At 69.6% G+C, this 226,283-nt stretch carries 226 protein-coding genes and 2 riboswitches (2 of these 228 running past the window's edge); of the genes, 108 read left to right on the top strand and 118 right to left on the bottom strand.

The genetic code is table 11. The features are described 5' to 3' along the window. The 5 genes in view from F9C12_RS28410 to F9C12_RS28390 are tightly spaced (at most 5 nt apart) and all read left to right on the top strand, a layout consistent with a single transcriptional unit that may run on beyond the window. A protein-coding gene (locus F9C12_RS28410) for an MFS transporter (RefSeq protein ID WP_409184833.1) crosses the window boundary here: on the top strand, positions 1-891 show its 3' portion. 369 nt of this gene lie to the left of the window's left edge; 891 of the gene's 1,260 nt are visible here — the last part of the coding sequence; its start codon lies off the left edge, out of view; the stop codon is at positions 889-891. Then, positions 888-1,682: a putative hydro-lyase gene (locus F9C12_RS28405; RefSeq protein ID WP_409184832.1), complete on the top strand. Its 795-nt coding sequence runs from the start codon at positions 888-890 to the stop codon at positions 1,680-1,682. Before F9C12_RS28410 ends, F9C12_RS28405 begins: the two co-directional genes overlap by 4 nt. 1 nt (position 1,683) lies before the next feature. Further along, entirely contained in the window at positions 1,684-2,433 is a 750-nt protein-coding gene (locus tag F9C12_RS28400; RefSeq protein ID WP_409184831.1) for a LamB/YcsF family protein, read from the top strand. Positions 2,434-2,438: 5 nt separating this feature from the next. Next, positions 2,439-3,044 (top strand): 5-oxoprolinase subunit B family protein, encoded by a 606-nt coding sequence (locus F9C12_RS28395; protein ID WP_409462386.1) that lies wholly within the window; start codon positions 2,439-2,441, stop codon positions 3,042-3,044. Beyond that, positions 3,041-3,916, top strand: coding sequence for a biotin-dependent carboxyltransferase family protein (locus F9C12_RS28390; RefSeq protein WP_409462385.1), 876 nt, complete (start codon positions 3,041-3,043; stop codon positions 3,914-3,916). The genes F9C12_RS28395 and F9C12_RS28390 overlap by 4 nt, the downstream gene beginning before the upstream one ends. Here F9C12_RS28390 and F9C12_RS28385 read toward each other — a convergent pair. The 7 genes from F9C12_RS28385 to F9C12_RS28355 all read right to left on the bottom strand — a co-directional run bounded on the left by F9C12_RS28385 (position 3,885) and on the right by F9C12_RS28355 (position 10,798). Next, positions 3,885-4,508, bottom strand: coding sequence for an alpha-ketoglutarate-dependent dioxygenase AlkB family protein (locus F9C12_RS28385; protein WP_409462384.1), 624 nt, complete (start codon positions 4,506-4,508; stop codon positions 3,885-3,887). The genes F9C12_RS28390 and F9C12_RS28385 overlap by 32 nt on opposite strands. A 47-nt stretch (positions 4,509-4,555) precedes the next feature. Then, the gene (locus F9C12_RS28380) at positions 4,556-5,611 is read right to left on the bottom strand and encodes an alcohol dehydrogenase catalytic domain-containing protein (protein ID WP_409462383.1); all 1,056 of its coding nucleotides are present in this window, start codon (positions 5,609-5,611) and stop codon (positions 4,556-4,558) included. 138 nt (positions 5,612-5,749) lie between these two features. Further along, positions 5,750-6,100, bottom strand: a complete 351-nt coding sequence (locus F9C12_RS28375) for a transcriptional regulator (RefSeq protein ID WP_409462382.1) — start codon at positions 6,098-6,100, stop codon at positions 5,750-5,752. A 72-nt stretch (positions 6,101-6,172) separates the two neighbouring features. Continuing rightward, on the bottom strand, positions 6,173-6,991 hold the full coding sequence (locus tag F9C12_RS28370; RefSeq protein ID WP_409184826.1) for an LLM class flavin-dependent oxidoreductase: 819 nt from the start codon (positions 6,989-6,991) through the stop codon (positions 6,173-6,175). Between the two features lie 68 nt (positions 6,992-7,059). Beyond that, entirely contained in the window at positions 7,060-7,743 is a 684-nt protein-coding gene (locus F9C12_RS28365; protein WP_409184825.1) for a metal-dependent transcriptional regulator, read from the bottom strand. A 527-nt stretch (positions 7,744-8,270) separates the two neighbouring features. Next, the gene (locus tag F9C12_RS28360; protein WP_409184824.1) at positions 8,271-8,711 is read right to left on the bottom strand and encodes a GNAT family N-acetyltransferase; all 441 of its coding nucleotides are present in this window, start codon (positions 8,709-8,711) and stop codon (positions 8,271-8,273) included. A 509-nt stretch (positions 8,712-9,220) separates the two neighbouring features. Then, positions 9,221-10,798, bottom strand: coding sequence for an amidohydrolase (locus F9C12_RS28355; RefSeq protein ID WP_409462381.1), 1,578 nt, complete (start codon positions 10,796-10,798; stop codon positions 9,221-9,223). Positions 10,799-10,845: 47 nt separating this feature from the next. Here F9C12_RS28355 and F9C12_RS28350 point away from each other — a divergent pair, with 47 nt between their 5' ends. The 5 genes from F9C12_RS28350 (at position 10,846) to F9C12_RS28330 (ending at position 14,952) form a co-directional block, all read left to right on the top strand. Then, the gene (locus tag F9C12_RS28350; RefSeq protein WP_409462380.1) at positions 10,846-11,589 is read left to right on the top strand and encodes an enoyl-CoA hydratase/isomerase family protein; all 744 of its coding nucleotides are present in this window, start codon (positions 10,846-10,848) and stop codon (positions 11,587-11,589) included. Then, entirely contained in the window at positions 11,586-13,121 is a 1,536-nt protein-coding gene (locus F9C12_RS28345) for an ATP-dependent acyl-CoA ligase (RefSeq protein WP_409462379.1), read from the top strand. The genes F9C12_RS28350 and F9C12_RS28345 overlap by 4 nt, the downstream gene beginning before the upstream one ends. Further along, on the top strand, positions 13,118-13,765 hold the full coding sequence (locus F9C12_RS28340; RefSeq protein WP_409184820.1) for a TetR/AcrR family transcriptional regulator: 648 nt from the start codon (positions 13,118-13,120) through the stop codon (positions 13,763-13,765). The genes F9C12_RS28345 and F9C12_RS28340 overlap by 4 nt, the downstream gene beginning before the upstream one ends. Before the next feature lie 46 nt (positions 13,766-13,811). After that, on the top strand, positions 13,812-14,138 hold the full coding sequence (locus F9C12_RS28335) for a hypothetical protein (RefSeq protein ID WP_009083750.1): 327 nt from the start codon (positions 13,812-13,814) through the stop codon (positions 14,136-14,138). Positions 14,139-14,262: 124 nt separating this feature from the next. Continuing rightward, complete coding sequence (locus F9C12_RS28330; protein WP_409462378.1) at positions 14,263-14,952, top strand: 4'-phosphopantetheinyl transferase family protein; 690 nt, start codon at positions 14,263-14,265, stop codon at positions 14,950-14,952. Between the two features lie 319 nt (positions 14,953-15,271). Here the strand turns inward: F9C12_RS28330 and F9C12_RS28325 are convergent, their stop codons facing one another. Further along, positions 15,272-16,438 carry an isochorismate synthase MenF gene (locus tag F9C12_RS28325; RefSeq protein WP_409462377.1) on the bottom strand — a complete coding sequence of 389 codons (1,167 nt, stop codon included), beginning with the start codon at positions 16,436-16,438 and terminating at the stop codon, positions 15,272-15,274. 94 nt (positions 16,439-16,532) lie between these two features. Next, positions 16,533-16,844, bottom strand: a complete 312-nt coding sequence (gene mihF / locus F9C12_RS28320; RefSeq protein WP_050788348.1) for an integration host factor, actinobacterial type — start codon at positions 16,842-16,844, stop codon at positions 16,533-16,535. A gap of 461 nt (positions 16,845-17,305) precedes the next feature. Here mihF and F9C12_RS28315 point away from each other — a divergent pair, with 461 nt between their 5' ends. From F9C12_RS28315 to F9C12_RS28270, 10 genes are all read left to right on the top strand, one after another. Then, complete coding sequence (locus tag F9C12_RS28315; RefSeq protein ID WP_409462376.1) at positions 17,306-18,934, top strand: long-chain fatty acid--CoA ligase; 1,629 nt, start codon at positions 17,306-17,308, stop codon at positions 18,932-18,934. A gap of 99 nt (positions 18,935-19,033) precedes the next feature. After that, positions 19,034-20,338 carry an ABC transporter substrate-binding protein gene (locus tag F9C12_RS28310; RefSeq protein WP_409462375.1) on the top strand — a complete coding sequence of 435 codons (1,305 nt, stop codon included), beginning with the start codon at positions 19,034-19,036 and terminating at the stop codon, positions 20,336-20,338. After that, on the top strand, positions 20,335-21,246 hold the full coding sequence (locus F9C12_RS28305; RefSeq protein WP_409184815.1) for a carbohydrate ABC transporter permease: 912 nt from the start codon (positions 20,335-20,337) through the stop codon (positions 21,244-21,246). Before F9C12_RS28310 ends, F9C12_RS28305 begins: the two co-directional genes overlap by 4 nt. Further along, positions 21,243-22,061, top strand: coding sequence for a carbohydrate ABC transporter permease (locus F9C12_RS28300; protein WP_409184814.1), 819 nt, complete (start codon positions 21,243-21,245; stop codon positions 22,059-22,061). The genes F9C12_RS28305 and F9C12_RS28300 overlap by 4 nt, the downstream gene beginning before the upstream one ends. A 91-nt stretch (positions 22,062-22,152) precedes the next feature. After that, the gene (locus tag F9C12_RS28295) at positions 22,153-22,608 is read left to right on the top strand and encodes a DUF4190 domain-containing protein (protein ID WP_409184813.1); all 456 of its coding nucleotides are present in this window, start codon (positions 22,153-22,155) and stop codon (positions 22,606-22,608) included. 439 nt (positions 22,609-23,047) lie between these two features. Continuing rightward, positions 23,048-24,763, top strand: a complete 1,716-nt coding sequence (locus tag F9C12_RS28290; protein WP_409462374.1) for a TIGR03767 family metallophosphoesterase — start codon at positions 23,048-23,050, stop codon at positions 24,761-24,763. A gap of 52 nt (positions 24,764-24,815) precedes the next feature. Further along, positions 24,816-25,217, top strand: coding sequence for a PaaI family thioesterase (locus F9C12_RS28285; RefSeq protein WP_409184811.1), 402 nt, complete (start codon positions 24,816-24,818; stop codon positions 25,215-25,217). Positions 25,218-25,291: 74 nt separating this feature from the next. Next, the gene (locus F9C12_RS28280; RefSeq protein ID WP_409462373.1) at positions 25,292-26,548 is read left to right on the top strand and encodes a peptidase C39 family protein; all 1,257 of its coding nucleotides are present in this window, start codon (positions 25,292-25,294) and stop codon (positions 26,546-26,548) included. Positions 26,549-26,691: 143 nt separating this feature from the next. Next, the gene (locus F9C12_RS28275; RefSeq protein ID WP_409184809.1) at positions 26,692-27,789 is read left to right on the top strand and encodes an S-(hydroxymethyl)mycothiol dehydrogenase; all 1,098 of its coding nucleotides are present in this window, start codon (positions 26,692-26,694) and stop codon (positions 27,787-27,789) included. Between the two features lie 65 nt (positions 27,790-27,854). Beyond that, entirely contained in the window at positions 27,855-28,412 is a 558-nt protein-coding gene (locus F9C12_RS28270) for a gamma-glutamylcyclotransferase (protein WP_409184808.1), read from the top strand. Here F9C12_RS28270 and F9C12_RS28265 read toward each other — a convergent pair. Both F9C12_RS28265 and F9C12_RS28260 read right to left on the bottom strand, forming a co-directional pair. Then, positions 28,405-29,118: a methyltransferase domain-containing protein gene (locus tag F9C12_RS28265; protein WP_409462372.1), complete on the bottom strand. Its 714-nt coding sequence runs from the start codon at positions 29,116-29,118 to the stop codon at positions 28,405-28,407. The genes F9C12_RS28270 and F9C12_RS28265 overlap by 8 nt on opposite strands. 28 nt (positions 29,119-29,146) lie before the next feature. Beyond that, a complete protein-coding gene (locus F9C12_RS28260) occupies positions 29,147-30,757 on the bottom strand; it encodes an FAD-binding oxidoreductase (RefSeq protein ID WP_409462371.1) in 1,611 nt (536 codons plus the stop codon). Positions 30,758-30,773: 16 nt separating this feature from the next. Here F9C12_RS28260 and F9C12_RS28255 point away from each other — a divergent pair, with 16 nt between their 5' ends. The 5 genes from F9C12_RS28255 (at position 30,774) to F9C12_RS28235 (ending at position 35,341) form a co-directional block, all read left to right on the top strand. Further along, entirely contained in the window at positions 30,774-31,418 is a 645-nt protein-coding gene (locus F9C12_RS28255; protein WP_409184805.1) for a TetR/AcrR family transcriptional regulator, read from the top strand. Then, the gene (locus tag F9C12_RS28250; RefSeq protein WP_409462370.1) at positions 31,415-32,950 is read left to right on the top strand and encodes a glycerol-3-phosphate dehydrogenase/oxidase; all 1,536 of its coding nucleotides are present in this window, start codon (positions 31,415-31,417) and stop codon (positions 32,948-32,950) included. Before F9C12_RS28255 ends, F9C12_RS28250 begins: the two co-directional genes overlap by 4 nt. Before the next feature lie 65 nt (positions 32,951-33,015). Beyond that, positions 33,016-33,264 carry a helix-turn-helix transcriptional regulator gene (locus F9C12_RS28245; protein WP_409462369.1) on the top strand — a complete coding sequence of 83 codons (249 nt, stop codon included), beginning with the start codon at positions 33,016-33,018 and terminating at the stop codon, positions 33,262-33,264. Continuing rightward, complete coding sequence (locus tag F9C12_RS28240) at positions 33,264-34,166, top strand: ABC transporter ATP-binding protein (protein WP_409467087.1); 903 nt, start codon at positions 33,264-33,266, stop codon at positions 34,164-34,166. Before F9C12_RS28245 ends, F9C12_RS28240 begins: the two co-directional genes overlap by 1 nt. Then, the gene (locus tag F9C12_RS28235) at positions 34,163-35,341 is read left to right on the top strand and encodes an ABC transporter permease (protein ID WP_409462368.1); all 1,179 of its coding nucleotides are present in this window, start codon (positions 34,163-34,165) and stop codon (positions 35,339-35,341) included. Before F9C12_RS28240 ends, F9C12_RS28235 begins: the two co-directional genes overlap by 4 nt. Before the next feature lie 12 nt (positions 35,342-35,353). Here F9C12_RS28235 and F9C12_RS28230 read toward each other — a convergent pair whose 3' ends face one another. From F9C12_RS28230 to F9C12_RS28215, 4 genes are all read right to left on the bottom strand, one after another. After that, positions 35,354-36,712 carry a cryptochrome/photolyase family protein gene (locus F9C12_RS28230; RefSeq protein ID WP_409462367.1) on the bottom strand — a complete coding sequence of 453 codons (1,359 nt, stop codon included), beginning with the start codon at positions 36,710-36,712 and terminating at the stop codon, positions 35,354-35,356. A 63-nt stretch (positions 36,713-36,775) separates the two neighbouring features. Beyond that, entirely contained in the window at positions 36,776-38,092 is a 1,317-nt protein-coding gene (locus tag F9C12_RS28225; protein WP_051166523.1) for a citrate synthase, read from the bottom strand. A gap of 190 nt (positions 38,093-38,282) precedes the next feature. Next, positions 38,283-39,224, bottom strand: a complete 942-nt coding sequence (locus tag F9C12_RS28220) for a carbohydrate kinase family protein (RefSeq protein ID WP_409462366.1) — start codon at positions 39,222-39,224, stop codon at positions 38,283-38,285. A 55-nt stretch (positions 39,225-39,279) separates the two neighbouring features. Beyond that, positions 39,280-39,867 carry a TetR/AcrR family transcriptional regulator gene (locus F9C12_RS28215; protein ID WP_037369544.1) on the bottom strand — a complete coding sequence of 196 codons (588 nt, stop codon included), beginning with the start codon at positions 39,865-39,867 and terminating at the stop codon, positions 39,280-39,282. Positions 39,868-39,970: 103 nt separating this feature from the next. Between F9C12_RS28215 and F9C12_RS28210 the strand changes: the two genes are divergently transcribed. After that, on the top strand, positions 39,971-41,116 hold the full coding sequence (locus tag F9C12_RS28210; protein ID WP_409462365.1) for an acyl-CoA dehydrogenase family protein: 1,146 nt from the start codon (positions 39,971-39,973) through the stop codon (positions 41,114-41,116). Here the strand turns inward: F9C12_RS28210 and F9C12_RS28205 are convergent. The 4 genes from F9C12_RS28205 to F9C12_RS28190 all read right to left on the bottom strand — a co-directional run bounded on the left by F9C12_RS28205 (position 41,113) and on the right by F9C12_RS28190 (position 44,090). Continuing rightward, positions 41,113-41,241, bottom strand: coding sequence for a hypothetical protein (locus F9C12_RS28205; protein WP_409462364.1), 129 nt, complete (start codon positions 41,239-41,241; stop codon positions 41,113-41,115). The genes F9C12_RS28210 and F9C12_RS28205 overlap by 4 nt on opposite strands. 232 nt (positions 41,242-41,473) lie before the next feature. Beyond that, on the bottom strand, positions 41,474-42,694 hold the full coding sequence (locus tag F9C12_RS28200; RefSeq protein ID WP_409462363.1) for an amidohydrolase: 1,221 nt from the start codon (positions 42,692-42,694) through the stop codon (positions 41,474-41,476). Between the two features lie 11 nt (positions 42,695-42,705). Further along, complete coding sequence (locus tag F9C12_RS28195; RefSeq protein WP_409462362.1) at positions 42,706-43,218, bottom strand: GNAT family N-acetyltransferase; 513 nt, start codon at positions 43,216-43,218, stop codon at positions 42,706-42,708. Next, the gene (locus F9C12_RS28190; protein ID WP_409462361.1) at positions 43,185-44,090 is read right to left on the bottom strand and encodes an aldose 1-epimerase family protein; all 906 of its coding nucleotides are present in this window, start codon (positions 44,088-44,090) and stop codon (positions 43,185-43,187) included. Before F9C12_RS28190 ends, F9C12_RS28195 begins: the two co-directional genes overlap by 34 nt. A gap of 88 nt (positions 44,091-44,178) precedes the next feature. On the opposite strand from F9C12_RS28190, the gene F9C12_RS28185 reads away from it, so the two are divergent. From F9C12_RS28185 to F9C12_RS28170, 4 genes are read left to right on the top strand one after another with little or no spacing between them, the layout of a single operon-like run. Then, the gene (locus F9C12_RS28185; RefSeq protein WP_409462360.1) at positions 44,179-44,754 is read left to right on the top strand and encodes a TetR/AcrR family transcriptional regulator; all 576 of its coding nucleotides are present in this window, start codon (positions 44,179-44,181) and stop codon (positions 44,752-44,754) included. Then, entirely contained in the window at positions 44,754-45,569 is an 816-nt protein-coding gene (locus F9C12_RS28180; RefSeq protein WP_409462359.1) for an MBL fold metallo-hydrolase, read from the top strand. The genes F9C12_RS28185 and F9C12_RS28180 overlap by 1 nt, the downstream gene beginning before the upstream one ends. Further along, complete coding sequence (locus tag F9C12_RS28175; RefSeq protein ID WP_409462358.1) at positions 45,566-46,414, top strand: MBL fold metallo-hydrolase; 849 nt, start codon at positions 45,566-45,568, stop codon at positions 46,412-46,414. Before F9C12_RS28180 ends, F9C12_RS28175 begins: the two co-directional genes overlap by 4 nt. Before the next feature lie 8 nt (positions 46,415-46,422). After that, a complete protein-coding gene (locus F9C12_RS28170; protein WP_409462357.1) occupies positions 46,423-47,175 on the top strand; it encodes an MBL fold metallo-hydrolase in 753 nt (250 codons plus the stop codon). On the opposite strand, the gene F9C12_RS28165 is transcribed toward F9C12_RS28170, so the two are convergent. After that, complete coding sequence (locus F9C12_RS28165) at positions 47,162-47,887, bottom strand: SDR family oxidoreductase (protein WP_409462356.1); 726 nt, start codon at positions 47,885-47,887, stop codon at positions 47,162-47,164. The genes F9C12_RS28170 and F9C12_RS28165 overlap by 14 nt on opposite strands. A gap of 87 nt (positions 47,888-47,974) precedes the next feature. On the opposite strand from F9C12_RS28165, the gene F9C12_RS28160 reads away from it, so the two are divergent. Beyond that, positions 47,975-48,538 (top strand): TetR family transcriptional regulator, encoded by a 564-nt coding sequence (locus F9C12_RS28160; protein WP_409184788.1) that lies wholly within the window; start codon positions 47,975-47,977, stop codon positions 48,536-48,538. On the opposite strand, the gene F9C12_RS28155 is transcribed toward F9C12_RS28160, so the two are convergent. Next, positions 48,539-49,969 (bottom strand): amino acid permease, encoded by a 1,431-nt coding sequence (locus tag F9C12_RS28155; protein WP_409462355.1) that lies wholly within the window; start codon positions 49,967-49,969, stop codon positions 48,539-48,541. It lies immediately after the preceding gene. Positions 49,970-49,978: 9 nt separating this feature from the next. Further along, positions 49,979-51,121 carry an aminotransferase class V-fold PLP-dependent enzyme gene (locus F9C12_RS28150; RefSeq protein WP_409462354.1) on the bottom strand — a complete coding sequence of 381 codons (1,143 nt, stop codon included), beginning with the start codon at positions 51,119-51,121 and terminating at the stop codon, positions 49,979-49,981. Between the two features lie 256 nt (positions 51,122-51,377). On the opposite strand from F9C12_RS28150, the gene F9C12_RS28145 reads away from it, so the two are divergent. Continuing rightward, positions 51,378-52,175 (top strand): cyclase family protein, encoded by a 798-nt coding sequence (locus F9C12_RS28145; RefSeq protein ID WP_409184785.1) that lies wholly within the window; start codon positions 51,378-51,380, stop codon positions 52,173-52,175. Next, a complete protein-coding gene (locus F9C12_RS28140) occupies positions 52,172-53,800 on the top strand; it encodes a thiamine pyrophosphate-binding protein (RefSeq protein WP_409462353.1) in 1,629 nt (542 codons plus the stop codon). The genes F9C12_RS28145 and F9C12_RS28140 overlap by 4 nt, the downstream gene beginning before the upstream one ends. Here F9C12_RS28140 and F9C12_RS28135 read toward each other — a convergent pair. From F9C12_RS28135 to pdxH, 4 genes are all read right to left on the bottom strand, one after another. Further along, positions 53,760-55,133, bottom strand: coding sequence for an APC family permease (locus F9C12_RS28135; protein WP_409462352.1), 1,374 nt, complete (start codon positions 55,131-55,133; stop codon positions 53,760-53,762). The genes F9C12_RS28140 and F9C12_RS28135 overlap by 41 nt on opposite strands. Positions 55,134-55,179: 46 nt before the next feature. Continuing rightward, complete coding sequence (locus tag F9C12_RS28130) at positions 55,180-55,740, bottom strand: hypothetical protein (protein WP_409462351.1); 561 nt, start codon at positions 55,738-55,740, stop codon at positions 55,180-55,182. 36 nt (positions 55,741-55,776) lie between these two features. Further along, positions 55,777-57,054, bottom strand: coding sequence for an MFS transporter (locus F9C12_RS28125; protein ID WP_409467086.1), 1,278 nt, complete (start codon positions 57,052-57,054; stop codon positions 55,777-55,779). Between the two features lie 352 nt (positions 57,055-57,406). Then, positions 57,407-58,072, bottom strand: a complete 666-nt coding sequence (pdxH, locus tag F9C12_RS28120) for a pyridoxamine 5'-phosphate oxidase (RefSeq protein ID WP_409462350.1) — start codon at positions 58,070-58,072, stop codon at positions 57,407-57,409. 246 nt (positions 58,073-58,318) lie between these two features. On the opposite strand from pdxH, the gene F9C12_RS28115 reads away from it, so the two are divergent. Next, on the top strand, positions 58,319-59,995 hold the full coding sequence (locus tag F9C12_RS28115; protein ID WP_409462349.1) for a purine-cytosine permease family protein: 1,677 nt from the start codon (positions 58,319-58,321) through the stop codon (positions 59,993-59,995). On the opposite strand, the gene F9C12_RS28110 is transcribed toward F9C12_RS28115, so the two are convergent. From F9C12_RS28110 to F9C12_RS28085, 6 genes are read right to left on the bottom strand one after another with little or no spacing between them, the layout of a single operon-like run. Continuing rightward, positions 59,960-60,688, bottom strand: coding sequence for an urease accessory protein UreD (locus F9C12_RS28110; protein ID WP_409462348.1), 729 nt, complete (start codon positions 60,686-60,688; stop codon positions 59,960-59,962). The genes F9C12_RS28115 and F9C12_RS28110 overlap by 36 nt on opposite strands. Continuing rightward, a complete protein-coding gene (gene ureG, locus F9C12_RS28105; RefSeq protein WP_409462347.1) occupies positions 60,685-61,386 on the bottom strand; it encodes an urease accessory protein UreG in 702 nt (233 codons plus the stop codon). The genes F9C12_RS28110 and ureG overlap by 4 nt, the downstream gene beginning before the upstream one ends. Then, on the bottom strand, positions 61,376-62,062 hold the full coding sequence (locus F9C12_RS28100) for an urease accessory protein UreF (RefSeq protein ID WP_409462346.1): 687 nt from the start codon (positions 62,060-62,062) through the stop codon (positions 61,376-61,378). Before F9C12_RS28100 ends, ureG begins: the two co-directional genes overlap by 11 nt. Beyond that, entirely contained in the window at positions 62,062-63,783 is a 1,722-nt protein-coding gene (locus F9C12_RS28095) for an urease subunit alpha (RefSeq protein ID WP_409462345.1), read from the bottom strand. The genes F9C12_RS28100 and F9C12_RS28095 overlap by 1 nt, the downstream gene beginning before the upstream one ends. Next, on the bottom strand, positions 63,783-64,088 hold the full coding sequence (locus F9C12_RS28090; RefSeq protein WP_409462344.1) for an urease subunit beta: 306 nt from the start codon (positions 64,086-64,088) through the stop codon (positions 63,783-63,785). Before F9C12_RS28090 ends, F9C12_RS28095 begins: the two co-directional genes overlap by 1 nt. 10 nt (positions 64,089-64,098) lie before the next feature. Continuing rightward, the gene (locus tag F9C12_RS28085; RefSeq protein WP_409184774.1) at positions 64,099-64,401 is read right to left on the bottom strand and encodes an urease subunit gamma; all 303 of its coding nucleotides are present in this window, start codon (positions 64,399-64,401) and stop codon (positions 64,099-64,101) included. 155 nt (positions 64,402-64,556) lie between these two features. On the opposite strand from F9C12_RS28085, the gene F9C12_RS28080 reads away from it, so the two are divergent. The 3 genes from F9C12_RS28080 to F9C12_RS28070 all read left to right on the top strand — a co-directional run bounded on the left by F9C12_RS28080 (position 64,557) and on the right by F9C12_RS28070 (position 67,218). Further along, positions 64,557-65,051, top strand: coding sequence for a hypothetical protein (locus F9C12_RS28080; RefSeq protein WP_409462343.1), 495 nt, complete (start codon positions 64,557-64,559; stop codon positions 65,049-65,051). Continuing rightward, on the top strand, positions 65,048-65,596 hold the full coding sequence (locus F9C12_RS28075; protein ID WP_409462342.1) for a DUF3558 family protein: 549 nt from the start codon (positions 65,048-65,050) through the stop codon (positions 65,594-65,596). Before F9C12_RS28080 ends, F9C12_RS28075 begins: the two co-directional genes overlap by 4 nt. A gap of 482 nt (positions 65,597-66,078) precedes the next feature. Beyond that, complete coding sequence (locus F9C12_RS28070; RefSeq protein WP_409184771.1) at positions 66,079-67,218, top strand: citrate synthase 2; 1,140 nt, start codon at positions 66,079-66,081, stop codon at positions 67,216-67,218. A gap of 41 nt (positions 67,219-67,259) precedes the next feature. Here F9C12_RS28070 and F9C12_RS28065 read toward each other — a convergent pair whose 3' ends face one another. After that, entirely contained in the window at positions 67,260-67,841 is a 582-nt protein-coding gene (locus F9C12_RS28065) for a TetR/AcrR family transcriptional regulator (protein ID WP_409467085.1), read from the bottom strand. 14 nt (positions 67,842-67,855) lie between these two features. Further along, the gene (locus tag F9C12_RS28060; RefSeq protein ID WP_409467084.1) at positions 67,856-69,562 is read right to left on the bottom strand and encodes an SDR family oxidoreductase; all 1,707 of its coding nucleotides are present in this window, start codon (positions 69,560-69,562) and stop codon (positions 67,856-67,858) included. Between the two features lie 152 nt (positions 69,563-69,714). Between F9C12_RS28060 and F9C12_RS28055 the strand changes: the two genes are divergently transcribed. The 7 genes from F9C12_RS28055 (at position 69,715) to sepH (ending at position 76,961) form a co-directional block, all read left to right on the top strand. Next, entirely contained in the window at positions 69,715-70,554 is an 840-nt protein-coding gene (locus F9C12_RS28055; protein WP_409184769.1) for an ABC transporter ATP-binding protein, read from the top strand. Further along, positions 70,551-71,366: an ABC transporter permease gene (locus F9C12_RS28050; protein WP_409462341.1), complete on the top strand. Its 816-nt coding sequence runs from the start codon at positions 70,551-70,553 to the stop codon at positions 71,364-71,366. Before F9C12_RS28055 ends, F9C12_RS28050 begins: the two co-directional genes overlap by 4 nt. After that, positions 71,345-72,532, top strand: coding sequence for a sensor histidine kinase (locus tag F9C12_RS28045; RefSeq protein ID WP_409462340.1), 1,188 nt, complete (start codon positions 71,345-71,347; stop codon positions 72,530-72,532). Before F9C12_RS28050 ends, F9C12_RS28045 begins: the two co-directional genes overlap by 22 nt. Next, positions 72,529-73,152 carry a response regulator gene (locus tag F9C12_RS28040; RefSeq protein WP_409462339.1) on the top strand — a complete coding sequence of 208 codons (624 nt, stop codon included), beginning with the start codon at positions 72,529-72,531 and terminating at the stop codon, positions 73,150-73,152. Before F9C12_RS28045 ends, F9C12_RS28040 begins: the two co-directional genes overlap by 4 nt. 23 nt (positions 73,153-73,175) lie before the next feature. Next, the gene (locus F9C12_RS28035; RefSeq protein WP_409462338.1) at positions 73,176-74,522 is read left to right on the top strand and encodes a serine hydrolase domain-containing protein; all 1,347 of its coding nucleotides are present in this window, start codon (positions 73,176-73,178) and stop codon (positions 74,520-74,522) included. Positions 74,523-74,750: 228 nt separating this feature from the next. Then, complete coding sequence (gene serC / locus F9C12_RS28030; protein WP_409462337.1) at positions 74,751-75,875, top strand: phosphoserine transaminase; 1,125 nt, start codon at positions 74,751-74,753, stop codon at positions 75,873-75,875. Between the two features lie 249 nt (positions 75,876-76,124). Further along, a complete protein-coding gene (gene sepH / locus F9C12_RS28025; RefSeq protein ID WP_409184763.1) occupies positions 76,125-76,961 on the top strand; it encodes a septation protein SepH in 837 nt (278 codons plus the stop codon). Positions 76,962-77,060: 99 nt separating this feature from the next. Here sepH and F9C12_RS28020 read toward each other — a convergent pair whose 3' ends face one another. The 3 genes from F9C12_RS28020 to F9C12_RS28010 are packed head-to-tail and all read right to left on the bottom strand — an operon-like array spanning position 77,061 to position 78,877. Then, positions 77,061-77,414, bottom strand: a complete 354-nt coding sequence (locus F9C12_RS28020; protein WP_409184762.1) for an MmcQ/YjbR family DNA-binding protein — start codon at positions 77,412-77,414, stop codon at positions 77,061-77,063. A gap of 18 nt (positions 77,415-77,432) precedes the next feature. Next, positions 77,433-78,023 carry a DUF2537 domain-containing protein gene (locus F9C12_RS28015; RefSeq protein ID WP_409184761.1) on the bottom strand — a complete coding sequence of 197 codons (591 nt, stop codon included), beginning with the start codon at positions 78,021-78,023 and terminating at the stop codon, positions 77,433-77,435. 32 nt (positions 78,024-78,055) lie between these two features. Continuing rightward, on the bottom strand, positions 78,056-78,877 hold the full coding sequence (locus F9C12_RS28010) for a TrmH family RNA methyltransferase (protein ID WP_409462336.1): 822 nt from the start codon (positions 78,875-78,877) through the stop codon (positions 78,056-78,058). Positions 78,878-79,094: 217 nt separating this feature from the next. On the opposite strand from F9C12_RS28010, the gene F9C12_RS28005 reads away from it, so the two are divergent. From F9C12_RS28005 to F9C12_RS27985, 5 genes are all read left to right on the top strand, one after another. Continuing rightward, positions 79,095-80,591: a glutamate-cysteine ligase family protein gene (locus tag F9C12_RS28005; protein WP_409184759.1), complete on the top strand. Its 1,497-nt coding sequence runs from the start codon at positions 79,095-79,097 to the stop codon at positions 80,589-80,591. Positions 80,592-80,643: 52 nt separating this feature from the next. Beyond that, positions 80,644-81,246: a TetR/AcrR family transcriptional regulator gene (locus F9C12_RS28000; RefSeq protein WP_409462335.1), complete on the top strand. Its 603-nt coding sequence runs from the start codon at positions 80,644-80,646 to the stop codon at positions 81,244-81,246. Between the two features lie 78 nt (positions 81,247-81,324). Continuing rightward, positions 81,325-81,999 carry a heme oxygenase (biliverdin-producing) gene (locus tag F9C12_RS27995; protein ID WP_409462334.1) on the top strand — a complete coding sequence of 225 codons (675 nt, stop codon included), beginning with the start codon at positions 81,325-81,327 and terminating at the stop codon, positions 81,997-81,999. 114 nt (positions 82,000-82,113) lie between these two features. Further along, on the top strand, positions 82,114-82,737 hold the full coding sequence (locus F9C12_RS27990) for a superoxide dismutase (RefSeq protein ID WP_409184756.1): 624 nt from the start codon (positions 82,114-82,116) through the stop codon (positions 82,735-82,737). 80 nt (positions 82,738-82,817) lie between these two features. After that, positions 82,818-83,624, top strand: a complete 807-nt coding sequence (locus F9C12_RS27985) for an arylamine N-acetyltransferase family protein (protein WP_409462333.1) — start codon at positions 82,818-82,820, stop codon at positions 83,622-83,624. A 251-nt stretch (positions 83,625-83,875) separates the two neighbouring features. On the opposite strand, the gene F9C12_RS27980 is transcribed toward F9C12_RS27985, so the two are convergent. From F9C12_RS27980 to F9C12_RS27970, 3 genes are all read right to left on the bottom strand, one after another. Then, positions 83,876-85,132: an MFS transporter gene (locus F9C12_RS27980; RefSeq protein WP_409467083.1), complete on the bottom strand. Its 1,257-nt coding sequence runs from the start codon at positions 85,130-85,132 to the stop codon at positions 83,876-83,878. 164 nt (positions 85,133-85,296) lie between these two features. Beyond that, the gene (locus F9C12_RS27975; protein WP_009083883.1) at positions 85,297-85,728 is read right to left on the bottom strand and encodes a MarR family winged helix-turn-helix transcriptional regulator; all 432 of its coding nucleotides are present in this window, start codon (positions 85,726-85,728) and stop codon (positions 85,297-85,299) included. 43 nt (positions 85,729-85,771) lie between these two features. After that, positions 85,772-87,235, bottom strand: coding sequence for an NCS2 family permease (locus tag F9C12_RS27970; RefSeq protein WP_409184754.1), 1,464 nt, complete (start codon positions 87,233-87,235; stop codon positions 85,772-85,774). An 82-nt stretch (positions 87,236-87,317) separates the two neighbouring features. Between F9C12_RS27970 and F9C12_RS27965 the strand changes: the two genes are divergently transcribed. Next, positions 87,318-87,545, top strand: a complete 228-nt coding sequence (locus F9C12_RS27965; protein WP_409186871.1) for a DUF2530 domain-containing protein — start codon at positions 87,318-87,320, stop codon at positions 87,543-87,545. Positions 87,546-87,594: 49 nt separating this feature from the next. Here F9C12_RS27965 and F9C12_RS27960 read toward each other — a convergent pair whose 3' ends face one another. Together F9C12_RS27960 and F9C12_RS27955 are read right to left on the bottom strand one after the other, a co-directional pair. Beyond that, positions 87,595-90,387, bottom strand: a complete 2,793-nt coding sequence (locus F9C12_RS27960; RefSeq protein ID WP_409462332.1) for a sacsin N-terminal ATP-binding-like domain-containing protein — start codon at positions 90,385-90,387, stop codon at positions 87,595-87,597. Continuing rightward, positions 90,384-91,532: a DUF3027 domain-containing protein gene (locus F9C12_RS27955; protein ID WP_409462331.1), complete on the bottom strand. Its 1,149-nt coding sequence runs from the start codon at positions 91,530-91,532 to the stop codon at positions 90,384-90,386. Before F9C12_RS27955 ends, F9C12_RS27960 begins: the two co-directional genes overlap by 4 nt. Positions 91,533-91,583: 51 nt before the next feature. On the opposite strand from F9C12_RS27955, the gene F9C12_RS27950 reads away from it, so the two are divergent. From F9C12_RS27950 to F9C12_RS27940, 3 genes are read left to right on the top strand one after another with little or no spacing between them, the layout of a single operon-like run. Then, entirely contained in the window at positions 91,584-92,357 is a 774-nt protein-coding gene (locus F9C12_RS27950) for a glutaminyl-peptide cyclotransferase (RefSeq protein WP_409184751.1), read from the top strand. 38 nt (positions 92,358-92,395) lie between these two features. Then, complete coding sequence (locus tag F9C12_RS27945) at positions 92,396-94,393, top strand: MFS transporter (protein WP_409462330.1); 1,998 nt, start codon at positions 92,396-92,398, stop codon at positions 94,391-94,393. Positions 94,394-94,402: 9 nt separating this feature from the next. Continuing rightward, positions 94,403-94,879 (top strand): DUF2771 family protein, encoded by a 477-nt coding sequence (locus F9C12_RS27940; RefSeq protein WP_409184749.1) that lies wholly within the window; start codon positions 94,403-94,405, stop codon positions 94,877-94,879. Between the two features lie 83 nt (positions 94,880-94,962). On the opposite strand, the gene F9C12_RS27935 is transcribed toward F9C12_RS27940, so the two are convergent. Next, positions 94,963-95,349, bottom strand: a complete 387-nt coding sequence (locus F9C12_RS27935) for a cold-shock protein (RefSeq protein ID WP_101437344.1) — start codon at positions 95,347-95,349, stop codon at positions 94,963-94,965. Between the two features lie 132 nt (positions 95,350-95,481). On the opposite strand from F9C12_RS27935, the gene F9C12_RS27930 reads away from it, so the two are divergent. Then, positions 95,482-95,709: a hypothetical protein gene (locus F9C12_RS27930; RefSeq protein WP_409462329.1), complete on the top strand. Its 228-nt coding sequence runs from the start codon at positions 95,482-95,484 to the stop codon at positions 95,707-95,709. A 7-nt stretch (positions 95,710-95,716) separates the two neighbouring features. Here the strand turns inward: F9C12_RS27930 and F9C12_RS27925 are convergent, their stop codons facing one another. Next, positions 95,717-96,337, bottom strand: coding sequence for an HAD family hydrolase (locus F9C12_RS27925; RefSeq protein WP_409186870.1), 621 nt, complete (start codon positions 96,335-96,337; stop codon positions 95,717-95,719). A gap of 108 nt (positions 96,338-96,445) precedes the next feature. On the opposite strand from F9C12_RS27925, the gene F9C12_RS27920 reads away from it, so the two are divergent. Then, positions 96,446-97,057, top strand: coding sequence for a TetR family transcriptional regulator (locus tag F9C12_RS27920; protein WP_409184747.1), 612 nt, complete (start codon positions 96,446-96,448; stop codon positions 97,055-97,057). Then, positions 97,054-98,025: a R2-like ligand-binding oxidase gene (locus F9C12_RS27915; RefSeq protein WP_409184746.1), complete on the top strand. Its 972-nt coding sequence runs from the start codon at positions 97,054-97,056 to the stop codon at positions 98,023-98,025. Before F9C12_RS27920 ends, F9C12_RS27915 begins: the two co-directional genes overlap by 4 nt. A gap of 52 nt (positions 98,026-98,077) precedes the next feature. Here F9C12_RS27915 and F9C12_RS27910 read toward each other — a convergent pair whose 3' ends face one another. Continuing rightward, positions 98,078-99,736 carry an AMP-binding protein gene (locus F9C12_RS27910; RefSeq protein WP_409462328.1) on the bottom strand — a complete coding sequence of 553 codons (1,659 nt, stop codon included), beginning with the start codon at positions 99,734-99,736 and terminating at the stop codon, positions 98,078-98,080. A gap of 142 nt (positions 99,737-99,878) precedes the next feature. On the opposite strand from F9C12_RS27910, the gene F9C12_RS27905 reads away from it, so the two are divergent. The 4 genes from F9C12_RS27905 to F9C12_RS27890 all read left to right on the top strand — a co-directional run bounded on the left by F9C12_RS27905 (position 99,879) and on the right by F9C12_RS27890 (position 102,517). Beyond that, positions 99,879-100,637 (top strand): ESX secretion-associated protein EspG, encoded by a 759-nt coding sequence (locus tag F9C12_RS27905; RefSeq protein WP_409462327.1) that lies wholly within the window; start codon positions 99,879-99,881, stop codon positions 100,635-100,637. Positions 100,638-100,693: 56 nt separating this feature from the next. Next, positions 100,694-101,458 (top strand): PhzF family phenazine biosynthesis protein, encoded by a 765-nt coding sequence (locus F9C12_RS27900; RefSeq protein WP_409462326.1) that lies wholly within the window; start codon positions 100,694-100,696, stop codon positions 101,456-101,458. Beyond that, entirely contained in the window at positions 101,458-101,829 is a 372-nt protein-coding gene (locus tag F9C12_RS27895) for a YccF domain-containing protein (protein ID WP_409184742.1), read from the top strand. Before F9C12_RS27900 ends, F9C12_RS27895 begins: the two co-directional genes overlap by 1 nt. 127 nt (positions 101,830-101,956) lie before the next feature. After that, positions 101,957-102,517, top strand: a complete 561-nt coding sequence (locus F9C12_RS27890) for a dihydrofolate reductase family protein (RefSeq protein ID WP_409184741.1) — start codon at positions 101,957-101,959, stop codon at positions 102,515-102,517. Here F9C12_RS27890 and F9C12_RS27885 read toward each other — a convergent pair. Further along, entirely contained in the window at positions 102,514-103,308 is a 795-nt protein-coding gene (locus F9C12_RS27885; protein WP_409184740.1) for a metallophosphoesterase, read from the bottom strand. The genes F9C12_RS27890 and F9C12_RS27885 overlap by 4 nt on opposite strands. Positions 103,309-103,345: 37 nt before the next feature. Then, complete coding sequence (locus F9C12_RS27880) at positions 103,346-104,140, bottom strand: HAD-IIA family hydrolase (RefSeq protein ID WP_409184739.1); 795 nt, start codon at positions 104,138-104,140, stop codon at positions 103,346-103,348. A 194-nt stretch (positions 104,141-104,334) separates the two neighbouring features. On the opposite strand from F9C12_RS27880, the gene F9C12_RS27875 reads away from it, so the two are divergent. Then, positions 104,335-106,113 (top strand): multicopper oxidase family protein, encoded by a 1,779-nt coding sequence (locus F9C12_RS27875; protein WP_409462325.1) that lies wholly within the window; start codon positions 104,335-104,337, stop codon positions 106,111-106,113. Between the two features lie 39 nt (positions 106,114-106,152). Here the strand turns inward: F9C12_RS27875 and F9C12_RS27870 are convergent, their stop codons facing one another. Genes F9C12_RS27870 through F9C12_RS27850 form a run of 5 tightly spaced genes read right to left on the bottom strand, consistent with a single transcriptional unit; the run spans position 106,153 to position 109,730 of the window. Next, complete coding sequence (locus F9C12_RS27870; RefSeq protein ID WP_409462324.1) at positions 106,153-107,232, bottom strand: sulfate/molybdate ABC transporter ATP-binding protein; 1,080 nt, start codon at positions 107,230-107,232, stop codon at positions 106,153-106,155. Beyond that, positions 107,229-108,005 (bottom strand): ABC transporter permease, encoded by a 777-nt coding sequence (locus F9C12_RS27865; protein WP_409462323.1) that lies wholly within the window; start codon positions 108,003-108,005, stop codon positions 107,229-107,231. The genes F9C12_RS27870 and F9C12_RS27865 overlap by 4 nt, the downstream gene beginning before the upstream one ends. A gap of 31 nt (positions 108,006-108,036) precedes the next feature. Further along, positions 108,037-108,837, bottom strand: a complete 801-nt coding sequence (gene modA, locus F9C12_RS27860) for a molybdate ABC transporter substrate-binding protein (protein WP_409462322.1) — start codon at positions 108,835-108,837, stop codon at positions 108,037-108,039. Next, positions 108,834-109,238: a molybdopterin-binding protein gene (locus F9C12_RS27855; protein ID WP_009083933.1), complete on the bottom strand. Its 405-nt coding sequence runs from the start codon at positions 109,236-109,238 to the stop codon at positions 108,834-108,836. Before F9C12_RS27855 ends, modA begins: the two co-directional genes overlap by 4 nt. A 33-nt stretch (positions 109,239-109,271) precedes the next feature. Then, on the bottom strand, positions 109,272-109,730 hold the full coding sequence (locus F9C12_RS27850; protein ID WP_409462321.1) for a MarR family transcriptional regulator: 459 nt from the start codon (positions 109,728-109,730) through the stop codon (positions 109,272-109,274). Positions 109,731-109,816: 86 nt separating this feature from the next. Between F9C12_RS27850 and moaA the strand changes: the two genes are divergently transcribed. The 3 genes from moaA (at position 109,817) to F9C12_RS27835 (ending at position 112,459) form a co-directional block, all read left to right on the top strand. Then, on the top strand, positions 109,817-110,881 hold the full coding sequence (moaA, locus tag F9C12_RS27845; RefSeq protein ID WP_409184734.1) for a GTP 3',8-cyclase MoaA: 1,065 nt from the start codon (positions 109,817-109,819) through the stop codon (positions 110,879-110,881). A 33-nt stretch (positions 110,882-110,914) separates the two neighbouring features. Continuing rightward, positions 110,915-111,166, top strand: a complete 252-nt coding sequence (locus F9C12_RS27840; RefSeq protein WP_409462320.1) for a MoaD/ThiS family protein — start codon at positions 110,915-110,917, stop codon at positions 111,164-111,166. Between the two features lie 663 nt (positions 111,167-111,829). Further along, complete coding sequence (locus F9C12_RS27835) at positions 111,830-112,459, top strand: transglycosylase family protein (protein ID WP_409462319.1); 630 nt, start codon at positions 111,830-111,832, stop codon at positions 112,457-112,459. Positions 112,460-112,622: 163 nt separating this feature from the next. Here the strand turns inward: F9C12_RS27835 and F9C12_RS27830 are convergent, their stop codons facing one another. The 4 genes from F9C12_RS27830 to F9C12_RS27815 all read right to left on the bottom strand — a co-directional run bounded on the left by F9C12_RS27830 (position 112,623) and on the right by F9C12_RS27815 (position 115,745). After that, complete coding sequence (locus F9C12_RS27830) at positions 112,623-113,546, bottom strand: molybdenum cofactor biosynthesis protein MoaE (protein WP_409462318.1); 924 nt, start codon at positions 113,544-113,546, stop codon at positions 112,623-112,625. After that, positions 113,543-114,013, bottom strand: a complete 471-nt coding sequence (gene moaC, locus F9C12_RS27825; protein WP_409462317.1) for a cyclic pyranopterin monophosphate synthase MoaC — start codon at positions 114,011-114,013, stop codon at positions 113,543-113,545. The genes F9C12_RS27830 and moaC overlap by 4 nt, the downstream gene beginning before the upstream one ends. Positions 114,014-114,023: 10 nt before the next feature. Further along, positions 114,024-115,418: an NAD-dependent malic enzyme gene (locus tag F9C12_RS27820; RefSeq protein WP_409184730.1), complete on the bottom strand. Its 1,395-nt coding sequence runs from the start codon at positions 115,416-115,418 to the stop codon at positions 114,024-114,026. A gap of 147 nt (positions 115,419-115,565) precedes the next feature. Then, positions 115,566-115,745: a hypothetical protein gene (locus F9C12_RS27815; protein ID WP_409184729.1), complete on the bottom strand. Its 180-nt coding sequence runs from the start codon at positions 115,743-115,745 to the stop codon at positions 115,566-115,568. A gap of 92 nt (positions 115,746-115,837) precedes the next feature. Here F9C12_RS27815 and F9C12_RS27810 point away from each other — a divergent pair, with 92 nt between their 5' ends. Continuing rightward, entirely contained in the window at positions 115,838-118,078 is a 2,241-nt protein-coding gene (locus F9C12_RS27810) for a helicase-associated domain-containing protein (RefSeq protein WP_409462316.1), read from the top strand. A 41-nt stretch (positions 118,079-118,119) separates the two neighbouring features. Here F9C12_RS27810 and F9C12_RS27805 read toward each other — a convergent pair whose 3' ends face one another. The 6 genes from F9C12_RS27805 to F9C12_RS27780 all read right to left on the bottom strand — a co-directional run bounded on the left by F9C12_RS27805 (position 118,120) and on the right by F9C12_RS27780 (position 124,829). Next, the gene (locus F9C12_RS27805; protein ID WP_409462315.1) at positions 118,120-119,022 is read right to left on the bottom strand and encodes a DUF742 domain-containing protein; all 903 of its coding nucleotides are present in this window, start codon (positions 119,020-119,022) and stop codon (positions 118,120-118,122) included. 3 nt (positions 119,023-119,025) lie between these two features. Then, a complete protein-coding gene (locus F9C12_RS27800; RefSeq protein ID WP_009083953.1) occupies positions 119,026-119,457 on the bottom strand; it encodes a roadblock/LC7 domain-containing protein in 432 nt (143 codons plus the stop codon). Between the two features lie 452 nt (positions 119,458-119,909). Then, complete coding sequence (locus F9C12_RS27795) at positions 119,910-120,515, bottom strand: GTP-binding protein (protein WP_009083957.1); 606 nt, start codon at positions 120,513-120,515, stop codon at positions 119,910-119,912. Next, a complete protein-coding gene (locus F9C12_RS27790; protein ID WP_409184726.1) occupies positions 120,496-121,263 on the bottom strand; it encodes a DUF742 domain-containing protein in 768 nt (255 codons plus the stop codon). Before F9C12_RS27790 ends, F9C12_RS27795 begins: the two co-directional genes overlap by 20 nt. A gap of 27 nt (positions 121,264-121,290) precedes the next feature. After that, positions 121,291-121,767: a roadblock/LC7 domain-containing protein gene (locus F9C12_RS27785; protein ID WP_369871052.1), complete on the bottom strand. Its 477-nt coding sequence runs from the start codon at positions 121,765-121,767 to the stop codon at positions 121,291-121,293. Beyond that, positions 121,764-124,829, bottom strand: coding sequence for a nitrate- and nitrite sensing domain-containing protein (locus F9C12_RS27780; protein ID WP_409462314.1), 3,066 nt, complete (start codon positions 124,827-124,829; stop codon positions 121,764-121,766). The genes F9C12_RS27785 and F9C12_RS27780 overlap by 4 nt, the downstream gene beginning before the upstream one ends. Positions 124,830-125,528: 699 nt before the next feature. Between F9C12_RS27780 and F9C12_RS27775 the strand changes: the two genes are divergently transcribed. From F9C12_RS27775 to F9C12_RS27760, 4 genes are read left to right on the top strand one after another with little or no spacing between them, the layout of a single operon-like run. After that, a complete protein-coding gene (locus F9C12_RS27775) occupies positions 125,529-126,491 on the top strand; it encodes an ABC transporter substrate-binding protein (RefSeq protein WP_409186868.1) in 963 nt (320 codons plus the stop codon). Between the two features lies 1 nt (position 126,492). After that, positions 126,493-127,260, top strand: coding sequence for an ABC transporter permease (locus F9C12_RS27770; protein ID WP_409184724.1), 768 nt, complete (start codon positions 126,493-126,495; stop codon positions 127,258-127,260). Further along, complete coding sequence (locus tag F9C12_RS27765) at positions 127,257-128,081, top strand: ABC transporter permease (RefSeq protein ID WP_409462313.1); 825 nt, start codon at positions 127,257-127,259, stop codon at positions 128,079-128,081. Before F9C12_RS27770 ends, F9C12_RS27765 begins: the two co-directional genes overlap by 4 nt. Before the next feature lie 14 nt (positions 128,082-128,095). Continuing rightward, the gene (locus F9C12_RS27760) at positions 128,096-128,953 is read left to right on the top strand and encodes an ABC transporter ATP-binding protein (RefSeq protein ID WP_409184722.1); all 858 of its coding nucleotides are present in this window, start codon (positions 128,096-128,098) and stop codon (positions 128,951-128,953) included. Here the strand turns inward: F9C12_RS27760 and F9C12_RS27755 are convergent, their stop codons facing one another. The 5 genes from F9C12_RS27755 to F9C12_RS27735 all read right to left on the bottom strand — a co-directional run bounded on the left by F9C12_RS27755 (position 128,954) and on the right by F9C12_RS27735 (position 136,407). Then, positions 128,954-129,667, bottom strand: coding sequence for a hypothetical protein (locus F9C12_RS27755; protein ID WP_409462312.1), 714 nt, complete (start codon positions 129,665-129,667; stop codon positions 128,954-128,956). Positions 129,668-129,758: 91 nt separating this feature from the next. Further along, positions 129,759-130,976: an acyl-CoA dehydrogenase family protein gene (locus F9C12_RS27750; RefSeq protein WP_409462311.1), complete on the bottom strand. Its 1,218-nt coding sequence runs from the start codon at positions 130,974-130,976 to the stop codon at positions 129,759-129,761. Between the two features lie 100 nt (positions 130,977-131,076). Continuing rightward, positions 131,077-132,717, bottom strand: a complete 1,641-nt coding sequence (locus F9C12_RS27745; RefSeq protein ID WP_409462310.1) for a protease pro-enzyme activation domain-containing protein — start codon at positions 132,715-132,717, stop codon at positions 131,077-131,079. Between the two features lie 324 nt (positions 132,718-133,041). Next, positions 133,042-133,719 (bottom strand): copper homeostasis protein CutC, encoded by a 678-nt coding sequence (locus F9C12_RS27740; protein WP_409462309.1) that lies wholly within the window; start codon positions 133,717-133,719, stop codon positions 133,042-133,044. Positions 133,720-133,722: 3 nt separating this feature from the next. Then, on the bottom strand, positions 133,723-136,407 hold the full coding sequence (locus tag F9C12_RS27735; protein ID WP_409462308.1) for a nitrate- and nitrite sensing domain-containing protein: 2,685 nt from the start codon (positions 136,405-136,407) through the stop codon (positions 133,723-133,725). 137 nt (positions 136,408-136,544) lie between these two features. Between F9C12_RS27735 and F9C12_RS27730 the strand changes: the two genes are divergently transcribed. Continuing rightward, complete coding sequence (locus F9C12_RS27730; protein WP_409184716.1) at positions 136,545-137,564, top strand: ABC transporter substrate-binding protein; 1,020 nt, start codon at positions 136,545-136,547, stop codon at positions 137,562-137,564. Between the two features lie 3 nt (positions 137,565-137,567). Here the strand turns inward: F9C12_RS27730 and F9C12_RS27725 are convergent, their stop codons facing one another. Further along, entirely contained in the window at positions 137,568-138,188 is a 621-nt protein-coding gene (locus F9C12_RS27725) for a hypothetical protein (RefSeq protein ID WP_409184715.1), read from the bottom strand. A 77-nt stretch (positions 138,189-138,265) separates the two neighbouring features. Here F9C12_RS27725 and F9C12_RS27720 point away from each other — a divergent pair, with 77 nt between their 5' ends. Then, positions 138,266-139,912 carry a DNA repair helicase XPB gene (locus F9C12_RS27720; protein ID WP_409184714.1) on the top strand — a complete coding sequence of 549 codons (1,647 nt, stop codon included), beginning with the start codon at positions 138,266-138,268 and terminating at the stop codon, positions 139,910-139,912. A 1-nt stretch (position 139,913) separates the two neighbouring features. Here the strand turns inward: F9C12_RS27720 and F9C12_RS27715 are convergent, their stop codons facing one another. After that, entirely contained in the window at positions 139,914-140,558 is a 645-nt protein-coding gene (locus F9C12_RS27715) for a response regulator (RefSeq protein ID WP_409462307.1), read from the bottom strand. After that, positions 140,549-141,967 carry a histidine kinase gene (locus F9C12_RS27710; RefSeq protein ID WP_409462306.1) on the bottom strand — a complete coding sequence of 473 codons (1,419 nt, stop codon included), beginning with the start codon at positions 141,965-141,967 and terminating at the stop codon, positions 140,549-140,551. Before F9C12_RS27710 ends, F9C12_RS27715 begins: the two co-directional genes overlap by 10 nt. 157 nt (positions 141,968-142,124) lie before the next feature. On the opposite strand from F9C12_RS27710, the gene F9C12_RS27705 reads away from it, so the two are divergent. After that, entirely contained in the window at positions 142,125-142,766 is a 642-nt protein-coding gene (locus F9C12_RS27705; RefSeq protein WP_409462305.1) for a DedA family protein, read from the top strand. 132 nt (positions 142,767-142,898) lie between these two features. Beyond that, the gene (locus F9C12_RS27700) at positions 142,899-143,660 is read left to right on the top strand and encodes a DUF4253 domain-containing protein (protein WP_409462304.1); all 762 of its coding nucleotides are present in this window, start codon (positions 142,899-142,901) and stop codon (positions 143,658-143,660) included. 995 nt (positions 143,661-144,655) lie between these two features. Here the strand turns inward: F9C12_RS27700 and F9C12_RS27695 are convergent. Further along, a complete protein-coding gene (locus tag F9C12_RS27695) occupies positions 144,656-145,234 on the bottom strand; it encodes a TetR/AcrR family transcriptional regulator (protein WP_409462303.1) in 579 nt (192 codons plus the stop codon). A gap of 83 nt (positions 145,235-145,317) precedes the next feature. Here F9C12_RS27695 and F9C12_RS27690 point away from each other — a divergent pair, with 83 nt between their 5' ends. Further along, positions 145,318-146,199: an SDR family oxidoreductase gene (locus F9C12_RS27690; RefSeq protein ID WP_409184708.1), complete on the top strand. Its 882-nt coding sequence runs from the start codon at positions 145,318-145,320 to the stop codon at positions 146,197-146,199. Positions 146,200-146,401: 202 nt separating this feature from the next. After that, entirely contained in the window at positions 146,402-147,253 is an 852-nt protein-coding gene (locus tag F9C12_RS27685) for a DUF72 domain-containing protein (protein WP_409462302.1), read from the top strand. Positions 147,254-148,094: 841 nt separating this feature from the next. On the opposite strand, the gene F9C12_RS27680 is transcribed toward F9C12_RS27685, so the two are convergent. After that, the gene (locus tag F9C12_RS27680) at positions 148,095-150,881 is read right to left on the bottom strand and encodes a BTAD domain-containing putative transcriptional regulator (protein ID WP_409462301.1); all 2,787 of its coding nucleotides are present in this window, start codon (positions 150,879-150,881) and stop codon (positions 148,095-148,097) included. A gap of 67 nt (positions 150,882-150,948) precedes the next feature. On the opposite strand from F9C12_RS27680, the gene F9C12_RS27675 reads away from it, so the two are divergent. Beyond that, on the top strand, positions 150,949-151,887 hold the full coding sequence (locus F9C12_RS27675; protein WP_409462300.1) for an o-succinylbenzoate synthase: 939 nt from the start codon (positions 150,949-150,951) through the stop codon (positions 151,885-151,887). A gap of 85 nt (positions 151,888-151,972) precedes the next feature. Further along, on the top strand, positions 151,973-152,182 hold the full coding sequence (locus tag F9C12_RS27670; RefSeq protein ID WP_409184704.1) for a PspC domain-containing protein: 210 nt from the start codon (positions 151,973-151,975) through the stop codon (positions 152,180-152,182). Between the two features lie 66 nt (positions 152,183-152,248). On the opposite strand, the gene groL is transcribed toward F9C12_RS27670, so the two are convergent. The 4 genes from groL to F9C12_RS27650 form a co-directional block, all read right to left on the bottom strand. Further along, positions 152,249-153,877, bottom strand: a complete 1,629-nt coding sequence (gene groL, locus F9C12_RS27665; protein ID WP_037361473.1) for a chaperonin GroEL — start codon at positions 153,875-153,877, stop codon at positions 152,249-152,251. Between the two features lie 266 nt (positions 153,878-154,143). Next, the gene (locus F9C12_RS27660; RefSeq protein ID WP_409462299.1) at positions 154,144-155,886 is read right to left on the bottom strand and encodes a serine/threonine-protein kinase; all 1,743 of its coding nucleotides are present in this window, start codon (positions 155,884-155,886) and stop codon (positions 154,144-154,146) included. Positions 155,887-155,957: 71 nt separating this feature from the next. After that, complete coding sequence (locus tag F9C12_RS27655) at positions 155,958-156,161, bottom strand: cold-shock protein (protein ID WP_009083993.1); 204 nt, start codon at positions 156,159-156,161, stop codon at positions 155,958-155,960. Between the two features lie 105 nt (positions 156,162-156,266). Continuing rightward, on the bottom strand, positions 156,267-156,878 hold the full coding sequence (locus F9C12_RS27650; protein WP_409462298.1) for an AIM24 family protein: 612 nt from the start codon (positions 156,876-156,878) through the stop codon (positions 156,267-156,269). Between the two features lie 134 nt (positions 156,879-157,012). Between F9C12_RS27650 and glp the strand changes: the two genes are divergently transcribed. Further along, the gene (glp, locus tag F9C12_RS27645) at positions 157,013-158,206 is read left to right on the top strand and encodes a gephyrin-like molybdotransferase Glp (protein WP_409462297.1); all 1,194 of its coding nucleotides are present in this window, start codon (positions 157,013-157,015) and stop codon (positions 158,204-158,206) included. On the opposite strand, the gene F9C12_RS27640 is transcribed toward glp, so the two are convergent. Together F9C12_RS27640 and F9C12_RS27635 are read right to left on the bottom strand one after the other, a co-directional pair. Continuing rightward, the gene (locus F9C12_RS27640; protein ID WP_409462296.1) at positions 158,203-158,847 is read right to left on the bottom strand and encodes an MFS transporter; all 645 of its coding nucleotides are present in this window, start codon (positions 158,845-158,847) and stop codon (positions 158,203-158,205) included. The genes glp and F9C12_RS27640 overlap by 4 nt on opposite strands. Positions 158,848-159,153: 306 nt before the next feature. Next, positions 159,154-159,699, bottom strand: a complete 546-nt coding sequence (locus F9C12_RS27635) for an ArsR/SmtB family transcription factor (protein ID WP_409462295.1) — start codon at positions 159,697-159,699, stop codon at positions 159,154-159,156. A 61-nt stretch (positions 159,700-159,760) separates the two neighbouring features. Here F9C12_RS27635 and F9C12_RS27630 point away from each other — a divergent pair, with 61 nt between their 5' ends. Beyond that, entirely contained in the window at positions 159,761-160,051 is a 291-nt protein-coding gene (locus F9C12_RS27630) for a GlsB/YeaQ/YmgE family stress response membrane protein (protein ID WP_409184698.1), read from the top strand. 39 nt (positions 160,052-160,090) lie between these two features. Here F9C12_RS27630 and F9C12_RS27625 read toward each other — a convergent pair whose 3' ends face one another. Then, positions 160,091-160,267 (bottom strand): hypothetical protein, encoded by a 177-nt coding sequence (locus F9C12_RS27625; protein WP_409462294.1) that lies wholly within the window; start codon positions 160,265-160,267, stop codon positions 160,091-160,093. Positions 160,268-160,492: 225 nt separating this feature from the next. Between F9C12_RS27625 and F9C12_RS27620 the strand changes: the two genes are divergently transcribed. After that, on the top strand, positions 160,493-161,206 hold the full coding sequence (locus F9C12_RS27620; RefSeq protein ID WP_409184696.1) for a phosphatidylserine decarboxylase: 714 nt from the start codon (positions 160,493-160,495) through the stop codon (positions 161,204-161,206). 2 nt (positions 161,207-161,208) lie between these two features. After that, positions 161,209-162,177 carry a CDP-diacylglycerol--serine O-phosphatidyltransferase gene (gene pssA, locus F9C12_RS27615; protein WP_067579721.1) on the top strand — a complete coding sequence of 323 codons (969 nt, stop codon included), beginning with the start codon at positions 161,209-161,211 and terminating at the stop codon, positions 162,175-162,177. Here the strand turns inward: pssA and F9C12_RS27610 are convergent. Continuing rightward, on the bottom strand, positions 162,174-162,815 hold the full coding sequence (locus tag F9C12_RS27610; RefSeq protein ID WP_409462293.1) for a TetR/AcrR family transcriptional regulator: 642 nt from the start codon (positions 162,813-162,815) through the stop codon (positions 162,174-162,176). The genes pssA and F9C12_RS27610 overlap by 4 nt on opposite strands. A gap of 85 nt (positions 162,816-162,900) precedes the next feature. Here F9C12_RS27610 and F9C12_RS27605 point away from each other — a divergent pair, with 85 nt between their 5' ends. Continuing rightward, positions 162,901-163,512: a nitroreductase family protein gene (locus F9C12_RS27605; RefSeq protein WP_409462292.1), complete on the top strand. Its 612-nt coding sequence runs from the start codon at positions 162,901-162,903 to the stop codon at positions 163,510-163,512. Positions 163,513-163,656: 144 nt separating this feature from the next. Then, positions 163,657-165,945, top strand: coding sequence for an AAA family ATPase (locus F9C12_RS27600; RefSeq protein ID WP_409462291.1), 2,289 nt, complete (start codon positions 163,657-163,659; stop codon positions 165,943-165,945). Between the two features lie 427 nt (positions 165,946-166,372). Here F9C12_RS27600 and F9C12_RS27595 read toward each other — a convergent pair whose 3' ends face one another. Next, positions 166,373-167,029 (bottom strand): LytR C-terminal domain-containing protein, encoded by a 657-nt coding sequence (locus F9C12_RS27595; RefSeq protein ID WP_409462290.1) that lies wholly within the window; start codon positions 167,027-167,029, stop codon positions 166,373-166,375. Further along, positions 167,026-167,334: a DUF3263 domain-containing protein gene (locus F9C12_RS27590; RefSeq protein WP_067579729.1), complete on the bottom strand. Its 309-nt coding sequence runs from the start codon at positions 167,332-167,334 to the stop codon at positions 167,026-167,028. The genes F9C12_RS27595 and F9C12_RS27590 overlap by 4 nt, the downstream gene beginning before the upstream one ends. 140 nt (positions 167,335-167,474) lie before the next feature. On the opposite strand from F9C12_RS27590, the gene F9C12_RS27585 reads away from it, so the two are divergent. From F9C12_RS27585 to thiD (F9C12_RS27565), 5 genes are all read left to right on the top strand, one after another. Further along, positions 167,475-168,041: a peptide deformylase gene (locus tag F9C12_RS27585; RefSeq protein WP_409462289.1), complete on the top strand. Its 567-nt coding sequence runs from the start codon at positions 167,475-167,477 to the stop codon at positions 168,039-168,041. Between the two features lie 127 nt (positions 168,042-168,168). Next, positions 168,169-168,301: riboswitch (TPP riboswitch) on the top strand. Beyond that, positions 168,295-169,938, top strand: coding sequence for a phosphomethylpyrimidine synthase ThiC (thiC, locus tag F9C12_RS27580; RefSeq protein ID WP_409462288.1), 1,644 nt, complete (start codon positions 168,295-168,297; stop codon positions 169,936-169,938). It overlaps the preceding riboswitch by 7 nt. Further along, a complete protein-coding gene (thiD, locus tag F9C12_RS27575) occupies positions 169,935-170,768 on the top strand; it encodes a bifunctional hydroxymethylpyrimidine kinase/phosphomethylpyrimidine kinase (protein WP_409462287.1) in 834 nt (277 codons plus the stop codon). Before thiC ends, thiD (F9C12_RS27575) begins: the two co-directional genes overlap by 4 nt. Next, positions 170,765-170,968, top strand: a complete 204-nt coding sequence (locus tag F9C12_RS27570; protein WP_409462286.1) for a hypothetical protein — start codon at positions 170,765-170,767, stop codon at positions 170,966-170,968. Before thiD (F9C12_RS27575) ends, F9C12_RS27570 begins: the two co-directional genes overlap by 4 nt. A gap of 97 nt (positions 170,969-171,065) precedes the next feature. Beyond that, on the top strand, positions 171,066-171,899 hold the full coding sequence (gene thiD, locus F9C12_RS27565) for a bifunctional hydroxymethylpyrimidine kinase/phosphomethylpyrimidine kinase (protein ID WP_409462285.1): 834 nt from the start codon (positions 171,066-171,068) through the stop codon (positions 171,897-171,899). Here thiD (F9C12_RS27565) and F9C12_RS27560 read toward each other — a convergent pair. Next, the gene (locus F9C12_RS27560) at positions 171,896-172,327 is read right to left on the bottom strand and encodes a MarR family winged helix-turn-helix transcriptional regulator (RefSeq protein ID WP_037718524.1); all 432 of its coding nucleotides are present in this window, start codon (positions 172,325-172,327) and stop codon (positions 171,896-171,898) included. The genes thiD (F9C12_RS27565) and F9C12_RS27560 overlap by 4 nt on opposite strands. A gap of 143 nt (positions 172,328-172,470) precedes the next feature. After that, positions 172,471-173,094 (bottom strand): TetR/AcrR family transcriptional regulator, encoded by a 624-nt coding sequence (locus F9C12_RS27555; RefSeq protein ID WP_409462284.1) that lies wholly within the window; start codon positions 173,092-173,094, stop codon positions 172,471-172,473. Positions 173,095-173,151: 57 nt separating this feature from the next. On the opposite strand from F9C12_RS27555, the gene F9C12_RS27550 reads away from it, so the two are divergent. Next, complete coding sequence (locus F9C12_RS27550; RefSeq protein ID WP_409184685.1) at positions 173,152-174,093, top strand: NAD(P)-dependent alcohol dehydrogenase; 942 nt, start codon at positions 173,152-173,154, stop codon at positions 174,091-174,093. Between the two features lies 1 nt (position 174,094). Here F9C12_RS27550 and F9C12_RS27545 read toward each other — a convergent pair whose 3' ends face one another. The 3 genes from F9C12_RS27545 to thiO form a co-directional block, all read right to left on the bottom strand. Beyond that, entirely contained in the window at positions 174,095-174,847 is a 753-nt protein-coding gene (locus F9C12_RS27545; RefSeq protein WP_009084036.1) for a thiazole synthase, read from the bottom strand. Between the two features lie 2 nt (positions 174,848-174,849). Continuing rightward, positions 174,850-175,050 (bottom strand): sulfur carrier protein ThiS, encoded by a 201-nt coding sequence (thiS, locus tag F9C12_RS27540; RefSeq protein WP_037361904.1) that lies wholly within the window; start codon positions 175,048-175,050, stop codon positions 174,850-174,852. Continuing rightward, positions 175,050-176,135 carry a glycine oxidase ThiO gene (thiO, locus tag F9C12_RS27535; protein ID WP_409462283.1) on the bottom strand — a complete coding sequence of 362 codons (1,086 nt, stop codon included), beginning with the start codon at positions 176,133-176,135 and terminating at the stop codon, positions 175,050-175,052. Before thiO ends, thiS begins: the two co-directional genes overlap by 1 nt. Beyond that, a riboswitch (TPP riboswitch) is annotated at positions 176,132-176,238 on the bottom strand. It overlaps the preceding gene by 4 nt. 30 nt (positions 176,239-176,268) lie before the next feature. Between thiO and thiE the strand changes: the two genes are divergently transcribed. After that, positions 176,269-176,934, top strand: a complete 666-nt coding sequence (thiE, locus tag F9C12_RS27530; RefSeq protein WP_409184683.1) for a thiamine phosphate synthase — start codon at positions 176,269-176,271, stop codon at positions 176,932-176,934. Positions 176,935-177,155: 221 nt separating this feature from the next. Here thiE and F9C12_RS27525 read toward each other — a convergent pair whose 3' ends face one another. After that, the gene (locus F9C12_RS27525) at positions 177,156-177,947 is read right to left on the bottom strand and encodes a hypothetical protein (RefSeq protein ID WP_409462282.1); all 792 of its coding nucleotides are present in this window, start codon (positions 177,945-177,947) and stop codon (positions 177,156-177,158) included. Between the two features lie 155 nt (positions 177,948-178,102). On the opposite strand from F9C12_RS27525, the gene F9C12_RS27520 reads away from it, so the two are divergent. Continuing rightward, positions 178,103-179,047 carry a threonine/serine dehydratase gene (locus tag F9C12_RS27520; RefSeq protein ID WP_409184681.1) on the top strand — a complete coding sequence of 315 codons (945 nt, stop codon included), beginning with the start codon at positions 178,103-178,105 and terminating at the stop codon, positions 179,045-179,047. A gap of 94 nt (positions 179,048-179,141) precedes the next feature. Here F9C12_RS27520 and F9C12_RS27515 read toward each other — a convergent pair whose 3' ends face one another. Then, the gene (locus tag F9C12_RS27515; RefSeq protein WP_409462281.1) at positions 179,142-179,819 is read right to left on the bottom strand and encodes an SDR family NAD(P)-dependent oxidoreductase; all 678 of its coding nucleotides are present in this window, start codon (positions 179,817-179,819) and stop codon (positions 179,142-179,144) included. A gap of 88 nt (positions 179,820-179,907) precedes the next feature. On the opposite strand from F9C12_RS27515, the gene F9C12_RS27510 reads away from it, so the two are divergent. Then, positions 179,908-180,342: a MarR family winged helix-turn-helix transcriptional regulator gene (locus tag F9C12_RS27510; protein WP_409184679.1), complete on the top strand. Its 435-nt coding sequence runs from the start codon at positions 179,908-179,910 to the stop codon at positions 180,340-180,342. 12 nt (positions 180,343-180,354) lie between these two features. Here F9C12_RS27510 and F9C12_RS27505 read toward each other — a convergent pair whose 3' ends face one another. Both F9C12_RS27505 and F9C12_RS27500 read right to left on the bottom strand, forming a co-directional pair. After that, positions 180,355-181,842 (bottom strand): MFS transporter, encoded by a 1,488-nt coding sequence (locus F9C12_RS27505; protein WP_409462280.1) that lies wholly within the window; start codon positions 181,840-181,842, stop codon positions 180,355-180,357. Positions 181,843-181,846: 4 nt separating this feature from the next. Next, on the bottom strand, positions 181,847-182,596 hold the full coding sequence (locus tag F9C12_RS27500) for a GntR family transcriptional regulator (protein ID WP_009084055.1): 750 nt from the start codon (positions 182,594-182,596) through the stop codon (positions 181,847-181,849). A gap of 154 nt (positions 182,597-182,750) precedes the next feature. Here F9C12_RS27500 and F9C12_RS27495 point away from each other — a divergent pair, with 154 nt between their 5' ends. Further along, the gene (locus F9C12_RS27495; RefSeq protein ID WP_409184677.1) at positions 182,751-183,794 is read left to right on the top strand and encodes an SIS domain-containing protein; all 1,044 of its coding nucleotides are present in this window, start codon (positions 182,751-182,753) and stop codon (positions 183,792-183,794) included. Further along, complete coding sequence (locus F9C12_RS27490) at positions 183,791-184,753, top strand: N-acetylglucosamine kinase (protein ID WP_409184676.1); 963 nt, start codon at positions 183,791-183,793, stop codon at positions 184,751-184,753. The genes F9C12_RS27495 and F9C12_RS27490 overlap by 4 nt, the downstream gene beginning before the upstream one ends. A 90-nt stretch (positions 184,754-184,843) precedes the next feature. On the opposite strand, the gene F9C12_RS27485 is transcribed toward F9C12_RS27490, so the two are convergent. Next, positions 184,844-185,527: a DUF3159 domain-containing protein gene (locus F9C12_RS27485; RefSeq protein ID WP_409462279.1), complete on the bottom strand. Its 684-nt coding sequence runs from the start codon at positions 185,525-185,527 to the stop codon at positions 184,844-184,846. Positions 185,528-185,803: 276 nt separating this feature from the next. On the opposite strand from F9C12_RS27485, the gene F9C12_RS27480 reads away from it, so the two are divergent. From F9C12_RS27480 to F9C12_RS27455, 6 genes are all read left to right on the top strand, one after another. Beyond that, positions 185,804-186,643 (top strand): SGNH/GDSL hydrolase family protein, encoded by an 840-nt coding sequence (locus F9C12_RS27480; protein WP_409462278.1) that lies wholly within the window; start codon positions 185,804-185,806, stop codon positions 186,641-186,643. A gap of 149 nt (positions 186,644-186,792) precedes the next feature. Beyond that, entirely contained in the window at positions 186,793-187,518 is a 726-nt protein-coding gene (locus F9C12_RS27475) for an OmpA family protein (protein ID WP_409462277.1), read from the top strand. A gap of 6 nt (positions 187,519-187,524) precedes the next feature. Next, on the top strand, positions 187,525-187,968 hold the full coding sequence (locus F9C12_RS27470) for a LapA family protein (RefSeq protein ID WP_409462276.1): 444 nt from the start codon (positions 187,525-187,527) through the stop codon (positions 187,966-187,968). A gap of 71 nt (positions 187,969-188,039) precedes the next feature. Next, a complete protein-coding gene (locus F9C12_RS27465; protein WP_409184671.1) occupies positions 188,040-188,516 on the top strand; it encodes a DUF6932 family protein in 477 nt (158 codons plus the stop codon). Next, on the top strand, positions 188,513-189,397 hold the full coding sequence (locus F9C12_RS27460) for a hypothetical protein (protein WP_067580198.1): 885 nt from the start codon (positions 188,513-188,515) through the stop codon (positions 189,395-189,397). Before F9C12_RS27465 ends, F9C12_RS27460 begins: the two co-directional genes overlap by 4 nt. A 245-nt stretch (positions 189,398-189,642) precedes the next feature. Next, positions 189,643-190,314 (top strand): hypothetical protein, encoded by a 672-nt coding sequence (locus tag F9C12_RS27455; RefSeq protein WP_409184670.1) that lies wholly within the window; start codon positions 189,643-189,645, stop codon positions 190,312-190,314. Positions 190,315-190,873: 559 nt separating this feature from the next. Here F9C12_RS27455 and F9C12_RS27450 read toward each other — a convergent pair. The 8 genes from F9C12_RS27450 to F9C12_RS27415 form a co-directional block, all read right to left on the bottom strand. Then, complete coding sequence (locus F9C12_RS27450; RefSeq protein WP_409462275.1) at positions 190,874-193,621, bottom strand: BTAD domain-containing putative transcriptional regulator; 2,748 nt, start codon at positions 193,619-193,621, stop codon at positions 190,874-190,876. Positions 193,622-193,982: 361 nt separating this feature from the next. Beyond that, a complete protein-coding gene (gene thpD, locus F9C12_RS27445) occupies positions 193,983-194,885 on the bottom strand; it encodes an ectoine hydroxylase (RefSeq protein WP_409184668.1) in 903 nt (300 codons plus the stop codon). A gap of 63 nt (positions 194,886-194,948) precedes the next feature. Continuing rightward, the gene (locus F9C12_RS27440; RefSeq protein WP_037807993.1) at positions 194,949-195,341 is read right to left on the bottom strand and encodes an ectoine synthase; all 393 of its coding nucleotides are present in this window, start codon (positions 195,339-195,341) and stop codon (positions 194,949-194,951) included. A 30-nt stretch (positions 195,342-195,371) separates the two neighbouring features. Then, positions 195,372-196,622: a diaminobutyrate--2-oxoglutarate transaminase gene (ectB, locus tag F9C12_RS27435; protein WP_409184667.1), complete on the bottom strand. Its 1,251-nt coding sequence runs from the start codon at positions 196,620-196,622 to the stop codon at positions 195,372-195,374. A 41-nt stretch (positions 196,623-196,663) separates the two neighbouring features. Next, positions 196,664-197,158, bottom strand: a complete 495-nt coding sequence (gene ectA / locus F9C12_RS27430) for a diaminobutyrate acetyltransferase (RefSeq protein WP_409184666.1) — start codon at positions 197,156-197,158, stop codon at positions 196,664-196,666. Positions 197,159-197,401: 243 nt separating this feature from the next. Further along, positions 197,402-200,422, bottom strand: a complete 3,021-nt coding sequence (locus F9C12_RS27425; RefSeq protein ID WP_409462274.1) for a patatin-like protein — start codon at positions 200,420-200,422, stop codon at positions 197,402-197,404. A 46-nt stretch (positions 200,423-200,468) separates the two neighbouring features. Continuing rightward, positions 200,469-201,713 carry a DUF445 domain-containing protein gene (locus F9C12_RS27420; RefSeq protein ID WP_409462273.1) on the bottom strand — a complete coding sequence of 415 codons (1,245 nt, stop codon included), beginning with the start codon at positions 201,711-201,713 and terminating at the stop codon, positions 200,469-200,471. Between the two features lie 5 nt (positions 201,714-201,718). Continuing rightward, positions 201,719-202,510 carry an Abi-alpha family protein gene (locus tag F9C12_RS27415; RefSeq protein ID WP_409462272.1) on the bottom strand — a complete coding sequence of 264 codons (792 nt, stop codon included), beginning with the start codon at positions 202,508-202,510 and terminating at the stop codon, positions 201,719-201,721. Positions 202,511-202,601: 91 nt separating this feature from the next. Between F9C12_RS27415 and F9C12_RS27410 the strand changes: the two genes are divergently transcribed. After that, positions 202,602-203,384: a hypothetical protein gene (locus F9C12_RS27410; RefSeq protein WP_409184662.1), complete on the top strand. Its 783-nt coding sequence runs from the start codon at positions 202,602-202,604 to the stop codon at positions 203,382-203,384. Here the strand turns inward: F9C12_RS27410 and F9C12_RS27405 are convergent. Both F9C12_RS27405 and F9C12_RS27400 read right to left on the bottom strand, forming a co-directional pair. Beyond that, positions 203,355-203,765, bottom strand: coding sequence for a lipopolysaccharide assembly LapA domain-containing protein (locus F9C12_RS27405; protein WP_409184661.1), 411 nt, complete (start codon positions 203,763-203,765; stop codon positions 203,355-203,357). The two genes, F9C12_RS27410 and F9C12_RS27405, sit on opposite strands and share 30 nt — an antisense overlap. Before the next feature lie 37 nt (positions 203,766-203,802). Then, on the bottom strand, positions 203,803-204,933 hold the full coding sequence (locus tag F9C12_RS27400; protein ID WP_409184660.1) for a dipeptidase: 1,131 nt from the start codon (positions 204,931-204,933) through the stop codon (positions 203,803-203,805). An 80-nt stretch (positions 204,934-205,013) separates the two neighbouring features. Between F9C12_RS27400 and F9C12_RS27395 the strand changes: the two genes are divergently transcribed. After that, complete coding sequence (locus tag F9C12_RS27395) at positions 205,014-205,466, top strand: MarR family winged helix-turn-helix transcriptional regulator (protein WP_409184659.1); 453 nt, start codon at positions 205,014-205,016, stop codon at positions 205,464-205,466. A 1,203-nt stretch (positions 205,467-206,669) separates the two neighbouring features. Here the strand turns inward: F9C12_RS27395 and F9C12_RS27390 are convergent. Then, complete coding sequence (locus tag F9C12_RS27390) at positions 206,670-207,173, bottom strand: RNA polymerase sigma factor (RefSeq protein WP_409184658.1); 504 nt, start codon at positions 207,171-207,173, stop codon at positions 206,670-206,672. Positions 207,174-207,365: 192 nt separating this feature from the next. After that, positions 207,366-207,860 carry a winged helix-turn-helix transcriptional regulator gene (locus F9C12_RS27385; protein WP_409462271.1) on the bottom strand — a complete coding sequence of 165 codons (495 nt, stop codon included), beginning with the start codon at positions 207,858-207,860 and terminating at the stop codon, positions 207,366-207,368. 78 nt (positions 207,861-207,938) lie between these two features. Here F9C12_RS27385 and F9C12_RS27380 point away from each other — a divergent pair, with 78 nt between their 5' ends. After that, on the top strand, positions 207,939-208,580 hold the full coding sequence (locus F9C12_RS27380) for a dihydrofolate reductase family protein (protein ID WP_409462270.1): 642 nt from the start codon (positions 207,939-207,941) through the stop codon (positions 208,578-208,580). Position 208,581: 1 nt separating this feature from the next. Here F9C12_RS27380 and F9C12_RS27375 read toward each other — a convergent pair whose 3' ends face one another. From F9C12_RS27375 to F9C12_RS27355, 5 genes are read right to left on the bottom strand one after another with little or no spacing between them, the layout of a single operon-like run. Next, positions 208,582-209,436: an amidohydrolase family protein gene (locus F9C12_RS27375; protein ID WP_409462269.1), complete on the bottom strand. Its 855-nt coding sequence runs from the start codon at positions 209,434-209,436 to the stop codon at positions 208,582-208,584. A 13-nt stretch (positions 209,437-209,449) separates the two neighbouring features. Continuing rightward, positions 209,450-211,012 (bottom strand): benzoate-CoA ligase family protein, encoded by a 1,563-nt coding sequence (locus tag F9C12_RS27370; protein ID WP_409184654.1) that lies wholly within the window; start codon positions 211,010-211,012, stop codon positions 209,450-209,452. 10 nt (positions 211,013-211,022) lie between these two features. After that, entirely contained in the window at positions 211,023-212,444 is a 1,422-nt protein-coding gene (gene boxB, locus F9C12_RS27365; RefSeq protein ID WP_409462268.1) for a benzoyl-CoA 2,3-epoxidase subunit BoxB, read from the bottom strand. 4 nt (positions 212,445-212,448) lie between these two features. Continuing rightward, a complete protein-coding gene (gene boxC, locus F9C12_RS27360) occupies positions 212,449-214,086 on the bottom strand; it encodes a 2,3-epoxybenzoyl-CoA dihydrolase (RefSeq protein ID WP_409462267.1) in 1,638 nt (545 codons plus the stop codon). Between the two features lie 32 nt (positions 214,087-214,118). After that, positions 214,119-214,556, bottom strand: a complete 438-nt coding sequence (locus F9C12_RS27355) for a hypothetical protein (protein WP_409462266.1) — start codon at positions 214,554-214,556, stop codon at positions 214,119-214,121. A 91-nt stretch (positions 214,557-214,647) separates the two neighbouring features. On the opposite strand from F9C12_RS27355, the gene F9C12_RS27350 reads away from it, so the two are divergent. Then, on the top strand, positions 214,648-215,505 hold the full coding sequence (locus tag F9C12_RS27350) for an alpha/beta fold hydrolase (protein WP_409462265.1): 858 nt from the start codon (positions 214,648-214,650) through the stop codon (positions 215,503-215,505). Here F9C12_RS27350 and F9C12_RS27345 read toward each other — a convergent pair. Both F9C12_RS27345 and F9C12_RS27340 read right to left on the bottom strand, forming a co-directional pair. Next, positions 215,495-216,256, bottom strand: a complete 762-nt coding sequence (locus F9C12_RS27345) for a 2-keto-4-pentenoate hydratase (RefSeq protein WP_409462264.1) — start codon at positions 216,254-216,256, stop codon at positions 215,495-215,497. The two genes, F9C12_RS27350 and F9C12_RS27345, sit on opposite strands and share 11 nt — an antisense overlap. Next, a complete protein-coding gene (locus F9C12_RS27340; protein ID WP_409184648.1) occupies positions 216,253-217,050 on the bottom strand; it encodes a 2-keto-4-pentenoate hydratase in 798 nt (265 codons plus the stop codon). The genes F9C12_RS27345 and F9C12_RS27340 overlap by 4 nt, the downstream gene beginning before the upstream one ends. 152 nt (positions 217,051-217,202) lie before the next feature. Between F9C12_RS27340 and F9C12_RS27335 the strand changes: the two genes are divergently transcribed. Genes F9C12_RS27335 through F9C12_RS27325 form a run of 3 tightly spaced genes read left to right on the top strand, consistent with a single transcriptional unit; the run spans position 217,203 to position 218,759 of the window. Next, entirely contained in the window at positions 217,203-217,706 is a 504-nt protein-coding gene (locus tag F9C12_RS27335; protein WP_409462263.1) for a VOC family protein, read from the top strand. Positions 217,707-217,748: 42 nt separating this feature from the next. Next, positions 217,749-218,315: a hypothetical protein gene (locus F9C12_RS27330; protein ID WP_409462262.1), complete on the top strand. Its 567-nt coding sequence runs from the start codon at positions 217,749-217,751 to the stop codon at positions 218,313-218,315. 42 nt (positions 218,316-218,357) lie between these two features. Beyond that, positions 218,358-218,759 (top strand): CoA-binding protein, encoded by a 402-nt coding sequence (locus tag F9C12_RS27325; RefSeq protein ID WP_409462261.1) that lies wholly within the window; start codon positions 218,358-218,360, stop codon positions 218,757-218,759. On the opposite strand, the gene F9C12_RS27320 is transcribed toward F9C12_RS27325, so the two are convergent. From F9C12_RS27320 to F9C12_RS27300, 5 genes are all read right to left on the bottom strand, one after another. After that, the gene (locus F9C12_RS27320) at positions 218,748-219,290 is read right to left on the bottom strand and encodes a chloramphenicol phosphotransferase CPT family protein (RefSeq protein ID WP_409462260.1); all 543 of its coding nucleotides are present in this window, start codon (positions 219,288-219,290) and stop codon (positions 218,748-218,750) included. The genes F9C12_RS27325 and F9C12_RS27320 overlap by 12 nt on opposite strands. Beyond that, positions 219,287-219,955, bottom strand: coding sequence for a response regulator transcription factor (locus tag F9C12_RS27315; protein WP_037354559.1), 669 nt, complete (start codon positions 219,953-219,955; stop codon positions 219,287-219,289). The genes F9C12_RS27320 and F9C12_RS27315 overlap by 4 nt, the downstream gene beginning before the upstream one ends. A 2-nt stretch (positions 219,956-219,957) precedes the next feature. Continuing rightward, the gene (locus F9C12_RS27310; RefSeq protein WP_409184643.1) at positions 219,958-221,295 is read right to left on the bottom strand and encodes an ATP-binding protein; all 1,338 of its coding nucleotides are present in this window, start codon (positions 221,293-221,295) and stop codon (positions 219,958-219,960) included. Positions 221,296-221,375: 80 nt separating this feature from the next. Next, positions 221,376-222,083, bottom strand: coding sequence for a type 1 glutamine amidotransferase (locus F9C12_RS27305; RefSeq protein ID WP_409462259.1), 708 nt, complete (start codon positions 222,081-222,083; stop codon positions 221,376-221,378). Continuing rightward, complete coding sequence (locus F9C12_RS27300) at positions 222,076-223,302, bottom strand: MurT ligase domain-containing protein (RefSeq protein ID WP_409462258.1); 1,227 nt, start codon at positions 223,300-223,302, stop codon at positions 222,076-222,078. Before F9C12_RS27300 ends, F9C12_RS27305 begins: the two co-directional genes overlap by 8 nt. Positions 223,303-223,601: 299 nt before the next feature. Here F9C12_RS27300 and F9C12_RS27295 point away from each other — a divergent pair, with 299 nt between their 5' ends. Next, a complete protein-coding gene (locus tag F9C12_RS27295; RefSeq protein ID WP_051171482.1) occupies positions 223,602-224,324 on the top strand; it encodes an IclR family transcriptional regulator in 723 nt (240 codons plus the stop codon). A gap of 299 nt (positions 224,325-224,623) precedes the next feature. Here F9C12_RS27295 and F9C12_RS27290 read toward each other — a convergent pair whose 3' ends face one another. Together F9C12_RS27290 and F9C12_RS27285 are read right to left on the bottom strand one after the other, a co-directional pair. Next, complete coding sequence (locus F9C12_RS27290; RefSeq protein WP_409184640.1) at positions 224,624-225,901, bottom strand: RNA polymerase sigma factor; 1,278 nt, start codon at positions 225,899-225,901, stop codon at positions 224,624-224,626. 54 nt (positions 225,902-225,955) lie between these two features. Continuing rightward, positions 225,956-226,283 carry the 3' portion of a YciI family protein gene (locus F9C12_RS27285; protein WP_409184639.1) on the bottom strand. 29 nt of this gene lie beyond the right edge of the window, so the window shows 328 of its 357 coding nt (coding positions 30-357); its start codon lies beyond the right edge, outside the window; its stop codon occupies positions 225,956-225,958.

The raw sequence follows: 226,283 nt of genomic DNA, 5'->3' as shown, positions 1-226,283 counted from the left end.
GGCCTGCAGGGCCTCGGGTTCGGCGGCGAATGGGCGGTCGGCGCCGCGCTGGTCGCCGAATACTGCTCGGCCCAGTACCGCGGCCGCACGGTGGCGTTCGTGCAGAGCGCGTGGGCGGTGGGCTGGGGCCTGCTGGTGATCGTCTACACCGTGCTGTTCAGCGTGCTCGACCAGGACATCGCGTGGCGCGTGCTGTTCTGGGTCGGCGTGCTTCCGGCGCTGCTCGTGCTGTGGGTGCGGCGCAGTGTCGAGGACGCGCCGGAGGCGGCCGCGCGCCGGGTCTCGGCCAAGGTCAAGGGCTCGCTCATTGGGATTTTCCGGCCGAACCTGCTTCGCACCACGGTGTTCGCCGCGCTCCTCGCGACCGGCGTCCAGGGCGGTTACTACACGCTGTTCACCTGGATGCCGAAGTACCTGCAGAGCAGCCGCGGCCTGTCCGTGGTCAACACCGGCGGCTACTTCGCACTGCTGATCCCGGGCGCGTTCATCGGCTACGTCTGCGGCGGCTACCTCACCGACCTCCTCGGCCGGAAGAAGACCTTCCTGCTGTTCTCCGTCGTTTCCGCGCTGCTGATCGTGCTGTTCGTGCAGCTGCCCTACGGCGCGAACGGCCTGATGCTGCTGATCAGTTTCCCGCTCGGCTTCTCGACTTCGGCGATCTTCAGCGGCTTCGGCGCGTACCTCGCCGAGCTGTACCCGACCGAGCTGCGCGCTACCGGACAGGGCTTCACCTACAACTTCGGCCGCGCGGTCGGCGCCGCTTTCCCCGCGGTGGTGGGCTTTCTCGGCGCGGGCGGCGCGATCGTCCTCGGCGCCGTCGGTTACGCGATCGCCGCGGTAGCCCTGCTCGGGCTGCCCGAAACGCGAGGCAAGGAACTGGTGGAAGGATGACCACTTCTTACGACCCGTCGACGCTCACTCCGGCCGAGGCCCGCGCGCTCTTCCGCGCCGGCACCGAACGCCCGACCACCGGCTGGGCCGACGGCTACGCCCAGACCAACCTGATCGCCGTCCCCGCGGACTGGGCCGACGACGTCCGCGAGTTCTGCGCCCGCAACCCGCGGCCGTGCCCGGTGCTCGACGTCAGCGAACCCGGCGACCCGACCACGCGGCTCGCGCCCGGCGCGGACCTGCGCACCGACCTGCCGCGCTACCGCGTCTGGCACAACGGCACGTTGACCAGCGAAATCACCGACGCCACCGGGGTGTGGCGCAGCGACCTGGTCGCGTTCTCCATCGGCTGCAGCTTCAGCTTCGAGACGTTGCTGCGCGCGGCGGGCATCCCGTTGCGGCACGTGGAGCAGGGCCGCAACGTCGCGATGTACGTGACGAACCGGCAGTGCGAACCGGCTGGCCGGCTGAGCGGTCCGATGGTGGTGTCGATGCGGCACATTCCGGAAACCCAGGTCGAGGAAGCCGTGCGGATCACCGCCGCGATGCCCGCGGTGCACGGTGCTCCGGTGCACGTCGGCGACCCGGCTGAGCTGGGCATCGCCGACCTCGCCCGGCCGGATTTCGGCGATCCGGTCGACGCCGCGCCCGGCGACGTGCCGGTGTTCTGGGCGTGCGGCGTCACCCCGCAGGCGGCGCTGATGGCGTCCCAGCCGCCGTTCGCCATCACGCACGCGCCGGGGTACATGTTCTTGACCGACCGGCCCGATCGCGACTACCAGGTGGGATGACATGGACCTCAACAGCGACCTCGGCGAAGGCTTCGGCGCCTGGACCATGGGCGACGACGAAGCCATGCTCGACATCGTGACCAGCGCGAACATCGCGTGCGGCTTCCACGCGGGCGACGCGCGCGTGATGCGCCGGGTGTGCGAACGCGCGGCCGAACGCGGCGTCACGATCGGCGCGCACGTCGGCTACCGCGACTTGGCCGGCTTCGGCCGCCGCGCGCTCGACATCGCGCCGGAAGACCTCGCGGACGAAGTGCTGTACCAAATTGGCGCTCTCGACGCCTTCGCGCGTGCGGCGCACAGCTGCGTGCGTTACGTGAAGGCGCACGGCGCGCTGTACAACACCGCAGCTGTCGACCCGGAGCAGGCAGCTGCGCTTGTCGAAGGCGTACGGCGCTATCACACCGATTTGGCCCTGCTGTGTCCTCCAGACTCCGAAATGCTGCGCGCGGCTCAAGCGGCGGGAGTGCCCGCGTACGCAGAAGCGTTCGCCGACCGCGCGTACACGCCTGAAGGACGACTGGTGTCGCGCAAGCTGCCGGGCGCGGTGCTGCACGACGCCGACGAAGTCGCCGCGCGGGCGCTCACCATGGCGACCACCGGCGAGGTCGTCGACGCCGAGGGCGGCAAGCTCACGTTGCGGGCGGATTCCCTTTGCGTGCACGGAGATACGCCCGGCGCGGTCGAGCTGGCCCGGCGGATTCGCGAGCTGCTCACCGAATCCGGCGTGGTGTTGAGGTCATTCGTGTGAGCCAGATGAGCACTGTGTTGCGCTACGGCCGTTCCGCGTTGCTGGTAGAGGTCGACGACGTGCTCGGGTTCCAGGCGGCCTGCGAAGCCGCCCAGCCCGAGGGCGTTGTCGAACTCGTCCCCGCCGCGCGCACCCTGCTGGTCCGGTTCGACCCAGCCCGCACCGATTCCGCCGCTTTGACTCGGTTGCTCGCTTCGCTGTCCACTGTGGACGTCTCCGAGCATTCGGCGGACACCGTAACCCTCCGGGTGCGCTACGACGGCGAGGACCTGGCGGACGTCGCCGAGGCCACCGGCCTGTCGATTTCCGAGGTGGTGCAACGGCATTCGGCGGCCACCTACGTCGCGGCGTTCTGCGGTTTCGCACCCGGTTTCGCCTACCTGACCGGCCTCGATCCGGTCTTACACCTGCCGCGCCGCCGCACGCCGCGCACGCGCGTGCCAGCGGGTGCGGTGGCGATCGCCGGCGAGTACAGCGCGATCTACCCGCATCCGTCGCCGGGCGGCTGGAACCTGCTCGGGCACAGCGACGCGCCGGTGTGGGACCTCGACCGGGAGCAGCCGAACCTGCTGGTCCCGGGCACCCGAGTGCGGTTCGAGGCGATTCGGTGACCGGGAAAATCGAGATCCTCGCGCCCGGTCCGTTCGCGACCGTGCAAGACCTCGGCCGTCCCGGATACGCGGCCATCGGCGTCGGCCGTTCCGGCGCGGCCGACCGGGGTTCGCTGAAGCTGGCGAACCGGCTCGTCGGCAACCCGGAAACGCACGCGGCGCTGGAGGTCACCCTCGGCGGCCTGCGGCTGCGCGTTTCCGAGCACACGATTGTCGCGGTCACCGGCGCGCGGGCGCCGATTCGCGCTGGTGGACGGGCCGCCGCGGTCGGCGCGCCGATCCAGCTGCGCCCAGGAGACGAACTCGAACTCGGCGTCGCGTCGCTTGGCCTGCGCAGCTACCTCGCGGTGCGCGGCGGGATCGACGTGCCGCCGGTGCTCGGCGCGCGGGCCACCGACACGCTGGGCAAACTCGGTCCGCCGGTCCTCGCCGCCGGGATGTCGCTGCCGATCGGTTCGGTGGTGCGGCGCGCCCCTTGCGTCGACCTCGCCCCGTTGCCGCAGCTCGCGGAAGAACCCGTGCTGCGCCTGGAACCCGGGCCGCGGCTGGACTGGTTCACGCCCTCCGCACTGTCCACTTTGGTCACTGGCGGTTACACCGTGACCAGCGACCTCGACCGCGTCGGCGTCCGGTTCGACGGTCCCGCGCTGACCCGCGCCCGCGTCGGCGAACTGGCCCCGGAAGCCGCCGTGCCCGGCGCGCTGCAGGTGCCGCCGTCGGGAGTGCCGATCCTGTTCCTGGCAGACCATCCGGTGACCGGCGGCTACCCCGTCGCCGCGGTGGTGGACGAGGACGACCTTGACCTCGCCGCGCAGCTCCGGCCGGGGCAACGGGTCCGGTTCACTGCCCCGACACCCGCAGGGTCAGGTTGAGCCGCCCGGTCAGCCCAAGATCCGGATCCGCCGTGCCCGGCAACGTTTTCGGCACCCCGTGGAACGCCAGCCGCGAGGGGCCGCCGAACACGAACAGGTCGCCCGAGCGCAGTTCGAGATCGGTGTACGGCCGGTTGCGATGCTCGGTGTTGCCGAACCGGAACACGCACGTGTCGCCGAGGCTCAGCGAGACCACCGGCTCCGTCGAAAGCTCGTCTTTGTCCTGGTGCATGCCCATTTTCGCGGTGGCGTCGTAGTAGTTCACGAGCGCGACGTCGGGCTGGTAGCCGTCGGCTGGCCGGTCGTAGGCGTCGGCGAGCGCGCGGCGGCCGAGGTCGGCCAGCCAGTCCGGGAACGGCTCCACCGGCGAACCGTCCTCGCGCAGCCGGTCGTAGCGGTAGGGCCGCCACTGCCAGCCGAGACAGACCGTGCGCACCGACATCACGCCGCCACCGGGCAGCCGGGTCGACCGATAACCGCGCCAGCCGCGACAGGCCGTGACGAGGTCGCGTTGTTCTTCGCCGGTAAGCCAATCCGGAACGTGCACGGCCCCAGGCGCGATTTCCCGGCGCGGACGCGGCAGCAGCTCCATCACGCCGTCCCGCAGCCGATGGCCAGTACAACTCGGTCTCGCATTCGTCACCCGAACTCGACGACGGTCACCCCGGCCCGGGCAGGCACTGGTTCACTCATCGCAGCAAGGGCCGCCGGCACCTCGTCCAGTCCGATCCGCGTTCCGATCAGCCCGGCCAGGTCGATCCCGGACCGCTCCACGACGCCGAGCAACTCCGGGTACTCGTACGCCTGCAGACCGTGAATTCCGACAATCTCCAGCTCGCCGCCGACCACCCGGTGCATCGGAATCGGCGGCACCCCCTGACTGGGCGGCATCAATCCGGCCTGGACGTGCCGGCCGCGCTTGCGCAAGCTGCCCACCGAAGCCGCACAGGTGGCCGGGGAGCCGAGACAGTCGAGCGACACGTGCGTACCGCCTTCAGTGCGCTCACGGACGTACGCCGCCAACGCCTCCGGCCCGTCGAACGCGCTGGCATCGACGCTCAGCACGGCGCCAGAACGCTCCGCCAACGCGCGCGCCTGCGGCGAGACGTCTACCGCGACCACCTTCGCGCCGGCAGCGGCCGCCAGGAGAACCGCGGAGATGCCTACGCCGCCACAGCCGTACACCGACACCCACTGCCCCGCGCGTACGCCGCCCTGGCGCAACACTGCGCGGAAGGCCGTCCCGAAGCGACAACCGAGCGCAGCAGCTTCCGCCGAGGACATCGAGTCCGGCAACGCGACCAGGTTCGGCTGAGCGTGCTCGATGGCGACCAACTCGGCGAACGAGCCCCAGTGGGTCGCGCCGGGCTGGAACTCGTCGTCGCAGATTTGCTGGTCGCCCTTGGCGCATTGCGCGCAGACGCCGCACGCGCACACGAACGGGACGGTCACCCGGTCGCCCTTCGCCCAGCCCTTGACGCCCTCGCCCACCTCGACGATCCGCCCGGCGAGTTCGTGCCCGGCGACGTGCGGCAGCCGCACCGCCTCGCCGTGCCCCTGCCAGGTGTGCCAGTCGCTGCGGCACACGCCGGTCGCTTCGACCGCGACGACGACCCCGCCGTCGGGGGTCACCGGATCCGGTACTTCCCGCACTTCCGGGAGCACGCCGAACTCTTCGATCACGACCGCACGCATGGGTCCGATCGTAGAAGCCGCCGCGCTCCCGGACGCGTCGCGTCCTCCCCGCCTCGCGAACCGGCCCGGGAGAACGCGGCGGACGCGCAGCCGTCGGGAACGCCCGCGCGCTTCGCCGTCCGCCGCGGCCGGGCGCGCTCAGGGAAGCGGCTGGTCCGGCTGATGGAACTGGCCGCGCGGACGCGGCGGACCGAGCAGCCTGCGCAGCGACCCGTCCGGGACGCCGAGGATCTGTTCGAGATTTCGCAAGGCCCGCAACGATTCCGGGCGTTCCGGACGGCAGCGCCCGGACTGCCAGTGGCTCAACGTCGCGAGACTGACCGTGGTTCCCCTTCCCCGCAGCCGATATCTGATGCGTTCCAAGCCGAGCCCGCGGGCCCGGATGGCCGCGCGCAGCGCTTCGGCGAACGGGCCGGTTTCGAGCAATTGCCCGAGATCCCGCCCCGTGTTACTCCCCCGGTCGATCGTCGGTGTTCGCTGACCGGTCATCGCACACGCTCCGAACCACGTCGCTGGGAAACCTCGGAGCGTAGGCCGGACCCCGCATGATCGGAAGGGCTTTCACCCTTGTGCGGACAGTGCCCTGGCGATCGCGGCGAACGGTTCCGCATAGCCGGAATTGACCGTGACACAGGAAATCCCCCACCGCTCGCGCCAGCGGAGAAGCATTTCCCCGGCGGCGTCAGGGTTTTCCGGCACCACGGTGACGGCTTTCTCTTCGACCAGCTGCGGCACGTCGACCCCGGTGTAGCGCGCGATCTGCGGGGAAGGCTTGTCCCCGACCGCGGTCAGGTTCACCGCCAGTTCGACGTCGCGGTCTCCCGCGAACGAGCGAAAGGTGTCCACAATGGAGTCAGCCTGGTCCTCGGTCGTGCGCGGACCCCAGGAAAACGTCACGACGTCGGCGGTGCGCGCGGCGAGCGCGAGCATTTTGGGCCCGGAACCGGCGAGCAATAGCCGGGGCCGCTCGGGGCGCTGCGAAAGCACCTCGACGGTGTCCGCCAACCGGGCGACGCGTTCGCCCGGCGAAAGGAACTCGCGGCCCAGCGTCGCGGCGTGCCTGCCCGCGCCGGGATGGCCGACGCCCAGCCCCAGCAGGAAGCGGCCGCCAGTCGCCTGATGCAGCGAATCGGCCTGCCACGCGAGGTTCCGGGCGTCGCGGAACGGATCGGCCAGCACGAAGGTGCCGACGGTGAGCCTGCTCGTGACCGCGGCGGCGGCCGGAACGAGCGTCAACGGGTCGAGCCCGCCGACCGGGTCGGTCGCGAACATCGTGTCGAACCCGAGTTCCTCGATCCGGCGGGCCTGCGCGGTCCAGGACTCCAGATCCGGGGCGTATCCGGTGACGATGCCGAAGCGGAACGGCTTGGTAGTGGTCATGCCGCCCATCGTCGGCGGGTTCGCCGCCGCACACATCCGCCCGGCGGCGACACTCGCGCGTACGCTCCTCAGCGCAGAGTGACCGACAATGCCTGCGCGATCTCCTTGCCGATGGCGTGCGTGGCGGCGTCCGGCGGCTGGCCGACCTTGACCACCATCGGCCCGCCGAACGGCTGCCGCTCGACCACCTCGATGCGCTCGCCGAGGCCGATCGCGTGCTCGGTGAGGTAGCGCAGCAGGTCCGGATCGGTGTCCCAGACGCGGACGATCTCGCCGACCGCACCGGGCGGCAGGTCGTCCAGGATGCGCATCGGAAGCTCCTCGACGCTCCCGTCCGGGGCCGGGATCGGATCGCCGTGCGGATCGCGAACGGGATTGCCGAGCTTGGCCGCGATCCGCTCGACGAGCCGATCGGAGACGGCGTGTTCGAGCGCGTCGGCCTCGGCGTGCACCTCGTCCCAGGTGTAGCCGAGTTCGGAGACCAGGTACGTCTCGATCAGCCGGTGCCTGCGCAGCACCGACCGCGCGAGCTGCCGCCCCTCGGGGGTCAGCTCGATGCCGCGGTAGGGCACGTGCGCGACCAGGCCGAGCTGAGAAAGCTTCGTCACCATGCCCGACGCCGACGACGGACTCACCTCAAGCCGCCCGGCCAGCGACGCGTTGGTGACCGCCTCGCCCCGTTCGACCAGCCCGTAGATCACCCGCACGTAGTCCTCGACCGACGACGACCTCCGGACGGAACCATCTCCCATGCCGCATACGATACGGGGCCGGGCCCGCCGAGGTCGGCCGGTCGGGACCGCTGGGTGGTTCCTTCGTGTCTCCTTGGGCCGGTGCCTGTCCCGGTGGCTTGGGCGGGCTGGTTTGTGGTCGGTCGGGGGAGCTGCGGTGCGGTTCTGCTCGTTTGGACAGGTGTTTCCTCGCCGGTAAGCGGGAGCGACGCTGCGGTTCTGCTCGCCCGGCCAGCTCCTTCCCCGCCGGTCAGCCCGAGCGACGCTGCAGTTCCGCTCGCCCGGCCAGCTGTTTTCCTGCCGGTCAGCGGCGCGGCGCTGCGGTCCTGCTCGCCTGGCAGGCTCTTTCTTGACCGGTCAGCGGGAGCGGCGCGGCGATCTCGCTCGCCCGGCCAGCTCTTCCCGCCGGGCGGGACCGCTGGCGGATCTGTCCCGGTCTCCCGGTCAGCTGCTGTCCCGATCGCCTGGCCAGCTCTTTCCCCGCAGGTCCGGCGTTTCCCCGGCTGGCCCGGCGCTTTCTTCTGGTCCGGCTGCCAGGCACCGTCCTGTCAGGGCCGCCAGCGGTAACGAATCCAGCCCGGCACTGGCTCCGCGCCGAGCTGCGCGTAGAACGCCTCCGCCTTCTCGTTGCCCGCCTGCATGTCCCACTCGACGCGCCCCGTCGTGCGGGCGCGCAGCGCGTCGAGCAGCTCCCTGCCCAGCCCGTGCCTGCGGTACTCCGGACGGATGAACAGATCGTCGAGCCAGATCCCCGGACGCCCCTCCCACGTGGAGAAATTCCAGCTGCAGAACGCGAACCCGGCGACGACGTCCGGCCGCCCCGGCGGCGTGCACATCAACACCCAGGCCTTGGGTTCCGGACCGAACAGATGGCCGCTCATCTCGGCGCGGTCGAGTTTGAGGTCGTGCTTGTCCTCGTAGACCGCGTGTTCCTCGATAAGGCTGCAAATCTCCTCGACGTCCTCGAAGACAGCGTCACGAACGGGCATCGAGCGCCCCTTTCTTGTCGGTGGTGGCGGCTACGGTGCAGGTATCAGAGCAGTGCAAGAGAAGTCCGGCGCGGCGGAGCCGGTATGGAGCGTCACGAGATGGAGAGGTCGGTGGTTGATGGCCGGTGAACCGACAACTGAATAAGCCGATGGGTCGGCGAGGGCGGACACGCTCACCGACGGTCGGCGAGGCGCGAGACCGATCGCTGAAGGACGGCTAGCCATCGGGCGATGGGGTGCGCGCGAGCTGGTCGGGCAGGGGTGAAGTGCCCGCGAGCGAACCGCCGAGCGGTCGCGAGCACGGGAACCGAATGCCGACCGTGCGGGCACACGCAAGCCAGCGTGCGAACGCTCGCGAGCGCCCGAGCCAGCCAACCAGCGGTCAAGCGCGAGCGAACGAACCACCAAACGCCCGCGCCCACCCCAACCACCCGCCGAGTGGGCAGGCACGCGCAAGCCACCCGCCAAGCAACCCACCCCGCCAGCCAACCGCAACACCGCCACCCCCATCACGACGCCTCGTAAAGGAGTTCTCCACCCACCGCCGTGCCGAGCACCCGGACGTCCTCCACAGTGGACAGTGGATCCGCGGACAGCACCACAAAATCCGCGAGCTTCCCCGGCTCCAGGGTGCCGAGGTAGCTCTCCGCGAAGGTGGCGTAGGCCGAACCGTAGGTGTAGGCGCGCAGGGCCTCCGCCGGGGTCAGCGCTTCCTCCACCGAGAACGGGTGGCCGGTGGACGTTCGGCGGTGGACCATGTCGGCGAGGCCCAGCAGTGGGGCGCCGTTGACGACCGGGCGGTCTGAGCTGGCTGGCAGGACGCATCCGGCGTCGACGATGCTGCGGAGGCGGTAGCACCACGGCACCCGCGCTTCGCCGAGGGCTGCGCGCATTCCGTCGCCCAGTTCGTTGACGAACCGGCCCTGCGGGGACGCGATCAGGCCCAGCGAAGCCAGCCTGGCCAGTTCCGCGGGCGGGAGCACGGCGCAGTGCTCGATGCGGTGCCGGTGGTCCGCACGCGGGGTGGCGGCGAGGGCGGCTTCGTAGGCGTCGAGGACGACCGTGATGGCTCGGTCGCCGATGGCGTGGGTCGCGATTTGCCAGCCGGCGTCGTGGGCTTGGCGGATGGTGCGCGTCAGCTCTTCCTCGGGTACCTGGAAGTAGCCGCGGTTGTCCGGTTCGCCGTCGAACGGTTCGTGCATCGCGCACGTACGGCCGACCAGCGAGCCGTCGGCGAAGAGTTTCATCGGGCCGATCCGCAGCCATTCGTCGCCGAGGCCGGTGCGCAGGCCCAGGTCCAGGCCGAAACCGGCGCCGTCGGGCAGGTCGTGCAGGACGCTCGCGGCGACCATCACCGTGCTGCGCACTCGCAGGACGCCGCGTTCGCGTGCGAGCTGGTACGCGGCCAGTTCCGCGGGCGTCTCGCCGACCAGGCCGCCTCCGATTCCGGCTTCCTGGACGCTCGTGATGCCCTCGGACAGGTACTGCCGGCTCGCCCGGTCGAGGCCGCGGACCACCGACTCAAGCGGCGTCGGGTACGTCAGCGGGCGCAACAGCAACTGCGCCTGCTCGCGCAACAGGCCCGTCGGCGAGCCGTCGGCGGACCGGACTACGTCGCCGCCGACCGGGACGTTCGCGAGGTCCAGCTGGTCCAGCACCGCGGAGTTGACCAGCGTCATGTGGCCGGACGTGTGCTTGAGCCGCACGAGCATGCCGGGCGCGGCGCGGTCGAGGCCGTGCCGGTCCGGGTGTTCGCCGCGGGCCAGTTTGTTCTGGTCGTAGCCGCTGCCGACGACCCAGCTCCCGGCGGGCAGCTCGGCCGCGCGCCGCGCCACCGCGTCGTACACCTCGTCGACGCTGCGGCAGTCGCTGAGCGGCACGTCGTCCAGGCCCATGCCGAACCAGGCCATGTGGTTGTGCGCGTCGTGGAAGCCGGGCGCGACGAAACCCCCGCCGAGATCCACCCGGCGGCGGGCGGAAAGCGAGCGCGCGTCGTCGCCCAGCGCCACGATCCGGCCGTGCAGCACCGCCAGCGCGGTGTCGCCGGTGACCAGCCTGGCGTTCTCGTACACCGCGTCAACCTGCATGCCTTCGACACTATCGATCGATCGATCGAACGTCTAGGCTCCCCTCCATGAGCACCGTTGACCTGGCCGTCGAGGGCGGCATCGCGCAGATCCGGCTGAACCGGCCCGAGCGGCTCAACGCCGTCGCGCCCGTGCTGGTGGACGACTTCCTGACCGCGCTGGAGGAGGTCGCGCACAGCGACGCCCGCGTCGTGCTGCTGTCGGGCAACGGCCGCGCCTTCTGCGCCGGCCACGACCTGAAGGAACCCACCCCCGAGGGGGACTCCCGGGCGCGGCTGGAGCGGCTCCAGGACGTCACGCGCCGGCTGCGTGCGCTGCGTCAGCCGACCATCGCCGCCGTGCACGGGTACGCGATCGGCGCGGGCGCGGAGTTCGCGCTGGGCTGCGACCTGATCCTGGCGGCCGAGGACGCGGTGTTCGGGTTCCCCGAGGTATCGCTGGGGCTGAGCGTCACCGGTGCCGCGTCGAGGCTGCTTCCGCTGCTGGTCGGGCCGGTCAAGGCGAAGGAACTCCTGCTGCTCGGCGACCGGTTCGACGGCAGGCGCGCGCACGACCTCGGCCTCGTCAACGCCGCCGTGCCGTCCGACGAGCTGATGCCGCTCGCGCTCGGCTGGGCGGAGAAAATCGCGCATCACCCGCCGGAGGCCGCCACGATGGCGAAGCGGGCGCTCGACGCCGGGATCGACCACGCCTTCGATTCGGCGCTCGAACTCGAGGTCACCCACGCGTTGCTCACCGAGCACTCGGCCGCCGTGCGCGAGTCGACCGAAGCGTTCCGGAGCCGGGCGTGACCCCGCTGCAGAACGTCGACACCCTGGTCGCGCTGGTCACGCGCGCCGCGCAGCTCTGGCCCGAACGCACCGCGTGGATCTTCGACAGCACCGGCACGCGCTTCACCTTCGCCGACGTCGACGACCGCAGCGGACGCCTGGCGAAAGCACTCCAAGACCAAGGCGTCCAAGCCGGCGATCGCGTCGCGGTGATGCTGCGCAACGAGCCGGAATTCCCGCTCATGTGGCTCGCACTCGCCAAACTCGGCGCGGTTCTGGTGCCGGTGAACATCAACTACCGCGAATTCGACGGCGCGCACGTCCTGCGCCACTCCGGCGCGCGGCTGGCGGTAGCCGCCGAAGAGTTCGTGGAACTGCTGGAGAAAATCGCGCCGGAAACGGCCGTCGAACGCGTCCTCACCCCGGACGCGCTGCGGTCGGAAACGCGTTACGAACCGCAGTCGGTGGTGGCCGAACAACCGGTCAACATCCAGTACACCTCGGGCACTACCGGCGCGCCGAAGGGCTGCGTACTGCCGCACCGGTACTGGACCACGCTCGCGATCGGACTCGCCACCGGCTTCCCCGCCGTCGGCGAAGACGACGTTCTGCTTACTGCACAACCATTCCACTACATTGATCCACAGTGGAACGTCGCGCTCGCGCTCGCCGCCGGGGCGACGCTCGTCGTGCTGGACCGCTTCCACCCCTCCACGTTCTGGGAGAAAGTCCGCGAGCACGAGGTCACCTGGTTCTACTGCCTCGGCCTGATGCCGACGCTCCTGCTGCGCCAGCCGCCGCATCCGGACGACCGCAACCACCGCGTCCGCGCGATCAGCGCGTCGGCGATCCCGCCTGACCTGCACGCTCAGCTGGAACAGCGCTGGGGCGTGCCGTGGTACGAGGCGTTCGGGATGACCGAAACCGGCGGCGACCTCCGGGTTTCCGAGTCCGATCACGACGCCGCGGTGGGCACCGGCTGCATCGGACGGCCGACCCGCGACCGCGAAGTCATGATCGCCGGAGAAGACGGCAAACCGTTGCCGCGCGGGGAAACCGGCGAACTGCTGATCCGCGGCATCGGGCTGATGCACGGCTACCACGACGATCCCGAAGCGACCGCGCGCGCTTTCGCCGGCGGCTGGTTCCACACCGGCGACCTGGCGCGGATGGACGCCGAGGGCCGCGTCTACTACCTCGGCCGCACCAAGGACATGATCCGGCGCAGCGGCGAGAACATCTCCGCCGACGAGGTCGAACGTGCGCTGCTGCAGCATCCGAAGGTGCAGCTCGCGGCCGTGCTCGCGGTGCCGGACGAGCTGCGCGGAGAGGAAGTGAAAGCGTACGTCGTGTGCGGCGAGGACCGGCCGGCGCCCGAGGAGCTGGCGGAGTTCTGCGCGCAGCAGCTGGCGTACTTCAAGGTGCCGAGGTTCTGGACGTTCGCGGACGACCTGCCGCGCACGCCGTCCGAACGCGTCGCGAAGGGCGAACTGCGGAAGGCCGCCGACCTCCGCGCCGGTTCCTGGGACCGCAGCACCGGGGAGTGGCTGTGAGCAGCGGAGAGCGGGTCCGGGCGGCAGCCGTGAAACTGTTCGCCGCCAAGGGTTTCCACGGCACAGGCATCCGGGATCTGGCCCAGGAAGCCGAACTTTCTTCGGCGACCCTGTATCACTACATGGGCACCAAGGAAGATCTTCTGGTCGAGATCATGACGACGTCGCTGCGCCGCCTGATCGACGCGGTCGCGAAGGCCACCGCGGGCAGCGACGATCCGGTGGCCCGGATGCGCACGCTGGTCGCGCTGCACGTCCTCGCGCACGCCGCCCAGCCGGGCGAAACCCGGGTGGTGGACAACGAAGTCGACGCGCTTTCGGCTCCGGCGCGTGCCCGGGTCGTCGCGCTGCGGGACGAATACGAGCAGTTCTGGGCGAAGGCGATCGAGGACGGCGCCGCGGCAAACGTGTTCCACACCGCACACCAGACCGTGACGCGGCTCGCATTGCTGGAAATGTGCAACGGCGTGGCCCGCTGGTATTCCCCGAAGGGCCCGCTCAAGCTCGAAGACCTGGCCACGCACTACGCCGAGCTGGCATTGCGGGCGCTCGGGCATCCGGTCGCGGTGCGTGCGCACGACCTCCGGCAATGCCTCGAAGTGGTCGCCCAGGTGTGGGACTTGCCTGTCCAAGAGGGCTTTTAGCGCCATACGCCTTGCTCAGACGGCGAACGTGGGGGACGCTCGAAGGGTGACTGAGCAAACGATCCAACTCGAACTGGACGACTCCGGTCTCTCGCCTGGCCTGCCCGCGCCTTCAAACCCGCGCGATCAGGTCCAGGACGTGCCGTATCGACCAGTCGAGTTTCGTGACGACGACCTGCCCAGCGCGCTCGAGCGCTGTGCAGTCTGGCTGCGCCAAGCGCAGGAGTGGCTGGGAGAACCGCTCGACGTCCTCGCGATCCACCTAGACTACGACGAGCGACAGGGTTCGCCCTACTACGACGTGAAGCTGCTGTGCAACGAGGAGGACCTAGCCGGGGTCCCCATCGCGATGCGCAACAAAGACAAGTCGTAGCACTCGTTATCCAGCCGCGAAGGCCCTCTCGGACTCCGAGGGGGCCTTCGCCGCGTCCGGGATAGGGGCATGACAAACCGCGGCGGACCCCGGCAAGATCGGAGGCGGACGAGGAGGGGTGCCGGTGACCGAAATCGTGGTGCGCTGGTCCGAACCGCTGCCCGCGGAGGACCGCTACCTGAAGCTGCTCGACGACCTGGAGAGAGGCCGCTACGACGCGTACCGGCTCGAAATCGACCAGCGCCGGTTCCTCACCGGCCGGGTGCTCGCGAAGACCCTGGTCGCGGAGCGGCTCGGGGGCGCGGCGGAGTCCGTGCGCTTCGACGCGACCTGCGAGGACTGCGGCAAACCGCACGGCCGCCCGCGCGTGCCGGGATCGGACCTCGTGCTGTCGATCTCGCATTCGGGCAATCTGATCGGCCTCGCGGTCGCTGACGGGGTGCCAGTAGGCCTGGACGTCGAAACGGCCAGCCGGAAGGCGGACGCCTCGCTCGTGGACTACGCGCTGAGCCCGGCCGAGCGGGAAGCCGTCGCGGGCCTGTCGGACGAGGAGCGTTCCGCGGCCTTCTTCATCTACTGGACCCGCAAGGAAGCGGTGATGAAGGCCACCGGCAAGGGCCTGAAGATCCCGCTGCAGAGCATCACGTTCTCCCGCTACGACGCTCCGGCCGAGCTGGTGACGTCCGGAGACGCCGCGCTCGACCCGGCACGCACCCGGCTCGCCGACCTCAAGGCGGCCGACGGACATCGCGCGGCGGTGGCGGCGCTGACCTCGGACAGCTTGAGCGTCACCGAGGAGCACTGGCTGCCGTGAGGGGGTTGATCCGGTGCTACCCGGCTTGACCACTCAGGACGGGACCGCTCCGCCGCCTCGGCACACCGAACCGCGCCCGGGCGCCCCAGCCCCGACGCCGAACGCACCGCACGGCGGTCACGGCACTGACCTCAGCCTCAACGTCAGCTTGACCGTCACCCGAGGAGCACCGGGCACCGCGACCTCGGCACGCCGAACCGCGACCGGATGCCCCAGCCCCGGTGTCGGACGCATCGCGCGGCCCTGACCTCGGCCTCAACGCCACCGAGAACCACCGGCCGCCGTGAGGGGTTGAGCCGGTTCAGCCCAGCTCACACATTCACGACGCGCTGTCGTCCAACCCCATCGCGCCGAGCAGCGTGCGGAACTTCGCGATCGTCTCGCGGTACTCGACGTCCGGATCCGACGCGGGCACGATCCCGCCGCCCGCATAAAGCCGCATCGACCTCTCGGCCACTTCCGCGCACCGGATCGCGACGGCCCATTCGCCGTCTCCCGCCGCGTCGACCCAGCCGATCGCGCCCGCGTAGTAGCCGCGGTCGAACGGCTCCAGTTCCTGCACCAGGTCGCGCGCGGCGACGGTCGGGGTGCCGCAGACCGCCGGCGTCGGGTGCATCGCGGCGGCGAGGTCGAGGGCGGTCACCGAGCGGTCCGCGAGTTCGCCGGTGATGGACGTCCGGAGGTGCCAGATCGCGGGCGTGGAGACCAGCTCAGGGCCGGCCGGGACGTCGAGCTTGCGGCAGAACGGCCGCAGCGACTCGACGACGTAGTCGATCACCAGATCGTGTTCTTCGCGGTCTTTCGCGGACGCGAGGAGGGCTTCGCCGTTGGCCCGGTCGGTCTCCGGGTCGGCCGAACGCGGCATCGACCCGGCGTGCGGGGTCGTGAACACCGAATCGCCTGCCCGGGAAAGCAGCAGCTCAGGGGTGGCCCCGACGAGAGTGCGGCCGCCGGGCAGTTCGGCGGCGTAGGTGAAGTGGCGCGGGTTGCCGCGGGCGAGGTTGCGCACGATTCCCTCGACCGGAATCGGCGCGTCGAATTCCAGCTCGAGCGCACGGGCCAGCACGGCTTTGCGCAGGTCGCGCTCGCGTAGCGCGACGACGGCCGCCCGCACGTTCTCGCGGTGGCCTTCGGCGGACGGGAGCCGCCGGGTGGCCGCCGGGGCGGGCAGGTCGGCGGCGGGCGGCGCGGCCGGGGTCTCGGCGTCCGCCTGGGCGCGATGCACCGTCCGGGGCAGCACGAGGTGCCCCGGCGAGGTCGCGCCGGGTCCGGTGTCGAACGGCAGCACGCCGACGGCGAGCGGCACGCCGGAACTGGCCAGCTCAGCGGCTGCCGAGCGGGCGAGGCAGCGGGGGTCGGCGTCGGTGACCGTGCCGAGCGCGCCCTGTGCGAGCAGGGCCCGCCGGGCGCTCGCGAACAAGAAGTCGCCGCGCTGGTAGCGGACGGTGGTCTGCGCCGGGGTGGCCGGCGCGGTACTGGTCGTCACTCCGCCAGCGTCTCAGGATCCGGGAGCGCCGCGGGGAAAGTGTTGCCGGAAGAACATCTTCTCGCGCACCCTCCCCGCGGCTGCCGGATCGGCGTTACTTGAGCGCGTCGATCAGCGCTTCGCGCTGCCGTTCGCCCAGGCCAGCGGCCCGGCGGTCGGGGTCGATCCCCGCCTGCTCGAGCAGTGCGGCGACCTTGACCGCGCCCAGGCCGGGCACCGCCTTGAGGAGCTGCGTGACCTTCGTCTTGCCGATGGTCTTGTTCTCCTTGGCCTGCTTGAGCACCGACTCGATGCTCTCCTTGCCGGACTTGATCGAAGCGAGCAGCTCCGAGCGCGCCTTACGAGCCTCTGCCGCCTTGGCGAGGGCCTCGGCGCGCTGCTCCGGAGTCAACGTGGGCAGAGCCAACGTAATGTCCTTTCCTCTCAGGTCTCCGCTTTCGCGGCCGACGGTCTCAGCCGATGCTTGCAGCTGCAAGCGCTGGCCAGCCGTCACTTACCACGGCCCCAGTAAACGCCACGTGCCCGCGGTCCGCGCAACCGACACGCACTTATCACCCGTCGACGGGCGCGGCGGACCTGCGCGAGGGGACCCCTCGCGACCTGTGAAAACGGCCTCCACGGGCTCATTTCCGCCCCCATTACCTCACCCGAACGGGAGTCTATTTCCACACAGTTAACACAACGCATTTTCTTGTCCCGCAACAGAAATCGCGACAGAAGTGGATCATGAAAGCCCGGGGCCGCCACCCGATGGCGGGAGAGGGCCGCCAAGCCGTGACCGAACTTGTTCGTGCCTGATCCGCCGGATGCGCATTAGAGTCGGGCCCACCCCAGTTCACCGGCGAACGAGCACCACGGGAGTCACCCATGTTGAGCACGATGCAGGACGGACAGCTGTCGCTCGCGAAGCTGCTGCGCCACGGCACGAAGGTGCACGCGAAGAGCGAAGTCGTCACCTGGACCGGTTCAGAAGCCCGCCGGGAGACCTACGCGGAGCTCGGCAAGCACGCCGCCCGGCTGGCGAACGCGCTGCGCGGTCTCGGCGTCACCGGCGACCAGCGAGTCGGCACGTTCATGTGGAACAACGCCGAGCACCTCGCCGCCTACCTGGCGGTCCCCGCCATGGGCGCGGTGCTGCACACCCTGAACATCCGGCTGTTCCCGGAGCAGCTGGTCTTCGTGGCGAACCACGCGGAGGACCACGTCATCATCGTCGACGGGACGCTCGTCCCGCTGCTGGCGAGCAACCTGCCGGGGATGAAGACGGTCAAGCACGTCGTCGTGGCCAACGGCGACGCGTCCGCGCTGACCGCGCCCGAGGGCGTCACCGTGCACTCCTACGACGAGCTGCTGGCCGGCCAGCCCGACGAGTTCGACTGGCCGGAGGTGGACGAGCGGGCCGCGGCCGCGATGTGTTACACGTCCGGCACCACCGGCGACCCGAAGGGCGTCGTCTACTCGCACCGGTCGATCTGGCTGCACTCGATGCAGGTCTGCATGACCGACAGCATGCGGCTCGCCCAGGAGGACCTCGCGCTCGCGATCGTGCCGATGTTCCACGCGATGTCGTGGGGTCTCCCCTACGCGGCGATGATGGTCGGCGCCTCGCTGCTGATGCCGGACCGGTTCCTCCAGCCAGCCCCGATCGCCGCGCTGCTGGCCGCGGAGAAGCCGACCTTCGCCGCCGCGGTGCCGACGATCTGGCAGGGCCTGCTCGCCCACCTGGACGCGAACCCGCAGGACATCAGCCACGTGCGCGAGGTGGTCGTCGGCGGGTCGGCCGCTCCGCCGTCGCTGATGCACGCCTTCGAGGAGCGCTACGACGTGCCGATCCTGCACGCGTGGGGCATGACCGAGACGTCGCCGCTGGGCAGCGTCGCGCGTCCGCCGGCCAGCGCGACCGGCGAGGAGCGCTGGGCCTACCGCTACACCCAGGGCCGCTTCCCGGCGTCCGTGGCGGCCCGGCTGATCGGCGACAACGGCGAGGAACTGCCGTGGGACAACGAGGCGGTCGGCGAACTGGAGGTCTCCGGTCCGTGGATCGCCGGCGCCTACCATGGCGGAAGCGACATCGATCCGGAGAAGTTCCACGACGGCTGGCTGCGCACCGGCGACGTCGGCAAGATCAGCCCGGACGGCTTCCTGACGCTGACCGACCGCGCCAAGGACGTGATCAAGTCCGGCGGCGAATGGATCTCGTCGGTGGACCTGGAGAACGCGGTGATGGGCCATCCGGCGGTCGCCGAGGCGGCGGTGGTCGGCATCCCGGACGAGAAATGGGACGAACGCCCGCTGGTCGCCGTCGTGGTGAAGGAGGGCCAGCAGGCCACCGCCGAGGAACTGCGCGACTACCTGTCGGACAAGGTCGCTAAGTGGCAGCTGCCGGAGAACTGGACGTTCGTGGAGGAGGTGCCCAAGACGAGTGTCGGCAAGTTCGACAAGAAGCGGCTGCGCGCGTCCTACTCCGAGGGAAAGCTCGACATCTCACACCTCTGAGCGGTAAATCTCCGGCGAGTTGTCGGCCTGGGAAGGGCTCCGTAAGGGAATCTGTTGCACGCAAGGAGCCCTTCCCAGCACGTCGGAGGAGAACTGGGGATGCAGCAGCGGAGCAGGAGGTCGTTCCTGTCGTTGGCGGGAACGGCGGCGGTGGGCGCGGTCGCGGCCGCGTGCGGGTCGAACACCGGGCGCCCGGGGGATCCGCCACCGTCCACGGCGATGTCGGCGGGAGCCTCGACCACGTCGCAGGCCCCGAAGGCCACGCTGCAGCAGTGGTACCACGCCTACGGCGAGGACGGCGTGCAGGAAGCCGTCAAGAACTACGCGGCCAGCTACCCGGGCGCGAAGGTCAACGTCGTGTGGAACCCGGGCGACTACGACTCGAAGATCGTCACCGCGCTGCAGAACAGCCCGGTGCCGGACGTCTTCGAGGCGCAGGTGAAGATCGACTGGGTCCGGCAGAACCAGGTGGTGTCGCTCGATGACATCATCGGGCCGGCCAAGAACGACTTCAGTCCCGCCGTGCTGGCCGCGCAGACCGTGGAGGGCAAGGTCTACGGCATTCCGCAGGCCACCGACACGCAGGTCCTCTTCTACCGCAAGAGCATGCTGCAGGCCGCGGGCGTGCGGCCGCCGCAGACCGTGGACGAGCTGATCGACGCCGCGGGCAGGCTGTCGAAGGACGGCGTAAAGGGCCTGTTCGCGGGCAATGACGGCGGCGTCGGCACACTCACCGGGCCGCTGCTGTGGTCGGCCGGGCTGGACTACCTGAAGAACAACAACCGCGAGGTCGGCTTCGACGACCCGCGTGCGGCCGCCGCGTTCAGCAAGCTGCACACTTTGAACGCCAACGGTTCCCTGCTGCTCGGCGCGCCCGCCGACTGGTCGGACCCGGGTGCGTTCGTCGACGGGCTCTGCGCGATGCAGTGGACCGGGCTGTGGAACGTCCCGAAGATCCGCGACGCGCTCAACGACGACTTCGGCGTGCTGCCGTTCCCGAAGCTGGACGACAGCGGGAAGCCGTCGGTCCCGGTCGGCGCGTACGGCGCGATGGTCAACGCGAAGAGCGCGCACGTCGACGAGGCCAAGGCGTTCGTGAAGTGGCTGTGGATCGACCAGACCGACAGCCAGCTGGAGTTCGCCACCCGCTACGGCTTCCACGTGCCCGCCCGGCAGAGCCTGATCGACAAAGCGCAGACGCTGCAAAGCGGTCCGGCCGCGGACGTGGTGAAGTTCGTGAAGGAGAACAGCCACCTCATCGGCGGTCCAGTGTGGACGCAGACGTCGAACACCGCGTTGTCGGACGCGGTCGCGAAGATCGCCAAGGAGGGCGCGGACCCGGTGGCGCAGACGAAGGCCGCGGTCACCGTCGCGCAGGCCGAGCTGAAACGCCTGTTCGGATGAGACTGTCCCGGAAAACCCGGGACACGCTGGCGTTCTGGGGGTTCGTGGGCCCGTTTCTGCTCGGCCTGGCGATCTTCGCCTACCTGCCGATCGGGTGGAGCCTGTACCTGTCGTTCTTCGACGCGCGCAACACGGTCACCCCCAGCGTCTTCGTCGGACTGGACAACTACGCGCAGATGCTCTCCGACGGCCCGTTCCTCGCGAGCCTCGGCACGTTCAGCGTGTTCGCCCTGTTCATCGTGCCGCTGACGTTCGTGCTGTCGCTGGCACTGGCGGTCGGCGTGAACCAGCTGCGGTTCGCGCGAGCGTTCTTCCGTTCGGTGTTCTTCCTGCCGTTCGCGTGTTCGTACGTGGTGGCGTCGCTGATCTGGAAGACGTCGCTGTTCTCCGGCGTCCGCTACGGCCTCGCGAACACCGTGCTCGGCGTCTTCGGCATCGACCCGGTGGCGTGGACCGGCACCGTGCACCCGCCGCTGTACTGGGTGGTGCTGGTGACCGCGCGGCTGTGGCTGCAGCTCGGCTTCTACCTGATCCTCTTCCTCGCCGCGCTGCAACGGATTCCGCAGCATCTGTACGAGGCGGCGTGGCTCGACGGCGCGAAACCGGGCTGGCAGGTTTTCCGGCACATCACGCTGCCGCAGCTGCGCGCGACGTCGGTAGCCGTGCTGCTGCTGAACCTGATCAACGCCTATCAGGCGTTCGACGAGTTCTACAACATCATGGGCGATTCCCGGGGTTATCCGCCGTTCGCGCGGCCGCCGCTGGTGTACCTCTACTACACCTCCCTCGGCTCCGGCGGCCAGGACCTTGGCCGCGGCAGCGCGGGCGCGATCATCCTGGCGCTGCTGATCGCCGTGGTGACTCTCCTGCAGGGCAAGCTTTTCCGGTTCGATCGGAGCGCGACATGATCCGCGCGGTGCTTCGCTGGACGGCGCTCGTCGTGTCCGCGATCCTCTTCCTGCTGCCGTTCTACCTGTTGCTGCGCAACGGTCTCGCGTCGCGCGCGGAGATCACCGCGCCGGACTGGACCCTGTGGCCGAAGCAGATTCACTGGGAGAACTTCACGAAGCTGTTCGACCAGCAGGACGTGCCGTTCGCGCGGAGCATTGTGAACTCGGTCGTCGTCGCGGTCCTGCAGACCGTCGGCCTGCTGGTGGTGTGCTCGCTCGCCGGCTACGGCCTGGCGCGGGTGCCGTACCGCTACTCGAAGCCGGTGTTCTACGCGGTGCTGGCGACGCTGATGATCCCGACCTCGGTGACGTTCGTGCCGAGTTTCGTGGTGGTCTCGACGCTGGGCTGGCTCTCGGACTTCCGCGGCCTGGTCATCCCGGGCCTGTTCAGCGCGTTCAGCGTTTTCCTGTTCCGGCAGTACTTCCTGGACTTCCCGAAGGAGCTGGAAGACGCCGGCCGCGTCGACGGCCTGTCCCGCTGGGGCGTCTTCCGCAAGATCGTGGTGCCCAACTCGCGCGGCTTCTTCGCCGCCATCGCGGTGATCACCGTGATCGGCAGCTGGAACGCGTTCCTGTGGCCGCTGATCATCGCGCAGTCGCCGGACTCGTGGACGGTGCAGGTCGCCCTGTCCGGGCTGCTGACCGCGCAGAACCCGCAGCTGAACCTGCTGTTCCTGGCCGCGGTGCTGTCGATCGTGCCGATCGCGCTGCTCTTCGCGTTCCTCCAGCGATATCTGGTACGCGGGGTCACCGAATCCGGGTTGAAAGGCTGAATACCGTCACATCGACCGGCGACAGCGCGTAACGTTTCGCCGTTAGCCGCCGACGACTCACCGTCGCCACAGTCGCAGCAGGAGTGCACCCATGACGGACCCGTATCAGCAGCAGCCCTACCCCGGCCAGGACCCGGCGGGCCATCCTTCCGGGCCGATGCCCGCGCCCGGGTATCCGGCTACGCCTGGTTACGGGCAGCCGCCGGTGCCGTACGGGGCGCCGATGTACGGGGCGCCGTACGCGGCTCAGTACCCGGGGGCGGCGCCGTTGAAGACGAGCGGGCTCGCGGTGGCTGGGATGGTTGTCGGGATTGTCGCGTTGATCTTCTTCTGGGTTCCGTTCTTTGACGTGGTCGCTGCTATTACGGCTATCGGGTTGTCCTGGGCTGGGATGGTGCAGGGCGGGAAGCCTGGGTGGACTGGGCAGGGGATGGGGATCGCCGGGCTGGTGTGCGGGATTTTGGCGGCTATTCCGGCGGTGATTTTCCTGGTTTGGTTCTTTGTGTCGTTGTCTGCTGTTGGGGCTACTTGCGCGTTTTATTGCTGAGGGCGGCTCGTCGCCTGGCGGCGACATTGCGCCTCGTTGGTTGCGTGGGGCACCCCGAAGCTTGATTGTGCTGACGGTTCGGGGGTGCTTGTCAAGGCGGGAAAGATGCCTTGACAAGCACCCCCGAACCGCAGGGAGGCTTCGTATCGGGGTGCGGGGGAGGGGCTGGGTGCCTCGCTGTTGGGGTGCATCGGTGCGGTTTTAGGGCTGGGTGCGTCGCTGTTGGGTGCAGCGGTGCCTGTTTTCAGGGCCGTGAGGGTTCCCCGCACGGGTGGGCGTCCCTCCGTTCGGCGGTAGTGGTGCCCGTTCTCGTGTGACAGAGTCTCCCGCGTTGTCACGGCAAATGTGAGAGACCTTCGCGTTCTGCTTCGGCTTTGTTCACCGGGTCGTCATGGGCGTCCGGAAGCGTGCGGGGTCCGGCGAGACGGGGAGTGTGAGCATGGCGGGGCTGACCAGGCGGGCGTTCACCACCGCGGGCGTGGCTGGGGTGGGGTTGTTGCTCTGCACTCCCACGGCCAATGCGCTGGACCGGGCGTTGAGGCGGACTACGCAGCGGGCCGTGCGGACTGCGGGGACCACGCTTGATCAGGCTGCCTCGGGGGCGGCTACCGGGTATTCGCGGCTGTCCGCTGGGCCGGGGTGGCCGGTGGTCGTTCGGGCGGATCTCGTTGAGGGCAAAGCCGGGCGCGACGATCGGCGGACTGCGCTCGGAGCGTTCGTGCAGTTCACCGACTTGCATATCACCGACACCGAGTCGCCTGCGCGGTTCGAGTACTTGCATCCGTTCATCGGGTCCGCGCACCGGCCGCAGGAAACCTTGGGCACCGTCGCTACCAGTGCGCTCGTCAAGCGGGTCAACAGTCTCCGCGCGGGGCCGTTCACGGGGCGGCAGTTCGACTTCGTCATGACCACCGGCGACAACACCGACAACCACGAGCTGCTCGAACTCGACTGGTTCCTCACCACGCTCAACGGCGGCTCGATCACGCCCAACTCCGGCGACCCGAATCGCTACGAGGGCGTGCAGGCGTCCGGCAACCCTGAGTTCTGGAACCCGGGCACCCAGCTCGCCGACGACTACACCAAGAAAGGCTTCCCGCAGATTCCCGGTCTGCTCGAGGCCGGGATCGCGCCGTTCACCGCGCCTGGGCTCAACCTGCCGTGGTACTGCACGTTCGGCAACCACGACGACAGCGTCGTCGGGACGCTGCCGGAGGGCATCCCGGGCATCGAGGGCTGGTACACCGGCAAATACAAGGTCATCGGCAAGGACGAGAGCAGCGCGCGCAAGCTCGGCACCGCCATCCAGAACGGGCAGAGCGTGCCGCTCGGCGAGCTTTTCGGCGGCGGCACCATTCGCGAGGTCACGCCGGATCCGCGGCGGCGGCCGTTCAGCACCGCCGAGTTCGTCAAGGCGCATCTGGCCGCGAAGAACACGGGGCCGGGGCCGGTGGGGCACGGGTTCACCGATGCCAACTCGGACGGGCTGAACGTCTACTACACCTTCCGCATCGCGCCCGGGGTTACCGGCATCAGTCTCGACACGACTACGCAGGGCGGGTTCGCCGACGGGTCGATCGGGCTCGCGCAGTTCAACTGGGTCGAGGCGACGCTCAAGCGGAACAGCTCGACGTACTACGACTTCTTCGGCCGCAAGATCACCCACTCCGTCACCGACGAGCTGTTCGTCCTCTTCAGCCACCACACCAGCGGCACCATGGGCAACCTCCTGCCCGACGCGCGCCATCTGCTGGACCCGCGGCTGGGCGGCGACACGTTCGTCGCGATGCTGCAGCGTTTCCCGAACGTCGTGGCGTGGGTCAACGGGCACACCCACCTCAACAAGATCACGCCGCACGTCGGCAAAACCCCGGTGCAGAGCTTCTGGGAGATCAACACCGCCAGCCACATCGACTTCCCGCAGCACGCGCGGATCATCGAACTCGCCGACAACCACGACGGCACGCTCTCGGTGTTCACCACGCTCATCGAGGCCGACGCCCCGTACGCCGTGGACTACTCCGCCCGCACCCCCGAGGCGCTCGCCTCGATGTACCGGGAGTTCTCCTACAACGACCTCCACGCGAGCCTCAGACGCGTCGGCGAGGCGGGCGACCGCAACACCGAACTGCTGCTGACTAACCCGCTCAGCTGATTACCCGGCAGGTAATCGACGCCACGCGTCCGGCTGCGGTTGACTGCTCGGCATGACCGACGTCGAAGGCACGCAGCTGTTCCACCAGACGATGCCGTTCAGCGAGCGGCTCGGCATCGAGGTGCTGGAGCACGGCCCGGACCTGGTCCGCAGCCGGATCGCGTGGGACGAATCGCTGTGCACGCTCGGCGGCGTGCTGCACGGCGGGGTGCTGATGGCGCTGGCCGATTCGACCGGCGCCGTCTGCGCGTTCCTCAATCTCCCCGAGGGCGCGCAGGGCACGACGACGCTGGAGTCGAAGACGAACTTCCTGCGCGGCGTCCGTTCGGGGTACGCCACTGCGTCGTCCAGACCACTGCACGCCGGCCGCCGGGTCGTGGTCGTCGAGACCGAGATCCGCGACGACGACGGCAAGCTCGTCGCGAAAATCACCCAGACGCAAGCAGTGTTGTAGCGACGGCTCTTTACTTACCCGCCCCGGAAGGCGAAAATCTTTGGCTACCACTGGGGTCTGGGGACGGAGCCGGAATGCGGGTTCGCGGGTTGGTCACGTTACTGTCCATCGTCATGCTCACGGCTGGTGCGGCACAGGCCGCCGCGGAACCGCGGCCCGCGCGTAACGACGAGGCCATCGACTACCACGAATGGTCGTCCGGCTCGTTCTTCGCGGGCCGGCTCGACGGGCTCGGCTTCGGCTACGGCGGCCTGCGGATCACGCATCCGATCGGCAGCGTCGCGCACACCGAACCGGGGCTCGGCACCACCCGCACCTACGACTACGGCACCTGGACGTCGCCGAGGTACCGGCAGGGTTTCGACGCGACGCAGCTGATCGCGTCGTGGAACGCGCGCACCCCGGCGAAAACGTGGCTGGAGGTGCAGGCGCGCGGCCGGACTTCGGCCGGGGCCGAAACGACGTGGTACACCATGGGCCGCTGGGCCAGCGGGGACGGCGACATCCACCGCACCAGCGTCGACGGGCAGAGCGACGACAACGCCTCGGTGGACGTCGACACGCTCGCCACCAAGGCGGGCGTCACGCTGCGGTCGTACCAGCTGCGCGTGACGCTGTACCGCGAGCAGGGTTCGCCGGCCACGCCGACGCTGTCCTCCCTCGGCGCGATGACCTCGAACGTGCCGGACCGGTTCGACGTGCAGACCACCAAACCCGGCCGGGCGCGCGGGATCGAGCTGAAGGTGCCGCCGTTCGCCCAGAACATCCACAAAGGACAGTTCCCGCAGTACGGCGGCGGCGGGGAAGCCTGGTGCAGCCCGACGTCGACTGAGATGGTCGCCGAATACTGGGGCCGCAAGCCGACCGCGGAGCAGATGGACTGGATCCCGGCGGACTACCAGGACCGGTCGGTCGTGTACGCCGCCCGCGGCACCTACGACTACGCCTACGACGGCACCGGCAACTGGCCGTTCAACACCGCGTACGCCGCTTCGCTCGGGTTGCGCGGGCACATCACCCGGCTGCACGACCTCAACGAACTCGAGGGCTACATCGCGCGCGGCATCCCGGTGATCACCTCCCAGTCGTTCCTGGCCAGCGAACTCGACGGCGCGGGTTACGGGACGGCCGGACACCTGATGGTCGTGGTCGGCTTCACCCAGGAGGGCGATGTCATCGCGAACGACCCCGCGTCCAGCTCCGACGGCCGCGTGCGCACGGTGTACAAGCGGGACCAGTTCGAGAAGATCTGGCAACGCACGAAGCGGCACACCGAGAGCGGCGCGGTGGCCGGCGGGCCGGGCGGGGTGGTTTACCTGATCACGCCGTGAGTAGCTGCGCTGGGGGTGAGCGGGTGGCTCGTGAGTGGCAATCCCGGTTCTAACCGCGATAAACACTCACGAGGCTGGGCTATGGCGACATGCGCATGATCCGTGATTAGCTGCCCCTGAAACGCCGTCGAAAGGTTGTGCGCATGCCGTACGAGGTCCAGGGAGTCGTGTCGCGGGCCAAGGGTGAGCCGGTCACGCTCGAGGCTGTCGTGGTGCCGGATCCCGGGCCCGGCGAGGCCGTCGTGTCGGTGCGGGCCTGCGGGGTCTGCCACACCGACCTGCATTATCGCGAGGGCGGGATCAACGACGAGTTCCCGTTCCTGCTCGGGCACGAGGCCGCGGGGCGGGTGGACAAGGTCGGCGCGGGCGTCACCGATCTCGCGCCCGGCGACTACGTCATCCTGAACTGGCGCGCGGTCTGCGGCACCTGCCGGGCCTGCAAGCGCGGCAAGCCCTGGTACTGCTTCTCGACCTTCAACGCCGAGCAGCCGATGACGCTCACCGACGGCACGAAGCTGTCCCCCGCGCTCGGTGTCGGGGCCTTCCTCGAGAAGACCCTCGTCCACAGTGGACAGTGCACCAAGGTCGACGAGCGGGCCGAACCCGCGGTCGCCGGGCTGCTGGGCTGCGGCGTGATGGCCGGGCTGGGCGCGGCGATCAACACCGGCGCGGTCGGGCGCGGGGATTCGGTCGCGGTGATCGGCTGCGGCGGCGTCGGCGACGCGGCCATCGCGGGCGCGCGGCTGGCCGGGGCGACCACGATCGTCGCGATCGACACCGACGACCGGAAGCTGGAGTGGGCCAAGGACTTCGGGGCCACGCACACGGTCAACAGCCGCGGCCTGAGCGAGGCGGACGTGGTCGCCGCGATGCAGGACGCGACGCACTCGTTCGGCCCGGACGTCGTGATCGACGCGGTCGGCCGTCCGGAGACCTGGCGGCAGGCGTTCTACGGCCGCGACCTCGCCGGCACCGTCGTGCTGGTCGGCGTGCCCACGCCGGACATGAAGCTCAACGACCTGCCGTTGATCGACTTCTTCTCGCGCGGCGGTTCGCTGAAGTCGTCGTGGTACGGCGACTGCCTGCCGTCGCGGGACTTCCCGATGCTGGTCGACCTGTACCTGCAGGGCAGGCTGCCGCTGGACAAGTTCGTCACCGAGCGGATCGGCGTCGACGGCGTGGAGCAGGCTTTCGAGCGAATGCACCACGGCGACGTGCTGCGCAGCGTGGTGGAGTTCTGATTCTTTTCGCCGACGCGGACTATCCGGCCGACCCGTACCCGGGCACGCGGCCGGACTGCTCGTACGTGCACCTCGACGGCGCGGGCCACGCGCTGGACACCGCGCCGCCGGGGTGGCGTTCGCGCACGCCGGTGCTCGCGTACGGGTCGAACGCGTGCCCGTCGAAGATCACCTGGCTGCGCACGCAGCTCGGGCTGACCGGGCCGGTCGTCGCGGCTCGCGTGCGCTGCACCGGGCTCGCCGCGGTGTGGGCCGCCGGGCTGCGGCAACGCGACGGCCAGCGCCCGGCAACGCTCACCGCGCTGCCGGGCGTGACGGAGGACCACTTCGTCTGGTTCGCGACGCCGGAACAGCTGGCGGTGCTGGACGTCTGCGAAGGCCGCGGCAACCGGTACGACCTGGCGACGCTGGACCACGCCGACATCCGGCTGGACGGCGTGCTGCTCTCCGGAGTGCACGCGTACGTCGGTGCCTCGCCGATCCGATACCCGTTGCTGGTCAACGGTTCTCCGGTCCGCGTCGCCGACGTCGCGCAGGCGGACGCGGCGGCGCTCGTCGGCGAACCAGCACCCGGACCCGGTCTCGCCTGCACCGTCCTGCCGCCGGAGCAGACCTTCAGCTGACCCGCGGATCCGGAATCGCGCGCACGGTAAGGAAGCCGATCGGCTCCCGCGCCAGCCGGGCGTGCCGCTCCGGATCGACCGAGGCGGCTTCGGCCGGCGGACGCCCCTCGCGCAGCTGCTCGATCAGGAACCCGGCCTCGCGCAGCTCTTCGCAGGTGCGTTCCAGCGGAGCCAGCCAGTACCGCACCTTCCAGCCGCGGCTCCACACCTCCTCGATGACCCGGACGTCGAAGTAATTGCCGCCGTGCCGCAGCCAATCGCCGGTCGGATGCTGCCTCGACAACACCAGCGCACCGCCCGGCCGCAGCACCCGGCGGAACTCGCGCAGCGCGCCGACCCGGTCGTCCACGTACTCCAGCGCGAGGGCGAACAGCACCTGGTCCACCGACGCGTCCGGCAGCCAGGTCAGCGGTTCGGCCAGGTCCTGGACGCGGAACTCGCCCGCCGGGACCCGCTCGCGGCTCAGCTCGACCATCCGCGGGCTGAGGTCGAACCCGGTCACTCGCGCGCCGCGGGCGGTCAGCTCTTCGGCGTAGAGGCCGGGACCGCACGCGGCGTCGAGGACGTGCTGCCCGGCCACGTCGCCCAGCAACTCCAGGCAGGCCGGACGGTCGTAGTGCGCGTTGTAGAACCCGTTCTGCGCGTGGTCGAGGAATTCGTCGGCGAACACTTCGTATTGCGGAAAGGAACCCACTGCATCGCTCACCCGCGCCAGTCTGCCCGCGCGGGCGCGTTCAGCCGAGCAGTTTTCCGGGGTTCAGGATCCCGGTCGGGTCCACCGCGGACTTGGCCGCGCGCAGCACGTCCAGCCCGATCCGGCCGATCTCCGCCTCCAGGTACGGCGCGTGGTCGACCCCGACCGCGTGGTGGTGGCTGATCGTCCCGATCCCGGTGATCGCCTCGCACGCGGCCGCCTTCGCGCGCTGCCATTGTCCGACGGGATCGGTGTCGTCGCGCGAGGTCAGCACGGTGAAGTACAGCGACGCACCGGTTTCGTAGGCGTGCGAGACGTGGCACATCACGATCGCCCGGCCCAGCGAGGCCACCAAGGCCGCGCGCACCGCGTCGTGCAGTTCGTCCAAATTGGACCAGTAGGCCGCGGTCTCGAGGGTTTCCACGCACACCCCGAGATCCAGCAACGCGTCGCGCTGCCGCGGCCCGGAGAACCGGCCGTGCCGCCACGATTCGCCGAGCACCTTGCCGATCCGCAACGCTCCGGAACAGCGCAGCATCGCCGAGGTGCGCCGCCGGCGCCGAGCCACGTCGCCTTCCCAGCCGACGATCAGCAGGCACGGGTTCTTGATCCCGCGCACCTTCAGATAGGTCTTCAGCGCCGTGGTCTTCAGCCCGGCGTTGAGCGAGAACGACACGTTTGTCTCGTCCACATCGGACAGCCGGGTGACGTCCGCGAGCGCGTGGTCCTGCGCGAGCTTCCGCACCGCCGCCGCTCCGGCCTCCCAGCCGTCGACGATCCAGCCCTCGTAATGCCGCTGTTCCGGCAACGGCCGGACTCGCAGCGCGACCTCGGTGATCACGCCGAGGGTGCCCTCGCTGCCGACCGCGAGCTGCCGCAGATCCGGTCCGGCCGCGGACGCCGGCGCGACGCCCAGCCGCCACTCGCCCTTCGGCGTGGCCAGCCGGACCCCGGCGACCATGTCCTCGAACCGGCCGTACCCGGACGACGCCTGCCCGGCCGAACGCGTGGCCGCGAACCCGCCGATGGTCGCGCGCTCGAACGACTGCGGCACGTGGCCGAGCGTGTATCCGTGCGCCGCGAGCAGCCGCTCCGCCTCCGGGCCGCGCACGCCGGCCTGCAGCACCGCGATCCGCGACACCGGGTCCACCGACACCAGCTCGTCGAGCCGCACGAGGTCCAGCACGACCACCGCCGCCTTGTCGCCGCGCAGCGCCGCGACCCCGCCGACCACGGACGTGCCGCCGCCGAACGGGACGACCCCGATGTCGTGCCGCACGCAGAGGTCGAGCACCGCCTGCACCTGGTCCGGGTCCGCGGGCAGCAGCACCGCGTCCGGCACCGGCACCTCGTCGCCCGCCCGCGCGTGCAGCAGGTCCAGATAGGACAGACCGCCGGCGCGGCCGAGCCGTTCCCGGGGATCGAGGAGCACGTGGTCCGCACCGAGAAGGTCCTCGAATTCGGTACGGACGGGCACAGTCAGCGCGGATTCCGCGACCGGGCTCGAAGCGCCGGTTTTCCCGCCTCGATCCGGACCGACCTGGCCGATACGCTGGCCAAGCCACCGGACCGCGCGGTCGGGCAGACCGGCGGCGGCCGAGCCCTCTTCGGTCCACGAACGCCGGACGCGGTGGTTGATGAGATCGCTCACGACTACAGTGTGACACATGGACGTCAAACGTCACTCCCGACCGGGAGCGGCCCCCTCCGCGCTCGCGGACGCCCGCAGCCGCCCGACCTCGGCCCGCGTCGCCGACGACGAGCTTCTCGACGCCGCGCGCCAGTGCGTGCTCGCGGTCGGCGTCCGGCGCACCACGCTCGCCGAAATCGCCCGAACCGCGCAGGTCAGCCGCATGACGGTGTACCGGCGGTTCCCCGATGTCCGCAGTGTGCTCGCCGCGCTGATGACCCGCGAGTTCAGCGGTCTGCTGCGGCGGGTGAACGAGTCCGGCGACCCGACCGCTCCCGCGCGCGACCGGATCGTGCACCTGGCGGCGGCCAGCGTCGGCGCGCTGTCGGCCGATCCGCTGTTCCGGACGCTGCTGGACGTCGACGCGGAATTGGTGCTGCCCTACATCGTGGAACGGCTCGGGGCGACCCAGCACTTCGCCGAACACGTGCTCCGGAGCCTGCTCGAAGAAGGGCACCGAGACGGCTCGGTGCGCGTCGCCGGGGTCGCCGCGCAGGCGCGGTCGGTGCTGCTGGTCGTGCAGTCGTTCGCGTTCTCGCTGCGTCCGGCGACCGCCGACGTCGACGAGGCCGCATTGCTCGCCGAATTCCGGCACCTGGTCGAAGCGGGGTTGAAACCATGAGCACCGGATCACTCAACGCGCGCCGCCGCGAACGCGAACTCTCCCGGCTGGTCGACGGCGAACGGGTCGACGTCCTGGTGGTCGGCGGCGGAGTCACCGGCGCGGGCATCGCGCTCGACGCGGCCTCGCGGGGCCTTTCCGTCGCGCTGATCGAGGCGCACGATCTGGCGTTTGGCACGTCGCGCTGGTCCAGCAAGCTCGTGCACGGCGGGTTGCGGTATCTGGCCAAGGGCGAACTCGGGCTTGCCCACGAAAGCGCCGTGGAGCGCGGGATCCTCCTGACCCGCACCGCGCCGCACCTCACCCGGGCGATGCCGCAGCTTTTTCCGCTCTACCCGGGCACTTCCACCGCGCAGCAGGCGTTGATCGCCGCCGGTCTCCGCGCTGGCGACGGATTGCGGCGAGCCGCGCGTACACCGTCGTCCGTGCTGCCTGGGCCACGCCGGATTCCGGCTGCCGAGGCATTGGCCCTGTCCCCCGGTCTCGCTCCCGGCGGACTGCGCGGCGCCTTGTTGGCGTACGACGGTGCATTGGTGGACGACGCGCGTCTTGTGATCAGCATCGCCCGCACCGCGGCCTTGCTGGGGGCCCGGATTCTTACCCGGTTGTCGGCGGTTTCCTTGTCCGGCAATGAAGCCCAGGTAACCGACGGCACCTCGACGTACTCTCTTCGCGCCCGGCAGGTCATCAACGCGACCGGCGTCTGGGCGGACACCCTGACCGATTCGGTCCAGCTGCGGCCTTCCCGCGGCTCGCATCTGGTGCTCGCGCCGGATACGGTCCGGGTCGGAGCCACTTCGGTCAACATCCCGGTTCCCGGCGAGACCAACCGATTCGTGTTCCTGCTGCCGCAGCTCGACGGCCGCGTCTACTTAGGACTTACCGACGAACCGGTATCTGGCGAAGTCCCAGACGTCCCCACGGTCCCCGAGTCCGATGTGGACTTCCTGCTCTCGACCGCTTCGTCGGTTTTGAACCGTCCATTGACCACCGCGGACGTGATTGGCTCCTTTGCCGGATTGCGCCCGCTGGTCTCCGGTTCCGCCGGACGCAGCGCGGATCTGTCGCGGAAACACGCCGTGCTCACCGGTTCCGACGGTGTGCTGACCGTGGTCGGCGGCAAGCTGACGACGTATCGGCGCATGGCCGAGGACGCCGTCGACGCCGCGCTGACGCACGCCGGATTGCCCGCTGGTCCTTCGCGTACCGCGAAGCTGCCGTTGCTCGGCGCCGCACCACGTTCGCGTCTGTCCCTTGTGGACGCTCCGGCCCGGCTGGTGGCCAAGTACGGCACCGAAGCACCCCGCGTAGCGGCGCTCGGCGAACTGGAGCCGGAATTCGCCGCCCCGTTGTGCGCGTCGACGGAAATCACCGCGGCCGAGGTGGTGTGGGCCGTCCGCCACGAGGGTGCTATGACGGTCGAGGACGTTCTCGAACGCCGCACCCGGCTGGCCCTCGTGCCCGCCGACGCCGAAGCCGCGCGGGACCGTGTGGCCGAACTGGTGGAGAAAACCCTGGCCGGACTGTCCTGAACTCCCCGGATACCTACCGGCAAGGCAGCTTGACGGGTCGTTGGGTTTTTGCAACAGTGCGGTCCATGAGCCCGGTGCGGCGTGGCAAGGAACTGCCGATCCACAACCGGCTGCCGGTGCTGCGCGCGGAGCGCGGGATGAGCCGGGCGGAACTCGCCGAGGCGGTCGAGGTCAATCCGCAGACGATCGGGGCACTGGAGCGCGGGGATCATTACCCGAGTCTCGACCTGGCGTTGCGCATTTCCGCGGTGTTCGGACTGCCGGTGGAGGCCGTGTTCAGCCGCGCGCCATTCGACGGGGAGGGGGACGCGTGATGCTGGAGGTCGACCGGATCAGCAAACGGTTCGGGACGAAAACCGCGCTCGACGGCGTGAGTTTCACCGCGGTGCCCGGCGAGCTGTTCGGGTTCGTCGGCAGCAACGGAGCGGGCAAGACCACCACGATGCGGATCGCGCTCGGCGTGCTGGCCGCCGACTCCGGCGAGGTGCGGTTCGCCGGGCAGCCGGTCACGCACGACACCCGCGCGCGATTCGGGTATATGCCCGAGGAACGCGGTTTGTACCCGAAAATGAAGGTCCTCGACCAGCTCGTCTACCTCGCCGAATTGCACGGTCTCAGCACCAACGACGCGCACCGCGCCGCCGAGCTGTGGATCGCCCGGCTCGGACTCGGGCCGCACCGCAAGGACCACATTCAGAAACTCAGCCTCGGCAATCGGCAACGCGTGCAGCTCGCCGCCGCACTTGTGGCCGACCCGGCGCTGCTGGTGCTGGACGAACCGTTCTCCGGCCTCGACCCGCTCGCGGTGGACGTGCTCAGCGGCGTGCTGCGCGAGAAGGCGGCGACGGGCGTGCCGGTGGTGTTCTCCAGCCATCAGCTCGACCTCGTGGAGCGGCTGTGCGACCGGGTCGGCATCATCCGCGAGGGCCGGATGGTCGCGGTCGGCACGGTGGACGAGCTGACCCGCGACGCCGGACGCCGGCTGGTCGTCACCGCGCCCAGTGCGAATCCTGGCTGGGCGGCAACGGTTCCCGGCGCTCGCGTGCTAGAAAGCCGCGGCACCACGACCGTACTGGAGCTGTCGCCGAGCGCCGACGACCAGGCAGTGCTCGCCGCCGCACTGGCCACCGGCCCGGTGACCGAATTCAGCCATCGCCGCCGAACGCTGGCCGACCTGTTCCGTGATTCCGTCGCCACCCCGGGAGCACCTCGATGAGCCGGATCCGCCCTGCCCGCGCGGTGCGGCTGGTGGCCAAGCGGGAGATCAACGCCCGGCTGCGCACCCGGTCCTTTGTGGTCAGCACCGCGGTGATGCTGTTGCTGCTGCTCGGTTACGTCACCCTGCAGGTATTCCTCGCCAGTGACCGGGAAACCACTCGCGTTGCCCTAGCCGGGCAAGCCCAGGGCCTCGCCACGCAGCTGGAGAACAACGCCCGGCACCTCAAGATCGTCCTCGTCCAGTCCGAATCGGACGGATTGACCCAAGTCCGCGACGACGAGGTCGACGCACTCGTCTCCGGCAGCGCTTCCCGGCCGCGAGTGGTCGTCAAGTCCACTTTGGACCCTCAGCTGCGGACGACCCTGGACGGCATCGCGCAGCAACAGGTCCTCGACGCTCAGTTGTACTCCGCGAACCTCGACCCCGCCGCCGTGCACCAAGCTGTCTCGGCCACCCATGCCGACGTCCAGGCGCTCGAACCGGCGGATCCGCAAGCCGAGACGAAACTCGTGACCGGGATCGTGGTCGCGATTTTGCTGTACGTCAGCATCATGACCTACGGGATGTTCGTCGCGCAGGGCGTGGTCGAGGAGAAATCCAGCCGCGTGGTGGAGATCCTGCTCGCCACTGTGCGGCCGGTGCATTTGCTGCTGGGCAAGGTCATCGGCCTCGGCCTGGTCGGGCTGACCCAGCTCGCGATCCTCGCCGTCGCGGGTTTGGTGGCCGGTGGCGTGTCCGGGGTGTTCTCGATCTCCGGCGTCGCGCTGGGGACGCTAGGCTGGGGTCTCGTCTGGTACCTGCTGGGTTTCCTCCTCTACGCGATGCTGTACGGCGCGGCTGGGGCGCTCGTGTCGCGGCAGGAGGACACGCAGACGGTGGTCGGGCCGGTGAATATCGCGCTGGTCATCGGGTTCGTCGCGGGGATCAACCTGCTGACCCAAGCGCCCCAAGGGACAGCGACGCGGGTGATGTCGCTGATTCCGCTGCTCTCGCCGGTCCTGATGCCTGCCCGGATCGCGCTCGGGACGGTCGAACCGTGGGAAATCGTGCTGTCGCTGGTGCTGACGGCCGCGCTGATCGCTGTGGTCACCTGGGCCGGTGCGCGGGTGTACCGGAATGGAGTACTGCGGGTCGGCAGCCGGGTGCGGTTGGCGGACGCGTTGCGCCGTTAGCGGCAAACCAGACTAAGACCCCGTAATCGCCCCGTACCGCTGCAGCGCGACCTGCCGCTCTTCGGCATGGTCCACGATCGGCTCCGGATAATCCTCCGGACGCTCCTTCAGCACGTGCACCGCTTTCCCTTCCACGCCACGCAATTCCGGCACATACCGGCGCACATAGTCGCCCCGCGGGTCGAATTTCTGGCCCTGCGTGGTCGGGTTGAAGATCCGGAAGTACGGAGCAGCGTCCGTTCCGGAGCCGGCGACCCATTGCCAGTTCAGCTGATTCGACGCCAGATCACCGTCGACCAGGTGCTTCATGAAGTGCCGTGCACCCCACCACCACGGCAGATGCAGGTCCTTCACCAGGAAACTCGCCACGATCATCCGGACCCGGTTGTGCATCCAGCCCTCGGCCAGCAGCTGCCGCATTCCGGCGTCGACGATCGGGTAGCCCGTCCGCCCCTCGCACCAGCGGGCGAACATCTCCCGCGCGGTTTTTCCGGTGTCGTAGCGCATTCCGTCGAAACGGCGATCGTAGTTCCGCCGCGCGGTTTCCGGCCGGTGCCACAGAACGTCAGCGTGAAATTCCCGCCAGCACAGCTCGGAGCGCAGCGCCGACGCGCCCTCGGACCGGTTCCCGGCCAGGTCGGCCAGCATCGTCCGCGGATGGATCGCGCCCCACCGCAGGTAGGGCGAAAGCCTCGTGGTGCCAGCGTGATCCGGACGATCGCGTTCGGTCGCGTAGTCCGCGAGCCCGGCGGAAAGAAACTCCTGCCACGCGGCCAGCGCGGCGTACTCCCCCGCTGGCGGCAGCTCGCACTCCACCTCCGGAGGTTCCGGCAACGGTTCCGACGAAGAAGGCTTGATCCAGTCCACAATAGACACATCGGTGTCCGCCGGGCGAGGCCAGCCATGCTGCGCCCAAGCCCGATAGAACGGGGTGAACACCCGATACGGCGTCCCGTCCGGCTTCGTGACCCGCCCCGGCGACACAGCATACGGAGAACCCGTCGGAACCCACTGAATGCGATGCTCTGCCAACGCGGAAGTCACCGCTTCGTCGCGCTCGCGCCCATATGGTGCGGTATCCGCGGACACATGCACTGCCGCCGCCCGGATTTCCCGTGCCGCGGCGACAACCTCGCGCACCGGATCGCCGTGGCGCACCATCAATCGTCCGGACAACGCTTTATCCAGTTCCCGCAAGGAATTGAGCAGAAACGCGATCCGCGGCGAACCGGCAGGCTGGAGCAATCGGTCGTCCAGCACGTACAGCGCCAGAATGCGCTTGCTGTGCTTGGCCGCCTCGAACAGGGCGGCGTGGTCCCGTAATCGCAGATCCCGGCGGAACCACAGCACGACCGGCGCTTCCATCGTCATGCCGCCCAACGATAAACGCCCCGCCGCGCGAAAGCACGGCGGGGCGTTTCCCTCAGCGGAAGCTCAGCGCTCCGACATCGGGGTGTAGTCCCGGGACGCGTGACCGGTGTAGATCTGGCGCGGGCGGCCGATCTTGGTCTGCGGGTCGTTGATCATCTCGCGCCAGTGCGCGATCCAGCCGGGCAGCCGGCCGAGCGCGAACAGCACGGTGAAGAACTTCGTCGGGAACCCGAGCGCGCGGTAGATGAGACCGGTGTAGAAGTCCACGTTCGGGTACAGCTTGCGCTCGACGAAGTAGTCGTCGGAAAGGGCGGTTTCCTCGAGCTTCTTGGCGATGTCGAGCAGCTGGTCGCCGCCCTTGAGCTTGCCGAGGATCTCGTCCGCGGTGTTCTTGATGATCTTCGCGCGCGGGTCGTAGTTCTTGTAGACCCGGTGCCCGAAGCCCATGAGCTTGACACCTTTTTCCTTGTTCTTCACGCGGTTGACGAACGTCGCGACATCGCCGCCGTCGTCGCGGATGCCCTCGAGCATCTCCAGCACCGCCGCGTTCGCGCCGCCGTGCAGCGGGCCGAACAGCGCGTTGATGCCCGCCGAGATGCTGGCGAACAGGTTCGCCTCGGACGAGCCGACGAGCCGCACGGTCGAGGTGGAGCAGTTCTGCTCGTGGTCGGCGTGCAGGATGAACAGCAGGTCGAGCGCCTTCGCGATGTCCGGGTCGACCTCGTACGGCTCGGCCGGGAAGCCGAACGTCATCCGCAGGAAGTTCTCCACCAGGCCCAGCGAGTTGTCCGGGTACAGCAGCGGCTGGCCGACGGACTTCTTGTACGCGTACGCCGCGAGCGTGGGCACCTTCGCCAGCAGGCGGATGGTGGACAGCTCGACGTTGGGCTCGTCGAACGGGTTCAGCGAGTCCTGGTAGAAGGTCGACAGCGCGGAGACGGCGCTGGAGAGCACCGGCATCGGGTGCGCGTCGCGCGGGAAGCCGGAGAAGAACGCCTTGAGGTCCTCGTGCAGCAGGGTGTGCCGCTGGATCCGCTCGGTGAAGTCGGCCAGCTGGGCCTCGGTCGGCAGCTCGCCGTAGATGAGCAGGTAGGACACCTCGATGAAGGTGGACTTCTCCGCCAGCTGCTCGATCGGGTAGCCGCGGTAGCGCAGGATGCCCGCATCACCGTCGATGTAGGTGATGGCCGACGACGCGGCGCCGGTGTTGACGAACCCGGGGTCGTAGGTGATGTACCCCGTCTGCGCCAGCAGCTTTCCCAGCTCGATCCCCGGCGCGCCCTCGACCGGGTTGACGACCTTGAACTCGTGCTCGCCACTCGGCAGGCGCAGCGTCGCGGTTTCGCCGCCGGACTGCCCCGCATTCGTCGCGTCGGACATGCAGGTCCCTCTCACGTTGGGCACGGGGCGGCGGCGCCTGCAGGTTCCGCAGTAGCCACGTGTTCACGCGAGGAAACACGCGCCTCGCTGCACACCGCCCCGCTGGGTATGAATTCACCACTACGCTAGTCGAAGGGTGGGTCAGTCCGCACTCGCTGCGTTGCCCCAAAAGGCCCCATTGGGACCAGATTCACACGGTGGCCGCCATGTCCGCCGCGGTCGGCGGCTCCGCTCCGCTGCGGGAGACCGTGATCGACGCCGCTTTCGCCGCATAAGCAAGCGCTTCGGTCCACGCGCCCGCGTCGAGTGCGGCCAGGTCGCGCACGGTGCGCTGGTGCAGCCAGGCCAGCAACGCGCCCTGCACGGTGTCGCCGGCGCCGATCGTGTCCGCGACCTCGACCTCGCGGGACGGAACGTGGGCCAGCTCACCAGCCGAGGTGATCACAGACAAGCCGTCCGCGCCCCGGGTGAGCACGACGGCGTCCACACCGGACTCCACCCACGTTTTCGCGGCGGCCACCGGGTCGGCTCCTTCGGCGAGCCACGCGGCGTCGTCGTCGGAGATTTTCAGCAGCCGCACGTCGGGCAGCCAGGAGGCGAAGCGCGCGCGATAGGCCGCCGGGTCGGCGATGAGCGCCTCCCGGATGTTCGGGTCGAGCACGGTCAGGGTCCCCCGCGCGGATTCGCGGCGCAGAATCCGTTCGTACGCGCTCGCGCCGGGTTCGAGCACCATGCCGAGCGTTCCGAGCGACAGCGCGGTGGTTTCTTCCGGCAGCGCACCAGGATCGGACACCAGCCGATCGGCGGTTCCCTCGACGTAGAACGTGTATTCGGCGGCACCGCGTTCGTCGAGCGCCACGACGGCGAGCGTCGTCGGCTCGTTGCCGCGCTGCAGCAACGAAGTGTCGACGTGCGAGGCGGAAAGGCGATCCACCAACGCGACGCCGAACCGGTCAGTGGAAATCCGGGACAGGAACGACGCGGGAACGCCGAGCCGGGCCGCGGCGAGCGCGACGTTGTATGGACCACCGCCGAGCCGGGGCAGCAGCGCGCGCACCCCACCGTCCACAGTGGAATCCAACGGTTCACCCGGAACGAGGTCGACCAGCGCCTCTCCACCCACCACGATCACAAGCGGCGAGTGTAGAGGAACCGGCGCTGACAATTCCTGTCCCGATGCGGACAAATCAGTTCTTGTCGAGTCCGCCGAGCAGAAGTTCTCCGAGCGCGGTGAACGCTTCCGCGTCGGACACGTCGGTGCGGCGGCCGAGCACGCCGGTCTGAATGCCCTCGATGATCAGTCCGGTCATTTCGGCGACGAGCCGCGCGTGCACGTCGCGGAACACTCCGTCGGCGACGCCCTTGTCGATGAACGCGCGGATCCGGCGCGCGGCGGCGCGGCTGTTGAGCTGATAGGTGTCGCGGGCGGGCGCGAAGGCGGCGATGTCGGCCATGAACTCCGGCGACGCCCGGTTCAGGTGCTCGGAGACCCCGGAGAGGTACTCGCCGATCAGCTCGCGCGCGTCGTCGATGCCCGCGATCCGCTTTTCCAGGCGTTCGGCGGCATCGCGGAAGAAATGCGCGACGACCTTGACCGCGAGCTGCTCCTTGCTCGGCGCGAGCGCGTAGAGCGTCGACTTCGAGCAGCGGAGGCGGGCGGCCAGGTCGTCGAGCGTGAAGCCGGCGAAGCCCTCCGCCAGGAACAACGCCTCGAGCTCGCGCAGCAGCGCCTGCTGCCTCGCGGTGGGCCGGCGACGGGCTTCAGGGGTGGACATCACGTCACTATCTCCTACCGATCAGGGACAGTCCCGCTCCGCATACGGTACTCTCAATCATCCGTCAGTACTGTTTTCAGTACCGCCGCCTGGGAGGAAAGCCATGCCGGTCGACCGTCTGCTGCCGACGCCGGAGTCCGAAGACCTGCTCGCGCTCGTCACGGAAATCGCCCGTGACGAGCTGAAACCGCGTGCTTCGGCGGACGAGGAGGCCGAGAAGTTCCCGCGCGACCTGTTCACCCTGATGGGCAAGTCCGGCCTGCTCGGGCTGCCGTACCCGGAGCGCTGGGGTGGCGCTGAGCAGCCGTACGAGGTCTACCTGCAGGCGCTGGAGGAGATCGCCGCCGCGTGGATGAGCGTCGGCGTCGGGCTGTCGGTGCACACGATGTCCTGCTACGCGCTCGCGCACTACGGCACGAAAGAACAGCAGGACCGCTGGCTGCCGGACATGCTGGGCGGCTCGCTGCTCGGCGCGTACGCCCTGTCGGAAACGCACGCCGGCTCGGACGCGGCGGCGCTGTCCACCCGCGCCCGGCTGACCGGGGACGAGTACGTCGTCAATGGCACGAAAGCGTGGATCACCCACGCCGGCGTCGCGGACTTCTACACGACCATGGTCCGCACGAGCGACGACGGCGGCCGCGGCATCTCGTGCCTGCATGTCGACTCGTCGACTCCGGGCCTGTCGGCGGCTCCGCGCGAACGGAAGATGGGCCTCACCGGGTCGCCGACCGCGCAGATGCTGTTCGAGGACGCCCGCGTCCCGGCCGACCGCCTCATCGGCGGCGAGGGTTCCGGGTTGAAGATCGCGCTGTCGTCGCTCAGCTCCGGCCGGCTCGGGATCGCCGCGTGCGCGGTAGGCCTGGCGCAGGCGGCGCTGGACGAGGCCGTGGAGTACGCGAAGGGCCGCACGCAGTTCGGCCGCCCGATCGCGGACTTCCAGGGCTTGGAGTTCCTGCTGGCGGACATGGCGGCGACGGTCGAATCGGCCCGCGCGACCTACCTGGTCGCCGCCCGCCGTCGCGACCGCGGACTGGACTTCCAGCGGCAGTCGTCGATCGCGAAACTGGTGGCGACGGACGGCGCGATGAAGGTGACGACGGACGCCGTCCAGGTCCTCGGCGGCGCCGGGTACACGCGGGACTTCCCGGTCGAGCGGTACATGCGGGAGGCGAAGGTGCCGCAGATCTTCGAGGGGACGAACCAGATTCAGCGGATGGTGATCGCGCGTTCCCTGAAGAGCGCCTAGTCTTTTCCGTCGTCGTAAGCCGCGCGGGCGGCGTGGATGCGGTCCGCGTCGGCTTTCGACCAGTCGGCGAGCGCGCCGGTCAGCACTCCGACGTTTCGGCCGAGGCCGGTGAGCGCGTACTCCACGCGCGGCGGCCTCGCAGCTCACGGTGCTCGATCGCGCGGCCGCGCACCGTGCGGCAGGTCTGCGTTGACGGAAAGTGTCGTACCCCTCGCTTACCGTGAGCGGCATGGACACCAGGACACTTCCGCGGCAGCTGCTCTCGATCAAGGAATACCCCCGGCCAGAGCACAACCGGGCGACCGAACGCCACGCTGCTCGATTGAGGCGGCCGAGCAGGCCGCCTCAACCCCAGCCTCAGCGAGATTCCCGGTACCGCCGGTCCGCCGAAACACCCTCGCCGGTCGACTCGTCGAAGTGGTAGACCTCCTGGCCCCGCACGAACACCCGCATCGCGCGGTTCATGACGTCCAGCGGGTCGCCCGACCACAGCACCACGTCGGCGTCCAAGCCGGGCGTCAGGGTGCCGATCCGGTCGTCCAGGCCGAGCATCTGCGCCGGGTGCAGGGTCAGTGCCTTCAGCGCCGTCTCCGGGTCCAGGCCGTCCTTCACCGCCAACGCCGCCTGGTACACCAGGAAGTTGATCGGGATGACCGGGTGGTCCGTGGTGATCGCGATCTTCACCCCGGCCCGCGCGAGGATGCCCGCCGAGCGCAGCGTTCGGTTGCGCAGTTCCACCTTGGACTTCGTGGTGAACAGCGGCCCGAGGATCACCGGGATCTCGCGTTCGGCCAGCAGGTCCGCGATCAGGTGGCCTTCGGTGCCGTGGTTGATCACCAGTTTGTAGCCGAATTCGTCGGCGAGCCGGATCGCGGTCACCATGTCGTCGGCGCGGTGCACGTGCTGGTCCCAGTACAGCTCGCCGTCCAGGACCTTCGCCAGCGTTTCGTTGGTCAGGTCCGTTTCGAAGGGTTTGCCCTCGGACCGCGCGTGCTCCCGCTTCGCCTGGTAGTTGCGAGCCTTCGTGAACGCCTCGCGCAGGATCGCGGCCACGCCGAGCCGCGTCGACGGGGTGACCTTCTTTTCGCCGTAGACGCGTTTTGGGTTCTCGCCCAGCGCGCTCTTCACGCTCACCTGCTCGGCGAACGTCATGTCCAGAATGGACCGGCCCCACGTCTTCACGCCGATGGTCTGCCCGCCGATCGGGTTGCCCGACCCCGGTTTGATCACCACGCTCGTCACGCCGCCGGCCAGCGCGTCGTCGAACCCCGGTTCGTACGGGTCGATCCCGTCGACCGCGCGGAAGCGCGCGCCGTTCGGGTCGGTCATTTCGTTGGTGTCGTTGCCCGCCCAGCCTTCGCCGTCCTCGTGGACGCCGAGGTGCGCGTGCGCGTCGATGAATCCCGGCAGGACCCAGCTGCCGGACGCGTCCACCAGTTCCGCGTCCTCCGGGACCTCGACGTCGGCCTCAGTCCCGACTCGCGAGATCCGGCCGTCTTCGATGAGCACAGTGCCGCCCTCGATCGGAGCGGCGCCGACGGGGACGACATAACCCCCGACAATCGCCTTGTAAGCCATAGTTTGACACGCTAACGAACTCGCCCCGGTTCGCGCATCCGGGGTTTTTCCAGATGCACCAACTGATAGTCCGCTTCCGGCGAGCGGTGCGTTTCGCGGTAACCGAGCTTTCCGTACAAATAGAGCGGCCCGGCCGAACGCTCGCCGGTGAACAGCCGGAACACCGTCACCTCCGCCGGGGTCGCCTCCTCCGCGGCGGTCAGCAGCGCGGTACCGAGTCCCTCGCCCTGGCGATCCGGTGCCACCACGAGCCGGCCGATCTCGCCGACCGGACCGTCCACTCGCATCCGCACGCTCGCCACCAGCCTGCCGCCGTCGCGGAAGCCCCAGACCGTGGTCGACGGGTCGGCGATGGCCGCGCGCACGTCGTCGAGGGTGTCCAGCAACGGCGGCAGGTCGAAGTTCTGGTGCGCCCGCGCCTCGGTGACATAGGCGGCCTGCTGCAAGGTCAGCAGTTCGCCGGCGTCGGCGCCGGTCAGCGGTTCGAGGTTCACCGGACCCGGATTCCCCAGCTGCCCGTCCACGAGGTGGCCGGTTCCAGTTCGATCAGGTCGGTGCGCGTGTTGAGCGCGTCCGCCGGGCAGGTCATCGGCTCGATCGCCACCGCGCGGCCGCGGCCGACCAGGTCGTCCGGCGTGAACACCTGCACCCAGCGGAAGTCCGGACCGGTCCAGACCACCAGCTGCCGGTCGCCGTGGGACAGCACGTAGTGGTGGGTGCCGTCGGCCGCCAGTTCCAGCCCGCCGAACGCGGTGTCCAGGTTGACGCCTTCGAGCAGCTTGCCCTGCCGGAAGTCGTATTCGGTGCCCTCGACGTCCTGCTCGTCCGCGTACGGCATCTGCTGGTCGCCCTCGTACGGCCGGACGCGCGTGGCGGGCAGCGTGAGGGTCAGCTCGTCGGTGGGCGCGTCGCCGATCCGGAAGTATGGATGGGTCCCGACGCCGACGCCGATCGGCTTCTCCCCCTCGTTGCGGATCTCGTGCGTCACGACCAGCTCGCGCGGCTGCAGGTCGTACGTGATGGTCGCGCGCAGCGGGACCGGCCAGCCGGGCTGGACCTCGACGTCGACGGCCAGCGTGATCGACGTTTCGGCGTGCTCCAGCAGCTCCCACTCCAGGTGCCGGGTCAGGCCGTGGATGGCGTTGCCGCGCGCCTCCTCGGTGATCTCCAGCTGCTGCTCCACGCCTTCGAACTCCCACTTGCCGCCCTTGGTCCGGTTCGGCCACGGCAGCAGCACCTGGCCGAGCCCCTTCGGCGGCTTCTCGTCCTCGGCGAACGTCTCGACATACGGCACTCCGCTGATCTCGAACGCGCGCAGCCCGGCACCGATCTCGGTGATGACGGCGCGCGCGTTGCCGCGGGTGATCTCGAACTGCTCTCCGGTGGGGTTCGCCATGGCGCTGAGGTTACCGATCGTCCGCGCCGCGCGGGCAGGCCGCGAAACTAACTAGACCGGTCGTCATAGTTTGAGCTACGGTGGGCGCATGGTCAACCGCACCGACACGCGCCGCCGGATGCTCGAATCGGCGGCGGAGCTGTTTCGCACCCAGGGCTACCACGCCACCGGGATGACCCAGCTCGTGTCCGAAAGCCGGGCCCCGAAGGGATCGCTGTATTTCCATTTCCCTGGCGGCAAGGAACAGCTGGCCGCCGAAGCGGTGCAGCTTTCCGGCGAGCGGCTGGCCGGGCAGTTCCGCGAAATCACCGCTGGCGCATCGGATCCGGCCACCGCCATCGATCTCATCGTGACCGCGCTGGCCGCCTCACTGTCCGAATCGGACTATCGCTGCGGCTGTCCGATCGCGACTGTCGCGTTGGAAGCCGCGGACAGCGAGCCCATCCGCGAAGCGTGCGACCAGGGTTACGAAGGCTGGCTTCGCGAAATTTCCGGTTACTTCGCCAAATGCGGCCTCGCCGAGGATCGCGCCGCTTCGCTGGCGACCGTCGTGCTGTCCGCGGTCGAAGGCGCGCTGCTGCTCGCCCGTACTCGGCGGGATACCGCGCCGCTGCGAGCCGTCGCCGCTCATCTGCACTCCACCGTCGAACGGGAGTTCGCCTAATGCGCGTACACCACTTCAACTGCGGCACCATGCGTCCGATCGGCGGCAGGCTGATCGACGGAAAGCCCGGACTGCTGCGCCGCGCCACCCTCGTGTGCCACTGCATGCTGGTCGAGACCGGCACCGGATTGACGCTGATTGAGACCGGAATGGGGTCGCCCACCGTCACCGACGCCGAGCGCTGGCTCGGTTCGCGCTTTCTGCGGGCCTCGAACCCGATGCGGGACGAAAACGAAACCGCGCTGAGCCGCATTCGCGCGCTGGGCTTCGACCCGGCCGACGTGCGCGACATCGTCCTCACTCATCTCGACCTCGACCACGCCGGCGGGCTCGTCGACTTCCCGCAGGCCCGGGTGCACGTCTACGGCAAGGAACTCGACGCCTACCGCGCCGGAAACCCGCGCTACCGCGACGTCCAGTTCCGGCACGGTCCACAGTGGAAGTCCTATTCGGACGCTGGCGACCGCTGGTTCGGCCTCGAAGCGGTCCGCGAGCTGGACGGCGTCGAGGGCGTCGCGCTCGTGCCGCTCGCCGGGCACACCGCCGGCCACGCCGGCGTGGCCGTCGACACCGGGTCCGGCTGGGTGCTCAACGCGGGCGACGCGTATTTCTTCCACCAGGAGATCGACGCCGAACCCTATTGCCCGCCCGGATTGGCTATGTTCGAACGGCGGGTCCAGACGCTGCCCGGGCCGCGGCGCGAGAACCAGCGCCGGTTGCGCGAGCTGCGCCGGGACCACGCCGACGAGGTGACCGTGTTCGCCTCGCACGACCTGACCGATTTCGTCCGGCTCAGCGAGAGGAGCACGGTATGAAGGTGCACCACCTCAACTGCGGCACGATGCGCCCGCTCGGCGGCAAAGCGCTCGACGGCCGCCCTGGGATGCTGCGGCGCAGCACGATCGTGGCGCACTGCCTGCTCGTGGAGACCGCCGATTCGCTCGTGCTGGTCGACACCGGATTCGGCACCCGCGGCGTCACCGACTCGCGGCGCTGGCTCGGCGGGCCGTTCATGGCGATGGTCGGCGCGAAGCCGACCATGGAAGAAACCGCCGTGGCGCAGATCCGCGCGCTGGGCCACGATCCCGCCGACGTGCGGCACATCGTGATGACCCACCTCGACGTCGACCACGCCGGCGGACTCGCCGATTTCCCCGACGCCACCGTGCACGTCCGCGCCACCGAGCGACGGGCCGCGGACAATCCGAAGAGCTTCCCGGAGAAAACGCGGTACCGCGCCGAGCAATTCGCGCACAGTCCACTGTGGAGCACATACGACGAGGCCGGGGACAAGTGGTTCGGCTTCGACGCGGTGCGGCCGTTGCGCGGTCTCCCGCCGGAGATCCTGCTCGTCCCGCTGCCCGGCCACACGCACGGGCACTCCGGCGTCGCGGTCGACACCGGCGACGGCTGGCTCCTGCACGCCGGCGACGCGTATTTCTTCCACGGCGAAGTCGCCCCGGTGCATCCGCATTGCCCGCCCGGCATGCGCGCGTTCGAGGCGATGAACCAGATGGACGGGGCCACCCGCCGCGCCAACCTCGCCCGGCTGCAGGCCCTCGCCCGCGAACACCAGGACGAGGTGTCGGTGTTCAGCGCGCACAGCCCGGTCGAATTCCAGGCGCTGCGCCGGAATACCGCACAGCCGTCCGCGAGTTGACTACCCGCATGACGCGCATCCGGTACGTCGGCGGCCCGACCGCCCTCCTCGAGTACGGCGAGACCCGCCTGCTCACCGACCCCACCTTCGACGGCCCCGGCGATTACCCGATCGGCACCCGCAAGCTGGCGAAAACCGCCGGTCCCGCGGTCACCGCCGCCGAGATCGGCGCGGTGGACGCGGTGCTGCTGTCGCACGACCACCACCCGGACAACCTGGACGCGGCGGGGCGGAAGTACGCCCTCGACGCCCCGCTGGTCCTGTCCACCGGCTCGGCGAGGGAGCGGATCGGCGACCCCGTTCGCGCGCTGGCCAACTGGGAGTCCTGCGACCTCGGCGGCGTCCGCGTCACCGGCGTGCCCGCGCAGCACGGGCCGGACGGCAGCGAGCATCTCGTCGGCGAGGTCACCGGTTTCGTGCTGGAAAGCGAGGGCCTGCCGACCGTTTACGTCAGCGGCGACAACGCTTCGCTCGACGTGGTGCGGCAGATCGCGGACCGTTTCGAGCGGATCGACGTCGCCGTCCTGTTCGCGGGCGGGGCGCAGACGCCGCTGGTCGGCGACGCGTACCTCACGCTGCCCAGCGACGGCGCGGCCGAGGCGGCCCGGATCCTCGACGCGCGCCAGGTCGTCCCGCTGCACTTCGAGCAGTGGGCGCATTTCACCCAGGGCCCGGACACGCTGGGCCCAGCGTTCGAGCAGGCTGGGCTGGCGGACCGGCTGCACCTGCTCAAGCCCGGCGAGCAGGTCAGCTTCCGGTAAGCACGAACCCGCCGTCGACGGTGATTACCGCGCCGGTGACGAAACTGTTCTCCATCAAGTACACATTCGTCGCCGCCACCTGATCCGCCTCGCCGACCGAGTTGGTCAGCGTGCGCTCGGTGAACGCGGCGACCATCGCGTCCAGTTGCGGTTGCGGCAGGCTGTCCCACATTGGCGTGTGGACCGGACCCGGGCGGACCGTGTTGACCCGCACCGGGGCCAGGTCGACGGCCAGGCCGCGCGCCAGTCCCTCGACCGCGCCGACGGCACCGGCCGCGAGCGCCGCGCCGGGCGTCGGGCGGAGGCCGATGATTCCGGACGTCAGCACGATCGAACCGCCCGGCCGGATCCGCGGCGCGGCATGCTTCACCGCGCTGACGACACCCCAGTAACGGACGTAGAACCCGCTCTGCGCGTCGTCGAGCGACAGGTCAGCGAGCGGCTGCTGCTGGGGTGCGTCGCCTGCGGTGTACACGAGGTGGTCCAGCGCGCCGACGTGCTCGAACAGCGCCGCCACGTTCGCTTCGTCGCGTACGTCGGTGACGAATCCTTCGCAGTTATCCGGCAATTCGGCGAGTGCCGCGTCCAGTCGTTCCTTGCCGCTCGCCGCGATCGTGACGGACGCGCCCGCCGCCGCGGCGGCCCGAGCGGTCGCCAATCCCATTCCCGAACTGCCGCCGATGACGACAACCCGCTGGTCAAGCAAAGACATGAGGGGTCCTTCCGAAAGGTGATGACTCAGGGAGACATCAACAGTAGCAGTGATGTCCCACTGAGTCATCACTGTTAGGATCACCGCATGCCGCGCTGGGACCCCGAAGCCAAGGAGCGGCTCCGCGCGGCCGCGCTGGAGCTGTTCGCCGAGCACGGCTACGAGAACGCCACGGTCACGCAGATCACCGAACGGGCCGGGCTGACCCGGCGCACGTTCTCGCGTTACTTCGCGGACAAGCGCGACGTGCTGTTCGCCGGGTCGGAGCGACTCCCGGACGCGATGGCCGACGCGGTCCGGCGCGCCGACCCCGCGCTTCCGCCGTTCCCCGCGCTGCTGGCCGCGCTCGTCGACGCTGGCGAGTTGTTCGCGGGCTTGGTTTCACATGCCGCGCAACGCCGCGCGATCATCGCGTCCAGCCCCGAACTGCAGGAACGCGAGCGCACGAAACTGGCGGCCGTCACCGCGGCCGTGGTCGAAGCGTTGCAGGAACGCGGCGCGACCGAATCGAGTGCGAAAATGCTCGCCCAGGTCGGCATCGCGATCTTTCAGACCGCGTTCGAGCGCTGGAGCGAACAACCCGCGGGCCCGGAGTTCTCCGCACAGGTGCGGGAGGCGGCAGCCGAGCTCGCCGCCCACCTGACCCGGTGATCATGCCTTTTCGCGGACCAGCGTCGAATCTTCCAGTTCCGTTTCCACGCCCCGGTTCGCGCGGCCGGTCATCCGCAGCACCAGATAGGCCACTACGAGCAGGACGAAGAACGGGATCCCGAACTTCCAGGCCGGGTCGAGGCCTTCGATCCAGAACGTCGAAATCAGTACGGCGGCAAGGAAAACGATCACCACGACGTTCACGACTGGCGCACCCCACAGCCGCACCGGCGACGGCGGCAGTCCGGCTCGGCGACGGCGAATCCGGAACGCCAGGTGCGTCACCAGAATGATCATCCACACCACGAGCGCGGCGAAGATCGAAATGCCGAACAGCACGAGGTACGCGCCGGAATCGGAATTCTTGGACAGGATGGTCGCGATCACCAGGCCCGCGGTGGACAGCACGAGCGCGTTGCGCGGCACTCCGGACCGGGTCAGCCGTCCGGCCCAGGCCGGGGCGAATCGATGCTCGGCAAGGGAATGCAGCATCCGCGTAGTGAGGTAGAGGTTGGTGTTGGCGCTCGACAACGCGGCGGTCAGGACCACGAAGTTCATGATCGTCGCCGCCGCGGGGACTCCGGCGGCCTGGAAAACGCGGACAAACGGGCTGGCGGTGATCGAGCCGCCTTCGCCGGTGACCGTCCACGGCACTACCAGCACCACGACGAGCATTGCCGCGACGTAGAAGATCGCCAGCCGCACCACCATAGCCCGGGCCGCGCGCGGAATGTCGCGGGTCGGGTTTTCGGATTCGGCCGCGGTCACCGAAACCACCTCGGTGCCGATGTAGCTGAACAACACGAACACCATGGCCAGCAACAGTCCGGACACGCCGTTCGGCAGGAATCCGCCGCCCGCGCTCAAATTCGCGAAGCCGGGAGCGGGCGCCTTCGGCAAGCCGAAGAAGACGAGAATCAGGCCGAGCGCGACGAACACCAGGATCGCGCACACCTTGATCATCGCGAACCAGTATTCGAACTCGCCGAAAATGTGCACCGCCGCGCCGTTGACGACGATCACCAGCAGCGAGAACACCGCGACCGGCACCCACAACGGGATCTGCGGCCACCAGAACTGGACGTACACGCCGGCCGCGATCGTTTCGCCGCCGATCGCGATCACTTGCATGGCCCAGTACGCCCAGCGCACCACGAATCCGCTGCCCGCGCCGAGATACTTGTGCGCGATGCTCCCGAACGCGCCCGCGGCCGGGTGTACGACCACCATTTCCGCCAGTGCCCAGGAAATCACCAGCGCGACGAGTCCACAAAGGACGTAGGCGAGCACGACGGCCGGTCCGGCGTGCGAGATCGCCAGGCTCGAGCCGAGGAACAGACCGGTGCCGATGGCCCCGCCGATTCCGATCATCGTCAACTGCCTGCCGCGCAGCCTCCGCCGCAACCGGTTCGGGGACGGGGACTCGGCCATGTCTGCTCCCTACTGGCTCGCCCGGTACTCGGCGATCGCCGCGACGACGGCGTCGAGATCGGACTCGACGTTGTAGTAGTGCAAGGACATCCGCAGCACGTCGCCGCGGGCACTGCACACGATCCGCCGCCCGGCGAGAAACGCCGCCAGCGCGTCGGGATCCCGGTCGGCCAGCGCGACGAGCGGACCGCGCCGCGCGTCGTCCAGCGGAGACCGGAGCTTTTCCCCCGCCTCGAGCAACCGCTGCTGCAGCTGCCCGGTCAACCCGCCGAGGTGGTCCCGCACCCGGTGCGCGTCCACCTGATGCACCAGTTTCAGCCCGGCGACCGCGCCGTATGCGGACGGGATCGACGGCGTCCCGGTCTCGAAGCGGCGGGCGTGCTCGGGATAGTCGAGATGCCTCGGGTCGAATTCGAACGGGTTCGTGCGGCCGAACCACCCGGTCAGCGGCGGGGAAACCGCATCGCGCAAACCCGGCCGCACATAGAGGAACGCGATCCCGGAAATGCCGAGCAGGTATTTCAGGCTGCCGCTGACGAGGTAGTCGCAGCCGAGTTCGGTCACGTCAACGGGCTCGACGCCGAGACCCTGGTAAGCGTCGACAAAGCTTCGGGCCCCGTTTTCCCGGGCCAGCGCGGCGACTTCGCGCACCGGGAACCGCAATCCGTTGGCGTAGCTGACCAACGGGACGGAGACCAGTTGTGTCTGCTCGGTAATGAGCGCGGCGTAATCCTCGGCATCGACCAGCCCGTCGTGGTTCGCGACGAATCGGACGTCCGCGCCGCGACCCTGCTGCGCCAGCCAAACATGGCCCAGCGACGGGAATTCCAGGTCGGTCGTGACAATTCCCGGCCGTTCGGACCACTCCTGCGTGGACGCGACCTGATACGCCCCTTCGGACGCGGACGGCACCACGGCGATGTCGTCCGCATTCGCACCGATCAGCCGAGCGAACAACGCCCGCGCCTCGGCGACCTTCGCCATCCACTTGTCCCACGGCGCCCCGTGTTCGCGGATCGTGTGCTGGAACTCGAAAAGCTCCGCGGTCAGCGCGTCCGAGAGCGCTCCCTGGCTGCAGCTCGCGAGGTGCACCGAGTCGGCGAAGGCGGGGAAATGCGCCCGGAAAGCGGCTGGGCTGGGCTGGTCGGTCACGACACTCCGTTCCTTGGCTGGCGGGCGAGACCGGTCCGTTCGCCACCGTAACGGCGCGAGCACCGTGCGTCGATGCTCCGATCGGCGGCTGTGCTTCTCCGGAACCCCCGGCCGAGGATCCGCGTTCACCCTGACTGATCTATGGCGGCTATTCCGTCAGTACTGCTGAAACCGGTACTGTAGATAGGGCCTTCCGCGCTGTCAACGACCGTCAAGGATCCGCAATAGCGCGCCCCGCGACCGAGAGGACGCACCGATGAGCACCCCCGCCGAAACCGGGGTCGACCAGCTCCTGACCCAGCTGGCGCAGGGCCGGCTGCAGGTCGTCGACCTCACCAACAAGCTCAGCGCCGCCACTCCGACCCTCCAGCTGCCCGAGCCGTTCGCGAACCTGATCGACTTCAGCCTCGAGCCGGTCAGCGAGTTCGACGATTCCGGACCGCTGTGGCGGCACAACAACATCCACACCGGCGAGCACATCGGCACCCACCTCGACGCGCCGCGGCACTGGATCTCCAACCGCGACGGCGCGGACGTTTCGGAGCTGCCGGTCGGCAGGCTGATCGGTCCCGCGCACGTCCTCGACATCTCCGCGCGCGTCGCCGGCAATCCGGACTTCCTGCTGGAGATCGCCGACATCCAGGCTTGGGAAGCCGAGCACGGGCCGCTGCGCGCGGGCGGCTGGCTGCTCGTGCACTCCGGCTGGGATCGTTACGCGCAGGACCGCGACGCGTTCCTCAATTTCTCCGACGGCACCAGCCACACTCCCGGCATCTCCGCGGCCGCGGCGAAATGGCTTGCCGAGGAAACGCCGATCGCCGGCTACGGCGTGGAAACTGTCGGCATCGACGCCGGGAACGGCTTCGCGCTCGACCCGCCGATGCCCGCGCACCACCATTTGCTCGGTGCGGACAAATACGGCATTACTTCCTTGCAGAACCTCGGTTCGCTGCCGCCGACCGGCGCGCTCGTCGTGGTCTGCCCGCTGCCGATCGTCGGCGGCACCGGCAGTCCGGCGCGGGTGCTCGCGGTGACGCCGGGAGTCCAGTCGTGAATGTTGCCCAAGCCGTCGGGATCGCATTGGCGCGATTCGGCGTCCGCAAGGCGTTCGGCGTGGTGGGGAGCGGGAATTTCCACTTCACCACTGGGTTGATTCAGGGCGGGGCGGAGTTCGTCGCGGCCCGGCACGAGGGCGGCGCGACCACGATGGCCGACGCCTACGCACGGTGCAGCGGCGAGGTCGCGGCGGTGTCGGTGCATCAAGGGTGCGGGCTGGGCAACGCGACCACCGGGATCGGCGAGGCGGCGAAAAGCCGGACCCCGCTGGTCGTCGTGACCGGCGAGGCGACTGATCCGCTGTCCAACTTCCACATTGATCAGGAGGCGCTGGCCCGGTCCGTGGGAGCGAGCAGCGTGCTGGTGCGGTCAGCGAAAACCGCGCTGGCCGACGCAAGGCGAGCGTTCACCCAAGCTCGGCGCGATCGACGGACTGTCCTTTTGCGACTCCCGCTGGAGGTACAGGCCGAGCCGTTCGAGGAAAGCCTTCTCGACGGGCTGACCGCCATTGCGCCACTGCCGCAACCGCGTGCCGCGGAAGCGGACGTAAAGACGCTCGCTGCGCTCCTGCAACTCGCCGAACGACCGGTATTCCTTTGTGGACGCGGTTCTCGGGACGCCCGCACGGAATTGGTCGCGCTGGCGGATCGCTGCGGAGCGCTGCTCGCCGAGGGCGCGGTCGCGAAAGGACTGTTCGCGGGTGAGCCGTGGGGGATCGGGGTGTCCGGCGGGTTTTCGTCTCCGCTGACGACCGAGTTGATCCAGGGCGCGGACGTCGTCGTCGGCTGGGGTTCCGCGCTCAACGACTGGACCACCGCGCATGGCCGGCTGCTTTCGCCGGGAATCACCCTGGTGCAGATCGACCTGGAATCCGCCGCGCTGGGCCGCAACCGGCCGGTCGACCTCGGCATCGTCGGCGATGTCGCCGGTACTGCCGCGGCAGTGGCGGAACTGCTCGACGTCCACAGTGGATATCGGAGCGACGGGCTCAAAGACCGGATTTCCCGGGAAATCCGGTGGCGCGACAACGACTACGAAGACCGCGGAACCACCGAGACCATCGACCCGCGCACGTTGTCCGCCGCGCTGGACGAACTCCTCCCCGCCAACCGGGTCGTCGGCGTCGATTCCGGGAACTTCATGGGCTACCCCACGATGTACCTCGACGTCCCGGACGAGAACGGTTTCTGCTTCACCCAGGCGTTCCAGTCGATCGGGCTCGGACTGGCCACCGCGATCGGCGCGGCGCTCGCCCAGCCGGACCGCTTCCCGGTCGCGGCGTGCGGGGACGGCGGATTCCTGATGAGCATCGCCGAACTGGAAACCGTCGTCCGGTTGAAGCTGCCGATGCTGATCGTCGTCTACAACGACCACGCCTACGGTGCCGAGGTCTACTTCTTCGAACCCGGCGGGCATCCAGCCGACACGGTGACCTTCCCGGACACTGACCTCGCCGCCATCGCGCGCGGCTACGGCTGCGACGCGGTCACCGTCCGCGCCAAGGAAGACCTCGACGAGGTGGCGACGCGGGTCGCCGCCGGGCTCGACCGTCCGCTGGTGGTCGACGCGAAGATCGCCGGGTTCAGCGCTTGGTGGCTCCAGGCCGCGATGACGCACCACTGAGCGCCCGCTTCACCAGGAGGTTGACCACCCACAACACGAGGCCGACGGCGAGCAGGATGCCAGCCACCTGGTAATCCTGCGCCGGGCGGCCGGACAGCGGGCTGACCAGGTACAGGCAGAACACCGCGGCCAGCACCGGAACCGCGGTCGGCGCGCGGAAATGCTTGTGCGGCACCTTGTCCTTGCGCAGCACCAAAAGCGCGATGTTGACGATGGCGAACACCACGAGCAGCAGCAACGCGGTCGTCCCGCCGAGCGCACTGATGTCCACAAAGGACACCAGACCGATGGCGATCACGCTGGTGAAAATGATCGACACCCACGGCGTCCGGCGAGTCGGATGCACCCGCCCGAAGACCGGCGGCAGCACGCGTTCGTTCGCGAGGCCGTACAGCAACCGGCTGGCCATCAGCATGTTGATCAGCGCGGAGTTGATCACCGCGAACAGCCCGATGGCGGAGAAGATCTCCCGGGGGAAGCCCGGCGCGCCGACGTCGAGCACCTTCAGCAGCGCGTCGCTCTTCGCGCCAGCCAGCTCGGCGGCCGGAACCAGCAGCGACGACGTCACCGAGACGAGCACGTAAATCGTCGCGGCGATCACCATGCCCCACAGCATCGCGCGCGGGAAAATCCGTACCGGGTCATGGCATTCCTCGGCCATGTTCACCGAGTCCTCGAAGCCCACCATGGCGAAGAACGCCAGCGACGTCGCCGAGGAGATGGCGACCAGCCACGTCTTGTCCGCGGTGTCGATCTCGACCAGCCGCGCCGGTTCGCCGTCCCCGTTCAGCACCGCCCACACGCCGACGCCGATGATGATCAGCAAACCGGACAGCTCAATGCAGGTGAGGACCACGTTGGCCTTCACCGATTCGCCGATGCCGCGGAAGTTGATCAGCGCCAGCAGCACGACGAACGCGATGCCCACCAGCACCGTCGGCAGCTTCACGAACGCCGCGAGATAAGTCGCGCCGAACGCCACCGCCGCCGACGACGCCGACGTGATCCCGGAGCACATCACCGCGAACGCGACCATGAAGGTCAGGAACGGCACCCCGAACGCCTTGTTCGTGTACAGCGCCGCGCCGGCCGCGCGCGGATACTTGCCGACCAGTTCGAGATAGCTGAACGCGGTCATGAAGGCGACCACGAACGCCAGCAGGAACGGCAGCCACAACGCGCCGCCGACGCGTCCGGCTACCTGCCCGGTCAGCGCGTACACGCCGGTGCCGATGATGTCGCCGACCACGAAGAACAGCAGCAGCTTCGGGCCCATGACCCGCAGCAGTGCCGGTTCGGCGGCCTTGACTGTGCCCTCGCTCACGTCCGTCATGGGCGATTAGTGTGCCTTGTCCGGACGCGTACGGAAAGTCGCCTGGTCAGGCCTTCGCGACCGCCGTGTGCACGAGCGGGGTCATCATTTCCTTGGTCATCTTGACCGGTCCGGTGTAGTTGACCAGCACCGGAACGCCGTTGGACACCTTGGCCGCGGCGAGCGTGGCGGTCTTCTGCTCGTCGGTGTAGAAAACCGCGCCGTCCGGGAAGCCCGGCACGTCGACCGCGCCCGGCTTGGCCTTCTTGATCGCGGCGATCATGTCGGCGGGCTTGGCCTTGCGGCCCTCGTAGCGGGTCACCGCGAGCGCGCCCGCGGTCTTGCCTTCGACGACGTATTCGCAGCTCGTGGCCTTGCCGCCGTTGCTCGGGTTGTCGTGGGCGGGCCCGGCCTTGGAGGTGATGTTCGGGATCTTGATCGCCTTGCTGACGTCGTCGGACGGCAGCAGGGAGCAGGTGTCGGCGGTCTTGGCGGCCGGCGCCGACGAGGAGACCGGGGCCTTGCTCGCGGGCGGCGGAGTCGGTGCGGCGGCTTTCTGCTCGCCGGAAGAGCAAGCGGTAAGGACAGCGGCGGCGGAGATCAGCAGAGCGATCGAATATGCACGCATATCGGACATGCTATTCCGAACGGAGTAACACTACTGTCAGCGGCCCTCTTCGACCGGAGCCCGATACCGCCAGAACCCAGGCAGAACGGCCAGCGAAGCCACCACCAGCACGATCACCAGCAACCCGCCGCCGGTCGCCGCGACCGAGGTCCCCCACGCCGCCGCGGACCAGCCGTGCGTGAGGTCGGCGATCCGCGGCCCTCCCGCGACCACCACGGTGAACACGCCCTGAAGCCGTCCGCGCATCTCGTCGGTGGTGGCGGTCTGCAGGATCGCCTGCCGGTACACCGAGCTGACCATGTCCGCCGCGCCGCCGAGCGCCATGAACACGACGGCCAGCCACAGCGAATGCGCGAGCCCGAACGCCGCCATCGCCGCGCCCCAGCAGCAGATCGCGATGACGACCGCCGCGCCTTGGCGCCGCACCCGGTGCAGCCACCCGGAGAACAGCCCGATCAGCATCGCGCCCGCGGGCAGCGCGGCGTACAGCAGGCCGAGCGCGGGCCCGCCGCCGGGCGGATCGCCGAACGTCCGCTCGGCCATCTCCGGGATCAACGCGCGCGGCATGCCGGCGACCATCGCGATAATGTCGACGACGAAGGACGCCAGCAGCACTTTTTGGTGTGCCAGATAACGGAATCCGTCGATGACCGAGCCGATCCCCGCCTTGCGCGCCCCCTCGCCGAGCGGCGGGATCGAGGGCAGCCGCCACACCGCGATCAGCGTGATCGCCAACGCGCAGACGTCCACCAGGTACAAAGTGGACAGTCCGATCACCGGGATCAGCGCCCCGCCGAACAGCGGCCCGAACACCGCGCCGAACGTGGCCATCGTGGTGCTGAGCGCGTTCGCCGACGGCAGGAGCGAGGCAGGCACCAGCCGCGCGACGACCGCACCGCGAGTGGGCATGTTGATCGCGAAGAACGCCTGGTTCGCGGCGAGCAGCCCGAGCACGAGCCACACCGAATGCATCCCGGTGAACGCCTGCAGCCACAGCAGCGCGGAGGTGACCGCGACGCCGACGTTGGTGACGAGCAGCAGCTTCCGCCGGTCAACCGCGTCCGCGATCGCCCCGCCCCACAGCCCGAACACGAGCAACGGCACGAGCGCGACCGCGCCGGTCAACCCGACGTAACCGGACGATCCGGTAATATCGAAAACCTGCTTGGGCACCGCGACCGCAGTAAGCTGCGACCCGACCGCGGTCACCGCGGTGGACATCCACAGCCGCCGAAACGCCGGAATCCGGAGCGGCCGAGTATCGACGACGATCCGACCGAGGAGCTTGCGAGCCCCGGTACGGGGCGGGCGTATCCCCGGTTCTGAAGTCACGAGCTATCAGCTTAGTTGCGCTAACGAAGCTGGCGCAGGTGATTTTCCCCGCACGCACCCGGACACCCAACTCCACGGCGACGAAGCGGTCCGCCAGGACCGCCAGTCCCCCCGCGAACCGCAGCCGATGCACCCAACAAGCAAGGCACCCACACCCCTCCCCCGCCCCCGATACACAGCCAAAAACACGGCGCTGGGGTGCTTGTCAAGGCATCTTTCCCGCCTTGACAAGCACCCCAGCGCCGTAGTCACACTAAAAAATCGGGGGGCCCACGCACCCACTAAACCCGGCAATGTCGCCCGCCAGGGCGACGAGCCGAACAGTCAGACGAGATCAGGGAGCCAACCTCTCCACCTGCCACCCGTCATGCGTCCGATGAAACCGAAGCCGATCGTGCATCCGATCCTCGCGCCCCTGCCAGAACTCGACGAAGTCCGGCCGAATCCGCCACCCGCCCCAATGCGGCGGAGCCGGAATCTCCTCCACCTCAGCGAACCGACGCTCAATATTCCGAAGCGCGTTATCCAACGCCCGCCGCCCCTCAACCACCCGCGACTGCGGCGAAGCCCAAGCCCCCAACTGCGACCCACGCGGCCGCTGAGCCCAGTAGGCAGCCGTCTCGTCCGCACTAACCTTCTCGACCTCGCCCCGAATCGTCACTTGACGATGCAACGGATACCAGGGAAAAGTCGCCGACGCATACCGCGTAGCAGTCAGGTCATGGCTCTTCGCCGAGGTGTAGTTCGTGTAGAAAACCACCCCGCGGTCGTCAAAGCCCTTGCACAGCACCGTCCGCGAAGACGGCCGTCCCTCGGCGTCGGCGGTCGCGAGCACCATCGCGTTGGGTTCCGCGAGCGCTTCGGACACCGCCTGGCTCAGCCAGCTTTCCAGCTGCTCATGCCACGTGGCCGCGAGCGCGGACTCGTCAAACGGCGCGCTGTCGTAGGCCACCCGCATGCCAGGCAGCCGCACGACCGCCTCGTCGATCTCCGGTGTCATCCGGCCCAACCTCCGTTACCCCTGGTGAGGGTGTCGAATCACGGCTATCCAGCGACGGTATTGGGTCGCCGGTCCCGGCGAAACCCACCGAACGGTGACTCCTGCCACGCCCGGCCCGCCATCGGGCCGTAACCGCAGGACGCCGAGTTGTAACGCGCCGTTCACGGGCTGGTCCCTGATCGATACAGGCCGCACCTACCTTTCGACCTGCTCCGGCACCCGTCCCCAGTCACGGAGGCAGGCCAGATGACCAAAGCTCTGTCCGAACGCGACGGCACGCGAAAGCCACAACGCACCTACGCCGCGCTCGCCGCCAACGAAAACCGCGAGGACTACTCGCTGCGCTTCGCCGCGCAATCGTTCCGGCGCTGGTCGCCGTTCGTCGTCGCGACGACCGCGCTGGGCGGGATCGCCTACCTCGCCGACTTCGCCATCGGCGCCAGCATCGTGCTGTCCTACGGCTTCACCTCGGGAGTGCTCGCCATCCTGGCCGCCGCAGTGGTGATCTTCGTGACCGGCGTGCCGATCGCGCGCGCCTGCGCGACTTACGGCGTGGACATGGACCTGCTCACCCGCGGCGCCGGGTTCGGCTACTTCGGATCCACCCTCACCTCGCTCGTCTATGCCAGCTTCACCGTGATCTTCTTCTCCCTCGAAGGCTCGATCATGGGTCAGGCGTTCCAGCTGGCGCTGGGCATTCCGCTGCCGATCGGCTACTTGCTGGCGACGCTGATCGTGCTGCCGTTCGCGCTCTACGGGATGGGCGCGGTCGCGAAGATGCAGACCTGGACGCAGCCGATCTGGATCGCCGGACTGGTGCTGCCGTTCGTCGTCGTGCTCGTGCGGGAACCCGGACGGTTCGCCGAGTTCGCGACGTTCGGCGGCATCGACGGCGCGGGTTCCGGATTCTCCGCGGTCGGCTTCGGGTTCGGGATGGGCATCGCGCTGTCGCTGATCGGGCAGATCGGCGAACAGGCCGACTACCTGCGCTTCATGCCGGCGAAAACGGCGGAGAACAAACGCTCCTGGTGGGCCGCGGTGCTCGCCGCCGGGCCGGGCTGGGTGGTGCTCGGCGCGGCCAAGCAGATCGGCGGCGCCCTGCTGGCCTTCCTCGCGCTCGGGGCGGTCGGCAAGACCGCGGCGCTGGAGCCGATCGCGCCCTATCTCGAGGCGGTGCGGCCCGCGCTCGGACCGGCCGCGCTCACCTTCGCCGCGTTGTTCGTGGTGGTTTCGCAGATCAAGATCAACACGACGAACGCCTACTCCGGCTCGCTGTCCTTCGCGAACTTCTTCTCCCGCGTCCTGCACCGTCATCCGGGCCGCGCCTGGTACGTGCTGGTCAACTGCGGGATCGCGCTCGCGCTGATGGAATTCGGCGCGTTCGGTTTCCTGAACAAGATCCTCGGCTTCTACTCGAACGTCGCGATCGCCTGGATCGGCGCGGTGTGCGCGGACCTCGTGATCGCGAAACCGCTCGGCCTTTCTCCGCGGTATATCGAGTTCAAACGGGCTTATCTGCACAAAGTCAACCCGGTCGGGTTCGGTGCCATGGTGCTCGCCTCCGCGGTGTCGATCGCGGCATATTTCGGCGCGTTCGGCGAATATCTGGCGGCCTTCAGCCCGCTGCTCGCGCTGGTGATCGCCGTCGCGTTGGTGCCGGCGCTCGCGGTGGCCACCCGCGGCCGGTACTACCTGGTGCGGCCCAACCTCGTTTCCGGTCCTGACGTCGACCAGGACCGCACTGCTACGCACACCTGCTCAGTTTGCGGCGACGCCTACGAACTGCCGGACATCGCCGACTGCGCCAACCAGGGCGGTGCGATCTGCTCGCTGTGCTGCACGCTCGACAGCAGCTGCCACGACATGTGCCGCACCGCCGGCCCGGTCTCACTGCCCGAGCCGACTTTCCGCACCGCCGGGTAAACCGAGTCTCGACGCGGTCACCACATCCGGGGCCAGCGCGGTCGTCAGGGTGCCGCCCGCGGCCAGCGGAGTCCGCGACCACCACGGTCCGGACTCCGCGAGCCGCGGCGGTCCGCCGAACTCGACTTCGGTCACCAGCACCCGCTGTCCGGCCAGCACCGCGAGGCTCGAGTCCAAGGCCGCGTCGCCGACGGTCTGCGTCTGCCGGAGTGCCGGGACGCCACCGCGGGTCACGTGCACTGTGGAGGACAACCGGCCCGGGCGTTCGCCCTCCCGGCCGAGGACGAGGACTTCCCGGGTGCGGAACCGGGCGTCGGCGGCCAGGTCGGCGCGCAGCACGGCGACGTGCTCGGCGCGGGCGGTGACGACGGTCGGCTCCGGGAAGTATTCGAAGGAACCGCCGTCCTCGACCGTGACCTCCACAGTGGACAAACTGGGCACGTCGCGCAGGCCGGGCAGTGCGAGGGTCGCCGCGACGCCGGACAGGTTCAGTTTCGCGCCCGCCTCGACGCGGATCTCGAGCCGCAGCTCGTCCCCGCCGAGCGGCGCGGTGGCCGAGTTGACCAGGTGCACCACCGCGCCCGGACCGCGCTGGCGACGCGGGACGAGCGTCAGCGGCGCCATCGACTTCAGTTCTCGCAGCACAGTCCGTCCGTCGTCGAGGACGGCGACCAGGCGGGCGTGCGCCTTCACCCCTGCCGGACCGGCACCAGCGAGCGCACCCAGTCCGCGACGGCCGGGGCATCCGGAGTGTCCACTAGGGACTGAGTGAACACCGGCAGGTCGCCCCGCATGTGGTGGGCGTCCGAGGTCATCACGGTCAGGTCGGCTCCGACCAGCGGGGCGAGGTCGGTTTTGTTGATCACCAGCAGGTCCGCCGTCGTGACGCCGGGGCCGCCCTTGCGCGGCACTTTGTCGCCGCCCGCGACGTCGACCACGAAAATCTGGCTGTCGGCCAATCCGCGGCTGAACACCGCGGTCAGGTTGTCGCCGCCGCTTTCCACGATGACCAGTTCCAGGCCGGGGAATTTCTCCTCGAGCCGTTCCACCGCGTCGAGATTCGCGGTGATGTCGTCGCGGATGGCGGTGTGCGGGCAGGCGCCGGTCTGCACCGCCTCGATCCGTTCCGGGTCCAGCACGCCTGCTCGGCGCAGGAAATCGGCGTCTTCGGTCGTGTAGATGTCGTTGGTGACCACGGCCAGGTTCAGTTCTTCGCCGAGCGCGCGGCACAGTGCGGCGGTGAGCGCGGTCTTGCCACTGCCGACCGGGCCGCCGATGCCGATCCGGTACGCCCGGCCGGCGGTCGGCACCGCGTCGTAGTGGTCGGGTTCGGTGGCGGTCGGGTCGAAGTTGACCGCGTGGAAATGCCCGTGACCGTGTTCAGCTGGCAAAGAGACGCACCTCTTCCTGGTGATGCCGAGCGTGTTCCTCGGCGAACAAATCCAGCGCCGGCGACGCTGGAGCGGGCAACTCGGCCGGATCAGCACCGGCGGTTTCGGCGGCCTGGGCGCTCACTTCCCGCATCGGTCCGGCGAGCCGCGCGACCACCGCGTTCACCGCGAACGGGTCCAATCCAAGGAGACGAACCGCCGCGCTCGCCGGACCGCTCACGGCAAGGTAGGCGGCCGCCATGGCCGCGTCGAACGGACTGCCGCCACTGATGCCGACGAGCGCGCCGGTGATGATCGGATGGTGCGGGCGCGGGGTTTCGGCGAGCAGTTGGGACAGCACTGGTGACGGCCACGCGGCACGTCCGGCGCGCGCTGTCCCCCGGCCTTGTGCGCGCGACGCTTCCCGTTGCGCGAGCGAGGGCGTACGGGCGTCGAGTTCCTGGTCGAGCCGTCGCCAATGGACACTCTCGACGGCTCGCGCCGCGGCGTGCGCTGAGGCGGCGGCAAAGGCGGCGGCGAGCAGGCCCGCGGTATGCAACCGTCCAAAGAGGAATCCCGGCAAGTCGCGTTCGGACCGGACGAGACGCCGGGCGGCCACCTCTTCGAAGCCGCCGGAATGCACGTGTCCGCCGCCCGGGAACCGGGAGTCGGCGAGAATGAGCGCGACCGGGTCCATCAGAACAGGAAATACCGTTGCGCCATGGGCAATTCGGCCACGGGATGCGGTTCGATCAGTTCCCCGTCCACCCGCACCGCGAAACTGTCCGGATCCACGCGCACCTGTGGGGTCGCGTCGTTCAGCACCATGTCCGCTTTCGTCCGGCGGCGGGTGTTGGCTACCGGCACCAACGGCCGGGTGATGCGGAATCGTTCGGCCAACCCGGAATCCAGCGCTTCCGGAGCCACGAAATGCAGGCTGGACGCGGCCGCCACGGCCGGTGCGGCACCGAACATCGGCCGCGCGAGCACCGGTTGCGGCGTGGGGATCGAAGCGTTCGCGTCGCCCATCGCCGCCCATGCCGGGAACCCGCCCTTCAACACCACATGCGGGCGCACGCCGAAAAACTTCGTTTCCCACAACACCAGATCGGCGAGTTTGCCGACCTCGACCGAGCCGATTTCCGCGTCCATTCCGTGGGCGATGGCCGGGTTGATCGTGTACTTCGCGACGTAACGACGGGCGCGTAAATTGTCCGCAGCACCGTCGCCGGGAAGCGCGCCGCGGCGGCCTTTCATCACGTGCGCGGTCTGCCACGTCCGGATGATCACCTCGCCGATCCGTCCCATCGCCTGCGAATCGGAACTCATCATCGAAATGGCGCCGAGGTCGTGCAGCACGTCCTCGGCGGCGATCGTGCTCGGCCGGATCCGGCTTTCCGCGAAGGCGAGATCCTCGGGCACCGACGGGTTCAGGTGGTGGCAGACCATCAGCATGTCGAGGTGCTCGTCGAGGGTGTTGACGGTGTGCGGGCGCGTCGGATTGGTCGACGAGGGAAGGAAGTTCGCCATCCCGGAGACCTCGATGATGTCCGGCGCGTGCCCGCCGCCAGCGCCCTCGGTGTGGTAGGCGTTGATCGACCGGCCGCCGATCGCCTCCACAGTGGACTCGAGAAACCCGGCCTCATTGAGGGTGTCGGTGTGGATCGCGACCTGCACGCCGGATTCGTCGGCGACAGTGAGACAGGCGTCGATCGCGGCCGGCGTCGAACCCCAGTCCTCGTGCAGCTTGAACCCGCCCGCCCCGGCGGCCAGCTGTTCCCGCAATGCCTCCTGCCGGACAGTATTCCCCTTGCCCAGCAGCAGCACGTTCACCGGCTGACCGTCCATTGCGGACAGCATCCGGCCGAGGTTCCACGCACCGGGAGTCACCGTCGTCGCCTTGGTGCCCTCGTTCGGACCGGTGCCGCCGCCGACCAAAGTGGTCAGTCCGGCCGCCAGCGCGGTGTCGACCAGTTGCGGGCAGACGAAATGCACGTGACAGTCGATGCCGCCCGCGGTGAGGATCTTCCCGTTGCCCGCCAGCACTTCCGTGGACGGCCCGATCACCAGCGCCGGGTCAACACCGTCCATTGTGTCCGGATTACCCGCTTTGCCAATGCCGACGACGCGCCCGTCGCGGACGCCGACGTCAGCCTTCACCACGCCCCAGTGGTCGAGAATCACCGCGCCGGTGATCACCAGATCGGGCGCCCCCTCGGCGCGAGTGGCCATGCCCTGGCCCATCGACTCGCGGATCACCTTCCCGCCGCCGAAAAGCACCTCGTCGCCGCTGCCGCCGGGTCCGATCGACCAGTCCTCGGTCACCTCGATCAGCAGCTCGGTGTCCGCGAGCCGGATCCGGTCCCCGGCAGTCGGGCCGAACAGCTCGGCGTAGCGGACGCGGTCGATCTCCGGCATCAGAACTCCCCGGCGTATTCGGCCCGCAGTCCCGGCACCCGCCGTCGCCCGCTGAGCGGAACCAGGTCGACCTCGCGGTCAATGCCCGGCTCGAACCGCACCGAGGTCCCAGCGGGCACGTCGAGCCGGTGTCCGCGAGCGGCTTCGCGGTCGAACTCCAGGCCCGAATTGACCGCGGCGAAGTGATAGTGCGAACCGACCTGCACCGGCCGGTCGCCGAGGTTGCGCACGCGCAGCCGCACCCGAGCGCGCCCCGGATTCAACGGCACCGGTTCGTCGCCGGGAATGATCTCGCCTGGCCGCACGATGTCCTCCTCAAGCAATCGGTTCGTGCACCGTGACGAGCTTGGTGCCGTCCGGAAAAGTGGCTTCCACCTGCACGGACTCGACCATTTCCGGCACCCCGTCGAGCACCTGGTCCCGGGTGAGGACGCCGCGCCCGCCCGCCGCCAGCTCACTGACCGTGCGCCCGTCGCGAGCGCCCTCCAGCACGTAGTCGGTAATGAGCGCGACGGCTTCGGGATAATTGAGCCGAAGACCGCGTTCGAGCCGCTTGCGAGCAACGTCCGCCGCGACGTGGACCAGCAGTTTGTCGCGTTCCTGCGGGCTCAGGTGCATGGCCAAGGTCTACCACCGGAACCCCCGCTCCGCCTGATTCGGCAACACAGTGTTTACCCACCGGGCAGCTGTTTCGATCGGCTGACAGCACGCGCGGACACCCGATACCCTCCGTGGTAGAAGGCGCACGAAGCGAACCAGCGGAGGGGGGGAACATGACGGGCGCGCACTTCGGACAACCCGGGGCAGGCACCGGCGGAGCGGCTGGCGACGCCGGCGCAGACTTCTTTTCCAACCTCGGGCTGGGGCTGACCGACCACAAGGCCGCCGAACAGGTGAACGAGGGTGGAGCCCGACTCAAGACGCTCGCCCAGAACGGCTCGTTCGCGGTCAACGAGGCCGGGTTCCAGGCGTATCTGAAGGCCTGCGACTTCTTCCTCGACGGCTACGCCCGGTTCCGCCGGGACGCCGGCGTTCTCACCCGGACCGCCGACATGGGCTCGTCCAAGTATGCTCAGGCCGTCGCCCAGTTCAACGTCAAAGTCGCCGACGGAGACGCCGGTTCGATGCTGCCGAACCTTGAACTCATGCGGCAAGGCATCCTGCAAGCAAAGGACGCACTGATTACCGCGCGCAAGAACTATCGCGAGACCGAGGACGCACACAGCACCTCATTTGCCGACCTCAACAAGAAATTGAACGGCCAGTGAGCACTTCACGAGCAAAGAAAACTCTTGCGCTGCTCGGCGCGCTCGGCATCGTGACGGCTGGATGCTCCAGCCCGGTCACCGGAACGCCACAACCCGGCCAGCCGTCTTCCGCCGCGGCCGCGCCGACATCGGGCAACCCGTTCTCAGCACGGAACCAATGCGCGCTGCTGGACCGCATTCTCGCCGGTCAAGGCTTCCCCAAGGCTACTCCGACGGTCGCCCAGCCCACCCGCTCGTGTGCCTCCCAAAAGCCGTCTTCCGGTACGGAGAAGGGAATCGAGGTCGGGTTGTTCCTGCAGGAAGGCAAGCTCTACACGGACAACATCGCTCACCCGGAAACCGCCAGACGCGGCGATATCAACGGACGCCCCTCCATCGAGGAGCCCGAACAGCTGAACTCACCCGGGCAATGCGACATCACTATGGCTGTCGAGCCTCATTCGAGGGCGAACCTTGGCGTTACTTCGGACTTGACCACGGCAGAAGCCTGTGCCCAGGTCGAGAAATACGCCGTAGCCCTGGAACCGCTCCTTCCGAAAGGCTGATCCGGCCCGGGTAGGGCCCTATGCCGGATTCGCGGTGTTCGCCTTGTGTCGGAGCGACGGCAAGCACGGCTTGCCAGCCGGACCGACCTCGCGATTACCCAGCGTGACTCCTCGGACCGGTCGCCGTGCGGCCAGGACCGCGACCAGCCAAGTGACCCGAAATCCACCCCCGGCCTCCCCGCAGCCGAGCACGGCACCTCCGCCGTTCCCGCCCCTCTGGCAAGCCGTGATTCACCTCGAGTCCACCGGGGTACCAGTCTGCGGTCACCTCTCTGGACGGGAGAAAGTCGCGTCCCAGGCTCACCTGGACTGAATCGTTCTCGTAATCGTGACCGAAACCACGACATCTTCCGTTGCCCCAGCCGGGCAAAGGGAGCATGGTTTGTCCCACCGTGCGATGAGGCGCGCAAGGAGCCAGCGTGTATCCCGTCCGCGCGTGCACAACACAGCCGGGGAATGCGCATCGAAAGGGTTCGCGAAGAGTGACTACCTCCACGATCAGCAAGACCAACGAAGCCGACGACGGGTTCCGGCCTGGCCTCGAAGGCGTCGTCGCGTTTCGGACCGAAATCGCCGAACCCGACCGGGACGGCGGTGCGCTGCGCTACCGCGGCGTGGACATCGAGGACCTCGCCGGGAAGGTGACCTTCGGCGACGTATGGGGCCTCCTGGTCGACGGCCGGTTCGGGACCGGGCTTCCGCCCGCCGAGCCGTTCCCGCTTCCGGTGCACACCGGCGACGTCCGGGTCGACGTCCAGGCCGCGCTCGCCATGCTCGCCCCGATCTGGGGGTACCGGCCGCTGCTCGACATCACCGACGAAGAGGCGCGCGACCAGCTCGCCCGCGCTTCGGTGATGGCGCTGTCCTACGTCGCGCAGTCCGCGCGCGGCATCGGCCAGCCCGCGGTGCCGCAGTCGCGGGTCGACGAGGCCAAGTCGATCACCGAGCGGTTCATGATCCGCTGGCGCGGCGAGCCGGACCCGGCGCACGTCAAGGCGGTCGACGCGTACTGGGTTTCCGCCGCCGAGCACGGCCTCAACGCCTCCACCTTCACCGCGCGCGTCATCGCCTCCACCGGGGCGGACGTCGCGGCCTCGCTGTCCGGCGCGATCGGCGCGATGTCCGGCCCGCTGCACGGCGGGGCCCCGGCGCGCGTGCTGCCGATGATCGAGGAGGTCGAGCGGACGGGTGACGCCCGCGCGCTGGTCAAGGGCATCCTCGACCGCAAGGAGCGGCTGATGGGCTTCGGCCACCGCGTGTACCGCGCGGAGGACCCGCGCGCTCGCGTGCTGCGCCGGACCTGCAAGGAACTGGGCGCGGAACGCTACGAGGTGGCCGCCGCGCTGGAGCAGGCCGCGCTGGCCGAGCTGCGCGAACGCCGTCCGGACCACCCGATCGAGACCAACGTCGAGTTCTGGGCCGCGGTGATCCTGGACTTCGCGAAGGTGCCGCCGCACATGATGCCGGCGATGTTCTCCTCCGCGCGCACCGCCGGCTGGGCGGCGCACATCCTGGAGCAGAAGCAGACCGGCCGCTTGGTCCGTCCGTCGGCGAAGTACGTCGGCCCCGGCCCGCGCACGCCGTCCGAGGTCGAGGGCTGGGACAGCGTCACCCAGATCTGACACTCAAGTCCGTGAAGGCCCCCTGGCACTCAAGGGGGCCTTCACGGCTTTTTGGCCAGGTGCGCGTCGGTGGCGGCGAGCATCGCGGTGAGCTGGTCGACCAGCCAGCCGTCCAGCGCTTCCCGCGGGACGGTGCCTTCTTGAAGCCACGACAACAAAGCGCCCTCGACCACCGCGGTCCAGCAGCGCAGCGTCAGCAGCACCAACGGCGACGGTTCGGGCAGAGCCAGCGCCTCCAGGATCAGCTCGACGGCCCGGTTGCGAACCTCGTCGATCGCCGCGTCCGTCTCCGAAGTGGCGATCACTGAACCGCTGCGCAACAACGCGACATAGCCCTCGCGGTAATGCGCGGCGACATCGACCAGACCGCGTACCGCCGCGCGCAGCCGTTCTTCCGGCGGGCCTTCCTCCAGGGTCGCGAGCCGGTCGACCAAACCGTCGGTGACCGTGCGCAACGCCTGCATTTGCAGTTCCCGCAAGCTCGGGAAATACCGGTAGAACAACGGCCGGGACACCTCGGCGCGCGCCACGATGTCGTCCACCGTGACCAATTCCGGGGCCCGGGTGCCGAACAGGTCCAGCGCGGCCGCGATCAGGTCGTCCCGCCGGGCCTGCGCGGTCATCCGGCGCGGACGGCTCACGGCGTGACGTCCAGTTTCGCCGCCGCCCGCAGCAAACCCGGCGTCAGTCGCGAAAGGACCAACGCGACCTTCGCCTCCGGAGTGGACGGCTGGATCGCGACGTTCTTCTCCACCGCACGCAGAATGTCGCGCGCCACTCGTTCCGGGCCGAAATTGCGCCGCGCGTAAAGCTTCGACGATTCCTTCTGCCGCCGCTTCTCCTCCACCTCGTCGACGCCGACGAACCTGGTGGTCTTAGTGATGTTCGTATTCACCAGTCCCGGGCAAACCGCCGTGACCCCGATTCCCTCGGAAGCCAGCTCCGCGCGCAAACCATTGCTCAACGCCAGCACGGCCGCTTTCGTGGTGCCGTACGCGGTGAGGATCTTCGACGGCAGATAAGCCGCGGCGGAAGCGAGGTTGACGATCTGCCCGCCCTCAGCGCGTTCCTTCATCATCGGCGCGAACGCGCGGCACCCGTGGATCACGCCCCACAGGTTGACGTCCACGACCTTCTCCCAGTCCTCGATCGTCGTGTCGAGGAACGGGCCGGACATGCCGATGCCGGCGTTGTTCACCACGATGTCCGGCACGCCGAACTCTTCCCGCACCTGCGCGGCGAACCGGGCGACCGCCTCGCCGTCCGAAGAGTCCACTGTGTACTCACCGGCGTCGACCCCGCGTTCCCGCACCAGTTTCGCGGTTTCCGCGGCCGAATCGCCGTTGATGTCGCTGACGACCACGTCCGCGCCCTCGGCCGCGAACGCCAGCGCGGTCTCCCGGCCGATCCCGCTGCCCGCGCCGGTCACCACCACCAGATGGTGCGCGAAGCGACCGCCTCCGCCCCCGATCCGCGCACGGCGCAACGCACGGGTTTCCTCGCCGGTTTCCACCGACGCGATCAGCTCAGCCGCCGCGGCCGCGACCACTTCCGGCTTGGTCCGGGTGATCCAGTGCGACCCGATCACGCGCCGGACACGCAGATCCGGCACCCAGCGCTCGACCTCGGTCTGCAGCGGCGCGGTGACGTACGAATCGCCGGTCGGCGCGAGCACCTGCACCGGGATCTCCGCCGGACGCGGGCGCGGCCGCGACAGCCGCGGTCCCATGTTCGCCCGGTACAACTTCAGGCCGTGCACGCCGTCGGACGTCTTCGGCGAGGACTCGGCGGGCTCCAGCTTCCGGATCATCGTGCGCATGATTCCCGTGCGCCACAACAGTTCCGGAATCAACGGCACCTGGAACGCGACGATGTAATACGAGTGCAGGAACTGCCGCATCGCGTGCCCGAGCCGACGCGGCGTCGGCCGGGTCAGCTGAGCCCGGAACCACGCGCCGGCGTGATCGAGGCTGGGCCCGGAAAGCGAGGTGTAGGAAGCGATGCGGCCGCGCAGCCGGTCGCCGGTGACCGCGTGCCACGCCTGGATCGAACCCCAGTCGTGCGCGACGAGGTGGACCTTGCCGAACGGCTGCACCTCGTCGACCACCGCGGCGAGGTCGTCGGCGAGCTGGTCCAGCCGGTACGCCCGGCGCGCCCGCGGCTTGTCGGATTCGCCCGCGCCGCGCACGTCGTAGACGACCACGCGGTGCTCGCGGCGCAGCTCCTCGGCGACGCCGTCCCACATCGAGCTGTTGTCCGGATATCCGTGCACGAGCACGACCGTGGGCCCGTCCGGGTTGCCGCTCACCCGGACCGAAAGGCGGACTCCGTCGCTGGCAGTCACCTGCTTGTGAGACATCTTGTCATGTTAGACAACTTGTCAACAGCGAGCGCCGTGGTTCCACGGGAAACCAGCGTGTCCACCGTTCGGTGGACAGCCGGATTCCACTGCCCGGACGTCCCGCGAACCGCCCTCGCCACCGCACGCTGGAGCCCATGAGCACAGCAGTGCGAGTGCGCGGACTGCGCAAGGAGTACCCGGGCCACCTCGCCGTGGCCGGGATCGATCTCGACATCCACGACGGCGAGGTGTTCGCCCTGCTCGGGCCCAACGGCGCGGGCAAAACGACCACCGTCGAGATCCTGGAGGGGCACCGGCAGCGGACGGCGGGGGAAACCACTGTCCTCGGCGAGGACCCGGGCACCGCGGGCCGCGCGTGGCGCGCCCGCCTCGGCATCGTGCTGCAAACGGCCACCGATGCGGCGGAACTGACCGTCGCGGAGACCGTGCGGCACTTCGCGAAGTACTACCCGAATCCGCGGGATCCGGAAGAGGTGATCGACCAGGTCGGCCTCACCGCGAAGGCGGGCGCGCGGGTGAAGTCGTTGTCCGGCGGGCAACGCCGGCGGGTGGACGTCGCGCTCGGCATCGTCGGCCGTCCGGAATTGCTGTTCCTCGACGAGCCCACCACCGGTTTCGACCCCGAGGCGCGGCGGCAGTTCTGGACGCTGATCGACGGGCTCGCCCACGAGGGCACCACGATCCTGCTGACCACGCACTACCTGGACGAGGTCGAAGCGCTGGCCGACCGGCTCGCGGTGCTCGCTCGAGGTTCGGTCGTCGCGGAGGGGACGCCGGCGACGCTCGGCGGCCGCGAACGCGCCGAGGCCGTCGTGCGGTGGCAGGACGAACGCGGCAGCCACGAGGAACGCACGCCGTTCCCGACGAAACTCGTCTCGCAACTCGCCGCCGAGCGCGGGGAACTCGCCGGGCTGACCGTGACGCGCCCCAGCCTGGAAGACATCTATCTCGACCTGATCGGGGAACAACCGTGACCACCACACTGGCCGTGCCGGGGACGTTCCGCCTCGGCCTCGCCCGCGGCGCGCTCGAGCTGCGGCAGTTCTTCCGCAACCGCGAGCAGGTGGTGTTCACCTTCTCGCTGCCCGCGGTGCTGATGATCCTGCTCGGCTCCATCCTCGACGGCCCGACCGGGCAGACCGGGGTGTCGTCCGGGCAGCTGCTCGCCGCCGGGATGATCGGCGCGGGCATCGTGTCGACGTCGTTCAACAGCGTCGGCATCGGCATCGCCGCCGACCGCGAAATCGGTGCGCTGAAACGATTGCGCGGCACGCCGATGCCCGCGCCGGCCTATTTCGTCGGCAAGATGGTGATGGTCGCGGTGACCAGCGTCGCGCAGACCGTCCTGATGGCCGCGGTGGCGATGCTGCTGTTCCGCCTCGAGCTGCCGTCCGACCCGGCGAAGTGGCTGACCCTGGTCTGGGTGCTGCTGCTCGGGATCGTCTCCTCGACGCTGCTCGGCATCGCGATCAGCTCGGTGACCCGCACCGCGAACGGCACCGTGGCGCTGGTGCAGCTGGTGTACTTGGCGCTGCAGTTCATTTCCGGGGTGTTCGTCACGCCGATCACGCACCTGCCGCGGATCATGGTCGACGTCGCGTCGTTCTTCCCGCTGAAATGGATCTGCCAGGGCTTCCGCTCGGTGTTCCTTCCGCCGGAGGCCGCGACCCAGGAAATGGCGGGGACATGGGAGCTTCCGAAGGTGGCGCTGGTGCTGGCGGTGTGGTGCGTGGTGGGCCTGGTGCTCGCGAGGGTGACGTTCCGGTGGACGAACGAAGCGAAGTGAACCAGGCCGACGCGTGGGAGCGGTCGTACTGGTCCTGGGAGGTGCTGTTCGCGGTCGCCTGCGCGGCGACCGCGGTCCTGGTGCTGATCAACGACGGTTCGACGGCAGCGAAGATCACCGCCGAGGCCGCGCTGGGCGCGATCGCGATCGGGTATCTGGCGGTGGGACGGCGCGTCGTGCACGGCGAGGACAACCACCCCGCCCGCGTCGTCGCGGCGGTGGCGCTGATCGCGTTGAGCGCCACCGCCATTCTCGCGACCACCGCGGCGAGCTTCGTGCTGTTTCTCGCCTGCCCGCTGGTGTTCATGCTGCTGGAGCTGCGGCCGGGGGTCGTCGCGACGACGCTGTTGATCCTGCTCGAACCCGTCTCCGCGGTGGTGAACGGCGGCTGGAACAACCAGTTGCTGTCGGTGCTGCTGCCGATGACCGCGATCCTCATCGTCTTCAGCGTGCTGGCCGGGAAGTTCACCAGCGACGTGCTGAAGCAGAGCCGCGCCCGCGCCGAGCTGATCCGCGAACTGGAATCCAGCCAGGCCGAGGTCGCCCGGCTGTCGAGGGAAGCGGGCACCGCGGCCGAACGCGAACGCCTGGCGCGGGAAATCCACGACACGCTCGCCCAAGGCTTCACCAGCATCATCACGCTGACCCAGGCGATTGAGTCCGAACTGGACACTGACCTGTCCGCGGTGCGCAAACACGTCGCGCTCGCCGGCCGCACCGCGCGCGAGAATCTCGCCGAAGCCCGCGCGATGGTGGCCGCGCTCGCACCGTCCGATTTGGCCACCGGCTCGCTGCCGGAAGCGGTACAGCGGCAGGCAGATCGGCTCGCCGAGGAGCTCGGAATTCCGGTGGAGTGCGATGTGGACGATGCGCTGCCGCCACTGTCCACTGCGGTCGAAGTGGTGCTGCTGCGCGCGGCGCAGGAAGCGTTGTCGAACGTACGCAAGCATTCCGGCGCGACGCTCGTCCGTGTGCGTCTGTCCGCTGTGGACGGAGCGATACGGTTGCGCGTAGCAGACAACGGGTGCGGCTTCCGCCCGGACGCTGCCGGAGCTGGCTTCGGGCTGCGCGGCATGCGTTCCCGGGCCGAGCAGGTCGGCGGCACCCTGGAAGTGCGGACCGGCGCGAACGGCGGCACCGAACTGGAACTGGAGGTGCCCGCGTGATCACCATCATGCTGGTCGACGACCATCCCGTGGTGCGCGAAGGACTGCGCGGCATGCTCGAAGCCGAGGACGACCTGACGGTGGTCGGCGAAGCCGGTTCCGGTGCCGAAGCGGTGGCGCTCGACCGCGTGAAACAGCCCGACGTCGTCCTGATGGACCTGCGCATGCCGGGCCTCGACGGCGTCGGCGCGATTCACGCGATCCTCAAGGAGACGCCCGCGCGCCGGATCGTCGTGCTCACCACTTACGAAACGGACGCGGACATCCTGCGCGCGGTCGAGGCTGGTGCGTCGGGGTACCTGCTGAAAGACGCGTCGCGGGCGGAATTGGCCAACGCGATCCGGGCCGCGCATCGCGGCGAAACCGTGCTGGCGCCGTCGGTCGCGGGCAAGCTCGTGCACCGGATGCGAAACCCGGAACCGGTCTCGCCGCTGTCCGCGCGCGAGGTGGAAGTACTGCGGCTGGTCGCGAAGGGCCGCACCAACGCCGAAATCGGCCGCGAGCTGCACATCGGTGAGGCGACGGTAAAGACGCATCTGCTGCGGGTGTTCTCGAAGCTCGGCGTTTCCGACCGCACCGCGGCGGTGACGACGGCGCTGGACCGGCAGCTGCTCGGCTGAACTGCCCGGGCAGAATGACGGCCATGCTCGACACCACCGAACTCGCCCTGTACCGACGGCTCGCACACGAGCAGTCCGTCAGCCGCGCCCCGTCCCTCGTCGCCGCTGTCGTGCGAGGCGGCGAGGTCGTCTGGTCCGGAGCCCGCGGCCGCGTCGGCGGCCAGCGCCCGGACGACGACACGCAGTACCGGCTGGGGTCGATCACCAAAACGATGATCGCGACCGCGGTCATGCGGCTGCGCGACGAGGGCAAACTCGACCTGACCGATCCGCTGGAGCGGCACCTGCCGGGCACCGCGTTCGGCTCGGTCACCATCGCGCAGCTGCTGTCGCACACCTCGGGTCTCACGTCGGAATCGCCCGGCCAGTGGTGGGAGCGCGCGCCCGGCGCGGACTGGGCGGCACTCGTCGCGAGCCTGGAAAAGGGCGCGACGAAGCTGCGTCCCGGCTCCAAGTTCCATTATTCGAACGTCGGCTACGGCGTCCTCGGCGAACTGGTCGCCCGGCACCGCGAGCGGCCGTGGTTCGACGTCGTGCGCGACGAAATCCTTACCCCGCTCGGCATGAACCGCACGACCCCGCATCCGGAAGGCGCGCACGCCGAGGGATTCGCCGTGCACCCGTTCGCCGACGTGCTGATGCCGGAGAAGTGGCCGGACGCCGGCGCGATGGCCCCGGCGGGCCAGCTCTGGTCCACGATCACCGACCTCGGCCGCTGGACGTCGTTCCTCGGCGGCCACACCGGCGGCGTGCTGTCCGAGGACACCGTCGACGAGATGCGGACGATGAACACCGTCGACGACACCGAGGTGTGGTCGACCGGATTCGGCCTTGGCCTGATGGTCGTGCGTTACCAGGGCAGGCACCTGGCCGGGCACACCGGCTCGATGCCCGGCTTCCTCGCCGCGACCCTGGTCGACCCGCGCAGCGGCACCGGCGCGCTGTGCCTCGCCAACTCCACTGGAGGCGTCGGCATCACCCAGCTGTGCCTCGACCTGCTCACCACGGCCGACGACCTCGAACCGGCACTGCCCGAAGAGTGGCTGCCGTCCACTGTGGACCCGGACCTGCTCGCGCTGACCGGGCTGTGGCACTGGGGCCCGTCGCCGTACTTCCTGCGCGTGCAGGGCGACGGCCTGATCTCCCTGAACCCGGCCGTCGGCACCGGACGAGCCTCGCGGTTCCGCCCCGAGGGCCCGGACACCTGGATCGGCCTGGACGGCTACTACGCGGGCGAAACGCTCACCGTCGGCCGCGCCGCGGACGGGACGGCGAACCACCTGAACCTCGCGACGTTCATCTTCACCCGCACGCCGTACGACCCAGCCGCACCCATCCCGGGCGGGCTGGACGAGGCCGGGTGGCGCTGAGTCCTTCCGCTTCGACCTGGACGCCGGGCTGCTCCCCGGCCGGGCACCCGCCCGGCCGGGGAGGCCGATCAGCGCAGCCGAGTCAACCGGGTGCACCAGCGCCGCCGAGCCGAAGAGCGCAACCCTCCCCCACGCGCCCGGTCACCGTGCGTTTCCGGCACGATTCCACATGCCGGACAGGCCCCAACCGCCGTTACCTGCGTTGTCCCGACCTGAGAGACTAAGCACATGACCGACGCTGAGTTGACGATCCCAGCAGACCTCAAGCCGGCCGACGGCCGCTTCGGCTGCGGACCCTCGAAGGTTCGCGAAGAGCAGCTCGCCGCCCTCGCCCGGTCCGGTTCCACCTATCTCGGCACCTCGCACCGGCAGAAGCCGGTCAAGTCGCTCGTCGGCCGCGTGCGCGCCGGGTTGTCCGAGCTGTTCTCGCTCCCGGACGGGTACGAGGTCATCCTCGGCAACGGCGGCACGACCGCGTTCTGGGACGCCGCCGCGTTCGGCCTCGTGCGCGAGCGCGCCCAGCACTTCACCTACGGCGAGTTCTCGTCGAAGTTCGCCACCGTCACGAACAAGGCCCCGTTCCTCGGCGAGTCGATCGTGGTGAAGGCCGACCCGGGCAGCGCTCCGGAGATCGCCTACTCCCAGGGCGCGGACCTCGTCGGCTGGGCGCACAACGAGACCTCCACCGGCGTCGCGGTGCCGGTTCAGCGTCCCGAGGGCAGCGACGGAGCGCTGGTCGCGATCGACGCGACCTCCGGAGCCGGCGGCCTCCCGGTCAAGGCCGAGGACTTCGACGTCTACTACTTCGCGCCGCAGAAGTCGTTCGCGTCCGACGGCGGGCTGTGGATCGCCCTCGCCTCGCCCGCGGCGATCGAGCGGATCGGCGAGATCGGCGGCGGCGACCGCTGGATCCCCGAATTCCTGTCGCTCACCACGGCGCTCGACAACTCGCGCAAGGACCAGACCTACAACACCCCCGCCGTCGCCACGCTGTTCCTGCTCGCCGAGCAGATCGAGTGGATGAACGGCCAGGGCGGCCTGGCCTGGACCACCGCGCGCACCAAGGAATCCTCGACCCGGCTGTACGAATGGGCCGAGAAAACCTCGTACACCACGCCGTTCGTGGCGAACCCGGAGCTGCGCTCGCAGGTCGTCGGCACGGTCGACTTCGCCGACGAGGTCGACGCGGCCGCGGTCGCGAAGGCGTTGCGCGCCAACGGGATCGTCGACACCGAGCCGTACCGGAAGCTGGGCCGCAACCAGCTGCGCGTCGGCCTCTTCCCGGCGATCGACCCGGACGACGTCACGAAGCTCACCCAGAGCATCGAATACGTCGTGGAACGGCTCGGCTGACCAGAAAACGCCCAAACCGCCCCGCCAGCCACCCGGCTCGCGGGGCGGTTCGCGTTCACGACCACTCGTTCGTGACACACCGTGGTCGGCGTGTCACGGCGGTCCCGGATCTCCGGCCCGGCGAAGATGACCGGGAAAGTGCCGTCGGAGGGAATTCGGATGGGTGAGGCGTCGGCGCGCCTCGCACGTCAAGCCGACGCGCCGTTCTAACGTGGGCACCCACAAAGGTGAACACCGGGGAGGCGAGAAATGCGGGCGTTGCGGGTGGTCGGGCTGCACGAGGACGGGAAGTCCCTCGTGCTGGAGGACCCGGCGAGCCGTACCCGCTTCCTGCTCCCGGCCGACGAGAGACTGCGTGCGGCGGCGAGGGGGGACATAGCCCGGCTGGGCCAGATCGAGATCGAGTTGGAGAGCCAGATGCGGCCACGCGAGATCCAGGCGCGAATCCGCGCGGGCGAGTCCGTCGAGCAGGTCGCGAGCAGCGCGGGCGTCTCGACGCAGCGGGTGGAGCGGTTCGCCTACCCGGTGCTGCTCGAACGGTCCCGCACGGCGGAACTCGCGCAGTCGGCGCACCCGGTCCGCGAGGACGGGCCCGACGTCCAGACGCTCGGCGAGGTCGTCGCCTACGCGTTCGGCGTCCGCGGCCACGACTACAACCAGGCCACCTGGGACGCCTGGCGCGGCGACGACGGCAAGTGGGTCGTCGTGCTGCGCTGGAAGGCCGGCCGCTCCGACAACCGCGCGCACTGGTCGTTCTCGCCCGGCGCGCACGGCGGAACGGTGCACGCGCTCGACGAGAACGCCGAGGTCCTGCTCAACCCGAACTCGTACGTCGCGCCGCGCACCGTGCGCGCGCTGGCTCCCGCCCGCGATTCGGTGGTGCAGCCGACCCTCGACGCCGTCGAGGAGCCGCGCGCCATCGAAGGCCCGGACGAGGGCGACGAGGAGACCCGCGAAATCCCGCGCGTCCCGGGCGAGCCCGACGGGGACGAGGCCGAGCAGCCGCGCACGAAGGCGAAGAAGAACCATCCGATCGTGCCGTCCTGGGAGGACGTGCTGCTCGGAGTCCGCACCCAGCGCGGCTGACCCGACTGACCCGCGATGGGTGCGGGAACCCGGAGAGGAGGAATCAGAGTCCCTCAGGATTCCCCTCCTGGACTTCCACCGAGGCGGGCCCGGCCAGGTTCACTCGTCCAGCAGAGCGGCCAGTTTCTTCGGCGCGACGTGCCGATACGCCTCCCGCACGATCTGCTCCACCTCGGTCCAGTCGACGTCCACGTCGAGCCGCACCCCTAGCCACCCGTGCACTCCGACGTAGGGCGGCCGGAAGAACCGGTCCGGTTCGGTGCGCACCAGTTCCTCCTGCACGCCTGGCGGCGCGGGGCACCAGAACGCGAGTTTGTCGTCGTGGTGCCGGTCGGCGAACATCGCGAACGTCTTGCGGCCGCGGACGAACCACGTCGGTTCGCCGTGGCTGAGCCGTTCGGTGGCTTCGGGCAGGGCGAGACACAGCGCGCGCAGCTTGTCGAGCGGGGCCATCGCGCCAGTATCCGCGAGTCAGAACACCGTGGCCAGCACGCCGATCCACGCGAGCACCAGGCCGCCGCCCGCGCCGTACACCGCCCAGCGCAGGATCGGCACCTTCCGGCCCAGCCACAGCGACGGCGCGACCCCGCCGGTCACCACCAGCGACGCGATCAGCGCCAGCCACGTGCTCGTCTCGCGCGCGAGCGTCCCGGCCAGCGCGAGCATCGCCACGATCACCACGGCAGCCGCGAACGCGGACACGGTCAGCCCAGTGGCCCACGGCGTCGGCTCGTCCGGGGTTCGCGCCCGCGCGGGCTGATCCGGCCGCGGCGGCGGTTCGACCACTGTCTCCACGCCGGTCACCGGGTCGACAAAGCGCACCTCGGTTCCCATCACCGCGGCCAGGCGCGCGGCGAGCTGCCGCCCGCGCTGCGACACGACTGAACCGGCGACGTCGACGTCCGAGTCGGAGCGGGCGACCGCCGACGCCACGCGTGCCCATTCGTGCAGCGCCTGCGCCAGGTCGGCACCGATCGCGAGCCGGCGCGGGTCGACCTCCCGCGCGTGCTCGCCGCCCGGACCGGCGAGCACCGCCTGCTCGCCGCGGATCCGCAGCTCCATAGTGCCCCTCCCCGCGAGAAACGTGCCGGGGGTCACTCTAGTGGGGCGGCCCCCGCCGAGACTTCGTGGAACGCGATCGCCGCCGCGGTGGCGACATTCAGCGAGTCGACGCCGGGCACCATCTCCACCCGGACCGCGACGTCCGCGGCCTCGATCGCCTCGTCGGTCAGCCCCGGCCCCTCGGCACCGAGCAGCAGCGCGATCGGGCCCGGCACCTTCTCGCGCAATCCGCGCAGCGGTACGGAATCCGTGCGCGGCGTGAGCGCGGCCACCGTGAAACCCCGTGCCCGCAGCACATCCAGGCCGCCGGGCCAGCTGTCGAAAGTCGCGAACGGGACGCGCAGCACGTGTCCCATCGAAACGCGCACACTTCGCCGGTAAAGCGGATCCGAACAACCCGGACCGAGCAATACCCCGCCGACGCCGAGCGCGGCGGCATTGCGGAACAGCGCGCCGAGATTTTCGTGATCGCCGACACCTTCGAGCACCGCCAGAATCTGCGCGCTGTCCACGATTTGGGAAACCGTCGGCGGTTCCGGGCGGTCCGCGACCGCGAGCACGCCGCGATTGAGGTGGAAACCGACGACCTCGGCCATGGTTTCCGCCGACGTCACATACGCGGGCACGTCGACGCCGGTGAGTTCGTCTTCCAATTCCCGCAGCCGTCTCTCCACGCCGAGCAGCGCTCGCACCGGATAACGCGAGGCGAGCAGCCGTCCGACCACGACGGTTCCCTCGGCGATCACCAGCCCGCGCCCGCCGGGGCGGTCCGGGCGACGGTCCGCTGTGGACAGGTCGCGGAAGTCGTCGAGCCCCGGATGCGCCCGGTCCTCGGTGAAGATCAGTTGAGCCACATCGGACAGTCTCGCACCCGCCCGAACCCGTGCCCATTGGTCCGAACGCGCGGCCCGCTTTGGTACGAACGGCGTAGTTGTCCGCAGGGTCAACCGCCGGTGACGGAGAGCACCAGTTTGGCCGCTAGCCCATGGCGACGCGCTGTGCGACGGTGGTCTGCCTGGCGACCTAGCCGCCCAGACCACTGCGGACAGCAGCCAAGGAGCGCGTCGAACCATGGGTACGGATCTCTCGGCACACCCCGGCCGGCTCGATCGCGGACGGTACCGCCGGAAGGTCCAGCGGTGCCTGGACACCCTGGCGCGGATGCTCACCGACGGCAGTTTTTCCTTTCCCCGCAAGAACATCGGGCTCGAAGTCGAGCTGAATCTGGTGGACGGGCAGCTGAGCCCCTCGATGACCAACTCGGTCGTGCTGGAGGCGCTCGACGACGCCGCGTTCACCACCGAACTCGGCCAGCACAATCTGGAGCTCAACGTGCCGCCCCGCCCGCTCGCCGGGGATTCCGCGCTGCGGCTGGAAGAAGACCTGCACTCCTACCTCGCGAAAGCGCAGGACAGCGCGGCGCACACCGGCTCGTCGGTGGCCATGATCGGCATTCTGCCGACGCTGGGACCGGAGCATTTCGATCAGAAGTGGCTTTCCCACAAAACGCGGTATTCGTCGCTGAACGACGAGATCTTCGCCGCCCGCGGCGAGCGGATCGCGCTCGCGATGGACGGCCCGGCATTGCCCGGAGGCCAGCCGGAGCGGCTGCGGCACTACGCGGAGTCCATTCTCCCGGAGGCCGCCTGCACTTCGGTCCAATTGCATCTGCAGGTCGCCCCTGAGGAATTCGCCGCGCACTGGAACGCCGCGCAATGCCTGGCCGGCGTCCAGATCGCGCTCGCCTCGAACTCGCCTTTCCTGCTGGGCAAGGCGCTGTGGCACGAAACCCGGATCCCGTTGTTCCAGCAGGCCACCGACACCCGGCCGGAGGAGCTGAAAAACCAGGGCGTCCGGCCGCGCGTGTGGTTCGGCGAACGGTGGATCACGTCGATCTTCGACCTGTTCGAGGAAAACGTCCGCTATTTCCCGGGTCTGCTGCCGGAGACCGATCTCGAAGACCCGATCGAAGCGCTGGAATCCGGGCAGGCGCCGAAGCTTTCCGAACTGCGGCTGCACAACGGAACGATCTGGCGGTGGAACCGGCCGGTGTACGACGTAGTCGACGGCCTGCCGCATCTGCGCATCGAAAACCGGGTGCTGCCCGCCGGTCCGACGGTCGCCGACATGGTGGCCAACGCGGCGTTTTTCTACGGCGCCCAGCGCGCGCTGGCCGAGCAGGACCGGCCGGTGTGGTCGCAGATGTCGTTCCAGGCCGCGGAAGAAAATTTGTACGAGGGCGCGCGCAAGGGCTTCGACGCGCAGCTGTACTGGCCCGGCATCGGCTGGATCCCGCCGGACGAGCTGGCGCTGCGCGTGCTGCTTCCGCTGGCACACGAAGGCCTGCGCCGTTCGGATGTGTCCGACGAAGCCCGCGTGCGGTACCTCGGCATCATCGAACGCCGCTGCCTCGCCCGGCGCAGCGGCGCGGCCTGGCAACGCGACTACGTGCTGCGCGCGCACGAACGCGGCGCGGACCGCGAAACCGCGCTCAACTGGATGCTGCGGCGGTATTTGGAGCTTTCGGAAGCCGGCGAGCCGGTGCACACCTGGACGCTCGACGGCTGAGCCCTTTTGCGCGGTCCCCTAAGGTGTTTCGCACGGGAAGGGGGTGGCGCGTGTGCCGAAGGTGCTGGGCGGTTCGCTCGAAGCGCACCGCCGGGAAGTGCGGTCGCGGGTCTTCGAGGTCGTCCGCGCGCAGCTGTACGAACGCGGGTTCGACGCGATCACGCTCGCCGGAGTCGCCGCGGAGGCTGGGCTCGGCCGCACCGCGATGTACAACCACTTCCCGGACAAGGAAAGCCTGCTCGTCGCGTTCGTGGAGGACGAGGCCGCGCGCTATGTCGAGCGGCTGCGCGCGGCGGTGGACGCCGAACCGGACCCGGTCGCCCAGCTGGCCACGTTCGTCCGGCTGCAGCTGCGCGTGCTGGCCGAGCACCACCTCCCGCCGGGCACCGCGTTGGAATCCGCGCTCGCGCCCGCGGCGTACCAGCGGATCAGCGCGCACGCCGACCCGATCATCGAACAGCTGCGCTCGGTGCTGCTCGCCGGAGTCGACGCGGGCAGCTGGCCCGCGCAGGACCTCGCCGTGGTGGTTCCGATGATCACCGCCGCGCTCGGCAGCCGGCAGGTCATCGATGTGCCCGCTGACCAGCTGGAAGACGCCATCGAAGCCGCCGTGCGGTTCGTCCGGCGGGCGGTCGGTTCGAGGGACGAAGCTTGATTTTAGGCTAGCCTAAGTCGTGATCCTGGCCTACAGTTCTTTCTGACAGCTTGTCATAAAGACGTCGGGAGGCCCTTGATGACGGTGACCGCGGACCTCGAAGCCAGCCCGTTCTCCGGACGGCTGCGCGCGTCCACGAGGGCGGTGCACGACAAGGCCAACCACTCGACGTACATGAACGCGCTGCTCGGCGGCGAGCTGACGCTGGAGGGCTACGCGGCGCTGGCAGCCCAGTACTACTTCATCTACGAGGCCATCGAACGCGCCGGCGACGCGATGGCCGGCGATCCGGTCGGCGGCCAGTTCGTATTCGAGGAGCTGCGCCGGCTGCCCGCGCTGGAACGCGACCTCGTCCGGCTGGTCGGGCCCGGCTGGCGCGCCGAGATCGCCCCGCTCGCCGCCACCGCGGCCTACACCGCGCGGATCGCCGAGGCGGCGCGCTGGTCCGGCGGGTTCGTGGCGCACCACTACACGCGCTACCTCGGCGACATCGCCGGCGGCCAGATCATCCGGCGGCTGCTGGAGAAGAAGTTCGACCTCGCCGAGGCGGGCACGCTCTTCTACCGCTTCGACCAGATCGGCAGCGCCCCCGCGTTCCGCGACCGCTACCGCGCGAAGCTGGACGAGGCGCCGTGGAGCGAGGAAGACCGCGCCCGGGTCATCGACGAATCCGTGGTCGCCTTCGAGCACAACGTGGCGGTATTCGACGAACTGGCGCTCGACCTCGACCGGTACCGCGACGCGGCGGCATGAGCCGGGTCACAGCCGGTTGACCTCCACCTAGCTTGAAGTACGACGCTCGGTTTCAGAAGGTTCCCGCGAGGGAAGCCGCCTAGAAAAACCGCGCGTCGATCAGAAGGAGGGCCCATGGCCCGGTACGAGCTGCCCGAACTCGATTACGACTACGGTGCTCTCGCGCCGTACATTTCGGGCGAGATCAACGAGCTGCACCACAGCAAGCACCACGCGACCTACGTGAAGGGCGCGAACGACACGCTGGACAAGCTCGCCGCCGCGCGGGAGGCGGGCGACTTCGGCTCGATCGTGGGGCTGGAGACGACGCTGGCGTTCAACCTGGCCGGGCACGCCAACCACGTCGTGTGGTGGAAGATCCTCTCGCCGGAGGGCGGGGACAAGCCGACCGGCGAGCTGGCCGCGGCGATCGACGAGGCGTTCGGCTCGTTCGACAAGTTCAAGGCCCAGTTCACCGCGGTGTCCACCACGATTCAGGGCAACGGGTGGGGCGCGCTGTCGTGGGACCCGATCGGCAAGACGCTGATCACCCAGCAGCTGCGCGACCACCACAACAACCTGATCCTGCCGACCGTGCCGATCCTGCTGGTCGACGTCTGGGAGCACGCGTTCTACCTCGACTACAAGAACGTGAAGCCGGACTACGTCAACGCCCTCTGGAACGTCTTCAACTGGGCCGAGATCAGCAAGCGCTTCGACAACGCCGTCGCCGGCGGCAACGGCCTCCTGCTCAGCTGAGCCCCGGGGCCCGGCCGACCGCGGCCGGGCCCCTTATTTCGCTTGACCTGGAGTGCACTGGAGGTGTGAGAGTGGAACCCATGGACGTCGACGCCTACCTCGCTCGCCTGGACCTGCCGGTGCCTCCGGCGGCTGACCTGGCCGCGCTGCGCCTGCTGCAGGAGCGGCACCTGATGCACGTCCCGTTCGAGAACCTGAGCGTGCACCTCGGGGAACCCATCGAACTCACCGAAGAAGCGCTTTTCGACAAGCTCGTGCGCCGTCGGCGCGGCGGTTTCTGCTACGAGCTGAACGGTCTTTTCGTCGCGCTGCTGCGAGAGCTGGGCTTCGCCGCGACGCTGCACGCCGCCCGCGTCTTCGACGACGCCGGCGTGCCCGGTCCGCCGCTGGACCACGCCGCCATCCTCGTCCAGCTCGAGGACGAGCAGTACCTGGTGGACGTCGGCTTCGGCAAGTTCAGCCGCCAGCCGCTGGCTCTGTCCGCGGTCGAGCCGCAGAGCGACCCCGAGGGCGAGTTCCTGCTCCTGGACGCTCCGTACGGCGACGTGGACGTCCTGCGCGACGGCAAGCCCGAGTACCGCTTGGAGCGCCGCCCACGGCAGCTGTCGGACTTCGGGCCGATGGCGTGGTGGCAGGCCACTTCGCCGCAGTCGCATTTCACGCAGAGCCTGACCTGCTCCCGCCCGACCGCCCAGGGCCGCGTGACGCTGTCCGGCGACCGGCTGATCGAGACGGTGGACGGCGTGCGGCACGAGGTGCTGCTGCCGAACGACGAAGCCGTGCGGATGGCGTATCACGTGTACTTCGGCCTGCGCCTGCGTCGGCTTCCGATGCGTCCCGGCGAACATCCGCTGGAAGCCTCGAAACCGAGTGCGCACCCGTCCTGACGTCGGGAACGGCCTTGCCCTCGCGGCGAAGAGCCCCGACCATGAACAGAGCCCCGCCTCCCGGGGTTCCCAGGTTGCGGGGCTCTGTCCGTTCCCGAACTGACTGCCGCTCCCACCACGAAGCGGACATGTATGAGGTTAGCCTAACCTCACCAGCGACGGCAAGACCGTCCCCGCGGAGACCTCGGTCTCACCCGCCCGAGTGACAACTTTCGGCTGCCCGACCGCCCTCGGCCAGCCATTTCCGCAGGTCAGACCCGTTCCCGAGACAGGATCCGCAGGCCGTTGCCGAGCCGCTTGGGCATCCGGACGCCGCCGCGCCGGATCAGCACCGCCGCGCACACCACCGCCGCGATCGCCGAAACCGCGCCGCCGATGTAGAACGGCGACCGGCCGCCGAACGCGTCGGCCATCCAGCCGGTCATCGGCCCGCCGATCGGGTTGCCGCCGATCAGCACCAGCACGTAGATGCCCATCACGCGGCCGCGCATCTCCGGCGACACCGACGTCTGCACCAGCGCGTTCGCCGTGTTCAGGAAGGTGATCGTGGCGAACCCGAGCGGGATCAGCCCGATCCCGAAGGCCAGGTACGTCGGCATGAACGCGGTGATCAACTCGAACACCCCGAGCAGCGCCGCCGACACCAGCATCAGCCGCACCCGGGGACGGCTCTTCGCCCCGCGCCGCGCGGACGCCAGCGCGCCGGTGAAGGTGCCCACCGCGACGAGCGTCGAGAGCAGGCCATAGCCGTCCGCCTGGGTATGGAAGACGTTCGCGGCGACGATCGGCAGCGACGTGAAGTAGGTGATGCCGAACGTGCTGACGAAGAACATCAGCACCATGACGGTCACCAGATCCGGCCGCCCGCGCACGTAACGCAGGCCCTCCATCAGCTGGCCCTTCGCGCGCGGGATCGCCGGACCGCGGAACAGCTTCGCCGGGTTCATCATCGCGACCCCGGCGATCACCGCCAGCGTGCTCGCCGCGTTCGCGATGAACAGCCAGCCGGTGCCGACCCAGGTGATCGCGAACCCGGCGATGGCCGGTCCGACGATGCGGGCCATGTTGAAGATCGACGAGTTCAGCGCGACCGCGTTCGCCACCTGGTCGCGGCCGACCATCTCGGCGACGAACGACTGCCGCGTCGGCACCTCGATCGCCGAGGTCGTCCCGAGCATCACGCACAGCAGGTAGACGTGCCACAGCTGGGCGACGCCGGTCAGGTCGAGCACGCCGAGCAGCACGGCCTGCAGGCAGTTCACCGACTGGATCAGCATCAGCAGCCGGCGCTTGTCGACGCGGTCGGCGAGCACGCCCGCCCACAGCGACAGCAGCAGCGTCGGGATGAACTGCAGCGCGACCGCGACGCCGAGCGCCACCGGATCGTTGCCGGACAGCGTGAACACCAGCCAGTCCTGGGCGATGCGCTGCATCCAGGTGCCGATGTTCGAGATGACCTGGCCGCTGAAGAACAGCCGGTAGTTCCGCACGCGCAGCGACGAGAACATCGTGCGCCGGGTCTTGGTTTCCTGGGTTTCCGCCTCGGAAGACGATTTCCTGGCGGTGGACGAGGGGCCGGGCGGAGCGGAACCGGACGGCGGCGGCGCCGTGTCCCGGGTAGCAGCGGATTGGGCCGGACATCCTGTTTCGCTACCCGTGGTGGTCACCTGTGCTAGTTCCCCGCCATCCTGTCGATGATCTCCGCGGCCCGGGAGAGCACTTCGAGCTCTTCCTCGCCGAGTTCGGCCAGTTGCCGGTCCAGCCACGCCTCCCGCACCGAAATGGCCTTGCGCACGAACGCGAGCCCGTCGTCGGACAGCTCGACGATGGCCTGGCGGCCGTCGGTCGGGTGCGGCCTGCGCTCGACGAATCCCATCTCCTCGAGCGCGGCGATGACCCTCGTCATCGAGGGCGGCTGGACGCCTTCCTTCGCGGCGAGCTGACCGGGGGTCAGCGGACCGCACTTGTGCAGGGTGGACAGCGCCGCGATCTGCGTGAGCGACACGTCGTCGGCCACCCGCTGTGCCCGGAGCCTGCGGTTGAGCCGCACCACCGCGAGACGCAAGCGGCTCGCCAGTGATCGCTCGTGCGGGTCGCCGGACATATAGTTAGCATACCTCACGACCTGGGCCCGGTGTTTACGCCGGTCAGGCGAGTGCGGCCTGGATCGGCCCGACCGCGAAGTAGGCGACGAACGCCACCGCGATCACCCACATCAGCGGGTGCACCTTCCGGGCCTTGCCGGTGACCGCCTGGATCACGACGTAGCTGACGAATCCGGCGCCGATGCCGTTGGCGATCGAGTAGGTGAACGGCATGACCACGATGGTCAGGAACGCGGGCAGGGCGATCCTGAAATCGGTGAAGTCGATGTCGCGGACCTGCGCCATCATCAGCGCGCCGACCACCACCAGCGCCGGAGCGGCCGCCTCGACCGGCACGACCTGGTACAGCGGGGTCAGGAACATCGCGGCGAGGAACAGCAGGCCGGTCACGACGTTCGCCAGCCCGGTCCGCGCGCCCTCCGCGATCCCGGAAGCGGATTCCACGAACACGGTGTTCGAGCTGGCCGAGCCGAACCCGCCGGCCGCGCCCGCGAGGCCCTCGACGAACAGCGCCTTGCCGACGTTCGGGAGCTGGCCGTCCTTGCCGACCAGGCCCGCTTCCTTGCCGAGGCCGGTCATGGTGCCCATGGCGTCGAAGAAATCCGCGAGCACGAGGGTGAAGACGAGCAGCACCACGGTGATGATCGGCAGCCGGGTCCACGCGCCGAACGAGACGTCGCCGACCAGCGACAGGTCCGGCAGGCCGACGACCTTCTGCGGCAGCGCCGGGTAGCCGAGGTTCCAGCCCTTCGGGTCGGTGCCGTTCGACGGCCCGGCCTTCACGATCGCCTCGACCACGATCGCCAGCACGGTCGAGCCGAGCACGCCGATCAGGATCGCGCCCTTGACCTTCTTGGCCACGAGCACCGCGGTCAGCAGCAGCCCGACGACGAACACCGCGGTCGGCCACGAGGCGATCGAACCGCCGATGCCGAGCCCGACCGGCACCGTGGTGTGCGCGTCGTCCGGAAGCCGGCGCACGAACCCGGCGTCGACCAGGCCGATCAGGCAGATGAAGAGCCCGATGCCGACCGCGATCGCGGATTTGAGCGCGGGCGGCACGGCGCGGAACACCGCGGTGCGGAAGCCGGTGAGCACGAGCAGGACGATGATCACGCCCTCGATGACCACCAGGCCCATCGCCTCCGGCCAGCTCATCTGCGGCGCGATAGTGACCGCGAGCAGGCTGTTGATGCCGAGCCCGGTGGCGATGCCGAACGGGTAGTTCGCGACCAGCCCCATCAGGATCGTCAGCACGCCGGCGACCAGCGCGGTCACCGCGGCGACCTGCGGCACCGGAAGGATGTGGCCGAGCACGTCCTTGTGCGCCGACGGGGTGTCGGCCGCGAAACTGCCGATGATCAGCGGGTTGAGGACCACGATGTAGGCCATCGTCACGAACGTGACCACGCCGCCGCGGATCTCCCGCCCAGTGCTCGACCCGCGTTCGCTGATCCGGAAGAAGCGGTCCAGTGTGGACCCGGCCCGTTCGCGCTGCTCCGCCATTTCCCCGCCTGTCTCGCTGTTCCGTCCCGGGTAAGCTCAGCACGTGGACGAACCGACCAGTGCTCCGGACGCTCCGGCTGCTTTGCGGCACACGCCGGACCTGCCGAAGCGGCTCACCGACCTGACGCCGGTGGTGATCGTAGGTACTGCGCTCTGGCTTGTCGCGCTCGTGGTGCTCTTCTTCACGAGCGGGGGTGTGTGGGTGTGGACGTGTGTGGCCGGGGTTGTGCTCGGGTTTATCGGGTTCGGGATTATTTTCTGGCAGCGTGCGGCGGCTCGGCGCGGGTCCAAGTCGGCGCAGCGGCTTTAGGGCTCGTGAGTGCTGCTCACGGTTCTAACCGGGACCAGCACTCACGACGTCAGTTCAGCAGCGTGCGCGGCGCGGGGTCTTCCAGCAGCGCGGTGATCCGGTAACGCTCCGCCCAGCGGTCGCTCGCCCACGCGAAGGCGCGCGCCAGCCCCTCGGACGTGTCCGCCGCGTGCAACCGGTCGTCCAACCACCACGGCACGTCGGCCGTCTCGCCCTCGACCGACACGGTGAGCGAGTCGTGCAGCAGCACGCCACCGTCCGGCAGTGCGATGCCGAGCTGGTCCGCGGCGAGCGCGACGGCGGGCAGATCGGCCCACGCGACGTACTCGCCGGTGCTCTCGACCTCGGCTTTCAGGCTGCTCGCGACCGGTACGTCGAGGAGTTCCGCCAGCCGCTCGGGTTCGGCGGGCGCGACGAGGAGCTTCGCCGGATCGAGTGCCGCCGCGACCCACGGCACGTCCAGCACCACGGCGTCCTCTACGACGCTTCCGTCCGCCGCGCGGACGCGAGCGGGGGCGTCGACGTCGGAGATGTCGATCGGCGCGGCCACCAGCGCCGCGTGGGCGCGAGCCACCAGGCCCGGCGTCGGCGTGCGGTCTGGATCGCCGAGTCGTTCGAGCAGGTCGGTGACGTCTTCCGCGGTCTCCAGATCCAGTCCGGTGCGGACTCCCACGGCGCGGAGGAGATCGTCGCTCAGGTCGAGATCCGGCACCGGGTCGTACAGCCCGGCCAGCGCGGTCGCCGAAGCGAGCCGCCAGGAGCCGGGCGCTTCGCCGGCCAGCAGGGCGTACCGCGCGAGCCACCAGCCCGCGTGCCCGTCCGGGCTGTGCAGTGCCTGCCAGGTTTCCGGGCGGGACGCGATCAGCCGGAGCGCGTCCGGCCAGGCGTCGTCCGCGACGAGGTCGAGGTCCCGGATGGACACGACCGTCGTCGGCGGCTGCTCGAACGAATCCCACCACTGCTCTTCGTCCGGAAGCTGATGGTCGGGTTCGTGCGGTTCCTCGTCCAGCACGACCGCGAACGAATCGAGCACCTTCGCCGCGACGAGGGTTTCGGTCGGCCAGTCCTCCGCGAATTCCTCGTCCAGCACGGAAAGCGCGCCGCCGGGCTCGAACACCTCGGGGTCGAGCACGTCCAGCAACGGCGACGTCGGCAGCACCAGCTCGTCCGCGCGCCGCCAGCCGTCCTCCGCGGGCAGCGCCAGCGCGCCGATCCACTCCGGAGCCTGGTCGCCGCAGTCCGCGACCAGCCGCAGCACCGCGCCGGCGAGGTTCATTCCGTCCAAACCGGACTGAACGTCGGCGACGCTGTGCTCCACCGCGTATCGCAGTTGCTCCGCTTCGAGCAGCTGGCGCGCGTCCGCGTGCTTGGCCCCCAGCAGTTCCAGCAACTGATGCGCCGCACCCGGGTGCACCAGCCGAAGCCCCGGAACATCCACATCGGACAGAAGTTCGCGGAGTTCGCCGCTGCCGTCGACCAGCAGCGCGCCCTTGACGCCCGGCAACGTCCGCCCGTCCGACAACGGAACCGGCAGGCCGTCCAGCTGATTCGCGCTGATGGCGTGACTCTCGACCGCGACCGCCAGCTCCGCGTACAGCTTTTGCCACCAGCCGGGTTCGCGGTCGATGCCGGTCAGGACTTCGAGGACGTCCCCGATGCTGAGGATGTTCGCGGACACCGGCTTCAGCAACCGCGGATTCGCCTGCACCAGACCGGGAATGACGTCGGCAAGCAGCGGAGCCAGCCCGTCGATGTCGAGCACCCGCGCCTGCTGCCCGGAGACTTCCCGACCGTCCACTGTGGCCAGCCAGGGCTCCTGCGCGAGCGCGGTGTACACGAGGTCTTTCAGCTGTGCGTCCACAGTGGACTGCGGAAAACCCGCGGCGGGGACCAAGATCGGCCGGTGCTCGGCTTTTACCGCCCGGACCAGCTCGACGTATTCGCTCGCCGCCGTTTCCAGCGCGCGAGTGAGTTCCGCGCCAGGAAGCACACGGCGGCGCGACGGTTCCAACGGCACCTCGGCAATCAACCGAGCCGGGAGCGAAAGCCCTTCGTCGGTCGGCGTCGGCGCGTGCAGCAGATCGTCCTCGAGCGGCTGCGGCACTCCGTCGGCGTCGACCGGGACCGCCCAGACTCCGTGCTTCAGCCACCGCCGTCGCCCGGTCGGCGAAGTGATCTCGACGATCTCCTCACCGCTTCGCGTCCACGTGCGACCGTCCACTTCGGCCTCGGCGAGCCACGGCAGGGCCAGCAGGAGGTCTTCGATCTCGTTCGCCAGGCCGTCGAGCAGCCCCTGTCCGGATTCCCGGAGCGGCAACCGCACTTCGGTGGCGAACCCCTCGGCCGGCTGTTCCGCGACGGGGAACGGCAGCCGCAGCACCGGAACGTCGCCGTCCCGGCCGGATTCCTCCCGCGTGCGCTGCGCGGAGAACGCGACCCCGCCCGAGGTGGAAACCACGCGCGGCTCGTCGGTGACGGTCAGCACGGCCGCGAACCCGACCCCGAACCGGCCGACGGTTCCCTGCTTGGCCGACGCCCGCAGCGACGCGAGCGATTCGACCCCCCGGGCGTCCAGTGGCACGCCGGTATTGGCGAACCGCAGTTCACCGTCCACAACGGACACTCGGATCCGCCCCGGTTCGCCCGCGAGCTGCGCGGCGTCGGCGGCGTTCTGCGCCAGTTCGACGAACAACCGGTCGCGATAAGCGCCCACGCGCAGGTCGCGTTCGGAGTTGGTGTCCTCGGTGAAGCGGGTGGGCGAATCGCGCCAGGCGCTCAGCACCGCTTCCCGCAGCCGGACTGTCCCGAAAGGATCAGCCGCTCCCCCAGCGACTTCGTTCACCGGAGGACATCGCTCCCGTCGGAGTCGCCCTGCTCCGGCGCGGAGCCTTCCTCGGCTGCGACCGCCTCGACGACCACGTCCGCCGCCGTACCCGCCGCCGAAGCCTCGACCGGTTCCTCGGCACCCGGCTCGGCCGAATCCGCAGCGACGTCCTCCGAAGCGGCTTCGGCAGCCTCCTCGACCGGTTCCTCGGCAACCGGCTCGACCGAATCCGCAGCGACATCCGAAGCACCCTCCGAAGCCGCTTCGGCAGCCTCCTCGACCGCCACCTCCACGGCCGCCTCCGGCTCCACCGCCGCGACCTCAGCGGTCTCTTCGGCAGCCGCGGCCGCCGCCTCTTCCACCACCGCCGGGTCCGCGACCGCGCTCGGCTCCGGAGCCGGCTCCGGGGCCGGGGTGAAGTCGATCAGCGAATCGTCGTAAACCAGTTCCGCGACCGGAACCGAGGAAGTCACCTCGACCCGCACCTCCGAATGCGCGCCGCAGCCGTACGCCACGTCCACGACGTGCCCGTCCGCGGGCGCGATGTCGTTCGTGCAGGCGCCGAAGGAGCCGCGCAGCGACCCGGCGAGCGGCACGAAGAACCCGCAGGTCCCGCAGGTCGCGGGCGCGCTGCGGGCCATGTCCGAGCGCGGGCCGAACTCGCCGCTGTGCCAGCGGGCGGCCGCGTCCAGCCTGCCGTAGCGCGAAAGCACGTGCACCCGGCCGAGACCGACCTCCAGAGCGGTCTCCTCGACCGCCGGGTCGTCCGACTGCAGGTACGCGGGCGAAAGGCGCGGGTCGTCCTTGTCCGCCGGGAACAGGTCGCCGACCCCGAGGTCGCCCGCCCGCACCCGCTGCTCCCACGGCACCCACGCGGGCGCGACCAGCGCCTCCGGGCCCGGCTGCAGCACCAGCTCGCTCACCGTGACCGGCTCGTCCGGCCCGGCCACCGCGACGGTGACCGACCAGCGCCAGCCGCGGTAGCCGGGCACCGAGGCTTCGAAAAGGTGGCTCGCGGAGACCGCGTCCTCGCGTTCCACTCCGACGTGCTCGCCGACCTGGTCGGCGGGGGCTTCCGCCAGCACGGCCTCCCGCGCCACCTCGACGGCGTCCGCGAGCTTCCGGTGGAGAGAGCCGTCGTCCAGGGTCAACAGCAGCGTCATACCCCCAATTGTGCCGCACGCATCCGCGCCGCCCGTGCCAGGCTGTTCCTCGTGCGAACCCGGATCGTCTGGCCCCTGGTGGCCGCCGCCCTGCTCGGCGGGTGCGCGGGCACCCAAGCCGCGCCCGCCCAGCCCGAACAGCTCACCGTCCAGGTGCTCGGAACGCTGCCGCACGACTCGACGGCCTTCACCGAAGGACTCGAGTACTCCGGCCCGACGCTGTACGAGAGCCGCGGGCTCGAAGGCAAGTCCGCGCTCACCGCGGGCCCGGCCGGCGAAGCGCCAGCCAAACAGGTAACGGTGCCGTCGCCGCTGTTCGCCGAGGGCATCACGGTGCTCGGGCCGAAGCTGTGGCAGCTGACCTGGCGCGACGGAATCGCCATCGAGCGCGACTCCCAGACGCTCGCCGAGCTGCGGCGCGTGCGTTACGACGGCGAGGGCTGGGGACTGTGTCACCAGCCCGACGGGCGGCTGGTGATGAGCAATGGGTCGTCGAAGCTCACCTTCCGTGATCCGCAAACGTTTGCGGTCACCGGTTCCGTCGAGGTCGGCCAGGACCAGCTGAACGAACTGGAGTGCGTCGGCGACACCGTCTACGCGAACGTCTGGCAGACCGACACCATTCTGCGCATCGACGCCGGCACCGGACGGATCACCGCGAAGATCGACGCCAGCGGGCTGCGCAAGCCCGCCCGGCCCGGCGAGGACGTGCTGAACGGCATCGCCGCCATCCCCGGCACCGACGAATTCCTGCTCGCCGGGAAGCTGTGGCAGTCGTCGTTCCGCGTGAAGTTCGTCCCGGAAAATCAGCGAACCGGCACGTGAGCGGGCGGCGCGGGACCCCGATGAGGCAGGATTGAACCGTGGCCCTCTTCAGCTCGCGCTCCGGTTCCGACAGCCCCCTCGGCGGGCAGTCGGGCAAAGGCCGTGGGCGGAAGAAGCGCCGCTGGACTCCCGAGCCCGGCGCGGCGCAGGCCCGTCCGTGGCGCGAAGCCCCGCCGACCCGGGTCGATCAGGCCGTTGACCAGCGCGTTCGCCAGACTCCGCCGGAGTACGCGCCGGAGCCGCCGCGGGCCCGTCCGGAGCGCATCCCGCCCGAACCGCCCCGCGGCCGCCCGGCCGAACCGCGGACCGAACACGTCGATCCGCGCCGCGAGCCGCCTCGCGCGTACCCCGGACGCAGCGCGTTTTACGACGACGTGCCGCCGTTCGTGCCGAATGCCGACGAAGCGCCCACCGGCGCCGTCCCGATGGGACACCGGCCCCCGCCGCCGCGCGGCGCCCGGCCGTACCCGCCGCGCGAGCACCGCACCGAGCCGGTGCACCCGCGGCCGTACGAAGATCGTCCCGGCAGCGCTGGCTACGAGCACTACGACACCGGCGGTTACGCGGGCGAGCCTCGGATCGACGAGGAGCAGGACGAGGCGTTCAACACCACTGCCGTCCCCGGTGCCGGGTCGATTCCGAAGCTGCCGAAGAAGCTCACCGTCACGCGGGTCGCCGCGCTGCGCAGCCGTCAGCTGAGCGGGCAGGCGATCGGCGCGTTCCAGCGCGCCACCAAGGCGGACGGCGCGGACAAGTCCGGTCTCACCTCGCTGATGTACGCGGTGATGCTGAACTACGCCAGCGACGCCGCGATGGCGATCGCGCTGGCCAACACGCTGTTCTTCGCCGCGACCAGCGGCGAGAGCAAGGGCAAGGTCGCGCTGTACCTGCTGATCACGATCGCGCCGTTCGCGCTCGTCGCGCCGGTGATCGGCCCGGCGCTGGACCGGATCCAGCGCGGCCGCCGGCTCGCGATGTGCGTGTCGTCGATCGGGCAGGGCCTGATGGCCGTGGTGATGGCGCTGCACTTCGACGACTGGCTGCTGTACCCGGCGGCGCTCGGGATGATGGTGCTGTCGAAGTCGTTCACCGTGCTGAAGGCGGCGGTCACGCCGCGCGTGGTGCCGCCGGAGATCACGCTGTCGAAGACCAACGCGCGGATCACCGTGTTCGGCCTGATCGCGGGCGGCGCGTTCGGCGCGCTGGCCAGCGGCGTGAGCAGCCTCACCAACTCCTCCGGCGCGCTGTGGTTCACCGCCGCGATCTGCGTGGCCGCGGCAGTGCAGTCGATGCGGATCCCGTCGTGGGTCGAGGTGACCGAGGGGGAGGTCCCGACGTCGCTGTCCGCCCGGCCGGAGCCGAAGCAGAAGCGGCGGCGCCAGCCGATGGGACGCCACATCGTGGTTGCCTTGTGGGGCAACGGTTCCGTGCGCGTGCTGACTGGCTTCCTGATGATGTTCGCGGCCTTCGCGGTGAAGGCGCAGACCGAACACGCCGGGCACAGCCCGTTCGTGCAGCTGCTGTTGCTGGGCATCATCGGCGCGGCGGCGGGCGTCGGCGGATTCGTCGGCAACGCACTGGGTTCGCGGCTGCACTTCGGTTCGGCGGACCAGGTGATCGTGGCCTGCGTGGCGGCGTGCGTCGTGACGACGTTGATCGCCACGCTGCTGCCCGGACTCGCCACGGCGGCGATCGTCGGTCTCATCGGCGCGACGGCCAGCGCGCTGGCGAAGATCAGCCTCGACGCGGTGATCCAGGAGGACCTGCCGGAGCAGTCGCGCGCCTCGGCGTTCGGGCGTTCGGAAACGGTGCTGCAGCTGTCGTGGTGCATGGGCGGCGCGATCGGGCTGCTGCTGCCGCCGACGTACTGGATCGGCTTCCTGGTCGTGACGCTGCTGCTCGCGGTCGGCCTGACCCAGACCTTCCTGGTGCAGCGCGGCGGATCGCTTCTGCCCGGGCTCGGCGGCAACCGCCCCCTGCGCCCGGAGCCGACCGGCAGCTTCCCCGCCCCGGGGCCCGCGCGAGGCCGCCGGTAATCTCGGGCCATGCGACGTTCCCGGGTGGTGGCCGTGCTCGCGGCCGGTGGTTTCGCGGTGGCCGGCTGTTCCGCGCCGGGTCCGGCCGAGGTGACTTTCTACGCCGACGGGCACACGATCAACGTCGCCCCGATCGGCAACTGCGACATCAAGTCCGGCGTCTGCGCGGCCAACCCCGGCGCGACGGGCAAGCTCAAGGTGCGCCCGGGCCGGTCGGTGCAGATCTCGGTGCCGAAGGAGATCGCCGAGACGCCGTGGAAGGTCACCGTGCAGTACGTGAACTCCAAGGGCGAGCCGCAGCCGCTCAAGGAGGACATCATCACCTCCCGCGACCGCTACGCCTACACCGCGACCCCGCCCGCGAAGGACGACCAGATCGTGGTGGTCGAGATCGCGCAGGCGTCGGTGATCAGCCGCACCGGCGACCCGAACGACGCCGAGGCGGTCACGACGGCGCTGTGGTCGCTGCAGGTCCAGCCTGCCTGAATCGCCTTAAAGCCGTGAAGGGCTCCGCGCGGGGAGATTCCCGCACGGAGCCCTTCACTGTTTTCAAGCGGTGGCGTGACTGATCACGGGTCGAGGTCGCGCGCGACCGCGCGCATGATCTCCGCGATCTGCTTGGTGTTCTTGCGATCCGGGTACCGGTTGCGCCGCAGGTCCGGCTGGACCTTCAGCTCCAGCAGCTTGATCATGTCCTCGATGAGGCCGTGCAGCTCCTCCGCGGGACGGCGGCGCGCCTCGGCGACCGACGGCGGCGGGTCCAGCAGCCGGACGGAGAGCGCCTGCGGTCCGCGCCTGCCGTCGGCCACGCCGAACTCGAGCCGCTGCCCGGCTTTCAGGCCCTCCACGCCGTGGGGCAGCGCGGCCTTGCGGATGTAGACGTCCGCACCGCCGTCTTGCGTGACGAAGCCGAACCCCTTCTCCGCGTCGTACCACTTGACCTTGCCGGTCGGCACTTCCCTCACCAGTCCTTCTGCTGTGCAGGTCACGACGAACGCGCCCCGAGCGATCTCGAGGCGCGCGTCCGATAAGCGTATCTCGCCACAGGTGCTGGGGAGAAGCGGATAGTCCCGTTACTCTCACAGCCCATGGAGAACAAAGCGAAGCAGACCGGCAAACCGATCCTCATGCGGCTCGGCATCGGCCTGTTCGCCATCGGCATGCTCGCGGTGGCGACGGTGTTCGTGATGTTCGCCGCCGGCCTGGAGAACCTGCCGGTGTGGCTCAGCGCGGCCGCCGGCGTGATCACCCCGCTCGGCCTGCTGCTCGGCCTGATCGCGCTGATCCAGGAAGCCCGCGCCGGAAAGCACGGCTGAGCAGCGGTTACACCGCCGTCTCCACGAACGTCCTGGCAAACCACTCCGGGAAATCGACCAGCGAGTCGAACACCACGTCCGCGCCCTCGGCGGCCAGTTCCTCGCGGGTGCACGGCCCGGTCGCCACGGCCACCGACATCGCGTTGGCCGCTCGCGCGCCCCGCACGTCGCCGAGGTGGTCGCCGACGTACGCGCGGGCCTCGTGCTCCAGCAGGGCCGCCGCCTTCTGCGTGGACCACAGCTCGCCCACCAGCGCGTCGACCCGCAGGCCCAGTGCGTCGAGGTGCATCTGCGCGTTGGGCGCGTACTTGCCGGTGACCACGAGCGTCCGCCCGCCCGCCGCGCGGACCGCCCGCAGCGCCTCGGCCGCGCCGGGCAGCGCGACCGTGCTCGGCACGACCGTCTCCGGGTACAGCTCGCGGAACTGCCAGATCAGCTCGGGGATCCGGTCCTCCGGCGCGCCGAAATCGCGCAGTGCCTGATCGAGCGGCGGCCCGAGGTTCGACGCGAACGCCTCCCCGTCGAACGGCAGCCCGGACTTCTCGCCGAGCGCGTTCATCGCCGCGACCATGCCCGGCCGCGGGTCGATCAATGTCATGTCGAGGTCGAACCCCACCGTGATGCCCACGTCCGACACGGTAGCTGCCCGCACCGACAGTTCCGGCGGGGTTTTGTACACGTGCGCCATCCAGGTAAAGCTTCTTGACACAGATTCATCCTGTGTCAAGCTGACGGTGTGACCAGCTTCACCGAGCGGACCAAGGCGACGCTGCGCGAGACGCTGCTGGACGCCGCCGCGGATCTGCTCCCCGACCGCGGCCACCAGGGCCTCCGGATGGCCGACGTGGCCGCGAAAGCCGGGGTCAGCAGGCAGACGGTCTACAACGAGTTCGGCAGCAAGGCGGCGCTCACGCAGGCCGTCGCGCTGCGCGTCGCCGCGGAATTCCTCGACGGCATCCGCTGCCGGTTCGAGGACGCCGAGAGTTTGCTCACGGGCATCCGCGGCGCGGTCGTCTACACCATCGAACACGCCAGGGAGAACCGGCTGATCGCGGCGGCGCTCGGCACCGAAGCCGGCGAGGACCTGCTTCCGTTGCTGACCTCCCGGGGCGAGCCGATCCTCACCGCGGCGGCCGATCTCGCGGCGCAGCAGTACCTCGCGCTCGAACCCCGGCTCACGCCGGAAGCCGCCGCGCTGCTCGCCGAGACGGTGGTCCGGCTGTCGCTCAGCCACCTGGTGCTGCCGACGCATTCCGCGGCCGAGGCCGCGGAGTCGATCCTCGCGGTGCTCGCCCCCGCCATCGACCGATTCGTCCACAACGGAGTGAAACGAGAGGGCCAGTCATGACCGAGACGCTTCCGGAGCTGCGCAGCGGCTTCTCGTCCCTGCGCGAGGGCGGGCTGAACTGGGACTCGTTCCCGTTGCGGCTGTTCGTCAAGGGCAACAAGAAGTTCTGGAATCCGGCGGACCTCGACTTCAGCCGCGAACGCGAGGGCTGGGAAAGCCTGACGCCCGAACAGCAACGCTCGACCACCTACCTCGTCGCGCAGTTCATCGCGGGCGAGGAGGCGGTGACCGAGGACATCCAGCCGTTCATGCGCGCGATGTCGGCTACCGGCCGGTTCGGCGACGAGATGTATCTGACCCAGTTCTGTTTCGAGGAAGCCAAGCACGTCGAGGTCTTCCGGCGCTGGATGGACGCCGTCGGACTGGACGCCGACCTGCATTCCTACGTCGCGGAAAACCCCCACTACCGCAAGCTTTTCTACGAGGAACTGCCGCAGTCGCTGCGCGCGCTGGAGGACGATCCCAGTCCGCTCAACCAGATCCGCGCGAGCGTGACGTACAACCACGTGATCGAAGGCAGCCTCGCGCTCACCGGGTACTACTCGTGGCAGCTGATCTGCACGCAGAACCAGATCCTGCCGGGAATGCAGGAATTGGTCCGCCACATCGGCGACGACGAACGCCGCCACATGGCGTGGGGCACGTTCACCTGCCGCCGGCACGTCGCCGCGGACGACGCGATGTGGGACGCCGTGCAGGAACGCATGGGCGAGCTGCTGCCGCACGCGCTCGGCATGATCCAGTGGGTGCAGGACCAATTCGAGGAAGTCCCGTTCGACAACGATCCGGAAGAATTGCTCCAGTACGCCGCCGACCGCGCCCAGCGCCGCCTCGGGGCGATCGAATCCGCGCGGGGCACGCCGGTCGAGCAGATCGACCTCGACTACTCACCCGAGCAGCTCGAGGACACCTTCGGCGAGGAGGACGAGAAGGCACTCGCCGAAGCCGCCGCAGCCGCTTCCGCCTGACCTGCTCGTGAGTGTTTATGCCGGTTCTAACCGGCATAAACACTCACGAGGTTCACGCGTGCTTCTGCGCCGCCGCCTGCTCCAGCCCCAGCAATGTCACCGACTGCTGCCGCATCTCGACCTTGCGCACCTTCCCGGTCACCGTCATCGGGAATTCGTCGACCACGTGGATGTACCGCGGAATCTTGTAATGCGCCAATTTGCCCTGGCAGAACTCGCGCACCGATTCCGCGGTCAGCGGTTCCGCACCCTCGCGCATCCGGATCCAGGCCATCAGTTCCTCGCCGTACTTGACGTCCGGCACGCCGATCACCTGCGCGTCCAGCACGTCCGGGTGGGTGTAGAGGAATTCCTCGATCTCGCGCGGGTAAATGTTTTCGCCGCCGCGGATCACCATGTCCTTGATCCGGCCGGTGATGTTGAGATAACCCTCGTCGTCCATGACCGCGAGGTCGCCGGTGTGCATCCAGCGCGCGGCGTCGATCGCCTCGGCGGTCTTTTCCGGTTCCTCCCAATAGCCGAGCATCACCGAATAGCCGCGGGTGCACAGTTCGCCGGGAGTCCCGCGCGGCACGGTCAGCCCGGTTTCCGGATCGACCACTTTGGACTCGAGATGCGGGCCGACCCGGCCGACCGTGGACACCCGGCGCTCCACCGAATCGTCGGCGCGGGTCTGCGTCGACACCGGCGACGTCTCGGTCATGCCGTAGCAAATGGACACCTCGGTCATCCCCATCCGGTCGATGACCTGCTTCATCACCTCGACCGGGCACGGCGATCCGGCCATGATGCCGGTGCGCAGCGAGCCGAGGTCGAACGTCTCGAACTCCGGGTGGTTCAGCTCGGCGATGAACATCGTCGGCACGCCGTAGAGCGACGTGCAGCGTTCGGCGGCGACCGCGGCGAGCGTGGCCTTCGGGTCGAACGCCGGGGCCGGGATGACCATGCACGCACCGTGGCTCGTGCACGCGAGGTTGCCCATCACCATGCCGAAGCAGTGGTAGAAGGGCACCGGGAGGCAGACCCGGTCCTTTTCGGTGTAATTGCACAACTCGCCGACGAAAAAGCCGTTGTTGAGGATGTTGTGGTGGCTGAGCGTCGCGCCCTTGGGGAAGCCGGTGGTGCCGCTCGTGTACTGGATGTTGATCGGATCGTCCGCGGACAGCGCGGCCTGCTGCCGCGCGAGCCGCTCCGGGTCGCCGCCGCGGCCGGACTCCATCAGGTCGGTCCACGACGAGGTGCCGAGCAGGACGACCGCTTCCAGGTCCGGGCAGTTCGGCCGGACCTCCTCGATCATCGCGGCGTAGTCGGAGGTTTTGAACTTGTCCGCCGCCACGAGCATCCGGATGCCCGCCTGGTTGAGCACGTACTGCAGTTCGTGCGACCGGTAGGCCGGGTTGATGTTGACCAGGATCGCGCCGATTTTCGCCGTCGCGTACTGGAGGAACGTCCATTCCGCCCGGTTCGGCGACCAGATGCCGACGCGGTCCCCCTTGCCGATGCCGGACGCGAGCAGCCCGTGCGCGAGCGTGTCGACCTCGGCGGCGAGTTCCCGGTAGGTCCAGCGGGCACCTGCCTCGCGGTCGACGAGCGCGTCCCGGTCGCCGAACGCGGCCACCGTGCGGTCGAAATTGTCCCCGATCGTGTCGCCGAGCAGGGGGACGCTGGAGGTCCCGGAGGCGTAACTCGGCAGTGCAGGCGCGTCAGGCATCGGTGCCTCCCGTGGCGGTCTTCTTCGACGAGCCCGAGTCTAAGCTCGATTTCGGACCTTTCCGCCACCCTCGTTATGGGGTGCGCTCGCACGACCGGCTGAGCGTCGTGCGCGTTCCGCTACCCTCGGTGCGGGTTGTTTCGTGCACGAGGGGACTGGGACGTTGCCAGAGGAATTCTCCCTGGGCTGGACCGAGACCGACGTGGCGGTGCGGCGCACCGGATTGCCCGCGTCGTGGCATCCGTTCGAGATCCGCAGCGCGGGCGCGACGATGACCGAGCACAACCGGCTGGCCGACGAGGCGTGGGCGGCGATGCGCGGCCGGGGTCTCGCCGACGCGGAGAAACTCGACCGGGACGTCGAAGCGACCCTGCGCGCCTGGACGAGGCCGGACGTGCTGATCATCGTGCGCGCGGCCGAACTGCCGTCCGGGACCGTGCTGTACCGCGCGTGCATCGGCGAGGGCCTCGGCGTGTTCTCCGAACAGGTCGACGACGGGCTCCGCTTCCGGCAGATCCGGCCGGAGCGGCTGGTGGACCTGGTGCTGAGCATGTTCCCGCCGTATCCCGCGCTGCCCGTTTCCCCGGTGGCGATCACGCAATCCCCGCCGCCGAAACGCAACGCCGAGGCCCCGGCCCCCTCGCGCCGGGATCGCGACGCGCTGGCGGGGTACTCGCAATGGCCGCTGCACCGGCACGGAACCGTGGAACTTTCGCTGCGGCCAGGGCAAGGCACGCTGCGCCCGGTCTCGACGGCGACGTTCGTCGACACCGACGGCGGCCGGTACCTGACGTTCTCGGAACCCTTGCCCGACGGCGGGTTCCGGCTGCACTTCACCCCTTCGACGGGCACGCACCTGCGGAAATGGCTGCTGGAGACCATCGAAGAGGGCGTGCGCTGAAAATTCAGGGCTAATCCCCGATGCCGCCGCCCGCTCCGCCCGGCAAGATCGGCTTCATGGACCCGAGTGCCCAGACCGAATTCCACCTCGTCGACGCCTTCACCGACCGCGCCTTCGCCGGCAACCCGGCGGGCGTCGTCGTGCTCGATCAACCCGCGGACGCCGCGTGGATGCAGCAGGTCGCGGCGGAGCTGAAGCACTCCGAGACCGCGTTCGTGGTCAACACCGGCGAGGGTGCGAAGCCGCTTCGCTGGTTCACCCCGACCAGCGAGGTCTCGCTCTGCGGGCACGCCACCATCGCGGTCACGCAGGTCCTTGGCGGGCACCAGGTTTACGACACGCTCAGCGGTCAGCTGACCTGCACCAAGGCCGACGGCTGGATCGAGATGGACTTCCCCGCCGACCCGCCCGTCGAGACCGGCGAAGACCTCTCGCACATCCTCAAGGCGCCCGCGAAGTTCACCGGACGGGCCCGCGAGAACCTGTTCGCCGTGCTCGACAGCGCCGAAGCGGTGCGGGAGGCCGAACCGGACCTCGACGCCCTCCGCGCCACCTGGACCGGACGGCTGGTCATCACCGCGCCGGGCGACGACTTCGTCAGCCGCTTCTTCGGCCCCGGCGTAGGCGTGGACGAGGACCCGGTCACCGGTTCCGCGCACTGCTCGCTGGCCCCGTACTGGGCGCGGCAACTGGGAAAAACCACCCTCGTGGGGCATCAGGTCTCCGCGCGAGGCGGAACCGTGCGCACCGAAATCCGCGACGACCGCGTGCTGCTGCGCGGCCAGGCCGTCACCGTAGCGAGCGGGGAGTTGTACGTCTGATGCGACTGATCCTCAACGTGATCTGGCTCGTCCTGGCCGGTTTCTGGATGGCGCTGGGCTACCTGCTGGCCGGGGTCGTCTGCTGCGTCCTGATCGTCACGATCCCGTTCGGCATCGCGTCGTTCCGGATCGCGAACTACGCGCTGTGGCCGTTCGGCCGCACGGTCATCGACCGCCGAGAAGCCGGGGTCGGCTCGTTCGTCGGCAACGTGATCTGGTTCCTGGTCGCCGGACTGTGGCTCAGCATCGGCCACCTGGTCACCGGGGTGCTGCAGTGCCTCACGATCATCGGCATCCCGCTGGGGCTGGCGAACTTCAAGATGATCCCGATCTCGCTGATGCCGCTGGGCAAGGAGATCGTGGACTCCTGAGGTCCGCTGCCGCGCGACCCTTCAGGTTCCGCCAGCCCGCTGCCTCCGGCCAGCAAGATCCCCTGAACGCCAACCGAAAAATATTTTTGTCTTGACAACTCAGTCGTTCGGCAGCAGGCTAAGCCGCATGACGACCACTCGAAAGCTCATCCTCGGTTTCTACGTCTCCCTCGACGGCAAGAGCGCCGACGCCGACAACGGCATCCGCGACGTCATGATGTCGATCGACGACCCCGAGCAGGAGAAATACTTCGTCGACCAGCTCTGGGAAGCCGGGGCCTTCCTCATGGGCCGCACCACCTACGAGGCCATGGCGGGCTTCTGGCCCACCGCAGACCACCCCTCGGCCAAGGCGATGAACGCGATTCCCAAGGTCGTGTTCTCCAGATCCCTGACCACCGCCGACTGGGCCGAGACCCGGATCGCCAGCGGGGACCTCGCCGAAGAAATCGCCAAGCTCAAGGCCGAGCCCGGCAAGGATCTCGTCGCCGCGGGCGGGACCGCGTTCCTGCATTCGCTGATCAAGCTCGGCGTCGTGGACGAATACCGGCTCTGGGTGCTGCCCGCGGTCACCGGCAAGGGCGCGGCGCTGTTCCCCGAGCTTGAACAGGCCCGGCGGCTGCGTCTGGTGAAGAGCACCGCCTTCCCGTCCGGGATTCTCGAACTGCGATACGCCCCGGCCGCCTAGTCCTCCGGCTCGAAGGGAAGCTTCACCACGAGGCACGGGCCGCCGACGAACAGGCCGCCGTCGATGCCCAGCGCTTTTCCTCCGGCGTAGAGGTACGGGCCCTCGATCTGCGTCGGGTGGATGCCCAGCTGGTCGGCGATCACGCTGTGCCCGTGGACGATCCGCGAGCCTCCGAGCGCCTTGAGCATCCGTTCGGCGTTCTCCTCGCCGTCCGGGCCGCGGAAGGCGTACCGGGTGGTCATCCGCCGCCACACGTCCCACCAAGCCTCGATGTTGCTGCCGGAGAGAATGTCGTGCGCGGTGGCGTTGATCGAGTCGAGGTCCTCGCCCCAGTCGAGGTACTCGAGGGTGTCCGAGTGCAGCAGCAGATGGTCCTCGTCGACCGCGACCAGCGGGCGCGCGGTGAGCCATTCGATGTGCTCGGGGGTGAGCCGGTCCTGGTCCGACAGCAGGCCGCCGTTGATCTCCCAGCTGCGCGCGAAACTGCGCGGCCCGAAATCGGACGGCACCGGACGGTCGCCGAAGTGGTACATCCCGAGCAGCAGGATCTCGTGGTTGCCGAGCAGCATCTGCACCGAGCCGCCCGCTTCAGCCGCCTGGTCCTGCAGCTGCCGCACGAGGTCGATCACCCCGACGCCGTCCGGGCCGCGGTCGGTGAAGTCGCCGAGGAACCACAACCGGTCGTCGACGCCGGCCCAGTTGCCGTCGCTGTCGACCAGGCCCTCGGCGCGCAGTGCGTCAACCAGGGCGTCCCGGTGCCCGTGGACGTCGCCCACCACATAGACGCTCATCGTTTGACGATATGCCCTGATCCCGGGCGGTGGGCGGTCAGCCTTCGCCGAACGGGTCGAGCGTTCGCCCGATCAGGTCGGCGACCGAGCCGATCACCTTCGTCGGCCGGTACGGGTAGTTCTCCACCGACTCCTCGTTCGAGATGCCGGTGAGCACCAGGATGGTCTGCAGCCCGGCCTCGATCCCGGAGTGCACGTCGGTGTCCATCCGGTCGCCGATCATGAGCGTCGACTCCGAATGCGCGCCCAGCCGGCGCAGCGCGGACCGCATCATCAGCGGGTTCGGCTTGCCGACGTAGTACGGCGAGCGGCCGGTGGCGCGCTCGATCAGCGCCGCGACGGACCCGGTGGCCGGCATCGAGCCCTCGACGCTCGGGCCGGTCGCATCCGGGTTGGTCGCGATGAACTTCGCGCCGCCCTCGATCAGCCGGATCGCGCGGGTGATCGCGCTGAAGCTGTACGTGCGCGTTTCGCCGAGCACGACGTAGTCCGGGTCGCGTTCGGTCAGCACGTAGCCGACCTCGTGCAGCGCCGTGGTGAGCCCGGCCTCGCCGATCACGAACGCCGAGCCGTTCGGCCGCTGCGACGCGAGGAACTTCGCGGTGGCCAGCGCCGAGGTCCAGATGGACTCCTCGGGAATGTCCAAACCAGTCCGCAGCAGCCGCGCCCGCAAGTCGCGCGGGGTGTAGATGGAGTTATTGGTGAGCACTAAAAAGTCGATCTCGTTGTTGCGCAGTTCGGCAAGGAACTCGTCCGCCCCAGGGACGAGGTGTTCCTCCCTGACCAGCACACCGTCCATGTCGGAGAGATACGTCCACCGGCCTTCGCTCATGCGCGAAAACCTATCACGCGCGCGATCCGCCTGCGGCATACGACGAAAACGGCTACAGTGGAAATTGCCGGCAACGCGAGGGGAGTCGCGGAGCCGGTTACCGAGGGGGTTCGGGGGAATCTTTTCCGTAAGCACCGGCGCATTCGCCGTCGCGCAATTCTTCCTGCCCCTTGTCTTGAAGGGGGAACAATCCGATGACCGACATCATCGACCGGCCCGCCGCCGCGGGCGCGATCACCGGGCCGAACTGGGGGCTCGCCAAATTCCTTGACCCGCTGCCGGTTCCGCCGGTGCTGCGGCCGCCGTGGTGGGGACAGGACATGATCACCATTCCCATGGTGGCGAAGCGGCAGCGGCTGCACTCGCAATTGCCGCCGAGCACCTTGTGGACTTATGCGGGACATTTCCCAGGGCCGACAATCGAAGTGCGCAGCGGCAAACAACTGCGGATTTCGTGGTCGAACGAAATAGAAGGCGAGTTCCCGCTGGTCGCCGTTCAGGGGCCGGTGGCCGACGCGCCGACCAGCCGTCCCGGCCGCGAACTCGACCGGCCCGGCTACTCGATCGTCGACGGCGTCGCGGACCTGCCCGCGTGGACCGTCGTCCACCTGCACGGCGCCCGCACCAACGCGGGCAACGACGGCTGGGCGCACAACGCCGGGCTCAAGGGAACTTCGCAGCTCGTCGAGTACCAGAACCGGCAGCAGGCGATGCCGCTCTGGTACCACGACCACGCCATGGCGATCACCCGCTTCAACGTCCACACGGGCCTGGCCGGGATGTACCTGATCCGCGACGACGAGGAGGACGAACTCGGCCTGCCCGGCGGCGACCGGGAACTGCCGCTGATCCTGGCCGACCGCAACCTCGACACCGACCCGGCGACCGGGCAGCTCACCGGGCAGCTGCTGTACAAGTTCCCGTATGTGCCGAACGGGCCGATGATCCCGTTCTCCGGTCCGTTCACGCTGGTCAACGGCGTGATCTGGCCGCACCTCGACGTCACCCCGCGGTGGTACCGCTTCCGGCTGCTCAACGCGGCCAACGAACGGTTCTTCACGCTGAACCTGGTCGACGAGAACAACGTGCCGCAGAACGACGCCGTCCGCCTGATCGGCACCGACGGCGGGTTGCTGCCCGCGCCCGCGCCGGTGCCGTCCGGCGGACTGACCGTCGCGCCCGCCGAGCGCTTCGACGTGCTGGTCGACTTCAGCCGGTTCCGGGGGCGGAAACTCAAGCTGCGCAACGCGGATCCGCTCCTGGGCGGGGTCGAACCGGACGTCATGGAGTTCCGGGTGGACAACCGCCCGCGGCACGATTCGTTCGAGCTGCCCGAAAAGCTCTCGTCGTCGTACGTCCGGATCAAGCACGGTTCGACGCTGCCGGAGGATCACCACCACGTCTGGGTCGCGCTGCTGCTCAACGCCGCCGGGCATCCGGAGATGTGGGACCTCGAACAGGTCGACGCCGATCCGGGCGGCAAGGGGGTCATCCAGGTCAAGGACCCGGCGGGCGGGCTGAAGACGCTCCGGATGGTCGGCCGGATCTTCGACGACACCACCGGCGTCTTCCTCGACCACGGCAAATGGGCGGTGTGGAACATCGTGCACGTCGCGGACGGCGGGCCCGCGCATCCGTTCCACATCCACCTGACCGAATTCCAGGCGCTCTTCCGGCGGAAGTTCACCACCACGTTCGACCCGGCCGCCGAGCGCACGACCGCGGCGATCGAGGGATTCACCGAGGTCCCGCTGGAAAAGTACGAGGAGGGCTGGAAGGACACGATCATCGTGAACCCCGGCGAGTGGGTGAGCGTCGCCGGCCAGTTCGGCGGCGGCACCGGCGAGTTCATGTACCACTGCCACATCCTCGACCACGAGGACGAGGGCATGATGCGGCCGTTCGTCGTGCATCCGCCTGAGGTGGCGAAGTTCCACGTGCACCCGGGCGGAGGCCACCACCACGAAGGCTGACCGGGACCGAGCCGGGCGCCGCGTGGGGGGACGCCCGGCTCAGGAGGCCGCGGCCGGGTGCACCGCCACGGTCGCGGCCTTCACCGACAGCGTCACCGCCGAACCGGGCTCCAACGCGAGTTCCGCGACGGCGGCCGGGGTGAGGTCGGCGGTCAGGCCGTGTGCCCAGCCGTCGCCCTCGGTTCGGACGCGGATTACCGGGCCGTGCGGTTCCAGTGCGGCGACGACGGCGTCGATGGTGTTGCGCGGGCTGCCGTGGTGCTCGCCGTCATGCGGATAAACCGCGACCGCGTTCGGCGCGAATACCGCGACCGCCGCCTCGTCCACCACGGTGTCCGGCGTCAGCAATCCCGTCACCACCTCACCGGACGGCGTAAGCAATCCGTCCGCCACCGCTACGCCGGAAACCAGGTTCAGCCCCGCGATCCGTGCGGTGAACGGCGTCCGCGGCGCGGCCAGCACCTCCCGCGTCGGGCCGCGTTCGACGATTCGGCCGCCGTTCATCACCGCGACGTGGTCGGCCAGCGCCAGTGCGTCCAGCGGATCGTGGGTGACCAGCACGGTCGTCGGGCCGTCGCGCAACACTCGGCGCAGCAGGCCGCGGATCGCCGGCGCCGAGTCCACATCAAGTGCGGCGAAGGGTTCGTCCAGCAACAGCAGATCCGGCGCGGACGCCAGCGCTCGCGCGATCGCTACCCGCTGCTGCTGTCCGCCGGACAGCTGGCTCGGCCGCCGGTTCGCGAATTCCGCGGCGTCCACTTCGGACAGCCAGCGCGTGGCGACCGCTCGCGCTTCCGCCCGTCCGGTTCCGGTCGAGCGCGGCGAGAACGCGACATTGTCCATTGCGGACAGATGCGGGAAGAGCAGTGCGTCCTGGGACAGCAGCCCGATCCGCCGTTCGTGCGGCGGCAGGTCGACGCCGTTCCCAGCCAGCCGCCGGCCGGCGAGCGTGACGTCGGCCGAGGTCACCGACAGCAGACCGGCGAGGCCACCGAGCACAGTGGACTTCCCGGAGCCGTTGGGTCCGAGCAGCGCGAGCACGGTGCCGCCGGGCACGGTGAACTCGACGTCGAGCGAGAACTCGCCGCGGGTCAGCGCCAGCTTCGCGGAAAGCGTCACCGCAGCCCGCCTTCCCACGACCGCGGCCGCGCGACCGCGATGACCAGGATCGCGACCACGATGAGCAGCAACGCGAGCGCGACCGCGCTGTCGATGTCCACTTCGGCCTGCGTGTAGACCTCGAGCGGCAGCGTCCGGGTCACGCCTTCCAGACTGCCCGCGAACGTGATGGTCGCACCGAATTCGCCCAGCGCGCGAGCGAAACTCAGCACCACGCCGGAGCCGAGCGCGGGCAGCAGCAACGGCAGCGTCACCCGGTGGAACACCGTCCACGGGCGCGCGCCGAGGGTCGAGGCGACCTGCTCATAGCGGTCGCCGGAACCGCGCAGCGCGCCTTCCAGGCTGACGACGAGGAACGGCATCGCCACGAACGTCTGCGCGATGACCACCGCGGCCGTCGTGAACGGCACCTGCTCGCCGGTCAGCCAGTTGAGCAGAATGCCAAGAAAACCCTTGCGGCCCAACAGGTATAGCAGGGCGAGGCCGCCGACCACCGGCGGCAGCACGAGCGGCAGCAGCACGATCGACCGCAGCATCCGCACTCCTGGCACCCGGGAGCGGGCCAGCACGACCGCCAGCGGGACCCCGAGCACCACACAGGCCACTGTGGACAGTGCGGCGGTCACCAGCGACAGCCGGAGCGCGTTCAGCGACGAGGGCGTCACCAACAGCGACGGCAGCCGGGTCAGATCGGACCGCACGAGCAGACCGACGACCGGCAGCACGACGAGCGCGAGCGCGGCGACGGCGGGGAACCAGAGGAGCAGCGGCACCCGGGCGTGTGGCGGCCGGGTCCCGGCCGCCTTACTTGCCAGGCCCAAAACCGACCTTGGCCAGTTCGGCCTTGCCCTGCGCCCCGAGGACGAAATCGGTGAACTGCTTCGCCAGCGCCGCCTGCGGAGCGTTCTTCACGACCGCGATCGGGTACTGGTTCACCGCGCCCGAGGACTCCGGGAAGTCGACCTTGTCCACCTTGCCCGCCGCCGACGTCGCGTCGGTGACGTACACCAGCCCAGCGTCGGCATCGCCCGACTGGACCTTGGCCAGCACCTGCTTGACGTTCGTCTCCTCGCTCACCGGCTTGAGCGCGGTCCCGGTGCTCTGCTCGACCTTCCGCGTCGCCGAACCGCACGGCACCTGCTGCGCGCACACGACCACGTTCAGCCCCGGCTTGGTGAGATCGGCGAAGGTCTTGACGCCCTTCGGGTTCCCCTTGGCCACGGCGATCGCGAGCTTGTTGGTGGCGAACACCGCCGGCTGGCCGTCGATGACGCCGTCCTGCACGGCCTTGTCCATGTTCTTCCGGTCCGCCGAGGCGAACACGTCGGCCTTGGCCCCGTTGTCCAGCTTCTGCACGAGCGCGGAGGAACCCTCGTAGTCGAAGGTGACCTTGACGCCCGGGTGCGCGGCCTCGAACTGCTTGCCCAGCGCGTTGAACGACTCGGTGAGCGAGGCCGCGGCGAACACGGTCAGCGTGCCGCTCGCGCCGCCGGCCGGAGCGGACGCGGAACCCGCACCCGGAGCGGAGCTGGGCTGGTCGCCGGAACTGCACGCACTAGCGAGAAGCGCGAGCGACGCGGCGCCGACGAGGGCGAGCTTCTTCATCTGGATCCTTCCGGGGTTTCCACCACGACGGTGGTCGCCTTGACCACGGCGACCGCGAGCACGCCTGGGCGCAGCCCGAGTTCGCGCACCGCCTCGGTGCTCATCAGTGACACCACCCGGTGCGCCCCGCACTGCAGTTCGACCTGCGCCATCACCTTGTCGGCGACGACCTCGGTGACGAGCCCGACGAAGCGGTTGCGGGCCGAGCGGCCGACCGCCGACGGATCGTCCGGTTCGGACGCTTGCGCCCGGGCGAACCCGGCGAGCTGGGCTCCGTCGACGACCTTGCGGCCCGCGGCGTCGTCCGTCGCGGTCAGCTGCCCCGCGCGAACCCACCGGCGGACGGTGTCGTCGCTTACGCCGAGCAGCCGGGCGGCCTCGGACAACCGAAATTGCGGCATGGCCGGAACATTATCCCCGCAGATGCGGAAAAGCTATGCGTGAGGCGCGTTTTCGCGTAACGCTTCGAGCATTGCGAACTGATAACGCCCGAGGACTTTCCGTTCCGCGGAAGCGAACTCCGCGAGCACCCCGGCGAGCCGCCGCTCGACCCGCGCGGAGACCGCGGCGAGCCGCTCCCGGCCGGCCGCGGTGATCGTCACGAGCACCTTCCGGCGGTCGGTGCGGTCGCGTTCGCGCAGCACCAGACCGGCCTTCTCGAGCCGGTCGAGCACACCGGTCACCGCACCCGTCGACAACCCGGTGAGCTGCCCGATCCGGCCTGGCGTAAGGGAATCCGCGGAGTGCCCGGCAAGTTCGAGAGCTTGCAGTTCGGTCGCGGAGAGCCCTTCGCGGGCGGCGTCGCGAGCGTGCTGGAGGACGAGGTGCGTGCGCAGCTGAGCCGCCAGCGCCGCGAAGTGAGTCAGCTCACTGTTCGTATCCGCGGTGCTCACCGAGTGCCTCCACATCGGAACCGAGGGTGGTTTCCAGGATTTTCGCAAGACTGCCTTCCGCGGCGCCGCAAGCTATCCTCAGCGTAATGACAGCAGTGCATCTCGGGTTTCCTCGCGTCCCCGGCAACCGAGGTCCGTCCGGCACGCCCCGGCCCGAGCACCCCGGTCTCGTCGATTCCTTCGGGCGCGTCGCGACCGACCTGCGAGTCTCCCTCACCGACCGGTGCAATCTGCGCTGCACGTACTGCATGCCGGCCGAGGGCCTCGACTGGATGCCGAGCGAGCAGGTGCTGACCGACGACGAGCTGGTCCGGCTGATGCGGATCGCGGTGGAGCTGCTCGGCGTCACCGACATCCGGCTGACCGGCGGCGAACCGCTGCTGCGCCCGGGGCTGGAAAAGATCGTCGAGCGGATCACCGCGCTCGAACCGCGCCCCCGGGTGTCCATGACCACCAACGGGATCGGGCTGGCCAAACGCGCCCCCGGCCTCGTCGCGGCCGGGCTCGACCGGATCAACGTGTCGCTGGACACCATCGACCGCGAGCGCTTCGCCGAGCTGACCCGCCGCGACCGGCTGCCACACGTGCTGGCCGGCCTCGCCGCCGCCCGCGACGCCGGGCTGTCGCCGGTCAAGATCAACTCCGTGCTGATGCGCGGCTACAACGAGCACGAGGCGGTGCCGCTGCTGCGGTTCTGCCTCGAAGAGGGCTATCACCTGCGGTTCATCGAGCAGATGCCGCTGGACGCGCAGCACGGCTGGAACCGCCGCGACATGATCACCGCCGAGGAGATCCTCGCGATGCTCGGCGAGGCCTTCACCCTCTCCCCGTTCCCGGCCCCGCGCGGCGGCGCGCCCGCCGAGCGCTGGCTGGTCGACGGCGGTCCGGGCGACGTGGGTGTGATCGCGTCGGTGACCAGGCCGTTCTGCTCCGCCTGCGAGCGCACCCGGCTGACCGCCGACGGCGCCGTCCGCTCCTGCCTCTTCTCGAACGACGAGACAGACCTGCGCGCCCTCGTGCGCGCGGGCGCGCGCGACGAGGAGGTGGCGGACGCGTGGCGGGCCACGATGTGGCGCAAGCTCGCGGGCCACGAGATCAACGAGGCCGGCTTCGCGCAGCCGATCCGGCCGATGAGCGCGATCGGCGGCTGAGCCATGACCTCTCCTTCGGTGCCCTCTTCCTCGATGACGGTCGTCGTCCGGTACTTCGCCTCGGCGCGGGCCGCGGCGGGAGCCGAGGAGGAGAAGGTGGAGCTGGCGGCGGGCGCGACGGTGGCCGACGCCGTCGAGGCGCTGCGCGAGCTGCACCCCGGGCAACTTTCCCGCGTTCTCGACGCGGCGAGCTTCCTGGTCAACGAGGTGGCGGTGCGCGATCGCGGCCGCGCGCTCAGTGACGGGGTCCGCCTGGACGTCCTCCCGCCGTTCGCCGGCGGATGAGCCGCCGGAAAGCCCCCGTTCACGCGGCTGAGCGCCGCGCTGGCCGCCGGAGCGCCGGTTCCCGGCCGATTGGTCCGGACCACGGCGAATGGCGGCACTGGCGCGCTGAGCGGCCGGCACGCTTTATCCCTACTCTCCGAAGCGTTTCGCTCACGGCGTATTTCCGCTGCTCAAAGAACCACTCGGCGGGCAGTGGCCGACAGTTGACGAGTGGTTTAGAGTGCCCGCCCTTATCTGCTGCGAATGGCCCCTTGACGCCTTATCGACGTGACCCAAGCCTCACGATCCGTGAAATATCTCGGCAAGAAAACGGGCAGATAACGACGCTCTGACCAGCGGAAACAGCCGGATCGAGGCAGGTTGCGTGCCGTTACTGTGACGTAGGTCACACCCCGAATGATTTCCGATCACGCCGCGAATTACGTACCGTCGCTTTTCGGTTGGCCCCGACCGACCACGCAACACCGGGAATCCGTAGCGCCCAGCTCTGTCCAACGGATCCCCGGACCCATACCCCGAGCGAAAGCATTTCCGGACAGAGACGAGGGGACGAAGACGGCGCGTCGTGCGACGTCCGCGTCAGCCGCCCGGCAACGGGCGGACGGGCTCCCAACCCGACCCGCAGCATCGTGCTCGTAGGCGCAGGAATCGAGAAGTTTTCAGATGTCTTACCGAGGCAAGCACCGCAAGATGTCCGCCGCCACCCGCACCATTGCCCGTGTCGCAGTCGCGGGTATCGCGGTCGGCGCCCCCCTCGCGATCGCCGCGACCCCCGCGTCGGCGACCAACTGGGACGCCATCGCGCAGTGCGAGAGCGGCGGCAACTGGAGCACCAACACCGGAAACGGCTACTACGGTGGCCTCCAGTTCACCCAGAGCACCTGGAAGGCCTACGGCGGCACCGGCAGCCCGCAGGGCGCGTCGCGTGAGCAGCAGATCGCTGTCGCCGAGCGCGTGATGCAGGGCCAGGGCCCCGGCGCGTGGCCGGTGTGCAGCAAGAAGGCCGGTTCCTCGGCCTCTTCGCACAAGGCGACCCCGAAGAAGAGCACCGCCACCAAGAAGAAGGCGACCCCGAAGAGCGTCGCCCCGAAGAAGGTGACCCAGCCGGTCGCCGCGCTGGTGGCGAACTCCAACCCGAACGGCGACTACACCGTCAAGGCTGGCGACACGCTCTCGAAGATCGCCAAGGAGCACAACATCCAGGGCGGCTACCAGAAGCTGCAGGACCTGAACAAGCAGTACGTGTCGAACCCGAACTTCATCGTGGTCGGCCAGAAGCTCGCCACCAAGTGAACCCTGGCCTCCTCGTGAGGCTGGTTCCGGCGCAGCGACTGCTGTGACAGAACGCCCGAAGGGCCCCACCGCGGCAAATCCCCTGGCGGTGGGGCCCTTCGTCGTCTCCGGGCTCGTGAGTGGCGATGCCGGTTAGAACCGGCATCGCCACTCACGACGAGAATCAGGGCGAGTTGACCCACTCGTCCGTGCCGTCGGTGAAGTGCTGGTGCTTCCACACCGGAAGCCGCGCCTTCACCTCGTCCACCAGCTCCGCGCACGCGGTGAACGCCTGGCCGCGGTGCTCGGCGGCGACCGCGCAGGCGAGCGCCACATCCCCGATCGTCAGCGCGCCGACCCGGTGGCTCACCGCCACCGCGCGTACGCCCTTCCAGCGCGCCGCCAGGTCGTTGACCACCTCGGCGAGCACGTCCCGGGCCGTCGGGTGGCCCTCGTAGGTCAGATCGCGCACGCCCTTGCCGCCGTCGTGGTCGCGGACCACGCCGGAGAACGTGACCACGGCGCCCGCCGCGTCGTCCTCCACCAGGCGCGCGTGTTCTTCCACCGACAGCGGCTGGTCGCTCACCTCCGCCCGCAGGATCCGGACCGCGGGACCCGATGGCGCGGCCTCGCGCGGGTGGTCTCCCCCGGCCAGCTGGTCCACCGCGTGCTCGAGAATGTCCGCCAAGACCCGCAGACCGTCCTTCACGCCGCCGCTCGACCCCGGAAGGTTCACCACGAGGGTCCGGCCCGCGACCCCGGCCACGCCGCGCGACAGGACCGCGGTGGGCACCTTCGGCAGCCCGGCCGCGCGGATCGCGTCCGCGACCCCGGGCAGCTCGTAGTCCAGCACCGCGCGGGTGACGTCCGGGGTCCGGTCGGTCGGCGAGATGCCGGTGCCACCGGTCGTGAGGATCACCTGGACGCCGTCGGACACCGCGGCCCGCAGCGCGACGCCCACCGGGTCGCCGTCCTCGACGACGACCGGCGGCGGGACGTCGTAGCCCCGGTCGGCCAGCCAGGCGACGAGCACCGGGCCGGTCTTGTCCTCGTAGACGCCTCGCGCGGCGCGATTCGACGCGACGATGACGCGCGCGGTCTTGGTCATGGCCGCTCCCAGGTCCCGGTCTTGCCGCCGTCCTTGCGGAGCAGCCGCACGTTGTCGAGCGTCGCGGCCGGGTCGACGGCCTTGATCATGTCGTGCAGCGTCAGCCCGGCGACCGCGACGGCGGTGAGCGCCTCCATCTCGACCCCGGTGACGTCCTTGGTCTTGGCCGTCGCGCTGATGTGCACGGCGGCCTCGGCCAGTTCGAACTCCACCTTGACCCCGGACAGCGCGATCTGGTGGCACAACGGGATCAGCTCGGGCACCCGCTTGGCGCCCATGATCCCGGCGATCCGCGCGGTCGCCAGCGCGTCGCCCTTGGGAAGGCCGTTGGCCGAAAGCAGGCCGACGACCTCCGCCGTGGTGTGGACGGTCCCGCCGGCCAGCGCGGTGCGCGCGGACGCGGTCTTGCCGGAGACGTCGACCATCCGGGCGGCGCCGGACTCGTCGACATGGCTGAGTTCACTCACGCCCGCGAGGCTACTGCCCGCGTTCCGCCCGCACCGCGTTGCGCACCGCTTCCGCGACCGCCGGGGCCACCGCGCTGTCGAACACGCTCGGCACGATGAACGACGCGTTGAGCTTGCCGTTGTCCACCACGTCGGCGATCGCGTCGGCGGCGGCCAGCAGCATGTTGTCGTCGATGTTGTGCGCGGCGGCGTCGAGCAGGCCGCGGAAGACGCCGGGGAAGGCCAGGACGTTGTTGATCTGGTTCGGGAAGTCGCTGCGGCCGGTGGCGACGACCGCGGCGTGCTTCTGCGCCTCCAGCGGGTCGATCTCCGGGTCCGGGTTGGCCAGCGCGAAGACGACCGCGTCGTCGTTCATCGTGGCGACCTGCTCCGCGCCGAAGAGGTTCGGGGCCGAGACGCCGATGAAGACGTCCGCGCCGACCAGCGCGTCGTGCAGCGTGCCGGACTTGCCGTCCTTGTTCGTGTGCTCGGCGATCCAGGTCAGGTTGTCGTCGAGGTTGCCGCGGTCGGGATAGACGATGCCGTCGATGTCGGCGGCCACGATGTCGCCCGGGTTCTTGCGCAGCAGCAGGCGGATGATCGCGGACCCGGCCGCGCCGACGCCGCTGACCACGATCTTGCAGTCCTCGATGTTCTTCCCGACCACGCGCAGCGCGTTGCGCAGCGCGGCGACCACGACGATCGCAGTGCCGTGCTGGTCGTCGTGGAAGACCGGGATGTCCAGCTGCTCGCGCAGCCGCTTCTCGATTTCGAAGCAGCGCGGCGCGGCGATGTCCTCGAGGTTGATGCCCGCGTACACCGGCGCGAGCGCCTTCGCGATCATGATGATCTCTTCGGTGTCCTGGGTGTCCAGGCAGACCGGCCACGCGTCGACGCCGGCGAACTTCTTGAACAGCGCCGCCTTGCCCTCCATCACCGGCAGCGCGGCGGCCGGGCCGATGTTGCCGAGGCCGAGCACGGCGGAGCCGTCGGTGAGCACCGCGACGGTGTTGCGCTTGATGGTCAGCCGGCGCGCGTCCTCGGGGTTCGCCGCGATCGCCTGGCACACCCGGGCGACGCCGGGCGTGTACGCGCGGGAGAGGTCGTCGCGGTTGCGGAGCGCGACCTTGGGGCTGACCTCGATCTTGCCGCCGAGGTGGATCAGGAACGTCCGGTCCGAGACCTTGCGCACCCGCACGCCGGGCAGCGAATCGAGCGCCTGGGTGATGTCCTGCGCGTGGTTTTCCGACAGCGCGTTGGCGCTGATGTCGACCACGATCATGTCCGCGTGCGATTCGACGACGTCGAACGCCGTCAGCACGCCGCCTACGCGGCCGACCGCGGTGGTGAGATCACCCGCGGCCGTGGACGAGGCCGGGGCCTCGACCCGGACGGTGATCGAATACCCGGGACCGGGAACCGGCATGACACGTACTCCCCGCAGGTGGTGTGGGTTCGGACGGCTCGAATCTAGTCCGGTGACCCGCGCCACCCGACCCCAACCGGGTGACTGACCAGTAACTTCAGGTTCGGGGGCGCCGCCCGCGCGACGCTCCCGAACGCGGTCCGCAGGTCAGCGGTTGATCTCGGTCTCCGGGTGCACGTAGGGCACCGTGTCGAGGGGGAAGGTCAGGTCGCCGAACGGCGAAAGCGCCCCCTGCCGGTCCGAGGACAGCTCGGTGACCGGGTGCTCGCCCGGTTCGCCCGGCCACGTCGGGTCGATGCCCTTGCTCTGCTTGTCGCCCTTCGCCACTGCTTCCTCCGAGGCCCTCGTCCGGCAAACTCGCACACAGTCTGCCCGAACACCGCTCGTGCGCGCGCACCCGCCCGGTATCCTGGGTGTCTATGCCCGCGACCTCTCTGGCGGACTGGCTGCGTGCGGAGTCCGACGACGCACTCGCCGAACTGCTGCGCACGCGTCGCGATCTGTCCACCCCTCCTCCGTCCGACACCACCGTGCTCGCCACCCGCGCGGGCACCCCGGGGTCGGTCGCCCGCGCCTGCGAAGACCTCGACACGTTCACCCTCGCGGTGCTGGACGCGCTGCTGGTCGCCGGCGCCGACGCCGAGCCGACGCCGGTGTCCGCGGTGACCGCGCTGGTCGGCCGGGACGTCAGCGAACCGCTCGCCCGGCTGCGTGCCCGCGCGCTCGTCTGGGGCACCGACGACGAACTGCGCGTGCCTCCCGCGGCCCGCGACGCACTCGGGCCGTTCCCCGCCGGGCTCGGCGCGTCGTCGCCCGCGCTGGCCGCCACCGACATCGCCGCGCGGCTTGCGGAGGTCGGCGACGACGAGCGGGCCGTGCTCACCGCGCTGGCCGCCGGACCGCCGATCGGCCGCACCCGGGACGCGAGCTTCGACGTCGGGCTGTCCGACGCGGCCACCCCGGTGCAGAAGCTGCTCGCGCGCGGCCTGCTGCTGCGCCGGGACGACCAGACCGTCGAACTGCCCCGCGAACTCGGCCTGCTGCTGCGCGGCGGGCTCGCCTTCGAACCGGACACGCTGGTCGAGCCGGAGCTGCCCGTCCATCCACATCGGACGGACACAGTGGACGAAACCGCGGCCGGCGAAGCGATGGAGTTGTTGCGGCAGACGGAATCCCTCCTGCGGATGTGGTCGGATTCGCCGCCGCCGGTGCTCAAGGCGGGCGGCCTCGGCGTGCGCGAGCTGAAGAAGGTCGCCAAGGATCTCGAGGTCGACGAAACGCGCGCGACGCTGCTCGTGGAGCTGGTCGTCGGCGCGGGACTCGTCGCGGACAGCGAAAACACCGCCCCGGAATACGTGCCCACCATGCTCACCGACAGCTGGCTCGCGTCGCCGTCGGTGCAGCGGTGGATGACGCTCGCGCAGGCGTGGCTGGAACTTCCGCGGCTGCCCGGGCTCGCCGGGGGCCGGGACGCGAAAGACAAGCCGATCGCGCCGTTGTCCGAGGAGTTGCGACGGCCGCTCGCGCCGGTTTCGCGACACCGCGTGCTTTCCGCGCTGGCTGAGCTGAATCCGGGCGCGGGCGTGAAAAGCGTCGACGAGCTGGTGGCTGTGCTGGCTTGGCGCGCGCCCCGGCGAGGCGGCCGGCTGCGCGACGAAACCGTCCGCTGGACGATGTCCGAGGCGACGGCGCTGGGCCTGGTCGGTCTCGGCGCCCTCACCACCGCCACGCGACTGCTGCTGGAGGACGACCGCTCCGGCGCGGTCGAGGCGATGCACGACGCGCTGCCCGCGCCGGTCGACCACGTGCTGGTGCAGGCAGACCTGACGGTCGTCGCGCCCGGCCCGCTGGAACCGGAGCTGGCGGCGGACATGGCCGCGGTCGCGGACGTCGAATCCGCCGGGCACGCAACGGTTTACCGGGTCACCGAGCCTTCGGTGCGCCGCGCGCTCGACACCGGACGGACCGCGGACGAGCTGCACGCGATGTTCCGCAACAAGTCCGCGACCCCGGTGCCGCAAGGCCTCACGTACCTGATCGACGACGTCGCCCGCCGCCACGGCCGCCTCCGCGGCGGCACCGCGGGATCGTTCCTGCGCTGCGACGACGAGGCGCTGCTCGCCGAGGTGCTCGCGAACCCGGTGGCCGCGGAGTACGACCTGCGAATGATCGCGCCGACGGTGCTGATCAGCTCCGCGCCCTTGGCGGAGGTACTGGAAGCCTTGCGCGGCGCGGGTTTCGCCCCCGCGGCGGAAGGCCCGGACGGCCGGGTAGTCGACCTGCGCCCCACCGGACGCCGCCTCCCCGCCCGCACCCGGTCCGCCCGCGCCCGGCCCGGCGAACAGGCCGTGCTGACCGACGAACAGGCGGCGCGGATCGTGTCGAACCTCCGGGCCGGAGACCAAGCTTCGGCCCGACGGCGAGGTTCGACGGTGCGTGCGCCGGGCGGCGGAGGCGCGGACACAACGGCGACACTCGACCTGCTGTCCCGCGCGACGCTCGAACAACGCGAGGTCTGGATCGGCTTCGTCGACTCCCGTGGCACGGCCAGCCAACGCGTCGTGCGGCCGTTGCGGGTCGGTGGCGGGGTGCTGGAGGGCGCGAACCACGAGCGGTATCCGTTGCACCGCATCACTTCCGCCGCACTGGTCGAAGACTGACTTCTGTCCTCGGACCTGGCACGCAGCCGGAAACCCAGCCGTCAGAGGTTGCGCAGCCCCTGCAGCACCCGCTCCATGAACTCCCTCGACGAGCGATCGCCCAGCACCAGATCGGTCTGGTGCAGCATGACCAGCCCGATGTCCGCCATGTCGCCCACCAAGACCTTCACCACTCCGAGCGGCAGGTGCAGGTGCGCGGCGATCTCCGCGACCGACCGGGTGTCCAGGCACAGATCGCAGATCCGCCGGTGCTCGATCGAGCGCACCCCGCGGTAGCGGCGGCCCTCGTCGCTGGTGGAGACCAGGGCCTCGAGCGCGAGGTTGTGGTCCGAGTGGGTCCGGCCGCGGGTGCGCGCGTACGGCCGTACCCGCGACTTCGTCGGCTGGGCGGGCGGTTCCGGCTGCGCGGGCTCCTCACCGGACCAGAACCGGTCCAGTTCGGACACTCCGGACGCCGGTCCCGGATCGGAGTATGAGGGCTCTTCGGCCAGCGCGTGCCTGCTGCGGGTGGCCTGTTCGACGTGCTGGCGCTGGTAGGCCGAGCCCTGCGGCACCACGCGGTCGTCCGGTCCGGGCGAACCGGCGTATTCGTCGAACGAGTACGGGTCGTGCGCCGCGGGGCGGGCGGGCGGCTCTTCCCAGCGGTGGCTTGCCCGCGGCTCTTCCCAGTAACCGGATTCGCCGTCCTCGACCCATTCGTAGCCGTCGTCCCAGCTCTCCTCCCGCACCGGCGCGGGCGGCGGGGCCACCGGACGCGGCGCGGGCTCCGGACGCTGGGCATGCCGCGAAGCAGGAGGCGTGGACCGGGGCTGCCGATGCGGCAGCCGCAGGCTCAGCGAACTCAGCTCGTACCGGCTCGGCGAGTCGAACGACTCCCGCTCCGTGCCTTTGTGGAGGGCGTCCCAGGCACCCGTGTCCTGGTCTCCGAAACCCGAGATCTTCATCGGCTACCCCAGCACCCCGCCGCCCTGCAACTGCGCGCGCAGCTCCGGCGTGATCTGCTCGCCGACCCGCTCGACCAGCAGGGTCATCTCGTACGCGACGGTCCCGATGTCGCACGTCGGCGCGGCGAGCACGGCCAGGCAGGACCCGTCGGAGACGGACATCAGGAAGAGATACCCGCGCTCCATCTCGACCACGGTCTGGTTCACGCCGCCCGCCTCGAAGCACCGCGCCGCGCCCTGGGTCAGGCTGATCAGTCCGGACGCCACCGCGGAGAGCTGCTCGGCGCGCTCCTGCGGCAGTCCCTCCGACGGCGCGAGCATCAGTCCGTCCGCCGAGACCAGCACCGCGTGCGCGGCGCCCGGGACCCGGCGCACGAAATCCGAGATCAGCCAGCTGAACGTGCCCTGGTCCGCTGGCCGGTCGGAATCGGTCACTGCCCCTCCAAGCTCCTCGAACGCTGCCGGACGCCCGTTCCCCGCACTCGGACCCATCCTCGCCCGGCCGCGGTGAAGTCGTCGTTCCAGCGTATTCACGCACCCGGTCGTGTCGAGCGGGTGCCCGGGCACGGTACGTGTCTGCCGGATGTAACGTCGCGCGAACGCATGCACAACCACGCATTCGCGGGTCACTCGGTGGTGGCGGCGGCCACCGTGCGCAGCAGGATGTCCGTGCAGGTCACCGCCGGTCCGAGCCCCGATCAGGGGCCGTCGGCCTCGGCCGCGAGGGGACGGGACTGCTCAGCCGCCCCGCTCGGAGGCACCACTCCCCGAAGCGGGTGAAGCCCGTGGAGTTCACTCCAACGGCCGCACCCGCACCGGGGTGTTACGGGAATCTGGGAGTCGGCGGACGCCTCCTTCGCAGCCGGCGACGGGGACACCAGGCGGGACTAGCCCGCCCGCAAAGCCGTGTCGTGCGCGATCGCGTGCTGCACGACGGAGATCAGCACCTGCTTCGCCGACTCCCGCTCCCGCGCGTCGCACGCCATGATCGGCACCGACGGCGAGATGGTGAGCGCGTGCCGCACGTCCTCGATCTGGTGGTGCAGCAGCCGGTCGAAGCAGTTGATCGCCACGACGTAGGGCAGCTTCCGGTTCTCGAAGAAGTCGATGGACGGGAACGCGTCCGCGAGCCGGCGCGTGTCCACCAGCACGACCGCGCCGATCGCGCCGACGGCGAGGTCGTCCCACATGAACCAGAACCGGTGCTGGCCCGGCGTACCGAACACGTACAGCACCAGGTCGGAGTCGAGCGAGATCCGGCCGAAGTCCATGGCCACCGTGGTGGTCGACTTGTTCGGCGTGGCCGACACGTCGTCGTGGCCCACGCTGGCCTCGGTCATCATGGCCTCGGTGGTCAGCGGGTCGATCTCGGAGATCGCCCCGACCAGAGTCGTCTTGCCCGAACCGAACCCACCCGCGACCACGATCTTGGCCGACGAGGTCGGACCCGTATGCGGTGTGTTCGCGTCGGAGTCAAATTCTCCGAAGCCCACTGAGCACCCTTTCCATGAACTCGATACTGGGGCGGTCGCCCGAATTCGTGCTGCTGCTCGTGTGCACGAGCACCAGGCCGAGGCCCGCCACGTCACCAATCAGCACCCGCACCACGCCGAGCGGCAGCCGCAGCAGCGCGGCCACCTCGGCGACCGACCGGGTGTCGAGGCACAGGTCGCAGATCGACCGGTGCTCCGGCACGCGGACGCGGTCGAGCACCCGGCCCTGTTCGCTCGTCGACACCAGAGCCTCGATCGCGAGGTCGTAGGTCGGCTTCGTGCGCCCGCGGGTGCGGAAGTAAGGCCGGACCAGCCCGGAGGTCTCCACCTCGGCGGGCTCGTCCGCGTACTCTCCGGCCGCCTGCATCGGCAGCGCGGCGGCCAGCTCGTTCGAGGACGGTCCGGGCGACCCGTCGCGTTCGGCGCTGAACGCGGCGAACTCGGCCGAGTCGTACAGCGGTCCGCTCGCGCCGCCGAACAGCTCCGAACCGGGTCCGCCGAGCAGCCGCTCGCGGTACCCGGGCACCGCGGTGATGCCCGGCTGCTGCCCGGCGTTGGAATCGGTCAGCCAGTTCGGAGGTTCCCGCACCGGCTCGGAATCCGCGGCTTGGACGTCCCTCGAACGCCATTCGCGGTCGACCCGGTCCCGGAAGGACTTCCAGTCCTCCCGGCTGCCGTCCCGATCGCCCCAGCCGCCGGTGTGCTCGTCACCGAGCCTGCCGTCGCCGCGCAAGCGCCCGTCGTCCACGGTTTACTCCTGTAGTCCTAGGCCCGCCTAGCGACGGACCGCAGCGCCCTGCAGTTGTGCCCGCATCTCCGGTGTCAGCTGCTGGCCGACCCGTTCGACCAGCAGAGTCATCTCGTACACCACCAAGCCGATGTCGCTTTCCGGCGAGCCCAGCACCGCGAGGCACGAGCCGTCGGACACCGACATCAGGAAGAGGAATCCGTTCGCCATCTCGACCACGGTCTGCGCGACCGGGCCGCCTTCGAACACCTTCGCCGCCCCGCGCGCGAGGCTGGTCAGCCCCGAGGCGACGGCCGCCAGCTGGTCCGCCCGGTCCTTCGGCAGCCCGCGCGAAGACGCGAGCAGCAGACCGTCGGCCGAGACGACCACCGCGTGCGCCGCACCGGGCACCCGGTGGACGAAGTCCGTGATCAGCCACGCGAAGCTGCTCGCCGCGCTGCCGCCGGCCTGCCTGCCGTTCGGCTGCACCGAGCCGCCTCCCGGCTGCACTCCCGCCCGTGTCACTCTCGCTCCTCACTGCTGTCGCTCACATACCCGGCCCCGGTGACGCGAACCCCGTCGTCGTCGAGCCGGGCTTCCGGCGGCCGCTCCTTCAGCGCGTGCCTGCCGGACTTGTACCCACGCTGGAAGCTTGCCATCCGGCTGCGGGCAGCCGTCGCCGAGCGGGTGATGGCGCCCGTCCCGGGCATTCCGGCGGTCGCGTCGGTGAACGAGTTCTGCTGCTGCGCCGGTTCCGGCGCGTTCCCGATCGAGCCGGGGACCAGGTACGCGTTGGGCACGCGCTTGGGCAGCCCGGCGGGCGTGATCTCCTCGTTCTTGGACTCGAGCAGCGACTGCGCCGCCTGCCAGCCCTCGTCGGAGACGCTGTGCCAGCTGTCGTCTTCCGGCTCGTCGGAACCGGGGTAGAGCGGCGTCGATTCGAGCGCCCGTTCCCGCGGCTCGGCCGGAGTTTCCTCCTGCTCGCCGACGGGGGCCTCGGCGGTGTCCGGCTCCGCCGCGGCGGACGGCGGCGTTCCCGTGCCGGGGTCGCTGTCCTCGCCCTCGCTGAACCAGCGCGACAGCACCGACTGGTAGATCGGCAGCCGCCGGGTGGGGACGTCGTCCTCGAGCGCGGCGGAACCGTCCGGCTCGGCGGGCGGCTGTTCCTTCGGCGCTTCCGGCGCGACGTACTTCGGCTCCCGCTTCGGCAGCACCAGCGGCGGGAATTCGGTCTGCGCCAGGCTCGCGCCCTCGCCGTAGGACTCGCGGGTGAGCGGCGCGAGATCCTCGGCGGTCGGCCACGCCGGGGCTTCCGAAGCGGGCGTCGCCGGGCTGAGGAACGGACCGGCCGCGCGGTTGCCCGCGACGAGGTCGTCGAGGCTGATCGGCTGGTCGAGCGGGACCAGGCCGCCGTTCTCGGACGCTCCGCCGGAGTTCGCCGAATTCGCCGAGCCCATCGCCTCGGTCAGTTCGGCGGACGAGGGCGGCGGCGCGAGCGGAAGCGGGTTCGACGGCTCCGGATCGCGGTTGACCGGCGGGAGGCTCGGGTGCGAGACCTCGTTGCGGTTCGGCGGCGGCGGGGTGTTCCGCATCGTCGGCGAAACGGTCCGGACCTGGGTGAGCAGCTCGGCCGGGACCACGACGCGGGCGATCACGCCGCCTTCGATGTCCTCGTTCTCGCGCAGCCGCACCTCGATGCCGTGCCGCTGGGCCAGCCGCGCGACCACGTACAGACCCATCCGCCGGGTCACCGACACGTCCAGGTCCGGCGGGTCGGCGAGGCGCTCGTTGACCTCGGCCAGGCGCTCCTCGCTCATGCCGACGCCGTGGTCGGTGACCTGGATCGCCAGCGCCTTCTTGCGCGTGATGACCGCGCGGACGGTGATCTTGGTTTCCGGTTCGGAGAAATAGGTCGCGTTGTCGAGCAGTTCCGCGAGCACGTGCACGAGGTCGTGGATCGCGAGGCCCTGCACCGCGACCTCGGGCACGATGCCGATCTCGATCCGGGCGTACTGCTCGATCTCCGACACCGCCGCGCCGATCACGTCGGCCGCCGGCACCGGCTTGGGCACCGACTTCGCGAGGCCCGCGCCCGAAAGCACCAGCAGCGATTCGCCGTTCCGGCGCAACCGGGTGGCCAGGTGGTCGAGTTCGAACAGGCTCGCGAGATGGTCCGGGTCCTGCTCGTCGGCCTCGAGCCGGTCGATCACGCCGAGCTGGCGTTCCACCAGCCGCTGCGACCGCCGGGACAGGTTCACGAAGATGCCGTTGACGTTCTCGCGCAGCAATGCCTGTTCGGCGGCCATCTTGACCGCCTGCTCGTGCACCACGTCGAACGAGCGCGCCACTTCGCCGATCTCGTCGCGGGTGAGGACCGGCACCGGGTCGACCGCCTTCTTCGAGGCGTTGACCGGGTCCGGGTCGTCGAGGATGGCCTGCACGGTTTCCGGCAGCCGGGTGTAGGCGACTTCCAGCGCGGTCTTCCGCAGCACCCGCAGCGGGCGCAGCATCAGCCGGGCGATGACGAGCATCAGCATCAGCGCGGCGACCAGCGCGGCGAGGACGATGACGCCGCCGACCCACGCCGACCGCACCGCGTTGCTGGCCAGTTCGTCGGCCTGCGCGCGCAGCTGGGTCAGCAGGTTGACCTCGACCGCGCGCAGTTTGTCCGCGGCGACGGTCGAGTCCTGGCCGAGTTTGGTGCCGTCGAGGTTGAGCGGCTGGCTCTGCTGGGCGAAGGAGAACGCCTGTGTCTGCAACCGCCGACGCTCGTCGACCTCGGGTCCGGAGTAGGTGTCGTTGTAGAGCTGGACCTGGTCGCCGGTGGCGTTGGCGAGGAACGCGGTGATCGACGCGTCGCCGCTGGCCTCGGCGGCCCGGGTCTCGTCGATCAGGTTGCCGGGGAAGCCGTCGCGGAACGCGGCGATCTGCAGCGCGGAGTCGCCGCGGAGGATGAACTCCTTCGCCTCGCTGATCGACTGTGTGCTCGTGCCGAGGCGGAGCAGGTCGCGGTCGGTCGTCGCGGTGGAGACCTCGCGGCCGAGCTGGATCAGCGAGTCGAGCACCGAAGAATAGGTGTCGAGCACCGCGCGGTCGGAGTAGGCCGACGTGGTCATCGCCGCGCGCAGCGGGCGCAGCGCGTCGAGGCGCTGGAGGCCGTGCGCGTAGCGGTCGCTGGCCGCCTGGTCGTCGCTTTCGAGGTTGACCGCGGCGTTGCGCAGGTCGTCGACGTCGCGGTCGACCTTGGCCATCTGCGCGTCGAGGCCGGTCTGGCGCAGCGGGTCGCCTGAGGAGATCCGGACCACGGCCAGCGCGCGCTCGCGCTGCAGGTCGTGCACCACCGCGGTGACCTTCTCGGCGAAGGCGACCTGGTTGGCGGTGTGGTTGAGGTCGACCGCCGACCGCACGTCGTCGACCACGCGCAGCACGCCGAGCACCAGCGCGGTGACCGTGGGGATGAGGAGAATGAGCGCGAGCTTGGACCGCAATCGCCAGTTGCCGAGCGCGAGCCAGGACCGCTGCTGCGCGGTTCCCGCGTTGTCCTGAGCGGAGGCCTCCCCTGCCCCCGCGGTGTCTTCGTTCGGCACCGCCGCACCACCGTCCGGGCCCGAGGGGCCCGTTGATTCCGAACCTGCCGTGCTCGTGGCCACTACGCGCACGCTCCCGGCAGGTGATCCGCCACCTGAGTGGTCTGGACCGCGCCCCGGACTGTTACACCCTTCCGAGTGAAAAGATCGACTTCGCGGTGCGGCTGCCCGTCGCCTCGGGCGCGGAATCGGTTCAGGTCTGGCATGACGTTCGGTCCCCGCACGTGGTCGATCTCTTAGTCCGTTCGGCCGAGGCCACCCTGCGCCGGCTCGTCGCCGGCGTGCGCGGAGAGCCTTTTCCCAAGTCGCGCTCTCACTACATCGGTGGTCCACACCTCACATTGCAGGAGCAGAGGGTAGCGAACGCCTGGCCCATTTGTAACCCTCCAGAAGTTGCCCGGAGAGCACCCAGGCAGCGGATCAAGGCCTAGCGGGCACCCACGGGTCGTTCGCTTACCCCGACATACCAGCGGATTCGATCACCTGATCGAGTGATCAGTACCACTTCTGAATCGTATATGAACACCCATTGTGAGTGATCGTCCTGGTTCTCTACAGTAGCCGCGTGACTCCGGACAATGAGCCACCTTCCCCCCGCGTCCATGCCAGACGCGGGCCCATTTGCTAGGAGCGACCTTGTTTGATGAAGCGGTGAGCGGCCGGCGCAGTTACGGCAGGCGCGGGTTCCTGTCGCTCGCGATGGCGGGCGGTGTCGCGATGACCGCCAGCGGCTGCGGCTTGCTGGGCGGATCGGACAGTTCAAGCAGTTCGAACGGCGGCTCCGGGGTCGAGAAGACCAAGATCAAGGTCTCGATCATGCCGACGATCGACGTGGTGCCCTTCCACCTCGCGGTCCAGAACGGCTACTTCAAGAACGAGGGGCTCGAGGTCGAAGCCGTCGACGCGGCCAGCGGTGACGCGTCGCTGCAGAAGCTGCAGGCGGGCGAGGTCGACATCGCCTACGCGAGCTACACGCCGTTCTTCATCGCCAAGAGCAAGGGCGCCGCGGACATCAAGCTCGTCGCCGACGCCTCTTCGGCCGGTCCGAAGAGCACCGAGGTCGTCGCGATGCCGAACAGCAACATCAAGAACGTGCACGACCTGGCGGGCAAGCGGATCGCGATCACCGCCACCAACACGATTTGCGACACCCTGACCAAGTCGGTCATGCGCGACAACGGCGTGCCCTTCAACGACGTGAAGTGGGTTTCGCTGCGGTTCCCGGACATCGGCCCCGCGGTCAAGCGCGGCGACGTCGACGCGGGCTTCCTCACCGAGCCGTTCATCACGCAGTCGGCGAAGGTCAACGGCACCGTCGAGGTCATCGACACCGCGTCCGGCGGCACCAAGGACTTCCCGACCGCGGGCTACGGTTCGCTCGGCAAGTTCACCGACGCCAACCCGAAGACGGTCGCCGCGTTCCAGCGCGCGATGCTGCGCGCCACCAAGGAATCGGCCGACCGCTCCAAGATCGAGCCGCTGATGATCCAGTTCTCGAAGGTGGACGAGGCGACCGCGAAGCTCACCACGCTGCTCACCTTCCAGTCCACTTTGGACGCCCGGCGCATCCAGCGCGTGCCGGACCTGCTGCAGCAGTTCGGTTCCATCCAGTCGAAGATCGACGTGCAGTCGATGATCGTCCCGCAGGCGAACGCGTCCTGACGTGCGCCTCGTCCGGAACCTGACCGGCCTGCTCGGCTTCCTCCTGATCTGGGAGGCGGTCGTGCGGGCCGGTCTGATCGACCAGAACGACCTTCCCCCGCCGACCGTCGTGTTCGCCCGGATCGGCGAACTGCTCGGCGACGTCGACTTCGTCCGCGACGTGATCGCCTCGGTGCTCGCGTGGCTGATCGCGCTGCTCATCTCGATCGCCATCGCGGTGCCCGCTGGTCTGCTGCTAGGCAGCATCCGCTGGCTGCGCGACGCGACCAAGGCGATCGTCGAATTCCTGCGGCCGATCCCTTCCGTGGCACTGATTCCGCTGGTGCTGATCGTCGTCGGCGGCGGTCCGGAAGCGAAGATCACGCTGGCCGTGTACGCGGCGGTGTGGCCGATTCTCTTCAACACCATCTACGCGCTGGCTGAGATCGATCCGCTGCTGCTGGAAACCGCGCGCACGTACGGAACTCCGCGTGCGCGAGTGCTGACCTCGGTCGCGCTGCCGCACGCCGCGCCGTTCGTGTTCACCGGGATCCGGCTGTCCGCGGCGATTTCGCTGATCCTGGTGATCAGCACGGAATTCCTCGCCGGGGCGAAACTCGGCATCGGGCAGTTCGTGCTCGAAGCCAGTTCCGGACCGGGCCGGATGGACCTGGTGCTCGCCGGAACGGTCATCGCCGGGATCCTCGGCTTCCTCGTGAACGAGGGCCTGGAACGCCTTGGCCACCGGCTGTTCCGCTGGAGCAACGCCGTCGAAGGAGCCGCCGCGTGAGCGTGGTCGAGAAGCCGTCCACCGTGACGCGCCGGGTGGGCCGCGGCCTCGGCGGGTTCGCCCGCAAGTGGCTGCTGTTCGTGATCGCGGTGGTGCTGTGGGAGATCGCGACCCAGCTGAGCCAGAGCGTGTTCTTCCCGCCGCCGTCGAAGATCGCCGCCGCGGCCGCGAAACTGTGGTTCTCCGGGCCGGCTTCGCAGCTGTTCCTCGGCGACCCGGTGTTCGACCACATCCTGCCGAGCCTCGGCCGGGTGCTCGGCGGCTGGCTGCTGGCGGTGGCGATCGGCGTCGCGCTCGGCACCGCGCTGGGCCGCTCGCGCACCGGAATGGATTACGTGGGGCCGCTTTTCGCGTTCTTCCGCGCCATCCCGCCGCCCGCGCTGGTGCCGGTGTTCATCATCCTGTTCGGCATCGGGCCGGGCATGCAGACCGCGACGATCATTTTCGGTTCGCTGTGGCCGGTTCTGCTCAACACCGTGGACGGCGTCCGCTCGGTCGACAAGGTCAAGGTGGAGACGGCGCGCGCGTTCCGCACGCCGAAGCGGTACTGGATCGGGCTGGTCGTGCTGCCCTCGGCGCTGCCGAAGATCTTCGCCGGGCTGCGGCTGTCGCTCTCGATCGCGCTGATCCTGATGGCGATCTCCGAACTGGTGGGGGCGCTCAACGGCATCGGCTACGCGCTGCTCGCCGCCCAGCGTTCGTACGACTTCGACCAGATGTGGGCGTGGATCGTGCTGCTGGGCATCCTCGGGTACGGGTTCAACGCCGCGCTGCTCGGCATCGAACGCCGGGTGCTCGGCTGGCAGCCCGGCCGGAACTAGGAAGGTTTCCCGTTATGTCGACCATGCTCGAGGTCTCCGGCCTCAGCCACCGCTACGGCAGCGGCGAGTCCGCGCACGTCGCGGTCAACGAACTGTCGTTCACGGTGGAGACCGGGCAGCTGGCGTGCATCGTCGGCCCGTCCGGCTGCGGCAAGTCCACTTTGCTGCGCGCGATCGCCGGCCTGATCCCGCCGACCGCGGGCACGGTGAGCCTGCACGGCGACCGCGTCACCTCGGTCCCGGACGATCTCGCCGTGGTGTTCCAGGACTACAGCCGTTCCCTGTTCCCGTGGCTGTCGGTCGCGAAGAACGTGGAATTCCCGCTGCGCTGGAGCAAACTCGACAAGGCGACCCGGCGCGCCCGGGCCGCCGAAGCACTCGAGGCGGTCGGCCTGTCCGGCGCGGTGAACAAGTACCCGTGGCAGCTGTCCGGCGGCATGCAGCAGCGGGTGTCGATCGCCCGCGCGCTGGCGAGCCGTCCGGCGCTGCTGCTGATGGACGAGCCGTTCGCCTCGGTGGACGCCCAGACGCGCTTCGAGCTGGAGGACCTGCTGCGCCGGGTCCAGGTCGAGCAAGGCACGACGGTTTTGCTGGTGACGCACGACATCGACGAGAGCGTGTACCTGGGCGACCGGGTACTGGTGCTGTCGAAGTCGCCCGCGCGGATCGTGGCGGACCTGAAGGTGGACCTGCCCGCCCAGCGAGACCAGATCACCACGCGGGAATCGGCGGAATTCGTTTCCCTGCGCGGCGAAGTGGCCCGGCTGCTGCACGGCCCGGCAGTGCAGGCAGCGGCGGATCTGGCCGAGCAGGAGGCGGCGGAGGCTGCTGCTTCCGAGGCTTCGGAAGCGGTCGTTTCGGAGAAGAAGTAGTCACAGCTTCGGGAACCAGACCGAGACGTCCGCGAGAGCGTCGAGGGTGCCGGGATCCAGGTGCCCGGCAACGGTTTCCGTCTCGGCGACCACCATCGTCCGGTTGTCCACTCTGGACTGGAAGTGGTGGCCGGAGAAGTTCACGTCCGCGAGGCGGAGCAGGGTGGCGGTGAGGGGTTTGATGTCCCCGCTGCCCTGCACCTCCTCGATCTTCTCGCAGCCTTCGGCGTCGGTTTTCTTCGGAAACCCCACGCGGGCAATGGAAATCACCGCGGCGTTGCCGTGCCCATCGCCGACGGCGAAGAGGGTGCGGTCCAATGAGGTGCAGCGGTGTTCCGCGAGATAGTCGCGAACGCGGTCGGTCGAGTTCAGCAGGCAGTCGATCTCGTGTTTCGCCGCTTGCTTGAGCTGTTTGAGCTTGAACCGGCTGAAGGTCTCGTCCTTGCGGCCGTGTTTCGCGGACTTCTTGCCCTCGGCTTTGCGCGTCTCGAGGCTGCGGCCGGGCAGGGAATCCGCGACGTCACCGGCGAGGTTGCCCGGCAAGGCCTCCACTGCGCCGGATCCCACGCTCGCCGCACCGCCGAGTCCGGCCGCGGTTCCGCCGCCGACGGCAGCGACGACCGCCACTCCGGCCACGAAGACCTTTGCCCCGCCGCCCTCGTTGATCGGGATTACTGTCCCGTCCTCAAGCGTCCGGAATTTCTGCTTCGCCACTCGCTGCCCCTCCCCTGGACACCAAGACCGAAGCGGTCAAGATAGCCCCTGAGCAGCGAAAACTCACCCGGTTCCGGCCGGGTTCACCCATTCAGCCCTTAGCCCGCGAATCCGGTCCGGTCTCGTCCGGACCGATCTCCGGGAGCGTCCGCACGCCCAGCACGTTGGCCCCCACCAGCTTCCGGGTCGCCAGGTTCCCCATCGGCATGAACGTGCTCGCCTGCACGTCCCGCCACATGCGCTCGAACGGCAGCGCCTTCGTGTAGGACATCCCGCCCAGCGCGTCGACCAGCCGCTGCATCACCTGGACCGCGTTGTTCGCCGCCGTGTACTTCACGACCGCGCTGCGGGCCACGCCGTCCTGGACGTCTCCGGTGAACAGTCGACGGCTCGTCACCTCGTCGGCCTGGCGGTAGATCAGCGCGCGGGAGGCTTCCAGCAGGATCTGGCATTCGCCGATCACGTCCTGCAGCACCGGGTCCTCGGCCTTGCCGCGTTCGATCAGCGTCCGCACGGTCCAGTCCAGCGCCCCCGCCGCGATTCCCGTGTAGACCGCGGAGAACGCGGGCATCGCCCAGGCCCACACGGTTTCCAGCACCCGCGCGTCGAGATGCTTCACCGGCAGCGAGTGCACGACCGCCGCGTCCTCGACGAACACCTTGTCCAGTTCGACGTCGTTGCTCTGGGTGCCGCGCATTCCCATGGTGTTCCACGTATGGTGGATCGTGACGCCCGGCTGGTCCAGCGCGATCTGGCACAACAACAGCCGCGGGCCGCCGTCGGCTTCCTCGTAGCGGGCGGTGGTCGAGCAGTGGGTGGCGACCGCCGAGTTGGTCGCGAAGCTCTTGCGGCCGGTCAGTTCGAAGCCGCCCTCGACTCGGACCGCGCGGGTCTTCGCGTCCGTCATGTCGTTGCGCAGGCCCGTTTCGCTGGTGATCGACGCCCAGACCAGTTCGCCGTCCACCGCTTTGCGCAGCAGTTCCGCCAGCCGGGGAGCCTTCGTGCGCCGCCAGACGCTCGCCCACTGTCCCAGCGGCGACAGGTGCATGGTGAACGCCAGCGCGGTCGCGCCGTCGCCCATCGCCAGCCGTTCCAGCACCGGCAGGATTTCCGGCAGCCCGGCCCCCGAGCCGCCCAGTTCCTCCGGGACCGACAGCCGGAGGAAGCCCGCCTCCCGCAGGTCGTCGTAGTTCTGGTGCGGGAAGGTGTTGTCCCGGTCGTGCTCGGCCGCGCGCTCGGCGAAAATGTCCGCGAGCTTGGCGGCGCGGTCGACGAGGGCCTGCTGCTTCGGCGTCAGGAGAGGCTGCACCCGGCCATCAAAACAGCGTCCCGGATCTTGGTCAATCGGCCGAACGCTCGTGAGCGGCGATCCCGGTTAGAACCGTGATCGCCGCTCACGACGCGTGCGTTCAGCCGATCAGTGTGGACAGTCCGGAACCGTTGAACGAGCCCCAGCCGGTCGTCTGGTCGTAGCCCTTGCCGGCGGAGAAGCCGGTGGTGCCGTTGAAGGTGTTGTTGCCGGTGGTCACGTCGTGGAAGCCGGTGCCGTACGAGGAACCGTTGCCGATGCTGTAGAACTTCGCGTTCAGGTTGCCGAGGCCGCCCTTGTGGACTTCGTTCTGCAGCGCGGCGAAGCCCGCCCACAGCGGAGCCGCGCCCGAGGTGCCCCACACATTCCCGGTCTGTCCGCCGGAAATGATCGTGTACGCCGAACCCTGCGCGGCGTCCCCGGCGACGTCCGGGACCTTGCGCTTGGTCGTGCTCTGCTTCGACTGCCACGACGGCGCGGCGAAGATCGTCGAGATGCCACCGCCGCCGGCACCGCCGGAAGCGCCGTCATTCCACGTCGTCTCGCTGCTGTAGCCGTTCGACGAGGTCACCGACAGCTGCGTGCCGCCGACGCCGGAGACGTTCGGGCTCGACGCCGGGAAGTCCACGGCCTGCGCCTTGCTGCCGGTCTGCCGGGCGCAGTCGGTGGTGCCGTCGTCGCCCGCCGCGGCGAAGTAGCTGATGCCCTCCGCGGTGCCGGTCGCGAGCGCCTTGTCGACGCTGTTGGCCGCCGCCGAGCCTTCCGCCGCCTCGCAGGAGCCCCACGAGATCGAAACGACGCTGACCTTCTTGTCCGACGCGATCTTCTGGTACATCGCCAGCTCGCCCGCGTTGGAGTTCGGGGCCTCGTACACGTAGTCGTTCGCCGGCGCGGCGAGCGCGTGCACGACCTCGATGTCCAGGTCGACCTCGGTTTCGCCGTCGCCGGGGCTGGAGTCGTAGTTGGCTCCGTTGACCGAAACCGTGCTGACCGTGCCCGCCTTGAGGCCGTACTTCGTGTCGTACGCGGTGATGTCGGACTTCTTGTAGCCGTCGAACTCCACGAAGCCGACGTTCACGCCCGCGCCGGTGGCGGACATGCCGCTGGTGCCGTAGGCGGTTTTGAGCACGGCTGGGGTCACCGGCTTGACCGTGCGCGGCGCCTGCTGCGGCTTGGCGTGGTGCTTCACCGCGTGGTTGTCGAGGCCGACGACCGAATCGACCACGGCGGACACCGAAGCGGGCAATTCCGGCGCGGTGTCGTTCGCGTAGAACTTCCGGCCGGTGACGGTGTCGGTGTAATTGCCAATCCGCGTATGGAAGGCGGATTCCAGCTGTCCGGCAGTTGCCGAGAAGGTGATCGCCTGGCGGTTTCCGGAAACCTCGATATCCCGCGCGCCGCTGCGCTTGAGGAAATTCACCGCCTGCTCCGCCTCGGCCTGCGTTGGGCCGAATGCCGCGGTGAACTGCTCCGGAGAGAGGAAGCGGCGGTACTGCGGCGAAGCCGGGTCCTGCACGTCGGCGAGGAAGCGGGACAGCGCCTGCTGGTTGTGCAGTTTGAGGGACAGAGCGGCGGGAATCTGCTGCTCAGCGGCGACATCGCCGGACCGCGCGCTGGCGGCGAGCGGTGCGGCGTTGCCGGGAAGGGCGACCAGCGGGTCGGCGTTCGCGACGCCGGCCACGGACAGGCACAGCAACGCCGGCAGCGGAACCGCGGCGGCGACGAGCTTGCGCAAGCGCATGAGAATTCCTCTCGAGAGGCGGGGACCGGGCCGGTAAATCGCGGTACCGACCCGTATCCCGACCCTAAAAAACCCCTCGAACCAAAGAAACCTACTTTTGGCTGACCTTCTCGCGGTTGGTTTGTTTTCCACTTGCGCTATTAATGACTGATTCCCGCCGCGATGTCCCGGCGAATCCGGAAACCATCGGAGGTCGCGAGGCGGAAGCCGCGGACATTCCGGACCCCTTGCGCGCACACGCGCATTGTGCTCGTCAAGCGAAGAAGGGAACCTTGCCGGAATCGGAATTCCCGGCGAGGTTCCCTTCCGCGATGGACTGGCGGATCAGCCTTTGACGAGTTCGGCCCACTCGCGCACGGCCGCCGCGTCGACCGGAGCGTCCCAACCGGACGGACGCACCGCGCCGCCCACGTGAAAACCGCGCACCCCGCCGGCACGCAGCAAATGCACCTGCTGCGCCCGCAGCCCGCCGCCGACCAGCAGCGCCGGGCCGTCGGTCCGCCGCGCGAGCTGCTGCAGCACCGACAGTCCACTCGCGACCCCGTTCGCGTGTCCCGCCGCCAGCACGGTGTCGCAGCCGAGCTCGGCCAGCACGTCGTACGCGGCGATCGGGTCGCGCGAACGGTCGATGGCGCGGTGGAACGTCCACGGCCGCCCGTCGATCTCCTTCAGCAGCGCGCGGCACGCGTCGGCGTCGACCTCGCCGTCCTCGGTCAGGAAGCCGAACACGAACTCCCGCGCGCCCGCGGACACCAGCCGAGCCGCCGAAGCACGCAGTTCGTCGATCGCGCGGGCGTCGAAAGTGTTCTCCGCGCGCAGCATCACGCGCACCGGCAAATCAGTGGCGGCGAGCACCTCGCGCACCGTCGCCTCGCTCGGGGTGAGCCCGTCGCTGGCCATGTCGGAGACCAGTTCGAGCCGGTCCGCTCCGCCCTCTTGCGCCCGCTCCGCGTCCCGCGCGCCCAGCGCGATCACTTCCAGCAGGGCGGTGTTCGAACTCATGCCTCATCCGTTTCGATCCAGTGGCGGGGTGTCTTCCCCCCTGGCGTGCCTGCCGCGCCGGAAGCCGCCTTGCAGGCTCGTCATCCGGGCGCGCACCGCGTCGGGGGAAAGCGAGAGTATCGGCCGCTGCTCCGGCTCCGCGGCGGGGCCGCCCGCCACGTCGGCGACCCGCAGGAACGGCCAGGTGTCCTCGGCGCCGTCCTCTTGTTCCAGGTGCTCGGGGGTCGGCCATTCCGGGGCCGCCGCCTCGTCCGGGTCTTCCGTCGGAAACTCCGGCGGCCCCTCGTAGGCGTGCCGCGGCTCGACGGCCGGGGGCTCGGGTTGGGGCTCCGGCTCCGGCTCCGGGTCTGGGTCGAAGGCGGGCACCTCCGGCATCGGCGCGACCACGCGCGGCTCCGGTGTCACCGGCTCCTCCGCCGGGGCGGAGAGATCGAACCAGCGCGACAGCACGTCGCGGTACGCGGGCATCCGGTCCGTCGGCGCGTCGATCTCCAGATGCGACCGCGCCGATTCGACCGGCCACGACGCCGCCTCTTCGACCACCGGCGCCCGCCGCAGCGGACCCGCGTCGTCGAGAGTCGGCGCGACCAGCTCGACCGGCTCGTCGGGCTCCTCGGGCGGAGCCAGCGGCGCGAGCGGGGCCAGCAGCTCCGGCTCCGGGGCGGGTTCCGGTTCGACCGGCGCGGGCGGCTGCGGCAGCGGCGGGGGCTCGGTGATCAGCGCCGCCGGGACGACGACCGTAGCGGTGAGCCCGCGTCCCTCGGCCGGGCTCAGCTTCACCGCGATGGCGTGCCGTTCGGCCAGCGTCGCGACCACGAACAGGCCCATCCGGCGCGACACCTCGACGTCGACCTCCGGCGGATGCGCCAGCCGCGCGTTGGTCCGGTCGATCTCCGCCTGCGGCATGCCCGCGCCGCGGTCGGTGATCTCGATCCGCCACGCCCCGTCCGGCGTCCGCGCGCTCTCCACGGTGACCGCCGTCTGCGGCCCGGAGTACCGGGTGGCGTTCTCCAGCAGCTCGGACACCACGTGCACCAGGTCGTTGACCGCGTCGCCGCGCACCGCGAGCGCCGGGGCCGGGCCGACCTCGATCCGCTGGTAATCCTCCACTTCGGACAGTGCGGCCCCGATGATCTCGTCGGCCACCACCGGTCCGGTGTCCTCGCGCACCAGGTCGGTGCCGGACAGCACCAGCAGGTTCTCGCTGTTGCGCCGCATCCGGGTGGCGAGGTGGTCGAGTTCGAACAGCCCGCCGAGCGTCTCCGGGTCCTGTTCGCCCGCCTCCATCCGGTCGAGCACGGACAGCTGCCGCTCCACCAGGTCCTGACTGCGCTGCGACAGGTTGACGAACATCGCGTTCACGTTCTCGCGCAGCATCGCCTGCTCGGCGGCCAGCCGGACCGCCTCGCCATGCACCGCGTCGAACGCGCGCGCGACCTGCCCGACTTCCTCGCGGGTGAAGATCGGCACCGGCGCGACCGCCGCCCGGTGCCGCAGGTTCTCCGGAGCCGGATCGGGTTCGGTCAGCAGCCGCTGCACGGCCTCGGGCAGCCGATGGTCGGCGACCTCGAGCGCGGTGCGCCGCAGGATCCGCAACGGCCGCAGCAGCGAGCGCGCGATCACCACCGACAGCACCCCGGCGACCAGCAGGACGCCGATGACGATTCCGCCGTCCCAGATCGTCGACGCGCGGGCGCTGGCGGCTCGTGCGTCCGTTTTCTCCTGGAGCTGGACGAGAAGCGCCTGCTGCACCTGATGGGCCAGATTGACCGTGTACGTGGACGCGGTGTCCCACTGGTCCGCGTCCAGGCCGGAGAGCGGCTGGTTGTTCTCCGTGCGGGTGAGCGCCGACTCGACCATGTCGTTGCCGATGTCGACGACGATGCCGATCACCGTGTCCGAGTACATCCGCTGCTCGTCCGGAGTGGCGAAGGTGCGGTAGTCGCTGCGCGCGGCGGCCAGCTCCGCCTCCGCGCCGAGCAGCGCGCGCGTCCGGTCCCGGTTGAGCGTGCCCTGCGCGAGCGCCTCGGACATGATCGCGCGCTTGACCGACATCTGGTCCTTGATCCGCGCGAGCGCGTTCCCGGCCAGCCGCAGCCGGGCCAGGTCGGGTTCGGTGACGTCGGCCGCGGCGGTGTCGCTGATGTCGAGCAGACCGGAGATCAGCTCGCTGTAGGAGCGGAGCACCGCGTCGGCCGGATACGCGGAGTGTTCGGCCGAATACCGGAGGCCGCCCAGCACGCGCAGCCGGTCGTCGCTCTGCTGCAGATCGCCCGCCGCGGAATCGTCCAGCCGCGTCTTGCTGTCGGCGAGCGACCGCTCGAACGCGCCGATCGCCAGGTCGACGCGGGTGCGCTGGCCGACGAGGACGTCGGTGGGGCCCTTGCGGTCGCCCGCGACGAACCGGACCGTGACGTCGCGTTCCCGCTGCAGCTGGTGCACGACCTCGGCGACGGTCGAGTCGACCCGGCAGCGCGCGGCGAACTCGGCGAGCTGGCGGGCGTCGCGTAGGTCGCTGTTGACCCGGAGGCCGACCAGCACGACCACGGCGAGCGCCGGGATCAGCAGGACGACGAAGAGCTTGGTGCGCAGCCGCCAGTTGCGCAGCCGCCACCGGCCGCCGACCGGACGCGAGGCAGCCGGATCCGCCGCGTCACCCGAACGGGGACGGTCGTCGCGACGGGTCACCTGTGCTTCCTTTTCCACCGCGGGGAACTTCTGCCCACGGACGTCCTCGGGCTCCGGCCGGAAACTACCGCTTGGTAGTTCCCGGCGAAAAGATCGGGAAGCCACCCTGGCGGGGGAACCGCCCTGCGGGCGATCGTATGGGCAGCGGCCCATACGATCCAGCACGAGGCAGAGATTCTCCCGGCAGGGGATGGCGAGTGAAAGCGACCGGTCTGAGGTTTGCGCTGGTGGCGACGTTGTTCGCGGTCAGCGGCTGCTCCGTGTTCGGATCCAGTGACGCCGGACAAGCGCAGCCGCCGGAACGCGCGACCCTGCGGGTCGGCGTCGCGAGCCCGATCGACACCGCCCCGCTGCGGATCGCGGTCGCGGCCGGAAAGTTCCGCCAGGCCGGGCTGAATGTCCAGCTGGTGGAACTCGGCGACAGCGACGGCGTGGAAAAACTGAAAGCCGGACAGGTCGATGTGACGTTCGGCAGCGACGTGTCGCTGTTCCGCGCCGCCGGGGCGGGCACCGCGCTGCAACTGCAGGGCGAGGCGTACACGTTCGGCCGCACGACTATCGCGCTCGTCACGTTGCCCGACTCCGACTACCCCGAGCCGACCGCGAAGAAGTCGCCGAAGATCGCGGTGGACTCCCCGGACGACATCGGCGCGCTCACCGCGCGGGCGGTGCTCGGCACGGCGGGCGTCGACAAATCGAAGATCGAATTCGTGCCCCGGCCGTTCGGGCAGATGCCCGCCGCGCTGCAGTCCGGCGACGCGGACGCCGCGCTGATGGTCGAGCCGTACCTCACCCGCGCGGAGAAGGAGCTGGGCGCGCGGGTCCTCGCCGACGGCTCGACCGGCGCCACCCTCGACTTCCCGGCCTCGGGCTACGCCGCGACCGGCCAGTTCGCCGCCGCCAACCCGCGCACGCTGACGGCGTTCCGGAACGTGCTCACCCAGGCCCAGCTCGCCGCGTCGGACACGGCGAAGGTGCGCGACGCGCTGCCGAGGTTCTCCGACATCGACCAGACCACCGCCGCGCTGATCTCGCTCGGCAGCTACCCGACCACGCTGTCGGCGACCCGGCTGCAGCGCGTGGCGGATCTCATGCACAGCTCCGGGCTGCTGGCCAACCGCCTCGACGTGGCGGCGATGCTGCCCAACGCCTGGTAGCCCTCAGATGCTCGCCCCGGTCGGCTGCAGGCAGATCGTGCGCACCGGCGGGCCGGCGTAGACCAGCGACAGGTCCTTGTCCCCGCAGCTCGACGCCGACTTCGTGCCGTCGTGGACGACCGCGCGCGCTTCCGCCTTGGGGTCGTCGCAGGCGACCTTCCCAACCTTCGACTCGTCGGAAACGTCGCGCACGCACTCGCCGGACACGACGTTCAACGCGAGGCACAGCGTCTGGGCCGGCCTGCTGGTGGTGCTGCGAGCCGACAAGTACAGCTCGAACCGCACGTAGTCCTCGCCGCGGCAGGAAGACCGGCCCTTCACGACGGTGTCGACGCGGTAGGTGGCGGCCTGTTCGGAGCACTCCGCGCCGGTGTAGGTCTGCGTGTCCGAGCCCAGCGAGGAGAGGTAGAGGCAGCTGCCCGCGACCGGAGGACCCGCCGAACGCACGACCGAGGCGAACCCGAACGCGGCGAGCGTGCCGAGCCCGAGCGCCACGACGACGAGGGCGGCGAAAAGCGCCTTTTGCTTGCCCGGCACGCGCTTCGGGCCGCCGTGGACCGGCTGCTGCGGGAGCGGCTGGTACGGGTTCGCGGCCGGCGGCGTGCCGAACGGTGGTGTGGTCACTGGGTCCCCTCCCGCGCTTCGTCCCGCCATCTTGGCATCCCCGGGCCGCGTTCCGGGAGGGAACGTATAAAGGAGAGGTGACTGATGGCCCCCTGATCGTCCAGTCCGACAAAACCGTGCTGCTCGAGGTCGACAATCCGCGTGCCGACGACGCGCGGATCGCGATCGCGCCGTTCGCCGAACTGGAACGAGCGCCCGAACACGTGCACACCTACCGGATCACGCCGCTCGCGTTGTGGAACGCGCGCGCGGCCGGGCACGACGCGGAACAGGTGGTCGACGCGCTCACCACGTACTCGCGTTTCCCGGTGCCGCAGCCGCTGCTGATCGACGTCGTGGACGTGATGGGCCGGTTCGGGCGGCTGCAGATCGCCAACCACCCGGCGCACGGCCTGGTGATGACCACCACCGACCGCGCGGTGCTCGAAGAGGTCTCGCGGAACAAGAAGATCAGCCCGATGCTGGGCGCGCGGATCGACGACGACACGGTGATCGTGCACCCGTCCGAACGCGGGCGGCTCAAGCAGGCGCTGCTGAAGGTCGGCTGGCCCGCCGAGGACCTCGCCGGGTACGTGGACGGCGAAGCGCATCCGATCGACCTCGCCGAGACCGACTGGCAGCTGCGCGACTACCAGCGGAAGGCGGCGGAAGCGTTCTGGGCGGGCGGTTCCGGCGTCGTCGTGCTGCCGTGCGGCGCGGGCAAAACGCTGGTCGGCGCGGCCGCGATGGCGCACGCCAAGGCGACCACGCTGATCCTGGTCACCAACACCGTCGCCGGGCGGCAGTGGAAGCGCGAACTGGTCGCGCGCACGTCGCTCACCGAGGACGAGATCGGCGAATACTCCGGGGAGAAGAAGGAGATCCGGCCGGTCACCATCGCGACGTACCAGGTGGTCACGCGCAAGACCAAGGGCGAGTACCGGCACCTGGAGCTGTTCGATTCGCGCGACTGGGGCCTGGTCGTCTACGACGAGGTGCACCTGCTGCCCGCGCCGGTGTTCCGGATGACCGCGGACCTGCAGTCGCGGCGACGGCTCGGGCTGACCGCCACGCTGGTGCGCGAGGACGGCCGCGAGGGCGACGTGTTCTCGCTGATCGGGCCCAAGCGGTACGACGTGCCGTGGCGCGACATCGAGGCGCAGGGCTGGATCGCGCCGGCGGAATGCACCGAGGTGCGAGTGACGCTGACCGAGAACGAACGCCTGCAGTACGCCACCGCGGACTCCGACGAGCGGTACAAGCTCGCGGCCACCGCGATGACGAAGATCCCGGTAATCAGGTCCATTGTGGACAAACACGTCGGCGAGCCGACCCTGGTGATCGGCGCGTACCTCGACCAGCTGGAGATGCTGGGCGCGGAGCTGGAGGCCCCGATCATCCAGGGCGCGACGAAGAACAAAGAGCGCGAGGAACTGTTCGACAAGTTCCGCCGCGGCGAACTGCGCACGCTGGTGGTGTCGAAGGTGGCGAACTTCTCGATCGACCTGCCGGAAGCGTCGGTGGCGATCCAGGTTTCGGGCACGTTCGGTTCCCGGCAGGAGGAAGCGCAACGCCTCGGCCGGCTGTTGCGCCCCAAGGGCGACGGACGGCAAGCGCACTTCTACTCGATCGTGTCCCGGGACACTGTGGACACGGAGTACGCGGCGCACCGGCAGCGATTCCTGGCCGAGCAAGGATATGCGTACCACATTGTCGACGCGGAGGATTTGCGGCGACCGCTGTGAATTACGAACCGAGGTAGCGGAGAACGGCCAGCACGCGACGGCTGTAACCTTTTGTTTGCGGCAGGTCGAGCTTGTCGAAGATCGCGTTCGCGTGCTTCTCCACGGCGCTCTGCGAAACGTACAGCAGCGTCGCGATGCTCGCGTTCGTGTGGCCCTGCGCCATTTTCTCCAGCACGTCACGCTCGCGCGGGGTCAGCCGGGCGAGCGCGTCCTCGTGCGACGTGCGGGCGACCAGCCTGCGCACCACCTCCGGATCGAAAGCCGCTCCGCCGGCCGCGACCCGGTCCAGCGCGTCGAGGAAGTCGCCGACCTGCGCGACCCGGTCCTTGAGCAGGTAGCCGACGCGCCCGCCGTCGCCGCCGATCAGCTTGGCCGCGTAGCGTTTCTCGACATATTGAGACAGCACGAGCACGCCGGTGCCCGGCCAGCGTTCGCGGATTTCCAGGGCGGCACGCAGCCCTTCGTCAGTGTGGGTCGGCGGCATGCGAACGTCGGTGACGACCACGTCCGGCTGGTATTCAGCGGTCGCTGCGAGAAGTTCCTCTCCATCGCCGACCGCAGCGACCACGTCGTGTCCTTCCTCCGCCAACAGCCGTACGAGACCTTCCCGGAGCAGCGTCGCGTCCTCGGCCAGAATCACTCGCACGGCAGGGTCACCCGCACTATGGTTGGCCCATTTTCGGGACTCTGTACGGAGAATTCGCCGTCCATTGCCGCTACTCGCCTTGCCAGTCCGGATAATCCACCGCTCGATCCTATTCGTGCGCCGCCGCAACCGTCGTCAGTGATCTCCGCTACCAGCTTGGTTTCTTCCCGGCGGACAGCAATCGTGACCTTATTGGCGTTGGCATGTTTGGCGGCATTGGTAACGGACTCGGACACCACGAAGTAGACCACAGTCGCCAACTCCGGCGAGGGCTCATCGAGCGCGTAACGAAGGTCGACTGGGATCGTCGCGCGCTCGGCCAAAGACTCCAGCGCAGCCTCAAGACCGCTTTCGTCTAGCGCGATCGGATACACGCGCCAGCTCACTTCTCTTAGCTCGCGCAACGCTTCCTGCGATTCCTCATGCGCTTGACGGACTAGCTCAGCCGCCCTTTGCGGATCATCCGCCCGACGCGCCCGACCGAGGAGAATCCCCAACGCGACCAGCCTTTGCTGCACCCCGTCATGCAAATCCCGCTCGATGCGACGCCGTTCGCCGTTGACCGCCTCGACCACTTCGCTCCGCGTGGTCGCCAACTCGGATACCCGGCGCCGCAACAGTTCTTGACCGCTGGGACCGAAAAACCGCCGCGCCAGCCGACGATCGAGCGCGGCCACCCCGATCAGTCCTTGTCCACAAAGGAATACCGCAATCGCGCCGAGGCCGAGCACCGGGAGCCAGTCCAGCGGTGTCCCTTCTCCCGCCCCACCAGGAGCCTGCCCGGTGACCAGCTGGACGAAGTAGATCGCCGCGGCCACGACGCCCGCGCCGACGCACACCCACACTCCTAGCGCGAGAAGCCCGGTCAAGCTGCGCGGAACGAGATATTGCAGAGCGCGGCGACCGTCGTAATCGTCGCCGTTCCGAGCGTCGAAGAACCGCCGCAGCCGAGCACGTTCGACTTCGGCGAGCCTGCGCGCTCCGCGGAACACGCGCGGCCGCGCCGCAGGTACGGCGAGGAGCGGCGCGGCGAGTACTACATACGGCAACTCGACGAGCGCCATCAACGCCCCCAGGCCAACACCTGCTGTGCGGCGCAGCACTCGCGATCTGTTCACGTCGTTCAGGCTAGCCAGACCGGTGGGGACGGAGTACTGCGGTTTTCCGCATTTCTCCAGGCGAGCAGTTGCAATGCGGCATCTTGGCTTTCCCCTCCGCGAGCCCACCCACCCCGCCACCTTCGCCATGCGGGCGTGCAATGGTGCGGGTTCCAGCAAGTCCCGCCGCACCGGCATCCCGCAACGCAACACCCGATCCAGCCGCGCCGACCCCACCGTGGTGTTCCGCATTTCTCCAGGTGAGCAATGCCATGCTGCGGCTTGGATTTCCCTCTCCGCGACCTCGCCCATCCAGCCACCTTCGCCAGCCGGGTACGCCACGGTGCGGGTTCCCCGCCACCAACCCCACTGCGGCTTTCCGCATTTCTCCGGGTGGCCGACCGCAATGTGTTGCGCCCCTTGGGTTTCTACCTTCGACCACGTTGCTTCCGTCGAGAAAGGACCCCTCGTGAACCTCATGCTCGCCACCCCCGCCGAACCCCTCACCGGACTGGCCGGATGGGCCGTCGGACTGATGGACTCGCTCGGCGGCGTCGGCGCCGCGATCGTCGTCGGCCTGGACAATCTGTTCCCGCCGATTCCCAGCGAACTCGTCCTCCCGCTGGCCGGATTCTCCGCGAGCCGCGGCACGTTCAGCCTGGCCGGCGCCCTCTTCTGGACGACCCTCGGTTCGCTGGCCGGTGCCGTGCTCGTCTACTGGCTGGGCGCCCTGCTCGGCCGCGAGCGCTGCCGGGCCCTGCTCAGCCGCCTGCCGCTGATGGACGCCGGCGACTTCGACCGCACCGAGGCGTGGTTCGCCCGGCACGGCGGGAAGGCGGTGTTCCTCGGCCGGATGGTGCCGATCTTCCGCAGCCTGATCTCGCTGCCGGCGGGCGTGGAACGCATGCCGTTCGGCCGGTTCCTGCTGCTCACGACGGCGGGCAGCCTGCTGTGGAACACCGCGTTCGTCGTGGCCGGATACCTGCTCGGGGAGAGCTGGTCGCTGGTGGACCGGTACGCGTCGGTGTTCCAGTACGTCGTGCTCGCCGCGGTGGCGCTCGCGGTCGGCGTGTTCGTCACGGTCCGGGTGCGCCGAGCCGCCCGGCGCTGATTTTTCTTCCCCTCGACCTGGGGTTCTCCCAGGTTCACTCGAACGAATGAGCGAGTGGCGCCCTGGAAATTGTCGGTGATTCGAACTACTGTTCGATATGCAGGCACCGAACACCAGTTCGAGGGGAAGCTCATGACGATCGCACCGTTCCGCCCCGGCGTCGGGGCACCGCCGGTCCAGACCTTGCCGCCAGGGCGCTGGCACGGGCGCATCTGGGTGTCGGAGGAGCCGCTCACGCGGCCGCAGCGGTACCTGAGCTGTGTCGCGGAGTTCGAGCGGTCGGGGCTGTGGCCCGTGCTGATCCCGCCCGACCAGCGCTTCTCCGCCCGCGGCGAAGACTGGCTGGACGACCGCGGCCGCCTCGCCCCCGCCGGCCACCGCGTCGGCAACGCCGACCCCGCCGAAGTACTGGCCCGCTGGTGGGACGGTTCCTGCTGCGAGGGAGCCTGCCTGCGGCCGTTCGGCACCCGCTTCCCCGGGTTGGCGAAACGCTCGCACCGCCGCTCCGACCCACTGGCCGAAGCGGGCAACACCGGCTCGATCCTGGCCGCCCGCACCCCGCACCGGCTGGGCCTGGTGCAGGCAGACCGCCCCGCCGACGTCCCGGCCCTCATCGGCTGGACGGGCATGATCAAGTCGACAGACCAGGTCGCGGAACTGTCCGCGGTCCTGCGCAGCTGGGAAGACCGCTTCGGCGCGACCCTGGTGACGCTGGGCTTCGATTCCCTGGAGTTGTCGGTCTCCGCCCCACCCCGAACCCACGCCAGGGCCCTGACCGTGGCGGCCGAACATCGAGCCTTCAGCCTCCCGACGTACCTCACCCAGCCAGGAAACCTGCGCGAGTACGCGACCTCGTTGGTACAGAGCCGGAGGTGGCGATTCTCCTGGGCGTGAAACAGTGAGAAGGTCCGGCCTGCGAGGCCGAAGACGACACAAGCTCCGCCGCGGCCGCAACGCATCCAGCAGCCTCCCCCGACCCGGCCGGGCTTGGCGAAGCTGGCGAGCCCGACGACTACGGCGGCGCTAACGAGCACGTCAGCGCTGACCGGCAGGTCAGCACTGACGGCACGGCAGCGCTGACGGATTCATCGGGCTCAACGGAGCTGGCGAATTCCTGAAACCGAGCGAAGCTGACGGCCTTCCCCCAGCCTGACGACATCTGGCAGCGCCGCCAGATTCGTCGGACTGAACGGAGCAGGCGAATTCCCCGAACCGAGCGAAGCCGCCAGCCACCTCCATCATGACGACCTCTGACAGCGCCGCCAGATTAGTGGGCCGAACCGAGCCAGGCTGAGCGGGGCCAGACCGAGCCAAGCCAGCCGGGGCCGAGCCGGGCCAGGCGAGCCGGGCCAAGGCGGGCCGGGCAAGCGAGCTAGGCCGTCCCAAGCCGGAGCGAGGTGGGCGGGGAGGGGCGGGGCAGGGCAAGCTGAGCGGGGCCGAGTCAGGCCGGTCTGGGCCGGGCTGGGCCGGACGGAGCGGGCCAAGCCAAGCCGAGCCGGGCGGGGCGGGGGCGGGGCGGGGCAGGCCGAGCGTGACCAAGCCGAGCCGGGCCGAGCCAAGTCAGGCCTGTCTGGGCTGGGCCTGTCTGGGCTGGGCCTGTCTGGACTGGGCTGGGCTGGGCTGGGCTGGGCTGGGCTGGGCTGGGCTGGGCTGGGCTGGGACGAGCCAAGCCAGGCTGGCACGGCGGCACTGCCAGCTCCGTAGAGCCGGAAGGCCCAGCCACCAATCCGGCGATGCCCATGAGCCAAGCCCGCCCCAGAGACATCCGGCAAACCTCCGCAGCTTGGCCGATTCACCGCAGCCCAAGGCCGCGAACACAGCAAAGCGCGATAGCACCCGCCTCCACACCAAGCCCTAACCCGCCAGCGAACAGTCCCCCAACCCGCCCGTCACTCCAATGTCGCAGCCGCCGCACGCAGTTCCCGCAGTGCGGCCACCGCGTACTGCGCAAGACCTCCCGCACTGTCCCGCTCGGCTTCGGACCATTGCGCATAACCCCGCTTGAACGCGAGAACCCCCAGCTCAGCCGCGAGGTGCGCCACCGCGTCGGGAACCCCGCGGGCGACCAGCGCGGCCGACATCGCCGCCGCGAGGCCGACGTTCTTCAGCGCGTCCCGTTCCTGCAGCTCGGTGCTGGCCGCCACCGCGGCCTTGAGGCGCGGGCCCAGCTCCCGGTTCGCCGGCCCCATAGCCCCGGAGGCGCGTTCGAGACCGGCCGCGACCGCCTCCAGCGGGCTGGCTTCCGAAGGGGCCTCGGCGATCCCCTCGGCGAGCAGCCGGCTGAGCGTCTCCTGGCCGGCGACCAGCAGCTCCCGCTTGTCGGAGAAGTGCCGGAAGAACGTGCTCTTGGTGACGCCTGCCCGCTCGGCGATCTGCGCAACGGTGGTGGCGTCGTACCCCTGCTCGGTGAACAGGTCGACCGCCGCCACGACAAGACGCTGAGTCGTCTCCGGTTGCCAGCGCGCCATGGCCTCATCCTAGGTGACGGGACAAGAGTCCCATCACTGTGTAGGGTGACGGGACAAAGGTCTCATCACCCAGGGAGAGTCCCATGCAGGTTTTCGTCACCGGCGGCACGGGCACCATCGGCTCCGCGGTCGTGGCCGAGCTGCTCGCCAGCGGGCACACCGTTCTCGCGCTGGCCCGTTCGGACAAGTCCGCGCAAGCCCTCACCGACGCCGGTGCCCAGGTGCTGCGCGGTCAACTCGCCGACCTCGACGTCCTGCGGACCGGTGCCGCCCAGTCGGACGGGGTGATCAGCCTGGCGTTCGGCAGCGACTACAGCACCGAGGAAGCACTTGCCCGGTCGATCGCCGAAGAAAGCGCCGCCATGGCCACGTTGGGAGAAGCACTCGCCGGCAGCGACCGTCCGCTCGTCACTGTCTCGGGTACGCCATGGGTCGCCGGTCGCGCCGCCACTGAGGACGATCCGCTGCCGACCGACGGACCAGTCGGCGGACGCGCCCGCTCGGTCAACGCGCTCCTCGCAATGGCCTCGCGCGGTGTACGCACCACGGCGGTCCGCATGCCGCGCACGGTCCACAACGAAGGCAAAGGCGGATTCGCCGGACTGCTCACCGAGCAGGCCCGCCGCACCGGCGTAGTCGGCTACCCCGGCGACGGCACCCAACGCTGGCCGGCCGTGCACGCCCTCGACGCGGCAGTGTTGTTCCGCCTGGCACTGGAATCGGCACCGGCCGGAACGGCCTGGCACGCCGTGGCCGACGAGGGCGACGCGGTCCGCGACATCGCAGCCGTCATCGGCCGACGCCTCGGTCTGCCGGTCGAATCCGTGCCACCGGAGAACTTCGGCCCGTTCGGCCCGATCTTCGCCATGGACCAGCCCGCCACCAGCGTCCGCACTCGCGAAGCCCTCGGCTGGCAGCCCACCCACCCGAACCTGCTCGAGGACCTGGAGCACCTCCAACCGTAAACCGCACCGCTGACCAGCCTTCCCTTGCCAGCCAACGGTTTCGTGCTCACCACCGCAGGTCTAAACCAGCGACCAGCTACCTGAGACTCCCGTCCCTCAACCTAGGACATCTGTCCCAATAGTTAGCCCGGCTGTCCCGAAAACACCCGTCCGGACGGGTTTCCGCAACCGTCTGGACGGGAACCCCGGACAGCGAAAGGCGGTGAGGGAGATCGGCCAGATCCGAGTGGGCACGTCCGGCTGGCGATACCCGCCGTGGCGCGGCGCGTTCTACCCCTCCGGCCTGCCGCAACGGCGCGAACTCGAGTACCTCTCCCGCCAGATGAACGCCGTCGAACTCAACGGGTCCTTCTACTCGCTCCAACGACCGGAGCGATACCTCGGCTGGCACGCCGAAACCCCGCCCGGATTCGTGTTCGCGGTCAAGGGCGGCCGGTTCATCACTCATCTCAAACAACTGCGCGACGTCGAAACCGCGCTCGCCAACTTCTACGCGTCCGGCGTCCTCGCACTCGCCGACAAACTGGGCCCGTTCCTCTGGCAACTCCCCCCGCGGCTGGCCTTCGACCCGGACCGGGTCGCCACGTTCCTCGGCCAACTCCCCCGCACCACCAGCGAGGCAGCCGCCCTCGGGGCGAAGCACGACGACAAGCTCAAGTCCGCCGCGTTTCTGAAACCGGGCCCCGACCGCCCAATCCGGCACGCCCTCGAAGTACGCCACGAGAGCTTCACCACCCCCGAAGCACTGGACCTGCTCAAGAAACACCGGATCGCCCTGGTCACCTCGGACGCGGCCGCGCCCTGGCCGTACCGGGAGGACCAGACCACTGACTTCAGCTACGTCCGCCTGCACGGCTCGGAAGAGCTCTACACCAGCGATTACTCCGATTCCGCCCTGCGCGACTGGGCCGCGAAGATCACCGAATGGCACGACGGCGGCCGCCGAGACGTGCACGTCTACTTCGACAACGACAGCAAAGTCGCGGCCCCGCGCAACGCCGTCACGCTGACCCGCCTGCTCGACCTCCCCGCCGAACCCGCCCCGGCACAGTGAGCGAACAGTGAGCGCCCTCAGGTTGGGTGGTGGCACGGGCCGCCGGTGGTCTACGTGCTGCCGCTGGGGGTCGGCACGCGGACCACCGCGCCCCGCTGACCTCAGGTGACCAGCAGGAAACGCCCCGCCAAACGGCCGAAGTCGCTTGCCCCCGCCGGGTGGTCCAACCAATCCCGCGCCGCCGCGGTGGGACATCCCACACCAGCCGCCGACTGCGCTCGCCTCGGCCCGGATCAGAGTGGACCAGCACAGCCCAGTCAAGACTCCGGCACCCCGCCCACCGCTCCCTGGTCCGCATCCGGATGAACCAGTCTCGCCAAGAACGAGACCGCACCCTGCCAACCGCTCCGAGTCGCCTCGGCGCAGCAGTGCTCTCGCACGCGGAGCCCGCAGTCGCGCGACGATGCGGCAGTGCGGACAGCACGACAGTGCGGCAGTGCGGCAGTGCGGCGGCGCGGCGGCGCGGCGGGGTCTCGTTGCCCTGGGGCAGCGCAGCATGGCGACCGTGCGGCGGCGTCGCGGCAGCGCGGCAGCGCGGCGGCGCAGCAGTACGGCAGCGCGGCGGCACAGCAGTGCGGCGTCACGGCAGCGCGGCAGTGTGACATCACGGCGCTGCGGTGGTACGGCAGTGCGGTCTCGCGAAGATTCGACGGCGTGACAGTGCGACCTCACGGTCTGGCGGCGAACAGTCTCAAGTCACGACGATGCCGCAATACCGCGGCTGTGCGGAGTTACGTCGACACGGCAGTGCGCGGCCGTAGTCTCACAACAGACGGTCACGCAGAAAGTGCAGCAGCATCGCCAACTCGCAACCACCGCCGCATCAAGCCGGCACTCGAACCTACCCCCGTACCAACCCAGCCAACTGTGCCCGCACCCGTTCCGCGTCCGGGTGATCCAGTCGGGTCAGCAAGCGGACCGCGCGGAGCCAGCAGTCTCTCGCGGCTGCTGTGCGGCCGTAGCGGAGGTGGGCGGTGCCCAGTTCCGACAGGACGTCCGCGGCCTCATACTCCTCGTCCATCGCGAAGAACATGTCCACCGCTTCGGACAGGCACTCGATTCCCTCCACGTGCCGTCCCAAGCCGAGCAGTGCTCGGGCTCTCGCGGCCAGCGAGAAGCGGCCTTGCGGGAGGTCATCGGGCGGGACCAGGGCCAGCGCCTCGTCCGCGAGCGACAGCGCCTGCGGGTAATCTCCCATCATCGCGCACAAATCACCCAAGGCGCGCAAAACGTTCGCCTCTACCGAGGTGAACCCCAGTTCCCTCGTGATTTCCAGCGACCGCAGGCCATGCCGGTAAGCCTCCGGGAAATCTTCGATGCCCTGCGCGGTCATCGCCAGGTTGTAGCGCGCCCGAGCCTCCCCGGGCAGCGAACCCAACTCCAGCTGCACAGCCAGCGCCTGCTCCAGATATTCGCGCGCCAGCACGTAATTTCGGGCGACTCCCTCGATCACGCCCAGTCCATTGAGGATCGCCGCTTCGCCGTGCCGTTCACCGGAATTCCGCGCTGCTCGCAGGCCGATCTCGAAGACGTACCGCCATTCGTCGACCCTTGCCCGGCCAGCAAAATAGGTGAACAGCGACCACGCCAGGCGCCAGCATTGTGCGTATCGTCCGATTCGGAACGACCACTGGATCACCGAGAGCAGGTTTCCGTGTTCCTCGATGAACCACGCCAGCGCCTGGTGGAAATCCGAAAACTCTAGCGCGCCATCAGACGGGATCGGGCCGATTTCGTCCATCAGCTGGTTCGGACGCATCGCCAAACCCGCGTTTCGTGCCGACGCGATGCACCAGTCGAGCAGGCGCGCGCTGGCCGCGGTGCGTTCGGCGGCGTCGTCTTCCTGCTCCGACAATTCCTTCGCATAGTCGCGAATCAGGTCGTGGAACTGGTACCGGCCCGGCTTCGGCTGGATGAGCAGGTGCGTCGAAACGAGGGTGTCGAGAGCGCCGCGAGTCTCCTTTTCGGACCGTCCGTTGAGCGCGACTGCCATGCCCAGCGACAAATCCGGCCCGACCGACAGCGCCAGCAACCGCAGCAGTCGCGCGGCCGCGGGGCACAAAACCCGGTAGGAATAAGAGAAAACTGTGCGGATATTGGTTTCGTCGCCGTCGCCGAGATCGAACGTGCTCAACCGGCCGGCGTCCGAGGGCAGCGCCGCGACGAACTCGTCCAGCGGCAACTTCGGGAACTGCGCGGCGCGCACGGCGAGGATCCGGATCGCCAGCGGCAGGCCGCCGCAGTACTGCACAAACCGGTCGGCCGCGCCGGGATCCTCGTGCACCCGTTCGACGCCGATGGCCGACGCCAGCAGTTCCACCGCCTCTTCACTGTCCAATTCAGACAGTGCGATCCGCCGGGCGCCGTGGGTCGCGACCAGCCCGCGCAGTTGCCAGCGGCTCGTCACCACGACCAGACATCCCGGACCAGGCAGCAAATACCGCACTTGCTCGGTGCTGTTCGCGTTGTCCAGCACGACCAACAGCCGCCTGCCGGTGGTGTACGTGCGCCAGGTCGCGGCGCGTTCGTCCAAACCGGACGGGATGCGGTCGGCGGGAACGCCCAACGCGGTGAGCATCGTTTCCAGCGCGGCGAGCGGAGGCACCGGTGCTCCGGGGCCGTAGCCGCGCAGGTCCAGAAACACTTGCCCGCCGGTGAAACGGTCGGCGATCTGGTGTGCGAAGTGGACGGACAGGGTGGTTTTCCCTTGTCCGCCCATGCCTTCCACCGACGCGATCGGCGTGGAAGTGCCGTCGTCGAGGGCTTCCGGAAGCAATGCCCGCAGGGCTTTCAAATCCGCTGCACGACCGGCGAAAGCGCCTAGATCAGCCGGAAGCTGGTGCGGGATATGGGGTTCCAGGGGAGTACGGAACCGCGTGCCTTCGTCGCCGCCCAAGACGAGTCGGTGCGCGCGCTGCAGTCCGGCACCGGGATCCAAGCCCAGTTCCTCGGCGAGCAGTCCGCTGATCCGCCGGTACACGTCCAGCGCCTCGGCCTGCCGTCCGGAGCGGAGCAGCGCGTACATCAGCTGCTCATGCGGGCGTTCCCGCAGCGGATGTTCGCGCGTCAACTGCTCCAGCTCGGGCACGACCGTCTCGTATTCGCCGACTGTCAACAGCGTCTCGGCCCACTGCTCCCGGACCCGCGTGCGTTCCTCGGCGAGCTGCCCGACCTCGTCCCGGTGCAGCGCGTCCGACTCCACGTTCTGCAGAGCCGAACCCCGCCACTGACTGAGCGCGTCCTCGAAATACCCCGCAGCCCGCCGGTGCTCGCCTCGTTCCGCCGCGCTGCGGCCCCGCGCCGCGAACTGGCGGAATCGACCGAGGTCCACCGCGTTCTCGTCGACTTCCAACAGGTAGCCACCGCGTTCGGTGCGGATCGCCGCGCCGTCGCCGAGCGCCCGGCGCAGCCGCAGGACGTACGTCTGCAGCGCGCCCTTGGACCGGCGCTGGTCGTCGCCCCACAGCCAGTGGCTGAGCACGTCGACCGACACCAGCCGGTTGGCCCGCAGCAGCAGTCCGGCGAGCACGATCAGCGGGCGGCTGCCGCCCAGCGGCACCGCCTGATCCCCGGCCAGCACCTCGGCCGGGCCGAGCACCCGGAAGTCGAGGCCGTCCACACGTTCCATTGTGGCGTTGAGACGGCCCCCGCGGCACCTCGGTTCCGCCGCCGCGGCGATGGCATGATCGGCAGTCATGCAGGTTTACGCGCTCCCGCTGCACACTCGGTTCCGCGACATCACCGTCCGTGAAGGACTTTTGCTCCGCGGCGCCGCCGGCTGGGGCGAGTTCTGCCCGTTCGCGGACTATTCGGACACCGAGAGCGTCCCCTGGCTCGCCGCCGCGCTCGAAGCGAGCGAAGAAGGCTGGCCCGAGCCGGTCCGGGACCGCATCGAGGTGAACACGACTGTCCCCATCGTGTTGCCCGAACGCGCCTACGAACTGGTCCGCGCGTCCGGCTGCCGCACGGCGAAGGTCAAGGTCGCCGACAAACGCGCGACGCTCGCCGAGGACTGCGCGCGCATCGAGGCGGTCCGCGACGCACTGGGTCCGTCCGGTGCGATCCGCGTCGACGCCAACATGGCTTGGGACGTCGACACCGCCGTGCACGCCCTGGCGGAACTGGACCGCGCGGCCGGTGGACTGGAGTACGCCGAACAGCCGTGCCCGACCATCGACGACCTGGCTGCCGTCCGCCGCCGGGTGTCGGTGCGGATCGCGGCCGACGAGTCGATCCGCCGCGCGGAGGATCCGCTGAAGGTCGCCGTCGCCGGGGCCGCCGACATCGCCGTGCTCAAGGTCGCGCCGCTCGGCGGAGTGCGGCGTGCGCTGGAAGTCGCGGAGGCGTGCGGGCTGCCGTGCGTGGTGTCCTCAGCGGTCGAGACGAGCGTCGGACTGGCCGCCGGGCTGGCCCTCGCCGGAGCGTTGCCGGAGCTGGATTTCGCGTGCGGACTTGGCACGATGTCGTTGCTGCGCGGCGATGTCTGCACCACGACACTGTCCCCTGTGGACGGTTATCTGCCGGTCCCGCGGCAGGCGCCGGAGCCCGACGCCTTCGCCGAGTTCGCCGCCTCGCCCGAGGTCGAAGCGGCGTGGCTGGACCGGTTCGAGCGGGTCCGGAAGATCAGCGGGTAAGGGAGACTTCAGGGTCGCGGCCCCGGGGCTTTCTCCGGGGCGATCCCGGATGTGCGGGGCGCCGCGGTCGCGGAGTATTGCTGACATGACGGACACCACGCAGGCCGCACCGGCCAAGAAGATCTTCCGCAGCCGCTCCGACCGCATGCTCACCGGCGTGTGCGGCGGATGGGCCAACTACCTCAACGTCGACCCCTCGATGGTGCGCATCGCCGCGGTCGCCGGGGCCGTGCTCTCGGCAGGCGTGATCCTCCCGGTCTACGCCGCCGCTGCCGTCCTGACCCCGGAAGACTGAGCCGGGAACGGGCGAAGCCCGGCCCACCGCGAAGGTGAACCGGGCTTCGCCGGAAAGCAGCCGAACTCAGAAGTCCATGCCACCCATGCCGCCGGACGGATCGGCCGGAGCGGCAGCAGCCTTCTCCGGCTTGTCCGCGACGACAGCCTCGGTGGTCAGGAACAGCGCCGCGATGGAAGCGGCGTTCTGCAGCGCGGAGCGGGTGACCTTCGTCGGGTCCGGCACGCCGGCCGCGAGCAGGTCCTCGTACTCGCCGGTGGCGGCGTTCAGGCCGTGGCCCTGCGGCAGGCCCTTGACCTTCTCCGCCACGACGCCGCCCTCGAGACCGGCGTTGATCGCGATCTGCTTGAGCGGAGCCTCGACGGCCACCTTGACGATGTTGGCGCCAGTCGCCTCGTCGCCCTCGAGCTTCAGGCCCGCGAACGCGGCCTCGGCGGCCTGGATCAGGGCCACGCCACCGCCGGCGACGATGCCCTCTTCCACGGCGGCCTTGGCGTTGCGCACCGCGTCCTCGATGCGGTGCTTGCGCTCCTTCAGCTCGACCTCGGTCGCGGCGCCGGCCTTGATGACGGCCACGCCGCCGGCCAGCTTCGCGAGCCGCTCCTGCAGCTTCTCGCGGTCGTAGTCCGAGTCGGAGTTCTCGATCTCCGCGCGGATCTGGTTGACGCGACCCTGGATCTGGTCGGCGTCGCCGGCGCCCTCGACGATGGTGGTCTCGTCCCGGGTGATGACGGCCTTGCGGGCGCGGCCCAGCAGCGACAGGTCCGCGTTCTCCAGCTTGAGGCCGACGTCCTCGGAGATGACCTGGCCGCCGGTCAGGATCGCGATGTCCTGCAGGATCGCCTTGCGGCGGTCGCCGAAGCCCGGGGCCTTGACGGCGACGGACTTGAAGGTGCCGCGGATCTTGTTGACGACCAGGGTCGCCAGGGCTTCGCCCTCGACGTCCTCGGCGATGATCAGGAGCGGCTTGCCGGACTGGATGACCTTCTCCAGCAGCGGCAGGACGTCCTTGACGTTGGAGATCTTGGAACCGAAGAGCAGGACGTACGGGTCCTCCAGCTCGGCTTCCTGGCGCTCCGGGTCGGTCACGAAGTAACCGGACACGTAGCCCTTGTCGAAGCGCATGCCCTCGGTGAGCTCCAGCTCGAGCCCGAAGGTGTTGCTCTCCTCGACGGTGACGACGCCTTCCTTGCCGACCTTGTCCAGCGCCTCGGCGATCAGCTCGCCGATGGTGCGGTCAGCGGCCGAGATCGAGGCGGTAGCAGCGATCTGCTCCTTGGTCTCGATCTGGACGGCGGCCTTGTGCAGCTGCTCGGTGATGGCCTCGACAGCCGCCTCGATGCCGCGCTTCAGCGAGATCGGGTCGGCGCCGGCCGCGACGTTGCGCAGGCCCTCGCGCACGAGCGCCTGGGCGAGCACGGTGGCGGTGGTGGTGCCGTCGCCCGCGACGTCGTCGGTCTTCTTGGCAACTTCCTTGACGAGCTCGGCCCCGATCTTCTCCCACGGGTCCTCGAGCTCGATCTCCTTGGCGATGGAGACACCGTCGTTGGTGATCGTCGGCGCGCCCCACTTCTTTTCGAGCACGACGTTCCGGCCCCGCGGGCCGAGGGTCACCTTGACGGCTTCGGCGAGGGTGTTCAAGCCGCGCTCAAGACCGCGGCGGGCGTCCTCGTCGAACGCGATCAGTTTGGCCATTGCGGTGTGGTCCTCCGGTATTGGGCGCCACCGCCGCGCTGTCTCCAGCGGCGGCAGCAGGACACGTCCTCGGCCAGGCTCGGTGCCCGCGACGGACGACTGACCGGTGGGTCAGCCTCACCGTCCCGACCTTCAGGCAGGCGGTCGGTGACCGCTCGCCTAGCACTCGACGGCGTCGAGTGCCAATGCCGTGTTTAGCACTCTCCGGGGTCGAGTGCAAGGAGCGCAGGTCAGGCTTGGTGCCGCGGTGGACCAGGTCTACCCGGTCAGTGGCTCGGCTGGATGTGGATCGACGACGGCGGCGGGCGCAGCGACGACGGACCGGCCGACTTCGAGCCGCCCGGACCGACCGGGATGTTGGGAGCCGAGGACGCCGGAGCGGTGCCGCCGCTGCCGTTGTCGTCGCCGCCGAAGAGGAAGATCGCGCCGACGACGAGCCCGGCCGCGACGAGCACTCCCAGCGCGATCCACAGCCACTTCAGGCCGCCGCTCTTGGACTGCTTTTCGAACGCTCCCGCGCCGCCCGCGGGGGACGGCGGGCGCAGCCGCATCGGGTCGCCGAAGGCCTGCTGGTTCGGGTGGCCCTGCTGGTTCGGCTGACCGGGGTAGCCGGGCTGGTTCGGGTAGCCGCCGTAGCCGGGCGGGGGGCCTTGCGGTGCTTGCTGGGCGGGGCCGGGCTGGCCGGGCTGACCCGGCTGGCCCGGGTAGCCGTAGCCGGGCGGGGGGCCCGCCGGTGGCTGGCTCGAGTAGCCCTGCTGACCTTGCTGCTGGCCTGGCTGTCCGGGCTGCTGCTGGCCGGGGTGTCCGGGCTGCTGCTGTCCGGGCTGGCCGGGGTGTGCTGGATAACCGGGCGGGGGCTGGTTGCCGTAACCGGCGGGACCGCCGTAGCCGCCCTGGCCGGGGTATCCCGCTTGGCTGGGTTGCGGAGCACCCCAGGCGCCGGGAGCGCCCTGGCCGCTGGGTGCACCCGCGCCAGGTCCTGCTCCGGGGCCCTGCTGCCCGCCCGGTCCGCCGGGACCGCCCTGCCCAGCCGGTCCGCCGGCACCGGGCGCACCCGATCCGGGGCCGCCCGATCCGGGACCGCCAGCGCCGCCAGGTCCTTGCTGCATGCCCGCCTCCGGAAGTCCGTTCGGCCGGGCGGGGCCCGGCGGGGTGTCCGAGGTCGCGAGGGGGCCGAGCGCGACCCTGGCCGCGGCGATCATCGCGACGCAGTTCGGGTACCGGTCGTTCGGGTTCTTCGCCATGCCCTTGCGGATGACGTCGTCCAGGGCGGCCGGGAGCGCGACCACGCTCGCCACCGACGGCGGTTCCCCGCCGAGGTGGCCCTTGATGACGGTCGGGACGTCGCCGCGGAACGGCGGGTTGCCGGTCAGGCAGGCGAACAGCACGCAGGTGAGGGCGTACTGGTCGGTGCGGCCGTCGAGCGGCTCGCCGCGCAGGTGTTCCGGCGCGGCATACGTGGGCGAGCCGAGGAAGTCGCCGCCGCGCGTGCGGTGGCCGGTGGCGCCGCGGCGGGTCAGGCCGAAGTCGGCGACGTAGACGTGCTCGCGGGACGTCTCGCGGCTGGTGACGAGGACGTTGGCCGGTTTGACGTCGAGGTGCACGAGGCCGTGGTTGTGCAGCGTGTCGAGGGCGTCGGCGACCTGGTCGAGCAGGCTGAGCGCGCGCGCTGGGCTGATCGGGCCCGCGGACATCAGGCCGGCGAGGTCGCCGCCGTCGACCATCCGCATGGCGATGTAGAGCATGCCGTCGAGCTCGCCGAAGTCGTACAGCGGGACGACGTTGGCGTGGTCGATCGCGGAGGTGTTGCGTGCCTCGTCGACGAACCGTTCGCGGAACTCGGCGTCGGCGCCGAGGTGGTCACCGATGACCTTCAGCGCCACCTTGCGGCCGAGCCGCGTGTCCGTGGCCTGATAGGTCACGCTCATGCCGCCCTTGCCGAGCACCGAGTCGATGCGGTAGTGGCCCAGCTGGCGACCGGTGAGGTCCCCCGACACGTCGCCTGTCACGCAGCGCAGCTTAACGCGCCGGTATCGGCTGCCACTGCCGGTTCGCCCAACCGGTCAGCGGACCTGCCTCGCTAGACCTTGCGGACGTCCGCGGCCTGGCTTCGGCCGTCGCGGCCGGACTGGACTTCGAACTCCACCCGGTCGCCCTCGTCGAGGGTGCGGAATCCGTCGGCCTGGATGGCCGAATAGTGGACGAAGACGTCCGGACCTTCGGGGGATTCGATGAACCCGTAGCCCTTTTCCGAGTTGAACCACTTGACGGTGCCGACTGCCACGGCGCCCTCCCTCGGGACAAGAATCCGCTGTCCATCAGCGTGCGAAGTGGAGTTCACGCTACCGGAATCAGCGCTCCCGGCAATGGGGTAATCGGCAGAATCCCCTTACGCCCGCGATACTCGCCGGTTGCGCGATTGGACGAGCACGGTTCCCGGTCCGGCGAAATCGAGGACGAGTCCTTCGCCCGTGCGCAGCGATTGCGGACCGCTCGGGTCGAGCGCGCGCAACCGGCATTGCACCGTGTCGGGATAGGCGAGGAGATAGTCCGGGCGCACCGTCACGATCTCGCCGCGGCCGAGGTCGAACGAGTCCACCGGACCGGGCGCGGTGAGCAGCAGCGGGCCGCGGCCGCTGTAGTGCTCGAGGAACCCGGAGTCGGCACCGAACAACTGCTGCAGCGGGGCCCAGTTCTGGTCGACGCGGACCGTGCCCGGCCGGGCGAGGACGCCTTCGCGGTGCACCGACCAGCCGGTGGATCCGGTGAGTTCGAGGGGGTAGACGTCGCCGGGGCCGAGCGGGGCCAGGTCGACCCAGCCGCCCTCGGCAGGCGCGGTGAACACCGAAGGTCCGCTCTTGCGGCCGCGGTTCTGATTCGTCTCGGCCACGTTGAAGCTGCTGGCCAGCAACGACTCCGCGGCGGCCTGCACGGCTTCGCCGGGGGCGAGCAGCACGCGGGCGACGCCGAATCCCGGCGTGTGCCTGGTGTGGACGCGCATGTCAGCGGGGCGTCGCGAGCGCGGCGCGCCCGGGCTGGTTGCGGACCAGAAACTGCATCAGAACTCTCCCCGTACTCCCCGGCTTGTGCCGGGAGAGTGTTGCACGACGGGCAGCAAGAGGGAGGATGGTCCGCGTGATCTCTGTCGACGCCTACCGCGAGACCGTGACCGAACTGCTCGGCCGCGCGCCCGTCCGTGCTGTTCCGGTCACCGATGCCGCCGGGCTCGTCCTGGCCCGCGACGTGCTCGCCGGGGTGGCGCTGCCGCCGTTCGACAACTCCGCGATGGACGGGTACGCCGTGCGCGCCGCGGACGTCGCCGAGGCGCCGGTGACGCTGCCCGTCGCCGACGACATCCCGGCCGGGCGGGTCGACGTGAAACCGCTCGAACCGGGTACCGCTCAGCGGATCATGACCGGCGCGCCGCTGCCGCCGGGCGCGGACGCGATCGTGATGGTCGAGGACACCGACCGCGGCACCGCGGAAGTGCGGATCTCCCGTGCCGCTTCGGTCGGCAACCACATCCGCCGGACCGGCGAGGACGTGACGCAGGGGACCGTCGCATTGCACGCGGGCACCGTGCTGAGCCACGCACACCTCGGCCTCGCCGCGGCGGTCGGCCAGGCGGAACTGGAGGTGTACCGGCCGCTGTCGGTGCTGGTCGTGTCGACCGGCACGGAGCTGGTGGAAGCCCCGAACCCGTTGCAGCACGGGCAAATCTACGAATCGAACAGCGTGATGCTGGCGGCGGCGCTGCGGGAACTCGGCTGCCAGGTCGAGGTCGTGCGCAGCGTGGTCGACGACGTGGAGGAATTCCGCGGGATCATCGAGCCGCGCCTGGAATCGGCGGACCTGCTGATCACGTCGGGCGGGGTGTCGGCAGGCGCGTACGAGGTGGTGAAGGACGCGCTGACCGGACAGGGCGTGGAATTCCGGAAAATCGCGATGCAACCGGGCGGACCGCAGGGATGCGGCCGGTGGAACGGCGTGCCAGTGGTGACGCTGCCGGGGAATCCGGTGAGTGTGCTGGTGTCGTTCGAGGCGTTCCTGCGCCCAGCGGTGCTGTCCGCGATGGGCCACACGGACGTCGACCGGCGACGGGTGCGGGCGCGGCTGACGGAGGACATGCCCTCCCCTGCTGGGCGGCGGCAGTATCGGCGGGGGTTCTTCACGCCGGTGCTCGGCGAGGTGACCGGGGTGGTCGGGCCGCGGGGTGGGCCGGGGTCGCATCTGCTGGCGGCGTTCACGCAGGCGAATTGCCTGATTGTGTTGCCGGAGGAGGTTTCGGAGGTTTCGGAGGGGGATGAGGTCGAGGTGCTGCTGCTTTAGTTCGGGCTGGGCGATTTCGCGAGCTCGGCTTGGGGAAAGTCCCGCTCCCGTCGCAACGGCCCCAGCAGCAGCACCCCCAGTGAAGCCAGCTGAACGCCCACCATCGCGAACATCGCCACCCGCGCCCCGGCCGCTTGCCCGAGCGCCCCGCCCGCCAAGGCACCCAACGGGATCGTGCCGTAGTTGACCATCGACGAGCTCGCGCTGATCCGTCCGTAGAGATGGCGCGGGCAATACCGCTGCCGAAAGGTCGCGCCCAGCACATTCGACCCCACCACTCCCGCCGCGATGCCGGCTCCGGCGAGGACAAACAGCGTCAAACCCCACCCCGGCCGGGCGAGCGGGCCGAGCAGCATCGCAGGTACCACCAGTGCCTCACACCACAGGAAACCCCACGCCGTGCCGGTCCGTCGGGCGACTCGGCTCACCAGCGTCGCGCCTAGCACCCCGCCTGCCTCGCCTAGGGCGAGCACAAGCCCGACGGCCACCGGGCCCTGGCCCAAATCGTCGACCAGGAAGACCACGGCCACCGCATAAAAGCCGTTCAGGGCAAGGTTCGCGACCCCGCCCGACAGGACCAGGACCCGCAGATAAGAGTCCCGCGCCACGATTCGCATTCCTTCGGCGATTTCGGTACGCAACCGAGTTCGCGGACGCGGAGGCGGCTCGTCCGCGCGCAGGAAACCCAGGCACAGCAAGAAAAGCCGCCATCTGGATGACGTCGCAAACCAGCATCACCCGCCGCTTGGGCCACCGGTCGACCCAAGCGCCCGCTGGCAAACCCACGGCAAGCCAGGGGATCCAAGCCGCCGCAGCAAGTGAAGCAACCTCGAACGTCGAGGCGTGCAGCACCAGCAAGGCCACCAACGGAACCGACGCACTGGCCACCGCGCTGCCGACCGTGCTTACGGTCTGCCCAGTCCACAAGAGACGGAACGCGACACCCCTCACGGCTGCGCTCTGAAACCGCGCCCAAACACGAAAACCGGCTCCCGTTCCGTCGAAGGATCCGCTGCCGCTTTAGCCCCGAACTCCTCGAACAGCGCGAAAATCCGATCGTTCAGCTCCGCCAATTCCGCAGGCGTCAACCGCATCCACGCATCAGAGGAGAACCACGCATCGCGCCATTCCGCCGGAGCCGTCTCCATTTCCGAAAGCCAGCCCCGCGACAACGTCATCTGCCGATCGAGGCTCACCGTCTCCGCGACCTCCGCCACCGGATCTCCGGCGAAGTCCGAAGTGGCCCACGACAACGTGCCCGAAGGACGCCTCCACCAGCGCTCCCGCCGGTCCCGCGCCAGCTCCGGAGCCTCGACCACCAGACCGGCCCCGGAAAGCACCTTCAGGTGGTGGCTCACATTGCCCACCGCCTGCCCGGTTTTCTCCGCGAGCACCGACGCGGTGGCCGGGCCGTCGAGCTTCAGCACGTCCAGCAGACGGCGGCGCAGCGGATGCGACATCGCGGCCAGGACCTGGGAATCGCGGACCTCCATAATGCACAAGAGTAGTTGTACAATACCTCTTGTGCAATAGCCCGCAGGTATCCTCGCGGACATGGGCATCATCCTGTGGATCGTCTTCGGCGCGCTGGTCGGCTGGATCGCGAACCTCGTGGTCGGCGGCCGGGAGCGGCAGCGGCAGGGCTGCCTCGTCAGCGTGCTGGTCGGCGTGGTCGGGGCGGCCCTCGGCGGCTTCATCTACCGGCTCGCGACCGGTGAGCAGCAACACTTCGAGTTCGACTTCCCGAGCTTCGGCGTCGCCATCCTCGGCGCGATCGTGCTGCTGCTCGTGCTGCGGCTGGTCAGCGCCGCCACCTCGGGCCGGCGCGATCGTGACCGTTGGTAACGGTTTCCCGACGATCTGTCAGAACACCCGGGCGGCGGGCTAAACTGATCCGTTCCGCGCCCGGGTGCGTGCTTCGTCGGGGGACGCATGCACCCGGGCCGCGTCCCGCACGAGCCGGACGGCGTGCGCGGGGTCGACGAGCTGGGGAATGGGCGTCGAAAGGACATCCCGGCGCCAGGCGCGCAACAGCCGCGCGAGCAGATCGGGTACCGCCATCGTCTCCCTCGCCAGGTCGGCTCGGGCACCGGTCCCGAGCGGCGTCAACTACCCGGTGTTATCGGATTGTTCGACGCGTCGTTACCGGTTTGTGGTCGCGCCCACCCGCGCCGCGAGAACCCTTACGACCAGGGCCTGCCGGGTCCGCCGCAGGCGGGCGGTAGCGTGGGGAAGCCCAAATCGGACCCTTACACCGACCGAGACGAACAGCGGGGAACTCGACCCATGAGCGGCCAGCCCACCGGTAACCCCCTCGCGCACGCTGTCCAGCTGGCCCGCGAGACGTTCCCGCCGATGCACCCGGCGGGACGGCCGTTTCTCCTCGGCGGCCTCGCCGCGACCTTCGTGCTGCGCCGGTTCTCCAAGCGGCTCGGCGTGGCCGGCGCGCTCGCCACCGCGGGCATGACGGCGTTCTTCCGCGAGCCGAAGCGCGTGCCCCCGGCGCGGGACAACGTCGCGATCTCGGCCGCCGACGGCACCGTCTCGCTCATCGAGGAAGCGGTCCCGCCCGCCGAACTCGGCCTTCCCGCCGAACCGCGGATGCGGGTGAGCGTGTTCCTGTCGGTCTACGACGTGCACGTCCAGCGCGTCCCGGCGACCGGCGTGATCTCGAAGGTCGCGTACAAGCCGGGCAAGTTCCTTTCCGCGGACCTCGACAAGGCGAGCGAGGTCAACGAGCGCAACTCGCTGGTGCTGCACACCGCCGACGGCCACGAGCTCGTCGTCGTGCAGATCGCCGGCCTGGTCGCGCGCCGCATCCGGTGCGACGTCCGCGAGGGCGACAAGGTGTCCGCGGGCGAGACCTACGGCATCATCCGCTTCGGCTCGCGCGTCGACACTTACCTGCCGCCGGGAAGCAAGGTCGTGGTGGCCAAGGGCCAGCGCACCGTCGGCGGCGAAACCGTGCTCGCCGAACTTCCTGCGCAGGGAGAAAGCTGACCATGGTCCGCGTGACCACCCCGGGCGTCCGGCTGCTGCCGAACGCGATCACCGTGCTCGCGCTCTGCGCCGGACTCTCCTCGGTGCAGTTCGCCCTCACCGGCAACTACGCGATGGCGATCGGCTCGATCGGCATCGCCGCCGTCCTCGACAGCCTCGACGGCCGGATCGCCCGGCTGCTCGACGCGACGTCCAAAATGGGCGCCGAACTCGACTCGCTGTCCGACGGCATCTCCTTCGGCGTCGCGCCCGCGCTGGTGCTCTACGTCTGGCAGGCGCACGGCGACCGCATCGGCTGGGTCGCGTCGCTGATTTTCGCGGTCTGCATGATCCTGCGGCTCGCCCGCTTCAACACGCTGCTCGACGACACCGACCAGCCGCCGTACGCCGCCGAGTTCTTCGTCGGCGTGCCCGCGCCGGCCGGCGGGCTGGTCGCGCTGCTTCCGCTGATCGCCACGCTGCAGTGGGGCGAGGGCTGGTGGTCCGAGCAGTACGTGGTGCTGGTGTGGACCATCGCGGTCGCCGCGCTGCTGATCAGCCGCATCCCGACGCTGTCGCTGAAGACCGTCAAGGCCCCGGCGAAGGCGATCGCGCCGCTGCTGGTGGGCGTCGGGCTGCTGGCGGCCGCGATCATCGTCTTCCCGCTGGCCGCGCTGGCGGTCGCGCTGGTGCTGTACCTGCTGCACATCCCGTACTCGGTCTACCGGCACCGCTGGCTCGCCGCGCACCCGGAGGCCTGGGAAGTGCCGCCGCGCGAACGCCGGGCGATCCGCCGGGCCCGCAGCCACCGCCGGCTCCGCTTGCGCCCCGCCTCGGGCCGGGTCGCCGGTGCGGCGATGCGCGCGGTGCGGCGGACGAACTCCGACCTGGTGCGGAGCCGGAATCTGCGCGAGCGGGACCACAGTTCGGCCACGTCCGGGCCCACCCAGCGGCGGCGCAGCTGGCGGCGAATCGGCATCCGGCGCCGCTAGTTTTCCGCCTTTCCCAGCGCGGACACGAAGAGGTCCAGCTGCGTCTCGAAATCCTGTCGGCAGTCCGCGTCGGTCAGCACCGGCAGCAGGCGGTGCAGGTTCGGTGTTTCGCTGGGCGTCGCCATGCGCCGGAACCAGTCGTCGACCGGCTCCGCTCGGTCTAGCGGCGCCCCGGCCAGCCCGGTCTCTTCGGTGAGCGCGGCACCGAACGCGAGACCGGTCAGAGAGCGGTACGCGCGCACGGTTCCGACGTCGTCCAGCCCGGCGTCCAGCAAGGCGCCGAGCATGCTGTCGATCACCTTCAACGCCCCCGGCGAACGCGGGTTGGCCTCCTCCGCGACCAGCGTTCGCAGCACCGCCGGATGGCGCCGGAACTGCGCGTAAAGGCCCTCGACCAGGCCGCGGATCCGGACGTCCCACGGCGTGGCCGGGTCGGGCACCGGGACCGCCTCGAAGATCCGGGCCACGAGACCGTCCAGCAGATCGCCCTTGTTCCGCACGTGGTTGTAGAGCGACATCGCCTCCACGCCCAGCTCCGCGGCGAGCTTGCGCATCGACAGGGCCGCCACGCCGTGCTGGTCGACGAAAGCGAGCGCCGCGTCGAGCACCTTTTCGCGCGTCAAGGTTTCCCGGGCCATCCCGCCAGCTTACGGCGTAAGTCCTCGACAGCCGCCGTACTTACACCGTACGCTTACGCTGTAAGTACAGCCTGGGAGGTCCACCGTGGATGCCGTCACCTTGCTCACCACCACTCGCTCCGTCCGGCGGAAGCTCGATCTGGAGCGGCCGGTCTCGAAGACCGTGCTCGAGGACTGCCTGCGGATCGCGCAGCAAGCCCCGGCCGCCGGTTCTCTTCTCGCCGCGCAGCGCTGGGTCGTCGTACTTGATCCCGCGGTACGCAAGGAAATCGCCGCGATCACTCGTGAGGCCGCAGAAGATGCGTGGCGGAAATACGAACACCTCGTTGACCGCCGGATGGCGACCTCGGCTCGATACCTAGTGGAGCGCCTCGACCAGGTGCCCGCGCTCGTGCTGCCGTGCATGCCGGGACCGGTGCCGACGGGCACCGCCGAGCTTTCCGCGTACTACGGCTCGATCTACCCAGCGATCTGGAGCTTCCAGCTAGCCCTGCGCACGCACGGGCTGGCCAGTTCGCTGTGCAGCTACCACCTCGGCGGCCGGGAGGCGGATGTCGCGCGGATCCTCGGCATTCCGGACGACGTCGCGCAGATCGGCCTGCTCGCGGTGGCGTATTCGACCCAGCAGGAGTTCTCCCCTGCCGCTCGCCCGGAGGTGGACGAAATCCTCTCCTTCGACGGCTGGGCGAAGCCGTAATTCAGGCGCCGAACACCGCGCCGCTACGTGGAGTCCGACGCGCCCGAGGAGTTCGTCGCCGCGATCCGCGACTGGTCCGCGACGCACTAGGCACGGTCCTCGCGTTCGCGCATAACCACCCGCGAGTTCATTAGGGTGAGCAGCGTGAGCGATCCGCAGATCACCCTGACCGTCCGGCACACGCCGTCCGCGCTGGACGCGCGGCGGGGAGTTGTCCGGCTGCACCCGGAAGTGCTCGACGCGCTCGGCCTGCGGGCCTGGGACGCCGTGCACCTCACCGGCGCGCGGCGCAGTGCCGCGTTGGCCGCGCCCGCCTCCGAGGAGGCGACGCCGGGGGTCGTGTTGACCGATGACGTCACCATGTCGAACCTCGGCGTCGCGGAGGGCGGCGAGGTCGTGGTCTCGCCAGCGGAGGTCACCGCTGCCCGCACGGTCACTGTGTCCGGGTCTCGGCTGGCGTCGGTTTCGGTGTCGCCGCAGACGTTGCGGCTCGCGCTCACCGGCAAGGTGCTGACCCGCGGCGACGCGGTTTCCCTGCTGCCGCAAGACCTCGCGCCCGCGCCGGGATCGGACGTCGCCGCGGTGCGCGGGCAGTTGTCCCGCGTGATCGGGGCGACTTGGACCAACGAACTGCTGACCGTCACGGCGACGGAACCGGCCGGCGTGGTGGTCGTCGGACCGTCCACTGTGGTCAGCTGGCGCGACGGCGCCCGCACTGGCACGCCGACCGGCGAACCGCCGACGCGCACCGCGACCGCGCTCGTCCGCACCACCGCCGTCACCGCGGCCGAGGACTACCTCGACGCGGAGATCGTCGAAGAGGTCGTCACCGAGGCCCGCGAGGAAGGCCTGGACGAGCCGGTGCCGGTCGCTGATCTGGTCGGAGCCGAGAGCGCGGCGCGCAAGCTGGCGGAATGGTTCGACCTGGCGTTCCACCGGCCCGAGCTGCTGGCGAAACTGGGCACCTCGGCGCATCTGGGCGTGCTGTTGTCCGGACCGGAAGGGGTCGGCAAGGCGACGCTGGTGCGGTCGGTCGCCGCGGCGGAGAAGGTGCGCGTGGTGTCGGTGACCGCCCCGAATATCGCGGTGCTGGAACCGAATGCGGCACACCGTTCGCTGCGCGAGGCCATCGAGCGGGCCGCGGACGGCGACGGTCCGGGCGTGCTGTTGATCAACGACATCGACGCGCTGCTCCCGGCCACTCAGCCGCCGCCGGTGGCCACCGTGGTGCTGGAAGAACTGCGCGCCGCACTGCGCCGGGACGGGCTGGCCGTGGTGGCCACGACCGCGCGAGCCGAGTCGGTGGACCCGCGGCTGCGCGGCGCCGACCTGCTCGACCGGGAGCTGGGACTGCCGTTGCCGGAGGCGAAAACGCGCGTCGAACTGCTGCGGATCCTGCTCCGCGACGTACCGGTCGAATCCGGTGCCGACCTGGGCGTGCTTGCCGAACGAACCCCCGGCTTCGTCGCCGCCGACCTGCTCGCCCTGCGCCGGGACGCGGCGTTGCGGGCCGCGCTGCGCCAACGGGACGCCGACGAGCCCAAGATCTCCCAGCAGGACCTGCTCGACGCGCTGGCCACCGTCCGGCCGATCTCGCTGTCCACTTCGGACAATCTGGCCACCGGCGGGCTGACCCTGGACGACGTCGGCAACATGACGTCGGTCAAGGAAGCGCTCACCGAAACCGTGCTGTGGCCGCTGCGCTACCCGGACTCGTTCGCCCGGCTCGGCGTCGAACCGCCGCGCGGCGTGCTGCTGTACGGCCCGCCCGGCGGCGGCAAGACGTTCCTGGTCCGGGCGCTCGCCGGGACCGGGGCGCTGAACGTGTTCGCGATCAAGGGCGCGGAACTGCTGGACAAATGGGTCGGCGAATCGGAACGCGCGGTCCGCGACCTCTTCCGCCGCGCCGCCGACGCGGCACCCTCGCTGATCTTCCTCGACGAGATCGACGCACTCGCCCCGCGCCGAGGCCAGTCGTCGGATTCGGGTGTGGCCGACCGCGTGGTCGCCGCGCTGCTCACCGAACTGGACGGCGTCGAGCCGATGCGCGAGGTGGTCGTGCTGGGCGCGACGAACCGGCCCGAACTGGTCGACCCGGCCCTCCTGCGCCCCGGCCGGTTGGAGCGGCGAATCTACGTCCCGCCGCCAGACGCGGAATCCCGCGCCGCGATCCTCGCCGCGACGGCCAAGCACACCCCACTGGCGTCCGATGTGGACCTCACGGCCACCGCGGAGGCACTGGAGGGCTACTCGGCCGCCGACTGCGCCGCCCTGATCCGCGAGGCAGCACTGACGGCAATGCGCGAATCGCTGGAGGCCCGCGAGGTGACCGCGGCGCACCTGGCCAAGGCCCGCGAGGCAGTGCGACCTTCACTGGACGCGGCACAGCTGGCGACGTTGGAGGCTTACGCGCAGGCGCAGCAGGAACGGTGAGGTCGGTGAGCGCTGGTGCCGGTCTCGGCGGTGCCAGCGCTCGCTGGCGTCACGGTGACTTCCTGTGGTGTGCGGAGTCTGGGAGGTGGTTCGCCTTGGCTGCCGCGCTCGCCGGTGCTCCGTGCCGCACCACGCGCCAGGCTGTGCCGTATCACCCGGCCACGCTGCATGACCGCTGCGTCCAGTCGCCTGCCATACCGGGCTGCCCGTCCTGCCATACCGAGCCGCCTGGTCTGCCACGGCTAGCCACTCGCGCTGCCATACCGAACTGCCCGCACTGCCATACCAAGCCGGACACCACACCCCACCACCGCGCCGAACGCAGATCAGCCGAGCGCCACCCACCCGACAACCCAGCACCCCACACACCCGAGGCACCGCAGACATGACAAAGCCCGCGCCGTAGCGCGGGCTGTCACAAACCGGATCAGCTGCCCTTGTGTCCGGGTTGGTAGTCCTTCGTGATGATCACTATCACCCCGGGGCTCGAGTTCTGGATGCCCTCGAACCGGGGCTGGGCCTGGAAGCCGAACTCCTTGGCCAGCTGTTTCGCGGCGGCTTCCTCGTCGGTGCCCGGGCGGAAGTAGGCCGTGGTCGTCGGGATGACGCCCTGCGAGTAGTTGCCGACCTCGGCGACGTTCCAGCCCGAACCTCGGAAGTCGGCGGCGGCCTGTTCGGCCAGGTGCTTGATCAGCGAGTTGTTGTAGACCCGCAGGGTGACCCACTTGTTCGAGGCCTGCTGGTCCGGGCCCGCCTGGCCCGGCTGTCCTGGCTGCTGCCCCGGCTGGCCGCCGGGCTGTCCGGCCTGGCTCGACGCCGGGGCCGACGAAGCGGCGGACGACGAGGCCGGCACCGACGAAGCGGGCGACGACGAAGCGGGCGACGACGGCGCCGACGACGAAGATGGCGCGGACGACGATCCGCCGGGCGCGGTGGGCTCGCCGGACGTGCTCGGTCCGGCGTTCTGGTCCCCGCCGGTGTTGAGCACGGTGACGCCGCCGATGACGGCCGCGACCACCGCGACCCCGATCAGCGCGACCCCCGCGGCCTTCAACGGCCGGGACAGTCCCGAGAAGACGCTCATGACAGCTCGATCCCCAACCGCCGGGCCCCGCGTTTGCGCTGACGGGCGGCGCGCGTTTTGCGCAGCCGCTTGACCAGCATCGGATCGGCCGCGACGGCCTCCGGCTTGGCCAGCAGCGTGTTCAACAACTGGTAGTAACGGGTGGAAGACAGTCCGAAGCGCTCCCGGATGGCGTTCTCCTTCGCCCCGGCGTGGCGCCACCACTGCCGCTCGAACGCGAGAATGTCCAGTTCGCGTTCGGTCAGGCCACCGACATTTTCCGGCGGCGACGGCTGGTCCCCAGCCATCGACTCCGCGGCGTCCATGCGGTCCTCGCAATCGGTGTCGGCAGTCCTTTCCGCGGGCGTCATTGAACCACGGAACCCATGCTCGACATGGGCATCCGACACGGCGCGTCACGGTCCGATCCAGGTGTACCAGAAGGGTCCGACTAAACTCGGCGTCCGTGACCGTCCACCCCATCTGCATCGCCGGCGAACCCGTGCTGCACCAGCCCACGCGCGAGATCACCGAGTTCGACGACAAGCTCGCCACCCTCGTCGAGGACATGTTCGAGACCATGTACGCGGCCGAGGGCGTGGGCCTCGCGGCCAACCAGATCGGGCTCGACCTGCGAGTGTTCGTATACGACTGCCCGGATGACGAGGGCGTCGAGCACAAGGGCGTGGTGGTCAACCCGAAGCTGGAGACCTCCGAGATCCCGGAGACCATGCCGGACCCGGACGACGACTGGGAGGGCTGCCTGTCCGCCCCCGGCGAGTCGTACCCGACCGGACGCGCCAAATGGGCGAAGGTGACCGGCTTCGACGTCAAGGGGAACCCGATCGAGGTCGAGGGCACCGGCTACTTCGCGCGCTGCCTCCAGCATGAGACCGATCACCTCGACGGGTTCATTTACCTGGACCGGCTCGTCGGCCGCCACGCGCGCGCGGCGAAGAAGATGCTCAAGAAGAACAAGTGGGGCGTGCCCGGCCTGACCTGGCTGCCGCCGAAGGAACCCGCGGACGCCTGACCCGCGCCGAATTCGCCGAAGGCCTCCTCGGAATCACCGGGGAGGCCTTCGGCGTCCTTCGGCCAGACGGGCGGGAGGGTTGTGCCGACCCGAGGCGCCATGGCATCGTCGGACGAGCAACCTCAACCGAATGCAACGCGGGAGCTCGCGCCTTGGCGGGCTGAGAGGGTGACTGGTGTCCATCTCGCGGACACCCGGCGTCACCGACCGCATGAACCTGACCGGGTAATGCCGGCGTAGGGAGTGAACGTCGTTGACGACGCTGGAAAACCAGGGTGCCATCGCCCCGTCCGTCACCACCGGGCCGATCACCGGCTCGCGGAAGGTCTATCACCGCACCGAATCCGGGCTGCGGGTTCCGGCGCGGCGGATCGACCTGTCGAACGGGGAGCATTTCGACGTGTACGACACGTCCGGCCCCTACACCGATCCGGACGCGAACATCGATGTCCACAATGGACTACACCCGCTGCGGTCCGGCTGGGCCGACGGGCGGGAGCACAACACCCAGCTCGGCTGGGCGAAAGCCGGGGTGATCACCCGGGAAATGGAGTTCATCGCCGCGCGTGAACGCTGTACTCCGGAGTTCGTGCGGGACGAGGTCGCCCGCGGGCGCGCGGTGATTCCGGTCAACCGCAAGCATCCGGAGACCGAGCCGATGATCATCGGCAAGAACTTCCTGGTGAAGATCAACGCCAACATGGGAAATTCGGCCGTCTGGTCCTCTGTGGAGGAAGAGGTCGACAAGATGGTGTGGGCCACCCGCTGGGGAGCCGACACGATCATGGACCTCTCCACCGGCAAGCGGATCCACGAAACGCGCGAGTGGATCGTGCGCAATTCGCCGGTCCCGGTCGGCACCGTGCCGATCTACCAGGCGCTGGAAAAGGTCAACGGGGAGCCGGAAAAGCTCACCTGGGAAATCTACCGCGACACCGTGATCGAGCAGTGCGAGCAGGGCGTCGACTACATGACGGTGCACGCCGGCGTGCTGCTGCGCTACATCCCGCTGACCGCGCGCCGGGTCACCGGCATCGTCAGCCGCGGCGGGTCGATCATGGCCGCCTGGTGCCTCGCGCACCACAAGGAATCCTTCCTGTACACGCATTTCTCCGAGCTGTGCGAGATCCTGCGCGAGTACGACGTCACGTTCTCCCTCGGCGACGGCCTGCGTCCCGGCTCGATCGCGGACGCCAATGACCGCGCCCAGTTCGCCGAGCTGGAAACCCTCGGCGAGCTGACGCACATCGCGCGCGAGCACAACGTGCAGGTGATGATCGAAGGCCCCGGCCACGTGCCGATGCACAAGATCAAGGAAAACGTGGAGCTGGAGGAAAAGCTCACCGGCGAGGCCCCGTTCTACACGCTCGGCCCGCTCGCCACGGACATCGCTCCGGCCTACGACCACATCACCTCGGCGATCGGGGCGGCGCAGATCGGCTGGTACGGCACGGCGATGCTGTGCTACGTCACGCCGAAGGAGCACCTCGGCCTGCCCAACCGCGACGACGTGAAGACCGGCGTGATCACCTACAAGATCGCCGCGCACGCCGCCGACCTGGCCAAGGGCCACCAGTACGCGCAGGACTGGGACGACGAATTGTCCAAGGCCCGCTTCGAATTCCGGTGGAACGACCAGTTCAACCTGTCGCTCGACCCGGACACCGCGCGCTCCTTCCACGACGAGACGCTGCCCGCGGAACCGGCGAAGACCGCGCATTTCTGCTCGATGTGCGGGCCGAAGTTCTGCTCGATGCGGATCACCCAGGACGTGCGCAAGTACGCCGAGGAACACGGTCTGTCCTCTGTGGAGGCGATCGAGGCGGGCATGGCCGAAAAGTCCGCGGAGTTTTCCGAGCAGGGCAACAAGGTCTACCTGCCCGTGGTCAACCAGTGACAAGCACGCCTCGCACCGCCCTCACCATCGCCGGATCCGATTCCGGCGGTGGTGCGGGCGTGCAAGCGGACCTGCGCACGTTCTTCGCCAACGGCGTGCACGGGCTGGTCGCGCTCACCGCGGTCACCGTGCAGAATTCGCTTGGCGTACAAGGGTTTTCCGAGATACCGGTCGACGTCGTCACCGCGCAGATCAAAGCGGTCGCCGAGGACATGGGCGTCAACGCGGCGAAGACCGGCATGCTCGCCACCGCGGAAATCATTCAGGCGGTAGCGAAAACGCTGGATGAAGTCCACATTGGACGTGCCACGGACACGCCGTTCGTGGTCGACCCGGTGGCCGCGTCGATGACCGGACACGCGCTGTTGCGTGAAGAAGCACTGGAAGCGATCCGGACGGAACTGTTCCCGCGCGCCACCCTCATCACGCCGAACCTCGACGAGGTCCGGCTGCTGACCGGTGTCCGCGTCACCGACGCGAAAAGCCAGCACGCAGCCGCGGAAGCGTTGCTGGAGTTCGGTTCCCAGTGGGTTCTGGTCAAGGGCGGGCACCTCTACGACGCCGCCGATTGCGTCGATCTGCTCACCGACGGTTCGGCGGTGATCGAGCTGAGCGGGCCGCGCATCGAGACCGAAAACACCCACGGCGGCGGCGACACCATGGCGTCGGCGATCACCTCGTCGCTCGCGAAGGGCGCGGACGTGCCCACCGCGGTCGCGGAGGCGAAACGGTTCATCGAACGCTGCGTCCAGGAGGCGTATCCGCTCGGTGCCGGAGTCGGCCCGGTTTCCCCCTTCTGGCGGCTCGCCGATGCGACACTGGATGGATGAGCGAGTCACCGGAAGCGTTGTGGGCGCGACTGCCGCTTGAGGTGCAGCACGAGGTCGACGGCCTGGTCGCCGAGCACCGCACCGCTTCGGCGGTCAAAACGATGCGCAAGTCGGGCGTCACGCCGCGGCCGGGGATCGCCGAAGCGCAAGCGGTGTACCAATACCGGATGTCGGTGCTGAAGCCGCCGCCGCGGTTTTAGCCGCGCGAGGGACCAGCGCGACCACCGGGTGTGCCATCGTGGTGGACTGTGCAGGAACGACAGCCGCCAGGACCAGACCAGAAGCCGGAACGCGCCCATGACTGAGAACCCGAGCCCGCCGTCCGCGCTCACCATCGCCGGATCGGATTCCGGCGGGGCCGCCGGACTGCAGGCGGACCTGCGGACCTTCCTCACCTGCGGGGTGCACGGCCTGGTCGCGGTCACCGCGGTCACCGTCCAGAACACGCTCGGCGTGCACGACCGCGCCGACCTGCCGCCGCACATCGTCGCCGGGCAGATCCAGGCGGTCGCGGAGGACATGGGCGTCGGCGCGGCGAAGACCGGCATGCTCGCGTCCGCGGAGATCATCCACGCCGTCGCAGCGGCCTGTGACAAGGCCGGAATCGGACGCGACGGCGCGATCCCGTTCGTGGTCGACCCGGTGGCCGCGGCGATGACCGGCCAGTCGCTGTTCGACGACAACGGCCTCGCCGCGCTGCGCGACGAACTCCTGCCGCGCGCCACCGTGCTCACCCCGAACCTGGACGAGGTGCGGCTGCTCACCGGCATGACCGTGACCGACCGCGAAGGCATGCACACCGCGGCCGTCGTGCTGCACCAGCTGGGTCCGAGGTACGTGCTCGTGAAGAGCGGCCACCTGCAGTCCGACCCGGAATGCGTCGACCTGCTTTTCGACGGTTCGACGTTCGTGGAACTGCCTGGCCCGCGCTGGCAGACGCCGCACACCCACGGGGCTGGCGACACGATGGCGTCCGCGCTGACCGCGGGGCTGGCCAAGGGGATGTCCGTGGTCGAGGCGGCGCGCTACGGCAAATGGTTCGTCTCCCAGGCCGTCGAACACTCCTACCCGATGGGCGCGAAAGTCGGCCCCGTCTCCGCGTTCTGGCGGCTCGCCCCCGAGGAGCGCTAGCCCTCGTCGGAGATCAGGGCTTCCAGCGCGGGCAGCGCGGCGATGATCGACTCCCGGGCCTCGGGCGTGAGCCGGTCGAGGCGGCGGTTCAGTTCCTGCACCCGGGTGGACCGGACGCCGGAGACGAGGCGTTCGCCTTCCTCGGTCGCGCGGGCCAGCCAGGCGCGCCGGTCGACCGGGTCGGATTCGCGGGTGACGTAACCGGCCTCCACCAGCGTGGCCACGATGCGCGACATCGTGGCCGCCGCGACGCCTTCCTTCGCGGCGAGGTCGCCGAGGCGCAGCTCGCCGAAGTGGACGAGCGTGGCCAGCGCGGAGATGGACCCGTGTCCAGGTCCGGGCGCGCCGGCCTGGCGCAGCGAGCGGGAAAGCCGCCCCACCGCGAGATACAACCGGCCCGTTACGTCCTGGACCGAGGAAAGAGTCACGATCGGCTCCTTCTGACGCTGGTGCCCGCCGCTGGGTGCGCCGGAAAGGGTGCCGTCAACCATACGGCGTGCCCGTGCTCAATCCGTGTCAAGCGCGGGAGAAATCACCATGACCCGCCGATTTGTGCAGCTTGGCCGCCCATTCAGAGCACTGAAACGTCGAGCGGGAGCTCCGCGGGCGGCGGCAGCGGCGCGGCCGCCTCGGCCCGGAACGACTGCAGCAGAAAGCCGGCGAGCCGACGCGACGCCGCCGGTGCCGCGGCTCCCGCGCCCGCCCGCAGGCCGCCGTTCGCCAGCAAGATCAGCGACAGGTCGGAAACCGCGAAGTCGGCGCGCAGCGCACCGGCTTCCTGCGCCCGGCGGATCAGCTCGGCGAACGCCCGCAACGCCCGGTCCCGCAGCTGTCCGAAGGCGGCCTGATCCGGCAGCGCGGTCACGATCGCGGCGGAGAAACCGTGGTTGCGCGCCTGCATCGCGCACACTTCCTCGACCACCCGGCAAAAGCCGCGCCACGGATCGGGGTCGGCGAGCGCCTCGTCGAGCATGCTCGCGCATTCGGCCATCGGCTCGGCGAAGGCTTCGGCGATCAGGTCGGCTTTGGTCGGGAAATGCCGGTACACAGTGGCCACGCCGAGACCGGCACGGCGCGCCAGCTCGCTCATCGACACCTCCAGGCCCTCGGTCTCGAAGGTGCGTTCGGCGACCTCGAGGATCTGCGCGCGATTGTGGGCGGCGTCGGTGCGCAACCGAGTCGATTTTTCCGGCACTCTCTCACTTTAGGCGAATCGGAAGACCCTTTCCACTTTCCGTGCTAGAAGTGGAACATGCCTTCCACTTCGATGAACGCCATCGTCTACGACCGTTACGGACCGCCGGAAGTCCTGCACGAGGTGAAGGTCCCGGCACCGGTGCCCGGCCCCGGCGAAGTCCTGGTCCGGGTGCGCGCGCTGTCGGTCAACGGCGGCGAACTCGCCATGCGGTCCGGGAAGCTGCTTCCGTTCAGCGGCAAGCGTTTTCCCAAGCGGGTCGGCCTGGACCTGGTCGGCGAGGTCGCCGCGCCCGGAACGAGCCGGTTCGCCGCCGGTGATCTCGTCTGGGGCGTCGGGCGGCGGATGGGCACCGCCGCCGAGTACTACGCGATGGCCGCGGATCGGCTGGACCACGTGCCTGCCGGGCTCGATCCCGCGCAGGCGGCGTCGCTGCTGGCGGGCACCACCGCGATCACCGCGCTGCGCGACAAGGCCCGGCTCAAACCGGGCGAACGCCTGCTGATCCGCGGCGCGACCGGCGGGGTCGGTTTCGTGGCCACCCAGCTCGGCAAAGCGATGGGCGCGCACGTGACCGGGCTGGCCAGCGCCAAAAACCTGGAGCTGGCAAGGGAACTCGGCGCGGACGTCGCGCTCGACTACCGCGATCCGGGGGACCTGGGGAAGTTCGACGTCATTCTCGACACCGTCGGCCGGGACCTCGGCGCGTTCCGGCGGCTGCTGACCCCGCGCGGGCGGATGGTCGCGATCGCGTTCGACCTCGCCCATCCGGCCCGCACGCTCGGCTACCTGGCGGCGAACTCGCTGCGCCCTGCCCGCTGGGTGCGGGCGTTCAGCGGGAACCCGAAGGCGGATCTGCTCGCTGACCTGAGCCGGTGGGTCGACGCCGGGTTGGTGCGGCCGCTGGTGGATCGGGTGTTTCCGTTCGCGGACATCGCCGAAGCACACCGCGCGCTGGAAAACGGCGGTGTGCGCGGCAAAATCGTCGTCGAGGCGTAGCTCAGCGAGGCGGGCTCGAAGCCTGCGCCCAGAACCGCTGCGGTACCCGCCCCGCACCCCGCGCCAGGTACCCGGCTTCCACCGCGCTTCGCATCGCCAGCGCCATCCGCTCCGGATCCGCCGCGCGGGTGACCGCGGTCGACAGCAGCACCGCCGAGCAGCCGAGTTCCATCGCCAGCGTCGCGTCCGAGGCCGTGCCGATCCCCGCGTCCAGCACGATCGGCACCGACGCGCGCGAGACGATCAGCTCGATGTTGTGCGGGTTCCGGATGCCCAGCCCAGTGCCGATCGGGGCGCCGAGCGGCATCACCGCGGCGCAGCCCGCCTCCTCCAGGCGGAGGGCGAGCACCGGGTCGTCGTTGGTGTACACGAACACCGTGAACCCGTCCGCCACCAGGCGTTCGGCTGCTTCGAGGGTCTCCAGCGGGTCGGGCAGCAGGGTGCGGTCGTCGGCGTGCACCTCGAGTTTGACCAGGTTCGTTTCCAGCGCCTCGCGGGCCAGCTGGGCGGTGAGCACGGCCTCGGCCGCGGTCCGGCAGCCCGCGGTGTTGGGCAGCAGCTCGATGTCCAAGCGCCGCAACAACTCCAGCACGCCCGAACCGCCCTCGGCGTCGGCGCGGCGCATCGCCACGGTGGTGAGCTGGGTGCCCGACGCGACGAGCGCTCGTTCCAGCACTTCGAGATTCGCCGCGCCACCGGTGCCGATGATCAGCCGCGACGACAGCTTGTGCTCGCCGATGATCAGGTCGTCCATGCTCACCCTCCTTGAACCGCGGTCAGCACTTCGAGCTGCGCGCCCTTCGGCACGACCGCTTCTTCCCATTCGCCACGCCGAACGACCTCGCCGTTGACCGCGACGGCCACGCCCCGGCGTTCCGCTCCCAACGCGTCGAGGACCGCGGAAACGGTGCTGTCGTCGGGGAATTCCCGCCATTCGCCGTTGACCTTGATCTCCATCAGACTCGCTCCTTTTCCAGACGGGCGGGCGTCGCCGCGGCGACCTCTGGCGGCGGGGCTTCGCCGGCCAGCCACGCGACCACGGCGTCCGCAGTCGCGGGCGCCATCAGCAAACCGTTGCGGTGGTGTCCTGTCGCCGCGTACACGCCTTCGCTCACTTCGCCGAGGTACGGCAAAGCGTCCCGGCTCGCGGCCCGCAGCCCGGCGGCGACCTCCACCAGCTCGTACTCCGTGATGCCGGGCAGGATCCGCTCCGCGCCTTCCAGCAACTCACGTACGCCGCGCGCGGTGACAGCCTGGTCGAAACCGGCTTCGTACTGCGTCGCGCCAAGGACCAGTTCGCCGTCTTTTCGCGGTACCAGATAGATCGGCCGTCCTTCGACCATCGCGCGCACCGTGTACGGCGGAGGCGGCAGACACCCGCGACGCGGACGCAGCCGCAGAATCTCACCCTTCAGCGGCCGTACGGCGTGCTCCAGCAACGGATGCAGCTGGCCGGTCCACGCGCCGGCGGCGAGGATCACCGGACCGGACACTTCGGAGAGGCTCTGCAACCGCTCGCGCCGGAACTCGACCCCACACATCGTAGCCGCTTCGCTCAGCGCAGTGAGCAGTTTCCGGTTGTCCACGGCTAAATCGCCCGGCACGTGCAAGCCGCTGCGCACCGCGCCGAGCCCCGGCGCGAGCCGCTTCGCCTCGCGCCCGGTGAGCGTCTCGACGTCGCGGCCGAGCGAACGCAGGTATCCAGCGAGGATGTCGAGGTGCCCGGCGTCGGCCCTGTCGAACCCGACGACGATCGTGCCGTGCTCGGCGAGCCCGGGATCGGTGCCTTCGGCGGCGAGGTCGCTCGCGAAGCCGGGCCAGCGCCGCAGCGCCGCTTCCCCCAGGCTGAGCACGGCTTCCTCGCCCGGCCACGCCTCGGTGACCGGCGCGAGCATCCCGCCGGCGAGCCAGGACGCGCCGCCGCGCACGGGTTCCGGGTCGACGACCGTGACGCGCCATCCGCGAGCGGCCGCGCGCCAAGCCGCGGACAGCCCGATGACGCCGCCGCCGACGACAGTGACGGTTGTGGTGCTGGTGTTCACAGTGGAATCACGCTCCCTGCGCCGGCATGACCCGGATCAGGTTCCACGGTCGGAGCGGCAGCTCCCTCTCAGCCCGTTGCCTCGGGCTCCCGTGCGGACCCCCACACCGTAGCGCGCGGGTAACGTCACCGCCATGCCTGCCTTGACCGGAGACCAAATTCGCACCCGGCTAGCCGCCGCCCGGCTGTACCTGTGCACCGACGCCCGCTCCTCCCGAGGAGACCTGGCCGAGTTCGCCGACGCCGCGCTGGCCGGCGGCGTCGACATCGTGCAACTGCGGGACAAGACCGGAGGCGCACCGCTGGAGGCCAAGCAGGAAATAGCGGCGCTGGAGATCCTGGCAGAAGCCTGCGCCCGCCACGGAGCGCTGCTCTCGGTGAACGACCGAGCGGATGTAGCGCTGGCAGTCGGCGCCGACGTCCTGCACCTGGGCCAAGACGACATCCCGGTGCCCCTGGCCCGCCGAGTCCTGGGCGACGAGGTAGTGATCGGCCGCTCCACCCATTCGGAGGAGCAAGCCACCGCAGCCGCAACGGAACCAGGAGTGGACTACTTCTGCACCGGCCCGTGCTGGCCCACCCCCACCAAACCAGGACGATCCGCCCCAGGCCTTGACCTGGTCCGCGCAACCGCAGCAAGCGGCACAAACCGCCCGTGGTTCGCCATCGGCGGTATCGACGAACCCCGCCTGCCCGAAGTACTGGCAGCAGGCGCCACCCGCATCGTCGTAGTCCGAGCAATCACCGAAGCAGAAGACCCCAAAGCAGCCGCACAAGCACTACGAGCCCAACTCCCGTAAACACACCGCAACCGCCGCACCCAGCCCTAAAACCGCACCACTGCACCCAAACAGCGAGGCACCCAGCCCCTCCCCCGCACCCCGATACGAAGCCTCCCTGCGGTTCGGGGGTGCTTGTCAAGGCATCTTTCCCGCCTTGACAAGCACCCCCGAACCGTCAGCACACTTGGCTTCGGGGTGCCCCACGCAACCCCGCAGCAATGTCGCCGCCAGGCGACGAGCTACTCATTCGCATTAGAAGGCACCCCAGGCGCAGTAGGCGTCTGACTACCGCTAGGCGCCTGCGAAGAAGTAGTCGGCTTCGAAGACGAAGACGGCGGCTGCGTCTGCTGCGTCGCCCGAGAAGACGGCGGAGCACTAGGCGTAGTAGCAGGCGAAGACGTCGCACTCCCCGACCGAGACGGACCCCCAGAAGGAACCTGCGGCTCAGTACTGGGCGAATGATCCGGCCGATCCTCCCGCTGCTGACTGGTATCCGGCTGCCGAGGAATCAACCCGGTGGACACGCTCCCCTGGGTAGTCCAGTCCAGCCCCAGCAAAACAACCAACGCCACCACGAACGCGACCCCGGACGACCCGATGATCAACGGCCACCGCATCTTCCGAAGCTTCTCCCCGAGCCCCTCGGCAGGCTCCGGCTCCGTAGCCCGCAGCCGAACCGTCGGCATGTTCGCCAGATCAGCGGGCACATGCACGGTCGCCGCGTCCCCTGTCGCCGACTCCCGTACCGCGTCGACCGGCACCCGCACCGGGGACAGCCCGCTGCGACTGCGCCGAGCCGCCGTCTCGAGAGCCTTCCGAGCAGCATCACGAGTGCGTTGCAGAGAACGCAGGTACAACTCGCCTCCGACGGTGCTGACCACACTGGCCACCCCGGCGCCGATGACGGTGCCCGCGACCCCCAGCGTCGAACCCAGCAACGCGGCGGTGACCGCCGCGAGCGCCGCGGCGAGCACCGAGGTCATCCGGAGGTTCTTCTTGTCCTCCTTGGCTTCCTTCTGCTCCTCGCTCATGATTCCGATCTGATCGTTTCCCAGCCGTTGGTCTCTGTTTCTTCAACGGTTAAGTCGTGTGAGGTGCTCCCTTCGTTGCCCCGAGGTGAGGGACGCCACGTTGACTGTCCACAATGGATAGACTAAAGCTCACACTTTCCTGACATACTCGCCTCATGCACCTCGTGACGATCTCCGACATCGAAACCGCGGCCGGACGGGTGAAGGGCACCGCGGTGCGCACCCCGCTGCTGCGTCAGCTCTGGGTTCCCGGCGAATTCTGGGTGAAACCCGAGAGCCTGCAACCGATCGGCGCGTTCAAGATCCGCGGCGCGTACAACGCGATCGCCGCACTCACCGACGCCGAACGGGAACGCGGAGTGGTCGCGTATTCGAGCGGCAACCACGCGCAAGCAGTCGCGTACGCCGCCCGCGAATTCGGGATTCCGGCGGTGATCGTGGTGCCGGACGTGACGCCGCGGCTGAAGGTCGAAGCCACCCTCCGCTGGGGCGCGGAGGTCCGCGAGGTGCCGATCGCGGAACGGGAATCGGCGGCGCTCGCCCTCGCCGAGGAACGCGGCCTCACGCTGATCCCGCCGTTCGACCACCCGGACATCATCGCCGGGCAGGGCACCGTCGGGCTGGAGATCGCCGAGGACCTGCCGGACGTCGAAACCGTGCTGGTCCCGGTCAGCGGCGGCGGCTTCGCCTCCGGGGTCGGCACCGCGATCAAGGCGAAGTGCCCGAACGCGAAGGTCTACGGCGTCGAGCCGGAACTGGCCGCCGACACCGCCGCCAGCCTCGCCGCGGGCGAGCTCGTGGACTGGCCCATCACCGACCGCGCCCGCACCATCGCGGACGGCCTGCGCGCGCAACCGTCCGAACTGACGTTCGCGCACCTGCGGCGCGTCCTGGACGGCGTGATCACGGTGACCGAGGACGAAATCCGCGACACCGTCCGGGTGCTGGCCCGCCAAGGCCGCCTGGTGACGGAGCCCAGCGGCGCCACCGCCCCGGCCGCCTACCTGCACCACGCCGACGAACTTCCGGGCGGCCGCACCGTCGCGATCGTCTCCGGAGGCAACATCGACCCGGCGATGCTGGCCGAACTGCTCGCTTAGCCCCGCGTTGGGACGGTGCCAGCGGCACTCCCCGGCCGCCGGCACGGTCCGCGCCGTGGCCGTTTGGCGCGCCCAACGCGACTTGGGAGGCCGCTCACCAGTTGACGGTCTGGCCTTGCCGGTCCAGATAGTGCAGCCCGCCCTTGCCCGCCCACGCCTCGATCGTGTCGGCGACGCCGGGAATGCTCTCGTCGACAGTCAGCCGCGCCCGGGGCCCGCCGAGGTCCGTCTTCACCCAGCCCGGCGCCATGAGCAGCAGCGTGCGCGGATCGTCGGCGTGCCGCGCGGCGAAACTGCGCATGAGCTGGTTCAGCGCGGACTTGCTCGCCCGGTACACCTCGAACCCGCCGTTCGTGTTGTCGGCGACGCTGCCCTGGCCCGACGACATCACGCCGATGGTGCCCGTCTCGGGAACCAGGTCCCGCAGCGTCTCGACGACGCGCATCGGGCTCAGCGCGTTGGTCACCATGACGTTGGTGAAGTCCTCGGTGGACACGTCGGCGAGGGTCGCCGAGGGGTCGGTCGTGTAGTTGGTCCCAGCGTTGACGAACAGCAGGTCGAACGCCGATCCGGCCAGCCTTTCGCGCAGCGCCGCGACCTGCTCGGGCACCGTGATGTCCACGGTCTCCACCGCGAGGCCGTCCAGCCCGCGCAGCGCGGACGGCGTGCGCTCGGTCGCGGTGACCTGCCAGCCGCGGCCGAGAAACTCGGCGGCCAGCGCGTAGCCCAGCCCCCGCGACGCCCCGATGATCAGCGCGCTCTTGCCCTTCATGGCCGCTCCTTAGCTATCAATTGATAGCTAAAGCTACGTCGCCTAGCAGGTACCTGTCAAACGATAGGTATTCGGCTACGCTGGCCCGGTGAAAGACGACCAGCTCTTCGAGGCAGCCGACCTGATCCTCGCGGTGGCCCGGCACCTCAACGCCGCCAAGGAGGCCCACGCCGAGTCGGGGACACCGCTGGAAGGAGCGGTGATGCGATTCGTCGACCGCCACCCGGGCACCACGGTCAACGCCGCGGCCGAGGCCACGCAGATGATCTCCAGCAACGTCAGCAGGGCGGTCCGGGGCCTGGAAACCAAGGGCTTGCTACGCCGGGAAGCCGACCCCGCCGACGCCCGGCGAGTGCGCCTCTACCCCACGGCCAAGGCAGCGGAGAACCTGCAACGACTGCGCGACACCTGGTCCGCCCTGCTCGACGGGACCTTCGCGGATACCGAAGAGATCGGCACCTTGATCACGGCCTTGCAGCGCATCGAGACCCGGCTGGTCGCCCGCTCCCGCGGCACCGCGTAGTCCGCCGAAAGATCAGCGCCGCCCACCCGGATGGACGTGCGTCGGCGGCCCCTCCACCCCGCAATGCAGGCAATCCCCCGGATGCGGCGAATCATCCGTTTCCGCGGCGCCGAGCACCCCGTTGTGAATTCCCAACGCGATCAGCCCACCGACGATCGCCAGGACCGCGCAGATCACCAGCGCCGTCTGCCATCCGGCGGTCAGCGCGGCCGGGTCTCGGTAGGCCGACCCGGTCAGACCCGCCGCGGCGGGCAGCACTGCTACCGCCAGAAGTCCACCCGATCGGGCGATCGCGTTGTTGACCCCGGACGCGACCCCGGCGTACCGGTCCGGCGCGGCGGCCAGCACCGTCGCGGTTACCGGGGCGACCACTGTGGCCAGGCCGAGTCCGAAGACCACTACCGCGGGCAGCACCGATCCAAGGTACGACGACCCTGGGCCCACCCGCGTCAGCAACAACATCCCGATGCCGACCACGATCGGTCCGGCCACCAGTTGCAGCCGGGGGCCGATCCGCTGCGCCAGCGCGCCCGACCGGCCGGAGAGCAGCAGCATGATGACCGTGATCGGCAATCCGGCGAGCCCGGCCAGCGTCGGCGAGTAACCCAGCGACACCTGAAGCTGCAGAACCAGCAACATCATCACGCCGCCGAGCGCCGCGTAGACCACGAACGTCAGCGCGTTCGACAGCGTGAACGTCCGGTCGCGGAACAACGAAGGCGGCACGAGCGGTTCGGCCGCCCGGTGCTGGAGCCAAAGGAACAGCCCCAGCCCGGCGACCCCGACCGCCAAAGCCGCCAGCACCACCGGATCGCCGATCCCGCGCACCGGAGCCTCGACCAGCGCTCCGGTCACCCCGGCCAGCCCGAGCGCGCCGACCGCCGCGGCGACGTAGTCCGGATGCCCGGTCGCCGCGGGATCGCGCGACTCCGGCACGAACCGCCGCGCCATCAGCACGACGACCACCGCGAGCGGCAGGTTGATCAAGAACGCCAGCCGCCACGACCACGCCTGCACCAGCAGTCCGCCGAGCAACGGCCCGACCGCGGCGGCGATCCCGCCGAGCCCGGACCACGAGCCGATCGCCCGCGCCCGGTCCTCGGGCGAGAACGACGACTGCAGGATCGCCAGCGACCCCGGCGTCAGCAACGCCCCGCCGATTCCCTGCAGCACGCGGAACAACACGAGCAGCTCGGTCGACGTCGCCGCCGCGCACAGCCCGGACGCGAGGCCGAACCACACCACGCCGGCCAGGTACACCCGCCGCCTGCCGTAGCGGTCGCCGAGCGACCCGGCGACCAGGATCAGCGCGGCCAGCGCCAGCAGGTAGCCGTCGAGAATCCACTGCAGACCGGCGACCGACGCGCCCAGCTCCTCGCCGATCCTGGGCAGCGCGACGTTCACGATCGTGCCGTCGAGCATCGCCATCCCCGAACCGAGGATGGTCGTCCAGAGCACGCCGCGAGCCGCGGGCGTGCCCCAGCGGATGCCGGCGGGCACGCGGTCAGGGAAGCAGCGTGGTGACGAACTTGTACCGGTCGCCGCGATAAACCGCGCGCGCGAACTCGACCGGCTTGCCGTCGGTGGCGAACGAATGCCGGGTCAGCATCATCACCGGCATGCCGACGTCCGCGCCGAGGATCTCCGCTTCCTGCGGACCGGCCAGCGACGTCTCGATGGTCTCCTCCGCGCGCTCCAGCTCGACGCCGTAATGCTCGCGCAGCACCGCGTACAGCGAACCGCCCGCGGTGATGTGCTTGCGCAGCCCGCGGAACCGGCCGAGCGGCAGGTGCGTGGTCTCGAGCGCCATCGGCTGGCCGTCGGCGAGCCGGAGCCGGCGCAGCCGCAGGATCTTCGCGCCGTTGCGCAGCTGCAGCAGCTTCGTCATCTCGCCCTCGACCGGAAGCTCCTCGAGTTCCAGCAGCTGGGACGACGGCTTCAGGCCCTGCTTGCGCATGTCCTCGGTATAAGAGGACAGCTGCAGCCGCTGCGCGAGCTTCGGCTCGGCGGCGAACGTGCCCTTGCCCTGGACGCGGTGCAGTCTGCCCTCGGCGGTGAGATCCGCCAGCGCCTGGCGCACGGTGGTGCGCGAAACGGTGAACTCTCCCGCCAGCGCCCGCTCGGTCGGGATCGGCGATCCCGGCGGCAAAGCGTCGAGCAGGTCCAGCAGATGCTGCTTCAGCGCCCAGTACTTGGGTTCGCGCTGCCCTCGCGCAGCAGTCCCCGCCTCGCTCGCGGGGGGTGTCTCCAGCATGCCCGGCTCCCTCAGTCTTCCCACATTAAACGCGCCACGGCCCCGTGAGGAAACGTACCCTTCTCCCGACCCGCTCCGCCCGGCTAGCATTGGTCTAGACCTGACCGGACGCCGCTCAGCACACCGGGACCCCGTCCCGGCGGAGAGGAAAGTGATGACCCAACTACGTCCCGGCGAGCACATGGCCGCGGAAATCTCGGAGCAGCCCAGCGTTCTGGCCGGGCTGGTCGAGCGGCGGTCCGGCATCGCGGAGGTCGCGGAAAAGATCTCACAGAACCCGCCGCGGTTCGCGCTGCTCGCCGCTCGCGGTTCGAGCGACCACGGCGCGCTGTACGCGAAATACCTGATCGAGGTACTCCTCGGCCTGCCGGCCGGCCTCGTTTCGCCGTCCACCGCGACGCTGTACGGCGCTCGCCCGGACCTGCGCGACGTGCTCTTCATCACGGTCAGCCAGAGCGGCGGTTCGCCCGACCTGATCGAGGTCACCGAGGCCGCCCGGCGGCAGGGCGCGCTGACCGTGTCGGTCACCAACACCCCGGATTCGCCGCTGCGCGCGGCTTCCGAGCTGGGCATCGACATCGGGGCCGGCGTCGAGAAGGCGGTCGCGGCTACCAAGACGTACTCCGCGACGCTGATGGCGCTGTACCTCTTCATCGACGCGATCCGCGGCGGCAAGGGAGAGGACGCCGAGAAGATCGGCGAACTGGCCCAGCAGACGCTCGACGGCGCCGTCGAAGGCGTGCAGCGCGCGGTGGACCGTTATCGCTTTGTCGACCGCGTTCTCACCACCGGCCGCGGCTACTCCTATGCCAGCGCGCTCGAAGCGTCGCTGAAGCTGGCCGAGACGAGCTACCTCGCGGCCCGCGCGTACAGCGGCGCGGACCTGCTGCACGGCCCGGTCGCGGCGGTCGACGGCGAGACCGCCGTGCTCGCCGCCACCAGCCTCGGCCGCGGCGGCGAGGCCATGCGCGAGGTCCTCGAAGCGGTCGGCGAACGCGGCGCGGACGTGCTCGCGGTCGGCTCGGCGGCGAACGACGTGCCCGCCGCGCTGCGCATCCCGGTCGCCCCGACGGTCGAGGAATTGGCTCCAGTACTGGAAATCCTGCCGATCCAGCGGATCGCGCTCGGCCTGTCGCTCGCTCGCGGCGGCAACCCGGACAACCCGCGCGGTCTGCTGAAGGTGACCAAGACCCGGTGAGCCTCGTAGTAGGCGTGGACGCCGGCGGCACGTCCACGCGAGCGATCGCGCTCGACGCCGCCGGCGTCGTCCGCGGCACCGGGGCCGCGGAGGGCGCGAACCCGAATTCGCATCCGCCCGCGGTGGCGGCGGCCCGGATCGCCGGGGCCATCGAGTCCGCAGTGGACGGACGGACCGACGTGCTCGGCGTCGTGGTCGGCATGGCAGGCGAGAGCAAGCTGTCCGATCCGGCGGTCGCCGCGGAGTTCACCGCGGCGTGGGAGCGGATCGGACTCGCCGGCCGGGTCCGCACGACCGGCGACGCCGAGGTGGCCTACGCGTCCGCGACGGCCGAACCGGACGGCACCGTGCTCGTCGCGGGCACCGGCTCGATCGCCGGGCGCATCCGCGGCCGCCGGATGGTCGCCACCGCGGGCGGGCACGGCTGGCTGCTCGGCGACGAGGGCTCCGGATTCTGGCTCGGCCGCGAAGCCGTGCGCGCCACGCTCGCCGCTCTCGAAGGCGACGGCCCGCTCGACGGATTGGCCGAGGCGGTGCTCGCCGAGGCGTTCGGACCGTCCGCAGTGGACCTGTCCGACCGGTTCACGGTCATGTGGGCACTGGTGACCAAGGCGAACGCCGAACCGCCGGTCCGGCTGGCCCGGTACGCGCCGCTGGTGAGCGCCGCGGCGGCGGCCGGCGAGCCCGGCGCGGAGGAAATCGTCGCCCGGGGCGCCCGGCATCTCGTGCGCGTCGCCCGCGCCACGCGCGAGCCGGGAGAAAAAACTCCGATCGTGCTCGTGGGCAGCGTGCTGGCCGAAAACAGCCCGGTCGGGGCTCGCGTGCGGGCCGAATTCGCCGGTCTCACCGTTCTGACCAGCTCCGATGGAGTGCTCGGCGCGGCCTGGCTCGCGGCGGTCGAGGCGTGGGGCGAGGACACCCCGAGACCATCCCGACGGGTGAATGCCACCAAAACTTGAGCGGAAGAGTCGAAACCGTCGACTCAACCCCTCCGGTCCGGGTACCGTAGGAACCGGCCCCCGGACCCTCCCCCCTCGCCGGGGGCCGCCTTAACTTCCGGGTCCGTTTCCGGACTCGCCCGCACCCGGGTCTTTCGCCAGGCGAAGGCCCGGGTGTTCCGCGGGAAGGCTCCGGTAGAGGACCCACCCGCTCACCGCCACCGTCGCGGCCACCAGCGGCCAGGAGAGCACCGTGCGCGCCACTCCGAGCGCCACCACCTGCCCGGTCCACCACAGCAGTCCGTAAACGACCACGCGCAGCAAGTACTGCAGCACCCACACGCCGCTCGCCCACGAATACGCGCGCAGCAGGGCCGGATCGCGCCGCCAGCGGGTCTTCTGCCCGAGGAGCAACCCCACGATCACGCCGAGCAACGGCCAGCGGACCGCGATGCTCGCCGCGAACAGCAGCGCGCTCGCCGCGTTCGAGAACAGCTGCAGGAGGAAGAAGTCCTCGGCCCGGCCGGTGTGCATCGCGATCAGCGCGGCGATCACCACTGCGGCGAGGCTCACCACCACCGCGCGCGCCTTGTCGCCGCGGACCAGCCGGTAGGCGCCCAGCAGCACGGCGACGCCGATCGCGACCCCGGCTCCCCAGGCGATCGACTGGCCGGAAGCGAGCCAGCCGACGACGAACGCGGCCGGCGGGATGCTGGCGTCGATCGCGCCGCGCCGCCCGCCGAGGATCTGCGTGAGCGACTCCCGCGCCGGCCCCTTCGCAGTCTCGTCTGTCACAGCTTCCAGCCTGCCGCAACTCGCGACGGACCCCCAGGCCGGGAGACCTACCCCACATGGCGCCCGGTAAGGGGCCGATCGTGAGGTTCGTCCCGGTGAAAATGCCGTAATAGGGAGGCGCGAACCCCCGACAAGGTAAGAGACTGTGACATCCGGCTGAACCGGTCCTGTCCGGCGGGAAGGATACGGGGATATCCGACTGTTAGTTGGGGTGTACAACTAGGTCCGGGACTTCACGGGGAACAGGCGCGCACCAGCGGGAAAGGGGAACCCAGCGTGTACGGGATCAACAGCTACGTAGCCATCGGGGACAGCTTCACCGAGGGCCTCAACGACCATCGGGGCGACGGGACTTTCCGGGGCTGGGCCGACCGGCTCGCCGAGATCCTGGCCGGCGACGAGCCGGGGTTCCAGTACGCGAACCTGTCGCTGCGCGGCAAGATGCTCGACGAGATCATGGACGAGCAGCTCCCGATCGCCCTCGAGCTGAAGCCCGACCTGGTCACGCTGTGCGCGGGCGGCAACGACGTGATCGTGCCGGGCGCGGACGTCGACGCCATCGCGGAGCGGTTCGAGGCGGGCGTGGCGAAGCTGCGCGAGGCCGGGATCCCGGTGGTGATCTTCAACGGGCCGGACACCAAGACGCTGTCGGTGATGAGCGTGCTGCGCGGCAAGGTCGCGATCTACAACACGCATCTGTGGGCGATCGCGGCCCGGCACGGCGCGAAGATGGTCGACCTGTGGACGATGGAGCCGCTGCACGACCGTCGCGCGTGGAGCGACGACCGGCTGCACTTCACGCCGGACGCGCACCGCCGGATCGCGCTGCACACCGCCGAGGTGCTCGGCGTCCCGGTCACCGAGGACTGGCGCGAGCCGTACCCGCCGAGCACCGAGCCGGCCACCTGGATCACGTCGCGGCGGTCCGACCTCACGTGGACCAAGGTGCACCTGCTGCCGTGGATCCGCCGTCAGCTGCGCGGCGAGTCGATGGGCGACGGGCTGTCGCCGAAGCGCCCGGAGCTGGCTCCGCTCGTCCCGCTCGTGCCGGACGACCCGGCGAGCATCAGCATCGACGTGCGGGGCGACGTGCGGGGCAACGCGACCGCTTCCTGAACGCTCCTCCATCGAGGAGTGCCGGTGCCGGTGACCGCCGGTGCCGGCACTCCTTCGAGAGCCACCCGAACGGCGGTCCGCACCAGGTCGCCAACCGGACCGGCCCGGCATAGGGTCCTGTTATGTCCGGTGCACGAGGGTGGCTTCGCTTGATCCCCGTCGCGGTCGTGGTCACGGCCCTGCTCGCGGGCCTCGTGACTTGGCTGCAGGGCAGCGGAATCCAGGACGACCTCGCCGCGCGGTCCCGCTCCGCGCTCGACGCGGCCGGTCTGCGCCGCGGCGAGGTGAAGTTCTCCGGACGGCAGGCGACCCTCGAGGGTTTCCCGGCCGAGGAAGCCGGTCGCGCGCTGGGCATCGTGCAGGGTGTCGACGGGGTCGAATCCGCGCAAGCCTCCGGCGGAGCCGGGCCGGTGCGGCCCGCGCCCTCGCCCTCGCCCGAACCGTCGACGACTCCGCCGTCCAGCCCGCCGCCGAGTTCGCCCGCCCCGCCGCCCGCGCCGCCGACCGACCGCGACGGGATCCAGGCCGAACTGGACCGCAGGCTCGCCGCCGCGCCGATCACCTTCGAACCGGACACCGCCCAGCTCACCGACGAGGGCGAGCAGGCCGCGCGCGATCTCGCGCCGCTGCTGCGGGACGCCCCGGACAACTTCCGCTACCGCTTCGTCGGCCGGGTCGCCGACGGTCCGGGCGGGCGCGGTGCGGCGCTGAAGCTCTCCCGCAACCGGGCGCTGGCCGTGATCCGGTTGCTGATCCGCGAGGACGTGCCGCGCGACCGTTTGCTCGCGGTGGCCAGCGCGAGCGGTTCGGATAACGGTCCGGACGACGGAGGCGACAGCGACCGGCGGGTCGAGATCACAGTGGAACAGAGGTGATGGCGGATGCTCTGGCTCTTCGGGCAGATCTGGCTGTGGCTGCTGGTCTCGTTCCTGCTCGGGGCGGCGGCCATGTGGCTGTTCACGCGCGCTTCCCGGCCGAAGGCCGAGGCCGAGCCGCAGCCGTACCGGCCCGCGGCCGCGCCCGTCGAGGCCCCGGCCGAGGAGACCCGGCACATCCCGCCGGCGAATCCGTACGAGGACTACGAGGAACCCGCGTACCCGCACTACGAGGACCAGCCGGAGCGCGTCTACAACGACTATCCGGAAGTCGACCCGGACGAGCCGTACCACGAGCGGCATCCGGTGCCCGGTCCCGCCGGGCATCCGCTGCCCGATCCGGAGCCGAGGCTGTCCGGCGAACTGAGCTGGCCCGAGGACGACCAGCGGAGTCCGCACTGGCCGCACGACGACGAACCCGCGCCCCGGCGACCTGGACGCAGTGGCTGACACCCACCTGGTAGATTCGGCTACGCACGGTAAGCGGGCGCCGAGGGCCCCGGACGACGTCAGGAGGTCCGATGGCGCTTCCGCACTGGACGCCACAGAACCTGCTGCCGCCCGGCCGCCATCACGCCGACCTCGCCGACGTCTACGAGCGCCTGGTCTACGACGCGCCGCACCAGAACGAGCGCGAGATCCTCTTCAGCGCGCTCAACAGCTACCTCGGGGTCGCCCAGCGGGTGATCACCTCCGGGAGGGCCTGGCTCGGCGGCGCGTTCGTCACCCGCACGGCGCATCCGCCGCGCGGGCTCGACGTGGTGCTGCTGCCGGACGAATGGGGCGCGTTGAAGCGGCTTGACGACGCCGGCCGCACCGCGCTGTACGGCCTGCTGACCCTGCGCGGCATCATCGTCGGCCAGCCCGCGATGTACCTCGACCAGATCCAGCCGGTCGGCGGCATGCTCGACGGCTTCCTGTGCCGTCCCGGCGACGAGGACGTGTGGGAATCGGTGTGGGCCGAAGGCGGCAGAGGCATCCCGGAGATGGTGTGGTGAGGAACGAGTTCCGGCGGATCGCCGACGAGATCCCCGGCGGCACGTGGCTGGACGACCTCGCGCGCGCCTCGGCGATGGCGGCGAACGCGAAGTTCGAGCGCACCTGCCGCGCGCCGCTGCTGCACGTGTCGGTGATCGGCGAAACGCACATCGACGCCTACACCTTCTCCGACATCAGCCGCGCGCTGCAGGACGCGACGGCGAAGATCGGGCACATCATCCGCAATCCGTCGAACGAGGTCACCTTCGTCCAGCAGGCGGACCGCGACAAGGCCCCGCTGATCCAAAAAGGACAGGCGGGCAACGCGATCTTCTTCGGCTTCCCGGAACCGGCGGTCGACGACGCGCTGATCCACGACGGCATCGAAACGCTGTCCGAGCGCGCGGTGAAGGAGCTCTGCGATTTCCTGCCCGCCAACGGATCCGACGACGGCGCGCTCGACGCGGTGCTGCTGCAGCGCGACACGGTGCGCAACGCGGTCAGCGACGTCGTCAACGCGGTCAGCAAGCACGCCGGCATCGGCATGGCGCTCACGCCGACCGCGGGCGAGCAGGTGACCCGGAGCATGACCACCGAACAGGCCAGGGTGCTGCAGGGCAGCCTGCGCGAGTCCCGCGAGGCGGTCGGCTACGAGACGGTGACCGGACGCCTCGACGGCGTGCGCACCCGGCGGCGAATTTTCTACCTGGAGCGGGAATCGGGCGGAACCATTCAGGGCGCGGTCGCCCCGGATCTGCTCGACCAGATCAAGGAAAACCTCGATCGCCCGGTGACCGCGCGGTTGCGCGTGGTGCGCACGACGACCATCGACGGACGGCGCGGCAGGCCGGTGCACGAACTTCTCGAGATCACTCCGGAAGTCAGTCTTTTCGACCAGTGAATGGCGCGCGGGAGACCGCGGCGCCAGGTCAGGACCGCCGCCGGGTAAGCGCGCGGTCGCTCTTCGGAATCGCCGCACCGCTGTTTTTCCGGGCAGTAAATGGCACCGGTCCGCGCAATCCGGCGGGAAATGACCCCGACTGCCCGGACGCGGTAAATGAATGACATTGTCAGTCGATAACGATTATTCCAACTTCGCGGGCATCTGCGTTAGCGTCGTCGCCAACCCACGCGGAAGAGGCACGCATGACGACCGAGCAGCCGTATCCGGCCGCACCCGCACGACACAGCCGGACCACTACTCGCCCTGGTCCGCACCGTCCGCCGCAGCAGGCGCCGTCCCGGAGGCAGGCGAACTGGCCGGGCGGGCTCGCGGTCACGCTCGGACTGGCCGCGGCCGGTGTCGCGTTCCTCCCGGATTGGGGTTTCCTCGCCTGGCCGCTCGCCGGGGTCGGCCTCGCCGCGGGAATTGCGGGAATCGTACTTTCCTCCAAGGGCACAATGCGCGGATTGGGTGTCGCACTCACCGGAACCACGCTTTCCGCACTCGCCGCCCTGCTGTGCGGCGCGATGCTGCTGTACCCGTCGATGTTCGGCACCGCGCGAGCGGGAGAACTGCACATCCCGCCACAGCCGGGCGAGAAGCATTCGGTCGACTTCGTGGTGACCTCGGCAGGCGGCGCGACCGTCCGCTACGGCACGCTGAACGACCAGCGCACCGCGTCCACCCCGCCGAGCACCGACGACTGGCACGGGCACGCCTCCTACGACGGCGGCAGGCCGGTCCTCTCGCTCACCGCGGACACCGCGAACGCGGGCGTGACCAACCAGATCAGCTGCCAGATCATCGTCGACGGCAAGAAGGTCGCCGAGAGCAGCGGCAGCTCGATCGCGCTCTGCACGTCGAACGTCGAATAGAGCCTGGCGGCCGGCCGGCCTACCCCCATCTCGGCCGGCCAACCGCCACCGAACCGCTCCTGGCGGCTCTCCCAGGTCCGCGCCATACCGCCGCGGTCCCGTCGCCGGCTTCACAGCCTGCCCCTCCCCTAGGGCTCCGCCAGCGTCGCGGCCGACCCTACGCGCGCTGACCGCCGGATGGCTAAGAATCCGCTAAGCGGACGCGATTATTACCACGCAGACCTGCGAAAACACAGCTGAACATTGTACAAGAGCACGGGCCGCCGACTGCCCGCTCACTCCCCGGCGGCCCGGTCTTTGCCCGCCCGGCAACCTCCGCGGGGCGGCCCCGGCCGGAGGAGGGCGGCCTCGGTCGTCCGGACGCATCGCCTCCGCCGGTTGTCCGCCCGCCACCGCCCAGCGGGATGGGCCCGACCGGAGGACGGTCGTCCGGACACATCGCTTCCCGCCGGCTGTCCACCCGCCCACCGACAGCAGGGCGGGCCCGACGGGAGGACGGTCGTCCGGACACATCGCCTTCCGCCGGCTGTCCGCCCGCCCACCGCCAGCAGGGCGGGTGCTACTCCAGCTCCGCCGCTTCCTTCCTCAGCTCCTCGACCTGCCGGGGATTCATCCGCTCGTACAACGCCACCGCCCGCCGGTACTCCTCCCGTGCGGGCTCCAGTCGTTCCTGGCCGCGCAGGATCCGTGCCAGCGTCACTCGCAGGATGCCCTCCTGCAGTTCGAACTGCCGCGCCACCGCCAGCGCCACTGCCTCCCGCGCGTAGCGTTCGGCGGCTTCCAGGTCTCCGATGCCCAGATGCAGTTCCGCGAGGTTGTTCAGCGACACCACGGCATAGCTGTCGTCGCCGAGCTGGCGGTCTATTTCCAGAGACGCCAGCTGATGCGTGATCGCCTCGGCCGGACGGCCGGCTCGTTTTTCCGTCTCGGCGCAGTTGTTGAGCGCTTGGCCACGCAGTTCGAGATCGCCGGTGCGTTCGGTTTCCTCGACGGCCTCCAGCAGCCGTTCGATCGCCTCCGAATAGCGGCCGAGCAGGGTCAGCACGCTGCCCAGGTGGATCTTGGCGACGATGAGCGAGCGGCCGTCGAGCCGGGTGGCCAGGCCGACCGCGCGTTCTGCGTCGGCGATGCTGCCCGGCGACAGCTCGAAGGTGAGCGCGATGGCACACCGGGAGATCAGCATCCAGCACTGGCCGAGCGGTTCGTTCGCGGCCTCGGCGGCGGCGAGGCCCAGGTCGACCAGCCGGATCCATTCCTCGTACAGCGGGCAGACGACCCGGTAGGTGTGCGCGACGCGGGCGAGCCGCCAGACGTCGGCGTAGCGGCCGTCGGCGTGGGCGGCGTCCAGTACGGCCAGCAGGTTCGGCCATTCCGCGGCGAACCAGTCCTGGGCCTGGGCGAAGGTCTCCAGCGGCGGCAGTGCCTCCGGCGGCACCAGGCCGGTGAGGTCGAGCGGGTCGACGATGCGCAGCATCTTCCGCCGCGCGGTGTCCGAGGCGGCCTGGTGGTAGCGGATGGCCCGGTCGAGCACCGCCGCGCGTTCCGCCGGGTCCAGTTCGGTTTCCGCCAGCTCCCGCAGGTACAGCCGGACCAGGTCGTGCGGGGCGAAGGCGTCGCGCGAGGTCTCGGCGATCAGGTTGTGCGCGGCCAGCGTGCGGAGTTCGCGCCGGGCCTGCTCCACCGGGATCTCCGCGATGGCCGCCGTGAGATGCGGACCGGTGTGCCGGGCGGGCACCGCGCCGAGCCGCAGCAGCGTCCGGGCCAGTCCGTCCGGGAGGCCGCGGAACGAGACGTCGAACGCGGCCCGCACGCCGTCGTCGGCTCCGGTGACGTCGAGCCCGGCCAGCCGGGTGCGTTCGTTTCCCAGCTCCCCGACGAGGTCCTTGAGTGTCCACTGTGGACTCGCGGCGAGCCGCGCTCCAGCGATCCGCAGCGCGAGCGGCAGGTAGCCGCACAGCCGGGCCAGCGCGTGGTTGAGGTCGAAGTCCGCCGGCCCGGCCAGTTCCTCGATCACGCTCACCGCGGCCTCCGGCGCGAGCGTGCCGAGCACGCGCAGCTTCGCCGCGTGCGACACCGCCAGCGCCTCCAGTCGCGACCGGCTCGTCACCACCGTCATCGACCGTGCACCCGGAGGGAGCAACGGACGCACCTGTTCGGCCGAACGCGCGTCGTCGAGCAGCACGAGCATCCGCCGCCCGGCGATCAGCGACCGGTACAGCGCCACGCGTTCGTGCACGTGCTCCGGCACTTCGTCGGCGGGCACGCCCAGTCCGAGCAGGAACTGCGACAGCAGATCCCCCGGCTCCAGCGGCGGATGATGCGGGTCGAACCCTTGCAGCGCCGCGTACAGCACCCCGTCCGGGAACAGCCGGGCCGCGCGGTGCGCCCACCAGATGACCAGCGCGCTCTTGCCGACCCCGGCGGTGCCGGACACGATCACCGTGCTGTCGCCGCGTTCCGCGAGCCCGTTGAGCCATTCCACCTCCGCCTCGCGCCCGGCCAGCGTCGGCAGCGCGGGCGGCAGCTGAGACGGCGCGACGGCGTGTTCCGGCACCGCGCTCTCGTGCTCGGCGAGATCGTCGTTGAGCACCCGCTCGTGCAGCGAACGCAGATCGGCTCCGGGTTCGACGCCGAGCGAACCGAGCGTGGCCCGCGAGACGGTGCGGTACAGCTCGAGCGCTTCCCCGCGCCGCCCCGCGTGGTAGAGCGCGCGCATCAGCTGCCCGGCGATGCGTTCGGCGAGCGGGTCCGCGCGGACGATCGGGCTCAGCTCCACGATCAGCTCGTCGTACCGGCCGAGGTCGAGGTCCGCGTTGATCCGGGCGTAGCGGATCGCGCGCCGCAGCTCGTCCAATTCGGGCGCCCGTACCGAATCGGGCACGCCGGACAGCGTCGGCCCCTGCCACAGCGCGAGCGCCTCGGCGAGCAGCTTCGAGGCGTTCTCCGGCGTTTCCAGCGCGGCCTGCTCCAGCAGCGCCCGCGCCCGATGCGCGTCGATCCGCTCCGGCGCGAGGGAAAGCTGGTAGCCCGGCGGACGGGTGCTGATCTCGGCGACCGGATCGGCCATTTCCCGCAGCAGCCTGCGCAGCTGCGACACGTTGCCGTGCACGATGGTGCGGGCGGTGGCGGGCGGATCGTGGCCCCACAGCGCGTCGATGATCTCCTCGAGCGGCACCACCTTGCCCACGCGCAGCGCGAGCAGCGCCAGCAGCCCCCGCACCCCGGGACCGCCGACCGGTACCGCACGGCTGCCGTCGAGCAGCCGCACCGGGCCGAGCAGTTCGACCCGCGCGCCGCCATCGGCCATGCTCGCGCGCACCTCCCAGGCTCACCCCCAGCCAGACAGGTCAACTTACCGTCAGCGGCAGCAGGCAGAAACCGCTCTTTCGTGAATTCCGCCCCTGAACAGACGAGTCCGGCCCCGCACCATCAGTCCCGATCTGATGGTGCGGGGCCGGACTCTATGATCGTCGGCCGGGCCGCCAGGGGGCGCGGTCCACCCGTGCATCGCGGCCGTCCGCCCGCGGTTCGGGGGGCTCACCCCGAGCAAGAACCCGGACCGCCGCGGACAACCTTGCCCTCGCAGCCGAACCGCGAGGTGGCGATAACGTAACAGGGCGCACATTCTCCGTTACGAGCGACCCGCCGGTTGGCGAAGGTGTCCCTGGTCACCGCGTGATCGGCGTGGAGTCGCGGCCCGCGATGAACGACGGCCGCGGCTCGCTCGCGGCGAACGGCCGCTGCAACGCGTTCTCCACGCTGTTGAACACCAGGAAGATGTTCGAGCGCGGATACGGCGTGATGTTGTTCGACGAGCCGTGCATGATGTTCGAGTCGAACCACAGTGCCGAACCGGCCGAACCGGTGAACTGCTCGATGCCGTGGTCGGCGGCGAGCTTGGTGATGTCGTCCGGCGACGGCACGCCCACCCGCTGGTCCTTGAGCGAGCTCTTGTAGTTGGCCTCCGGGGTCTCGCCGACGCACTGCACGAACGTGCGCTGCGAACCCGGCATGACCATGAGCCCGCCGTTGTAGGGATAGTTGTCGGTGAGCGCGATCGAGCAGCTCACCGCGCGCGGCGACGGCATGCCGTCCTCCGCGTGCCAGGTCTCGAAATCGGAATGCCAGTAGAACCCGGTGCCCTTGAAGCCCGGCATGTAGTTGATCCGGCTCTGGTGGATGTAGACGTCGGAGCCGAGGATCTGCCGCGCCCAGTCGAGCACGCGGGGATCGCGCACCAGCTCGGCGATCAGGCCGGAGATCTCGTGCACGTCGAAGATCGACCGGACCTCGCCGGTCCGGGCCTCGGTGATCACGCGCTCGTCGTCGCGCAGCTTCTCGTCCGAGGACAGCCGCACGACCTCCTGCCAGTACGTCTGGACTTCACCGGGCGAGAGCAGCCCCTCGACGACCGTGTAACCCTTGGCGTCGTGGTTCGCCAGGGTCGCGGCGTCGATCGGGCCGTCAGCCTCGGTACCCCACACGGTGGGGTGCACGCGCGGAAGATGATCCGGCGTACCGGTGATCCGGGTCGGGTAACCGTCTTCGACCCGGGTGTCCATGATCGTCACAGTGGCTCGCCTCCAGTTCTTCTGGCGTTTCTTCTTTCTTGCGGTGGTGGGAGTGGCTCAGCGTCAGGAGTCTTCGGTGACGAGCGGGTAGACCCCGTTCTCGTCGTGCACCTCGCGGCCGGTGACCGGCGGGTTGAACACGCACACGCACTTGATCTCGGTCTTCGGCCGGACCTGGTGCTTGTCGTGGTCGTTCAGCAGGTACAGCGTGCCCGGCTTGAGCTGGTGCACCTCACCGGTGGCGAGGTCCTCGATCTCTCCCTCTCCGGAGGTGATGAAGACGGCCTCGATGTGGTTGGCGTACCAGAAGTCGTTCACCGTGCCCGCGTACAGCGTCGTCTCGTGCACCGAGAAACCGACGCCCTCCTTCGCGAGGATGATGCGCTTGCTGCGCCAGTTCGGGGTCTTGATGTCAGCGTCGGTGTCGGTGATCTCGTCGAGCGTGCGGACCAGCAAGTGAAGGGCTCCTTCTTGTGCTTCGGGTGGTTACTTGAGAACGGCGGCGACGGATTCGGAAATGATCGAAAGGCCCTCGCTCAGTTCCTCGTCGGTGAGGGTAAGCGGCGGAAGCAGCTTCATCACCTCGCCGTCCGGGCCGGAGGTCTCCATCAGCAGGCCGCGTTCGAAGGCCGCCTTGCAGACCGCGCCGGCCAGCTCGCCGTTGGCGAATTCGAGGCCGCGCGCAAGACCGCGGCCCTTCGCGGCGAGATTCGCCTCCGGGTAGCTCTCCACGAGGTCCTTGAAGGTGCTCGCGATGCGCTCGCCCTTGGCCTTGGTCGACTTCTCCAGCTCGTCGTCGCTCCAGTAGACGCGCAGCGCCTCGGTCGCGGTGACGAACGCCGGGCTGATGCCGCGGAAGGTGCCGTTGTGCTCGCCCGGCTCCCAGACGTCCAGCTCCGGTTTGATCAGCGTGAGCGCCATCGGCAGGCCGTATCCGCCGATCGACTTCGACAGGCACACGATGTCCGGCGAGATGCCGGCGTCCTCGAAGCTGAAGAACGGGCCGGTGCGGCCGCAGCCCATCTGCACGTCGTCGAGGATGAGCAGGATGCCGTGCCGCTTGCACAGGTCGTCGAGGCCCTTGAGCCATTCCAGGCGCGCGGCGTTGATGCCGCCCTCGCCCTGCACGCCCTCCACGATCACCGCGGCGGGCTCGTTCAGGCCGCTGCCGGAGTCTTCGAGCAGCTTCTCGAAGTACATGAAGTCCGGCATCGCGCCGTCGAAGTACTTGTCGTAGGGCATCGGCGTGGCGTGCACCAGCGGGATGCCCGCGGCGCCGCGCTTCATCGAGTTGCCGGTGACCGACAGCGCGCCGAGCGTCATGCCGTGGAACGCGTTGGTGAAGTTGATGACCGATTCCTTGCCGGTCACCTTGCGCGCCAGCTTCAGCGCGGCCTCCACGGCGTTCGCGCCGCCGGGGCCGGGGAAGACGATCTTGTAGTCCAGCTCGCGCGGCGCGAGGATCTTCTCCCGGAAGGTCTCCAGGAAGTCCCGCTTCGCGACGGTGTACATGTCGAGCGCGTGCGTGACGCCGTCGCGCTGGAGGTAATCGATCAGCGCCTTCTTCAGGTGCGGGTTGTTGTGCCCGTAGTTCAGCGCGCCGGCGCCGGCGAAGAAGTCGAGGTACGGCTTGCCGTCCTCGCTGTAGAGCCTGCTGCCCTGCGCCCGGTCGAAGACGACCGGCCACCCCCGGCTGTAGCTGCGGACCTCTGATTCGAGCTCTTCGAAGATGCTCATGACGATTTCTTTCGCTCCTACTCGGCGAAATTGACGGGTTATTAGCGGCGCAACGGACCGATGCGGTAAACGTCCTCGGGTTCGTGCGCCTCCCCCTGCGGAAAATCAGCGACTTCGAACAACCGGCGGTGTTCCAGATCCGCGTCCCAGCGCTTCGCGAACGACTCGAAGAGCCGGATCGACGCCTGGTTGTCCGGAGTGATCGTGGTTTCCAGGTACCGCACGCCCTCGCCGACCAGACGCGTGTACAGACTGTCCAGCAACTGTCCGGCCAGGCCTTTTCCGCGTTGCGACGCGTCGACCGCGACCTGCCACACGAACGCCACGTCCGGCGCGGCCGGCCTTCGGTAAGCGATCACGAATCCGACTGGCGCACCGTCAACACGGGCGACGACCGAGGTGTCCGCGAAATCCTGGCACCACAACAGGTACGCGTACGGCGAGTTCAGATCCAGCTTCTGCGAATCGCGCGCGATTCGCCAGAGAGCGGCACCATCGGCCTTGGTCGGGGATTCGATCAAGTGCTTTCCGGACATACTTTGGAAACGTAACAGAGAATTTTCCCGCCGCCAGCGATCCATGCCACGCCCACCGCCCTCACCAGGGACGACGGGGATACCCCGGTGAGGAGTGCCACAAACATGTTTAACGAGCGGAAGTTCTGGGCACACGGGCCCCTTGGCCGCACACCCTCGGTATGCGGCCCGTGTCCCCAGACGATGGGCCTTCCGGGCCGCTACCGCAACTCCAGCGCCGGAAAACCCCGGTTTACCTGGGGGTCAGCGTAGCCTGCCCGGACGCGGCCGCCGCCGCTTCCTCCGGCCGCGCCGGCCGAGCCCGGACAGCGGCGTCCAGACCGCGGGCAGCAGGAGCAGCGCGACGACGGCGAGCCACCACAGCGGAGCCTCCCCGCGCCGCCAACCGTCCACAACGGTGCCGAGCCAGCCGAACAACGGCTGCGCGAGAGGCGGCAGGAAAGCCGCGAACAGCAACGCCGCTACCACCAGCACGCCCAGCACGGTGAGCACCATTCGCCACGTGCGCCTCAACGTCAGCAGGCTCACCACGAGGAACACGAGCGCACCGGCCGCCACGGGCAGGCCGAGCCACTGCAGGACGGAGCCGCCCTCGCCGCTGAGCACGAACCCGGCGATCGCGGTGACGGCGGCGGCGAGCAGGTTCCAGGGGCGGCCCAGCCGCGTCGCGCCTTGCGTGACCCACCACGAACTGCGGCTGCTGAGCTGGGCGAATTTCGCCAGCGGCTGGAGGGTTTTCGGGACCCGGGTGGCGGTGGACGCGGCATTGAGCCCGGCGGCCCCGGCTTTGACAATGGTTTTGGCGAGCAGCGTACTGCCGAGTTCGCCTTCGAATCGTTCCGCGGAAACCTGGCAGGCTTGGAAAGCACGCTGCGCCGGGTCCGGCCGGCCGGCGTTTTCCGGCGAGGCAGCCGCTTTCTTTTGGTCGAGCGGCCGGGAAAGCATCAGCTTCCGGAAGCTTTCCGACGCTTTTCCGTTGCCCTCCTTCGCATCCGCCTCGGCCTGCCGCGCGAGCACCGGCAGTTCCTCCCGCGCGATGTCCAGCTGCCGCGACCTGGCCAGCACCATCGACGTCACCGGAAGACTGGTCGGCACCTCTTTTCCGAAGCCGACCGGCGACAGATTCGCGTCCAGGCCGAGGAAAGCCAGCTCGTCGCCCAGCTGCGCGAGCAACCCGGGCAGGTCCGAGGGCATCCCGTTGTCCGTCGGCGAGGGCGGCTGCCAGCCGATCTCGAGGAACGTCGTCCTTACCTGCTCCCGGAATTCCTCCGGGCCCACGATGTCGCGCAGCACCCGCAGGCGCTTCGGGTCGAGCAGACACTGCGTCAGCCAGCCCGCGCCGTCGATCCGGCCCCACATCCAGTCGTTCGCCCGCCAGGACGCTTTGTAGAACGCGCCGAAGTTGTTCGCCTGCGTGCCGGTCAGCTTGTCCCGGCCGCGGGGGCGCGCGAGGTCGAGCAGGGTGCGGCTGTCCGCGCTCAGCTGCACCAGGTCCACCCGCTGGTCGACCGCCGGCGCTTCGGCCAGCAGCCCGCGCGTTGCCATGTGCAGCAACAGGAACCGCGCCATCACGAAGCCGTCCGCGACGTCCGCGTTGTCGAGGCCGAACCAGTCCAGCAACGTCGTCACGGTTTCGGCGGCGTCTTCGGACCACTGGTTTTCCTTGCCCGACAACGCTTGCAGCACCGGAGCCGCCGACCGCAGCGCGCCGGTCAGCTCCGGCCACGCCTCGCGGACCTCGTCCGACGCCCCGAGATCCGCCCATTCGGCGGCGAGCTGACCGATCCAATCCGGCATCGCGGTGTCTGGCGGCGGCGGTTCGTGCCGCGCCACCCACGCGGACAGCCGTACGTCGCGAGCCGCTTTCCGGCGGGCGGCGTGCAGCTTCGCGCGGGCCTCGTTGAGCTGGGCCGCCTGCTCGAGATCCGGGCCCATCCGGAAACCCGCGTTGATCAGCTGGATGCCGGTGGCGACCGCGTCCTCCAGCGTCGAAGTGCGGTAGCGGACCATCTCAGCGACCGGCACCGACTCGCCGGGCAGCGTGGTCGGGATCCCGTGCCGCAGTCCGTCCGCGGCGATATCCCGCAGCAGAGCCGCGTTCCCGGCCGCCCACCCACTGTCCTCATCGGACAGTTCGTAGCGGCGGGTGGCTGCCCGCACCAGGTCGGCCGCGTCGAGCGCGACCCGGCGGTCGAGGTACGCCCGGTGCACCCGGTCGTCCACCAGCTGCCCGCCGCGCAGGCCGAGCGACGCGAGTGCGACGCGCGTGTCCCGGGTGCGCGTGACGGCAGCGTTGTGCTGGTTCAATTCCTCCAGTTCGACGCTGATCGTCTGGCTCATGATGGTCGAGGCGACCTTCGCCAGCGCGGTGCCGAGCATGGGCGGCTCAGCCGGGTCGCACGTCATCGGCTTGGCTTCGCCGTCGACAGTCGGGACGACGTACAACAGCAGCCGCCGCACATCCGTCGACGACGAGCGCTCGAAAATCTCCCGCAGCGCCGGCCGCAGCGGCTTGTTCACCAGCACGCCGCCGTCGGCGAGCCAATGCGAACGCACCAGCTCCGTGTAGTCGGTCATGTCCGGATGCAGCCGGTCCGCCGCTTCGGGACCGATCGGCATCCGCGACAGCTCGAAGGCTCCGGGGAAGGACGCGCTCGACCGCGCGGCGAGCGCGAGCGGGGCGTGCACCTGGTTATTCCACAATGGACCGTGGAAGCGGAACAGCATGCGATGTTCGGTGTCCCGCACACGGTTTCCGAGCGCGTCGTCGTACTGCGTGGTCTCGCCGTCGAGCATGGTTCCGGTGAGCAGCACGGTCACGTCCGGCGGCTCGGCGGGCACGACACCGGACCCGGTGATGTCGTGCATCGCCTGGACCAGACCGTTCAGCAGCACCTTGTCGCCGTTCAGCACCGAACGCGGCCGCGTCTCGCCGGGATCGCGGATCAGGTTCTCCAGCGACCCGGCGGAGAACCAGGTGTCGCGCAATACCGCGGGCGTCGACCGATAGGCCTCCGCCAAACCGAGGCACGCGGCGTTGATGCCGCCCGCGCTCGTGCCGGTGAGCACGTCGAGGCGCACCGAGGCGTGCAAAAGGTCGAGAAGTTTCCGGTAGCCGTTACTTTCCTCCGGCGTGCGCGAAGCGTGCAGCAACGCCGACGTCTCGGTAGCGACTCCCCCCATCCACACTGCCAGGCTGGATCCCCCCACCATGGCCATCGCGATCCGGATTTCCTGCGGCCACGGCACCGCCGTATCACCCATGGGGGTCAGTCTCCCGGCCCAGCCCGCTCCTCCACAAGGGGAGATATCAAGCGGCGAGATGCTCCAGAACCAGTACCTGCGCCTCCCCGACCGCGAATCCGAGCAGCGCGCCGGTCGCGATGAGAATCCATTCGTCCTGCTGGAAAGCCGGGCGCAGCAGCTGCTCGAACTCCTCGGGCGACAATTCCTTCATCTTGCCGACCAGCACGTTCCGGATGTCCATCGCGTCGGTGGCGTAATCCTCGATGTAGCGCATCGTGTCCGGCAGCCGGGTCATGATCTGCTCGGAGATGGCGAGTTTCATGTCCTGGTAGCGGCGGCTGCCGATGGCGAAGACCAGCAACGGTTTCGCCACGTTCGCCGCCCGGCCCAGCTCGCGGTCCAGCTGCCGTTGAATGAGCGCCAGCACGCGGTCGGAAAGCGGGCCGCGCAGCACCGCCTCGATGACGTTGTGCGGCGTGATGATTTCTTTCGCGATCAACTCGCCGTAGGCCTCGGCGACCTCCGCGCGCCGTTTGAGGAACAGGCCCTGCCAGGTGACGCCGAAGTATTTCTTCGGCTGCAGCGGGTAGAAAATCATCCGCAGCGCGAGCCAGTCGGTGAACCATCCGGTGAAGAGGCCGAACAGCGGCATGATCGGCGGGAATTTGAACAGCACCCAGGCGACCATCTGGATCACGCCGATCAGGCCGCCGAACACCAGGCCGGAGCGCGCGATGAACTTGAACTCCTCCGCACCCGCCTCCTGGAAGATCCGGTTGAGCAGCCGTTTGTCCTTGACGAGGCTGGTCACCACCATGCCCTTGAGGTCGAACACACTGTCCACATCGGACTGGATGAGTTCGAGCACGGCCTTGACCATGTGCGGCGATTCGGCCTGCACGCGCTGGATCACCAGCCGCTGCACGCCGACCGGCAGCGATTCCCACAGGCCCGGCTGATAGTGCCCGGCCACCTCGCGCACGATGTCCTCGACCGCGGCGAGCAGCGGTTTCTCGATTTCCTTGGCGATCCGGTCGGCGTCGAGGCGGGCGACGACCTCGGCCGGTTTGATCAGCTGCTCGGTCATCGTGTCGCAGGCGATGCTCGCCATCCGGGCGGCGCGTTTGGGCACGATGCCCTGCCAGCCGAAGAACGGTTTGACGCCGATGAACTCGACCGGCTGGAACATCATCCGGATCGCGACCAGCTTCGTGCCGTACCCGATCAGCGCGGCGACGATCGGGATGGAGACATACAGCGGCCAGTGCCGGACGAAGTCGTCGAGGACGCCCGAGACGAATCCGCCCATCGGGGTCAGCCCAGGCTCGGGTCGCAGGCCTGCCAGAACTGCGCGCCGAGCCGCGAGACGTGGATGGTGCGGCGGATGATCTTGATCCGCTTCACCTGCTTCTCCACCTCGCGGACCGACTCGTCGGTCAGCAGGATCTCGTACTGCGTCTCGAGCGAGGGCACCTCCTCGTCCAGTTCGACCAGGCCGAGGCCGATCAACCGGGTCACGTAGCCGGGCACCTGGTCCGGCAGCGACACCCCGGCCGCCTTGCCGACCGTCGAGGCGTTGCGCAGCACGATCCGGCCGGTGCCGCCGATGGCGGTGCGCTCGGCGACGTCGACCGCGGGGAACGGGGAGCCGTCCGACAGCGCGGAGAGGATGCGCGCCTCGTCGGGTGTGAGCTGGCGGAGAATGATCGCGTACAGGTATTCGCGGGCGCGCTCGCGGCCGAAGCCGATGGAGTGGTTGAGCAGTTCGGCCATCGCCGCGCGCAGCGGTTCGACGTGGTCGCGGGCGGGCACCAGCGTCACGGTCGTTTCGACGGCGCGGCTGCCGACGTCGGGGCGGTTCATCGCGGACGCCGCGGTCAGCGCCGCGTGATAGGGGTCGTCGACCTCGTCGAGGCGGCGGCGCAGTTCGCTCAGCAGCCCGCGTTCGACTTGCTTGAGGCCGCGTTCGGCGGTGTCGATCCCGGGGAGTTTGCGGGTCAGGTCGAAGCCGGTGCGCGCCGCCCATCCGGCGAGCTGGCCTGCCCGGCGGGCCAGGTTGGCCACGTCCTCGGCGGTGCCCCGGCCGTTCGGTCGCTGGTAGTCCACGGGCTGCTCCCCTCACTGTTCGCGCTGATGCTACCTGCGAGTAGGCCGAATAGCCCGGTGATGCGCGGCCGGTGGGTGTTGGATGACGCGCATGACCGCGCCGTGGGGACCGCCGATCGACGTGCTGCCGCTGCTCGTCCGCGAGGAACAGGCGCTGATCGGAGTTCTCTCCGACCTCCGGACCCCGGAGTGGGCGCTCCCCGCGTCCGGCGAATGGACAGTGCACGACCTGACCGCGGACATCCTGGGCCGGAAGCTCCGGCGGCTCTCCCGCGACCGGGACGGCCATTTCGCGGAGGGGACGTCTTGGGTATCGGCCTGCCGGCAGCTCTCGCCGGAGGTGCTGTTCGCGATGCTCGTGGACAGCACTACGCAGCTGACCGAACTGTGGAAGCACCGAGATCTGGACGAGCCGACCGCGACGCCGTTGTGGCTGACGGTCGCTCGCGACTACGCGGAGCAGTGGGTGCTCCAGCAGCAGATCCGGGAGGCGGTGGACGCTCCGTTGCTCGACGAGCCGGAGTTCCGGACGCCGGTGGTGGACACGTTTCTGCGCTCGCTGCCGCAGCTGGTGCGAGAGGTGCCCGCGCGGGCCGGCCGTCAGGTGGCGTGTTCGGTGGAGGGGGCTGGGCGGTGGACGCTCCGGGCTACCGGAGCGGGCTGGACGATCGATCGGGGCGCGGCGACGTCGCGGGCTCCGCTCGCGGCTTTGGCGACCGACGCGGACGCGTTCTGGCGGTGGTGCAGCGGAATGCTGCCGGAGGCGGACGCGCGAGTGCGGCTCAGCGGGGATCCCGCGGTGTGCGAGATCCTGCTGAGCCTGGGGGCTCGCTGCCGGGCGCGGTCAGCGTCGCCGGCGGGCCTGCTTCCGTAATTGGAGGATGCGGGCGCCGCCGATCAACGCGACCAGCGCCGCACCCGCGATGGCGGCGAAGAGCATCGCCACCGCGAGCGGCATGCTGCCGGACGCGCCGAGGAAGTGGACGGTCGCCGTGTCCAGGTTCTGCAGGATGAACACCAGCAGGAACGCCAGCACGACGATCGCCACGATCACGGCGATCCAGGTGCCGCTGATCCGGGTGGACTTCACCTTGCCCTTGCGGCCGGCGGGTTTCGCGGCGGACGGCCGCGGTCCGGCTCCCGGCGCGGTGCCGGGGGCGGCGGGGTCGAGCGCGCCGGGCACCTCGGTGCCCGACGCCTCGGGGATTTCCGATTTCGCGACCCCTTCGGGGCCGTCGTTTCGCGCGTGGGACATATCGTGATTGTCCGCCCACTCGCCGTGATGCGCTAATTCAGCGCTTGCCGTCGACCTCGCGCAGCACTCGCAGCGTGTTGCGGCCGGCGAGTTTCGCGCAGTCCTCGTCGCTCCAGCCGCGTTCCATCAGCGCGGCGATGAGCACCGGGTACTTCGAGGTGTCCTCAAGCCCTTCCGGCAGAGCGCCGACGCCGTCGTAGTCGCCGCCGAGCCCGATGTGGTCGATCCCGGCGACCTCGCGCGCGTGCTCGATGTGCGCGACGACGTCCTCGACGGTCGCCTTCGGCTTGGGCGGCCCGTCCCAGGTCTCGGCGAACCGGCCGCGCTCGCCGAGGTTGAGAAACTCCTTCCCGGCGGCCGTCATCGCGGCTTCGAGCTGGTTGTCCCACTCGGTGACCGCGGCGGAGATGAAAGCGGGAACGAAGGTGATCATCGCGACGCCCCCGTTGCCGGGCAGCTTGGCGAGGACGTCGTCGGGAATGTTGCGCGGATGGTCGTTGACCGCGCGGCACGACGAGTGGCTGAAGATCACCGGCGCACTGGAGACCTCTATCGCGGCCCGCATCGTGCTCGGCGCGACGTGCGAAAGGTCGACCAGCATTCCGATCCGGTTCATCTCGCGCACGACCTCACGACCGAATTCGGTGAGCCCGTCGTGCTCGGGTTTGTCGGTTCCGGAATCCGCCCAGGTGGTGTTGAAATTGTGCGTGAGCGTCATGTAGCGGACGCCGAGCCGGCGCAGAATCCTCAGCACGCCAAGGGATTCCGCGATGCTGTGCCCGCCCTCGGCCCCGAGCAACGACGCGATCCGCCCGTCCGCGAACGCCGCCTCGGCCTCGTCGGCCGTCGTCACCAGCCGCAGCCGCTCGGGGTAGCGCTCGGCGAGCTGGTAAACCACCTCGATTTGCTCCAGGACCGCAGTGACCGCACTGTGGCCCTCGAACTGGCACGGTACGTACACCGACCAGAACTGCAGACCCAGTTTGCCTTCGGCGAGTTTGGGAAAATCGGTGTGCAGCCCCGGCTGCGGCACCGTGAGATCCACGCCAGCCACCGCCTCGACCGGATTGGGACCAGCCTTGTCGCGGAGCGCCCAGGGCAGATCGTTGTGTCCGTCGGCGAGAATCGTGGCAGCGAGCAGGTCTTGCGCGCGGGTGAGATCGGTCATGTCCTCGACCCTAGCGAGCTGCTTTGTCGTTGCCCCGGTAACTTCTCGCGCGCAAGATGTATTCGGGTAGACTCGGGCAGATGACCCCGGATCCGCAAACGGACGACGACGAGATCGTGACGTGGTGGGGCCTCGTGATCGAGGGCTATCTGGCCACGCAGAACGCGCTGATGGGAGAAATCTCCGCCCGCTTCGGCCTGGCTCCCGCGTCGTTCGACATCCTGCTGCGCCTGGTGCGATCGCCCGAACACCGGATGCCGATGACCCGCCTGGCAACCGAAGCCGCCCTGTCGAGCGGCGGTTTCACCAAGGTGGCGGACCGACTGGTCGCCGCGGATTTGATCTGCAGAATCCCGAGCCCGGAAGACCGCCGGGTCACGTTCGCCGCCCTGACGGAACACGGACTGGAGGTAGCGCTCAAGGCGAGAGCCGCTTGTGCGGAAATCCTGCGGCGGATTGTGCTCACACCGCTGGGGCCGGATGCGGAGGGGTTGGCGGAGGCCATGCGGACGCTTCGGTCGGTGAACGGCTGATTTCGGGGTTGCGGGTGCTTCGGGTTTTTTGGCGGCAAGGCTTCTTAGTGGCGGGGCTTTGCGGATGTGGGGCTTCGAGTGTCGTGCGTTTTCTCGGGTGGCGGGGGCGCGGTCCGGCCGCGGGGCCGTTCTGGCGGCGAGCTTCCGGCCGCGGGGCCGTTCCGATGGCGAGCTTCCGACGGGTGAGCTTCCGGATGCTGCGGCCCGGCACAGCCCCGCCGGCACAGCCCCGCCGGCACAGCCCCGCCGGCACAGCCCCGCCGGCACAGCCCCGCCGGCACAGCCCCGCCGGCACAGCCCCGCCGGCACAGCCCCGCCGGCACAGCCCCGCCGGCACAGCCCCGCCGGCACAGCCCCGCCGGCACAGCCCCGCCGGCACAGCCCCGCCCTTCCCTGGGGGCTGCCCCAGCCCAGTCTATCGGGGCGGGCCGACCGGCGAGGGTGTGCTGGCCTGGTTGCCCACAGGCTAGGGAAGTTGTGGACAGACGCGGAAAGCGCAGGTCAACTGGGCTGCGGCGGCCGTCCGGCAGGCCATCGGGCAAGTGCCTGACCGGGCAGTCCGCGAGTGGGCTGCGTCGCACCGGGGAATCGGCGGGCGAGCAGTGCCGCGCTGGACAACGGCGACCGGCAGGTGCTGGACGCGGCGACCCGCGACCGAGCAAATGCCGCACCTGGCAATCGGCGACTGGACAGTGCCGGATCGGACGAATGGCGACCGGCGAGTGCCGGACCGGGCGATCGGAACCGGGCAAGCCGCACTGGACGACGGCAACCAGCAAGTGCCGGACTCCGCAACCCGCAACCGGGCAAATGCTGCACCGAGCAATCGGCGGGACAGTGCCGGACCGGGCGACCGGCGACTGGGCACCGGGCAGTGCCGCACCGGGCACCGGAGACGGCGACCGGGCGGTGTCGCACCCGGCAACGGAGACCGGCGACCGGGCACCGGGCGGTGCCGGACCGGGCAACGGAGACCGAGTGCCGGGCAGTGCCGCACCGGGTAGCGGAGACCGGCGACCGGGCACCGGGCGGGCAACGGAGACCGGCAAGTGCCGGACCCGCCAATCCCCGACCGGGCGAATGCCGCACCAAGCAGTCCGCGACCGGCAAGTGCCGGACCCACCAATCCTCGACCGGCCAACCGCTGCGCCCGGCAATCCGCGACCGGCGCGAACCAGCCGTCCGCAAGGCCGCGCAGCTCTGTCATGGATAACTGAAGCCCTCCGCCTCCAGTCGGCGTCGCAGTACCGTCAGGCAGCGTTGTCGGATTCGGCTCACGCTCGACGGGGAGATGCCCAGCTCCGCGGCCAGCTGGTCGTGGCGGAGCTCCGGATAGTGCGCCAGCAGGAGCATCATCCGGCGGTGGCGCTCCGGGAACTTCTCCACCGCTCGCCACAACGCGGCTGCTCGTTCGCTGGCCAAGGCCTTCTCCTCGGGCGACTCCGCCAGCTCGTGCGTCTCCAGCTGCGCATCCTCGACCGGCTGCACCCGCGCGCGTTTTTCGGCGGCTCGGAGCGCTTGCCGTCGCGCGACGGTCGTCAGCCAGCCGGCCAGGCCGTTCGGGTCCTGCAGGTTCGGCGGGCGGCTGAGCAATTCCAGCCAGGCCGCTTGGCACGCGTCGTCGACGTCGGCGCGAAAGCCTGGGTTCGCGCCGACTATTCGATTCATCCTCGCCGACAAACAGCGCACTTGGTCCTCGTCCTGCATTCCCGGCTCCCTTCCTCGGTCGGGAAGGCTGACGGGCCGGACCTCTCGGCGGATCCGTTTCAGCAGGTCTAATGCCGAATCGAGTGATCAACTTCGGCCGGATGTATCCAGGGGCGGGCTAGCGCCTCGGGCACACGGATAAAGATCCGCAGGTCGACAAATCGACTCATGCACCAAGGTGTCAAAGCCGCCTCAACCCCGGGCAACAGCCTCCGCATAAGCCGCCGCCAGGCGTTCAGTGGCGGTCGGGCCGTCCGCGTTCGGCCGGGGGATTCCCAGGTGCCGCTCCCGCAATTCCGCCATGAATTCCTCCCACAGCGGCGGTCCGCCAGCCTCCAAAAGTTCCGCCCGCACCCGCAATTCCGGCGTAGTCGGGCGATGTCGCAAACCCCAGCTCGCCAGCTGCGCCAAAACCGGCACCAGCTGAATCGCGGCTTCCGTCAAACTGTAAGTCGCGCGCTGGCCGCGGCCGGCCGAATCGCGCGTCAGCAATCCCGCTTCTACCAGGGTGCGCAATCGGTCGGCGAGGATATTCGACGCGATTCCTTCCTCCGACTGCGACTGCAATTGCCGGAAATGCCGCCGGTCGCCGAACATCACGTCGCGCAGCACCAACAGGCTCCAGCGGTCGCCGACGACCTCGATCGCGGCGTTGATCGGGCATCCCGAGCGGGGGCCGTCCGGCATCGCATACCTCCTTTAAACCACTTGCACTTTACCATCACCTCCGACATAGTGCTTGCAAAAGACAAGCAGGGAGTAGCGATGCTGGTGCGCGTCCAGTGCTTCAACGTTTCCGCCGACGGCTACGGCGCCGGTCCGGAGCAGACCCTCGAGCAGCCGTTCGGTCATCCCGACCCCGGGCCGCTCTTCGCCTGGGCCGGGGCCACCGCCAGCTGGCCGATGCGCAGCGAACCGGACGGCACCCGCGGGCTCGACGACTACTTCACCCGCGACATGCACCGAGGCGACGTCGGCGCGGAAATCATGGGACGCAACAAGTTCGGCCCGTATCGCGGCCCCTGGGAGAACTACGCCTGGCAGGGCTGGTGGGGCGACGAACCCCCGTTCCGCGCACCGGTCTTCGTGCTCACCCACCACGTGCGTCCTTCGCTCACCTTGGGCCAGACCACTTTCCACTTCCTCGACACGACCCCGGAGGAAGCGCTCGCCCAGGCGAAGAAAGCCGCCGGCGACAAGGACGTCCGCATCGGCGGCGGCGTCAACACGGTGCGCCAATTCCTCGAAGCCGGGCTCATCGACACGCTGCACATCGCCGTCGCGCCGGTCGAACTCGGTGCGGGGGAACGGCTTTGGGAAAGTCCGGAAGAACTGACCGGCCGCTATCACCTGGAGAAAATTCCCAGCCCCAGCGGCGTTGTCCACCACCTGTTCTGGCGGAAGTAGCTCAGCGCAAGCCGGGCATCAGCCGTAAGGCGTTGCCGGACAGAACTCCGTCCAGCACATCAGCGGGCAAACCCAAGTCAGCGACCGCACGGACATTCACGGCGGTTCCCGGCACCCCAGGCCAGTCAGTACCGAAGATCCATTTCTTAGCCAACCGCACCAGATCGAAGCGCGCGTAATACTCCGGCAGTTTCTTCGGCGGGAGTCCGGCGAGGTCGAGCCACACGTTCGGCCTCGCCTGGGCCATGAACGCCGCCACGTCGTACCACCAGCCCCGCCCGCCGTGCGCGAACACGAAGTTCACCGCCGGGAAGTCTTCGACCACATCGGACAGCAGCGAAGGATCCCCATAGCTGGCACGGGAACCCGGGAACACTGACAGTCCAGAGTGGAGGATCACCGGAATCCCGCGTTCAGCGCACAACGCGTAAACCGGATACAACTCCTTGTCCGCCGGGGAAAACGCGCCGTGCACCGGGTGGATCTTCAACGCCACCGCACCCAGTGCGAGCTGACGTTCCACCTCGGCGGCCAGCGGATGGTGCAAATGCGGGTTCACGTTGGCCACCAAGCGGAACCGCTCCGGATTGTAGGCGACCAACGGAATATTGTCTTCAATCGCCTGGATACCGGTAGCCCGCGGGCTATATTCGCAAAACAACAGCACCCGGTCGACACCCTCGCTCGCCATGAGGTCGTCCATCGCGGCGGGAATCACCGTGCCGTCCGCGTCGTACACCGTGCGCCACGGGTAGTCGCCGGCGAAGTCGCGTGCCCAGTCCAGCCACGCGGGTTTGAGCGTGGGCAGGCGCGGGGTGTGCACGTGGGCGTCCACCACGAAATGCTCGTCGATCATGCCGGCCAGTCGATCACGATTGCGGTTGCGGCACGAGCAGCGACTCGCGCACCATTTCGCGGATCACGTTCCGCCGGATCTTTCCGGTCGCGGTTTTCGGCAGCTCGGCCATCTCCACCACCCCACGCGGTCGCTTGAACGCCGCCAGGCCTTCGCGGCAGAACTCGATCAGCTCGCCAGCGTCCACAGTGGCCGAAGGCGCGGCGACGACGCACGCCACCGGTTTGTCCAATCCGTCCTCGTCCGGAGCGGCGACCACCGCCACCTCGGCGACCGCCGGATGCTGCAGCAGTCGTTCCTCCACTTCGGACGGAGACACCCAGATCCCGCCCGCCTTCAACATGTCGCCGAACCGGCCGAGACACGTATAGGTCCCGTCCGGGTTGCGCACGTAACTGTCCCCGGTCCGCAGCCACTGGCCCTGGAAAACCTGTTTCGTAGTCTCGTATCGCGCCCAGTACCCAGTCGCGATCGACGGACCGGACACGAACAGTTCGCCAGGCCGTCCCGCTTCCGAGATCACCGCGCCCTGCTCGTCCCGGATCTCCACCGAGTACCCCGGCACCGCCACTCCGGTGCTGCCCGGACGCACCGCGCCCGGCTGGTTGGACAGGAAGATGTGCAACGCCTCGGTCGACCCGATCCCGTCCAGGATCTCCACCCCGAACCGGTCGCGAAACCGCGTGAACAGCGCCGACGGCAACGGTTCCCCCGCCGAAACCGCGTACCGCACCGAGGAAAACGAGTCGTCCGGCACGTCGCTGGCCAGCAGCGCCGCGTAGAAGGTCGGCACGCCGAAGAACAACGTCGGCCGGTCCGCCCGTGCCCGCGCGGCGATGACTCCCGGCGTCGGACGCGCCGGTTCCAGCAGCGTCGTCCCTCCACAAGAGAGCGGAAAGAACGCGGAATTTCCCAGCCCGTAGGCAAAGAACAATTTGGGCACCGACAAGAATCGGTCCGAAGAGGACACACCCAGCACCTGCGAGGCATAAGTCGAGCACACCGCGCGGATGCTCCCGTGCCGGTGCATCGCGCCCTTCGGCTTCCCGGTCGTACCCGAGGTGTACAGCCACAACGCGGGCGAATCCTCCCACGTCGGCGCGGCCACGACATCGTCCGTCGCGGTCAGCGGCCACCGATGCGTCCGGACTCCGGCGGGGAATTCCGCCGGATCCGCCCGGTCGAGCACCACGTCGGTCACCTCGGGCGCACCGGTCAGCGCGCCCGCCGCCTGCGCGGAAAACTCCCCGGACACGCACAGCACCCGGGCCCGCGAATCGGCGAGCACCTGTCCCAGTTCCAGCCCGGTGACCATAGTGGACACCGGCACCGCGACCGCGCCGACGAGCATCGCGCCGAGAATCCCGCTCAGCAGTTCGACGTCGTCGACCATGCAGAACATCACCCGCTCCTCCGGACGCACGCCGAGCGCGCGCAGTCCGGAAGCGACCCGATGGGTCTCGGCGGCGAGTTCTCCGTAGCTGAGCGTGCGCCGCGGCGAGACGACCGCGAGCGCGTCCGGACGGCCGCGGCGCAGCAGGTACTCCGCGGCGTTGAAGTTCGCGGGAACCGTCATCGGTGCCCCCTCAGGTGAGGTACACGTACTCGTAGTCGAAAGGTTTGCCGTTGATGCCCTGCCTCGGCGGCGCGACCCAGCTGGCGATCTTCCCGCGCTCGTACACCGGGTGCATGAGCGACCGGACGAACGTCAGGTCCTCGGCCGTCGGCAGCCACTTGTGCCGCGCTGCCTCCCACGTCGCCTCGTCGACGATGCTGCCGTCCGGAGTGATGTGGTGGCCGGAGTTTATGCCCACCTCGCGGTTGAAACCAGGGTGCGGCAACGCGAACCGGAAGTCGATGCCGGCGTCGGCGAGGATCTTGTTCCACCGGTTGACCCCGGTCTGGCAGTCCGCGGTGTACTCGCCGCGCAGGTCGAGGTTCAGCAGCAGGATGGCCTGCATCTCCTCGGACGTCCAGGTCCCGTCGGCGCGCGGGCGTTCCAGCACGCGGCTGTCCTCGGTGAGTTTGTGGTCGTCCTTGCGCCGCGTCTCCTGCCAGCGGCCCTTGAGCCCGGCGGTGTAGTAGTTCGCCGCGTTCGTCGACGTTTCACTGCCGAACAGGTCGAGCGACACCGTGTAGTGGAAGTTCAGGTACCGCTGTATCACGTCCAGCGGGATCCCGCCGTGCGACGCGATGTCGTACGTGTCGTGCTCGCGGATGAGTTCGGCGCTGCGCTGCACCACCCGGTCGACGCCGGTGGTGCCCACCATCATGTGGTGCGCCTCTTCCTTGAGCATGAACTCGCAGGTGCGCGACAGCGGGTCGAACGAGCTTTCCTTCAACGTGCCGAGCTGGTATTTCCCATCGCGGTCGGTGAAGTACGTGAACATGTAGAACGCGAGCCAGTCGGCCGTTTCCTCGTTGAACGCGCCGAGAATGCGCGGTGCGTCCGGGCTGCCGGAGTTGCGCAGCAGCAGCCCCTCGGCCTCGTCCCGGCCTTCGCGGCCGAAGTACGCGTGCAGCAGGTACACCATCGCCCACAGGTGCCGTCCCTCTTCCACGTTCACCTGGAAGAGATTCCGCAGGTCGTACAGCGAAGGCGCGGTGAGCCCGAGCAGTCGCTGCTGTTCGACCGACGCCGGTTCGGTGTCGCCCTGGATCACGATCAGCCGCTGCAGGTCGGCACGGTATTCGCCGGGCACCTGCTGCCACACCGGTTCGCCCGCGTGCTCGCCGAACGCGATCCGCCGGTCCGGTTCCCGCTCGGCGAGGAAAATCCCCCACCGGTAGTCCGGCACGTTGACGTGGTCGAAATGCGCCCAGCCGTCGCGGCCGACGCTCACCGCGGTGCGCAGGTAGACGCCCTCGGTCTCCAGCGTGGGACCCATCTCGCCCCACCAGTTCATGAATTTCGGCTGCCAGCCCTCCAGCGCGCGCTGCAGCCTGCGGTCGTCGGCGAGCTGGACGTTGTTCGGGATTTTCGCGTCGTAGTCGATCTTTTCGGGCATCGGTTCAGACCCGCTTCCTGTCGAAGACCGCCTTCTGCCCGGTGCCGTACCGACGCAGCGCGCCGTCGGGACCGGAGGCGTTCGGTCGGGTGAAGATCCAGTTCTGCCAGGCGGTCAGCCGCCCGAAGATCTTGGTTTCGATCGTTTCCGGGCCGACGAACCGGTGGTTCGCCTCCATCCCGGTGAGCGCGTCCGGCGACAGCGACGCCCGGCCTTCCAGCGCGATCCGGATCTCGTCCTCCCAGTCGAGGTCGTCCGGGGCGTCGGTGACCAGGCCGAGTTCGACGGCTTCGGCGGCGCTCAACCGGCGGTCGCGTTCGCGGGCCAGCCACGCCAGGTGGTCGTCGTCGCCGTAGAAGCGCGACTGGAGCCGGGACAGCCCGTTGCCCATCGGGAACACGCCGAAATTGGCTTCGGACAAGGTGATCGACGCGCGTTCCGGCGAATCCTCGTCGTCGATCGGCGGCCCGTCGAGCAGGTATTGCCGGTCCGCCGCGAAGGCCAGTTCGAGCAGGCTGCCCGCGAAGCAGCTGCCCGGTTCGATCAGCGCGATCAGGGTGCGGCTGGTGACGTCCAGCCGCTTCAGCGTGCGCTTGTAGTAGTGCAGGATTTCGTTGCTCAGCCAGTCTTTCCCGCTGAGCACGACCTCCTCGTGCGCGAGCACCTGCTCCGGATCGCCCTCGGTGCGCAACACCCAGGTGCCGAGTTCCGGTTCGTTCGTGCGCAGCCGCAGGATCGCGTCGTCCAGTTCGCGGGTCAGTCGCAGCAACCAGCCGTCGAGCTGAGGTTCGCCCTCCGGACCGAGCACGGTGAGCGTGACCAGGGAATTCGGCCGGTCGTACTCGACGCGAACGTGCCGGTACTCGATTCCGTCCTCGGTCACCGACGGCTCCAGCGGAGCCAGCTCGATCCCCTGCTCAGCGGGCAACCGGTCGGATTCCGCGGCCAGCTCGTACGCCCGTGACAGCACCTTCTCGCGGAATCCGACGCGCGGCACCAGCTCGTCCACCAGCCGCCAGTCGACCGCGGTCCGGCCCTTGACGCCGTCCGGCCGCGTCGCGAAGACGTCCGCGAGATCCCGCCGGACGCGCCGTTTGTCGACCACCCGAGTGAGCCCGCCGGTACCGGGCAGCACGCCGAGCAACGGCACCTCGGGCAACGCGACAGTGGACGAGTTGTCGTCGACCAGCAGAATCTTTTCGCAGGCCAGCGCGATTTCGTAGCCCCCGCCGGCGCAGCTGCCGTTCACCGCCGCGAGGTAGATCTGGCCGGAGGAGGCGGTGGCGTCCTCGATGCCGTTGCGGGTCTCGTTGGTGAACTTGCAGAAGTTCACCTTCCACTCGTGCGACGACGCGGCGAGCATCCGGATGTTGGCCCCGGCGCAGAACACCTTGTCCTTGGCACTCGTCACGATCACCGCGCGCACCTGCGGATACTCGAACCGCAGCCGCTGCGTGGCGTCGTAGAACTCGATGTCGACGCCGAGGTCGTAGGAGTTGAGCTTCAGCTCGTAGCCGGGCGCGAGGCCGCCGTGTTCGTCGACGTCCATCTCCAGCCAGGCGACCTCGCCGTCGACGGTCAGCCGCCAGTGCCGGTAAGTGTCCGGATGCCGCTCGAACGTGACAGGTGTGGTGGTGGTCACGTCCTCGATTGTCTACATCGTTTCAACTTACGTCAATGTTGTGTAGACATTTGCCTCGCGACGCTCACCCGGTTGAGCCGCATCGCCGCCCAGCACACGAATACCCACAGCGCGAGCGACGCGAACGTGTCGGTGAAGATCGTCGAGAACCAGAACGCCGGGACCCGCGGCACGCCGACGAGGAAATGCGCCGCGCTCGCCAGCCCGGACAGCGAGTAGACCAGCAGAAACGCCAGCGAACGCCAGTACTGGCCGCGGACGTAGGCGCGATAGCCGAGCGCGCCGAACCCGGTGAAAACGACCCAGCTCACCGCCACCACGATCTGGGTGGCCAGCACGCTGATGCCGGGGACCTGCGGGTAGTCCGCCGCGCGCACGACGTTGTGGGTGTAGTGCAGAACCGTGCTGACCAGGGTGAACACCAGGATCGCCCGCAGCGGGCCGAGCCCCTTCTCGCGCAGAACGTCCATGCCGCTCGCCCCCTTGCGATTTGATAGATCGCTCTAGCGGGAGCGTACCCGGACGGCGGCGACCGGCCAAGCCGTGCGCGAAACTGGAGCCATGACCGAGCAGACCATCGAGGCCGACGGCATCACCCTGTGCCACGAATCGTTCGGCGATCCGTCCGCACCGCCGCTGCTGCTGGTGATGGGCCTGGCCGCGCCGATGATCTGGTGGGACGACGAGTTCTGCACCCAGCTCGCCGAGGCCGGTTTCCACGTACACCGGTTCGACAACCGCGACGTCGGGCGCTCGCAGTGGTGGACCGGCCGGGCCAGCCTGCCGCTCGCGTACTTCCTGCGGTCCGCGCCGTATTCGCTCGGCGACCTGGCCGACGACGCGGGCAAACTGCTCGACGCGCTCGGCATCGAAAGCGCGCACGTCGTCGGCACCTCGATGGGCGGGATGATCGCGCAGGAATTCGCGATCCGGCAGCCGCGGCGCGTGCGGACGCTGACCTCGATCATGTCGACCACCGGCGCGCGGCACGTCGGCCTGCCCAGCCCGCGGGCCGCGCTCGCGATGCTGGCCCCGGGGCCGCGCACGCGCGAGGACTACGTGACGCAGCTGGTGCGCACGTCGAGGCTGATCGGCTCGCGCGAGTACCAGTTCGACGAGGACCATTTCCGCCAGCGCGCGGAACGCACGTACGACCGCGGCCTCAACCCGGCGGGCGTGTTCCGCCAGCTCGCCGCGATCCTGTCCTCGCGCGACCGGACCGCCGACCTGCGCCGGCTTTCCGTGCCGTCCCTGGTGATTCACGGGACGGCCGACCCGCTCGTGCACGTGTCCGGCGGCCGCGCGACGGCCCGCGCGCTGGGCGCCGACCTCGACCTCATCCCCGGCATGGGACACGACCTGCCGCGCGAAGTGTGGCCGCGCGTGATCGCCGGGATCACACGGCTCGCTACCCGCTGATCGTCACCGAGCCCAGGTTCGAGAAGTGCGCCGCGACGCGGGAGCCGGGGCGCAGTTCGACGGCGTCGGTCATCCCGCCGGTCAGCACGAGCCAGCCCGGTTCCAGCGCCAATCCGCGTGCGGCCAGGGAATTCGCCGCCAGCGCCAACGCCTCGGCCGGATGCCCCTGCACGGCCGCACCGGTCGCGGTGTCGACGATCTGACCGTCCACTTCGAGCAGTGCGGCCTCGAGCGACAAGTCCAAAGAGGACGGTGGGCGGCCGACCGAGCCGAGCCCGAACAATGCCGACGAACCGTTGTCCGCGACGACGTCCGGCAACGTGAACCGGTAGTCGCGGTAGCGGCTGTCGATGATCTCGATTCCGCCGTACACCTGGGAAACCGCGGCGAGAGCGGTAGCCGCGGTGACGCCCGGACCAGCGAGCCGCTCGCCTAGCACGAACACCAGCTCCGGCTCCGCACGCGGGTGGATGAGCCGCGGCGTCGGTGCGCCGGCGGGCAGCACCATCGCGTCGGTCAGCCACGCGAGCAGAGGTTCTTCGACGCCCATCCGCTGCTGCTTCGCGCGCGACGTGAGCCCGAGCTTCACCCCGATCAGCGTCTCGCCGCGTTCCTGACGCAGCCGCAGGGCTTCGTCCTGGATCGCGTACGCGGTGGCGAGATCGAGGTCCGGCCAGGTGTCGGTGAGCTGCGCGCTTTCTTCGGTCCGGTTGAGCAATTCCTGCGCTGCGGCAGTGATATCGGCGGTCACTTGTCCTCCTCCGGCGCGAACACCGCGGTCACACTGCCCAGGCCGGCCATGGTCGCCACGACGGTGTCGCCGGGGCGGACGGTCTGCGCGGCGGTCATCGAACCGGGCAGGACGACGTGGCCGGGCTCCAGCGTCACACCCAGCGGGCCGACCGTGTTGGCCAGCCACACCAGGGCGTTGATCGGCGAACCCAGCACCGCGCCGCCCGCGCCGGTGGCCGCGAGCTGTCCGTTGACGTGCAGCGTGCACCCGGCGAGCCGCAGGTCGACGTCGCGCAGGCGGGTCGGGCTGCTGCCCAGGATGACGCCGCCGGACGACGCGTTGTCCGCGACGGTGTCGAAGATCGAGATTTTCCAGTCGCGGACCCGGGAATCGACGATCTCCAGCGACGGCAGCACGAAGTCGACCGCGCGGACGGCGTCGGCGACGGTCACGCCCGGACCGCGCAGCGGCGCGCCGAGCACGAACGCGATCTCCGGTTCGATGCGCGGCTGCAGGAACCGCGTCGTCGGGATCGGCTGGTGTTCGAGCAGGAACATCGAGCCGGTCAGGTGCCCGAAGTCGGGCTGGTCCACGCCCATCTGGCGCTGCATCGCCGCGGAGGCGAGGCCGACCTTGTGGCCGCGCACCACGTCGCCGGCGGCCACCCACGCGCGGACTTGCTCCTGCTGCACGCGGTAGGCGTCTTCGATGGTCGCGTCGGGGAAGGTCTTCACGAGCGGATCGATCGGCTCGTGGCGCTCGTACGCGCTCGTCAGCAGCGCGACGGCGTCCTGCAGCTCAGCGGGTTCCACGGGCCGAACTCTGCCTGACCGCGCCGCGTGCGCCAACCTGTCCGTTCCATTCAGCGGTACGAGCCATTTCTCTCGCTCGCTAATCTCTTGCGCGCGAGAGTTTGTCGGCGTACCGTATCTCATGTTGGCTCCCAGAGAGGACGTGACCCGAGATGGCACCCACCGAGACCGAAGTCGCCCAGCTCGCGCAGACCCGCGACCGGTTGCGGGAGAAGCACCTGCGCCCCGCGGCGGAACGTCCGGCGACGGTCGGCCGCGGCATCCACCACACCGCGCTGCTGTCCAGCGACGTCGAGCGGACGATCACGTTTTACCAGGACATTCTCGGCTTCCCGCTCACCGAGCTGATCGAAAACCGCGACTACCCGGGGTCGAGCCACTTCTTCTTCGACGTCGGCAACGGCAACGCGGTCGCGTTCTTCGACCTGCCCGGCCTCGGCCTCGGCCCGTACGCGGAGGTGCTCGGCGGCCTGCACCACCTGGCTCTGTCGCTCACCCCGGAAGCCTGGGCGGACGCGCGTGCCCGGCTCGACGCCGCCGGCGTGCGGTACCAGGAAGAAAGCGGCACGTCGATCTACTTCGCCGACCCGGACGGCGCCCGGATCGAGCTGATCGCGGACGACCTCGGCGAGATGTACGGCTCGAAGATCGGCTGAACCCCTGGACTCGGCGCGCCCCCGGGATCAGAGTGGGTGCTCATGGGCGACTGGGCGGCTTCGCGGCGGAAAGCACGGCTCGACCGGCGGGAAGCGATCGACGAACTGATCGCGCGGGTCCGCTACGAGGTGCGGTTGCACCTGGCGGAACCGACCGCGATCAGCCGGTACGACGATCTCGCCGAGGTTTTCGCCCTCGGGCACGGCGAGTGTGCCGCACTGCTGGCTCATCGCCGGTTGCTGCCGTGGTGGGAGCGACGGTTGCTCACGCGATTCGCGCGTCGGCTGCATGGCCGCGCGATTGCGGACAGTGTCGCTGATGTGCCGGCGGGTGCGCCGGTCGCTGGTGCTTTTCGCGAGGAAATCGCCCGCCTTCTTCCGGACGCGGGCGACACTGGAGCCCGTTATGACCTGCAGGGACGCGGGTTGCTGACCGTCTTTCGGCTAGCGCTCGGCGCCCGCGGCGAAGCCTGGCCGGACCGGCCCGAAGTCGCGTCCACGGTCGCGCGCAATGTTCTGGTGTGCAGCTCCGCGTTCCTGCGGCGGTCGCCGTGGCACGTGCTGTGGCCGGTGTACCGCGTGCGTGGCCTGCGGTTGTGGCGGCTGTGACTTCGCGGAATCCTTGACTGGGTTGGGCTGTTGAATCTGGGTATGAAGCCTGAAGAGATCCTCGCCAGCGCGCGCACGATCGCTGTCGTCGGCTTGAGCCGCGACCCCGGCAAGGCCGCACACGGCGTACCGGCTTCGCTGCAGGCGCACGGTTTCCGGATCATCCCGGTGCACCCGTCGGCGACTGAACTGCTCGGGGAGAAGGTGTACCGGTCGCTGGAGGAGATTCCGGAGCCGGTGGACCTGGTCGACGTCTTCCGTCCAGCCGGGGAAGCGCCCGACATCGCGCGCTCTGCGGTGACGATCGGGGCGAAGGCGTTGTGGCTGCAGCAGGGGATCGTGTCGGCGGAGGCGCGGCGGATCGCTTCCGAGGGCGGGTTGGAGTATGTCGAGGACCGGTGCACTGCCGTGGTGCGGGCGGTCGCGGGGATTTCACTGGCTTAATCGGCGGAAGGCTTGGGAGCGCCCGGGTTTTGCGAGGAAATCCGCGATGAGTTGTGCGCATTCCCGGGGACTGTGCACTGACGTGTCGCATTCGAGGTCATAATCGCCATGGGCGTGCACAATTGGATATTGGCGTTCCGCTAGCCCGGCGGGACGATCGCCTCGCTCCTGCTCGCGCCGTCGCAACTCTGGCAGCGGGCAGTGCACGCCCACGAACGTAACTTCCTGCTCCGCAAGCACTTCCAGGCAGTCGGCGAGCCAATGCGGCCGGAGCACGTGGTCGGCGATCACGCCGTTGCCCGCCGCCGCGAGCCCGGCCAGCATTCGGTGGTAGCCGCGCACAGTCCGGTCGAAAACCTCGTCGAACTCACGCGTGCCAAATTCAGGCGTCTGGGTCCGCGAGCGCATGCTGTTGACCGCGTCCCGCGATAGGGAGAAATACGGACCCGGCAGCAACTCCAGCAGTTCCGCCGCGATACTCGACTTGCCGGAGCTGGACGTGCCATTGAGCAAAACGATATGTCCGCTCATCCGACGAGCCGATATCCCACCCCGCGCACCGTCTCGATCGTCCGCGTTCCAAACGGCGCGTCGATCTTCCGGCGCAAATACCCGACATAAACCTCGACCACGTTCTCGTCCCCCTCGTAATGCGCGTCCCACACGTGGCCGAGAATCTCGTTCTTCGTCAACGCCGCCCCCTGGCGCCGCAGCAGAAACTCGAGCAACCCGAATTCGCGGGCAGTCAGCTCGATCCGCGTCTCGCCCCGGTGGACAGTGCGTGCGGCCGGGTCAAGCCGCAGGTCGCCAGCGGTCAGCACGGCCGGACGAGCCGGTGCGCCACGGCGAAGCAACGCCCGCAGCCGAGCCAGCAAAACGACAAACGAGAACGGTTTCGACAAGTAGTCATCGGCACCGAGATCGAATGCGTCCGCCTCGTCGTATTCGCCGTCCTTCGCCGTGAGCATCAGCACCGGCGTCCAATTCTCCGCTGCCCGCAAGCGTTTCAGCACTTCATAGCCGGAAAGCTCAGGCAGCATGATGTCGAGCACCACGGCGTCGTAATCGTGCTCCATCGCCGACCAGAGCCCGTCCCGGCCGGTGTGCGCCACGTTCACCGTGAATCCCTCGGCGACCAGGCCGCGGCGAAGGGTTTCGGCGAACTCCAGCTCGTCCTCCACGATCAGCAACCGCATGCTCAGTCCTCCTCGATCCGGGGCAGTTCGATGCTCGGCAGTTCGATCACGAAATGCGCGCCCGGATAGCTCGGGTCGGCCACGTCGACGTACCGCGCGCGGCCGCCGTGCCGGGCCGCGATGCCGGCCACGATCGACAGGCCCAGTCCGGTGCCGCCGCGCCGCCGTGACGCGTCCAGCCGCACAAACCGCTCGAACACCCGCTCCCGGTCGTCCTCAGCGACGCCCGGGCCGTCGTCGCTCACCTCCACCACGACCATCTCATCTCGCACCGAACTCGCAATCCGGATCCGCTCGCGCGCGTGCCCGCACGCGTTGTCGACGAGGTTGCGTACGGCTCGACGCAGCTGCGCCTCACTGCCACGCACCTTCGCCGGTCCCGCGCGCACTTCGATCTCGACAGCCGCTTCGCCGCGTACGCGTTCGGCTTCGGCGCGAACGATGTCGTCCAGATCGACTTCAGTGCTCGCGGGCCGGTCGGTGGCGTCGTCGGTGCGCGCGAGCATCAGGAGGTCATCGACCAGCTCTCGCAGACGCGCGGTCTCGCGAGTAATCACCGGCACCAATTCGTCGGTTGTTTCCGGATGCTGGTTCGAGACGTCGAGCGCAGTGCTGATGGTCGACAGCGGTGAGCGAAGCTCGTGACTCGCGTCGGCAACGAAGCGGCGTTGCGCGGCCTGTGCGGACCCGAGCCGTTCGAGCATTTCGTTGAGCGTGACAGCGAGCCGGTGCACCTCGTCGCCGCCAGGCGGCAGCGGTACGCGCAACGCGAGGTCTCGCGTCGAGATTTCGGCGACAGTGCGCCGCATTCGCTCGACTGGACGCAGCGCGGAGCCGACAGAGCGGTACACCGCGAAGCCAGCGATACCGAGCAGCGGCAGCGAAATCAGCCCTAACAGCAGCGTAAGCCGCGCAGAAGCCTCAGTGACCGGTTCAAGCGACCGTGCGGAGATGACGGTGAACGGTCCGCCTGGCCCGTTGACGCCTTCCGAGACCAAGCGGTACTCGCTGCCGTCGCCGTCTAAGCCGAGCGGCAGCGTCTCGACGGTCTCCTGGCCCGGAGCCGGGCGCGCGGTGGTGATAGCCGGACGGCCGACGATCGCCGGGTCGCTGGCGATAGGCGTGCTTCGCGGCCCGAGGACCTGCGTCACGGCTTCAGTGTCACCGGTACTCGCGACGTCGCTCGGTGACAGGTCTCGCGCGCCCGCGCGCACGAGTTGAACGGCAACCTGCCGCGCGGTGCTGCGCGCGCTCTCGGTGACGCTTCGGTCGAGTGACTGCTGCAGCAACAACACCACGACGACGCACGCGGTCGCGATGGCCAGCGCGAGCGCGAGCACAGCAACCCCGGTTGTCCGCATCCGGACGCCTGCGGCAGCGAGAATTCTCACGCACGCAGCGTAACGAGCAGCGAGGGACGTCATCGGGCGCGGCGCGCGGCCAGCCGTTCCGAGCGCAGCGTCTCGACCTCAGGCAGGTCCAGCGGCTTCAGCGCATGGCCGAGCACCCACGACAACAGCAGGTCGGCCAGGTCGGGGTTGCGGGCCAGCGCCGGGCCGTGCAGGTAGGTGCCGACAACGTGTTCGGTGACCGCGCCCTCGGTGCCGTCGCCGTTGCCAGTGCCCCGCACGACGCGGCCCAGCGGTGCGCTGCCCGGCCCGAGCACGCTCGCGCCCTGGTGGTTTTCGAAGCCGGTCAACGGGGCCTGGAGCAGGTTCGGTTCGACGATCAACTCGGCTACCGCGCGCTGCGGGGCCGGCTCGGTGACGAGGTCGAGCAGCCCCAGCCCGGCGTGTTCGATGCCGTCGACGCCGCGGAAACGCGTGCCGAGGATCTGCAGGCCGGCGCACACGCCGAACACCGGACGTCCGGCCGCCACCGCGCTTCGCAGGCCTTTCGCGTTGCGCAGGAAGTCCGCGGCCAGCACCTGCGCCATGTCCTCGCCGCCGCCGAGCAGGTAGAGGTCCAAAGTGGACGGTACCTCGGAGTCCAGCGAAACGGGCACCACCTCGGCGTCGTACCCACGCCACTGCAAGCGTTTGCAGAGCACCTGCGCGTTGCCGGAATCGCCGTACGTCCCCAGCACCTCCGGCAGCAAAAGGCCGATGCCGACGGTCGAATCAGACATCGGGCAACCGGTCCACCAGGTCGCGGAAGGCGGTGTAGTTCGCGACGAGTTCGACCCCGCCCGGCGGCAGCGTGTCGATCGCGCTGACCGGGTCCGGGGCCGACCAGTGCGGCACCTCGGCGTAGCAAAGCCGCACCGCGAGATCCGCGGACCGCTCGCCGGCGACGACGACCTGACGTCCGCGCAACCGCTCGAAGTGCACGTCCCAGAGCCACGACAGGTCACGGCCGTCCGCCTCGTGCGCGTTGACCGCGACGACGACCGGGGTGTCCTCGTCGAGCACGCGCAACGTTTCGGCCCAGCCAGCCGGATTCTTCGCAAGCATGAGCCGCACGGAATGCCGTGTGCGGCGAATCGTGCGGTAGCGCCCGCCGATGTCGGTGATCGTGCGCAGCCGGGCCGCGGCGGTGTGCGGCGGCACGCCCACGCAGTGCGCGGCGGCGAGTGCGAGCGCGGCGTTCGCCCGGTTGGCCTCGCCCGGCAGCCGCAGGTCGAGGTCGACTTGCCGGCCGCCGGGCGTGTGGACCAGGTCGCCGTCGAGGGTCCAAGTCGGCTCCGGGCGAGCGAAGGCGCACACCGCGCACCGCCATTCGCGATCGGTGTGCGTGATCGCTCCGCCGCAGCGCGGGCAGGAGACGGAATCACCCGACCAGCGCCGTCCGGTGCCGACCCACACCGGGCGCGCCGCCGCCGCGGCCGCCGACGCGACCAGTACGTCGTCGCAGTTCGCGACCACGACGGTGCGCGGCAGCTCGGCGAACGCGGCGCGGAGGTCGCGCTCCATCATCCGGACCTCGCCGACGCGATCGAGCTGGTCGCGGCTGAGATTCAGCAGCACGAGAGCCGCGGGCTGCACCTGCTCGGCCACCCACGGAACGTAGGTTTCGTCCACTTCCAGTACCGCGTACGGCGCGTCCGGGCGGGCCGCGAGCGCGGCCACCAAACCGTCGGGCATGTTCGCGCCGTCGCCGTTGTGCGCGACCTCGGCGAGAGCTTCGAGCGCGCGGGTGAGCATCAGCGACGTGGTGGTCTTGCCGTTCGTGCCGGTGACCATCACGACCGTGCGCTCGCGGCCGAGCTGGCGCAACGCCTTGGGGTCGAGCCGCAGCGTGACGCGGCCGCCGATCACCCCGCCGCGGCCCAGCCGGGCGGTACGGGAAAACCACGCGGTCAGCCGCCCGGCGGCGACCGACGCCCGGGTGCGCAGACGTGTGGACATCACCCAAACCGTGCGGCACAAGCGCTGTGATTTTCCTGAGAGGGTGATTCGAGTCTCCGTTACCCTTTGTAAGCAGTCTTACCGATCGGAGGTTGAACCATTCGGCGCAACCTTGACCTTGCAGAATGACCGAGATCGGTCAAGATCTTCCGTCCATACATCGGAGGTGTTAGCGTCCAACCCCGCTTGATGGCACCACGCACCGGTGACCGGGAACGCAGAGCGACAGGCGGAGGGCGAACGTGGACGCAGCAGCACGCGGGCTGGACCAAAGCGGCACCCTGGAGCGCGGGCTGGCGGTGCTCGAACACGTCGGGCAGCACCAGGAAATCTCCACGAACGCGCTCGCCCGGCAACTGGGTCTGTCGCGCAGCGCCGCCTACCGGATCGTCGGCACCCTGAAGCGGCTGGAGTACCTCGAGGCGGACACCGTCACCGGACGCGTGCGGCTCGGCACCCGGCTGGTCGAACTGGGCGCCCGCGCGATGGCGGCGACCGACCTGCACCGCTGCGCCCCGCGGTATCTCACCGCGCTGGCCGAACGCTCCGGCGAGACGACGTACCTCGCGGTGCCGGACAACGACGCGATGGTCTACGTCGCGACCGAACGCAGCGCCAGCGCGGTCACCCTCTCCTGCCGTCTCGGCACTCGGCGGCCACAGCACGCGACGTCGCTGGGGAAGGCCTGGCTGGCCGCGTTGCCGGAGGCCGATCGGGTGGAGCGGGTGCGCCGGATGAAGCTGGACAGCCTCACGCTCAAGACCATCAACGATCCGGTCCGGCTGCTCGACGAACTGGCGCGCACCCGGCGTCGCGGATGGGCCGTGGACGACCTGGAGAACGAGCCGGACGTCGGCTGTGTCGCGGCGGCTGTGCGGGACCACTCGGGGCGTCCGATCGCGGCGATCAGCGTTGCGGGACCAGCGCCGCGGGTGATGCGCCGGGCAGACGAACTGGGCGCGACGGTGGCGGGGACGGCGGCCGCGTTGTCGATGCGGCTGGGGTACGTCCGAAACCGCTGATGTCTTTCGCTGGTTCGGGTTGAGCGGCCTACTTTCGCCGGGCTCCGGTCAATCCGCGGAGGTCGGCCGCGGCGCGGCGATCAGCGTTGCCGGACCATCGCCTCCAAAGCCGCTGAGCCTTTCACCGGATCGGGTCGAGCAGCCGGTTTTTCGGCCTTCTACCAGGGCAAACAGGTTATCCACAAGTGTGTCGACTTGTGGACAACCCTGGGGATGGCGGCCTGTGGGCGCGGGAATTGTCGGACCGCTGGTGGACCGTTACGGGCATGTCGATCACTCCCGCACCGCACGGTGCCCAGCTACTTCGTTCCCGCTTCCAGCTTGCTGCACGACTCGGCCCGCTCCAGCAGCAGCGCACGCTCTCGTTCGTTGCCGGTCATCTTCGCCGCGCGCTCGAATTCGGCACGCGCCTCGTCCCGGCGGCCCAGTTTGTACAGAAAATCGCCGCGCACGCTCGGCAGCAGGTGGTAGTTCTTCAGCGCGGGCTCAGTCAGCAATTTGTCCACCAGCACGAGCCCGGCTTCCGGCCCCTCGGCCATCGAGACCGCGACGGCCCGGTTCAGCTCGATCACCGGAGACGGCGTGAGCTGCGCCAGACCCGTGTACAGCGCGGCGATCCGGGCCCAATCGGTGTCTTCCGGCGTCACCGCCACCGCGTGGCAGGCGGCGATCGCGGCCTGCGCGGAATACGGCCCGTACGTGCCGTCCGCGAGCCGTTCGGACCGGGCGAGCGCGGTGAGGCCGCGCTGGATCAGCAGGCGGTCCCAGCGGCTGCGGTCCTGGTCCAGCAGCAGCACCGGTTCGCCGTTCGGGCCGGTGCGCGCCGCCGAGCGCGACGCCTGGATTTCCATCAGCGCCACCAGGCCGTGCACCTCCGGTTCGCCGGGCATCAGTCCGGCCAGCACCCGGCCGAGCCGCAGCGCGTCCTCGCACAGCGCGGGCCGCATCCAGTCGTCGCCGCGCGTGGCGGAGTAGCCCTCGTTGAAGATCAGGTAGATCACTTCGAGCACGGCGGGCACCCGCGCCACCCGCTCGTCGCCGACCGGCGTTTCGAACGGCACCTTGGCCTCGGCGAGCGTCTTCTTCGCCCGCACGATGCGTTGCGCGACAGTGGATTCCTTCACCAGGAACGCGCGGGCGATCTCGTCGGTGCTGAGCCCACCGAGCATGCGCAGCGTGAGCGCCACCCGCGCCTGGGTGGACAGCACCGGATGGCACGCGGTGAACACCAACCGCAGCAGGTCGTCCTCGATCTGCTCGTCGTCGAGCACCGCGTCGAAATCGGGCAGCACGCCCTCGCCGAGCTGTTCGGCCTCCCGGCCGATCTCGTCCAGCTTGCGGCCGAGGGTTTCGTTGCGCCGGAACAGGTCGATGGCCCGGCGCTTCGCGATCGTCATCAGCCAGGCGCCCGGGTTGCGCGGCACCCCGGTCTCCGGCCACTGCTCGAGCGCGGCGACCAGCGCGTCCTGCGCCAGCTCCTCGGCCAGGCCCACGTCGCGGGTCATCCGCGCGAGACCGGCGATCACCCGCGCCGACTCGATCCGCCAAACGGCCTCTACCGCACTTCGCGTGTCCACCGGCCCATCAGACCGGCCCGGCCCGCCCGAGGCAACCCTCGGGCGGGCGCGGCGTCACAGCTCGCCGGCCATCGGACGGATCTCGACGGTGCCCGCCTGCCGGTCCGGATTGGGGGCGCGCTTCATCAGCTCGACGATTTCGGCGAGCGACTCCCCCTCCAGGATCCACACGCCGGCGACGAGTTCCTTGGTCTCGGCGAACGGGCCGTCGACCACGCTCGGCTCCGCCTCCCCGTCGAACCAGAGCAGCCGGGCGCCTTCCGAGCTGGGCGTCAGCCCGGCGGCCTGCACGAGGTGCCCGGACGCGGCGAGTTCCTCGTTGAACCGGCCCATCTGCTCGAGCAATTCGGCACTCGGCGCGGCTCCCGCTTCGGATTCCTCG

This window comes from Amycolatopsis sp. GA6-003, assembly GCF_046267895.1.
In the GTDB taxonomy this organism is placed as follows: Bacteria; Actinomycetota; Actinomycetes; order Mycobacteriales; family Pseudonocardiaceae; genus Amycolatopsis.
Note: the sequence above shows the minus strand (reverse complement) of the source record. Positions and strands in the feature narration are given on the sequence as shown.

Bases quoted from the DNA above. Each gene is read 5' to 3' on its own strand.
- F9C12_RS27650 (WP_409462298.1), bottom strand. From the start codon at position 156,878: ATGCGCGTCCACACCAGGCACACGCCGGGATTCGGCGTCGCCCGCGTG.
- F9C12_RS28350 (WP_409462380.1), top strand. From the start codon at position 10,846: ATGAGCACCGTTGACCTGGCCGTCGAGGGCGGCATCGCGCAGATCCGG.
- F9C12_RS27350 (WP_409462265.1), top strand. From the start codon at position 214,648: ATGACCGAGCAGACCATCGAGGCCGACGGCATCACCCTGTGCCACGAA.
- F9C12_RS28230 (WP_409462367.1), bottom strand. From the start codon at position 36,712: ATGACGATGGAAGCGCCGGTCGTGCTGTGGTTCCGCCGGGATCTGCGA.
- F9C12_RS27390 (WP_409184658.1), bottom strand. From the start codon at position 207,173: ATGCAGGACGAGGACCAAGTGCGCTGTTTGTCGGCGAGGATGAATCGA.
- F9C12_RS27300 (WP_409462258.1), bottom strand. From the start codon at position 223,302: ATGTCCACACGTCTGCGCACCCGGGCGTCGGTCGCCGCCGGGCGGCTG.
- F9C12_RS28235 (WP_409462368.1), top strand. From the start codon at position 34,163: ATGAGCCGGATCCGCCCTGCCCGCGCGGTGCGGCTGGTGGCCAAGCGG.
- F9C12_RS27450 (WP_409462275.1), bottom strand. From the start codon at position 193,621: ATGGCCGATGGCGGCGCGCGGGTCGAACTGCTCGGCCCGGTGCGGCTG.
- F9C12_RS28100 (WP_409462346.1), bottom strand. From the start codon at position 62,062: ATGGACCCGGTCGCGCTCATTCTCGCCGACTCCCGGTTCCCGGGCGGC.
- F9C12_RS27910 (WP_409462328.1), bottom strand. From the start codon at position 99,736: ATGCCTGACGCGCCTGCACTGCCGAGTTACGCCTCCGGGACCTCCAGC.
- modA (WP_409462322.1), bottom strand. From the start codon at position 108,837: ATGAAGAAGCTCGCCCTCGTCGGCGCCGCGTCGCTCGCGCTTCTCGCT.
- F9C12_RS28255 (WP_409184805.1), top strand. From the start codon at position 30,774: ATGGACGTCAAACGTCACTCCCGACCGGGAGCGGCCCCCTCCGCGCTC.
- thiE (WP_409184683.1), top strand. From the start codon at position 176,269: ATGCCTGCCTTGACCGGAGACCAAATTCGCACCCGGCTAGCCGCCGCC.
- F9C12_RS27970 (WP_409184754.1), bottom strand. From the start codon at position 87,235: ATGGCGGAGCAGCGCGAACGGGCCGGGTCCACACTGGACCGCTTCTTC.
- F9C12_RS27810 (WP_409462316.1), top strand. From the start codon at position 115,838: ATGCCCGCGACCTCTCTGGCGGACTGGCTGCGTGCGGAGTCCGACGAC.
- F9C12_RS27425 (WP_409462274.1), bottom strand. From the start codon at position 200,422: ATGGGTGATACGGCGGTGCCGTGGCCGCAGGAAATCCGGATCGCGATG.
- F9C12_RS28245 (WP_409462369.1), top strand. From the start codon at position 33,016: ATGAGCCCGGTGCGGCGTGGCAAGGAACTGCCGATCCACAACCGGCTG.
- F9C12_RS27320 (WP_409462260.1), bottom strand. From the start codon at position 219,290: ATGAGCGGACATATCGTTTTGCTCAATGGCACGTCCAGCTCCGGCAAG.
- F9C12_RS27525 (WP_409462282.1), bottom strand. From the start codon at position 177,947: ATGAGCGAGGAGCAGAAGGAAGCCAAGGAGGACAAGAAGAACCTCCGG.
- F9C12_RS28180 (WP_409462359.1), top strand. From the start codon at position 44,754: ATGCGCGTACACCACTTCAACTGCGGCACCATGCGTCCGATCGGCGGC.
- F9C12_RS28300 (WP_409184814.1), top strand. From the start codon at position 21,243: ATGATCCGCGCGGTGCTTCGCTGGACGGCGCTCGTCGTGTCCGCGATC.
- F9C12_RS27635 (WP_409462295.1), bottom strand. From the start codon at position 159,699: ATGGAGGTCCGCGATTCCCAGGTCCTGGCCGCGATGTCGCATCCGCTG.
- F9C12_RS28035 (WP_409462338.1), top strand. From the start codon at position 73,176: ATGCTCGACACCACCGAACTCGCCCTGTACCGACGGCTCGCACACGAG.
- F9C12_RS28215 (WP_037369544.1), bottom strand. From the start codon at position 39,867: ATGTCCACCCCTGAAGCCCGTCGCCGGCCCACCGCGAGGCAGCAGGCG.
- ectB (WP_409184667.1), bottom strand. From the start codon at position 196,622: ATGAGCATCTTCGAAGAGCTCGAATCAGAGGTCCGCAGCTACAGCCGG.
- F9C12_RS28385 (WP_409462384.1), bottom strand. From the start codon at position 4,508: ATGGAGCTGCTGCCGCGTCCGCGCCGGGAAATCGCGCCTGGGGCCGTG.
- F9C12_RS27680 (WP_409462301.1), bottom strand. From the start codon at position 150,881: ATGGAACGTGTGGACGGCCTCGACTTCCGGGTGCTCGGCCCGGCCGAG.
- F9C12_RS27690 (WP_409184708.1), top strand. From the start codon at position 145,318: ATGCAGGTTTTCGTCACCGGCGGCACGGGCACCATCGGCTCCGCGGTC.
- F9C12_RS28155 (WP_409462355.1), bottom strand. From the start codon at position 49,969: ATGGCCGAGTCCCCGTCCCCGAACCGGTTGCGGCGGAGGCTGCGCGGC.
- F9C12_RS27730 (WP_409184716.1), top strand. From the start codon at position 136,545: ATGGGCAGCGGCCCATACGATCCAGCACGAGGCAGAGATTCTCCCGGC.
- F9C12_RS27395 (WP_409184659.1), top strand. From the start codon at position 205,014: ATGACCCCGGATCCGCAAACGGACGACGACGAGATCGTGACGTGGTGG.
- F9C12_RS28225 (WP_051166523.1), bottom strand. From the start codon at position 38,092: ATGTCCGACGCGACGAATGCGGGGCAGTCCGGCGGCGAAACCGCGACG.
- F9C12_RS28370 (WP_409184826.1), bottom strand. From the start codon at position 6,991: ATGACCACTACCAAGCCGTTCCGCTTCGGCATCGTCACCGGATACGCC.
- F9C12_RS27495 (WP_409184677.1), top strand. From the start codon at position 182,751: ATGACCCAACTACGTCCCGGCGAGCACATGGCCGCGGAAATCTCGGAG.
- F9C12_RS27305 (WP_409462259.1), bottom strand. From the start codon at position 222,083: ATGTCTGATTCGACCGTCGGCATCGGCCTTTTGCTGCCGGAGGTGCTG.
- F9C12_RS27630 (WP_409184698.1), top strand. From the start codon at position 159,761: ATGGGCATCATCCTGTGGATCGTCTTCGGCGCGCTGGTCGGCTGGATC.
- F9C12_RS27325 (WP_409462261.1), top strand. From the start codon at position 218,358: ATGAAGCCTGAAGAGATCCTCGCCAGCGCGCGCACGATCGCTGTCGTC.
- F9C12_RS28315 (WP_409462376.1), top strand. From the start codon at position 17,306: ATGTTGAGCACGATGCAGGACGGACAGCTGTCGCTCGCGAAGCTGCTG.
- F9C12_RS27890 (WP_409184741.1), top strand. From the start codon at position 101,957: ATGACGACCACTCGAAAGCTCATCCTCGGTTTCTACGTCTCCCTCGAC.
- F9C12_RS27740 (WP_409462309.1), bottom strand. From the start codon at position 133,719: ATGAGTTCGAACACCGCCCTGCTGGAAGTGATCGCGCTGGGCGCGCGG.
- F9C12_RS28165 (WP_409462356.1), bottom strand. From the start codon at position 47,887: ATGTCTTTGCTTGACCAGCGGGTTGTCGTCATCGGCGGCAGTTCGGGA.
- F9C12_RS27590 (WP_067579729.1), bottom strand. From the start codon at position 167,334: ATGGACGCCGCGGAGTCGATGGCTGGGGACCAGCCGTCGCCGCCGGAA.
- F9C12_RS27930 (WP_409462329.1), top strand. From the start codon at position 95,482: ATGGAGAACAAAGCGAAGCAGACCGGCAAACCGATCCTCATGCGGCTC.
- groL (WP_037361473.1), bottom strand. From the start codon at position 153,877: ATGGCCAAACTGATCGCGTTCGACGAGGACGCCCGCCGCGGTCTTGAG.
- F9C12_RS27385 (WP_409462271.1), bottom strand. From the start codon at position 207,860: ATGCCGGACGGCCCCCGCTCGGGATGCCCGATCAACGCCGCGATCGAG.
- F9C12_RS27760 (WP_409184722.1), top strand. From the start codon at position 128,096: ATGTCGACCATGCTCGAGGTCTCCGGCCTCAGCCACCGCTACGGCAGC.
- F9C12_RS27990 (WP_409184756.1), top strand. From the start codon at position 82,114: ATGGCCCGGTACGAGCTGCCCGAACTCGATTACGACTACGGTGCTCTC.
- F9C12_RS27570 (WP_409462286.1), top strand. From the start codon at position 170,765: ATGAGCGAGTCACCGGAAGCGTTGTGGGCGCGACTGCCGCTTGAGGTG.
- ectA (WP_409184666.1), bottom strand. From the start codon at position 197,158: ATGTCCGGAAAGCACTTGATCGAATCCCCGACCAAGGCCGATGGTGCC.
- F9C12_RS27595 (WP_409462290.1), bottom strand. From the start codon at position 167,029: ATGAGCGTCTTCTCGGGACTGTCCCGGCCGTTGAAGGCCGCGGGGGTC.
- F9C12_RS28115 (WP_409462349.1), top strand. From the start codon at position 58,319: ATGACCAAAGCTCTGTCCGAACGCGACGGCACGCGAAAGCCACAACGC.
- F9C12_RS28395 (WP_409462386.1), top strand. From the start codon at position 2,439: ATGAGCACTGTGTTGCGCTACGGCCGTTCCGCGTTGCTGGTAGAGGTC.
- F9C12_RS28160 (WP_409184788.1), top strand. From the start codon at position 47,975: ATGCCGCGCTGGGACCCCGAAGCCAAGGAGCGGCTCCGCGCGGCCGCG.
- F9C12_RS27465 (WP_409184671.1), top strand. From the start codon at position 188,040: ATGGCGCTTCCGCACTGGACGCCACAGAACCTGCTGCCGCCCGGCCGC.
- F9C12_RS27470 (WP_409462276.1), top strand. From the start codon at position 187,525: ATGCTCTGGCTCTTCGGGCAGATCTGGCTGTGGCTGCTGGTCTCGTTC.
- F9C12_RS28055 (WP_409184769.1), top strand. From the start codon at position 69,715: ATGAGCACAGCAGTGCGAGTGCGCGGACTGCGCAAGGAGTACCCGGGC.
- F9C12_RS28085 (WP_409184774.1), bottom strand. From the start codon at position 64,401: ATGCACCTGAGCCCGCAGGAACGCGACAAACTGCTGGTCCACGTCGCG.
- F9C12_RS27875 (WP_409462325.1), top strand. From the start codon at position 104,335: ATGACCGACATCATCGACCGGCCCGCCGCCGCGGGCGCGATCACCGGG.
- F9C12_RS27315 (WP_037354559.1), bottom strand. From the start codon at position 219,955: ATGCGGTTGCTGATCGTGGAGGACGAGCTGGAGTTCGCCGAAACCCTT.
- thiS (WP_037361904.1), bottom strand. From the start codon at position 175,050: ATGGAGATCAAGGTCAACGGCGAATGGCGGGAATTCCCCGACGACAGC.
- F9C12_RS28405 (WP_409184832.1), top strand. From the start codon at position 888: ATGACCACTTCTTACGACCCGTCGACGCTCACTCCGGCCGAGGCCCGC.
- boxB (WP_409462268.1), bottom strand. From the start codon at position 212,444: ATGCCCGAAAAGATCGACTACGACGCGAAAATCCCGAACAACGTCCAG.
- F9C12_RS28190 (WP_409462361.1), bottom strand. From the start codon at position 44,090: ATGGCGAACCCCACCGGAGAGCAGTTCGAGATCACCCGCGGCAACGCG.
- F9C12_RS28130 (WP_409462351.1), bottom strand. From the start codon at position 55,740: ATGCGTGCATATTCGATCGCTCTGCTGATCTCCGCCGCCGCTGTCCTT.
- F9C12_RS27400 (WP_409184660.1), bottom strand. From the start codon at position 204,933: ATGACCGATCTCACCCGCGCGCAAGACCTGCTCGCTGCCACGATTCTC.
- F9C12_RS27675 (WP_409462300.1), top strand. From the start codon at position 150,949: ATGCAGGTTTACGCGCTCCCGCTGCACACTCGGTTCCGCGACATCACC.
- F9C12_RS28170 (WP_409462357.1), top strand. From the start codon at position 46,423: ATGACGCGCATCCGGTACGTCGGCGGCCCGACCGCCCTCCTCGAGTAC.
- F9C12_RS28400 (WP_409184831.1), top strand. From the start codon at position 1,684: ATGGACCTCAACAGCGACCTCGGCGAAGGCTTCGGCGCCTGGACCATG.
- moaA (WP_409184734.1), top strand. From the start codon at position 109,817: ATGACAGCAGTGCATCTCGGGTTTCCTCGCGTCCCCGGCAACCGAGGT.
- F9C12_RS27370 (WP_409184654.1), bottom strand. From the start codon at position 211,012: ATGACGGTTCCCGCGAACTTCAACGCCGCGGAGTACCTGCTGCGCCGC.
- thiD (WP_409462285.1), top strand. From the start codon at position 171,066: ATGACTGAGAACCCGAGCCCGCCGTCCGCGCTCACCATCGCCGGATCG.
- F9C12_RS28290 (WP_409462374.1), top strand. From the start codon at position 23,048: ATGGCGGGGCTGACCAGGCGGGCGTTCACCACCGCGGGCGTGGCTGGG.
- F9C12_RS27545 (WP_009084036.1), bottom strand. From the start codon at position 174,847: ATGGACGACCTGATCATCGGCGAGCACAAGCTGTCGTCGCGGCTGATC.
- F9C12_RS28065 (WP_409467085.1), bottom strand. From the start codon at position 67,841: ATGACCGCGCAGGCCCGGCGGGACGACCTGATCGCGGCCGCGCTGGAC.
- F9C12_RS27455 (WP_409184670.1), top strand. From the start codon at position 189,643: ATGACGACCGAGCAGCCGTATCCGGCCGCACCCGCACGACACAGCCGG.
- F9C12_RS27410 (WP_409184662.1), top strand. From the start codon at position 202,602: ATGACCGCGCCGTGGGGACCGCCGATCGACGTGCTGCCGCTGCTCGTC.
- F9C12_RS28240 (WP_409467087.1), top strand. From the start codon at position 33,264: ATGCTGGAGGTCGACCGGATCAGCAAACGGTTCGGGACGAAAACCGCG.
- F9C12_RS28080 (WP_409462343.1), top strand. From the start codon at position 64,557: ATGACGGGCGCGCACTTCGGACAACCCGGGGCAGGCACCGGCGGAGCG.
- F9C12_RS28365 (WP_409184825.1), bottom strand. From the start codon at position 7,743: ATGGGAGATGGTTCCGTCCGGAGGTCGTCGTCGGTCGAGGACTACGTG.
- F9C12_RS27420 (WP_409462273.1), bottom strand. From the start codon at position 201,713: ATGGGCGGATTCGTCTCGGGCGTCCTCGACGACTTCGTCCGGCACTGG.
- F9C12_RS27405 (WP_409184661.1), bottom strand. From the start codon at position 203,765: ATGTCCCACGCGCGAAACGACGGCCCCGAAGGGGTCGCGAAATCGGAA.
- F9C12_RS27520 (WP_409184681.1), top strand. From the start codon at position 178,103: ATGCACCTCGTGACGATCTCCGACATCGAAACCGCGGCCGGACGGGTG.
- F9C12_RS27620 (WP_409184696.1), top strand. From the start codon at position 160,493: ATGAGCGGCCAGCCCACCGGTAACCCCCTCGCGCACGCTGTCCAGCTG.
- sepH (WP_409184763.1), top strand. From the start codon at position 76,125: ATGCGGGCGTTGCGGGTGGTCGGGCTGCACGAGGACGGGAAGTCCCTC.
- F9C12_RS27855 (WP_009083933.1), bottom strand. From the start codon at position 109,238: ATGCCGCAATTTCGGTTGTCCGAGGCCGCCCGGCTGCTCGGCGTAAGC.
- F9C12_RS27710 (WP_409462306.1), bottom strand. From the start codon at position 141,967: ATGGGCGAGGTCGCGGAGAGGGAAATCCAAGCCGCAGCATGGCATTGC.
- F9C12_RS28210 (WP_409462365.1), top strand. From the start codon at position 39,971: ATGCCGGTCGACCGTCTGCTGCCGACGCCGGAGTCCGAAGACCTGCTC.
- F9C12_RS28005 (WP_409184759.1), top strand. From the start codon at position 79,095: ATGGGTACGGATCTCTCGGCACACCCCGGCCGGCTCGATCGCGGACGG.
- pssA (WP_067579721.1), top strand. From the start codon at position 161,209: ATGGTCCGCGTGACCACCCCGGGCGTCCGGCTGCTGCCGAACGCGATC.
- F9C12_RS27840 (WP_409462320.1), top strand. From the start codon at position 110,915: ATGACGGTCGTCGTCCGGTACTTCGCCTCGGCGCGGGCCGCGGCGGGA.
- F9C12_RS27625 (WP_409462294.1), bottom strand. From the start codon at position 160,267: ATGGCGGTACCCGATCTGCTCGCGCGGCTGTTGCGCGCCTGGCGCCGG.
- F9C12_RS28285 (WP_409184811.1), top strand. From the start codon at position 24,816: ATGACCGACGTCGAAGGCACGCAGCTGTTCCACCAGACGATGCCGTTC.
- F9C12_RS27355 (WP_409462266.1), bottom strand. From the start codon at position 214,556: ATGGACGTTCTGCGCGAGAAGGGGCTCGGCCCGCTGCGGGCGATCCTG.
- F9C12_RS27880 (WP_409184739.1), bottom strand. From the start codon at position 104,140: ATGAGCGAAGGCCGGTGGACGTATCTCTCCGACATGGACGGTGTGCTG.
- F9C12_RS27550 (WP_409184685.1), top strand. From the start codon at position 173,152: ATGCCTTCCACTTCGATGAACGCCATCGTCTACGACCGTTACGGACCG.
- F9C12_RS27895 (WP_409184742.1), top strand. From the start codon at position 101,458: ATGCGACTGATCCTCAACGTGATCTGGCTCGTCCTGGCCGGTTTCTGG.
- F9C12_RS28015 (WP_409184761.1), bottom strand. From the start codon at position 78,023: ATGGAGCTGCGGATCCGCGGCGAGCAGGCGGTGCTCGCCGGTCCGGGC.
- F9C12_RS27915 (WP_409184746.1), top strand. From the start codon at position 97,054: ATGACCGAGACGCTTCCGGAGCTGCGCAGCGGCTTCTCGTCCCTGCGC.
- F9C12_RS27670 (WP_409184704.1), top strand. From the start codon at position 151,973: ATGACGGACACCACGCAGGCCGCACCGGCCAAGAAGATCTTCCGCAGC.
- F9C12_RS27835 (WP_409462319.1), top strand. From the start codon at position 111,830: ATGTCTTACCGAGGCAAGCACCGCAAGATGTCCGCCGCCACCCGCACC.
- F9C12_RS28375 (WP_409462382.1), bottom strand. From the start codon at position 6,100: ATGACCGGTCAGCGAACACCGACGATCGACCGGGGGAGTAACACGGGG.
- F9C12_RS28020 (WP_409184762.1), bottom strand. From the start codon at position 77,414: ATGGCCCCGCTCGACAAGCTGCGCGCGCTGTGTCTCGCCCTGCCCGAA.
- F9C12_RS27375 (WP_409462269.1), bottom strand. From the start codon at position 209,436: ATGATCGACGAGCATTTCGTGGTGGACGCCCACGTGCACACCCCGCGC.
- F9C12_RS28305 (WP_409184815.1), top strand. From the start codon at position 20,335: ATGAGACTGTCCCGGAAAACCCGGGACACGCTGGCGTTCTGGGGGTTC.
- F9C12_RS27830 (WP_409462318.1), bottom strand. From the start codon at position 113,546: ATGACCAAGACCGCGCGCGTCATCGTCGCGTCGAATCGCGCCGCGCGA.
- F9C12_RS27610 (WP_409462293.1), bottom strand. From the start codon at position 162,815: ATGGCCCGGGAAACCTTGACGCGCGAAAAGGTGCTCGACGCGGCGCTC.
- F9C12_RS27980 (WP_409467083.1), bottom strand. From the start codon at position 85,132: ATGTTCTCGTCGCTGCGCGTGCGGAACTACCGGCTGTTCTTCAGCGGC.
- F9C12_RS27330 (WP_409462262.1), top strand. From the start codon at position 217,749: ATGGGCGACTGGGCGGCTTCGCGGCGGAAAGCACGGCTCGACCGGCGG.
- pdxH (WP_409462350.1), bottom strand. From the start codon at position 58,072: ATGACACCGGAGATCGACGAGGCGGTCGTGCGGCTGCCTGGCATGCGG.
- F9C12_RS27820 (WP_409184730.1), bottom strand. From the start codon at position 115,418: ATGCCGGTTCCCGGTCCCGGGTATTCGATCACCGTCCGGGTCGAGGCC.
- F9C12_RS27745 (WP_409462310.1), bottom strand. From the start codon at position 132,717: ATGCGCTTGCGCAAGCTCGTCGCCGCCGCGGTTCCGCTGCCGGCGTTG.
- F9C12_RS27975 (WP_009083883.1), bottom strand. From the start codon at position 85,728: ATGTCCGGCGACCCGCACGAGCGATCACTGGCGAGCCGCTTGCGTCTC.
- F9C12_RS28295 (WP_409184813.1), top strand. From the start codon at position 22,153: ATGACGGACCCGTATCAGCAGCAGCCCTACCCCGGCCAGGACCCGGCG.
- F9C12_RS27335 (WP_409462263.1), top strand. From the start codon at position 217,203: ATGGCACCCACCGAGACCGAAGTCGCCCAGCTCGCGCAGACCCGCGAC.
- F9C12_RS27805 (WP_409462315.1), bottom strand. From the start codon at position 119,022: ATGAAGATCTCGGGTTTCGGAGACCAGGACACGGGTGCCTGGGACGCC.
- F9C12_RS27515 (WP_409462281.1), bottom strand. From the start codon at position 179,819: ATGAAGGGCAAGAGCGCGCTGATCATCGGGGCGTCGCGGGGGCTGGGC.
- F9C12_RS28175 (WP_409462358.1), top strand. From the start codon at position 45,566: ATGAAGGTGCACCACCTCAACTGCGGCACGATGCGCCCGCTCGGCGGC.
- F9C12_RS27995 (WP_409462334.1), top strand. From the start codon at position 81,325: ATGACGGTGACCGCGGACCTCGAAGCCAGCCCGTTCTCCGGACGGCTG.
- F9C12_RS27695 (WP_409462303.1), bottom strand. From the start codon at position 145,234: ATGGCGCGCTGGCAACCGGAGACGACTCAGCGTCTTGTCGTGGCGGCG.
- F9C12_RS28200 (WP_409462363.1), bottom strand. From the start codon at position 42,694: ATGGCTTACAAGGCGATTGTCGGGGGTTATGTCGTCCCCGTCGGCGCC.
- F9C12_RS27775 (WP_409186868.1), top strand. From the start codon at position 125,529: ATGGCGGGCGGTGTCGCGATGACCGCCAGCGGCTGCGGCTTGCTGGGC.
- F9C12_RS28310 (WP_409462375.1), top strand. From the start codon at position 19,034: ATGCAGCAGCGGAGCAGGAGGTCGTTCCTGTCGTTGGCGGGAACGGCG.
- F9C12_RS28145 (WP_409184785.1), top strand. From the start codon at position 51,378: ATGAGCACCCCCGCCGAAACCGGGGTCGACCAGCTCCTGACCCAGCTG.
- F9C12_RS28355 (WP_409462381.1), bottom strand. From the start codon at position 10,798: ATGCAGGTTGACGCGGTGTACGAGAACGCCAGGCTGGTCACCGGCGAC.
- F9C12_RS27885 (WP_409184740.1), bottom strand. From the start codon at position 103,308: ATGAGCGTCTATGTGGTGGGCGACGTCCACGGGCACCGGGACGCCCTG.
- F9C12_RS28095 (WP_409462345.1), bottom strand. From the start codon at position 63,783: ATGCCGGAGATCGACCGCGTCCGCTACGCCGAGCTGTTCGGCCCGACT.
- F9C12_RS27700 (WP_409462304.1), top strand. From the start codon at position 142,899: ATGACGATCGCACCGTTCCGCCCCGGCGTCGGGGCACCGCCGGTCCAG.
- F9C12_RS27955 (WP_409462331.1), bottom strand. From the start codon at position 91,532: ATGACGCTGCTGTTGACCCTGGACGACGGCTCTCTCCACCGGAAGCTC.
- F9C12_RS28280 (WP_409462373.1), top strand. From the start codon at position 25,292: ATGCGGGTTCGCGGGTTGGTCACGTTACTGTCCATCGTCATGCTCACG.
- F9C12_RS28275 (WP_409184809.1), top strand. From the start codon at position 26,692: ATGCCGTACGAGGTCCAGGGAGTCGTGTCGCGGGCCAAGGGTGAGCCG.
- F9C12_RS28185 (WP_409462360.1), top strand. From the start codon at position 44,179: ATGGTCAACCGCACCGACACGCGCCGCCGGATGCTCGAATCGGCGGCG.
- F9C12_RS28360 (WP_409184824.1), bottom strand. From the start codon at position 8,711: ATGCCCGTTCGTGACGCTGTCTTCGAGGACGTCGAGGAGATTTGCAGC.
- F9C12_RS28135 (WP_409462352.1), bottom strand. From the start codon at position 55,133: ATGACGGACGTGAGCGAGGGCACAGTCAAGGCCGCCGAACCGGCACTG.
- F9C12_RS27500 (WP_009084055.1), bottom strand. From the start codon at position 182,596: ATGCTGGAGACACCCCCCGCGAGCGAGGCGGGGACTGCTGCGCGAGGG.
- F9C12_RS27380 (WP_409462270.1), top strand. From the start codon at position 207,939: ATGCTGGTGCGCGTCCAGTGCTTCAACGTTTCCGCCGACGGCTACGGC.
- F9C12_RS27940 (WP_409184749.1), top strand. From the start codon at position 94,403: ATGCGACGTTCCCGGGTGGTGGCCGTGCTCGCGGCCGGTGGTTTCGCG.
- serC (WP_409462337.1), top strand. From the start codon at position 74,751: ATGACCGACGCTGAGTTGACGATCCCAGCAGACCTCAAGCCGGCCGAC.
- F9C12_RS28380 (WP_409462383.1), bottom strand. From the start codon at position 5,611: ATGCGTGCGGTCGTGATCGAAGAGTTCGGCGTGCTCCCGGAAGTGCGG.
- F9C12_RS27900 (WP_409462326.1), top strand. From the start codon at position 100,694: ATGGACCCGAGTGCCCAGACCGAATTCCACCTCGTCGACGCCTTCACC.
- F9C12_RS28250 (WP_409462370.1), top strand. From the start codon at position 31,415: ATGAGCACCGGATCACTCAACGCGCGCCGCCGCGAACGCGAACTCTCC.
- F9C12_RS27985 (WP_409462333.1), top strand. From the start codon at position 82,818: ATGGACGTCGACGCCTACCTCGCTCGCCTGGACCTGCCGGTGCCTCCG.